The organism is Streptomyces sp. NPDC002499, from assembly GCF_053595415.1.
Window position 1 is genome coordinate 112608 of record NZ_JBSFXO010000012.1, and the last position, 229372, is coordinate 341979.

A 229372-nucleotide genomic window follows, 5' to 3' on the forward strand; every position below is an offset into this window, starting at 1 on the left:
CGCCGGGCCGCCGAGGAGCTGGGCGGGCTTGAGTCGGCGCGTCGGGGGGAGCGACGGCTGGGTGAACTCGTGCACGAGCGCGACCAGTTGGACCGCCAGGAACGCGCCGACGAAGGTGTGCTTCAGGAGGCCGAGGCCTGGCTGGCCGGCTGGGAGGAACTGCGGACCGGGCTCCAGGACCGGGTCGAGTCCGCGCAGCAGGCGGCCACCAGGGCCGAACAGCTGGGCGTGCAGCGGGAACCCGCTCGCCGGAAACTGGACGCCGCCCGTCAGCGCGACCAGTTCGCGCGGGACACGGAGGATGCCGGACGCCAGGTGCTCACCTCGACGGACCGCGCCCAGAAGGCCCGGGCCGAGTGGCTCGACGTCAAGGAACAGCGGCTGAACGGCATCGCCGCCGAGCTGGCCGCCCAGCTCACCGACGGCGACCCCTGCGCGGTGTGCGGGGCGACCGAACACCCGGCGCCCGCCCGCAAGGACGCCGGACACGTGGACCGGGAGACCGAGGAACGCGCGCAGGCGGCTTTCCAGGACGCCGACGAACAGCGGGCCGAGGCCGAACGGCGACTCGGTGTCGTACAACGGGCGTTGGCCGCCGCGCAGGGCGAGGCCGGTGACGCGTCGACCGATCAACTCATCGAGCAGAGCGAGGAGTTGGAGCGGCTCTACGCGGAGGCCCGGCAGGGCGCGAGCGCGCTGCACCCCGCTCAGGAGCGGCTGCGGCAGGCCGAGCAGGAGCGGGAGCTGCGCAGCTCCGCCCAGCAGGAGGCCGCGGTGCGTGTCGCCTCCCGGGTGGCCCGCCGGGATGCCCTCGACCGCGAACGGACCACGCTGGAAGCCGAGTTGGCCCAAGCGCGCGGTACCGCTGCCAGCGTGGCCGCGCGAGCCGGGCAGTTGGAGCGGCAGGCCGCGCTGCTCACCGAGGCCGCCGACGCCGCGCGCGCCGCCGAGGACACCGCCCAGCGGCTCAAAGACGCGGACGCCCGACTCGCCGACGCGGCCTTCCGGGCCGGCTTCGACACCCCGCAGGCCGCGGCCGCCGCACTCCTCGACGACGACGCCCACCGCGAGCTGCAACGCCGCCTGGACGCCTGGCAGTCGGAGGAGGCCGCCGTGCGTGCCGTCCTCGCCGAGACCGACACGGCGAACGCCGCCCAACAGCCGCCGGCGGAACTTGAGTTGGCCGAACGGGCCGCCGCCGACGCGTCGGCCCGGCTCCGCGACGCCGCCTCCGCGCGCGACGCGGCAGCCGGCCGCTGCGCCGACCTCGACCGGCTCTCCACCCGGTCCGCCGGCGCCGTACGCCGCCTCGCCCCGCTCCGCGACGAGTACGACCGCGTGGCCCGCCTGGCGACCCTGACCGCGGGCACCTCGGCGGAGAACGAGCGCAAGATGCGCCTGGAGTCGTATGTGCTCGCGGCGCGACTGGAACAGGTGGCCGCCGCCGCGACCGTACGCCTGCAACGCATGTCGTCCGGTCGCTACACCCTTGTCCACTCCGCCGACCGGTCGGGCCGGGGGCGCAGCGGTCTGGGGCTGCACGTCGTCGACGCGTGGACCGGGCGCGAGCGCGACACCGCGACGCTGTCCGGCGGCGAGACCTTCTTCGCCTCGCTCGCGCTCGCCCTCGGCCTCGCGGACGTCGTCACGGACGAGGCGGGCGGGGTCCGACTGGACACGCTCTTCATCGACGAGGGCTTCGGCAGCCTCGACGACCAGACGCTCGACGAGGTCCTCGACGTACTCGACTCGCTGCGCGAGCGCGACCGCAGCGTCGGGATCGTCAGCCATGTGCCCGATCTGCGGCGCAGGATCCATGCGCAGTTGGAGGTCGTGAAGGAGCGGACGGGGTCGACGGTGCGGCAGCGGGGTCAGTGACCCGGCAGCGGGGGCGCTGACCGAGCAGCACGGTCACTGGCCGAGCGGGCGCCGGGGGAGCGGTGAGGAGTAGACGACGCTGGTCGTGACCGAACCGAGGGTGCCGATCTTGCCCGAGACCTCTTCGAGGTGGCGCATCGAGCGGGCGGTCACCTTGATCACGAAGCAGTCGTCGCCGGTCACATGGTGTGCCTCCAGGATCTCCGGGGTCACCGCGACCAGGTCGTGGAAGGGCTTGTAGTTCCCGTTCGGGTAGCGCAGCCGCACGAAGGCCAGGATCGACAGCCCCAGTCGCTCGGGGTCCACGACCGCCGCGTACCCCTGGATCACCCCCGCCTCCTCCAGCCGCCGCACCCGCTCGGTGACCGCACTCGGCGACATGGAGACGGCCCGCGCCAGCTCGGCGAAACTGGCACGTCCTTCGCGCTGGAGGACGTCGAGGATGCGCCAGTCGGTGGCGTCCGGGGAAAACGTGGTCATGGAGGAGAGATAGCAGGGGAATCCCCGGCGGATCAAGAGATGAGCCGGGGATTACGCCTTCTGGCGGACGATCGACGGCCGTAGATTTTCTGCCATGACCAGAACCGACCTCACTGAAAACCCTGTCCTGCGCGTCGCCCCCGCGTCCCCCGCCGAGGCCGCCGCCCACTTCCGGGCGAGCCTCGCCTTCCACGCCGATGTCTCCGACGTCGCCAGTGCGCTCGCGGGCGACGGCGACCCCGGGTTCGTCGTCCTGGACTCCCGCTCCACCGAGTCCTGGGACCAGGGGCACGTGCCCGGCGCGATCCATCTGCCGACCGCGCTCATCCCCGAGCAGGCCGCTCAACTCCTCGACAGATCGGTGCCGGTGGTCACCTACTGCTGGGGTCCCGGCTGCAACGGCGCCACCCGCGCGGCGCTCGCCCTCGCCGAACTCGGCTACCAGGTCAAGGAGATGCTCGGCGGCTTCGAGTACTGGGTGCGGGAGGGCTTCGCGTACGAGACCTGGGAGGGGCGCGAGCAGCGGGCCGCGGATCCACTGACGGCGCCCAAGTCCGCGGAGGACTGCGGCTGTTGAGGAGGGCTTCGGTCGGTGGGGGACCGGGGAGATGTGCGACGGCTGTGCGTGTACGGTCGGCGCCATGGTGCGATACGCGGATCCCGGTGCGGTGGAGTGGGTCGAGTCGGGAGGCGGGCCCCTGATAGCGGTGCCCGAGACGGTCCTGGCGTTCTGGGCGGGTGCCGACGGCGAGGAGACCGCCTCCGACTACGACCGGGCCTGCGAGGTCGACGGCTACTGCGGGCTGCTGTCCGTCGGGGACTCCGCCGCGCTGGTCCTGGGCGACGAACCCGCCTCGACCGCCTTCCTGCCGGAGCACGGCATGTTCGTACGGTGGACGGCCGCGAACTCCGAGGAGGAACTGCTCGCCGAGGTCCCCGCCGCCCTCGCCACGGCGGACTGGGCCGACGCGGTCGACTGGGAGGTGCCAGGACCGGTCGTGCTCTTCGACTCCGCCTGGCCCGGTACCGAGACCGGCCGGACGGAGAGTCTGCGGGTGGCGCTGGAACCGGGGCGGTACGCGGTGCGGGCGGCCAACGTCCAGCCGGGGCCGGAGACTTGGGTGGGGCTGGTGCAGTTGCGGCGGGTCGCGGGCTGATCGGCGCCGGTTGATCTGCGCGGGGCGGTCGGTGCCGGACGGTCGGCGTGAACCGGTCGGTGCGGAGCGGTCGGTGCGGAGCGGCATTCGCGGGCGGGGCCGGTAGCGGGAAAACCACGTGCGCGGGCCGTCGCCGGTCACCATGATGATCGTCCATGTCACGACTTCCCGAGCCCACCGCCCCCGAAGACCTCCGCCGTGACCCCCTGCCCCTGCGCGGCCGTACCGCCCTGGTCACCGGTGCCAGCAGGCGCGTCGGCATCGGGCACGCCGTGGCCCGACGGCTGGCCGCGTACGGGGCGAGCGTCTATCTGCATCACCATGTGCCGCACGACCTTGCGATGCCGTGGGGTGCGGACCGGAGCGAGGACGTGACCGCCTCCGTACGGGCCGCCCTGGGCGACCCCGAGGCGCGGGTCGTCGACGGTCCCGGTGACCTCTCCGACCCCGCCGTCCCCGCCGAACTGATCGCAACTGCCGCCTCCGCACTGGGCGGTCGGCTCGACATCCTCGTCGCCAACCACGCCCTCAGCGGCAGTGACGGCGACCTCGACACGATCGACGCCGGGATGCTCGACGCGCACTGGGCCGTCGACACCCGTTCGGTGCTGCTGCTCGTGCAGGCCTACGTCCGGCACCGCGCCGCGCTGCCGTCGGGCACGCCGGGTGGACGCGTGGTCACGATGACGTCCGGGCAGGACCAAGGGAGCGGTATGCCGGGGGAGTTGGCGTACGCCCTCCAGAAGGGCGCCCTGGCCTCGGTGACGCGTTCACTGGCGACGACACTCGCCGAGCACGCGATCACTGTGAACACGGTCAACCCGGGCCCGGTGGACACCGGTTACGCCACCGGGGAGACGTACGACGCGGTCGCCGCACTCTTCCCCGGCGGGCGTTGGGGCGTGCCGGACGACCCGGCCCGCCTCATCGCGTGGCTCGCCACGGACGAGGCGGGCTGGATCACCGGCCAGGTGATCGACTCGGAAGGCGGCTTCCGGCACTGACCCCGTGATGACCGGCATCAGCCGCCGAACAGGCCCTACAGCTGGGACAGTTCGTCCACCAGGTCGTCCAGGCCCAACGAACCCTGCGAGAGCGCCGCCATGTGCCAAGTCTTGAGGTCGAACGCCTCACCCTGCCGCTCGCGCGCTTTCTCCCGGCCGAGCAACCAGGCCCGCTCGCCCAGCTTGTAGCCGATGGCCTGGCCCGGCATGGACAGGTAGCGGGTCAGCTCGCTCTCCACGAAGTCCGCGGGGCGGCTGCTGTGCGAACCGAAGAACTCCTGCGCCAGCGCGGGCGTCCAGCGCTCCCCGGGGTGGAAGGGGGAGTCGTCCGGGATCGTCAGCTCCAGGTGCATGCCGATGTCGACGATCACCCGGGCGGCGCGCATCATCTGCGCGTCCAGATAGCCGAGCCGGCGCTCCGGGTCCGTGAGGAAGCCCAGCTCGTCCATCAGCCGCTCCGCGTACAGGGCCCAGCCCTCGGCGTTGGCGCTGACCATGCCCACGCCCGCCTGGTAGCGGGAGAGGTTCTCCGCCACGTGCTTCCACTGCGCGAGCTGGAGGTGGTGGCCCGGCACGCCCTCGTGGTACCAGGTCGACACCAGGTCGTAGACGGGGAACCGGGTCTGGCCCATGGTCGGCAGCCAGGTGCAGCCCGGGCGCGAGAAGTCGTCCGACGGGGGCGTGTAGTACGGCGCCGCCGCGCTGCCGGGAGGCGCGATCCGGGACTCGACGCGCCGCACCCGCACGGCCAGGTCGAAGTGGGTGCCGTCCAGCTTCTCGATGGCCTCGTCCATCACGGACTGCAGCCAGCGCTGCACCTCGTCGACGCCTTCGATGTGCGTGCCCTGCTCGTCCAGGTGCGCCAGCGCCACCCACGGCGTGGCCGCGCCGGGCAGGACCTTCTCGGCCTCTGTCTTCATCTCGCCGAGCAGCCGGTGGTACTCCGACCAGCCGTACGCGTACGCCTCGTCCAGGTCGAGGTCGGTGCCGTTGAAGTAGCGGACCCAGCGGGCGTACCGCTCGCGGCCGACCACGTCCGGTGAGCCCGCGATCGCCGGCTCGTACACGTCCCGCAGCCAGTCGCGCAGCGCGACCACGGCCTCGGTGGCCGCGCGGGCCGCCGTGTCCAGCTCGGACCTGAGCGCCTCGGGGCCGGCCGACGCGTACTGCTCGAACCAGCCGTGTCCCTCGCCGTCCGCGTCGGCCCACTCACCGAGCTGTCCGACGAACGTGGCGGTGGCGCGCGGCCCGCCGTACAACTTCCGCTCCAGGCCGAGCGCCAGGGACTCCCGGTAGCCCTCCAGCGCCGCCGGCACCGCGCGCAGCCGCTCGGCGATCGCCGTCCAGTCCTCCTCCGACTGCGCCGGGGTCACGGTGAACACCTGGCGCACCGCATGGACGGGCGAACTCAGGTTGCTGACGGCGCGCAGCCCCTCCTCGGCCTCCTGCACGGCGAGCGAGGCGTTGAGCCGCTCGCGCAGCAGGCGCGCGCACCGGCGCTCGATGTCACTGTCCGCCCCCGGCTGCCGCTCGGCCTCGTCGAGCCGCGCCAGCGTCCGGCGCGTCAGTTCCGCGAGCGCCTCGTCGCCCGCGGGTGAGGTGTCGGGCAACCTGCTCGAACTCTCCTTGACGCCGAGGAACGTGCCGGTGATCGGATCGAGGGCGACGAGTTCGTCGACGTAGGCGTCGGCGACCTGACGGGGCAGCTGGCTCTTGGTCTCTGACATGCGGTCCATCCTCGTACGAGGGGCCGCCGCGCGTCACCCCGATTGAGCCGGGGGTGCCGCGGGCGGCGGCAGCGTCCCGCACGTCCTACGGTGTTTCGGCGTTCGTGGTGCTCACGGCCCCTTCGCCCACCGGAGCCTCCCCGACCAGTCGTGCCGTGACGACCAGGGTCCCTTCCTCGATCTGATAGTCGAGCGGAAGCTCAAGACCTCGCATCGCCGCGACCATGCCAGTGTTGGACGCCTGCGTGACCGCGTACACGCTCTCGCACCCCGCCTCGACCGCCATGGCCACCAGCCGCGCCAGCAGCTCGCCCCCGATACCGCGCCGCTGCCACTTGTCCTCGACGAGCAGCGCGACCTCCGTCTCGTCCCCGTCCCACAGCAGATGCCCGAGCCCGACGATCCGCCCGGACGCGGTCTGCACCGCGAGGGTGCGGCCGTAGCGCGGGCTGAGGAGGTGGTTGAGGTAGCGGTCCGCGTCGACGACCGGACCGTGGTACCGCATGGCGAGCGTCCGCGCCGAGCACCGCTCGTGCATCTCCTTCGCGGCCTCCACATCCCCCGCGTCGGCCCTTCGTACGGTGATCTCGTTGCCCTCGGGCAGCGTCAGTACGTCCTGGCTGCGCGGCACCCGCGGTCCGAGCCGGGCGTCCAGCTCCACCAGCGCCCGCGCCCGGGCGAACTCGGTCGGCGTGAACGGCAGATACGGCCGCTCCACGGTGATCACGCCGCCCTCGGGCGCCCGCAGCCGCAGCACGGTGTCCTCCAGCGCTCCCTCGACCGGCGCGCCCTCCGGGGCTCGGGCACCGGCGCCGACCGGCACGGCGGGCGACTGGCGGATGGTGCACCGGCCCAGCAACTGCCGCAGCGCAAGCGGCAGTTCCGCCGCGTCCAGGGCGGTACGGGTGGCCAGACCGAGGACCCGGGTCGGTGCGTCGACCAGGTCATGGGCGTCGGCCCGCTCGATCCAGGTGTCGGTGCCGCCGGCCGACGCGATCACCCGGGTCAGCTCCGCGGAGTCCAGCCCGGCCGGGGCCCGCAGCAGGAACTCGTCCACCGTGCCCGCGCCCAGCGGATGCGTCTGCAGGCTCAGAATGTCGACCCGGTGCCCGGCCAAGGCTGTGCACAGCACCGCCAGTGACCCCGGTTCGTCCTTCACCGTCGTCCGCAGCCGCCACAGCGTGCTCTCCGTGGGCACGGTCTCCTGCGGCGCCGACGACGGGTCGGACGGCCCGGCCTGCTGGACCTCGGTCAGCGGCCGGGCACCGGTATCGCCCGTCGGTGGCGCATGACCGTGGCGGCGTGTCCACCGCATGTGGAACACCGCCGTGAACAGGGTGGCGAGTTCGGCGACGACCCGCCGCCAGGGGCGCACAGGACGTCCGTCCTCCGCGCGCGTCACATCAGACATGTCTCGATTCATGCAACCACTGTGAAGGAAGGGTGTTGCGTGATCACGAACGCTCTGTGACTGATCGGTAAAGCGTGGTTATGCCCTTTTTGTAGATCTTTCAACTGTTGCGGGGGTGGACAGCGTGCGGGCTGGTGGGGTGGTGTGTGCGGAGTTTCGCCTACGTCACGCGGCTACCTCCACGGCCAGCGCACTGCGCAGCCGGCGCGCCTGTGTCACCAGACGCGAGGAGCCCCGCCGGTCCGCCGTCTGCGTCAGGTGCGGCAGCTCTCCCTGCGCCCCGGTGCGCTCGGCGCACTCCGCGGCTATGCCCAGCAGCTCCCCGACCCCGCGCGCGGACGACCCCGCCGAGTCGGTCGCGAGCGCGGCGAGCAACACCGGCAACGTGTGCCGCAGCACCTCCCAGATCGTCGCGTTCGCTCCCGTGGCAGCCGCCGTACGCACCGACTCCGCCAACCGCAGCGGCTTGACCGCCCCGCTCCCTGTCAACTGGCCGAGGTCGGCGCCCAGTCGGGCCGCGTCCAACTGACCGCGCGCCGCCACCGTCAGCAGCGCGTCCACCGCCGCCAGCCGGTCCTCGGGATGCCGCGCGCCGAGCCCGTACGCCAGACACAGATGCACGGCCTCGCCCGCCTCGCCACCGGACTCGGCGAGGTGCGGCAGGACGGCCGCGGCACCTCGGGCGTCGTCCACCGCCACGGTGGAGATGTCCGCCAGCAGCCGCGCCGCCACCAGTTCGCGCCGCTCGGGCAGCAGGGCGAGCCAGTGCGGGCGCAGGTCGTCGCTCCAGTGGTGGCAGTACCACCGGTGCCCGGCGCCGGCGGATGTCGGCCGACCGAGCGGGCGGCAGTCGGCGAGGAAGTCCGCCTGCAGCTCCGGGAGTTCACCCAGCTCGACCAGGACACGGGTGCCGGAGGTCCGGCGCTGTGACGTCGGCAGGTCCGGACCCTCGGCGGTGAGCCACACGGCGAGCCTCTTGCCCTCCCGTGTGCCCAGCGCCGCCGCCCGGGCCGCGGCCGTCGCAGCGGCGGCACGGTCCGCACGCCGCACCCGCAGCAGTGCCTGCGCGAAGTCGTCGGCCCCCACGCGTGCGCCCAGCCGCCCGTACTCGGCGAGACGGTCCACGAGTTCCGCGGGCTCCAGCAGGCCCGTGCTCCATGTCGGGGTCGACACGAGGAAGGGCGGCGGATCCGTTCGGAGCCGGTAGGCGATCTCCCACAGACGGCTCTGGAACGCGTCCGCCAGGTTGCTGTGCCGGCACTGCCGGCTGGTGGTCGGCTGAGTGACGAGCGAGTGGAGCAGCCGCGTGATCTTCCGGTCCGGCGTCGGCGTGTCCGTCCTGCCGCGCAGGGCCGCGAGGATCAGATCCAGGCCGGTGGACGCGGCCCCCACGTAGAAGTTGTCCCTGCTGAAGCGGGCCCATGCCGTTGCCTCGTCCTCGGGGCCGGCACCATGCCACCAGCGACGCGCGAGTACCGGCTCCAGCGCCTCCAGCAAGGCATCCCGATCCTGGTGGGCATGGCGCACCAGCCCGTCCAGCGCCCGCTCGAACGCGGCCACCCCGGGCTCACCCGCCAGGGCCGCGCCCACCTCCTCGGCGACCTCGACCGGGGAGGCCGGCGCGGGCGCGAGGCGCGTCGGCTCCGGTGCGGGCGGGAGGACCTCCTCGTACGGGACCGGCCGCGCCGGCCCGAGTGCGGTGCCCAGGGCCTTGGCCGCGCGCACCCGCAGACCCGGGATCAACTGCTCGGCGGCGACGACCAGTTCGGCGTGCGCCCCGGTGTTCTCGACATTCCCGGCATGGCGCTCCACCAGCTTCAGCGCCCGCTCCTGCACCTCGGAGTCCTCATGACCGAACGCCTGCGCCACGGCGGGCAGCAGCACCTCGGCCGTCGTCGCGTCACGGCTCAGCGCCTTGCCGAGCAGCACCAACTGCGCGCGTACGAGCTTCTTCTCGGTGCGGAACAGCACCGCGTCCGACATCTCCGCCAGCCGGCCCGGCGGCAGCTCACCGTCCAGCGCCAGCGAGCCCAGCACCGACTGCGCGTGCGACGCCACCGGGGAGACCGCGTCGGCGGCCAGCGCCAACCAGTCGGCGGTCCGCTCCAGTTGCTCCTCGCGGGTGAGCGCCAGAGACGTCAACAGACGCAGGAACACCCGGTGGTCGGCGGTCGAGCCGCCCCGCAGCAGCCGGGCCACACAGGCGTCGACCGTCGCCCGTCGGTCCAGGGCCCCGTCGACGGTGAGCCGGGCCAGAGCGCCGGTCCAGCTGTTCGGCCCCTCGCGCGGGGTCCACTCCAGACTGCTCCCGATATCGGCCGTCTCGAAGAGCGCGGCCACCAGGTCGGTGAGATACGCGTCCTTGCGCAGCCGGTCCAGCACGCTGTCCCCGTGCTGCCAGAGGCTGTTGATGTGCTGCACCCAGCCGGTGACGTAGGACTCGGTGGTCGGCACCGGGCAGCCGGACAGCCGCACCAGGCCCGCCATCAGTTCGTACGGCACATCGGACGCGACCGGGCGCTCGGCGAGCCGCCCCGTCAGGTCGGCGAGCCACTCCGGCGTGCGGTCGCCCAGGAGCCGCAGCAGCAGGGCGGGGGACGTCCGCGACCAGCGCATGTCGGCAGCGGCGATCCAGGTCGCGACGGCCGCGGCGCCCGTCTGGCACGCCACCCCGGCCGCGTACAGCGGCGGGTAGGCGCGGCGGGACCCCGCCGCCCAGGGGTCCGCTCTGAGTTCCTTGCGCAGTGCCTTCAACTCCGGGAACAGCGACCGTCGTTCGGCATCGGTCAGCTCGTCCAGCAGACCCACCACCTCGGCCGTCCGCCCGGCCCGTACCGCTTCCATCAGCTCACTCATCGCGCACCCCCGTCGCCCCGAACCCCGACCTGCTCCACCGAGACCTGCTCCACCGGAACCAGTTCCAGCCCGGCCCGCTCTGCCGCAGTGGCACCCCGCCGCACCATCCGCACCGCCAACGCGTGCTTGCACGGCCCCCGTCCACCCCGGTACTTCGCCCACCACAGGCAACTGCAGCTGAGCACCCCCGCCTCGTCCCGCACCCGATGCGTGTGGCCGTCCTCCGCCGTCACCGTCGCCAGCGCGCCGTCGAGCCGGACCGCGCCCGCGGCCACCAGCCCCCGCGCCGCGCGCAGCCTCGGGTTGTGCTTCTCCACCCGCTCGGCGTCGTAGGGCAGTTCACGGTGGAAGTAGGCCGCCTCGGCGGTGTCGTAGCCGACCCGGCCCGAGGTGCCGAGGCGGACCAGCGCCGCCCGGACCCGCTCGGCCGTGAGGCCCGAGGCGGTGGCGAGGTCGGCGATGTCGACGCGGGGCTCCCAGGCGAGGAGCACCGAGATCAACTCGGCGTCCTCGGCGGCCTCGTCGGTGGCCAGGGCGTCCAGCACACCGCCCTCGCCGGAGAAACCGCGCGAGGCGTCCGGCGACAGGGTCAGCGTGAGCCGCATGCCCGGCAGTACGACCTCCCAGGCGCTGGCCGTGGCATCGGCGCCGGTCACCGTGGGGCCGTAGACCCGCAGTGCCGTCGCGTGCCGCAGGATCCGCTGGAGTGCGATCAGCCGCTCCGGCCCCGGCAGGCACACCGCGCCGGGCACCGCGCGCGTGGTCGGCCGCAGTGCACGGCCGGCGGGCACCACCCAGCGCGGGCCGGCCGCCGAGCCGCGTCCACCGCCGCGCGGCAGTGCGCGCAGGAACCGTACGGCCTCGGCGGCGGGCAGTTCGGCCCGTAGATCGAAGCCGGCCGCGATCACCTGGGCCTCCGCGAACCCGCGCAGCCACCGGTCCGGCAGCGGCACCTTCTTCTCCACCACCGGGCCGTCCAGCGTCGTCACGGCCAACTCCTCGGGGCCGACCCGAAGATGCAGCGGATCGTCCGAGCCGATCCGGGAAAGAGCGTCGCGCAGCGGGTTGTTGACGTCGACGTTCGTCGTACCGTGCCCCACCTCGCCGCCGTCCAGACCCGGAGCCAGGACGTCCAGGCGGGCGTACACCCCGCCGCAGCCCGAGAAGGACTCGAAGCGCAGCCGGTCCCCGTTGCCCGTCACCACCGGGTCGAGCGAGGCGCGCAGCAGCCGCTGGTAGTACCGCGCGGCGGCCACGTCCGCCACCGCCAACAGCCCGGCGGCGGCCACCTGAGGGGACGTCAAGAAGCCGGTGAAGAAACGGGGGTGGTCCTCGACACCGGTGGGCGTCGCACCCCGCGAGGTCTCGAGTCCCAGGCGCTGCTCACCCGCCGCGGACTCCAGCGCGGAGGGTCGGCGGTAGGCCACGGCCTGCACAGATCGCGTCATGGAAAAACCGTAGAGGCGACCACTGACAATCGGTCCTGACCTGCGGAAACGGCCTGACGGAGGGGGAGTTCGCACACGCGGGCGCAGACCGCGCACCGGGGGATGACGCCGGTGCGCGGCACACGGACAAGAGTACGGGAGCCGAAGGCGCGGAAGTTACTGCCCGACCCGGCCCGGCTGAAGCGTCTGCGTGAACAACACCGTGCCGTCGTGCTCCCGCAGACGCACCGTCAGCTCCCCGCTGTCCCCGTCGATGTCGACCTCGCCGAAGAACTGGTAGCCCTCGGCGGGCGAGACGTTCGCGGTCGTCGGCGCCTTCACGAAGACCCGGTCGGGGCCGAACGTGCCGTCCAGCGCGCTGGCCGGGAAGGCACCGGCGTTGAGCGGACCCGAGACGAACTCCCAGAACGGCTCGAAGTCCTTGAACGCGGCCCGCGACGGGTCGTAGTGCTGGGCCGAGGTGTGGTGCACGTCGGCCGTCAGCCACACCGTGCCGGTGATCCGGCGGTGCTTGATGAATCGCAGCAGCTCGGCGAACTGCAGCTCGCGGCCCAGCGGCACGCCCGGGTCGCCCTGCGCGACGGCCTCGATGTTCGCCTTGCCCTCGGTCGCGTCGGGCACGACCAGGCCCAGCGGCATGTCGTTGGCGATCACCTTCCACACCGCACGCGACTTCGACAGCTCGCGCTTGAGCCACTCCAGCTGCTCACGGCCGAGGATGCCCACCGGGTCCGTGGTCTGGTCGTCGGCGGAGTTGGCGTTGCGGTAGGTGCGCATGTCGAGCACGAACACGTCAAGCAGCGGACCGTGGTTGACGACCCGGTAGATCCGGCCGTCCGGACGGCCGCTGATCGAGGAGATCGGGAAGTACTCGGAGAAGGCCCGCCGCGCGCGTACCGCGAGATCGTCCAGCTTCGTGCCGGCCGGGTAGGGCGTGCCGGTGCCGATGACCTCGCCCGGGTACCAGTTGTTGCGGACCTCGTGGTCGTCCCACTGGATGATGCTGGGCACCTGGGCGTTGAACCGGCGCAGCGCCTTGTCCAGCAGGTTGTAGCGGAAGTTGCCCCGGTAGTCGGCCAGCGTGGTGGCGACGTGCGCCTTCTCCTCGGTGGTGACGTTCCGGTAGACGCTGCCGTCGGGCAGCGTGGCACTGGCGGCGATCGGCCCGTCGGCGTAGATGTTGTCGCCGCTGCACAGGAAGAAGTCCGGGTCGGTCTTCGCCATGGCGTCGAAGATCCGGTAGCCGCCGATGGACTCGTTGATGCCCCAGCCCTGACCCGCCAGGTCTCCGGACCACACGAATTTGACGCCCTTGCGGCGTTTCTCGGACGCCGTACGGAAGGTGCCGGTCACCGGCTCGCCCATGCGGCGCGGGTCGTGCGGGTCGGCGAGCAGCACGCGGTAGTGGATCTGCTCGCCCGAGGGCAGTCCGCGCAGCCGGGTCGTGCCGGTGAAGTCCGAGCCCGGGCCCAGCAGCGGGCCGTGCCACCGGCGCGCGTTGCGGAACGACTCCGTCGCGGACGTCTCGACGACCATCCGGGCCGGGCGGTCGGAGCGCACCCACACCAGACCGGAGTCATGGGTCACGTCTCCCGTCTGCACACCCCAGTCCGCCCGGGGACGCCCGGACAGGGCGAAGGCCGGCGCGGCGGCGAGGGCGGTGGGCAGGGTGAGGGCCGCGGACGCGGCCAGCGAGCCGCGCAGCACGCTGCGGCGGCCGGGGAGCGGACGGTGTGACATGCGGACGCCTCCAGGGACGGGTTCCGGCCAGTGGTTCGATGCCGTGGTTCGATGCCGTGTTGCGATGCCACAACTACTGGGACCCCGCAGCGCACACGGAAACCGCAAGTGAACAACTGCCCGCGCGGACAGGGTGGGCGGTGTCACACGGCGACGGCCCGGGCCATCAGCCGCACGCCGTCACGGATCCGGGCGGGTGACAGATGGGCGTACCCCAGGACCAGCCGTACGTCCCCGCCACCGCCACCGCCACCGCCACCGCCACCGCCACCGCCCCCGTCGTCGTGTTCGGCACGCGCGTGCGTGTAGTCGGTCAGCAGGCGCACCTCCACACCGGCAGCCGTCACGCGCGCGTGGAAGTCCTCCCGGGGGCCGTACCGCTTCGGCAGCTCGACGATGACGTGCAGCCCGGCCGCGATACCGGCCACCCTCGCGCCCGGGAAGTGCTCCTCCAGGGCGGCGACGAGCGCGTCGCGTCGCTCGCGGTACGCGCGCTGACAGCGGCGCAGCTGACGGTCGTAGTCCCCGCGTTCCACGAACCGGGCGAACAGCGCCTGGTCGAGGGCGGGATGCCCGAGGTCCATGGTCCGCTTGCGCTCCACGACCTCGTCGGCCAGCGCCTCCGGGACGAGCAGCCAACCCAGCCGCAACCCTGGAGCGAGCGACTTGCTGACCGAGCCCGCATAGGCCACGCGTTCAGGGTCGAGTCCTTGAAGGGCGCCGACGGGGGCACGGTCGTAGCGGAAGTCGCCGTCGTAGTCGTCCTCCATCACGAAACCGTCCACCGACCGCGCCCAGTCGAGCAGTTCGGCACGGCGCCGCGCCGAGTACGCGATCCCCGTGGGGAACTGGTGCGACGGCGTCGTGACCATGGCCCGTACGCCCGTCCCGCGCAGCGCGTCCATGCGGAGACCTTCGTCGTCCAGGGATACGGGCACGGTGGCGACGCCGGCCGAGGCGTAGAGGGAGTCGTGCTGAGGGCTGCCGGGATCCTCGACGCCGACCGTGCGCAACCCGCGCGCGTGGAGGGCGAAACCGAGCAGCGTCGTCGCCTGGGCCACCCCGGAGACGACCAGGATCCGTTCCGGGTCCGCGACCACGCCCCGGCGCCGCGCGAGCAGTTCCGCGAGTGCCGTCCGCAGCCGGGGCAGCCCGCGCGGGTCCGGATAGCCGAGATCCTGGTGGGGCAGCTCGGCCAGCACACCGCGCTGGGCGGCGGCCCAGGCGGCGCGAGGGAACAGCGACAGGTCCGGCGTCCCGGGCACGAAGTCCGCCCGCGCGCCGGGGGAGCGCGGGGCCAGGTCACGCGCGCGTGGGGGAGCGGACCGCACGGCACCGCCCACCCACGTCCCGGCACCCCGGCCGCTGCGCAGATAGCCCTCCGCCGTCAACTGCTCGTACGCCTCGGTGATCAGTCCCCGCGAGACCCCTAGGTCGGCGGCGAGATCCCGGCTCGACGGCAGGCGGGTGCCCGTCGCGAGTCGCCCCGAGCGCACCGCCTCGCGCAGAGCAGCCTGCAACGAACGCCCACGCGCGCGTGCCGGCGCCGAGGCGGCGGGAAGCAGCAACTCCCAGGCGGGGGAGGCGGGGGAGGCGGGGGAGGCAGGCGGCGAGGTGAGCCGGTCCGTGGAAGGTGCCGGGGCTGAAGCCTCACCCGGACCTCCACCCGGACCCCGATCCGCGTCTCCACCCGGACCCTCGCCCACCCCCGAATTGGTCTCCGATGACGTCATGGAAGTGGACCTTAAACCGGACCGCCCCACTCCCTAGCGTCGCTGCCATGAACGCCACCACCGCGCGGGGATCGCTGCTCGCCGCACTCGCCTGTGTCCTCGTCGGAGGGTCCTTCACCGCCAACAGCGTCCTGGGTGAATACCCGTACGCGGGCGGCCAGTTCCTGCGCTACGGCCTGGCCTGCGTGCTGCTCGTCCCGCTGGCCGGCGCGGGTGCCACGGCCCGGCTACGGGCGCTCACCCTCCGCCAGTGGGGCCGCCTCGCGCTGCTGGCCGCCGTGGGCATGGTCGGCTTCAACCTCGCGGTCATCGCCGCCGAACGCACCGCGGAACCGGCGGTACCGGGCGTCTTCGTCGGCTGCGCGCCCGTGGTCGTGGCGGTCGTCGTCCCGCTCCTGGAGGGTCGCCGGCCCCGACGCGTCGTGCTCCACGGGGCGCTGCTCGTCGCGGTCGGTGCCTGCGCAGTCCAGGGGTGGGGGCGCACCGACGGGACGGGACTGGCCTTCTCCGCCTGCGCGTTGGCCGGCGAGGTGGGCTTCGCCGTCCTCGCCGTGCCCGTACTGCGGCCGCTGGGGCCCCGGCTGCTGTCCGCCACGGTGTGCGGCGTCGCCGCGGTCGAGTCCGCGGCGGCCGGCCTGCTGTTCGACGGGACGGGATGGCTGCGGCGCCTCGACGCCACCGAGGCCGCCGCGCTGCTGTGGCAGGCGGCGATCGTCACGGTGGTCGGCTTCGTGTGCTGGTACATGGGCATGCAACGGCTCGGCGCCGAGCGCGCCACGCTCTTCTCCGGCCTCATCCCGGTCGCCGCGGCCTGCACCGCCCCGCTCGTCGGAACGGGCTCCTACGGGCCCGCCCAGGCCGTTGGAAGCGCCCTGGTAGGCGCCGGAGTCGCCCTCGGATCAGGCGCGTTGGGGCTCGGCGTGCCCGTCGCGGGCCGGCGCCGGCCCGCGGCTGCCGTCGAGGATGACGCGGGAGACCAGCGCCGGGTCGTCGTTCATCGGGCAGTGCCCGCAGCCGGGCAGCCGCACCAGGCGGGCCTTCGGGATGATCCGCTTGGCCCGCACGCCCTGGCGGCGCACGAGCAGCATGTCCCTGGTGCCCCAGGCCACGGTGACCGGAATCCCGGGGATGTCGTCGGCGAACTGGACGGAGCCGCCCGCCCGGAGGGTCGCGTCGAACCCGGTGGCCTGCGCCAGGGCGAGCGTCTCGGCGACCACGGCCTCGGGTGAACGGCGGCCGGGACGGGCGTAGATGGTGCTGGTCAGCATCGTGCGGCCGGCCGCCGACCGGGACAGCCGCTCGACCAGGGGCAGCGGCAGCTGCCGGGAGATCCGGCGCATCGCGATCAGGACACCGAAGGCGTAACGCCGTTCGGCCTCCGACCAGAAACCGGCCGGGGACAGGGCGGTCACCGAGCGCGCGAGCTTCTCCCGGCCGAGTTCCAGGGCGAGCAGCCCGCCGAGCGAGTTGCCCGCCACATGCGGCCGGTCGAGCCCCAACGCCTCGCAGAACGCGCCGAAGACGGCCGTCGTCGTGGGCAGGTCGTAGGCGAGGCCGTCCGGCAGCGCCGGGGAGGCGCCGAACCCGGGCAGGTCCACCGCGATCACGTCGCGCTCGGTCGCCAGGATGTCCACGACCGGGTCCCAGACCTGGAGGTGATGGCCGATGCCGTGCAGCAGGAGCAGCGGTTCGCCGCGGCCCACGCGCGCGTAGGACACGGTCACGGGCAGAGGACCGTTCGGAGAGGGGACCTCGAAGGAGACGGTGGTGGACATGGGGGTGCTCCTCGACCGGGACGCGAAGACGGACGCTGGGTAGACAGCTTGTCAGCAATTGCTACCGACGGGTAGCCCCCGGCGCCGTCCTCCTCCTGCCCGTACGGATCGATGCCCTCTGCGAGCCCGATGCTCCGTCCCCTCCGCTCAGTGCCCCCTGCGCACCTCCAGGTTGAACTCCGCGTGCCCCAGGTTCCGGAAGAGGTCGAGCCAGAGCGGCAGCAGCATCTCCACGCTGCGTGCCGAGCGGATGCCACCCAGGTCGAGCACTCGATGCGGGGGCCAGCCGAACTCCCCGAGCATGCGCGTCACCTGCGCCTTGGCGTCCGCGTCGTCCCCGCTCACGAAGACCTGGTGCTCACCGGGGACCAGCGAGGGTTCCACCATCACCTGGGAGTTGACGGTGTTGAGCGTCTTCACCACGCGCGCGTGGGGGAACGCCCGCTGGATCTGCTCACCCAGGCTGTCCGACTCGACCGGCGACAGCCGCAGCTCGCCGTCCTCGAACGCCATGGGGTTCGCCACGTCGACCAGGACCTTCCCGTCGAGATGCGCCGCCCCGGCCGCCTCAAGCGCGGCGAGCGCCACCCGGCCGCCGACGGCGTTCACGACCACCTCGGCGGACGAGGCGGCCTCCGCGAACGTACCCGCGCGGGCGCCCGCACCGGCACTTCGAGCCCACTCCAGGGCGGTGGGGTTGTCCTTCGTACGGGAGCCCAGTGTCACCTCGTGGCCCAGCTCCGCCAGCTTGCCGCCGAGCGTGCGGCCCACATCGCCCGTGCCCAGGATCGCGTACCGCATGGCCACCTCCGCGCGTCGCTGCCGCCGACGGCCGGCGGCCCGCCCGCCATTCTGCTCCTGGAACCGCGGGTTCCTCCTGGACAGGGACGTACGGGTCGCGTGGGATGGAGGCGTGACGACCGACACCGAGACCGACGTCTTCGAAGAGCACCGCCCCGTCCTGCTGGGGGTCGCCTACCGCATGCTCGGGCGGGTGGCCGACGCCGAGGACGTCGTCCAGGAGGCCTGGCTGCGCTGGTCCGGCGCGGACCGCGCCCAGGTGCGCGAACCGCGCGCCTATCTCGTGCGCGTCACCACCCGCCTCGCCATCGACCGACTGCGCCAGGTCAAGGCCCGCAACGAGGCGTACGTAGGCCCCTGGCTGCCCGAGCCGTACGTCACCGAATTCGGCGACACCGTCCCGGACACCGCCGAGCGGGCGGTGCTCGCCGACTCCGTCTCGCTGGCCGTCCTCGTCGTCCTGGAGTCGCTCTCGCCCTTGGAGCGCGCGGTGTTCGTCCTGCGGGAGGCCTTCGGATACCCGTACGCGGACATCGCCGCCATGCTCGACCGGGGCGAGCCGGCGGTACGTCAGCTCGCCGGACGGGCCCGCAAGCACGTGGACGAGCGGCGACCGCGCTACGAGGTCGATCCGGACCGGCGCCGCGACCTCACCGAGCGGTTCCTCGCTGCCGCGGCCGAGGGCGACCTGGAGGGGCTCCTGGAGCTGCTCGCGCCGGACGTGCGCCTGGTGGCCGACAGCGGCGGCAAGTCCCGGGCGCCGCTGCGGGTCCTCGACAGCGCAGACAAGGTCGGCCGCTTCCTCCTCGGGGCGGCGCGCAAGGGCGTACCGGACCCGTCCTTCCGCTTCATGGAGCTCAACGGCGGCCCCGCGATCGTGGCCCTGTCGGCCGGCAAGCCCGACAGCGTCTTCCAGCTGGACATCTACGAGGGTCGTATCCAGTCCGTCTACATCATGCGCAACCCCGACAAGCTGGCGTCCCTGGCCGTCGAGTAGCCCGTGGCGTCCGATCGCCGCCCCGCTGCTCCCTTCGGGTGAAGCGAAGCCCCCGTTTCACTACGGGGGCTTTGCCGTGGTGTCACGAATGGGTTCCGGCGCGAACGCCCCATGAACGCTGCGCTGCACAGGCGCTGTGGGTTGCGTACGGGATCGAGGATTGGTCTTGACCAAGGGTTTGGGCCGCCCTATGGTCGCAGATAAGTGCAACAACCTTTAATAAACAAGGGCGCTAAAACGCCGCCGGACCACGGCGATCGCGGAGGACAGGGTGGGGACCACGCAGCTGGAATCGGTACCGGAACCGAAGTACTGGCATCTCAGGACGGTGTTGAGCGAGGCACTGGACTCCGAATTCACCGTGGGTGAGATCCTGCCCAACGAGCGCGACCTCGCCGCTCGCTTCGGCGTCGCCCGTGCGACGCTCCGTCAGGCGCTGGAGCAGCTCGAACTGGAAGGCAGGCTGCACCGCCGTCGCGGTGTCGGCACGACCGTCGCGCCCCCGCGTGTGGGCGTGGCCGTCGGCTCCGAGCAGCACACCTGGCCGGGCGCCGCGGGGGACGTCTGGCAGCCCGTCGACTGCACGGTCACGGCGCCGCCCGCGGCCGTCGTCGCCGCCCTGGAGGCCGGCCAGGACGAGCCGGTGCACATCGTGCGCCGCTCCCGCGTCTCGAAGGGCCAGCCCGTCGCCGCGGAGCTGCTCTACATCCCGGAGTCGTCGGTCCCCGACCTCTCCGCCATAGACGCCCCGTCAGGACCCGCACGCGCGCGTGCCGTCCTGCGCGAGCTGCAGCGGCTGGAGCTGGAGGGCCAGGACAGCTCCGTGGAGCTCGGCTCCGCGCGCGCGGACGACGCCAAGGAACTGGACCGGCTCCCGGGGGCACCCGTCCTCGTCGTCACCACCCGCTTCCTCGCCGCAGGGCGCACGGCCGCGCTGTCCGTCGCCACCTACCGGGCGGACACCTGCCGCCTGACTTTCGGTGACTCCGGGGGCGTGGAGATCCACGAGGGCCCGGAGCGCCAGGCGTCCTGATCCCCGCACAGCGTCAAACGCCCCGCGCCCCGGAACTCCTCCGGGGCGCGGGGCGTTTCACATGCAGGACATCGCCCGAGGTCAGCGCCGCCCCGTCACCGTGCCCTCCACCGCGAACAGTTCCTCTTCCACATGGTCAAGGGCCAGCCGCAGCGCCCCTGTTGCCACCGCGGCCTCACCGAGGAGGGACAGGGCCACTCTCGGCGGGCGCAGACAGAAGCGGGCCAACTCCTGGCGCAGGGGCGCCAGTACGCCGTCCAGGCCGGCCGCCCACCCGCCGATCACGACGAGTTCGGGGTCGAGGGCGAGGACGAGCGCGGCCACGTCGTGGACGAGGCGCTGGATGAAGCGGTCGACGGCGGCGATCGCGCGCTCGTCGCCCTCGCGGGCCTTGGCGAAGACCTTGGCGACGGCCTGTTCGTCGAGAGGGTGCAGCGGCTCGTCCGTCGTGGACAGGAGCGTCTCCGGGGTCACCTCGCTGCCCAGCAGATGGAGCGCGCCGATCTCCCCGGCCGCCCCGCCGTACCCGCGGTGCAGCTTGCCGCCGATCAGCGAACCGGCGCCCGGGCTCAGCCCCGCGAGGACGAACACGATGTCGTCGGACTCGGTGGCGGTGCCCTTCCAATGCTCGGCGACGGCCGCCGCGTTGGCGTCGTTCTCGACCAGGACAGGACACTTGAAGGAGCGGCTCAGCCGCTCGCCCAGGCGCAGCCCCGTCCACTCGGGCAGCGCGGTCCCCAGCCGTACGGTGCCGTCGGCCTCGACGATCCCGGGCGTGGCCACACCCACCGCGCGCAGGGAGTTGCGCGGGACACCGGCCCGGCGCAGCAGCTCGGCGACCACGGTGCGCAGCCGGTCCAGACGCTCGTCGGCCGATGCCGTCTCGTCGACGTCCTTGGCCTGCGCGCCGAGCACCCGCCCGTCCAGGTCGGACAGGAGCGCCGCGACGCGGTGGGGGCCGATCTCCAGGCCCAGCAGGTGCCCCGCCTCGGCCCGGAACCGGAACCGCCGCGCGGGCCGCCCCTGCCGCCGTGTGGCGCTCTCGTCGGCCGCCTTCTCGACCACGAGACCGGCCTCGATGAGCCCTTCGACCACACCTTCGACCGTCGGCCTGGACAGCCCCGTCACCCGCGTGATCTCGGTCAGCGTCGCGCAGTCCGTGGCACGCAGCGCGTGCAGCACCACCGCGGAATTGATCCTTCGCAGCAGCGAGGGATCCCCGCCGGTCAGCTGCCCCAACGTCCGTCCTTCCAGCTCGTGCGCGTGTTGGGGCGGATCGTACTCGGCGCGGAGCACCCCGGCGAGTGCCGGGGCGACCGACCCGTCGAACAATCCGTTCCCGTCCTGTTCGTCCCCTGTGGATCAGCCCGGCGCCACGAACCCCGATTCGTACGCCGTGATCACCGCCTGCGTACGGTCCCGCGCCCCCAGCTTCGCCAGTACGGCGCTCACATGCGACTTCACCGTCTCCGTGCCGACGACCAGTCGCGCGGCGATCTCGGCGTTCGTCAGTCCCCGCGCCATCAGCCGCAGCACCTCCGCCTCACGCTCCGTCAGCCGGGCCCGCTCCAGCACGTCCCGGGCCGCCCGGTTGCCGCCGCCGTCGTCCCCGTACTCGGCGGCCAACCGCCGTACCGACGCCGGGAACAGCAGCGACTCGCCCTCGGCGACCAGCCGCACGGCATGCACGATCTCGGCCGGCCGCGCCCGCTTGAGCAGAAACCCGTCGGCCCCGGCCCGCAGCGCCTCGTACACGTACTCGTCGTTCTCGAACGTCGTCACCACGAGGATCTTCGGGGGATCGGTGATCGTCCGCAGCACCGCGCGCGTGGCCTCGATCCCGTCGAGCAGCGGCATCCGTACGTCCATCGCGACCACGTCGGGCCGCAGCTGCCGCACCAGCGGGATCACCGCCGCCCCGTCGGCCGCCTCCCCGACCACCTCGATGTCGGGCTGGGCCTCCAGCACGGCCCGCAGCCCCGCGCGTACGAGCGGTTCGTCGTCTACGAGGAGCACGGTGACCGGCATCCGGCAAGCCTAGATCACCGCAACGGAAGCCTGACCTGCACCTGCCAGTCCCCCTGGTCGGGCCCGGTGCGCGCGTCGCCGCCCAGCAGGGCCGCGCGCTCGCGTATCCCGCGCAGCCCGCTGCCCCGGCCGGGCCCGGGTATGTCGGCCGTGAGCGGATTGCGCACCTCCAGGTCGAGGGCGTCGTACGCCACCTCGATCCGGATCAGCACCGGGACCGCGCCCGCGTGCCGCAGCACGTTGGTCAGCGATTCCTGGAGGATCCGGTAGCCCTCGCGGGAGACCGGGCCCGGCACGGTGTCCAGCGGCCCCGTCAACTCGGCGTCGACCTTCGCGCCGGAGGCACGGGCGGACTCCAGCAGCCGGTCCGCGTCCGTCAGCGTCGGACGGCTGGAGACCGGCCGCTCGGACTCGCGCAGGATGCCGAGGACGCGTTCCAGGTCCTCCAGGGCCGCCCGGCCGGTCTCCTCGATGGCGCCCAGGGCGCGGTCGGTGAAGGCCGGGTCGCCGGCCGCTCGTGCGGCACCCGCCTGCACCACGGCCACGGTCAGGGCGTGGCCGATGGAGTCGTGCAGTTCGCGGGCGATGCGGGTGCGCTCCAGGAGCTGCTCCGTGCGCTCCTCCATGGCGGCGAGCCGCTCCGCGGGGGAGGGACCGAGCAGACGGCGGGCGAGAAAGGCGGCGAGGCTGCCCGAACCGACCACCGTGCCCGCGAGCGCGGCCAGGGCCACGGGCGCGAGCAGGACGTGCCACCAGGGATGACCGTCGAGGACCAGCAGCACGCCGTCCTCGACGTCCCGACCGAACGCCGACGACACCAGATCCACGGCGGCGACCAGCAGTTGAACGGTGAGCAGTGCGGTCACGATGCCGAGCCACAACCGCGCCTGCAGCCATACGACCAGCCGCCCGCGGTCGCTCCAGGTGGCCGACGGCGCCACGACGATGCCGGTGCCCGCGCCGTCGTGCCCGTGACCGGTCAGCAACAGCCTTGCCTGGAGCCCCTCCACGGTGCGCATCGCGGGCACAAGACCGACGGGGACGAGCACCGCGGCCGCCACCGCCCAGGTCCACCAGGCCTCCTCGATGAACAGCCACATGGACGGCCACACGATGGCGATCAGCAGATGCAGCCACCGTGTGTACGTCACCGCCCGGCCGAACGGGCGCAGCAATCGGACCATTTGGTCATCGTGCCAGCCGCCACTGACAACGAGCTTCCCCCGCACGGGGGAGACGCTCTCCACGCGCGGGGGAGGTCCCGCCACCGCACCACCGGCCAGGCTGCTGCCATGACCAGCATCGACGTCCACGAACTCACCAAGGAGTACGGCACCCGACGCGCCGTCGACCACCTCACCTTCCGCGTCCACCCCGGCCGCGTCACCGGCTTCCTCGGCCCCAACGGCGCCGGCAAGTCCACCACCCTGCGGCTGCTGCTCGGCCTCGCGCGTCCCACCGCCGGCTCGGCCACCGTCGGCGGCCGCCCCTACGCCACCCTCCGCGAACCCCTGCGCCACGTCGGCGCCCTGCTCGACGCGGAGGCCGCGCACGGCTCACGGACCGGCCGGGACCATCTGCGCGTGCTGGCGGCGAGCAACCGCATCCCGTCGCGCCGGGTGGACGAGGTGCTCGCGGAGACAGGGATCGACTCGGTGGCGCGGCACCGTGTGAAGACGTACTCCCTGGGCATGCGCCAGCGGTTGGGCATCGCGGCCGCCCTGCTCGGCGACCCCCAGGTGGTCGTGCTGGACGAGCCCTCCAACGGCCTCGACCCCGAAGGCATCGTCTGGATCCGCGGCCTGCTGCGACGACTCGCGGCGGAGGGCCGCACGGTCCTGGTCTCCAGCCACCTCATGAACGAGACCGCGTCCTACGCCGACCACCTCGTGGTCCTCGGGCGTGGACGGCTCCTGGTGGACACCCCGATGCGGGAGTTCATCGACGCGCGCGTGCAGCCCCGCATCCGGATCCGCACGACGGACGCCCCGGCGCTCAGGAAGCTCCTCGCCCAGCACGGTCACGACGGGGTGGAGCACGAGGACGGGCACTGGACCGTGACGCACGCATGCGTGGACGACATCGGACGCCTGGTGTCCACCGCGAGGCTGCCGATCCTCGAACTGACCACACTCGAGGGCACGTTGGAGCAGGCCTACCTCGATCTCACCGGCACTGAAGCCGAGTTCACCGCACAGCCCCAGGAGGCCTGACATGCCGTTCGCCGCCGTACTCCACTCGGAGTGGATCAAGATCCGTACGCTGCGGTCGCTCCTGTGCGCCTTGGGTGCGGTCCTTCTCGCCACCGTCGCGTTCACCGCCCTCGGCGGCAGCGACAGCGACAGTTCCGACTTCGACCCGCTGTACTCGGTCTTCCTCGGCGTCGTCTTCGGGCAGATCGCCGCCATCGCGTTCGGGGCGACCGCCATGTCGGCGGAGTTCCGGGGCGCGGCCCTGCGCGGCTCGCTCGCCGCGGTGCCGCTGCGCGGGCGGTGGTTCGCGGCCAAGGCGGTGGCGATCGCCGCGCCGGTACTGGTCGTCGGGCTGGCCGCCGGAGCCGCCAGTCTGCTCGTCGGCAGGTCGGCCCTCGGTGCGCAGGCGGACGTACTCACGGCGGCCGAGCAGGGGCGCGGGGTCGTCGGCTGTGCCGTCTATCTGACGCTGATGGCGCTGCTCGCGGCCGGACTCACGGCGGTACTGCGCAGCGGCACTGCCACACTCGGCATCCTCATCCCGTTCCTGCTCATCGTCTCGTTCGTCGTCGGAGACGTGTCCGGCTCGGCTGCGGACGTCCTGCCGGACAAGGCGGGGCAGGTGGTGTTCCACGAGAACTGGGGCGGCGCCCTCGGCCCCTGGACGGGACTCGCGGTGACGGCACTGTGGACGGCCGCCGCCTTGTGCGCGGGGGCGTGGAGCATGCGACGCAGGGATGCCTGACACCCTGCCCCGGCCTGCTGGGGACGGCTAGGAGCCCTCCGCCGCCACCCGCAACCGCGCGAACTCCTCCGCCATGGACGCCGCAGTCCAATGCGCGTTCAGCCCGCTCGGATTCGGCAGCACCCACACCCGCGTCTCTCCGAACGTCCGCTCCTGCGGCCCCACTTGAGCCTTGCGGTCGTCGAAGGCGGCGCGGTACGCGGTGACGCCCAGGACGGCCAACCAGCGGGGGCGCAGCAGGGCGATCCGCTCGGCCAACAGGCGTCCGCCCTCGCGGTACTCCTCCGCGCTCAGCTCGTCCGCCCGGGCCGAGGCCCGCGCCACGACGTTGGTGATGCCGAGCCCGTACGAAAGCAACTCGTTTTGTTCCGCGGGCTTCATGAGCCTGGGCGTGAAGCCGGAGAGGTGGAGGACCGGCCAGAAGCGGTTGCCGGGACGGGCGAAGTGGTGGCCCGTCGCGGCCGTCATGAGGCCGGGGTTGATGCCGCAGAACAGGACGCGGAGACCGTCCGCCGCCACGTCGGGGACGAGGCGGTCGCGGGCGGCCTCCAACTCCTGCTGGGTGAAGCGGGTCAGAGGATCGCCCCCGGCGTGTAGCCCGCGGCCTCCGGGTGCTGCTTCACGAGCTCCTCGACCCGGCTCACGACGGTCGCGACCTGGGCGGCGGCGGCACCGGTGAAGGACAGCTTGTCGGCCATCAGGGCGTCCAACTGGGCGCGGTCGAGCGGGATCCGCTCGTCTGCGGCCAGCTTGTCGAGCAGCTCGTTGCGCTCCGCGCCCTGCTCGCGCATGGCCAGCGCGGAGGCCACGGCGTTCTCCTTGATGGCCTCGTGCGCGACCTCGCGGCCGACACCGGCCCGCACCGACGCCATCAGCACCTTGGTGGTGGCGAGGAACGGCAGGTAGCGGTCCAGCTCGCGGGCGACGACGGCCGGGAAGGCACCGAACTCGTCGAGGACCGTCAGGAACGTCTCCAGGAGGCCGTCCAGCGCGAAGAACGCGTCGGGCAGAGCCACCCGGCGCACCACCGAGCAGGACACGTCGCCCTCGTTCCACTGGTCGCCCGCCAGCTCGCCGGTCATCGAGGCGTAGCCGCGCAGGATCACCATGAGGCCGTTGACGCGCTCGCAGGACCGCGTGTTCATCTTGTGCGGCATCGCGGAGGAGCCGACCTGGCCGGGCTTGAAGCCCTCGGTCACCAGCTCGTGTCCGGCCATCAGCCGGATCGTCTTCGCGAGCGACGAGGGCGCCGCCGCGAGCTGCACCAGCGAGGTCACCACCTCGTAGTCCAGCGACCGCGGGTACACCTGGCCGACCGAGGTGAACGCCTGCGAGAAGCCCAGGTGCCCGGCGATCCGGTCCTCCAGCTCGGCCAGCTTCGCCGCGTCCCCGCCCAGCAGGTCCAGCATGTCCTGGGCGGTGCCGACCGGGCCCTTGATACCGCGCAGCGGGTAGCGCCCGAGCAGCTCCTCCACGCGCGCGTACGCCACGAGCAGTTCGTCGGCCGCCGTGGCGAACCGCTTGCCCAGCGTCGTCGCCTGCGCCGCCACGTTGTGCGAGCGGCCGGCCATGACCAGCTCGCCGTACTCGCCCGCCAGCTTGCCCAGCCGCGCCAGCACCGCCACCGTGCGGTTGCGCACCAGCTCCAGCGAGAGCCGGATCTGGAGCTGCTCCACGTTCTCGGTGAGGTCGCGCGAGGTCATGCCCTTGTGCACCTGCTCGTGCCCGGCGAGGTCGTTGAACTCCTCGATCCGCGCCTTCACATCGTGCCGCGTGACCTTCTCGCGCTCCGCGATGGAAGCCAGGTCGACGGTGTCCAGGACCCGCTCGTAGTCGGCGATCGCGTCGTCCGGCACCTCGATCCCGAGGTCCTTCTGCGCCCGCAGCACGGCGAGCCAGAGCTGCCGCTCCAGCTTCACCTTCTGCTCGGGCGACCAGAGCGTGGCGAGCTCGGCGGAGGCGTAGCGTCCGGCGAGGACGTTCGGGATGCGGGGCTTGGCGGCAGCGGAAGTCACGTGGACGGATTCTACTGGCGATTCGTGCAGGCCAGCGCCACGACCCTGCTCGTCGGAACCTACGAGACGCCCGTCACGTGCGAAGACGTCCGGCTACGGGACGCCCGTCACCTCGTCCGTCTCGGCCAGCTCCGCCAACACATCCCCATGGCACAGCTCAGGCGCGCACCAGCACGCCAGCGTCCTGCCGCGCAGTTCCGCCACCAGGTCCAGCAGCTCGGGGTGTTCCAGGAGATACGCCCGGTACATCGCCATGACCTCCGCCCGCGTGCCGTCCCGCTTCTTGGTCGGGGTGTCGTAGGCGAAGGGGTTGGAGAGGGGGTGGCGGGGGAGGTCCCAGCCGCCCATGGTCCAGCGGCGGCCGACGTAGACGACGTCCTCGGGGGCGAACTCCAGGCGGGGGCCGAAGTCGTGGATCCGGCCCCTGACGTTGATCACGCGGGTGACCACGGCGTCAGTCCGTCAGGTCCTTGTAGGGCAGCAGGTCGGGGCGCTTCGCCACGAGGCCGTCGCCGGAGGAGCGGCCGGTCAGGCGGCGGCCGATCCACGGCAGCAGGTGCTGCCGGGCGAACCGTGCGTCCGCGACGCGCCGCGCGAGCCACGCGGGCGGCACGGTGGCCGCCATCGGCGTACGCCACTCGGTGTCCTCGGGGTCGTAGCCGAGCGTCTGCCACACCGCCTCGGCGACCCGGCGGTGGCCCTCGGCCGTCAGGTGCAGCCGGTCCACGTCCCACAGGCGCGGGTCGGCGAGCGAGGGGGCGCCGTACAGGTCGACGATCAGGGCGCCGTGCCGTTCGGCGAGCCCCTCGACAATGGTGAACAGCTCCTCCATGCGCGGCCGGAACCGCTCCAGGACGGGGCCCTGGCGGCCCGGGCTGCGCATCAGCACCAGTTGCTCGCAGGACGGGGCCAGCCGCTCCACGGCCTCCGTCAGCAGGTCCCGCACCCGGCTCATGTCGACCTTGGGGCGCAGGGTGTCGTTGAGCCCGCCGACCAACGTGATCACGTCGGGCCGCATGGCCACCGCCACGTCGACCTGCTCGTGGACGATCTGCCCGATCAGCTTGCCGCGCACCGCGAGGTTGGCGTAGCGGAAGTCGGGCGTGCGGGCGGCCATCCGGCCGGCGAGGAGATCGGCCCACCCGCGGTACGAGCCGTCCGGCAGGAGGTCCGACATGCCCTCGGTGAACGAGTCGCCCAGCGCCACCAGGCTGGTGTACGCGGGGCTGGGCTGTGCGGGGGTGCTGGGAGTGGAGTTCGTCTGCATGGCGAAGCAGATCGTAACCCGACGGCATACCCGTCGGTCTGTCGGCCTCCGGGCGGCAGGGGACCGAGCCTCCGGGCGGCAGGGGGCCGGGCCTACGGCGGCAGGGACCGCAGCCGATCTGCCCGCCGGCCGCTCCCAGCACCGCCCGCCGAATGGCCCTGGACCTCCCGCCGCCGTCTCCGCTGCCCGCTGGCCCGCACGCCGGGCGGGTCCGCTGGCCCGCTATGGCCGCGGCCTCCGGCACCCCTGCCCCGCGCGCCCGCCGCCTCCGTTACCCCCTCGCCCTCACGCCCGCTGCCCGAACAGCTCCTGCAGTACGTCCTCCATGGTCACCAGCCCCTCCAGCCGCCCGTCGTCGCCGCGGACCGCCGCCAGGTGCGTGCGGCTGCCCCGCATCGCGGTCAGGACGTCGTCCAGGGGCGTGCTCGCCCGTACGCGCGCGATGGGACGCATGTCCTGGACGCGGAATGGCACCTCGCGCGGCGAGGCGTCCAGCGCGTCCTTGACGTGGAGGTAGCCGACGATCCGGCGGGACTCGTCGACGACCGGGAAGCGGGAGAACCCGGACTGCGCCGAGAGCTGCTCCAACTCCTCCGGTGTGACGCCCACGCGCGCGTAGACGACGCCTTCCAGCGGCAGGACGACGTCACGGACCGGGCGGCGGCCCAGTTCGAGCGCGTCACGCAGCCGCTCCTGTGCGCGGTCGTCGATCAGGCCCGCCGCGCCCGAGTCCCGCACGATCCGGGCCAGTTCGGCGTCCGAGAAGGTGGCCGAGACCTCGTCCTTGGTCTCCACGTGCATCAGTCGCAGCAGGGTGTTCGCGAAGGCGTTGATCGTGAAGATCACCGGGCGCAGCCCCCGGGCCACGGCGACCAGCGGCGGGCCGAGCAGCAACGCGCTGCGCACCGGCTCCGCGAGCGCGATGTTCTTCGGCACCATCTCGCCGAGCAGCATGTGCAGATACGTCGCCAGAGCCAGCGCGATCACGAAGGACACGGCGTGCCCCGCGCTCGTGGGCACGCCCAGCGCGTGGAACACCGGCTCCAGCAGATGCGCGATCGCCGGTTCCGCGACCACGCCCAGGACCAGCGTGCACAGCGTGATGCCGAGCTGGGCGGCGGCCAGCAGCGCCGACACGTGCTCAAGACCCCACAGCACGCTCTTGGCCCGCCGGTCGCCCTCCTCGGCGTGCGGCTCGATCTGCGAACGGCGTACGGAGATCAGCGCGAACTCGGCGCCGACGAAGAAGGCGTTGACGACGAGGGTCGCGAAGCCGATCAGCAGCTGTACGGCGATCATCGGGCGTCCCCCTGCTCGTCGTGTTTGACCGTTTCCGTGTGTATGTCCGTGTCTGTGTCTGTGTCCGTCGGCTTGATCCTGGTGGCGCCGGCCGTCTGGGATGCCCCTGCCGCGTCGTCGAACGGCGCATGCATCAGCACCCGCGCCGCCCTGCGACCCGACGCGTCCACGATGTCCAGCCGCCAGCCGGTGACCTCGACGGAGTCGCCCGTCTCCGGGATGCGGCCGAGTTCCGTCGCGACCAGGCCGGCGAGGGTCTCGTACGGCCCCTCGGGCGCCCTGAGACCAACGCGCGCGAGCTGGTCGACGCGGGCCGAGCCGTCGGCGGAGTAGAGGGCGCGGCCGTCGTCGTCGGTGCCGGCGTGGGCCAGGTCGGGCGTCTCGTGCGGGTCGTGCTCGTCGCGCACCTCGCCGACGACCTCCTCGACGATGTCCTCCAGCGTGGCCACGCCCGCGGTGCCGCCGTACTCGTCGATCACGACGGCCATGGTCCGCCTGCCGGACAACCGGTCCAGCAGGCGGTCGACGGTGAGGGACTCCGGGACGAGCAGCGGCTCGCGCATGATCTCGGCGACCGGCACGTACCGGCGGCGGTCCGCCGGGGTCGCCAGCACGTCCTTGATGTGCGCGGTGCCGACCACCGAGTCGAGGTTGCCGCGGTAGACGGGGAACCGGGACAGGCCCGTCGCCCGGGTCGCGTTCGCCACGTCCTCGCAGGTCGCCTGGACGTCGAGGGCGATCACCTGCACGCGCGGGGTCATCACGTTCTCCGCGGTGAGGTCGGCGAGGTTCAGGGTGCGCACGAAGAGCTCGGCGGTGTCCGGCTCCAGGGCGCCCTCCTTGGCGGAGTGCCGGGCCAGCGCGGCCAGTTCCTGCGGCCCGCGGGCAGCCGCCAGCTCCTCGGTGGGCTCGACGCCGAAGAGGCGCACCACGCGGTTCGCCATGGTGTTGAGATGGGAGATGAAGGGGCGGAAGGCCGCGCTGAACCAGCGCTGCGCGTTGCCCACCCCCTTGGCCACGGTCAGTGGCGAGGAGATCGCCCAGTTCTTGGGCACCAGCTCGCCGACGACCATCAGGAAGACCGTGGACAGTGCGGTACCGAGCACCAGCGCCACGGTGCTCGACGCGGAGTCCGGGATGCCGATCGACTCCAGCGGGCCCGCGATCAGCTTGGCGATCGACGGCTCGGAGAGCATGCCGACCACCAGGTTGGTGACCGTGATGCCGAGCTGCGCGCCGGAGAGCTGGAAGGTGAGATTCCGTACGGCCTTGAGGGCGCCGGCCGCGCCGCGCTCGCCGCGTTCCACCGCCCGTTCCAGGTCGCCCCGCTCGACCGTGGTCAGCGAGAACTCGGCGGCGACGAAGGCGCCACAGGCGAGCGACAGCAGGATCGCCACCAGCAGGAGGAGCACTTCGGTCATCGGGTCACCTCCGTCCCACGATCGGACAGGGTGGGGCGGACCGCGCGCCATCGTGCACGGTGGGTACTACTGGGAGGCTCGCCCATGGGCGGACGCTCACACCTTTCATGACAGTACGGATCGTCCTCGCATGCTCGCACGAGGACGGAACAGTGCCCCAATAGTAAAGGACCGGCAAAGTAGATCGAAAAGAGGATCAGGAAGAAGATCAGGAAGAAGAAACAGAAGCAGCTCAGCCGGCCAGTGGCTTCACCCAGCGCCGCCAGTGCTCCTCGGGGGCGTACCCCGCCGCGCGCCACGCATGCTGGCCGGTCTCGTTGCGAGTCAGCACCATGGCGTCCCCGCGCCGCCCGCCGAGCCGTACGAACCGCTCCTCGGCCGCCGTCAGCAGCGCCGAGCCGATACCCCGACGGCGCCGCTCCGGGTGCACCGCCAGCCGGTACAGATGACAGCGCCACCCGTCGAACCCGGCGATCACCGTGCCCACCAGCTCGCCGTCCAGCTCGGCCAGGATCAGCGCCTCGGGATCGCGGGCCACCAGCCGCTCGACGCCGTCCCGGTCGTCACTGATGCTCGTCCCCTCGGCGGCGCCCTTCCAGAAGGCGAGAACGGCGTCGAGGTCGTCGGGCCCGGCGGCCCGTATCCGCAGATCGGTCATACGGCGATCCCATCATCCGGGACGCCTCCGAGCGCGGAATTCCAGCATGCGGACCGGCGTCCGCTCACGGTCGGACCCTACGCTCGCTGCCCTGCCCGCCCTACGCTCACCGCCCTGCCCGCCGCGCGCTCACCGTCCCGCCAACGCCGCGACCACCGGCGCGAACGCCTCCATGTACGGCTCCAGAACTGTCAGATACGAGAACCCGTACCGCTCCCGCTGCGCCAGCACCTGCGCGGTGATCTCGTCGAGGGTGCCCACCAGGAGGATCGGCAGCTCCAGTGCCTGTTCCGTCGTCAGCCCCGGCACCCGTTCGAGGAGCGGTCGGACGGCCGCCTCGCGGTCCTCGGTGACGATCACCATCTGGACGAGGAGGTTCAACTCGGCCTTCTCCGCGCGCCCCTTGGCCAACTCCAGATAGCGCGCAACCCGTTCGGCGAGTTCGGTCGCCGCGACCGGCGCCAGCTTCCCCGTCGTGCTGCCCGGCACCAGTCGTGCCCCCGCGAAGGCCGCGATGTCGGCCTGTTCGGCGGCGAGTTGGAGCATCCGCTCACCATTGCCGCCGATCATCACCGGGACGCGGGCGCCCTCGTCGGCGTCGAACGCGCGGTTCAACTCCTCGACCGTGCGCCGCAGATGGGCCACCCGCTCGCCCGGCGAGCCGTACGGCAGCCCAGCCGACTCGTGCTCCGACTGTACGTAGCCGGTGCCGAGCCCGAGTTCGAGGCGCCCACCCGTCAGCGCGGCCGTCGTCGTCACCTCCCGGGCGAGCAACACCGGGTTCCAGAAACCCGCGTTGAGCACGAAGGTGCCCAGCCGTGGCCGCTCGGTCGCGCCGGCCGCGGCGACGAGCGCCGGGAACGGAGCGACCATGCCGAGGTGGTCGGGGACCAGGATGACGTCGTACCCGAGCTCCTCCGCGCGCCGGCATCTGGCCCGCCACTCGGCGGCCGGCCCGGGCAGCAGCAGACTGGCTCCGAACCGGAACGGACGTGCTGGACGCGGCATGAACTCTCCTCACCCGGAAGGGACTTGAGCACCCACCGCGATTCCATCACTTCCGTTCCGTCATTCGTGCGCGATCGCCGCCAGTACGTTCATGCGCGACGCGCGCAGCGCGGGCAGGAGTGCCGCCACCACGCCCACCACCGCGGAGCCCACGACCACTTCGACGATCGTGGCCCACGGGACGGCCAGCGCGTTCATGCCCTGCAGGGCCAGCACCTGCTGGGTGCACACGCCCCACACCAGGCCAAGAGCGAGGCCCAGGACCGCGCCGAAGACCGCGATCACCACCGACTCCAGCCGGATCATCCGGCGCAGTTGGCGCCGGGCGAGCCCGATGGCGCGCAGCAGGCCGATCTCCCGGGTGCGCTCCACGACCGACAGGGCAAGGGTGTTGACGACGCCGAGCACCGCGATGACGATCGCGAGCCCGAGCAGCGCGTACACGAGGTAGAGCAGGACCGCGATCTGGTCGTGCACCAGTTTCTTGTAGTCGGCCAGGTCGCGGACCTGGACCTGCGGATACGGTTCGAGCGTCGTGTCCAGCCGCTTGCGCAGCTGGTCGGCGTCGGTGCCGGAGGTCGCGTTGACGTAGAGCGCGGAGTCCTGCCCGCCGGGCACGTACTTCTCCACGGCCGCGATCCCGAGGAACAGGCCGCCCTGCATGCCGAATCCGTCGCTGCCGGCCTGGTCGGTGAGGGCGCCGACCTTCAGTTCGGTCCGCTGCCCGCCGGGGAACTCCACCGGGATCGTGTCGCCGAGCTTCACCTTGTGGTCCTTGGCGAAGTCGACGTCCATGGCGATGGCACCGGGCGCCAGTGCCGCCGCCGTGTCGCCCTGCGCGTACGTCACGTGGGCGACGTCGTCGACGCCATCGTCGTAGCCGGCGGCGGTCGTCTCGATCCGCTTGCCGTCCGGCAGCCGTACCGCGACCGGCGCGAACCGCAGCCGGACGACGAGCCCGACACCGTCCGTGGCCCGCACCTTGTCGGTGACCTCTTTGGAGAACGGCACGAAGTTGGCGTTCTGGATCACGAAGTCGGCGCCCAGGACCTTGTCGATCTGCTGGTCGAAGGACTTCGACATGGAGGCGCTCGCCACCGACATGCCGCCCACCAGGGCGAGTCCGACCATCAGGGCGGCCGCGGTGGCGCCGGTACGGCGGGGATTGCGCAGGGCGTTGCGCTGGCTCATGCGGCCGATCGAGCCGAAGATCGCGGGGAAGGCCGCGCCCAGGACCCGGATCACCGGGCGCACCAGCAGCGGGCCCGCGACCACGGTCGCGAGGAGCGTCAGGACGACGCCCAGACCCAGGAAGGAAGCGGACGAGGCGGTCTTCGTGGCGGTCGCGCAGCCCACCAGGGCGGCGGCGCCCAGGACGCCCAGGACGGACCCGACGATCGCCCGGGTGCGCAGCGGCCGCCCGATCTCGGCGATCTCCGCGTCCGCGAGCGCGGCCATCGGAGAGACGCCGGCGGCGCGCCGCGCGGGGAGGTAGGCCGCGACAAAGGTGACGCCGACCCCGACGACGTAGGCCGCGACGGGGGTGCCCCAACCCACCACCATCTCGGTGGTCTTGAGGTTCATGCCGAAGGCGCTCATGAGTTTGATCAGTCCGGCCGCGAGCCCGATGCCCGCCGCGAGGCCCAGCGTCGAGCCGACCAGGCCGAGCAGGATCGCCTCGGTGAGCACGGACCGGCGCACCTGCCGGCGGTCGGCGCCCAGGGCGCGCAACAGGCCGAGTTCGCGGGTGCGTTGGGCGATCAGCATGGAGAAGGTGTTGACGATCAGGAACACGCCCACCAGGACGGCGATGCCGGCGAAGCCGAGCATCACGTACTTGATGATGTCGAGGAAGCCGCCGAGGTCGGAGGCGGCCGACTTGGCCTGCTCGTCGGCCGTCCTGACCTCGTAGTCGGTGGTGCCCACCACGGCGGCGACCCGCTGCTTGAGCACGGTGTCGCTGACGCCCTTCGCCGCGTCGACGGAGATGCCGGTGGCCTTGTCGGCGGAGCCGAGCAGTTGGGCCGCCGCGGTCCGGGGGTCGAGGAAGACGAGGGCCGCGCCCGGGTTGGTGGTGGTGAACGTGGCGATGCCGACGATGCGGACCTTGAACGTGCCCGGCTGGGCGAGCACGGTCAGGGTGTCGCCGATCCTCACGTGCTTCTTGTCGGCGGTGTCGGCGTCCAGGAGCGCCTCGCCGCCACCCTGCGGGGCATGACCCGAGGTCAGCTTCACGGGGCTGCGGTCGGTGAGGAACCAGTCGGAGGCGATGGTCGGGGCGCCGGTGGTCGGGCCGACCGACTTGTTCTTGCTGTCGACGACGGTGATGTTCTCGACGCCGACGTCCGCGTGGGCCGACGCGACGCCGGCCACCTTCGCCACCTGGTCCGCGAGTGCGGCGGGCACGGTCTGGGCTTCCCCCGTCGGCACCTGCGACTTGAGGTCGTCCTTGGCCTCCACCGTCACATCGGCGGAGGTGGAGGCGAACAGCCGGTCGAAGGTGCGGGTGACCGTGTCCGAGAAGATCAGGCTGCCCGCGACGAACGCCACGGACAGCACGATCGCCAGCGCGGAGAGCAGCAGCCGGCCCTTGTGCGCGAGGAAGCTGCGAAGTGTCGCCTTGAGCACCGGTTCAGTCCTTGTCGAGGTTCACGTCGGCGGAGGCGGGCGGGCCGTCCCCGGACCCGGTGCCGAACACATCCCCGTCCCCGTCCGACGGGCCGCGCAGCGAGTCGAACCGCTTCATGCGCTCCAGCACCGCCTCCGCCGTCGGCCGCTCCATCTCGTCCACGATCCGCCCGTCCGCGAGGAAGAGCACCAGGTCGGAGTGGGCTGCGGCGCCCGGGTCGTGGGTGACCATGACCACGGTCTGGGACAGCTGGTCGACGGCCTCGCGCAGGAAGCCGAGGACCTCGAGGCCGGCGCGCGAGTCGAGGTTGCCGGTCGGTTCGTCGGCGAAGATCAGCTCGGGGCGGGAGGCCAGCGCCCGCGCGCAGGCCACGCGCTGCTGCTGGCCGCCGGAGAGCTGGGAGGGCCGGTGCTTGAGCCGGTCCCGCAGCCCCAGGGTGTCGATGACCTGGTCCAGCCACTTCTCGTCGGGCTTCTTGCCCGCGATGTCCATGGGCAGGGTGATGTTCTCGAGCGCGTTGAGGGTCGGGATCAGGTTGAACGACTGGAACATGAACCCGATCCGGTCGCGGCGCAGCCGGGTCAACTCCCGCTCCCGCAGCCCGGTGATCTCCGTGTCGCCGAGCCACACCTGACCGGCCGACACGTTGTCGAGCCCCGCCAGACAGTGCATCAGCGTGGACTTCCCGGAGCCCGAGGGCCCCATGACGGCGGTGAAACGGCCGCGCGCGATGTCCACGTCCACCGAGTCGAGGGCGAGCGCCGTCGTCTCGCCCGAGCCGTACGCCTTGGTCAGACCGCGGGCGCGGGCCGCGATCCCGTCCGCCGACGCATGGCCGGGAACGTACTGCGCAGCAGGTGTGGACAAAGCCGTCTCCTCGCTCCTGGGCATGGCGACTCGCTGGTCCCGGCCGAGCGTAGTGTGATGCGCAGCACACGTGGAATCCCTCGCAAGTCCTGGGTGGTCTCCACCGCAGGTCGGGCCCCCGATACGGATGTAAGGGGCACGCTCCACCCGGAGGTGGACCCTTTCGTCCGGGATTTGGTACCTGAGTACCCCTTGCCGGTGCTAGCTGTTCGGCGCTAGCGTCTAGGTATGGCGAAGACCCAGCTGAACGTGAGAGTGGACGAGGGCACCGCCCGCGCCGCCCGTGAGCGCGCTCTGGCCCGCGGCATGAGCGTCAACCGCTACATCGAAGAGCTGGTCAGACAGGACACCGGAGAGGTCGGCCACACCTTCGTGGACGCCGCCGCGGACTTCATGAAGCAGTACGAGTCCGTCTTCGCCGAGGAGTTCGGCACGGAGAAGGAACCGCCGCGCGAAGGTCGCCGCTGATCCGTTGAGCAGTCTCAGAATCGATCTTGCCTGGCTCCTCATGCTCGCCGAACAGAAGACACCGGGGGACCCCCAGGTCACCGACTGGGGTGCCCTGGTCGCCGCCGTGGCCCGCCACGAGGCCGAGATCTTCGACGTACCCGTCTACGACACCCCGCCCGCGCGTGCCGCCGCGCTGCTCCAACTCCTGATCCACGTACCGGCGTTGGAGCGCTCCAACGCCCTCTTCGCCTCGGCTGTGGCGTACGCCTACCTCGTCGCGAGCGGTCTCAAGGTCGCCACCTCGCCCGAACAGGTCCGTGATCTGGCCCGGCTGGTCAAGAACGGCGAGGCCACGGTGTACGAGATCGCGGAGGAACTGCGCCAGTGGACGCTGTGATCACGGCCCGGTGGCCGGCTCCTTGACCTCCGGCGTCTCGACCGGTCGCCAGGCCGTGCCCAGCACGCAGTACGAGGTGGGCAGCCGCGGTCCCTTCTCCGGCATCAACAGCCGCCGGTAGGGGCCGAGTTCGAAGCCCGCCTCCCGGAAGGCGGCGATCGGCTCACGGGCCAGATGACAGCCGCCGTTCAGGGGCGGCCAAAGCGTGCGGTCCAGGGCGTGCTGGGTGAAGGTCATCGCGCTGCCACCGCCCTGCCCGTGCTCGAAGAACCGCACGACACCGCCCGGCCGCAGCACCCGCCGCACCTCGCCGAGCGCGCGCCGCACGTCCCGGACGCTGCACAGCACCAGACACAGCACGGCCGCGTCGAAGGCCTCGGACTTGACCGGCAGCGCCTCCGCGGCGCCCGGCGCGACATCGACCGGTACCTCCGCGCGCAGGGCGGCCTCGACCGCCAACTGCCGCAGCAGGGACTCCGGTTCGATGGCGACGACCTCCGCGACCGTACGCGGGTAGTGCGCGAAGTTGAGCCCGTTGCCCGCGCCGATCTCGATGACCCGGCCGGACAGCCCGGCCAGCAGCCGGTCGCGTACCCGGCCCATGCCCATCCGGGTCTCGGCGCCGACGCTGACCTTGGCGTAGTAGCGGGCGAACAGCGGATGGTGCACGGGGCCCCGCGTGACCTTCGCGGAACCGGTGGATCCCTGCGGCATGAGGACCTCCCTCACCGGACGCCTTACCGCGATTGTCCCCCGGAACGGCCCCGCGCACCCTCTCACCGGGTCAGGCGATGAAGTCCCGGACCTTGGTGTACACGCCGTGGTCGTTGTTCGTGTCGGTGTGCGAGATGCACCCGACGTCCACGTTGGTCGCGCCGCTCAGCAGGGCCGAGCTGTTGGGGACGACCGCGGAGTCGCAGTCGGACCAGTAGCTCGCGTAGGAGACGCTGCCCGGTGTCTCGTCACCGGAGTTCAGCGCGGTCACGTACGCGCTGCCGGTCTGCATCTCCTTGCAGGACGTGTACAGCCAGGCGCACAGCGAGGCGACGGACGTCCCGTGGTTCGTACCGGCGACCGACACGAAGTCGTCGACGTACGCCGTCCCGCCCAGGTTCTTGAGGTAGTAGCGGGTGCTGAGCACACCCATCGAGTGGGCGACGAGATCCACCTTGGACGCGCCGGTGCGCGCCAGCACGTTCTTGATCTCGGTGGCCAGTTGCTGTGCGCTGGTGGCATTGGACTGCCCCCAGTCGTACGACCAGGCGTCCAACTCGGCGGCGGAGTAGCCGTCGGCCTTGAAGTCGGCTACCCAGTCGTCCCAGCCGCTCGCCGAGCCGCTGAGGCCGTGCACGAACACGACCGGGTTGTGGGTGGCCGCCTGAGCGGGTGCGGCGGCGAGGGAGAGGGACAGCAGGAGCGTGGCGACAACTCCCGGAAGGGCGGTGGCGATACGACGCTTGTGGCGCTGCATGATGCCTCCTGAAACGGATGGGGTTCGTCAGGAGTGTCAGCGCGGGTCTACGCGCGCCGCATCGGTGAAATCGCCGGTCTTTACGGGTCAATTAACTCGCCAGTAACGTCAGTTGTGTGGTGTATCCGGTGAACCCCCCGCCGCTCGACCGCACTTCGCCACCGTCTCCCCCCACGGACGCGTGGCGGCAACTGGCTCCGATGCTTCCCGAAGGCGTCCGGGTACGGATGCTGCATGCCGTATACGGCGATCCGCGCGCCGCGGCGGAAGCCGTACCGCGGCTCACCGAGCGGCAGACGTCGGGCCACGACCCGCTCCCCACGGACCCCGCGGAACTGGCCCCGGCCCTGCTGCACGCCCACCGCGCCGAGATCCGCGCCCTCCCGGACGACACCCGCCTCCTCCTGCTGCTGGCAGCGGCCGATCAATACCCCCTGGCCACCCACGCCTTCCTCCGCGCGACCGCCGCAGCCCGCCTGGACACGCGCCCCCTGGAACGGGCCGAGACCGCGGGCCTCGCACACGCCGGAGCGGGCGGTGTCGTCTTCCGCGACGCCTGGACGAGGATCGCCGCCTACGAGACCGGGTCCCCGGCGGACCGGCGTGACGCACACCGCCTCCTGGCCCGCGTCCTGCGCGCCGACGGCGAGACACCCCGCCGCTCCTGGCACCGCGGCGCGGGCGCTCTGGGACCGAGCGGCCGCCTCACCTCCGAGCTTCGCGCCGCCGCGGACCAGGCCCGCACGGCCGGCCAACTCACCCTGGCCCGCGCCCTGGTCGAACGCGCCGCCGCCCTCAGCCCCGACCGGACCGAGACCGCCCGCCTCCTCGCCCGCGCCGCCACGGACGCCTGGCACGCGGGCGACGGCGACCGGGCGCGCCGCCTCGCGGCCTCGGCAGCACAGGACGACGCCCTGGCCGGCCTGTTCGCGCTACGCGCGGGCAACGCGACGGAGGCGTTCGACGCGCTGGTGGCGGCTGCGGTCCAGCGGGGCGGCGGGGGAGAGGCGGCGTCAGTCGAAGGAGTCACCACCGCGCCGGGTTCCGGCCGGGGCGGCATCGGCGAGAGACCGTCGCCTTCGACGGAGGGAGATTTCGCCAGGGCGTCAGCTCCTCCTCCCGCTGAACGGCAACCGGGGGCCCGTGCACCGAGTCCGGCCGCCGGAGTCTCGCCGGGCCGGCGCACAGCCCCTGTGGCGCCGGGCGGACTCGGCGATGCCGATCGGGGAGCAGGTGGGCCGGGCGGCCTCGACTCCGTGGTGGAGCCTTTGGGCCGGGCGGCGGATGCTGCCGACTCCTCATGTGCACCGAGTCCGGCCGCCGGAGTCTCGCCGGGGCGCCGCACAGCCCCTGCGGCGCCGGGCGGGCTCGGCGATGCCGATCGGGGAGCAGGTGTGCCGGGCGGCCTCGACTCCGTGGTGGAGTCTTTCGGTCGGGCGGCGGATGCTGCCGACTCCTCACGTGTACCGCGTCCGGCCGCCGGAGTCTCGCCGGGCCGCCGCACAGCCCCTGCGGCGCCGGGCAGACCCAGCGGTGCCGAGCGGAGAGCCGCGACACCCCACCACCCCGACTCCGCCGTCCACCTCCTCGCCCGGGCCACCGAAGCCGCCGTCTATACCGGTGATCTGCGGCGCAGTCGGGAGGCGCTCCGGGTCGCGGGGCGGCTGGGTGTCGGGCCGCCGGGGGCGCTGGGTGGGCTCGCGGCCGCCGTGGACGGGCGGTACGAGGACGCGCGGGAGTTGTTGCGGGTGGCGGCGGGCCACAGTGAACCGGGCGAAGATCCCGCGCTGTTCGTGCACGGCGGCCCTGGCGTCGACCCCACGCTCCCCGCGCACGGCCCCGGCGCCGACCCTACGCTCCTCGTGCACGCCGGGATCGCCGCGCTGATGCTCGGGGACCACACCCTCGCCGCCACCGCGACCGTACGGGCCGTCTCCTCGGCGCGGGCCCGGGGCGCGACCGCCACCGTCGCCCAGGCGCTGGAGTTCCGCGCCTACGCCGACTTCTGGACCGGACGCCCGCACGCCGGCGCGGCCACCGCCCTTGACGCCCTGCGGCAGGCCCACGCCACGGGACAGGACAACGGCGCCTGTCATCTGCAGGCAGCCCTCGCCATGTTCGCCGCCCTCACCGGCGACGAGGACACCTGCCGCGAACGGGCCACCGCCGCACGCTCGTACGCCCTCACCCACGGGCTCGGTCTGGCCGCCGCGCTGGCCCAGTGGGCGCTCGCCTACCTCGATCTCGCGGCCGGCCGATTCGCCGGCGCCGCGGCCCGGCTGCGCGCGCTCGCCGGGTTCGGTCCTGGACACGGGCACCGCGCCATCCGGCACCTGGCCACCCCGCACTACGTCGAGGCCGCCGCCCGCACCGGCGACACGCGTGTGGCGCGGGCCGCCCACGCCGACTACGACCGCTGGGCCAGTGCCGTCCGCAGCCCTGACGACCTTGCCCTGAGCGCCCGTTGCCGCGCTCTGCTCGCCCCCGGCGCCGAGGCCGTCGAGCACTACCGCGCCGCCCTCGACCTCCACGCCCACGGCACCCGCGACTTCGAACGCGCCCGCACGGAGCTGCTGTTCGGCGGCGCGTTACGTCGACTGCGCCGCCGTACCGAGGCCCGCGACCGCCTGCACAGCGCCCTGGAGGCCTTCGACTCCTTCGGCGCCCCGCACTGCGCGGCCCAGGCCCGCGCCGAACTCCGCGCCCTCGGCGCCCCCGCAACCCCCGCACACACGGCCGCCATCGACCCCACGGCCCGCCTCACGGCCCAGCAGCTCCTCATCGCCCGCATGGCCGCCGACGGCGCCACCAACCGCGAGATCGCCGCCCGCCTCGCCCTCAGCCCGCGCACGATCGACCACCATCTGCGGGGTGTCTTCTCGCGGTTGGGGATCCGGTCGCGGATCGACCTGGTGCGGTTGCTGGGTGGGGGTGGTGACAGCAGAGGCACCGCATAGGGGCCGCGCGAGGGCTTCGGCGGGCAAGAGTCAGGTGAGGACACCAGGAAGCTTCTCGAAGCGCACCCCTACGGAGCCTCCCGCACCCCGAACGCCTCCGCGTCCCACGTCCCCGACAACCGCGGCGCCAGCCAACTCGGCGCGTAGGTACGGAAGTCGGCCGGAGGCAGTGCTGCCACCCCGGCGGGCACCGCGCCCAGTAGCGGCGCCCCGGACACCTCCGGCAGGTCCGCCACGTTGCAACGGGACGCCAGATCAGGTGAGTTCGGCCAGCTCCCGATCACCACTCCCGCCAACTCCAGCTCACGCGAACGGAGTTCACGGGCCGTCAGCTCCGTCGTGTTCAGCGTGCCCAGGCCCGCCGACGCCACGACCAGGACCGGCGCCCCGAGCAGTGTCGCCGCGTCCGCCAGAGTGCCGCCCTCCGCGTCGAAGTGGACGAGCAGTCCGCCCGCCCCCTCCACCAGCACGAGATCGTGGTCGGTGGCGAGCTTGGCGGCGGCCTCGGCGACGTCCTGCGGACGCACCGGCGCCATCCCGGCCCGCCGTGCGGCCGTCGCCGGTGCCAACGGGTCGGGATAGCGGGCGAGTTCGGCGGTGGTGACGGCGCCCGCGAGCCGCGCGACCTCCGCCGCGTCCCCGGGCTCGTCCGGACGTACACCCGTCTGTGCCGCCTTCAGCACGGCCACCGAGCGACCGGCGGCGAGCGCCGCGGCGGCGACCGCGGCGGTCGTGACCGTCTTGCCGACCTCCGTGCCGGTCCCCGTGATCACCAGTACCGACGACATGTCATCCCTCCCGCGCGGCCGCGCACACCGCGTCCGCGATCCGCGCCAGATCCGCGTCCCCGGTGACGTACGGCGGCATCGTGTAGATCAGGTCCCGGAACGGCCGCAGCCACACGCCCTCGCGCACCGCCGCCTCCGTGGCCGCCTTCATGTCGACGTCGTGATCGAGCTGCACGACCCCGATGGCACCGAGGACCCGGACGTCCCGCACGCCCGGCAGCTCACGTGCCGGTGCCAGTCCGTTCCGCAGGCCCGTCTCGATCCGTTTGATCTCCGCCTGCCAGTTCTGGCCGAGCAGCAGCTCGATCGAGGCGCAGGCGACGGACGCTGCGAGCGGGTTGCCCATGAAGGTCGGGCCGTGGGCCAGCACCGGGACCTCGCCGCGCGAGATGCCGTCGGCCACGCGCGCGGTGCACAGGGTCGCCGCCATCGTCAGGTAGCCGCCGGTCAGGGCCTTGCCGACGCACATCACGTCCGGTGTCACGGCCGCGTGGTCCGCCGCGAAGAGCGCACCAGTGCGCCCGAAGCCGGTCGCGATCTCGTCGAACACCAGCAGCACGTCGTGCGCGTCGCACGCCTCCCGCAGCACCCGCAGATACGCGGGGGAGTGGAACCGCATCCCGCCCGCGCCCTGCACCACCGGTTCGACGATCACCGCGGCCAGTTCGTCGGCGTGGCGCTCGATCGCCGACCGCAACTGGTCGGCGTACGACTCCTCGTACTCGGCCGGAGGCGCGTCCACGAACACCTGGCGGGGCAGGACCCCGGACCAGAGTTCGTGCATCCCGCCCTCGGGGTCGCACACCGACATCGGCTGCCAGGTGTCGCCGTGGTAGCCGCCGCGCCAGGTCAGCAGGCGCTGTTTCGCGGGGCGGCCCAGCGAACGCCAGTACTGGAGACACATCTTGACGGCCACCTCGACCGACACCGAGCCCGAGTCGGCCAGGAAGACGTGCTCCAGACCCTCGGGCGACATGTCGACAAGGTGCTTCACGAGCCGGACCGCGGGCTCGTGCGTCAGGCCGCCGAACATCACGTGGCTCATCCGGCCGAGCTGCTCCTGCGCGGCCTCGTTGAGCACCGGGTGGTTGTAGCCGTGGATCGCCGACCACCAGGACGACATGCCGTCCACGACCTCGTCCGTGCTCCCGTCCGCCCCGCGCAGCCTCAGCCGGACCCCGCTCGCCGACTCCACGACGAGCGGTTCCTGCCGGCCCGGCATGGGTCCGTAGGGATGCCAGACGTGCCGTCGGTCCAGTTCCAGCAGCTCGGTGACGGACAGGCCGGGCGGGGCGGGCAGGTCAGGCATTGGGCGCGAGATCCGTTCCGGCACCTCGGCGACGGACCGAGACCAGGTCGGTACGGGGTTCGTTCAGCGCGGCCGCGGACGCGGCAGCAGGCACGGGCTCCGCAGTCGCCGTGCCGCAGACGTCGCCACCCGCGTGCGACCCGCACCCGGCGCTCCCGCCGCCCTCGTGGGACCCGCAGCCGCCGCCCGCGTGCGAACCGCAGCCCGCGCCCGCCGTCGCCCGGTGCTCCGGCAGGGTCACCTGGTCGGTGCCCTCCACCTCGAAGCCGGCGTCCGCGATCATCTCCAGGTCGGCGTGGCCGGCCTGGCCCTCGCTGGTGAGGTAGTCGCCCAGGAAGATCGAGTTGGCCAGGTTCAGGGCCAACGGCTGCATCGTGCGCAGGTGGACCTCACGGCCGCCCGCGATGCGCACCTCGGCGTCCGGGCACACGAAACGGACCATCGCCAGGATGCGCAGGCAGCGCTGCGGGGTGAGGTTCCACTCCTTGGAGAGCGGGGTGCCCTCCATCGGGATCAGGAAATTGACCGGAACCGAGTCCGGGTCGAGGGCGCGCAGCGAGAACACCACGTCGACCAGGTCCTCGTCGGTCTCGCCCATGCCCGCGATCAGACCGGAGCAGGCGGACAGACCGGCCGCGTGCGCCTTCTGCACGGTGTCCACGCGGTCGGCGTAGGTGTGCGTGGTCGTGATGTCCCCGTACGTCGCCTCGGACGTGTTGAGGTTGTGGTTGTACGCGTCCGCGCCCGCCGCGCGCAGCCGCTCGGCCTGGCCGTCGGAGAGCAGGCCGAGGCAGGCGCACACCTCGACGTCCTCGTTCTGGTCCTTGATCGCCTTGATCGTGTCCGAGACCCGGTCCACGTCACGGTCGGTCGGTCCGCGTCCGGACGCCACCAGGCAGACCCGCTTGGCGCCTCCCGCCAGACCGGCCGCCGCCGCCTTCGACGCCTCGTCCGGCTTGATCCAGGTGTACTTCAGGATCTCGGCCTTGGAACCGAGTCGCTGGGAGCAGTAGGAGCAGTCCTCGGGACACAGTCCGGACTTCAAGTTGACGAGGTAGTTGAGCTTCACCCGGCGGCCGAACCAGTGCCTGCGCACCTTGCCGGCCGCGGCCACCACATCGAGCACGTCGTCGTCGGAAGTGGCGAGGACGGCGAGAGCCTCCTCGCGGGTCGGCAGCTCGCGCCGAAGCCCCTTGTCCACCAGCGTGTTCAGCAGGTCCATGAGAGCCGATCCTGTCCTACGGAGCAGCTTCCGGCCAAGGAGAGTTCGCACAACGAAGGGACTTCGTCGTGTGTGTATTGCCACATCATGGGCTGCGGGACCTGCGGTTAGTGTCTGTCCACTGCCTACAAAAGCCCGGAGGAGCCATGGCGTTCGGCTGGATCGACGAGCAGGCGCTGCTGCGCCGCCGGGCCGGGCTCGTACGGACCCTGCGCCCGCGCCCGGCCGACTCCCCGCTCCTCGACCTCGCGAGCAACGACTACCTGGGTCTCGCGCACCACCCCGAGGTCGCCGAGGGCGCGGCGCGGGCGGCGCACACCTGGGGCGGCGGCTCGACCGGCTCGCGGCTCGTCACCGGGACGACGGAGCTGCACACGGAGCTGGAGCGCGAGCTGGCCGACTTCTGCGGCTTCGAGGCGGCGCTGGTCTTCTCCTCGGGGTACGCGGCCAACCTCGCCGCGGTCACGACCCTGGCCCCGCACGGCTCGCTGATCGTCTCCGACGCGGGCAACCACGCCTCCCTCATCGACGGCTGCCGACTGGCCCGGGGCACCACGCAGGTGGTCCCGCACACCGACCCGGAGGCCGTGCGCAAGGCGCTGCGCACCCATGAGGGGCCGGAGGGCTCGGCGGTCGTCGTGTCCGACACGGTGTTCTCGGTCGACGGCGACGCGGCCCCGCTCGCGGCGCTCGCCGGGGTGTGCCGGGAGCACGGCGCGGGACTGCTGGTCGACGACGCGCACGGGCTGGGCGTCCTCGGGGACGGCGGACGCGGCGCGCCGCACGCGGCGGGGCTCGCGGGCGCCGACGACGTGGTCGTGACGGTCACGCTGTCCAAGTCGCTGGGCAGCCAGGGCGGAGCCGTCCTCGGTCCCGCGCGGGTGATCGACCATCTGATCAACGCGGCCCGGACGTTCATCTTCGACACGGGTCTGGCCCCCGCGGCGGCGGGCGCCGCCCTGGCGGCCCTGGGGCTGCTGCGCCGGGAACCGGGGCGGGCGGCACGCGCGCGTACGGTCGCGGCCGAACTGCACGCACGCCTGACCGCCGCGGGGCACGAGGCGGTACGCCCCGACGCCGCGGTGGTCTCCGTGCGCGCGCCGTCCCCGGAGGGGGCCTTGCGGTGGGCGGCCGACTGCCGTGCCGCGGGGCTCGTCGTGGGGTGTTTCCGGCCCCCCTCCGTGCCCGACGGCATCTCACGGCTCAGGCTGACAGCCCGTGCGGACCTCTCCGAGGCGCAGATCGAACGCGCTGTGGGTGTGATCGGCGAAACGCGACCATGAGTCGGCGTGACACGGCCGTGCGCCGCCGGATACGGAACTGATCAGGTCCGGGACACGGAACCGATCAGAGGTCGAACGCGGCCGTGAAGCCCGCCCAGCTCTCGGGGGAGAAGAGCAGGACGGGTCCTGACGCGTCCTTGGAGTCGCGCACGGCGAGCAGCCCCGCCCAGGGGCCGGAGCGCGACAGCGCCGTCTCGACGCAGTTGTTGGCTCCCGTGCTGTAGCTGCTGCGCAGCCACCGCACACCGTGCAGATCGGTACTGGAAGGAACGTTCCGAGGCAGTGCTGACATGGTGCCTCCTTACGCGCCGTCACCTATCGCGGCGATGTAATCCAACGAGTCCTCGGGTGAAAGGGCATAGATCTGAAGGGTGTTGAAGGCCTCGATGTAGGCCTGGAGGTCTTCTTTCCGTTCGAGGTAGAGGCTACTCGTCAAGTGGTCGAGAACAACCACGTCCAGATCAGAAGTGCTCGAAAATGAGAAGACAACGAAAGGTCCGGTGACGCCGACATGCGCCCCGGCGGTGAACGGCAGTACCTGAAGCCGCACTTGGGGCAGGCGAGCCGCCTCGATGAGGCGGGCCAGCTGGCGTGACATGACGTCAGGGCCGCCGATCTCCCGGCGCAGCACCGCCTCGTCCAGGATCGCGCTGAGTTTCAGCGGCGGATTCGAACGCAGGACGTCCTGTCGGGCGAGCCTCACCTCGACCAGCGCGTCGAGCCGTTCGTCGTCCAGACCTCCGACCGCAGCCCTGGTCACCGCCCGCGCGTACTCGGGCGTCTGCAACAGCCCGGGCACCACCGAGGTCTCCAGCGTCCGCATCGCGCTCGCCTGGGACTCCAGGCTGATGAAGTCGCGGTAGGTCGTCGGCAGCACCCCGCGGTAGGCGTGCCACCAGTGGTGCCGGCCGCCGCCCTCGTCGGAGCCCGCCAGCATCTGGAGCATCTCCCGCAACTGCGGATCCGAGACGCCGTAGGCATCCAGCAGTAACCGCACATCGGCCGGTTTCACACCGCTGGCGCCGGTCTCGATCCGGCTCACCTTCGACTGATGCCAGCCCACCATCCGGGCCGCCTCACCACTGGTGAGCCCCGACCCGGTGCGCAACGAACGCAGTTCGGCGCCCAGCTTCCGGCGGCGCACCGCGGGTCCGTGCTGCATGGGTCACTCCTTACTCCTTCCGGGCCGCCCAAATACGGTCTCCCGTCGTAGAGTTCACCGCTTTGAGCGACAGATATATGCATATCTTGGTGGATCGCCACCCGTGACCGGCGCGGTAATGGCAGTCTGGCGACGAAGCACCAGTCCGGGACCGTACTCGAACCATCCGCTCTGTGTCGGACCCCGGTCCCGCGGGAAAGGGACGACGTCGCCATGGCAGACCACCTGGAAGCATCCGTCACTCTGCCGAGCGAACCCGCCTCGGTCGCCACGGCCCGCGGTTATGTGGTCTCGACGTTGGCGGAGTGGGGTCTGCCGTCCGACACCGAGGTGGCCGACAGTGTCCGGCTCATCGTCTCCGAACTGGCCACCAACGCCGTACAGCACACCTTCGGCCAGTCACCCACCTTCACGGTGGACATCGTGCTGGACCGTGACGAACACCTGCGCATCGGGGTGACCGACAGCCACCCCCGGTTTCCCAAACGCCTGCCGGCCGCTGTCCAACAGGACAACGGCCGGGGCATGGTGATCATTCGGTGGCTGGCCGCGGAGTGCGGCGGCCGGCTGCGGGTGCGGGCCACTCCGGAGGGCGGCAAGACGGTCTCCATCGAACTTCCGTGGACCGTACCGGCGCGGCCGGTCACGACCGCGGGACAGCAGGAGCCGTAGAGCCTGTGTCGTGCCCCGCGAGGGCGACGGCGTGTCAGGGCGCCGTCGCCCCCGCGGGAGAGTCAGCTGACCCGGCCGTACCAGACGCTCTTCGTCCAGATCTTCTGCAGCCGTACCACGTCCCCGGTCTTCGGGGCGTGCCAGATCTTTCCCTTCCCGGCGTAGATGCCGACGTGGTAGACGCTGGAGCCCGAGTGGAAGAACACGAGGTCCCCGGCCTTGCGGCCCTTGGCCGAGATGTGGTGGGTCTTGTTGTACTGCTGGGCCGCCGTGCGGGGAAGCTTCTTGCCCGCCTTCTTGAACGAGTACAGCGTGAGCCCTGAGCAGTCGAAGCGGCGTGGTCCGGTGGCGCCGTACTTGTACGGGGAGCCCTTCTTGGAAGCCGCGATGTGAAGTGCCTTGGTCGCAGGTGTCGCGGCCGCGGCGTCGGATGCGACACCGGGGATCACGACGGAGCCGCCCACTGCGGCGAGGGTGAGAGCGGAGGCCGTACCGGCCCGGGCCATCAGCGACGGGACACGATTGAGCGCAGACATGCGCAACCCTTCGTCAGCCGCCTGTGAAGGATGACCTGTCGGATTCGGGCTGACAAAGTTGCCCGGCCGCTGACGCGGCTTCACCCCAAGGGCTGCTCGACCCGGTCATGGCGTGACCGTCCCGGCGACCCGTCGTGCTTGGGTCCTCCACTCCTACCGATGCAATCCTGTCGACCTGTCATCCGGGCGGCGGTAGGACTCGGCGTCCGCCCGGATCGCCCCGCCGCTGCGGCGGGGTCTTGTCGTCAGACAGGGATCTTGACCTATGAATGTCCGAAAAGCCCAACGGAATCGGGGATTTGTGGGGTTACTCACCACTCACCCGTTCGGGTGGACACCCCCGTGTTCGAGCCGGTGTCCAGGGGTGCGCAGCCCCCCGGACCAGCACAGGAACGCCTCATGCGGCCCTCGCATCACGCGCGTTGCGCAACCTTGACGGTCGCCAAGAAGTAGCCGCAACTCCGCCGAACGGGGGTACGTCATTTGGTCCGTTTCACCTCCGGTCCGGACGTCCCGACCGCACGGCGGACATCCGAACCGGCCACGCCTGCCTCAACTGGCGGAGCTCGGCGGCAGAGTGAGCCGCGCCGTGCGGCGCTCGCCGTCCAGCACCCGCAGCGCCCGCGCCAAGGTGGGAGCGTGCACCTCGGCCTCGCCCCGCTGGTGCATCAGCGCCAGCGCGTCCCGTAGTTCGGCCGCCTTGGACACCAACGCCTGCGCTGCCCGCAGCCCGCGGTAGGTGTCCCCGTCCCGCGCCGGGTTGATCCGGCCGAGCAGGTCGACCACGTCGAGATAACGGTCGATCAACTCGCCCTCGGCGCGCGTCAACGCGGGCAGCGGCGGCAGCTCGGGTGGGAGCACCGGCGGCTCACCTCCCCGCGGGCGGGGTGAGCGTGGTCTTGCGGGTGGAGACGATCCGGTCCACCAGGCCGTACTCCAACGCCCCCTGCGCGTCCAGGATGTTGTCCCGCTCGATGTCCTCGTGCACCTGCTCCGCCGAGCGGCCGGTGTGCCGTACCAGCAGCTCCTCCAGCAGGTCGCGGGTCCGCATCAACTCCTCGGCCTGGATGGCCAGATCACTGGCCTGTCCCTCGATCGGCCCGGAGAACGCGGGCTGATGGAGGACCACGCGCGCACCCGGCAGCGCGAGCCGCTTGCCCGGTGTGCCCGCGGCCAGCAACACCGCGGCGGAGGAGCCGGCCTGACCCAGGCAGATGGTCTCCACGTCACAGGTGACGAACCGCATCGTGTCGTAGATCGCCGACATCGCGGTGAACGAGCCGCCGGGGGAGTTGATGTACAGCGAGATGTCCCGGTCCGGGTCCTGGTACTCGAGGTGCATGAACTGCGCCATCACGTCGTTCGCCGAGACGTCGTCGACCGGCGTCCCGAGAAAGACGATCCGCTCCTCCAGCAGCTTCGAGTACGGATCCATCGTCCGGACCCCGGAACTGGTGCGCTCGGTGAACTCGGGCAGGACATGGCGGGCGGTGGGTCGGATCATGGGTGCCCCCTCCTTCTGCGTCTGCTGTGGCCGACTGCGTCTGTAAAAAATGTACAGGACGTACATGACGTTAGAATGGGGTATGGCCTACGAGATTCCGGTGACGCAAGCCAGGGCTGAACTCGCCGATCTGATCAACCGGGTGGTGTACGGCGGCGAGCGCGTCGTCGTGACACGGCACGGCAAGCCGCTGGTCGCCCTCGTCTCCGCCGCCGACCTGGCACGACTCGCCGAGCTCGACGCGGCGGCCGTCGAGGAGGAGCAGGTGATCACCGCGGTCTCCACGGTCCGCGAGGTCCCGTCCGCTCCCCGCGAACAGCAGCGGTTCGGCATCACGGCGCACCACCGGGGGACCGGCGCCTCCTAGCGCGAGGCACCGGCGCCTCCTGGCGTGGGGCACCCGCAGACAGAAAGACCGCACATCCCCTCCGCTACAGCGGGGATGCGCGGTCGGTCCTGTGGTGGCCCGGCGGGCGTCAGCCGACGGCGGTCAACTCCCGTTCCGTCACCGGCTCCTGGGTCTTCGTGCGCGCCTTGAGCGTGTTGCCCAGCAGGACGGCGCCCAGGCCCAGCGCGGCCCACCAGGTCAGCGTCAGCACGGGACCGGTCGCCGCCGCGCCGTCGAAGAACGACACCGAGCGCAGCAGGGTCGTACCCGCCCCCGGCGGCAGCCACTGGCCGATCGTGCCGACCGGCTCCGGCAGCATCCGCGGTGCCGAGGCCGCGCCGGAGAACGGGTTGCCGAGGAACATCATCAAGAACGCCACGACTCCGATGCCGGCGGGCCCGACCAGTGCGGCCAGTCCTGCCACGGCCGCGCCGACCGCCAGCGTCGACAGGCCGAGCGTGCCGGCCTCCGTCCACCAGTCGCCGGTGAGCACACCGAGCCAGCTGTGCGCGAGCGCGGCGGCGACGACGCCGACCACGGCCGCGGCACCGACGAGCGTGAGCGCGGCCCGCATCCCGCGCAGTCCGAGCATGGTCACCGTGGCGCCCGCGATGATGCCGGCCAGCGCCAGCGGCAGCACGCTCGCGCCGAGGGCGGCGCCCCTGGGGTCACCGGCGGGGGCGGCGACGACGTCGACCGTCCTCACCTCGGTGCCGGTTGCGGCGGCCTGCTGGGTCACCGCCTGCGTGAGCAGCTGGGCGACGACGGGGCTCGCCGCCGACGCGGTCAGCAGTTCGGGACCCTGAGGGGTGACGACGACCGCGCCGTATACGGTCCGGTCCTCGACGGCGTCCCGGGCGGCGGCCTCGTCGGCGTAGTGGTGGATCTCGAACGCGCCCTTGTGCTGGGCGAGTTGCTTCTCCAGCTGGGCCGTCGCGGCGGTCGGTCCCGCCACGCCGAGCGGCAGGTCGCGGGGCGCGGTGCGGGCGGCGGGCCAGGCGAAGGCCCACAGCGCCAGAGCGGCGAGCACGGGGATGAGCACGACGACCGCGACCATGCGGCGGTTGTGTCCCCTCGTGGGGGTGGCGGGGGCGGTGGACATGGGGATGGTTCCTCTCCGGTCGACTCTGGTGGCTCTGATGGCTCTGGTGAATCCGGTGCGGTTAAAAAGAAGGATCGTTCGTTTTTGCTCGGTCACCACCGTCCTGCGACTGTCGCGTCTTGTCAAGAAGGAATGTTCGTTTTACGTTGGACGCATGGCCCGCGTATCCCAGGAACACCTCGACGCCCGCCGCCGGCAGATCCTCGACGGCGCCGCCCGCTGCTTCGCCCGCAACGGGTTCCATGCCACGTCCATGCAGGACGTGCTCAAAGAGGTGGACCTGTCGGCCGGCGCGGTCTACCGCTACTTCAGCGGCAAGGAGGAGCTCATCACCGCGATCGCCGCCGAGGTGCTGGCGGAGGTCCGCGAGGCCTTCGCGGAGGTCTCCCGGCAGAGTCCGCCCCCGCCGCTGGACGAACTGGTCGGCCTGGTCCTGGGCCGGATGATGGGCGCCTGGGCGTCGCTGATCATCGACGGTGAGCCCGGCTTCCCGCGGCTGATCATGCAGGTCTGGGCCGAGGCGGCCCGTGACAAGGAGTTGGCTGCCGTCACGCGACAGGGCTACCAGGGGCTGCGGGAGAGCTGGGACGTGGTCATCCGGACGTACCAGGAGTCCGGATCGATGCGGTCGGACATCCCGGCCGAGCACGTCACCCGGACGGTGATCGCCATGGTCCAGGGGTTCATCGCACAGCAGTGCCTCTTCGGACCGGCCCCGGTCCTGGTGCTCCAGGACGGTCTACGGGCGTTGATGAGCACGTCCGACACGCGGACCACCGCCTGAGAGATCACAGCTCGGTTAACTTGCTTGAAACTCGGTCCAACTAGCCTGCCGATCCACGCCACCAGGGACTTTGCCCGGGTGGCCGAGGCAGCCGGACCCCGCACGGTCCGGAGCGAGGACTGTGAGGTGGGACGTGCAACTGACCCCGCACGAGCAAGAGAGGCTGCTGATCCACGTGGCGGCCGACGTGGCCGAGAAGCGCCGGGCCCGTGGTCTGAAGCTGAACCACCCCGAGGCGGTCGCCCTCATCACGTCGCACATCCTCGAAGGCGCGCGTGACGGCCGTACGGTCGCCGAACTCATGGCCTCCGGGCGCAAGTTGCTGACCCGCGACGACGTCATGGAGGGCATCCCCGAGATGATCCACGACGTCCAGGTGGAGGCGACCTTCCCGGACGGCACCAAGCTCGTCACCGTCCACGACCCGATCGTCTGACGAGGGGAGAGACCGCCATGATTCCCGGAGAGATCTTGTTCGCGGACGACCCGATCGTCTACAACCCGGGCCGCGAGGTCACCTCGCTGACCGTCCTCAACGCCGCCGACCGGCCTGTCCAGGTCGGCTCCCACTACCACTTCGCCGAGGCCAACCCCGGCCTGGAATTCGACCGCGCCGCCGCCCGCGGCAAGCGGCTGAACATCGCCGCCGGTACGGCCGTGCGCTTCGAACCGGGGATCCCCGTCGACGTCGAACTCGTCCCGCTCGCCGGCGCCCGTGTCGTGCCCGGGCTGCGCGGGGAGACCGGAGGTGCCCTCGATGCCTGAGATCTCCCGCGCCGTGTACGCGGACCTGTTCGGCCCGACCACCGGCGACCGGATCCGGCTCGCCGACACCGACCTGCTGATCGAGATCGAGGAGGACCGCAGCGGCGGCCCCGGACTCGCCGGTGACGAGGCGGTGTTCGGCGGCGGCAAGGTGATCCGCGAGTCCATGGGACAGTCGCGTGCTACGCGCGCAGACGGCACCCCGGACACGATCGTCACCGGCGCCGTCATCGTCGACCACTGGGGCGTCGTCAAGGCCGACGTCGGCATCCGCGACGGACGCATCACCGGCATCGGCAAGGCCGGCAACCCGGACACCATGGACGGCGTCCACCCCGACCTGGTGATCGGCCCCGAGACCGAGGTCATCGCGGGCAACGGGCGGATCCTGACGGCCGGCGCGGTCGACGCGCACGTCCACTTCATCTGCCCGCAGATCGCCGACGAGGCGCTGTCCGCCGGCGTCACCACCCTGGTCGGCGGCGGCACCGGCCCCGCCGAGGGCTCCAAGGCGACGACCGTGACGCCGGGCCCCTGGCACCTCGCCCGGATGATGGCCGCGATGGAGCAGTACCCGCTCAACATCGGCTTCCTGGGCAAGGGCAACACCGTCTCGCACGACGCGATGATGTCCCAGATCCGGGGTGGCGCGCTCGGCCTCAAGCTGCACGAGGACTGGGGCTCGACCCCGGCCGTCATCGACGCCTCCCTGACCGTCGCCGACCGCACGGGCATCCAGGTCGCCATCCACACCGACACGTTGAACGAGGCCGGGTTCGTCGGCGACACCCTCGCCGCGATCGCCGGACGCGGCATCCACGCCTACCACACCGAGGGTGCGGGCGGCGGGCACGCGCCGGACATCATGACCGTCGTCTCGGAGCCGCACGTCCTGCCCAGCTCGACCAACCCGACGCGGCCCTACACCGTCAACACCGCCGAGGAACACCTCGACATGCTGATGGTCTGCCACCACCTCAACCCGGCCGTCCCCGAGGACCTGGCCTTCGCCGAGTCCCGCATCCGTCCGTCCACCATCGGCGCGGAGGACATCCTCCACGACCTCGGCGCGATCTCGATCATCTCCTCCGACGCACAGGCCATGGGGCGGGTCGGCGAGGTCATCCTGCGGACCTGGCAGACCGCGCACGTCATGAAGCGGCGCCGGGGCGCGCTGCCCGGTGACGGACGGGCCGACAACCATCGAGTACGTCGCTATGTCGCCAAATACACGATCAACCCCGCGCTCGCGCAGGGCCTCGCCCGCGAGATCGGGTCCGTCGAGACCGGCAAGCTCGCCGACCTGGTGCTGTGGGAACCGGCGTTCTTCGGCGTCAAGCCGCACCTCGTCATCAAGGGCGGCCAGATCGCCTACGCGCAGATGGGCGACGCCAACGCGTCCATCCCGACCCCGCAGCCGATCCTGCCGCGGCCCATGTTCGGGGCGATCGGGCGCGCGCCCGCCGCGAACTCGTTCAACTTCGTCGCGCCGCTCGCGATCGAGGACGGATTGCCCGAACGGCTCGACCTCGGCAAGCGCTTCGTGGCGATCGAGTCGACGCGCGGTGTCACCAAGGCCGACATGCGCGAGAACGACGCCCGGCCGCAGGTGCGGGTCGACCCCGACAGCTTCGCCGTGCACATCGACGGGGAGCTCGTCGAGGCGACGCCCGCCGCCGAACTGCCCATGGCCCAGCGGTACTTCCTCTTCTGATGAGGGGGCTTCGATGAGCAGGGCGACACTTCTCGTGCTGGCCGACGGCCGCTTTCCCGCCGGGGGGCACGCGCACTCCGGCGGGGCCGAGGCGGCGGTGAAGGCCGGGCGGATCACCGGGGCGGCGAGTCTGGCCGACTTCTGCCGGGGCCGGTTGCACACGGCGGGGCTGGTGTCCGGGGCGGTGGCCGCCGCCGCGGTACTCGGTGTCGCTGCCGGGGAGTTGGACGCGGCGGTCGACGCCCGTACGCCGTCGCCGGCCCTGCGGGGTGCCTCGCGACGGCTGGGACGGCAGTTGACGCGGGCGGCGCGGACGACCTGGCCGTCGGTCGAACTCGACGTCCTGGCGCGGGAGTTCCCCAAGGGGGCCCATCAGCCGGTGGTGTTGGGGCTGACGGCACGGGCGGCCGGGCTCGGGCCCGAGGACGCGGCGTACTGCGCGGCTTACGAGAGTGTGAGCGGGGCGGCCTCGGCGACCGTGCGGTTGCTGAGCCTGGATCCGTTCGACGCCACGGGTGTGCTGGCGCGGCTGGCGCCGGAGCTGGACCGGGTCGCCGATCGGGCGGTGGAAGCGGCTCGGCGGGTGGTCGGCGAGGGCGTCGACGCGTTGCCCGCGGCGTCGGCGCCGTTGCTGGAGATCGGGGCGGAGGCGCATGCCGCTTGGGCTGTGCGGTTGTTCGCCTCGTAGGGGGATTCGCCCCCGCCGCCCCTGCCCGTCCCATCCCCAGGGGCTCTGCCCCTTCGACCCCGCTGGGGGCTGCGCCCCCAGACCCCGCTTCGGCCTGGACGGCCTCGTCCTCAAACGCCGGACGGGCTGGTTGATGCCGGCCCGGCCTAAAAAGGAGCCGCCTTATGCACCTTGACCACGACCACCACGGCCCCGCCGCCGTCAGTGCCGACTCCCGTCGTCCCGACGGAACCCGGCGCGCCCTGCGTATCGGACTTGGCGGGCCCGTTGGATCCGGCAAGACCGCCACCGTCGCCGCCCTCTGCCGGGCCCTGCGCGACGAACTGTCCCTCGCCGTCGTCACCAACGACATCTACACCCGCGAGGACGCCGAATTCCTGCTCCGTGAGGCCGTGTTGCCGCCCGAGCGGATCACCGCCGTGGAGACGGGGGCCTGTCCGCACACCGCGATCCGGGACGACATCTCCGCCAATCTCGAAGCGGTGGAGGACCTGGAGGACGAGGTCGGGCCGCTCGATCTCATCCTCGTCGAGTCCGGTGGCGACAATCTCACCGCGACCTTCTCCAAGGGGCTCGTCGACGCGCAGATCTTCGTGATCGACGTCGCCGGCGGTGACGACATCCCGCGCAAGGGCGGACCCGGCGTCACGACGGCGGACCTGCTGGTCGTCAACAAGACCGACCTCGCGCCGTACGTGGGCTCCGATCTGGGCCGTATGGCCGCCGACGCCAAGGCGCAGCGGGCCGAACTGCCCGTCGTCTTCCAGTCCTTGCGGACCGAGGCCGGGGTCGCCGACGTCGCCGCGTGGGCGCGGGAGCGGCTCGCCGCGTGGACGGCATGACCGTGACCGGGGTGCGGGCCACCGCGCGGATCGCGGCCCGGGACGACGGGCGGGGCGGTACCGCGCTGCCCGTGCTGGAGGGGGACGGGCCGCTCGCGCTGCGGCGGACGCGGGGGAGTGGCGCCGAGGCGCGGGTCATGCTCGTCGGGGCGATGAGCGGACCGCTCGGCGGTGATCACTTCGCCGTCGAGGCGGAGGTGGGAGCGGGGGCGCGGTTGAGCGTCGGTTCCGCTGCCGCCACCATCGCGCTGCCCGGGCAGGCGAAGGGCGAGGCCCGCTACGACGTCCGGCTCACCGTCGACGACGGAGGCGAACTGCTGTGGCTGCCCGAGCAGTTGATCTCCGTGCACGGCAGTGATCTGTACGTCACCACCCGCGTCGAGGTCGGCGCGGACGCCCGCCTCGTGCTGCGCGAGGAGCAGGTGCTCGGGCGGACCGGGGAGGAACCCGGGCGGCTCACCAGCCGTCTTGCGGTGCGGGTCGCGGGGCGGACGGTGCTGGATCAGGAGTTGGCCTGCGGGCCCGGGGCGCCGGGGGGCTGGGACGGTCCGGCCGTGCTGGGCGGGTGCCGGGCCGTGGGGCAACTGGTCGTCGTACGGCCGGAGTTCGTGGCGCGGCCGGTGGAGGCGCGGGTGCTGGGGGACGGGGTGGCCGTCATGCCGTTGGCCGGGCCCGCCGCGCTCGTCACCGCCGTGGCCTCGGACGCGCTGCGGTTGCGGCGGGCGCTCGACGAGGCGCTCGCGGGCCTTGGGTGAGCCCGCGCAGGTGAGGTGCCTTCTCCGCCGCCTTCTCCGCTGAGCGGGACGAGTCAATCCGTTTATCGGATTGGCAAAGAAGGTCAACAAACCCTGTTCTCAGACGGTACACAGCCGAAAGGATCCCCTTACCGAATCGTCACCATGTAGGGGGAGGTCCCTTTTGAGGGAGATCAGACCGACCAAGCGAGCAACGGCGCTCGGCTCGGCCGGAGTGCTCGTCACCGCGACACTGATAGCCGGCGCGTTCGCCGCACCCTCGGCGAGCGCCACCGCCGGCTCCCGGCACGGCCAGGACCGCGAGGCCCGCGGAGCCGCGATCGCGGCCGAGCGCGCCGGCAAGGCCGGTATCGACTGGGCGGACTGCCCGGCGGACTGGGGGTTCGCCAAGCCCATCCAGTGCGGCTGGGTCAGCGTGCCGCTCGACTACGCCAAGCCGTACGGCAAGCAGATCAAGCTCGCCGTCGACCGCGCGGTCAGCACCGGGACGGCCGCGGAGCGCCAGGGCGCCCTCGTCTACAACCCGGGCGGCCCCGGCGGCTCCGGCATGCGCTTCCCGACCCGGGTCACCACCAAGAACCCGCTGTGGGTCAACACGTCCAAGGCGTACGACTTCGTGGGCTTCGACCCGCGCGGCGTCGGCCACTCCGCGCCGATCTCCTGCATCGACCCGACCGAGTTCGTGAAGGCACCCAAGGCGGACCCGGTGCCGGACTCCGAGGCCGACAAGCAGGCGCAGCGCAAGCTGGCCCGTGAGTACGCCGAGGGCTGCGCCGCGCGCACCGGCAAGGCGATGCTGGCGCAGATGACCACGCCGAACACCGTCCGCGACCTGGACGTGATCCGGGCCGCGCTCGGCGAGAAGAAGCTCAACTACCTGGGCGTCTCCTACGGCACGTACATCGGCGCCGTCTACGGCACCATGTTCCCGGGTCACGTGCGCCGCATGATCGTGGACAGCGTGGTCAACCCGTCGAAGGAGAAGATCTGGTACGAGGCCAACCTCGACCAGGACGTCGCCTTCGAGGGCCGCTGGAAGGACTGGGAGGACTGGGTCGCCGCCAACGACGCCGTCTTCCACCTCGGCACCACGCGTGCCGCGGTCCAGGCGAAGTGGCTCGAACTGCGCGCCACCGCCAAGAAGAACCCCATCGGCGGGGTCGTCGGACCGGCCGAGCTGATCGGCTTCTTCCAGAGCGCGCCGTACTACGACTCGTCGTGGATCCCGGTCGCCACCGTCTTCAGCAAGTACTTCGCCGGAGACACCCAGGCGCTGGTCGACGCCGCCGCGCCGGACCTGTCGGACACCGCGGGCAACGCCAGTGCGGAGAACGGCAACGCCGTCTACACGGCCGTCGAGTGCACCGACGCCAAGTGGCCCACCAGCTGGAAGAAGTGGGACAAGGACAACACGGCGCTCAACAAGAAGTACCCGTTCATGACCTGGGCCAACGCCTGGCTGAACCTGCCGTGCGCCACCTGGCCGGTCAAGCAGCAGACCCCGGTGAACGTCAAGACGCACAAGGGTCTCCCGCAGGTCCTGATCGTGCAGTCCACGCGTGACGCCGCCACTCCGTACGACGGCGCCGTCGAACTGCACAAGCGCTTCAAGGGCTCCCGCCTGATCACCGAGAAGGACGCGGGCTCCCACGGCGTGACCGGACTGGTCAACCCGTGCATCAACCAGCGAGTCGACAGCTACCTGCTGACCGGCAAGCTGGACGCCAAGGACGTGACCTGCACCCCGCACGCCACGCCGAAGCCGTAACACCCGTATTTCCTACGGGAGTTCGAAGGGGCGGCCGGATCACTCCGGCCGCCCCTTCGTCAACTCGCCCCGGCCCGGCGGGGCCGAGCGACCCGCCCTAGCCCAACGGCATCCGGCGGAACCGGCGTTCCTTCTCCGCGACGCCCGCCGCCTCCGCCTGCTCCGCCTTGGCGACCGCCGCGTACTGGTCGACGTACTCCTGCTCGGACAGTGTCAGGATGGCGTACATGATCTCGTCGGTGATCGCGCGCAGGATCGCCTTCTCGTTCTCCATGCCGGCGTAGCGGGAGAAGTCGAGGGGCTTGCCGAAGCGGATGGTCACGGGGTGGATGTTCGGGATGACCTTGCCGGGCGGCTGGGCCTCGAAGGTGCCGATCATCGCGCAGGGGATGACCGGGACCTGGGCCTTCAGCGCCATGACCGCGACGCCCACCTTGCCCTTGTAGAGGCGGCCGTCGTGCGAGCGGGTGCCCTCCGGGTAGATGCCGAGGAGTTCGTCCTTGCTCAATACGCCCAGGCCCTCGCGGATCGCCGCCTGACCCGCCTCCTTGCCGGTGCGGTCGACCGGGATCTGGCCCGCGCTGCGGAAGAAGGTCGCGGTGAGCCGGCCCTTGATGCCGGGACCGGTGAAGTACTCCTTCTTCGCGAGGAAGGTGATGCGCCGCTTGAGGATCGCCGGCATCAGGAAGTGGTCCGCGAAGGACAGGTGGTTGCCGGCGATGATCGCGGCACCCGTCGCCGGAACGTTCTCCAGGCCCTCGGTCCGAGGCCGGAAGAACACTCTCAACAGAGGTCCCAACAACACGTATTTGAGTACGTAGTAGAACAAAGGGGTTGCTCCTCACTCCGGCGGCTCGGCGGGTCCCCGCGTTCCAGCAGGTCAACCGGCGTGTCGTGGGCTTGTCAGTGTAGGTGCAGGCGGGGGTTGCCGGAACACGGCCGACAGTTGTGTCCCGATCGCACCCAACTGCGGCCGGGCGCAGGGTACTTGATCACCGTCGTACGCCACCTGTTCACAGCCGCACGATGACGAGGGCCGTGTCGTCGGTGGCGCCCCCGGGCGGGAGGAGTTCGAGGAGGACCGCGTCGGCGAGGGTCTCGGGGTCGGCCGTGCGGTGGCGGGTCAGGGCGTCGGCGAGGCGGGTCAGGCCGGTGTCGATGTCCTCGTGTCTGCGCTCGATCAGGCCGTCGGTGTACAGGACCAGGGTCGCTCCCTCGGTGTACGTCGTGCGGAACTCGGGTCTGGGGACCGGGACGGGGCGGGCGTCCAACGGAGGGTCGGTGGCCCGGTCGAGGAACTCCGCGCGGCCGTCGGCGTGGACCAGGACCGGCGGGGGATGGCCGGCACTGCTGTAGGTGATGGTGCGGGCGTCGAAGTCGATGAACGTCGTGACGGCGGTGGCCGATTCCGCGCCGTCGACGACATGGGCGTAGCGGCCCAGGACGCTCAGCGCCTCGGCCGGCCCCGCGGCCACCCGGGAGGCCGCGCTCAGGGCGCTGCGCAGCTGGCCCATGACCCCGGCCGCCGCGAGCCCGTGCCCGACCACGTCGCCGACCGCCACGCCGATGCGGTGGCCGCCCACCAGGTCGACGAGGTCGTACCAGTCCCCGCACACGTTCAGCGCGCCGACCGCGGGGCGGTAGCGCACGGCGGCGCGGTGGTGGCCGACCTGGCGGCGGGCCGGGAGCATCGCCTCCTGGAGGGCGAGGGCCACCTCGCGCTCGCGGGCGTGCGCCTGCCTGAGGCGTTCGTTGAGCTCCTGGAGTTCCCGGGCGCGCGTGTACAGCTCGGCCTCCAGTACCCGGGTCCGGCCGCCGGTCGGGCCGCCGCGCGCCTTGATCAGTTCGGTGACCTCCTCGACCCGGTGCACCAGCAGCGTCACCTTGCCGTCCGGGCCGAGCACGGGCACGTTGACCGGACTCCAGTAGCGCTCCTCCCATACGCCGGGCCGCTCGGGATCCTCGACGTCGTAGCGTTGCAGGGCCATGGCGTCCCGCTCGCCGGTCTCCCGCACCCGCTCCAGCGAGGCGGCCAGGTTGCGCATGCCGGAGGCCGCCTGGTTGCCGGGATTGTCCGGGAAGACGTCGAAGAGATGGCGGCCGACGACCTGCTCGCGGGTGCGTCCGCTCACTCGCAGGTACTCCTCGTTGGCGTCCGCGTAGTCCAGGTCGGGCGTCAGCAGCGCCACCATCCCGGGCAGCGCCTGGAACACTCCCGCGTAGTCGATCGCCGTAATCGTCATGACCGCCGCCTCACCGCCAGGATCACACCATTTTCCCATGGCATGCGGCATATGTTCCGAGTTCGTGCGTCAGCCGGGAGGTTCCGTCAGGGACTGCTCGGCCCAGATGACCTTGCCCTCCGGTACGAAGCGGGTGCCCCAGCGCTGGGTGAACTGGGAGACCAGGAGCAGTCCGCGGCCCCCCTCGTCCGTGGTGCGCGGGTGGCGCAGATGGGGTGCGGTGGCGCCGCCGTCGGAGACCTCGCAGATCAGGGCGCGGTCCTTGATCAGGCGCAGCCGGATGGGTCCGGTGGCGTACCGGATCGCGTTGGTGACCAGTTCGCTGACCACCAGTTCCGTGGTGAAGGCCAGCTCCTCCAGGCCCCACGCGGTCAGCTGCCGGGCGGCCGCCTTGCGGGCGTCGGCGACGACGGCCGGGTCGCCGGGCAGGTCCCAGTCGGCGACCTGGTCCTCGCCGAGCAGCCGGGTGCGGGCCAGCAGCAGGGCCACGTCGTCGTGCGGCCGGTCCGGGACCAGCGCGTCGACCACCGCCCGGCAGCGCAGGTCGAGCGAGGACGCGACCCGCTCCAGGGCCCCGCGCAGCCGGTCGCGGTCCGCGTCGACGGCCCAGTCCTCCCCGCGGGCCAGCAGTCCGTCGGTGTGCAGCGCGAGCACGCTGCCCTCGGCGAGGGCCAGCTCGACCGACTCGAAGGGCGGCCCGCCGGCACCGAGGGGCGCCCCCTGCGGGAGGTCCACGAAGCTGACGGTCCCGTCGGGCATCACGACCGCCGGCGCCGGATGGCCCGCGGCGGCCATCGAGCACTGGCCGTCGACGGGGTCGTAGACGACGTAGACGCATCCCGACCCCACGATCCGCACCATGCCGTCGGCCCCGCGCGCGCCCGGTTCGCCGCCCTCCTCGCGGGCCGACCGCCCGACCAGGTCGTCGAGGTGGGCCAGCACCTCCTCGGGCGGCAGTTCGAGGGCGGCCAGGGTGCGTACGGCGGTGCGCAGCCGGCCCATGCCGGCGGCGGCGTCGATCCCGTGCCCGGGTACTTCGCCGACGACGAGCGCTACGCGCGCGCCGGACAGCGGGATCAGGTCGTACCAGTCGCCGCCGAGGCCGGTCAGCTCGTCGGCGGGCCGGTAGCAGGCGGCCACCTCGACCGCGTCCTGCTCGGGGAGACGGCGGGGGAGGAGGCTGCGCTGGAGCACCAGGGCGGCGTCGCGCTCGCGCGTGTAGCGGCGGGCGTTGTCGACGCAGACGGCGGCCCGGGAGACCAGGTCCTCGGCGAGGCTCAGGTCGTCCGCGTCGAAGGGCTCCTGGCGGCCGCGCCGGAAGAAGGTGGTGACGCCGAGGGTGACGCCACGGGCGCGGATCGGCACGATCAGCACACTGTGCAGGCCCAGCTCCAGGAAGGTGGCCTCCCGGCCGCCCGGGATGTGGGTGGCCCACTCCTTGGCGAGCGGGTCGAGCCGCTCCTCGCGCCAGGCCCGGCCCGAGGCCAGCGCGCGCACCAGCGGCGAGGTGGGGAGGTAGGCGGCCACGTCGCCGATCCCGACGACGGCCTCCGGCACACCGGCGTTCACCGACTGGTGGCCGGCCCGGCGCAGCGGCACCTGCTCCGTGACGGCGACCGGGCCCGGGGCGGGTTCCGCGCCCCGCAGCACCGACTCCAGCAGGTCGACGGTCACGTAGTCGGCGAAGTCCGGCACGGCGACGTCGGCCAGTTCCTGGGCGGTGCGCTCGATGTCCAGGGTGCGGCCGATGTGCTCGCCGGCCCGGTCGAGCAGCGCGAGGCGCTGGCGGGCGCGGTGCCGCTCGGTGATGTCGACGACGGTGTAGTAGACGCCCATCGGGTGTCCGCGGTCGTCCTCCAGCCGGGTGAACGACATCATGTGCGCGGTCTCGCGGTGCGGGGCCGCCCGCACCTGGCCCACGTGCTCGTAGCCGACCACCGGCTCGCCGGACACCAGTACGTGGCGCATCTGCGTCTCGATGCCCTCGGCGTTCAGCCCCGGCTGGATCTCCGCGAGGCGCCGGCCGAGGCGGTGTCCGGCCGGTCCGCCGCCGAACTGCTCCAGGGCCGCGTTCGACCACACGAAGCGCAGGTTGGCGTCCACGATCGCTATGCCGACCGGCGAGCGGGTGACCATCTGTTCGAGCACACTGCGGCTCATGTCCCAGCCGGGCGCCCCGGACAGGTCCGACACCAGCACCAGCCAGTGGTCCGTGCCGCCCGGTTCCACCGCAGGAGTGATGCGCACCATGACCCGGACCGGCCGGCCGTCCTTGCGCAGCGCGGTCAGCAGCCCCACCCAGCCGCCGTCCCGGCGGCACCTATCGGCCAGCTCGGGCACCCGCGCCGCGTCCCCGGCGGCCAGCAGTCCGGTGACCGCGGTGCCGACCACCTCGCCCGCCGTGTAGGCCAGCAGTCGCTGGGCCCCTCGCGTCCAGCTGGTCACCACGCCCCGGGCATCGAGCAGCAAGGGAGCGGCATCGGCCACGTCGAACCGGCGCCGGTCCACGTCATGCTCCTCATGAGTGCCCAAGGCCGACCTCTCTGTCGCTGAGAGTGGTCTACCACCACCTGTCCCCATCTTCACCCTTCACGGCATCGGACGGGTCTCGGGAAGGAACATGAGGGTGGGGACACGGGGCGGGGAGGTACGGGTGGGGCGACGGAGGAAGCCGTCGCCCCTTGGGGTCACGCCCCCTCGGCCAGCACCTTCGCCAGCGTCCCCAGCGCCGACTCCAGCTCCTCGCCGGTGATGGTCAGCGGCGGGGCGAGCCGGATCGTCGAGCCGTGGGTGTCCTTGACCAGGATCCCCTCCCGCATCAGCCGGGCGCTGACCTCGCGCCCGGTGCCGATCGCCGGGTCGATGTCGACGCCCGCCCACAGCCCGCGCGCGCGGAAGCCGACGACGCCCTTGCCGACGAGCCCGGCCAGACCGTCCCGCAGCAGCACGCCGAGATCCGAGGCCCGCCGCTGGAACTCGCCCGTCTCCAGCAGCTCGACCACCGCCGTGCCGACCGCGGCCGCCAGCGGGTTGCCGCCGAACGTCGAACCGTGCTCGCCCGGCCGCAGCACCCCGAGCACGTCCCGCCCGGCCACCACCGCGGACACCGGCACGATGCCGCCGCCCAGTGCCTTGCCGAGGAGCAGTACGTCGGGGACGACCGACTCGTGCTCGACAGCCAGGGTCCGCCCGGTGCGCCCGAGGCCCGACTGGATCTCGTCGGCGATGAACAGGCAGCCCTTGCGACGGGTCAGTTCGCGGACGCCGGTCAGGTAGCCCGCGTCCGGGATGATCACGCCGGCCTCGCCCTGGATCGGCTCCAGGAGCACGGCCGCCGTCGTCTCGTCGACCGCCGCCTCCAGGGCCGCCAGGTCGTTGTACGGCACGATCCGGAAGCCGGGCGTGAACGGGCCGAAGCCCGCCCGCGCGGTCTCGTCCGTGGAGAAGCTGACGATCGTCGTCGTACGGCCGTGGAAGTTCTCCGCGGCGACCACGATCGTGGCCCGGTCGGCGGGGACGCCCTTCACCTCGTACGCCCACTTGCGGGCCACCTTGATGCCGGACTCGACCGCCTCGGCGCCCGTGTTCATCGGCAGCACCATGTCGAGGCCGGTCAACTCGGCCAGCCGCTCGGCGAATTCGGCCAGCTTGTCGTTGTGGAAGGCGCGTGAGGTGAGGGTCAGCCGGTCCAGCTGGCGGTGGGCCGCCTCGATCAACGCGGGGTGGCGGTGGCCGAAGTTGAGGGCCGAGTAGCCGGCCAGCATGTCGAGGTAGCGCTTGCCCTCGACGTCCTCGACCCAGGTGCCCTCGGCGCGGGCGACGACCACGGGCAGCGGGTGGTAGTTGTGCGCGAGGACCGGCTCCTCGGCGCGGATCAGGTCGGCGGAGGTACGGGCGGGGGCGGGCACGTCTGCGGTGGTGGTCATGAACGGATCTCCTGAGTGCAGCACTTGATGCCGCCGCCGGCCTTGCGGAACTCGGACAGGTCGACGGGTACGGGGACATAGCCGCGGTCGGTGAGCGCGGCGGCGAGGGCCTCGGCCTGCGGGGCGATGAAGACATGGCGGCCGTCGGAGACGGAGTTCAGGCCGAACGCCATCGCGTCCTCGGCCGTGGCGAGCACGGCGTCCGGGTACAGCCGCGCCAGCACCTCGCGGCTGCCGGGCGAGAACGCCTCCGGGTAGTACGCGATGTTGTTCGCGGCCCCGTCGTCCAGCACGAACAGCGCCGTGTCCAGGTGGTAGAAGCGCGGGTCCACCAGGGTCAGGCTGATCACCGGGTGGCCGAAGAACTCCTGCACCTCGCGGTGGGCCTCGCGGGTGGTGCGGAAGCCGGTGCCGGCCAACAGGTACCGGCCCGTCCAGACGAGGTCGCCCTCGCCCTCGCAGACGGACTCGGGGCGGTGCACGTCGAAGCCCGCCGACTTGAACCAGGTGTCGTAGTGCGTGGACTCCCCGCGCCGCTCGGGCGCGTGGAAGAGGGAACCGAAGACCCGGCCGTCCACCACGACCGCCGAGTTCGCGGCGAAGACCATGTCGGGCAGGCCGAGCACCGGCTCCACGACGTCGACGTCGTGGCCGTGGGCCCGGTAGGCGCTCATCAGCGCCTGCCACTGTTCCCGGGCCAGGTCGACATCGACCTGGGCGTCGGGACGCATCCAGGGATTGATCGCGTACTGCACGGCGAAATGTCTGGGTTCACAGACGAGGAAGCGCCGCCGGCGCGGCACACGGGAGTCGGACACAGAGGGGTTCCTCCGCTTCCTTGATGACGACTGAGGGTTGACACCAAGGTAAGAACTGACAGAGCCGCGCGACAAGGAATGAAAGTTGCGTGTCTGCGCAGGAACAATGCGTCTTTGAGACCCTCGACGCAGCAACGCTGCGCACTCGGATGTTTATTCGGGAGCGGGGTGGGTCGCGCCCGCTTCGGGGCTTTCCGGGATGAGATGGGACAGCACCATCACGCTGATCGTCTTCCGCACGAACGGCTCCGCGCGGATCCGCTCCAGCACCCCCTCGAAGTGCTCGACGTCCCGCGCCCGCACGTGCAGCAGCGCGTCCGCGCCGCCCGTCACCGTCATCGCCGCGGTGATCTCCGGATGGTTGCGGACCACCTCCGCGAGCCGCCGGGGCGGGGCCGCGCCCTCGCAGTACACCTCGACGTACGCCTCCGTCAGCCAGCCCAGCGCCGACGGCTCCACCGTCGCCGTGAACGCGGTGATCACCCCGGTCTCGCGCAGCCGGTCCACCCGCCGCTTCACCGCCGTCGAGGACAACCCGACCTCGGAGCCGATCTCGGCGAAGCTGGTCCTGGAGTTCGCCATCAGGGCGTTGATGATCTTCCGGTCGAGCTCGTCGAACGGCGCGGGCCTGCTGTTCATGCCCGCACTGTATCCAGCGGGAACGTGCACGCCCGGCACATGTCCAGGCGTACGGATTCCACCTACACTCCGGGTTCATGCTGCGCGCCCTCGCCGTCGACGACGAACGCCCCTCCCTGGAGGAGCTGCTCTATCTCCTGCACGCGGATCCGCGCATTGGCAGCGCGGAGGGCGCGGGCGACGCGACCGAGGCGCTGCGCCGGCTCAACCGCGCCCTGGAGTCAGGGCCCGGCGGGGCCGCGGCGATCGACGTCGTCTTCCTCGACATCCACATGCCCGGTCTGGACGGCCTCGACCTGGCCCGGCTGCTCACCGGGTTCGCGAAGCCGCCGCTGGTCGTGTTCGTCACCGCCCACGAGGACTTCGCCGTCCAGGCCTTCGACCTCAAGGCCGTCGACTACGTGCTCAAGCCGGTCCGCAAGGAACGGCTCGCGGAGGCGATCCGCCGGGCCGCCGAACTCACCGGCAGCTCCCCGCGCATCCCCGTGCACGAGCCCGACCCCGACCACATACCCGTCGAACTCGGCGGGGTGACCCGCTTCGTGGCCGTCGACGACATCACCCACGTCGAGGCCCAGGGCGACTACGCCCGCCTGCACACCGACCGGGGCAGCCATCTCGTACGGATCCCGCTGTCCACCCTGGAGGAGCGCTGGCGGCTGCGCGGCTTCGTCCGCATCCACCGCCGCCACCTCGTCGCCCTGCGCCACGTCGGCGAACTCCGCCTGGACGCGGGCACGGTGAGCGTCCTGGTGGGCGCCGAGGAGCTCCAGGTCAGCCGCCGCCATGCGCGCGAACTGCGCGACCTGCTCATGAGGAGGCCGTGACAGTGCCGAACCAGGACCCCGCCGAACGCCGCGTCGCCGTCACCGGCCCGCCCCGCCGCGTCCGGCGCACCACCGGCTACTACCGCCCCCGCACCGAGATCGACGAGCAGACCACCCTCGGCCACACCTACGTCCGCTCCCTCATGCGCACCCAACTGCGCGCCGCCCTCGCCGTGTTCGCCGTCCTCGGACTCCTGATCGGTCCGCTGCCCCTGGTCTTCGCGGCCATGCCCGACGCCCACCGCCTCGAATGGGCCGTCCTCGGCTTCTGTCTCTACGCCCCGCTCGTCCTGCTCGCTCTGTGGTATGTCCGCCGCGCCGAGCGCAACGAACGGGACTTCGTGCGCCTGGTCGAGGACCGATGAGCACCCGACCGACCCGGACCGGGGACCGTACCGCCCGAGGACCGATCCACCGGTGAACTCCAGCTACGCCGTCACCGCCGTCGCCCTCGTCGTCGTCGCGACCGTCCTGGTCGGCGCCTTCGGCCTGCGCATCTCCCGCACCACCTCCGACTTCTACGTCGCCTCCCGCACCGTCGGCCCCCGCCTCAACGCGGCCGCCATCAGCGGCGAATACCTCTCCGCCGCCTCCTTCCTGGGCATCGCCGGCCTGGTCCTGGTCCAGGGCCCCGACATGCTCTGGTACCCCGTCGGCTACACCGCCGGATACCTGGTCCTGCTCCTCTTCGTCGCCGCCCCGCTGCGCCGTTCCGGCGCCTACACCCTGCCCGACTTCGCCGAGGCCCGGCTCGCCTCGCAGAACGTGCGCCGGCTTGCGGGCGCCTTCGTCGTCGGCGTCGGCTGGCTCTATCTGCTGCCCCAACTCCAGGGCGCCGGGCTGACGTTGGCGGTGCTGACGGGCGCTCCGGACCTGCTGGGCGGCGGGATCGTCGCCGTCGTCGTGGTCGCGACCGTCGCCGCCGGCGGCATGCGCAGCATCACCTTCGTGCAGGCCTTCCAGTACTGGCTCAAGCTCACCGCCCTGCTGGTGCCCGCCCTCTTCCTGACCCTCGCCTGGCAGGGCGACGGCTCGCCCCGGCACGCCTTCGAGGAACCCGCCACCTTCCGCGAACAACGTGTGGTGACCGTCGACGACAGCCTCGACCTCACCCTCGACCGACCGCTCACCGTCACGGTCGACGGCAGGGTGGACGGCCGCACCCACGACGACCAGAGGGTCCGACTGGCCGCCGGCACGCACCACATCGAGCACGGCACCCGCCTGACCTTCGCCAAGGGTTCCACCGTCCCCGCCGCCGACCGGGGCAGCAGCAACGGCATGTCCACCTCGCTGGAGGCCAGCCGCGAGGAACGCCCGCTGTACGCCACGTACGGACTGATCCTCGCCACCTTCCTCGGCACGATGGGTCTGCCGCACGTGGTCGTCCGCTTCTACACCAGCCCGCACGGAGTCGCCGCCCGCCGCACCACGGTGGCCGTCCTCGGCCTGATCGGCGCGTTCTACCTGCTGCCGCCGGTCTACGGCGCCCTGGGCCGCATCTACACCCCCGAACTCGGCCTCACCGGAGACGCGGACGCCGCCGTCCTGCTGCTGCCCGACCGGATGATCGGCGGCGCCGGCGGCGATCTGCTCGGCGCGCTGGTGGCGGGCGGGGCGTTCGCCGCGTTCCTGTCCACGGCCTCCGGGCTGACCATGGCCGTCGCGGGCGTGCTCACCCAGGACGTCCTGCCGGCCCGCGGCGTACGGCACTTCAGGCTGGGCACCGTGCTCGCCATGGCCGTGCCGCTGGCCGCGAGCGTCCTGGTCGGCGGGCTGCCGGTGGCCGACGCCGTCGGCCTTGCCTTCGCCGTCTCCGCGTCGTCCTTCTGCCCGCTGCTCGTCCTCGGCATCTGGTGGCGCCGGCTGACCCCGCCGGGCGCCGCCGCCGGCATGGTGATCGGCGGGGGCGGCGCGTTCGTCGCCGTGGCCGCCACCATGGCGGGCTTCCCCGGCACCGGCCCCCTGCACGCGCTGCTCGCCTGGCCCGCCCTCTGGTCGGTGCCGCTGGGCTTCCTCACCATGGTGCTGGTGTCGCTCGCCACCCCGGGGCGGGTGCCGACCGGGACGGCGGCGATCCTGGCCCGCTTCCATCTGCCGGAGGAACTGCGCGCGGAGGTGAAGGCATGAGTGGTTTCCTGGCCGGCCTGTGCGTGGCCGTACTGCCCCTGCTGGCCGCCGGGTTCTGGTTCGGGCGGCGCACGGCACGCCCGCAGAACCTCGGCGGACTCGGCACCCCGGTCGAGCACGCCACCTTCCAGACCCTGCACACCGCCTCCCTCGCCGCGCCCCCGCTGCGGGCGGGGCTGACCGAGGAGACGGCCCGCAAGTCGGCCCGCAGACTGCGCTCGCTGCTCGGCACGGACGCGCTGTGCCTCACCGACCAGAAGGAGGTCCTGGTCTGGGACGGGGTCGGCGCCCACCACCGCACCGAGATCATGGACCGGCTCGCCGACGCCCTGGAGACCGGCCGCGGCGAGGCCTTCCCCCTCGCCTGCGAGACCGCGGACTGCCCGGTCCGCTGGGCGGTCGTCGCCCCGCTGACCGTCGACGACCGGGTGCACGGCGCGCTCGTGGCCTGCGCCCCGCGCGAGTCGGCGGTCCTGGTCCGGGCGGCCGGCGAGGTCGCCCGCTGGGTCAGCGTCCAGCTTGAGTTGGCCGATCTGGACCAGTCCCGCACCCGGCTGATCGAGGCCGAGATCAAGGCACTTCGCGCCCAGATCTCCCCGCACTTCATCTTCAACTCGCTCGCGGTGATCGCCTCGTTCGTCCGCACCGACCCCGAGCGGGCCCGCGAACTCCTCCTCGAATTCGCCGACTTCACCCGCTACTCGTTCCGCAGGCACGGCGACTTCACCACCCTCGCCGAGGAACTCCACGCCATCGACCACTACTTGGCGCTGGTGCGGGCACGCTTCGGCGACCGCCTCTCCGTCACCCTCCAGATCGCCCCCGAGGTGCTGCCGGTCGCCCTGCCCTTCCTCTGCCTCCAGCCGCTGGTGGAGAACGCGGTCAAGCACGGCCTTGAGGGCAAGACGGTGACCGCGGGCGGCAAGAGCCACATCACCATCACCGCGCAGGACACCGGTGCCGAGGCGCTCGTCGTCATCGAGGACGACGGCGTCGGCATGGACCCCGTCCTGCTGCGCCGCATCCTCGCCGGCGAGGTCAGCCCCTCCGGCGGCATCGGTCTCTCCAACGTCGACGACCGGCTCCGCCAGGTCTACGGCGACGAGTACGGGCTCGTCATCGAGACGGCGGTCGGCGCCGGCATGAAGGTCACGGCACGGCTGCCCAAGTACCAGCCCGGAGTCCACTCGGCGGGGCGCCTGACCACCGAGTGAGGATCGGGCGCCGAGGACAGCCGCCGTCCCGAGTACCCCTCAGGCGCTGCGCGTGGCCACCATCCCCAGTGTGAGCAACCCCAGCACGACCCAGCCGAACCACAGCCAGCCGTTGCTGCCGAGCGCCACCGTGTAGGCCGTCACCGCGACGAGACCTCCGACGGTGAGCACCCCCATCGTCTTGGTAGAGCCGTCCGTAGAACCGGGCATCGCGACACCCTCCTCATGGTTCGTTCCCCTCCATGGTGCCCCCGTTCTGCCTCCGGACGGTGCACACGACCAAATGTGTGCCCGATTTCCATGGCCCCTCGCTGGTCCAGGACCCCGCCGTGTAGACGGACGGATCGAAGCCGTAGTCCCCGGGCGGCACGTCCTTCGCGCAGGCCGCGTCCGATTCCGTACGGGCCTCCGTCAGGGTGACGTCGGAGCCGAGCCGGGTGAAACCGAGCACCTGCTCGTCGTGCGCGCCGGTGCAGGCGACCAGCTGGGCGTCCCGATTGGTCCGGGTCCGCAGACAGTCCCGGCGCTGCATGTTCGCCGTGTCGGTGAAGGACGAGCCGAGCTTGCGGTGCGCGCCGAGCGGGCCGTAGACCGGCCCGTGCGCGCCGAGCACCAGACAGGCCGTACGGCGCCCGGCCGCCTGGAACCCGGCCGCGCTCGGCACCACCGCTACCGCACGGACGTCCGCGAGCTTCTCCCGGAACTCCCGCGTCCGCTCCTCGCAGCGGGCCGCACCGGTCTGCCGGGCCTCGTCGGCGGACCCCGCCGGCGCGAAGGCCGTCACCTGCCCGTCGGGCGCGCCCCCGACACAGCCCGCGTCCAGCCGCAGCCGGGGCGTGCCCTGGAAGCGGGCCCCGGGCCAGTCGGCGAGCACGCAGTCGCCGTCCTTCAGCGGCTTCGCCAGCCCCACGCCCGAGCCGTACGGCGGCGCCGACGCCGTCGTGTCCTCGGTGGACGACCGGTGCGCCATGGCGTACCAGACCCCGCCCAGGGCCAGCACCAGGCCGAGCGAGACGGCGATGCCGGCACGCAGGACGCGCGAGACCTCGCGGCGGTGCCGGGCGGGCGGTGACCCGGCCGCGGGCACCAAGGGGGACGCGAGGGCCGGCCCGAAGCCCTGCGCGCCGGGTGCGGGCGGGGGAGGGGGCGGGGCGACGCCCGCCCAGGGCGGCTGCGAGCCGAGATCCGTCTGGGTACGGGCGTACGGCTCGGCCTGTGGCGTGACGATCTCCGACAGCGCCGTCTCCGCCTCCGCCGCGGACAACCGCTCCGCCGGATCCTTCGCGAGCAGAGCGGCCAGTACGGGACCCAGCGCGCCGGCGCGCACGGCGGGCCGCGGCTCCTCCATGACCACCGCGGTCACCTGGGCCAGATGCGACTCCCGCTCGAAGGGCCCCTGGCCCTCGACGGCGTGATAGAGCGTGCAGCCCAGCGAGAACAGGTCCGCGGCCGCGGTCGGCGGCCCGCCCGTGGCCCGTTCGGGGGCCAGATAGCCCGAGGTCCCCACCAGCACGGACGCCATCGTGTACCGCGTCTCGCCGCCCTCGGGCCGTACCGAGATGCCGTAGTCGGTGAGCAGCACCCGGCCGTACGGCGCTCCGCCGCGGTCCGGCGCGAGCAGGATGTTCGCCGGTTTCACGTCCCGGTGCATGACGCCCCGCTCGTGCCCGGCGGTCAGCGCGTCCAGCACGGCGAGCCCGACGCGGGCGGCCTCCGCCGGTGCGAGCGGGCCCCGCCGGTCGACCAGGTCACGCAGGTCCACGGCGCCCGCCACGTACTCCATGACGATCCACGGCAGTCCCTCGTGCTCCAGCACGTCGTGCACCGTCAGCACGTTCGGATGGCCCCGCAGTCCGGCCGCGTGCCGGGCCTCCGCGCGGGCGCGGGCCACCCGGGACTCCCGTTCCTCGCCGGCCGGGTCCTGATCCCGGAACACGATCTCCTTCAGCGCCACCTCGCAGGCGAGTCTCTGGTCGTGCGCGAGCCACACATGGCCCATGCCCCCGCCGCCCACCTGGTTGAGCAGCAGATAGCGGCCGGCGATGACCCGGCCCACTCCCGACGTCGACGATCCTGAAGGCATCCGGTGACTCCCCCCGGGGTCTGCGGTGCGCTAGGCGCTCGTGCTCGAACCGGGCTCCGACGACGCGGGTTCGCTCGTGCCGGGCGCGCTGGTGGTGACCGGGTCGCTCGGCGGCGGATCGCTCGGCGGTGGCGGCGGTGCGCTGCTGGTCACCGGGTCGCTGGGCGGCGGCGGATTCGGCGGGTCCGGTGGTGGTGCCACGGTCGTCGTCGGCGGAGCGCTGTCCGGCGCCTTCGAACTCGGCGGCGGGCTCGACGTGGACGGACCGCTCGACGGCGGGCCGGTGCCACTGCCCGACGGCGACGGCAACGACGGTGGCGTCTTGGACGACGGGTCGGAGACCGACGGCGGCGGGGGAGGCGTCGAGCCTCCGCCTGACGTGCCGCTGCCGCTGCCGGACGTACCGCTGCCGGACGTGCCGCTGTCCGACGCGCTCCCGCCGACGGCCGTGAGCGTCACGTACTGCCCGAACCGCAACTCCGTCCCAGCGGGCGGATCCGACGCCGTCACGCGCGCGTCGGCGGTCGGCGCCTGCTTGCCGCCGTATCCCGTCGCGAGCCCCTGGTCGGCCAGTCGCCGGCTCGCCTCACCGAAGGTCGTCCCGGCGAGGACGGGCACCGCGCGCAGCTCGCGGGTGTCGAACGTCGAGTCGGCTTTGCCCGTCGTGCCGACCGGCCGGCTGAGGCCCGTGTCGGGGTCGTCGATGTCGACGAGGGCGAGCTTCGCCATCTTCCGGGGCGCGGGCCGTACCGCCACCACGGACGAACGCTCGTATCCCTGCCACTTCTTGTTGCCGTCGTCGAACGTGACCGAGATCCGGTCGGTGTCACCCTCGAAGGGCCGCAGCGGATTTCCGCACGAGCACTTCACGGCCGGCAGCCCCTGCTCGTCCACGAGAATGGCGATTCCCGCCTGGAGCAGCGAATTGAAGGGAACAGCCTTTCCCTTTTTGTAGTCGTGGTTCTTCACGAGCGTGTCGTGACGCAGGAGAACCGGTGTGAGCCGGTCCAGATAATCCGGAATCCCGGCGGTGGTGAGGTCGAGCGCGGTTGCCCATGCCTGAGCCTTCTGTTTGTTCCCGGGATCCGTGAGAAACGCCGTCAGCTTGGCGACGTCACAGAGCGTCGGCTCCCGCGTCCCGCCGTACAGCCCAGGCGTGTCCCCTTGTTGCAGGCTGCCGTGCACGGCCTGCGAGCGGACCGTGGCGTCCTTGCCGAGACCGCTGTCCTCGTCGAAGAAGGGCGCGAGAGAAGGCACTCCCGCGGCCACTGCTTTCACTGTGGTCAGAGGCGTACCGGTGTCACAACTGCCGATTACCAGTACGCAGACCAATAGGACGGCGATCCTCCGAATTAACATGAGTGCGCGCTTTGTCATTACCGCTCCCCCTGGCGGTTCCCCCCAATGCGCTTCATGCTACTGAATGCCTCAGGAAGACGAAGGCTTCAACGCCCGCGTGCGTTCAATGAGGCCAAATAGGCGTTGTATGCCTCGAGTTCCTTGTCGCCGTCACGGTCGGCGGCGCGGTCCGAGCGCCGGGCCTGACGCTGTTCGGAGCGGTACCACTGGAACAGCAGGGCGAGCAGCACCAGGACGGACGGCACCTCGCTGAACGCCCAGGCGATACCGCCGGCCGCGGTCTGGTCGGAGAGCGCGTCGATGCCGAGCGAGGCGGACGGGTTCTTGAACGTCGACACCATCGGCTCCGACGCCATCATCAGCGCGATGCCGAAGAACGCGTGGAACGGCATGCCCGCGAACAGCTCCAGCATCCGCATCAGATAGCCCGGCCGCTGCGGGCCCGGGTCCACGCCGATGATCGGCCAGAAGAAGACGATGCCCACCGCCAGGAAGTGCACCATCATCGCGATGTGCCCCGTCTTCGACCCCATCAGGAAGTCGAACAGCGGCGTGAAGTACAGCGCGTACAGGCTCGCGATGAACAGCGGGATGGTGAACGCCGGGTGCGTGATGATCCGCATGTACCGGCTGTGCAGCAGCATCAACAGCAGCTCGCGCGGCCCCTTGCGGCCCTTGCCGGTGGTCGGCAGCGCGCGCAGGGCGAGCGTGACGGGGGCGCCCAGCAGGATAAGGATCGGCGACAGCATGCTGATGATCATGTGCTGCACCATGTGGACGCTGAACATCACCATGCCGTAGTCGTTCAGCCCGGTGCACATCACCAGCATGATGGTGAGCACCCCGATGACGTACGAGATGGTCCGCCCCACGGGCCAGGCGTCCCCGCGCCTGTGCAGCCGCACGACACCCCACGCGTACAGCCCGAGCCCTGCCAGACAGGCGACCAGGAAGAACGGGTCGGCGGACCACGCGAGCCCCCGCCCCAGCGTGAACGGCGGCAGATCCATGGTCATGCCGTGTCCGCTGTGTCCCATCCAACGGCTCCTGATTCGAGGGGGTTGTGCAAGTCTGTCCGGACCAGGGTATGACTCACCCCGGCCACCTCTGTGACCGGGGTGAGGGTGGTCCGAACAGCAGGGTCAGAGCACGCACTCCGCCTCGTCGTACCGTTCCGCGGGAACCGTCTTCAGCGTCTCGACCGCCTCGGCCAGCGACACCATCACGATGTCCGTCCCCCGAAGCGCCGTCATCTTCCCGAACTCGCCCCGGTGCACGGCCTCCACCGCATGCCAGCCGAACCGGGTCGCCAGCACCCGGTCGTACGCGGTGGGCGTACCCCCGCGCTGCACATGCCCGAGGATCACCGGCCGGGCCTCCTTGCCGAGCCGTTCCTCCAGCTCGATGGAGAGCTGCCGGGCGATCCCCGCGAAGCGCTCGTGCCCGTAGACGTCCTTCTTGCCCTCGTCGAAGTCCATGGACCCGGCCTTGGGCTTGGCCCCCTCGGCGGCGACCACTATCGCGAAGCGCTTGCCCGCCTCGAACCGCTCGCCGACCCGCGCGGCCAACTCCTCGATGTCGAAGGGCCGTTCCGGTACGACGATGGCGTGCGCGCCGGCCGCCATGCCGGAGTGCAGCGCGATCCAGCCGGTGTGGCGGCCCATGACCTCCACGACCAGCACGCGCTGATGGGACTCGGCGGTGGTCTTCAGCCGGTCCAGCGCCTCCGTGGCGACACCGACGGCCGTGTCGAAGCCGAAGGTCACGTCGGTGACAGCGATGTCGTTGTCGATGGTCTTCGGGACGCCGACGATCGGCAGGCCGGCGTCGTACATCAGCTTGGCCGCCTTGAGCGTGCCCTCGCCGCCGATCGGGATGATCGCGTCGAGACCGAGCTCCTCGACATGCTCTCTGGCCCGCGCCACGCCGTCCCGCAGATGGGAGGGCTGGACCCGGGAGGAACCGAGGATCGTGCCGCCGCGAGCGAGGATGCCGCTCACCGCGTCGAGGTCGAGCTTGAGGTAGTCGCACTCCAGGAGGCCCTTCCAGCCGTCCCGGAAGCCGATGACCTCGTCACCGTGGTCGGCCACGGCGCGGTGCACGACGGACCGGATGACGGCGTTCAGGCCGGGGCAGTCGCCACCGGACGTGAGCACACCAATGCGCATAGCCCGAAAGAACCTTCTCAACGTGGAACGAGGCGGGACCGGACCACGTCGTCCGGCTCGAACCCCGCCACCCTAACGGCAGGAGGGGGCGGGGCAGCACCGTGCGTCCGCCTGCTGGACGACCCCGCTCACCTGTGCGGACGTGCTGTCAGACGGGCTGGTTAAGAGCAGCGGGCGCCCAGGTGTCAGGCAGGCTGCCGCGCGGCTGTGATCACGCAGGTTGCTGCGCGGACGCGATGCGTTCGTTGCGGAGCGCCTCGTACCAGCGGTCGTCCGTCGGCGGCAGCGCGTTCACGTCGAGCGCGAGCTTCAGCAGGTGGTCGGCGATGAGCGGGTTGCGCGCCAGCACCGGGCCGTGCATGTACGTACCGAAGACCGTGTCGTTGTACGCACCCTCCGTGCCGTCCCCCGTGCCGTTGCCGTTGCCGAGGCGGACCTGGGCGAACGGGCGGGCCGTGGGGCCGAGGTGGGTGACGCCCTGGTGGTTCTCGAAGCCGGTCAGCGGGGGCAGGCCCAGGCGCGGGTCGATGTCGCCGAGGACGTCCCCGACGCACCGGGCGCCCTCACCGCGCACCGAGACCACGTCGAGGAGCCCGAGGCCGGGCTCGCGCTGGCCGAGGTCGTTGATGAACTCGTGGCCGAGGATCTGGTAGCCGGCGCAGACGGAGAACACGATCGCGCCGTTCTCCACGGCCCGGTGCAGACCGCCGTCCCGGCGCAGCCGCTCGGCCGCCAGCCGCTGCGGCCGGTCCTCACCGCCGCCGATCAGGTAGATGTCGCCCGAGGTCGGGATGGGCTGGTCGCTGCGCACGTCGAGGCGGGCCACGTCGAGGCGGCGCTGCCGGGCCCGGCGCTCGACGACCAGGACGTTGCCCTGGTCGCCGTAGGTGCTCAGCAGGTCGGGGTAGATCCACACGACCCGCAGGCTGTTGTCGCTCACAAAAGTCCCCTGAGTGTCAGTTGCCGACGCGGCGGCGCAGATCCTGGAACGCGGTGTAGTTGGCGATGACCTCGATGCGGCCGGGCGGGCACTGCTGCACCGCCTGGTCGAGGTTGTCGCAGACCTGGAAGTGCTGGTTGGCGACCTCCAGGCGGACGGCGAGGTCGAGCTTGCGGTCGCCGACGACGCAGATCGGGTGACCGCTGAGGCGGGTGTAGTCGACGTCCCACAGCCAGGAGGTGTCGGTGCCGTCGGCGCCCCGCGCGTTCACGGAGAGGATCACCGGGGTGGGTGGCGGATCGATAAGGCTGAACGTTTCGAGCCAGCCCGCCGGGTTCTTCGCGAGCAGCAGCCGCAGGTCGCGCTGCTGGAACTGCACGACGTCGTAGCGGCCGGCCACGGCCTGCACCTGGTACATGCGCTCCAGGGCGACCTGCGGCGGTACGCCGAACACGGCGGCGACGGCCGCGGAGGAGGCCGCGTTGGCCTTGTTGGCGCGGCCGGGCAGCTGGAGGTGGATCGGCCAGGCGGAGCCGTGCGGGTCGAGCACGTGGTCGCCGGAGAGCGCCCAACTCGGCGTCGGGCGGCGGAAACCGCACTCGCCGCAGAACCAGTCGTCGCCGGGCCGCTGCATCACACCACCGCAGGACGGGCAGGACCAGGCGTCGTCCTTCCACATCTGACCGGCGGCGACCCAGATCACGTTCGGGGACGAGGAGGCGGCCCACACGACCAGCGGGTCGTCCGCGTTGGCCACGACGACGGCCTTGGAACCCGCAAGACCCTCACGCCAGTTCTCGGCGAGCATGCGGGTCTCGGCGGCGCGGTCGAGCTGGTCGCGGGAGAGGTTCAGGAGCGCGATGCACTTGGGGTCGGTGTCCCGGGCCACACCGGCCAGGTACTTCTCGTCGACCTCGATGACGCCGTAGCGCGCGTCCGAGCCGCCCGCGAGGGCCGAGGTGATACCGGCCGGCATGTTCGCGCCGAGCGCGTTGGACACGACCGGGCCCGCGGCGCCGAGGGCCTCGGCGATCAGCCGGGTGGTCGTGGTCTTGCCGTTGGTCGCCGAGACGAGGACGACGTCCAGGCTCTGGGCGAGCCTGGCCAGGAGGTCGGGGTCCAGTTTGAGCGCGACCCGGCCACCGATCACCGATCCGCTGCCGCGGCCTGCGGCACGCGACGCCGCAGCGACCGCCTTGCCGGCGGTCACGGCGATCTTGGCCCGCGGCGAAAGCGGGTCCGAGTTGCCTGACATCAGTTCCCGATCCTCCTTGCGTACGCGCCGCGCCTCTGCCTGACGGCAACGTGGTGGTGGCCAGCCTATCGAGATCCATTCGCACTCCCGAATCGCCGTACCCTTGCGGCCATGCGAAACGGCTCCATTCCGGGCACCCGCGGGCGCGTCCGGCCCCTCACGCTGTTCGGCGACGCCCCGTTGCACACGCCCTGCCGCGAGGTCACCGACTTCGGCCCCGAACTCGCGAGCCTCGTCGAGGACTTGTTCGCGACGATGTACGCGGCACAGGGCGTGGGTCTCGCCGCGAACCAGGTGGGGGAGTCCCTGCGGGTCTTCGTCTACGACTGCCCGGACGACGACGAGGTGCGTCATCTGGGCCATCTCGTCAACCCGTGCCTGGTGGCGGCCGACGGAGTGTCGCTCCGCGGCCCCGAGGGCTGCCTGTCCCTGCCGGGCCTGGAGGCGGGGACGGAGCGCTACGACCACGCGTTGGTCGAGGGTTTCACGGTCACGGGCGAGCCGGTGACCGTGCACGGGACGGGTTTCTTCGCACGCTGTCTCCAACACGAATGCGACCACTTGGAGGGACGGGTCTACGTCGACCACCTCACGGGATGGCGCAGACGCAAGGTGCTGAGGCAGGAGGCGAAGGCCTCCTGGAGCCGCGGGAACCGGCCGTAGCCCGCCGGGACGGACCCGGACCAGAACCCGGGACCGACCGGAACTAGAAGCCGGGGCCGCCCACCTTGTCCCCCGCCGCGGCCAGCCGGCCCCACAGCAGGTCCGCGAGGCTGTTGACCAACTCCGCGCGCGTGCACGGGCGTTCGCCCAGCCACCAGTCGCCGGCCGCGTGCATCATGCCGACGATGCCGTGGCCCCACACCCGCGCCAGTTGCTGACTGTTCGGCCCGAGGTCCACGCGCTCCTCGATGACCTGCGCCAACTCCTCGCCCATGCGCCGGAGTACGGGGATCGAGTGGCTGCCTGCCTCGAAGCCCTGGTCGGCGGTCTGCCCGCCCTCCGCCGGATGCATGAGGAAGCGGTACACCTGGGGGCGTGCCTCGATCGCCGCGAGATAGGTGTCCAGTGTGGCCTCGACCCGCTCCCGCCGTTCCGCGGGCGCGTCCAGGGCCGCCCGCAGGGAGGCGAGGAGGGCGTCGGTGTGCCGGGTGGCGAGGGCCGCGTAGAGTCCGCCCTTGTCGCCGAAGTGGCGGTACAGAATCGGCTTGGTGATGCCCGCTTCCGCGGCGATCGCGTTCATCGAGGCCTGTGGCCCGTCGCGCAGCACCACTCGGTCGGCGGCCTCCAGCAGCTCGCGCCGACGGCGGTCCGCCGAGCGCTGCTGATCGGTCCGCTGCGTGGTGTCCATGAGCTCTCCCCACCCGTGCTGATTCGGTGACGCCTGCGCAAACTAACACCTGACCTCAGCCTGACATCGAACGGGCTGCCGAGGAGTCATCACGAGTTGACTTTTCCTACCGATGAGTAACAAGATAATGTTACCGCTAGTAACATGCAGGTGTACCGCCGCTGGAGGAGACATGGCCGAGTTCACCATGGAGCTCAACGACGAACAGAAGGAGGTCCGGGACTGGCTGCACGGCTTCGCCGCCGACGTCATCCGCCCCGCGGCCGCCGAATGGGACGAGCGTGAGGAGACTCCCTGGCCGGTCATCCAAGAGGCCGCCAAGGTGGGCATCTACTCTCTCGACTTCTACGCCCAGCAGTACTTCGACCCCACGGGCCTCGGCATACCGATGGCCATGGAGGAGCTGTTCTGGGGCGACGCGGGCATAGCCCTGTCCATAGTCGGCACCGGCCTCGCCGCCGTGGGCGTTCTCGCCAACGGCACCGAGGAGCAGATCGGCACCTGGATCCCCCAGATGTACGGCGACGCCAACGACGTCAAGGTCGCCGCCTTCTGCTCCTCCGAGCCCGACGCCGGCTCCGACGTGGCCTCCATGCGCACGCGTGCCGTGTACGACGAGGCCAACGACGAGTGGATCCTCAACGGCACGAAGACCTGGGCGACCAACGGCGGCATCGCCAACGTCCACGTCGTCGTCGCGGTCGTCGACCCCGAGCTGGGCTCCAAGGGCCACGCGTCCTTCATCGTCCCGCCCGGCACGCCCGGCCTCTCCCAGGGCCAGAAGTTCAAGAAGCACGGCATCCGTGCCTCGCACACCGCCGAGGTCGTCCTGGAGGACGCCCGCGTGCCCGGATCCTGCCTCCTCGGCGGCAAGGAGAAGCTCGACGAGCGCCTGGCACGGGCCCGTGAGCGAGCCAAGAAGAGTGGCGAGCGCGTGAAGAACGCGGCGATGGCCACGTTCGAGGCGAGCCGCCCCGCGGTGGCAGCGATGGCGGTCGGTACTGCTCGGGCTGCTTACGAGGTGGCCCTCGAGTACGCGACAACGCGTGAGCAGTTCGGGCGGCCCATCATCGACAACCAGGGTGTGGCCTTCCAGTTGGCCGACATGCGGACGTCCATCGACGCGGCCCGGCTGTTGACGTGGCGGGCCTCCTGGATGGCGATCAGCGGGAAGAAGTTCACCGCGGCCGAGGGGTCGATGTCGAAGCTGTTCGCCAGCGAGACGGCGAAGAAAGTCACCGCCCAGGCGATCCAGATACTGGGCGGCAACGGTTACACCAGGGAGTACCCGGTGGAGCGGATGCATCGGGACGCGGCGATCTACACGATCTTCGAGGGAACGAGTGAGATTCAGCGGCTGGTGATTGCTCGGACGCTCTCGGGGATGCCCATTCGGTAGGTGTGCGGCTGCGGGTGGTTCGTGGCTGGTCGCGCAGTTCCCCGCGCCCCTGAGGTCGGCGCGCTCACCGGTGCTTCAGAGGTGTGAGTTGCTCGATGTCGTAGCGCTTGCGCAGGTTTTCGATCGCCTCGTGGTCCGGAGGACCCCCGCTGCCCAGGATCTCCAGCAGTTCCTCGAAGTAGCGCTCGTGGTCCGGGGGCGGGGACGCCTGGAAGAACATCCTCGCCGGGGTGTCCGTCGGGTTGGCGAACGCGTGCGGACATCCGGGGGGTACGGCGATGAGCGTGCCCGGGGTGGCGCGTACCACCCGGGTGCCCGAACTGGACTCCCAGCGCTGCCAGTTGTCCGGTGTTCGGATGCGCGGCTCGAAGGCGAGGACGTCCAGTTCGCCTTCGAGGACGTAGAACAACTCCTCGCTGCGCGTGTGGACATGGGCGCCGACGTCGAAGCCCGGGGGGACCTCCACCTCGAAGGTGGAGGCCGTCCGGGAGTGCGTGCCGGTGACCTTGAACGTCACGCGCTGGGCCGGGGTCTGGACGATCCGGCCGTGACCCGGGGGGACCAGCAGGCCCTCTGGCGCGGTCATCGGCGGCTCACCACGTCACCGGCAGGGACTCGGGGCCGCGGATCAACGCGCCCTTCCTGAAGGGCACTTGGTCCGGCGGCACGGCCAGCCGCAGGCCCGGCAACCGGTCCAGCAGCGCGTCGATCAGCAGCTCCGACTCCAGCCGGGCGAGCATGCCGCCCGGGCAGTAGTGCGGGCCGAAGCCGAAGGAGACGTGCGGGTTGGGGTTGCGGCCGAAGTCGATCTTCTCCGGGTCGGGGAAGACCTCCGGGTCGCGGTTGGCGGCCAGGTAGGAGACGTAGATCGGGTCGTCCTTGCGGATCCGTACGCCTCTGATCTCCACGTCCTCCATGGCGATGCGGGACAGTCCGACCGCGTTGCGGTGCGGGATGTAGCGCAGGAGTTCGTCGATGGCCTTGGGGCGGATCTCCGGCTCGGCGCGCAGGCGTTCGGCCAGGTCGGGGCGGGTGAGCAGCAGGTAGAACATCTGCCCGCTGTTGTTGGTGACCGCCTCGCCGCCGATCTGGAGCAGCACCGCGAGTCCGACGGCCTCGTCCAGCGTCACCTCGCCACGGCCCACGGCGGCGCCGAGCAGCGAGGTGACGTCCTCGCCGGAGCTGCCCTCCCGCAGGCCGATGAGATCGCCGAAGTAGGCGCCCATCTCCTGCTTGGCCTGCTCGCTGACCTCCTTGCCGTGCGAGGAGGACAGGATCAGCTGGGTCCAGGTGTGCATGCCGTGCCGGTCGGCGGCCGGCACACCCATCAGCTCGCAGATCACCGCGATGGGGAACGGGCTGAGGACGGCGGCCGTGAGATCGCCGGGCGGCCCCGCCTCCACGAGCTCGTCGATGAGCTCGTCGAGCAGCACGCGCGACTTCTCGCGCACCCGCTCCACACCCCTCGCCGTGAACGCGGCGGCGACCGAGCGGCGCAGCCGGGTGTGGTCGGGCGGGTCGAGGAAGCCGACCGCGCCGCGCTGCGGGATGAAGTGCGGCGCGAGCCGGGTGACCGGCTGGTCCATGACCGCCTCGCGGCTGAACCGGGGGTCGTTGGTCACCATGCGCACGTCGTCGTGGCGGGTGACCAGCCAGGCCCAGCCCTCGCCGTTGGGCAGCTGGATCCGGGTGAGGGGGCCCTCGCGCATCAGCTCGGCGAGCACCGGGTCGAAGTCGACCCCGGTGAGGTCGCGCGCGGGCCAGTGCCGGATCGGCGGCAGGAAGGTCTCGGTGATCGTGTCGTCGCTCATGTCACGTCGTTTCTTCGTCCCGGTGCCAGCGGCCCAGGGCCATCTCGGCGGTGATGCCGGGTCCGAACCCGGCGAGCAGCCCGCGCGCCCGGTCCTGGGCACCGCCCTCGTCGAAGAGCCGGCGCAGCGCGTCCAGGACGACGGCGCTGGCGATGTTGCCGTACTCGGTGAGCGTGGCCCGGCTGAACCGGAAGGCGTGCGGGTCGACCTGGAGGAACTTGCTGAGGTCGTCGAGTATTCGGGGCCCGCCCGCGTGGACTATGTAGAAGTCCAGGTCGGCCGCGTCCCAGCCGTGCAGTCCCGCGAGGTCCTGGAGCGCCGGTGCCAGCGGCTCCATGGTGGCCGGCACCCGCTTGTCCAGCAGGAAGTGGAAGCCGGTGGCTCGGACGTCGTACATGATCCACTCTTCGGTCTTGGGGATCAGGTACGAGCCGTTGCGTTCCAGCTCGATGCCCTCGCCGCCCCGTCCGCGCACCACGGCGGCGGCGATCCCGTCGCCGAACAGACCGTTGGAGAGCAGGGAGCCGATGCCGATGTCGGTGGGCTGGTAGCACAGCGAGCAGAACTCGCAGGCCACGATGAGCGCGTTGGCCTGGGGGTAGGCCGTGCAGAAGTCGTGCGCGCGGTTGATCGCGGCGCCGCCGGCCGCGCAGCCCAGCTGGGCGATGGGGATCTGGCGGGTGGTGGCGTCGAAGGCCATCTCGTTGATCAGCCAGGCCGTGAGCGAGGGCATCATGAAGCCCGTGCACGAGACGTAGATGATCACGTCGATGTCGCTGGTGAGGAGCTCCGCGTCGTCGAGCGCCCGCTGCACCACCGACGGGACCCGGGCCTTGGCCTCGGCCACGTAGATCCGGTTGCGGTCCTCGAACCCGGGGTGCTTCAGGGTCTCCTCGATCGGCTGCACGATGTGCCGGGTACGTACGCCGGTGTTCTCGATCAGCCGGAGGGCCAGCGGCAGTTGGGGGTGGTCGGCGTGGCGGGAGCGTGCCAGCTCCAGCGTCTCCTCCATCGTGATGACGTGCTCCGGGACGGACACCGAGGGTCTGCACAAAGTCGCCATGAACCGTGCCTGCTTTCGCCGTCCGGAAGGCTTTCGGCCCCCCGGTCAGAAGGTGGTTCACCTCTGGGGGTGGTGCACCCACGATCACCCGTGGGGGCGACGTTCTCTCGGTGGACTACTCCAATTCAGGGACCCTGTGTAAAGGTCGGATCAGTAGCCGGACCCACACGGACGGATCCCCGATGACCGAGAACCCCCTGGTAGCGCTGATCGCGACCGGCACGGCCCCCGTGGAGACCCTCGCAACTCTCGCCCTCGAACAACAGCGGGTGATCCCGGCCGACCGCCGCGCCTTCCTCCACCTGGCGCAACGCGCGACGGCGCAACCGGAGACCGCGGATTTCTTCAGGACGCTCGCGGAGGGGGAAGCGGAGGCGGGCCGCCGCCTGGCGCCCTTCGCGACGGCATGCGGCGTGGACGAACCCCGCTCCCGCACATACGAGCCCCTACCGGGCTGCCAGTCCTACCCCGCCTACGTCGCCTGGCTGTCCCTCAACGCGGACCCCACGGACGCCCTCCTCGCCCTGACGTCCAACTTCGCGGAATGGGGCGCCTATTGCGCAACAATCGCCACGGCCCTACGCCGCCACTACGCCTTTACGAACGAGGCGTGCAGCTTCTTTGACTTCTTCGCGGAACCAGCCCCGGCCGCTCCGCGAGTGGAGCCGACGGACAAGGAACTGGTCCGCCAGTACAGCCGCGCCCTCCAGCACTACGAGGGATCATTCTGGGCAACGTTGCTGCCACGTCCCTAGGGGCGCGGGGAACTGCGCGACCAGCCACACTCAACCCGCACCCGGCAACGCACAAGCACCCCTACGACGCGCCCCCACTGCTATGCGCAATGCAGGCCACATCAATCCGATCGGCCAGCTTCGCGAGCTCGATCGTGAGAGCAGCAACCGTGTCCTCGTCGAGGGCCTCCTCCCCGGCCTCGACAAGGTGCAGCCACCTCCCACCCACGGTCCGCAACAACTTGCTGACATCGGCGGCAGCCACCTGCAAGGTCCCGCGGTCGTCGACGATCAGAGGCAGAGTCACTTCGCGGTTCACAGACGGGATGGTAGCCGCGCAGCGTTCACGCTCCGTGCCAAACCGTCGTGATGTTGCAGAACTCCCGGATTCCGTGCCCGGACAGCTCACGCCCGTACCCGGACCGCTTCACCCCGCCGAACGGGAACGCCGGATGGGACGCGGTCATGCCGTTGAAGAAGATCCCGCCCGCCTCCAGATCCCGTACGAAGAGATCCACCTCGGCGTCGTCCCGGGTCCAGACGTTGGAACTCAGCCCGAACGGCGTGTCGTTGGCGATCAGTACGGCCTCCTCCAGGCTGCCCGCCCGGTACAGCGTGGCGACCGGTCCGAACGCCTCCTCCCGGTGGACGCGCATCTCGCGGTCGATGCCGGCCAGCACCGTCGGCGGGTACCACCAGCCCTCCCGGTCCGGCCGCTCGCCCCCGCACAGCACGGCCGCACCGCTGCGCCTGGCATCGTCGACCAGCTCCTCCAGATCGGCCCGCCCCTGCTCGGTGGCGAGCGGTCCGATGTCCGTGCCCTCGTCCGTGGGGTCACCGACGGTGAGCGCCTTCATCCCGGCGACGAACCGCTCGGCGAACGCGTTGTACACGTCCGTGTGCACGATGAACCGCTTGGCGGCGATGCACGACTGCCCGTTGTTCTGCACGCGCGCGGTGACCGCGATCTTCGCGGCCCGGTCGATGTCCGCGGACGGCATGACGATGTACGGGTCGCTGCCGCCGAGTTCGAGCACCGTCTTCTTGATCATCTCGCCGGCGGTGGAGGCGACGGCCCGCCCGGCCGGTTCACTGCCGGTGAGCGTGGCCGCCCGCACCCGCTCGTCGCGCAGGATCTCGTCGACCGCGCCGGAGCCGATGAGCAGGGTCTGGAAGCAGCCCTCCGGGAAGCCCGCCCGGTGGAAGAGGTCCTCCAGGTACAGCGCGGTCTGCGGCACGTTGGAGGCGTGCTTGAGGAGGCCGACGTTGCCCGCCATCAGCGCGGGTGCGGCGAAGCGGATCACCTGCCAGAGCGGGAAGTTCCACGGCATGACGGCGAGGACCGGGCCCAGCGGCCGGTAGCGGACCAGGGCGCGGGAGCCTCCGGAGTCCTTCACGTCGTGCTCCGCGGGCTCCTCGTCGGCCAGCAGTCCCTCCGCGTGCTCGGCGTACCAGCGCATCGACTTGGCGCACTTCGCCGCCTCCGCGCGGGCCTGCTTGATCGGCTTGCCCATCTCGGTGGTCATGACCGCGCCGATGTCCGCCTGGTCCTCGTCGAGGAGCTCGGCGGCCCGGGTGAGCAGGCGGGCGCGCTCGGCGAACGTCGTCGTGCGATACGTGCGGAACGTCGCCTCGGCGAGCCGGATCCGGCGCTCCACCTCCTCCTCGCCCATGGCTTCGTACGTCTTGAGCGTCTCGCCGTTCGCCGGATTCACCGTCGCGATGGGCATGGCTGACCTCCTGGGGGCGGGCTTGCTCCGACCTTCCCGCGCGGCGCCGGGCACCGCAACGTGTGGGCCGCTGTTCAGTCCGAGTGCTCCGCCAGCCGGTCGAGAAACGCGGCCTGCGCCTTGACGATCACATCCCGGGCCCGGTCCGGCGCGAACCACTCGACCCGGTCCAGCTCGGGGAACTCCCGCACCTGCCCCGACTTCGGCGGCCACTCCATCCGGAACGTGCCCGGCTCGATCGTCGCCGGGTCCAGATCGGCCTCGATCGCCCACACCGTGACGATCTTGCCGTTCGTCTGCCGCACCTCGCCGAGCGGCACCGCCTCCCCGTCGGGCGGCGCCAGCCCCAGCTCCTCCTGGAACTCGCGCCGGGCCGCGTCCCACGCGGTCTCCTCCTCGGGCTCGTACTCACCCTTCGGGACGGACCAGGCGCCCGCGTCCCGCTTGGCGAAGAAGGGCCCGCCCATGTGACCGAGGAGCACCTCCAGGCCCTGGCCGGTGCGCCGGTACAGCAGCAGGCCCGCGCTGCGCTTCGGGCCGGTCACGGCTTCACCTCCGGGTGCGCGGCCAGCAGGGTCTCCACGGTGTCCGCCTCGTCCGGCCGCTTGTCCTCGCGGTAGCGGACCACGCGGGCGAAGCGGAGGGTGACGCCGGCCGGGTAGCGGGTGGACTTCTGCAGGCCGTCGTAGGCGATCTCGACGACGAGTTCGGGGCGTACGGTCACCACCCAGCCGTTGTCCTCGACGGCCAGCTCCTGGAGGCGTTCCGTCTGCCAGGTGAGCATCGCGTCGGTCATGCCCTTGAAGGTCTTGCCGAGCATGGCGAAGGTGCCGTCCGGGTTGCGGGCGGCGAGGTGGAGGTTGGACAGCTTGCCGGTGCGGCGGCCGTGGCCCCATTCGGCGGCCAGGACCACGAGGTCGAGGGTGTGTACGGGCTTGACCTTCAGCCAGGAGGCGCCGCGCCGGCCGGCGCTGTAGGGGGCGTCGAGGGCCTTGGCCACGACCCCCTCGTGCCCGCGCGCCAGGGTCTCGGCGAGGAAGGCCTCGGCTTCCGCCGTGTCCTCGGGTGCGGACACCAGCGCGCGCCTTACCCGCATCGGCTCCGGCACCAGCCGGGCCAGCTCCGCGTGCCGCTCGACGAACGGCAGGTCGAGCAGGTCCCGGTCGTCGACCGACAGGGCGTCGAAGAAGACGGGCGAGACCGGGACCTCGCGAGCGGCCGTCGCCACGTCCACGCGCGAGCCGACCCGCCCCGCGGTCTCCTGGAAGGACCGCGGCCGGCCGTCCGCGTCGAACGCGATGACCTCGCCGTCCAGGATGAACCGCTCGCCCCTCAACTCCAGCGCGGCCGCCGTCACTTCGGGCAGGCGGTCGGTGATGTCGTCGAGGGTGCGGGTGTAGATCCGTACGGTGTCGCCGTCGCGGTGCACCTGTACGCGGATGCCGTCCAGCTTCTCCTCCACCGCGCACGTGCCCAGCTTCTCGACCGCCTCGGCGACCGAGGCGGCGGTGTGCGCGAGCATCGGCTGGACCGGGCGGCCGACGGTGAGGCGGAAGCGGTTCAGGGAGGCGGGGCCCTCCGCGAGCAGGGCCTGTGCCACCGGTTGTACCGAACCGGCGAGCATCACCGCCCGCCGTACGTCCGCCGGCGGTGCCTCGGTCGCCTGCGCGAGGCCCTCGACCGCCACCGCGTCGAGTGCGCCTTGCCGCACCTCACCGGTGAGCAGCCCGAACAGGAAGCGCTGCTCCTCTTCCGTCGCCGCGCCCATCAACTCGCCGACCAGCCGGGCCCGTTCGGCCTGCGAACCGGCGCCCGCGACCTTGCCGAGGTCGGTGAGACGGGCGTCCACCTCGCGGACGGTGAGGGTCGGTTCGGCGGCCGGGGCGACCCGGTTGCTCAGCACCTTCCAGCCGACGCCGAGCCGTCCCTGCGGGAGCCGTCCGGCGAGGTACGGGATCACGATCGGTACGTCGTCCGCCTCGGCGTCCCGGAACAGCTCCGCGAGCAGGGCGATCTTCCGGGACCGCGCCGAGGTGGCGGCGACCTCCTGGGACACGTGGGCCAGCCGAGCAAGCAGCATGCAGCCATGTTGCAACGGAGGCGGCGCCTCCACACCTGGGCGTCCACATCCGGGCGGCTAAAGCTTGACCGCCGCGTCGAGATCGGCGAAGAGCAGCTCTCCGTTGATCGCCGCTCCTGCCCGGTAGCCCCGGCTCGCCGCGTTGATCACCTGCTCTGCGAATCCGCTCGCGTTGCCCGCCGCCCACAGCCCTGGCACGGTCGTCAGGCCCCGCTCGTCGATCACCGGGTAGGAGCCGAAGGGCGTCTCGGTCATCTCGGCACCCAGCCGAGCCAGCAGATCGGTCTGCGGGATCGCGCGCGGGGCGGTGAAGAGGACCGACCGATCGTGGACCGTGCCGTTCGCCAGCCGCACTCCGGTCAGTCGGTCGTCGGTCACGACCAGTCCCGCCACCTCGCCCGGCACCACCTTGACTCCCGCCACGGCCAGCCTGCGCAGGTCGTCGTCCGAGAGTGTGTCCTCCGCGATCTCGTGCAGGAACAGGGTCACGTCCTTCGACCACTGGGACACGATCAGCGCCTGGTGCACGCTCATCGGCGTGGTGGCGAGCACGCCGAAGGGCTGGTCGCGGACCTCCCAGCCGTGGCAGTACGGGCAGTGGAGCACGTCACGGCCGTAGCGCTCGGCGAGGCCCGGGATGGTCGGCAGCTCGTCCTTGAGGCCGGTGGCGATGACGAGGGCGCGGGCCCGTACGGTCCGGCCGCCGGCCAGGGAGACGGTGAAGTCCCCGTCGCGTGTGGCGTCCACCGCCCGGTCGCGGACCAGCTCGACGCCGTAGCGCGCGATCTCCTCGCGGCCGATCGCCAGGAACTCCGCGGGGGACATGCCGTCCCGGGTCAGATAGCCCTGCATGTGGGCGGCGGGCGCGTTGCGCGGTTCGCCCGCGTCGACGACGAGGGTGCGGCGCCGGGCGCGGCCCAGCACCAGCCCGGCCGAGAGCCCGGCCGCTCCGCCGCCGACGACAATCACTTCGTACCTGTCGGTCATGGTTGACCACCTCCACGACGACAGTCGCGCGATACTACGGGATTGACAAACTCGTTTGCCGAAACTGCAATACCTGTATGAGTGACGACAACGACGACGGCACGCACGACGGCACGAGCGAGGTTCTCGCCGAGGTCGGGCCCCGGCTGCGGCGGGTCCGCAAGGAGCGGGGTGCCACCCTCGCCGGGCTCTCCGAGGCGACCGGCATCTCGGTGAGCACGCTCTCGCGGCTGGAGTCGGGGCTGCGCAAGCCCAGCCTGGAGCTGCTGCTGCCGATCGCGCGGGCCCACCAGGTGCCCCTGGACGAGCTGGTCGGGGCGCCGCCGCCCGGCGATCCGCGAGTGCGGGCCAAGCCGATCGTGATGGGTGGACGCACCCACTGGCCGTTGACCCGCCAGCCCGGCGGCCTCCAGGCGTACAAGGTGCTCGAACCACGGCGGCAGCTGGAGCCGGACCCGCGCACGCACGAGGGCTACGAGTGGCTGTACGTGCTGTCCGGGCGGTTGCGGCTGGTGCTCGGCGAGCACGACGTGGTGCTGGGCGCGGGTGAGGCGGCCGAGTTCGACACCCGGGTGCCGCACTGGTTCGGGTCGACGGGGGAGGGGCCGGTCGAGTTCCTGAGCCTGTTCGGGCCGCAGGGGGAGCGGATGCATGTGCGGGCACGGCCCAAGCGGGCGTGACGTGGATGACGGGCCGGCGTGACGTGGGCGACGGTTCCGTGCGGGCGGTTCCCTGAGGGCAAGCGACCGCTTAGTATGCGTTGCGAACCCCGTCGGGCGAGGCAGTCGCATGGAGGCACCGCATGCAGGCATGGCAAGTGCACGAGAACGGTGAGCCGAGCGAGGTGATGCGGCTCCAGGACGTGGAGACGCCCACGCCCGGTGACGGCCAGGTGCTGCTGAAGGTGCGTGCCGCGAACATCAACTTCCCCGATGTGCTGATGGCCCGGGGGCAGTACCAGGTGCGCCCGCCGCTGCCGTTCACGCCGGGCGTGGAGATCTGCGGCGAGACCGAGGACGGTCGCCGTGTGATCGCCAACCCCGCGCTGCCGTACGGCGGTTTCGCCGAGTACGCCGTCGCCGATGCCGTCGGACTGCTGCCCGCGCCGGACTCGCTGGACGACGCCGAGGCCGCCGCGCTGCACATCGGCTACCAGACCGGCTGGTTCGGCCTGCACCGCCGGGCCCACCTGGAGGCGGGCGAGACGCTGCTCGTGCACGCCGCCGCCGGCGGGGTCGGCAGCGCGGCCGTCCAACTCGGCAAGGCCGCCGGCGCCACCGTCATCGGGGTCGTCGGCGGGGCCGAAAAGGTGGGCGTGGCGCGGGAGTTGGGCTGTGACGTCGTCATCGACCGACGCAGCGAGGACGTCGTCGCCCGGGTCAAGGAGGCCACCGGCGGGCGGGGCGCCGACGTGGTCTACGACCCGGTCGGCGGCGAGGCCTACGCCCAGTCGGCCAAGGTCGTCGCCTTCGAGGGGCGGATCGTGGTCGTCGGTTTCGCCAGCGGGAACATCCCCAGCCCGGGGCTCAACCACGCCCTCGTGAAGAACTACTCGATCCTCGGCCTGCACTGGGGCCTGTACGCCACCAAGAACCCGAAGCTGATCCTGCGCTGCCACGAGCAGCTCACCGAACTGGCCGCGCGCGGAGCCATCAAGCCGCTGGTGAGCGAGCGGGTGCCGCTGGCGGGCGCCGCGGACGCCGTGCAGCGGGTGGGTGACGGTGTCACCACGGGCCGGGTCGTGATCCTGCCGAACGGAGCCGGCGCATGACCGACGCAGCCGAACTGACGCGCCGCACCGCGGAGTTGCTGGCCGCGCATCCGCCGTCCACCACGGACCGGCTCGACTTCCTCAAGGCCCGCTTCGACGCCGGGCTCGCCTGGGTGCACTACCCCGAGGGCCTCGGCGGACTCGGTGTGCCGCGCTCCCTCCAGGCCGTCGTGGACGCCGAGTTGGCGGCCGCCGGCGCCCCCGACAACGACCCGCGGCGCATCGGCATCGGCCTCGGCATGGCCGCGCCGACGATCCTCCACTACGGCACCGAGGAGCAGAAGCAGCGCTATCTGCGGCCCCTTTGGGTGGGCGAGGAGGTCTGGTGCCAGCTCTTCAGCGAGCCGGGTGCCGGGTCCGACCTGGCGGCGCTGGGCACACGGGCCGTCCGTGAGGGCGAGGACTGGGTCGTCAACGGGCAGAAGGTATGGACGTCCAGCGCGCATCTCGCCCGCTGGGCCATCCTCATCGCCCGCACCGACCCGGACGTGCCCAAGCACGCCGGCATCACGTACTTCCTCTGCGACATGACCGACCCCGGCGTCGAGGTCCGCCCGCTGCGCCAGATCACCGGCGAGGCGGAGTTCAACGAGGTCTTCCTCACCAACGTCCGCATCCCCGACTCCCGCCGCCTCGGCGAGGTCGGCAACGGCTGGCGGGTCGCGCAGACCACCCTGAACAACGAACGCGTGGCCATCGGCGGCATGCGGCTGCCCCGCGAGGGCGGCATGATCGCCCCGGTCGCCAGGACCTGGCGCGAGCGCCCCGAGCTGCGCACCCCCGACCTGCACCAGCGGCTGCTGGGACTCTGGGTCGAGTCCGAGGTCGCCCGCCTCACCGCCGAACGCCTGCGCCAGCAGCTCGTCGCGGGCCAGCCCGGCTACGAGGGCTCCGGCATGAAGCTCTCCTTCGCCCGCCTCAACCAGGAGATCAGCGGCCTGGAGGTCGAACTCCGGGGCGAGGAGGGCCTGTTGTACGACGACTGGACCATGCGCCGCCCCGAACTGGTGGACTTCACCGGCCGTGACGCCGGCTACCGCTACCTGCGTTCCAAGGGCAACAGCATCGAGGGCGGGACCAGCGAGGTCCTGCTGAACATCGTCGCCGAACGCGTCCTGGGCCTGCCCGCCGAGCCGCGCACCGACAAGGACGTCGCATGGAAGGACCTGGCCCGATGACCGCGCAGCCCGACCTGCTGTACTCGGAGGAGGAAGAGGCCCTCCGCGCCGCCGTCCGCGACCTGCTCACCGACCACTGCGACGCGGCGAGCGTGATCAAGCGCACCGAGTCCGACGCCCCGCACGACCTGTCGCTGTGGAAGTCCCTCGCCGACGGCATGGGCCTCGCCGGTCTCCTGGTGCCCGAGGACAAGGGCGGCCAGGGCGCCACGCACCGCGAAGTCGCCGTCGTCCTGGAGGAGTTGGGGCGCGCGGTGGCTCCCGTGCCCTATCTGACGAGCGCCATCGTCGCCACCGAGGCCCTGCTCGCCTGCGACGCCGACGACCTCCTCGCCGACCTCGCCTCCGGCCGCCGTATCGGCGCTCTCGCCGTCGCCCTGAACGTCGCTCCGGGCGGCGCCTTCAAGACCGTACGGCTCGAAGACGGGCTGCTGTACGGGGAGTTGACCGGGATCGCGGACGCGGCCGTCGCCGATGTGCTGTTGGTGCCCGCGGAGGACGGTGGGCTGTACGCGGTGGAGGCGGCCGAGGCCGGTGTCGTTCCGCAGGTCTCGTTCGACCTGACCCGGCCGGTCGCGACCGTGTCCTTCGACGGGGCGCGTGGCCGGCTCGTCGGTGACGGTGGACCCGCCGTGCGGCGCGCGTTGCGAGCCGGGGCGGGCCTGCTGGCCTCCGAGCAACTCGGGCTCGCCGACTGGGCGTTGACCGAGACCGTGCGCTACCTGAAGGAGCGCAAGCAGTTCAACCGGCCCGTCGGTGGTTTCCAGGCGCTCAAGCACCGGCTCGCCCAGTTGTGGTTGGAGGTCGTCAACCTCCGGGCCGCCGCCCGCAATGCCGCCGACGCCCTCGCCACCGGTGCGGACACCGACCTCGCGGTCGCCGTCGCGCAGGCCTACGCGGCACGCGTCGCGGTCCACGCGGCCGAGGAGGCGGTGCAGTTGCACGGCGGGCTCGGCATGACGTGGGAGCACCCGGCCCACCTCTACCTCAAGCGGGCCAAGGCCGACTCGATCGCCTACGGCACGGCCGGCGCCCACCGCGCCGAGTTGGCCGAACTCGTAGATCTGCGAGCCCCCTGAGATTCACCCGGTGAAGCCCGCCCCACCTGGGGCGGGCTTTTTCGTGCGGCTGGGCGGAAGGAGTGAACGAGCGACGGCAGTCCGGCCAACTCCTGGCATGTACAGGTTCATTGAGCCTGGTCCCGCCGCATACTCCCTGTGGTTCCGACCCGCCCCACAGGGAGGCAGAACATGGCCCACCTCACCCGTCGCAGAGTTCTCACCACCCTCGGCGCCGCCACCGCGGCCGTGCTCGCCCCGCCCGCGGGCAGCGCGTTCGCGAGCGACACCAAGCACCGGAAGCGCCCGTTGTGGAAGGCCCACGCCCACAACGACTACGACCATCCGCGCCCCCTCTTCGACGCCCTCGACCACCGCTTCGGCAGCGTCGAGGCCGACATCTTCCTCGTCGGCGACCAGCTCCTGATCGCGCACGACGCGACCCAACTGGACCCGACGCGCACCCTGGAATCCCTCTACCTCGACCCGCTGGCCGCGCTGGTGAAGCGCAACCACGGTTCCGTGTACCGGGGTTACCGCCAGCCGCTCCAGCTGCTGATCGACATCAAGACCGAGGGCTCCTCGACCTACCTCGAACTCGACCGTCATCTCCAGCGCTACAAGCACCTGTTCACCACGTACGCGCATGGCCGAGTGCACCCCGGCGCGGTCACCAACGTCATCTCCGGCGACCGGGCCGCCCGCATCCCCATGGAGGCGCAGACCGTGCGCCGCGCCTTCTACGACGGTCGCCTCACCGACCTCGGCACCTCGGCGCCCGCCTCCTTCGTCCCGCTGATCAGCGACAACTGGCAGCTCAACTTCACCTGGCTGGGCGCGGGCGCCTTCCCCGAGGCGGAGAAGCAGAAGCTGCGCGACATCGTCCGCCAGGCACACCGCCGCGGGCAGAAGGTGCGTTTCTGGAACACCCCCGAGGCGGCCGGGCCCGCCCGGGACGCGCTGTGGACCGAACTGCTGGACGCCGGCATCGACTACTTCAACACCGACGACCTGGCGGGCCTCGAGGCCTTCCTGGACGCCCACCGGTAGACGGTCGGCGGTCACCTCCACGCCCCTTCGCCGGGCGTCAATCAAGCAGTGCGGACATCACACGTCCGGGAGGCGGGTCAGCCGCCCGGACGAACCCTCCGCTACGCCACACTTGCGGCCGAACGCCGCGAAACGGGCGTGGCGGAGGAGGTTGACGATGGCCATTTCCATCTCTGTGCTGGTGCTGCTCCTGATCCTGGCGGTGATCTTCCTGCGCAGCGGCGGGCTGAAGGTCTCGCACGCCCTGGTGTGCGCCCTGCTCGGCTTCTTCCTGGCCGGCACGAGCATGGCGCCCACCATCCACAGCGGCCTAACGGCGACCGCCGACATCGTCAGCAGTCTGCGGCCGTGAGGCCCGCCGCGCTCACTTGGTGAAGACCCCGATGCCGGTCGGTACCGGACGCTCCGAGCCGTCGGACGGGTGGTTGCGTACGGACACCGCGGTCGCGCCCGGCGCGCGGGCGACCAGTTCCGACGAGCCGCCGCCGTCCAGGCTGAAGGCGTCCACCGAGCCCAACGACCGCATGGTGGTGGCCACTTCGGCGATCGTCAGACCGCTGCGGTAGGCGGGGGCGCCGTCCAGCGCGAACAGCAGCAGCTTCCGTCCGTCGTCCGCGATGCCGACGGCGGTGCGCACGGCCGCGACCGCGTTGTCCAGGCCGGCCAGCGGCTGACCGTCCATCAGCACCGGGTAACCGCCGAGCGCGAAGCGGTACGGGACCTGGGAGGCCGACGCCACCAGCCGCTGCTTCACCTTCACCGGCTCGCCCTTGAAGAACTTCCGCAGCTGTTGCGCGCCCGCCTCACGGCCGACCAGCACGGTGGTCCCGGCCGCGATGGTGCCCTTGCCCGGGGTGTCGGCGGTCGCCACGACCCGGTTGTTGCGGATCGTCACCTCGTAGGTGTCCGTGCTGCACGCGGCCGCGCGGTTGGTGTCCGTGCCGCAGGTGGCGCGCACCCGGGAGGCGCTGCCCCAGTCGGAGGTGAACGCGCCGACGGAGCCCACCGGCAGCGCGTACTGGTTGAGTCCGCCCAGCGGCAACTGCCCCACCGGAGTGCGGACCGAGCCGCTGAGGCTCAGGCTGTCCAGCCGGGCGGTGCGGTCGACGCCCACGCCGATGACGTCCTGGGTGGAGCGGCCCGGCGGCATCGACGGGCCGAAGCGCTGCCCGTTCGGCACCGCGGCCTTCAGTGTGCGGCCGCTTGCGATGGCAGGGCCGACGGTGGCGAACGTGGCGTCGACGCCCGGGTGCTGGGCCTCGGTGATGTTGAAGAAGTCGCCGTTGACGGCCGCGACGGCGCCCCTGGCGTCGGCCAGCGAGGACAGGGCGGCCCGGGAGGCGACCGCTCCCGGATACAGCAGGTCGAGCTTCACGCGTGCGTCGCGCAGGTTCACGGTGACCAGGTGGGCGTGCGTCGGCCCCTTGATCCCCTGGATGTCGAACTCCTGATAGGTGACCCCCGAACCGACAGGAACGGCCCTCGGCGCGCCGCTGGCCGGTGCCGCCCCCGCCAGGGCCGCACCGGCCAGCGCGCCGAACGCCGTGAGAAACGCCAGTACCGATCTGTGTGCCGAGCCACGTCTTTGACGACGCGTCACAGTGCCCCCTGAAGTCTCGTCAACTGTCCCAGGACTCAGGAGAAGTGCATCAGAAGGTGGTGTCCGGCGGGGTCCCTAAGCGCCGACTACGCGAGAACGAGTGAGAAAACGCAGCCCCTCGGGCGCCTCCAGCGAGAAACCGCTGCCGCGACCCGCTACGACGTCGATGATCAGCCGCGTGTGGCTCCACACCTCGTACTGGCTGCGCGACATCCAGAAGGTCACCGGCTCCGGCACCCCCTCGACCGCCAGTTCCGCGAGGAGCACGTCCGAGCCCCCGGTGCGGAACTCGCCCTCCGGGTAGCACATGGGCGCGCTGCCGTCGCAGCAGCCGCCCGACTGGTGGAACATCAGCGGACCGTGCGTCCCGTGCAGCTTGCGCAGCAGGTCGGCGGCGGCGGGGGTGAGCTCGACGCGCGGAGTGTCCTCGTCCATGCCACCAGGGCAGCACGGGCAAGGTTGCGAGGGGGTTGCACGGCCACATCGCACGGCTTGATCGCATGGCCGCCTCTACTCCGCGCGCAGTGCGGTCGCCGTGCGGATCCGGGCCGCCCAGCCGGCCGGCAGCAGCGAGCCGAGGACGGCGACGGCCGTGCCGGCGAGGGCCAGCAGGACCAGTTCGGGACCGCCGTAGACGGAGGTGACCGAGTCGGGCAGGCGCAGTCCGGCGCTGTGGCCCATGGCCGGCAGCACCGCGTCGTGCACCGCCACCCCGAGCGGTACGCCGAGGACGCCTCCGACGACTCCCGGCAGGACGACCGAGGTGACGACCATGGTGACGGTCTGGCGGGGTGTCATGCCCAGGGCCTTGTGGACGCCGAGGTCCCGGACCCGTTCGTGGGTGTCCAGGACGACCCCGCCCAGGACACCCAGCGCGGCGACGCTGATCAGGAGCGCGGTCAGGAACGCGGTGAGGGTGTTGAGGACGGTGACGGTGTCGCTGCCGTTCAGGGACTTGGCGCTCGTCGCGCTGACGCCCAGGGGCTCGAGGTCGGCGTTGAGCGCGTCGACGTAGGCGTCCGTGTCGGTGCCCGGCTTCAGGCCGATGGAGTAGGTGGTGGGCGTCAGGTCCGGTGCGGCCGACTTGAGAGTGCTCAGTTCGGTGAAGACGCGCATGCCGTCGTCGCCGGTGTCGAAGACCTCGCCGACGATCCGCACCGGCACCGGACTGCCGTCCAGGTTCAGCGTGATCGTGTCCCCGACCTCGGCACCGGCCGCGGTCAGCACCGTACTCGCGACCACGGCCTCGCCCTTCGCGGCGAGCCAGCGTCCCGAGATCATCCGGAAGCCGCCCCAGGAGGCGTCACCGTCGAAGGCGAACAGGGTGACGTTCCCGGACACGCCCGACAGGGTCCCCTCCGTGCTCGCGGAGCGGTAGTAGCGGCGGGTGCCCGACTGCTCGCGGATCGCCGAGACGACCTTCGCGGGATCGGCGGCCGTCCGCCGCTGCCGTACCTGTCCCTGAGGTTGGGGGCCGCCGCCCGGTCCCTGTGCGCCGATGGTGACCTCCGCCGCGTTGTGGTTCTTCGCCGCGATCACCTCGCCGAGCGAGGACGACAGGCCGGTGGCGAAGGTGACCGCCGCCGCGCCGAACGCGACCGCCGCCACCATCGAGAGGGTGCGCGCGGGACGGGCGAACGGCCGGGCCAGGCCCAGGCCGACCGGCCGCGGCAGCGGGAGCCGCGCGGTGAGCCGGGCCGCCCGCCGGCCCCGGCCCGGAGCGGGCGTACGGCCCACGGACAGCGCGTCGACCGTACGCAGCCGGCCGGCCCGCCAGGCACTCGCGCAGGCCGTCGCCGCGACCACCGCCAGCACCCCGCCGACCACCAGCACGTCCACCCACACCTCCACGCCGAGCCCGGTCGTGCCGTAGGCGTCCTCCGTCTCGGACAGCAGCGGTACGGCGAGCAGGTGGCCGGCGACCGTGCCGAGGACCGCGCCGACCGCGGCCGGCAGCACGGCCTGGCCCGCGCAGGCCCGGACGACCTGGCCGGGTGTGCAGCCGACGGCCTTGAGGACGCCGATGCGCCGGATGCCGGTGGCCACCGCGCCCGCGACCACGTTGCCGACGATCAGCACCGACATGACCAGGCCGAGGACGCCGAACGCGACCAGGAAGGGCACGAACAGCGAGGTCTCGCGGGTGGCCGCCTTCTTGACGTACAGCCAGGACTGCGTGCCCGTGAGGGACTTCGCCGGTACCGTCGCGGCGACCGCGGCCCGGTCGTGGGTGATCTGCGCCGACGTGGCCGCGTGGGTGAAGCGGTAGAGCATCTGGTAGCCGTCGGGTTCGCCGGATGCGGTGAGGTCGGCGATCTCGGCGGGCAGCACCCAGCCGTCGGCGGTGCGGCTGACCGAGCGGGCCAACCCGACCACCGTCAGCGTGGGGCTGCCGGGCTGGTCGGGGAAGGTCACCCGCTGGCCCAGTCGCATGGAGGGGCCCGCGTCCGCCGACAGGACGATCTCGCCGGGCTTCGCCACCCAGCGCCCCTCCGTCACGTCCACCTTGTCGACGGCGCCGCCGGCGGTCGAGCGGCCGACGAGGGTCAGGGGCACGGTGGCCTGCGCGTTGACGCCCAGGCCCACCGAGGCGGTGGGGAAGGGCCCGGCGGAGGCCTCGACTCCGTCGGCCTGTGCCGACGCCTTCACCTGCGCCTCGGTGACCTTGTCCGCGTCGAACCCCACGGCCAGATGCGCCCCGTGCTGACGGTCGAAGGCCTTCTGGAACGGCGCCTCCGACGCCACCAGCAGTGACCCGGCCAGCACGGACGCCGTCACCGCCAGCAGGGTCGCCAGACCGATCACCAGGGTCTGCACCCGGCGCCGGGCCATGCCCACCCGGACGACCCGCACCAGCGCGCTCATCGGACCGGCTCCGCGGTCGCGTCGGCGTCCGTCCCGGTCGCGGCGTCGGAGGTGATCCGGCCGTCGACGAGATGGACGGTGCGGCGGGTGCACGACCGGGCCAGCGCCAGGTCGTGGGTGACCACGACCACCGTCTGCCCCTCGTCGTTGAGTTCCCGCAGCAGCCGGCACACGTCCTCCCCGGACGCCGAGTCCAGCGCGCCGGTCGGCTCGTCGGCCAGCAGCAGGGGCGGACGGTTCATCAGGGCCCGCGCCACCGCGACCCGTTGCCGCTCACCGCCGGAGAGCCTCCCCGGGTAGGTCTGCGCGTGCCGGGCGATGCCGAGCGACTCCAGCAGATCGTCGGCCCGGCGCTGCGCCTCGCGCCGGCCGAGGCCCGCCAGACGCGCGGGCAGCAGTACGTTGTCGGCGACCGTCAGATCGTCGAGCAGGTTGAAGAACTGGAACACCATGCCGACCTTCGTACGTCGATAGCGCGCCGCGGCCGCCTCGCCGAGCCGGTCCACGCGGACGCCGTCCACGGTGACCGTCCCCTCGTCCGGCCGGTCCAGGCCCGCGACCAGGTTGAGCAGCGTCGACTTGCCGCTGCCCGACGGCCCCAGGATCGCGACCGCCTCCCCGGCCCGTACGGTCAGCGATGCCTCCCGCAGCGCCGGTGGTCCTGCGTCGTAGCGGCGGCCGACCTCGTGCAGGTCGATCACGGGTGTGCTCATGGCCCACTCCCTCGGCCCTCGCCGCGACGGCGAGGGCGTTCTCGTATCGGATGCGACGACGCTAGGAACGGAGGCGGTGCGGGCACGACGGCCGCCGGGGGTAATCGCCGTACCGCGTGCGGACCATGGCGTGCGGTGTCATCCCTGAGATGTACGCGCCGGATGTACTCGGCCAGGTCTGCGGAGGGATTCCCGCCGTGCCGCACGCTCGGGAGAATGGGCCGGTGACGGTGTGGGAGCGGGTGGGACACGGCATGCCGGGCCGACTGCGCGTCGGCGCCGGGGCGTTGCTGCGGCCGACCGGTCCGCTGCCCGTGCCGAGCCGGCGCGACCGGCTCGCCGACGGGGCGCTGGCGCTGGTCCTGGCCGTGCTGTCGGTGCAGTTCACGATGGGCGACGGGTACGAACAGTCGCACGGGCACAGCATGGTGGGCCTGCTCGACCTGGTCTTCGTGGCCTCGGGAGCGCTCGCGCTGCGCCGCCGCTACCCGCTGACCGTGCTGTGGATCGTCATGACGGCGACCGCGCTCACCCCGGACAGCGTCGCCCGGATCACCTTCTACCAGTGCGTCGTCGCCGCCTACTCCGCGGCGGCCTACAGCCCTTACCGGGCGGGCACGCTGGTGAGTCTGGTGGGCGCGGTCGCGCTGATCGGCCTGCCCTCGGGCGGCGGCGACCGGCCCTATCCCTACGCGTATCCGCTCCCGTACCCCGTCCCGCCCGACCTCGCGACCACACAGCCCACCGTGCCCACCCAGTACGTGCCGTTGCTGCTGTCCGTGCCGCTCGTCATCGCCGCCGTCGGACTGCGGACCTGGCGGCGCCGGGCCGCCGAGACCCGGAGCCGGCTGACGGCCGTGGAGCACGAGCAGGCGGAGGCGCTGCGCCGGGCCGTCGAGCTCGAACGCGCCCGGATCGCGCGGGAGTTGCACGATGTCGTCACGCACAACGTCAGCGTGATGGTCATCCAGGCCGGCGCCGCCCGCACGATCATGGAGAGTTCGCCCGAGGAAGCGCGCGAGGCGCTGCTCGCGGTCGAGACGGGCGGCCGGGCGGCGATGGGGGAGCTGCGGCAGGTCATGGGCCTGCTCACGCCGGACATCGACGACACCGACGACCCCGATCAGCTGTGCCTGGGGCCGCAGCCCGGCCTCGGTCAACTGGACGCCCTCGTCGGGCGGATGCGCGCCGCCGGACTGCCGGTCGAGCTGACCGTGACCGGAACGGCACCCGCCGAACTGTCACCGGGCGTCGAACTCGCCGCCTACCGCGTGGTGCAGGAGGCCCTGACCAACACCGTCAAGCACGCGACCGGCGCGAAGGCCAGCGTGCGGGTCGCGTACGGCGCCGAGGAACTGGACGTGGAGATCAGCGACACCGGCGGCCCGCCCGCCCCCGCCGCGGCCACCGGCAACGGACGCGGACTGATCGGCCTGCGCGAACGCCTCGCCGTCCACGGCGGCACCCTGCGCACCGGCCCGCGCCCCCTGGGCGGTTACCGCGTGCACGCCCTCATCCCCCTGCGGCACCAGTGAAGTCGGAGCTACCGGGAGATGGCGGCACCCATGAGACTGGAGCATCCATGAACCCGCCCCTGCGGGTCGTCGTCGCCGACGACCAGGCCCTGGTGCGCACCGGCTTCCGGCTGATCCTCGGCGCCCACGGCATCGAGGTGGTCGCCGAGGCGGCCGACGGGGGCGAGGCCGTGGCGGCGGTCCGGCGCACCCTGCCCGACGTGGTCCTGATGGACATCCGGATGCCCGACATGGACGGCCTGGAGGCCACCCGACGCATCCTGGAGGGGGCCACGGACGCGCCCCGCGTGGTCATGCTCACCACCTTCGACCTCGACCACTACGTGTACGCGGCGCTGTCCGCCGGAGCCAGCGGCTTCCTCCTCAAGGACGTCACACCCGAGCAACTCGTCGCCGCCGTCCGCACGGTACGGGCCGGGGACGCGCTGCTCGCCCCCGCCATCACCCGCCGCCTCGTCGAACGCTTCGCCCGCCCCAGCGCCGCCTCGGCCTCCCTGCACCGCGACCTGGCGGCCCTGACCCCGCGCGAACTCGACGTGCTGCGACTGCTCGCCGAGGGCCTCAGCAACGCCGAACTCGCCACCCGCCTCCACCTGTCCGAGGCCACCGTCAAGACCCACGTCTCCCGCATCCTCACCAAACTCACCCTGCGCGACCGCGCCCAGGCGGTGGTGGTGGCCTACGAGACGGGACTGGTCAGTCCGCGGTCGAGTCTCTGACGGCGCTCTTCGCCGAGTGCCGTGCGGCAGCACGAAGTCGAGGGCCGGGCGGGACTGCCGGGCCCTCGACTCCTACGTTCCGACCGCCCTGACCACGGCCGGATCCTGTCCTACGGCCGGGCCGTGGCCGTAGGCACGTTGTATCCCTCCACCCGCAGCTTCGGGCGGGAGCCGCCCGGAGCTTCGGCCGGCCAGGACGCGGTGACGGTGCGGGACTCACCCGGCAGCAGCCACAGGTAGTTGTCGCTGTAGAGGGTGGGCAGGACCCGGTCGCCCGACTTCGCGTCGAGGAGCGAGACGCGCACCAACGACGCGACCGACGAACCGCGGTTGGTCAGCCGTGCGGTGAGGCCGTGGCGGGAGCCCGAGTGGTCCGTGTCGGTGACGTCGACCGAAACACGGGTTCGCGCCGCGGAGTTCAGCGCCCGCATGTCCTGCGGGTTCTTGTAGCGCCAGTACGTGTTCTCGGACAGCAACGCGCCGCGCGCGTCCGTGAGGCGTACCCGCAGCAGGTGGAAGTCCGGCAGGCCGTCCCGGCTCACCGTGAACGCGCTCGTGGTCGCGGAGGACTCGATGTCGACCTTCTTGCGCTGCTCGGCGGCGAGTTGACGTCCCGTCAGGTCGTAGCAGCGGGCGGAGACCGTGGCACCCTTGATCGCCTTGGGCGTGTGGTTGACCGCGATGACCTTGCCGCTCGCCGAGTCCGCCTGGACGTGGACGGGCTCGCTCGCCTTGCGGGAGCCGTAGTAGGCGCCGTTGACGTCGAAGTCGTAGTCGTAGGTCTGCCACACCGTGCTGTACCAGGCGGGGTGGGACATCCAGAGCATCAGCCCGCTGGCGTCCTCCCACAGGTTGGCGTTCCAGGCCTCGAACATGGCGCGGTGGTTCTCGTAGTTGACGAACTGCGCCTTGCGGGCGAGGTCCTCGATGCCGGTGGTCGTGTCGAGCCGGGACTCGATCGCGGCACGGTAGTTCTGCGGTGCCTGATTCCCTCGGGTGCTCCAGTCGTGGTAGTACCAGGCGCCGCCGATCGGCCACTCGGGCTCGTCGCCGACGAGGTTGCGCAGCGTCTCGGCCGTCGACACCACCGGCATGCCGATCTCGGTGTGGAAGCCGAACACACCACCGCCGTACGTGGCGGCGGAGGCGTAGCGCTCCGGCTCGACCCAGCCGTAGGGGCCGCCGCCGGACACGATCCCGCCCGCGGAGTTGTTCTGGTAGAGCAGGTCGGGCGCCTCGGCGCGCACCGCCGCCCGCATGCCGTCGTCGACCGCCGCGGGCGGGTTGCCCTCGTTGGCGCCGCACCACACCACGACGCTCGGATGGATCCGGTACCGGCGCACGGTGTCCTGCGCGGTGTCCAGGAACGCCTTGTGGTCCGGCGGGTCCATCCCCCACGCGTTGGGGAAGTCGTTCCACACCAGAATGCCGTGCTCGTCGCAACTGGCGTAGAACTCCTCGCGGTTGCTGCACGCGACCCAGTTGCGGATCATCGTGAAGTTCATGTCCCGGTGCATCCGCACGGCCGCGTCCATGCGGGCCTTCGGCATCCGGCGCAGCAGCTCGTCCCAGCCCCAGTTGCCGCCCCGGCAGAAGACCCGGGTGCCGTTCACGCTGATCTTCAAAGGCTTGGTGCTGTTGTCGACGGACTTCACGTCGGTCCAGTCGTCGCCGTTGTCGGAGACCTGGATCGTGTACTTCTTGGCGTAGGCCGCCTCCCAGGTGATGACCACCCGGTCGAAGGACACGGTCGAGCCGAGGTCGACGCGGATCCACTGGTTGTCCTCGTAGGAGGAGGACCAGCGGGTGCCCGGGTCGCCGTCGGTGGCGTTGCCGGGCCCGTTGCCCGAGTTCTCGTCGGCGGACGAGGTCGCCGTCCGGTGCAGGGCCAGGTCGCTGTCCGGTGACGCGCTGTTCACGACCGACAGGGCCCACATCGAGGAGCCGTAACCCGTCGCTCGCTCACGGCAGAAGATCCTCAGATACCGGGCGCTCTGCGCGTCGATGTCCACGCTCTGGATGCTTGCCTCGCCACCGGCGCGGAACGGGAGCGGCACCGCGGTGTTGTCCACCGAGGCCGCGTCCGTCCAGGTGTCGCCGTCGTCGGAGACCTGGACGGCGTACGTCTTCGCGTACGCCTGCTCCCAGGTGATGACGACCCGGTCGAAGGAGACCGAGGAGCCGAGGTCGACGCGGATCCACTGGTCGTCCTCGAAGGACGAGGACCAGCGGGTGCCCGCGTCCCCGTCGGTCGCGTTGCCCGGCTTGTTGCCGGGGTCGTCCACGGAGGAGGAGGTCGCCGTCTTGCCGAGCGCGAGGTCGTTGTCCTGGGCCAGGCTGTCCACGACGGACAGCGCCCACATCGACGAACCCCAGTTCGTCGCCCGGGTACGGCACAGGATCCGCACGTAACGCGCCGTGCGGCGGGTGAAGTTCACCGTCTGGGCGTAGGAGTCGCCGCCCTTCTGGAAGGTGAGCGGCACCTCGTACTCGTAGCCGAACTGACGGATCCCGAAGCGGGTGGTGCGCCGGTCGCTCTCCGCGCCGCCGACGGAGGCGGTGAGGGTGAGGTCGTGCAGGGTGGCCTCGCCGTAGCCGTTGGGCCACCACAACGCCGGGTTGCGCAGGCGGAGTTGCGGGTTGTCGGCGGGGGCGAAGACCACGTCGATGGTCGCGCCGCCGGCGATCGTGACCGTCTTGGTGAGGCGTACGCCCTTGAAGGCGGCGGAGACGGTGACCTTCCGGTCGGCGGTGTCCGCGTTCTTCACCGGCACGGTGATGGTCAGTTCGGCGGTGCCCGTGTCCGGGAGGTCGGGCAGGCGGGTGTCCACGCGCGGGTCGCCGATGACCGCGGCGCCGGTGGAGCGCAGCCGGACGTGGTTCCAGATGCCGGCCGCCCGGTCGCGGACCGCGGGCATCCAGTCCCAGCCCGAAGAGGCCAGATACGTCGGGGAGTTGCGGTTCATCATGTTCGCGCCGGCGTCGACGAACGCGAGACCGGCGGGGCCCTTGTCGCCCGGGCTGCCCGGGAACGGCATCGGCGTGATCCGCACGGCGAGGGCCTGCGCGTCGCCGCCGGCCGCCAGGAGCTTGGTGACGTCGAAGGCGGCGCGGGCGAAGGTGAAGGCGACCTCGCCGACTGAGCTGCCGTTGAGCCAGACGTCCGCCTTGTGGTTGACCCCGTCGAACTCCAGCCAGATGTGGCGTCCGGCGCCGGTGCGCAGCCCCTTGGGGAGGTGGAACTCGCGCCGGTACCACCAGGAGTGGCGCGAAAGGGCCTCCGGGACATGGAGGTTGTTGAATCCGGCCACCGGGTCGGGCAGATGACCCTGGTCGACGAGCGAGGTCGTGACCGTGCCGGGGACCGTTGCCGGCAGCCAACGGCTGGTGTCCGCCGAGGACTTGGACAGGGCGGCACCGTCACCGGCGGCCCAGTCGTCCATCGTCAGGTCCCAGCCGGACTCCAGCGGGACGGTGCCGTCCTCGGCGACCTTGAGAGCCGGGGGAGTGCGGTGGTTGGTGCCCCAGTCGGTCCAGCCCGTGGCCTCGGGGCGGGCGGTGCGGCAGGTGCCGTACACCTGGAAGCCGTTGAGGCCGAGCGGGTTGGTGTTGGAGCGCTTGCGCACCGTCATCCGGACCCAGCGGGCGCTGACCGGCTTGGCCAGGGCGATCTCCACGACCCCGCCCTTGCCGGAGGTGGTGCTGTACACCGTCGTCCAGGCCTTGTTGTCCCGCGAGGTCTCGACGACGTAGTCGACCGCGCAGCTGGAGAGGATCTCCTGGCCGGTCGTGTCGTTGCGCGGACTGCCGCTGGTCGACTCGGTGAACGCCGGGTCGTCCGCGGTCGCTTCGAAGGTGAGGTGGACCGAGTCGACCTCGCACAGGGCCTGGAGGTCGACCGAGATCCACTGGGGGTCTCCGGCCGCCGCGCGCCAGCCCGTGCCGCGCACGCCGGTGGACGTCACCCTGTCGACCACGAACTCCGCCGGGGTGGGCGCGTAGTCGGTCGAGGAGACGGTGACGGGCCGATATCCGGCCAGCTCGCCCGGCGTCACCGGCCGGCTCGCCTGTCCGGATCCGGTCGCGAAGGCGTCGGTGGTCGAGGTCATGCCGAGGCCGAAGCCGGCCAGCAGGGCGGAGCCGGTGGAGAGGAGGGTGCGGCGCGAGGGTCTGGACAACTGATCCGACATGAAATGCGGCTCCGATCAGGGAAGTTCAGGGCGCGGGCGAGCACGGGGGCAGCCTGCTGACAACGTTGCCAGTGCGGCTCTGACAACGTTGCCAAACACTGCACCTGCGGGGGTGGGCTGTCAAGGTTTCCGGTGGTCACTCAAGGCCTCTCAGAATAAATTAGTAATTAATATTGACAAGGTTTCGGCCGCACGCCACAGTCGTCGCCGTGACGTCGAGGCCGCCGTCATGGGGGCGGCCACGTATCACGCCGTCCGCTTCCCAACTACCGGAGAGGCACGTGACCTCACACCCGCAAGGCCGCAAGGCCGCAGGCCACAGACTCGGGCGCCGAGCCGGCACGGCCGCCGCGATCGCGACGGTGCTCGCCGTGACCGCGGCTCCCACGGCGATGGCGCAGACCCCCGCGGCTTCGGCGCAGACCCCCGAGGCCTCGGCGCGGGGCGCCGTGGACCAGGGCGCCCCCGCGTACTACGACAGCGGTCTCGCCCCGACGCCCTACATGGGCTGGAACACCTACTACGGGCTCGGCGCGCCCACCGAGAAGGAGGTGCGTTCGGTCGCCGACAGGCTGGTCGGCAGCGGTCTGCGCGACAGCGGCTACGACATCGTGTGGCTGGACGGCGGTTGGCAGGCCGACAACCCCCGTGACGCACAGGGCCGGTTGGTGGCCAACCCGGACCGCTTCCCCTCCGGGATCCCGGCACTCGTCTCCTACCTGCACAAGCGCGGACTGCGCGCGGGCATCTACACCGACGCCGGCACCTACGACGGCGGCAAGAGCTGCGGGCTCGGCAGCCGCGGCCACTACGACCAGGACGCGCGGCAGTTCGCGGGCTGGAAGGTCGACGCGATCAAGGTCGACTTCTTGTGCGGGATCGGCGCCGAGCTCGATCCGGGCCCGGCCTTCAAGGAGTTCAGCGACGCGGTCGCCAAGTCCGGCCGCAAGATGCTGCTGAACCTGTGCAACCCGCTCACCGACGACTGGGGCCTGCCGCACACCCCCGAGCAGGACGCGCACAACACGTACGTCTACGCCCCGACCGCCGCCGACTCCTGGCGCACCGGCACCGACATCGCCTGGGGCACCGCGAGCCCCGGCCAGTGGCCCAACGTGCTGCGCAACATGGACGCCAACGCCTGGCACCCCGAGGCGCAGGGACCCGGTCACTACAACGACCCGGACTACCTGATCCCCATGCGCAGGATGACCGACGGGACGTACGAGCTGACGCAGGAGGAATCCACCAGCCAGTTCGTCATGTGGGCCGAGATGGGCTCGCCGCTCGTCCTCGGCTCCGACCCGCGCACCCTGTCCGACTCGATGCTGAAGACCCTCCGCAACCCGGAGATCATCGCCGTCGACCAGGACCCCCTCGCCATCCAGGGCGTGCGGGTGGCCTCGGACTCGGTCGGGGACGTCTACAGCAAGGTGCTGGACGGACGTGGCCGGCGCGCGGTCGTGCTGCTCAACCGGTCCGACCAACCCGCCCAGCGGACCGTGCAGTTCGCGGACGCCGGGCTCGGCGGGCCGGTCCAGGTGCGCGACCTGCGGGCGCGGGCGGACAAGGGCACGCACACCGGGTCGTACACCGTCGAGGTCCCCGCCCACGGCACCGCGTTCCTCAAGCTGACCGGCACCGACGCTCTGCCCGGTACCAACCTTGGCGAGAAGACCACGGCCAGCCCGGCCGCCGTGCGTGACGGCTCCGGACTGACCACCTTCTCCCGTGGGCCGCACGGCTCCCTCGTGCAGCGCACCGACGACGGCCGTACCCGTGACCTCGGCGGCCCGGCGCAGGGCAGGATCCTGGGCCAGCCCGCCGCGTACGCCTCCGCGGGCGACCGCATCGACGTCTTCGTGCGGGGTGCCGACTCCCGGGCCTACCGGCGCGTCTACGAGCACGGGCACTGGAGCGCCTGGCAGGACCTCGGCGGCCGACTGACCGACGCGCCCACCGTCGCCTTCACCGACCCCGCGCACTGGACGCTCGTCGCACGCGGCGCCGACGGCCTGATCACACAGCGCGGACCGGCGTCCGGGTGGTCGTCGCTCGGGGCGCCCGACGACCGCCCCACGTACGGGCGTCCGTCCGCCGTCGTCGACGCGCAGGGGCGCGTCCACGTCGCCGTACGCACCGCCGCGGACAACATCTGGACGCGGTCGCGCGACACCACGGGCCAGTGGTCGGCGTGGACCTCGCTCGGCGGGACGGTCAGCGGCAGTCCGACGCTGGTCGCCGTCGGCGACACGGTCCTGCTGTACGCGCGGGCCGCGGACTACACGCTCTGGCAGCAGCGGTACGCCGACGGTGCCTGGCAGGGCTGGAGCAAGCGACAGGAGTTCCCGAGCGCCGCCTTCGACGGGGCGCTGGGTGTGGTCGCGGGGCCCGACGGCTCCGTCGACGCGGTGTTCCGCGGAGTGGACGGCTATCTGCACCGGACCGAATTCAAATAAATTAGGAATCAATCATGGTCAACCAACTGCCCAGCCGACGCCTCTTCCTCGGCGGACTCGGTGCCGCCGGCACCGCGGCACTGCTCAGCGGCTGCGTCACCTCCACCTCCACCGGCAAGAGCTCCTCGAAGGGCGCGGTCACCCTCCAGTCCAACGTGTCCGCCCCGCAGGCCAAGGCCGCGATGGAGGACGTCGTCGCCGCCTACGCCAAGCAGGGCTCCGGCAAGGCGAGCCTCAACACGGTCGCCGCGGAGACCTTCCGCACCCAGCTGCCGACCTACCTCACCTCGGCCAACCCGCCGGACGTGTACACCTGGTACCCCGGCTCGGTGGCGGACGCCTACGCCAAGAAGAACCTGCTCCTCGACCTCGACGAGGTGTGGAGCTCCTCGCCCGACCTCAAGAAGTACAGCAAGGCGCTCAACACGCTCTGCACCGCGAGCTCCGGCAAGAAGGTCTTCGTGCCCAACACCTACTACTGGTGGGGCATGTTCTACCGCAAGTCCAACTTCGCCAAGTGGGGCGTGAGCGAGCCCAAGAGCTGGGACGACTTCCTCGACCTGTGCGACAAGCTCAAGAAGAAGGGCGTCACCCCGATCGGGCTCGGCGCGGGCGGCAACACCCCCTGGGTCGCGTCCGCCTGGTTCGACTACCTGGACATCCGGATCAACGGCGCCCAGTACCACCGTGAACTCCTCGCCGGAAAGCACCGGTTCGACGACCCCGAGGTACGCAAGGTCTTCGACCGCTGGCAGGAGGTGCTGCCGTACTTCGACCCCAACGGCACCGCCGTCGCCTTCCAGGACGCGACGACCTCGCTGCTCAACGGCCGCAGCGGCATGATGCTCATCGGCACCTTCTTCGCCGACGCGGCGCCCAAGGACGCCCTGGACGACATCGACTTCTTCCGCTTCCCCGTCATCGACCCCAAGATCCCGCTGGCCGAGGAAGCGCCCGTCGACGGTTACTTCGCCAGCGCCCGCACCGGCCGGGAGAAGCAGGTCGGCGACCTGATGAAGTACCTCGCCACCGCCGAGGCCCAGGAGATCTACATCAAGGGCTCCTCCGGCACGGTCCTGCCCTGCAACCCCGACGCGAAGGACGCCGGCACCCCGCTGGTCATCAAGGGCCGCAAGCACATCGACGAGGCGGCCGAGATCACCCAGTTCTTCAACCGGGACTCCAGCGACGCCCTCCAGCCCACCGCCGACAACGCGCTGACCAAGTTCCTGGCCAAGCCCAAGGACATCGGGAGCATCCTCACCCAGTGGCAGCGCGACGCCGAGAAGATCTGGAACGCCTGACATGGCTGTCCTGACCGCACCCGAACGGAAGTCCCCGGCCCGCACGCCCGTCAAGGGCAAGCGGGCCCGGGGGCCCCGGCGCACACCCCCGATGGTGCTCGCCTTCGTCCTGGTCCCGCTCCTCGCCGAAGCGGTGTGGGTGTTCTGGCCCGCGCTCCAGGGGTTCTACCTCGCTCTCACCAGCTGGGACGGTGTCTCCGCGCCGCGCTTCGTCGGCCTGGACAACTTCCGGGAGATGGCGAACGACGACGTCTTCCGCAGCGCCACCGGCCACACCGTCCTGTGGCTCGTCCTCTTCGGCGGCCTGTCCGCCCTGCTCGGCCTCGCGACCGCGCTGCTGCTCCAACAGGAGCGGCGCGGCGTCGGGTTCTACCGCGCGGCCCTCTTCCTGCCGGTCGTCTTCTCCCTGGTCGCCACCGCCCTGGTCTGGCAGGCGATCTACCAGCCCGACGGCGTCCTGAACCAACTCCTGGAATCCGTCGGCCTCGGCAGCCTGCGCCACGCCTGGCTCGCCGACCAGGACACCGCCCTGTACGCGGTGATCGTGCCCGCGCTGTGGCGCCAGATCGGCTATGTCATGGTCCTCTACCTGGCCGGCCTCAAGGGCATCGACCCCGCCCTGTACGAGGCCGCGAAGGTCGACGGCGCGACCGCCTGGCAGCGCTTCCGGCACGTCACCCTGCCCCAACTGCGCAGTGTCAACGCGGTCGTTCTGTCGGTCATCGTCATCGACTCGCTGCGCTCCTTCGACGTCGTGTGGTCCCTGACCCGCGGCGGCCCCTACCACTCGTCCGAGCTGCTGAGCACCTATATGTACTCGACCGCCTTCCAGTCCCTGCGCCTCGGCTACGGCTCCGCGCTCGCCGTCGTCATCTTCGTGCTGGCCTTCGGCGTCATCTGCTCCTACCTCGTCCGCGCGTTCAGGGAGGCCGACTGATGTCCGCCAACTCCACCGCCCTGCGCCGCAGGCGGGCCGCGACCGCCGGATTCCACCTCGGCGCCGGCGCGCTGGCGATCCTGTGGCTGCTGCCCATCGCCCTGGTCGTGGTGACCAGTCTCCGCTCCTTCGACGACATCGCCGCGAACGGCCTGGGCAGTTGGCCGCACTCCTTCACCTTCGGCAACTTCAGCCAGGCCTGGGTCGACGGCGGCCAGCAGCGCGCCCTCATCAACAGCCTGGTCGTCACGATCCCCTGCGTCCTGGTCACGCTGGCCCTCGCCGCGATGGCCGCGTTCGCCCTCAGCCGCTACGAAGTCCCCTTCCGCCGCTCGCTGTTGCTGCTCATGCTCGGCGGCAACCTGCTGCCACCGCAGATCCTGCTCATCCCGGTGTCCAAGCTCAGCGAAGTGATGGGCATCTACGACACCCTGCCCGCGCTCATCGGCGTGCAGATCGGCTTCGGCGTCGGCTTCTACGTCTTCGTGCTGCACGGGTTCATGCGGTCGATCCCGGTGGAGATCCAGCAGGCGGCGGTCGTCGACGGCGCGGGACCCTGGCAGATCTTCTGGCGGATCATCCTTCCGCTGACCAGGCCCGCCCTGGCCGCGCTCAGTGCCCTGTCCTTCACCTGGATCTTCAACGACCTGCTCTGGGCGATCACCGTCCTGCGCAGCGACACCAAGATGCCGATCACCGCGGCGCTCATCGGACTGCAAGGACAGTACGTGTCGATGTGGAATGTCATCGCGGCCGGTTCCGTCATCGCCGCCGCGCCGACGGTCGCCGTGTTCCTGCGCTTCCAGCGGCACTTCGTGGCCGGACTCAACCTCGGAGCGGTCAAGTGACCTACCAGCGCTGGACCTTGCGCACGGAGAACACCAGCTACACCGTGCGCCTGTCCCCGGACGGCCCCTGGGCCGAACTCGACGCGTGGGGGCCGCTCGGCGTCGAGGACGGCCCGTCCGCCCTGGACTGGTCCAGGCGCACGCACTTCATCACCCCCGCCGACGCGGCGCCGGCCGAGTATCTGCCGTACGGGCTGCGGCCGTTCACCGGATCGGAGCTGGTGGCGTCCGCTCCGGACGGGGACGACCGGGGCGTGTGGTGGGAGTTCGCGGGGGCGGAGGCGAGCGAGGGCTCGCTGCGACTCGCCTTCCAGGACGAGCAGTTGGGTCTGCGGACCGTCCTGCGCTACGAGACCGTGCCGGACACGGACGTGATCCTGCGCTGGACCGAGTTCACCGCCACGCGGGAACTGCGCCTGGATCGCCTCGACTCGGCCGCCGTGACCGTCCCCGTCTCCGATGCCGCCCGGCTGACCTACCTCACGGGTCAGTGGTCGCAGGAGTTCCAGCGCACCCAACTCGACCTGCCCAGAGGCACGTTCAGTATCGGTAGCCTCCAGAGCGTGCCGGGACACGCGTACGCGCCCTGGCTCGCGGTGCAGGACGGCGACTCGCCGGCCGCGTACGGGATCGCCCTCGCCTGGCCCGGGAACTGGCACATCACAGCGGAGGCCGCGCCCGGCGGCTTCGTACGAGTGCGGGCAGGCCGGGTGCCGCACGAGGGGGTGGCCCTGCTCGCACCTGGGGAGACCCTGACCACTCCCCAACTCGCCTGCGCCTTCAGTCCGGAGGGTCTCGACGGGCTCTCGCGCGTCTGGCACCGCTACGAACGCCGGCTCACCGGCGAGCGGCTGCACCGCCCGCGCAAGGTCCTCTACAACTCCTGGGAGGCCACCGGCTTCGACGTCGAGGCGGCCGGCCAACTGGAGCTGGCGAAGACGGCCGCCGACATCGGCGCCGAGCTGTTCGTCGTGGACGACGGCTGGTTCACCGGACGGGACGACGACACCGGGGGACTGGGCGACTGGTGGCCGGACCCGGCCGCGTTCCCGCAGGGCTTCGACCAATTCGTGGCGGACGTAAGGGCGTTGGGCCTGGACTTCGGCCTCTGGGTCGAGCCCGAGGCCGTGAGTCCCAAGAGCCGGCTGTACGCCGAACACCCCGAGTGGGTCTACCGGATCGAGGGCCGCCCCCGCCGGCTCGTCCGCAACCAGCTCCTGCTCGACCTCGGCCGGACCGACGTCCAGGACTTCGTGATCGGGACGCTCGACCGGCTGCTCGGCACGTACGACATCAGCTACCTCAAGTGGGACATGAACCGCCCGCCCACCGAGCGCGGGCGCCCCGGCGCCGGCCCTGTCGACCTCGACGCCGAGCACGTCGCCGGATACCTGCGCGTCCTGGACCACCTCCGGTCCGCCCACCCCGACGTCACCGTCGAGGGCTGCGCGGGCGGCGGCGGGCGGATCGAGCACGCGACCGTCGCGCGCACCGACGTGGTGTGGCCCAGCGACAACACCGCCCCGCTGGACCGGCTCGCCATCCAGTACGGCTTCCTGCACGCGCACGCCCCGCACGTGATGAGCTCCTGGGTCACCGACGCGCCCGGCGTCTTCGATCCGCGCCCGCGCAGCCTCGCCTTCCGCTTCGTCAACGCCATGTGCGGAGTGCTGGGCATCGGCGCCGACCTGCGCGAGTGGACACCGGAGCAGCGGGCCGAGGCCGCCCGGTGGATCGCCCGGTACAAGGACGTGCGGGACGTGATCCACCACGGCGAGGCACGGCTCCTCGGCACGCCGGAGGAGCCTAGCTGCGGGGTGCAGTACGACCTCGGCGAGCGTACGGTCGTCGCCGCGCTGAGCACCGGGCGTCTCGACGGCGCCCCGCTCGTGCCGGGGCGGGCGAGCCGGCTCCGGCTGCGGGGACTGGACGCCGCGGCACGCTACCGGGACACGGCGACGGGGACGACGTACAGCGGAGCGCATCTGCTGCACCACGGGCTGCCGTTCGCCTGGAGCGGCGATCACGACGCCGACCTGGTCGTGCTGATGCGCGAGTGAGCCCCTTATGTTTCCAGCAAGCCCTTACTCGTGAAAACCGAGAAGGACCAGAAGGCCGCGAAGGAGTCGAACCTCGATGGACCAGTCCGCACACCGGCCCGGCGCCCGCTTCACCGGGCGCACGGCCGTGGTCACCGGCGCGGCCTCCGGCATCGGAGCCGCCACGGCCGTACGCCTCGCCGAGGAGGGAGCGGCCGTGGTGCTCACCGATGTCGCCGAGGAGCGCGGCGAGGCGGTGGCGGAGCGGATCGGCAAGGACGGCGGGCGGGCCCGGTTCGTGACCGCCGATGTCGCGGTCGAGGAGGACTGGGCGCGGGTCGTCGCCGCCGCGCACGCCTTCGGGCCGGTCGACGTCCTCGTCAGCAACGCCTTCACCGTCGACGTCACGCCCGCCCACGAGATGACCCTGCCGTCCTGGCAACGGCAGCTCGACGTCAACCTGACCGGCAGCTTCCTCGGCTTCCGGGCCGTCCTGCCCGACCTGCGCGAACGCGCCGGAGCCGTGGTGCTCACCTCGTCCGTCCACGCCCACCGCGGAATCCCCGGACACCCCGCGTACGCCGCCGCCAAGGGCGCCCTGCTCTCCCTGTGCGGGCAGTTGGCCGTCGAGTACGGACCCGAGGTGCGCGTCAACGCCGTCGTGCCCGGGCCGATCCTTACCGGCGCCTGGGACCGGGTACCCGAGGACGAACGCGAACAGAGCGTCGCCGAGACGGCCGCCCGGCGGTTCGGCACCCCGGAGGAGGTGGCCGCGGCCATCGCGTTCCTCGCCGCCGACGAGGCCTCGTACATCACCGGGACGAGCCTGGTCGTGGACGGCGGCTGGAGCGTAGTGAAGGCATCCGCATGACCGCGCACCAGCCGGACCGCTCGCACCGGACGAACCAGAAAGGCAGTACGACATGAGCTCCTACGCCCGCCGCGGCGTGCACGGTCAGACCGTGGAGGCCCTCGCGCGCCGCATCCTGGGCGGTGAGATCCCCGAGGGGGCCACACTCGACCTGGTGGCACTCCAGAGCGAGCTGGACGTGAGCCTCACCGCCCTGCGCGAGTCGCTCAAGGTGCTCGCCGCCAAGGGGATGGTCGACGCCCGCCAGAAGCGCGGCACCTTCGTGCGCGCCCGCGCCGACTGGAACCTCCTCGACGCCGACGTGCTGCGCTGGCAGTTCGAGGGCGACCACACCACGGACGCCGACCGGGCGCTGCTGCGCAACCTCGCCGAGGTGCGCGCCATCATCGAACCGGCCGCCGTCCGCCTCGCCGCCGCCCGGCGCACCGACGAGGACCTCGCCGCGCTGGAGGGCGCCCTGGACGCGATGGCGGAGCAGGACGCGGGCGCCTCGCACGCCGTCGACGCCGACCTCGCCTTCCACCGCGCCCTGCTCAACGCCACCCACAACGAACTCCTCGAACGCATGGAGATGGTCATCGAGTCCGGCCTCGCCCACCGCGACCACATCGTGCACAGCGCCCCCCACAGCGAGGACCCCGTGCCCGCCCACCGCGCGGTCCTGGACGCCGTGCGCGACCGGGACCCGCTCCGCGCCGAGGCCGCCATGCGGGCCCTGCTCGACCAGGCCGGCCGCGACCTCGACCGGGTCGGCACCGCAGACGACGACACGGAAGGCTCCCGAGCCAAGTGAAGATCACCCGTATCGAAACCTTCCTCGTCCCCCCGCGCTGGCTGTTCTGCCGCGTGGAGACCGACGACGGCGTGGTCGGCTGGGGCGAACCCGTCGTCGAGGGCCGCGCCGAGGTCGTCCGGGCCGCCGTCGAGGTCCTGTCCGAGTACCTCGTCGGCCAGGACCCCCTGCGCATCCAGGACCACTGGCAGGTGCTCACCAAGGGCGGCTTCTACCGCGGCGGCCCGGTCCTCTCCAGCGCCGTCGCCGGCATCGACCAGGCCCTGTGGGACATCGCCGGGAAGACGTACGGCGCCCCCGTGCACGCCCTGCTCGGCGGCCCCGTGCGCGACCGGGTCCGGGTCTACGCCTGGGTCGGCGGCGACGAACCCGCCGAACTCACCGACCAGATCGCCGAACAGGTCGAGGCCGGCTTCACCGCCGTCAAGATGAACGGCGCCGGCGCCACCTCGCCGCTCGCCACCGCCGCCGAGACCGCGGCCGTCGTCGCCCGCGTCGCCGCCGCCCGCGAGGCCCTCGGCCCCGACCGGGACGTCGCCGTCGACTTCCACGGCCGCTTCAGCGCGGCGAGTTCGCGCCGGGTCCTGGCCGAACTGGCGCCGCTGCACCCGCTGTTCGTCGAGGAGCCGGTGGTCCCCGAGCAGAGCCATCTGCTGGCGGGCCTCGTCGCCTCCTCGCCGGTGCCGCTCGCCACCGGCGAACGCCTCTACGGACGCGCCGAGTTCCTCCCCGTCCTCGCCGCCGGGGTCGCCGTCGCCCAGCCCGACCTCTCGCACGCCGGCGGCATCTCCGAGGTGCACCGCATCGCCTCGCTCGCCGAGACCTACGGCGCCCAGCTCGCCCCGCACTGCCCACTCGGCCCGATCGCCCTCGCCGCCAGCCTCCAGATCGCCTTCGCCACGCCCAACTTCCTGATCCAGGAACAGAGTCGGGGCATCCACTACAACAAGGACGCCGACCTCCTCTCCTACCTGGTCGACCCCGAGCCGTTCCGCTTCATCGACGGTCACGCGCCCCGCAACGACGCGCCCGGCCTCGGCATAAGCGTCGACGAGGACGCGGTGCGGGCGGCCGACCGCACGGGACACGCGTGGCGCAATCCGGTGTGGCGGCACGCCGACGGGTCGTTCGCGGAGTGGTGACCATGGACTCCTCGATCCTGCGGATCGTCACCGACCCCGCCCACGGCGGGCGTTGGACCTCGCTGCGCGCGGGGGAGCGGGAGTGGCTGTGGCGGCGGGACGGCGTCGGGCGCGAGGACGTGTCCCCGGGGGACGCATTCGTGGACGCGGGCGGCCTCGAGGAGTGCGTGCCGACGGTGCGGGGCGTGCCGGATCACGGGGACGCGTGGGCCCGGGCCTGGACCCGGGACGGGACCGGCACCGAGCGCGTCGAGTGCGAGCGGTTCTCGCTGACCCGGACGATCGGCGCGGGACCGGTGGTCGACTACGTCCTGTCGGCCGACCCGGGCTTCCGCTTCGTATGGGCCGCGCACGCGCTGCTCGACCTGTCCCCGCGGGCCACCCTGCACATGCCGGAGGGAGTGAGCACCCGGCTCTACCCCTCGGCCGACGGCCCCTGGGTGGAAGGCGGTTGGCCCGCGTACGGGAACGTCCGCCTCGACCGGTTCGGGCCGGACGACGGCACCGCGGTCGGCGCCGTCGTCGACGCCTCCCGCGCCTGCGTCCACGACGACCAGGACCGGCTGGCGTTCGCCCTGGAAGCAGAAGGGCAGCCGGTGTCGATCGCCCTGTGGCGCAACCTCGGCGGCTTCCCGCTCGACGGTCCCTATCGCAGCACGGGCGTCGAGCCGATGCTCGGCCGCGTCTTCGACCTCGCCGAAGCCGGTCCCGACGACGCCGCGCGCGTCCCGGCGTCCGGCGAGGCGCACTGGCGCCTGACCCTCGCCGCCGACTGCAACCGCACCTGAAACAACCGGAATTGGAGCCCAGCAGATGGATCTGCGAGCGTCCCTCGCCGCCCACCGCCTCGTCGCGATCGTGCGCGGAGACGACCCCGAGGCCGCGTTGAGCACCGTACTGACCCTGGCCGCCGAGGGCGTCGAGCTGATCGAGGTCTCCCTCACCGGCAAGGACGCGCTCACCGTCATCGAGCGGGCCCGGCAGGCCCTCGGCCCCGACCACCCCCTCGGCGCCGGTACGGTCCTGACCGCCGACGACGCCGTGGCCGCCCAGCGGGCCGGCGCCGACTTCGCCGTGACTCCCGCACTCGGCGAAGGGGTGAGCGCGGCAAGGGAGTTGGGCATGCCGGTGATAGCCGGAGTGATGACCCCGACCGAGATCGTGGCCGCCCGCGCGTTCGGCGCCGCCGCGCTGAAGATCTTCCCGGCGGCGGAGGCCGGCGGGCCCGCCTACCTCAAGGCGTTGCGCGGGCCGTTCCCCCAGGTGCCGTTCGTGCCCGTGGGCGGTGTCGACGAGGCGGCGGCCCGCGCGTATCTGGCCGCCGGGGCGATCGCGGTCGGCGTCGGTTCACCGCTCGTCGGCGACGCCGCCGACGGCGGGAGTCTCGACGAGTTGCGTACGCGGGCCCGGGTCTTCCGGGGTGTCGCGGGGGAGTTCGCGCCGTGACCGAGACCTTCCGCCCCGAAGCCCGCCACCCCGACCGGCTGGAACTCGGCGAAGGCATCCGCTGGACCGACGTCGGCATCTTCCTCGTCGACATCCTCGCCGGCCGGCTGCTGCACGCCCCCGAGGAGCCCGGCGCGCCCCTGCGTGAACTGGCCCGGCTGCCCTTCCCGTTGGGCGCGGTCGCACCCGTCGCCGGCCGGCCCGGCACCTGGATCGCCGCCGCCGGCACCGGCATCTGCCTGCTGGCGCCCGACGGCTCCACCGAATGGCTGGCCCGGCCGGAGGACGACGCCCCGCTGCCCATGCGCATGAACGACGCGACCGCCGACCCGTCCGGCCGGTTCTGGGCAGGCAGCATGGCGTACGGCGCCGACGAGGGCGCCGGTTCGCTGTACCGGGTCGACCACGACGGCACGGTGAGTCGTGTCCTCGACGGCATCAGCGTGCCCAACGGGCCGGCGTTCACGGCCGACGGGACCGGCATGTACCTGGCCGACAGCGCGCGCGGGATCGTGCGCCGGTATCCGGTGGACCCGGCCACGGGCGGACTCGGCGACCCCGAGACGTTCGTGACCGTGGCCGAGGGCAGCCCCGACGGCATGACCGTCGACCGTGAGGGCGCCGTGTGGATGGCGGTCTGGGGCACCGGAACCGTGCGCCGGTATCTGCCGGACGGAAGCCTGGACCGGACGGTGCGGTTGCCCGCGCGGCAGCCCGCGGGGGTGTGCCTGCGGGAGGACGTCCTCCACGTCACCAGCGCTCGCGTGGGGCTGACCGACCCCGGCCCTGACGACGGCGCCCTCTTCGCCGTACAGGTGGATGTGCCGGGGCGCCCGGCGGACGTCTACCGTCCCGCGGTGGACGTCTACCGTCCCGCGGTGGACGCCTACCGTCCGGCGACGGATGCCTACCGATCCGAGACGGACGTACACCGATCCGAGGCGGACGTACACCGATCCGAGGCGGACGTACACCGATCCGAGGCGGACGTACACCGATCCGAGGCGGACGTACACCGATCCGAGGCGGACGTAAACCGATCCGAGGCGGACGTCCGCCGATCCGAGGTGGACGCCTCCCGTCCCGGGGCGGCGTCGAAGCCGGAGGTGGCATGAGCACCGGCTGGCGTCCCGCCGACGGACCGGCCGTGTGCGTCGGCGAGACCATGGCCGCCCTCGCCCCCACCCCGCCCGAACCGCTGGACGGCGCCGACGAGTTGCGCCTGTCCGTAGCCGGCGCCGAGTCCAACGTCGCCATGTACCTCGCCGACCTCGGACGCCCCGTCTCCTGGCTCTCCGCCCTCGGCGACGACGCGTTCGGCAGACGGGTCAGGGCGGCCGTCGCCGCGGCGGGCGTGGACGTGACCGGCGTACGGACCGACCCCGGCCGGCCCACCGGCCTGCTGGTGAAGGACCCGGGCCGTGAACGCACCCGCGTCCACTACTACCGCGCGGGTTCGGCGGCCTCCGCCCTGGGCCCCGACGTCCTGGACGACCCGAAACTGAGGTCGGCGGCCCTCCTGCACCTCAGCGGCATCACCCCGGCCCTCTCCCCGTCCTGCCGGGACCTGGTGCGCGGGGCGCTCGACACCCCGGCGGACTCACGCCCGCACGCCATCAGCTTCGACGTCAACCACCGTCCCGCCCTGTGGCCGGACGACGGCACGGCCGCCGGCGTGCTGCGCGAGCTGGCGGACCGGGCCGACATCGTGTTCGTAGGACTCGACGAGGCACAGGAGTTGTGGGGTGCGGACCTCGAACCGGACGGTGTGCGGCGGCTGTTGGCCGGTCCGCGCGTCCTCGTCGTGAAGGACGGCGGGCGGGCCGCGCACGCGTTCACCGCGGAGGGCGAGTTCACGGTTCCGGCGCTCCCTACGGACGTCGTCGAACCCGTCGGCGCGGGCGACGCCTTCGCCGCCGGGTTCCTGGCCGGTCTGCTGAACGGCGACGATCTGCGGCGCGCCCTGCGCCTCGGGCACATCACGGCCGCGTCCGCGCTCAAGGTGACCGGGGACCACGGGCCGTTGCCGGACGACGCCGCCCTCAAGGGGTTGCTCGGCGCCACCGACGCGGAGTGGCTCAGGCGGGCTGTGGCGTGAGCCGCTTGTGTCCCTTGCGGTCGTAGTACCGCGTCATTCCGAAGCCGAAGAGGAGGGCGAGGGCCGCGCCGACGGCGATCATGATCCAGGAACGGGTGAGACCGGCGTCGCCGCGGGCGTCGAAGTAGAGCACCGCCCGTACGCCGTCGCTGAGTTGGCGCATGGGCTCGAAGTGGGAGAGGAAGCGGTAGAAGGCGGGGACCGCCTGGAGGGGGACGGTCGCGCCCGAGGACGGCAGGCCCAGGACGATGAACACGAACATGGACACCAACTGGCCGATCCCGCCGAACGCCGCGTTGATGGCCTGCACGCCCAGGCCGACGGCGAGGGAGGCGCAGTAGGAGTAGATCCACAGCAGCGGGATGTGACTGGCGTCCATGCCGAGGATCGAGATGGTGGCGAGCATGACCAGCGTCACGGTCACGACCGTGATGCCCGCGGTCATCCCCATCTTCAGGAGCAGGGTCTGGGTGCGGGTGATAGGGACGGTCGGCCGGCGGGTGTGCCAGGGGCCGATCTCGTTGTCGGCGTAACCGAGGGACGTGTCGACGGCGTTGCTGATGACATTGCCGCCGAGGAAGCCGGCCAGCACGAGCAGCAGCGTGTAGTAGAAGGCGCTGAGGCCGAGGCCGCTGTGGTCGCCGAGGGGATGGCCCACCTGGGTCACGACGTTCACCGGGTCCGCGAGCAGCAGCTTGGTCGTGGAGTCGGCCTGAGTACCGGCCGCCGACGTGAGCTGCTTGCCGATGGTCTGTGAGGCCTGGTGCGCGGCCTGCGTGGTGATCTGACTCGCGAGCGAGGAACCCAGGCTGCCCTTGCCCGGGTTGGTGAGCACCGTGATCGTCGGCCGCGCGGTGGCACCGGTCGTGGTCAGTGCCGTGACCGAGTCGGTGAAGTCGGCGGGGATGACCAGGGCGCCGTAGATCCGCCCGGAGTCGAGCTGGTCCTGTGCCTGCGCCCGGGTCAGAGTGCGCCAACCGGCTTTACCTTCAACGGAGTTGGCGGTGACGGCGGCGGCGACCTGCGTGCCCAGGTTCTGTTGCTGTCCGGCCGGCGGCTTGCCGGTGTCCGAGTTGACGACGCCGATGGGGAGGTCGTGCAGGTCGCCCTGCGGGTTGACGACACCGCCCATGTACAGCAGAGACAGCAGCAGGGCGAGCACCGCCGTCAGGACGGACGGCATGAGCCACAGCTTGGGGCGGACCAGCAGTGTGGTGGCTCGGGCCTGGGGGTCGGCATCGGTCATGGCGGTCCTCGGGGTGGGGAGGGGCGGCTGTTGCGTAACCGGAGCTTATGAAGGCCGGAGGGCGTACGCGCGGAGGCCGCGCGCGACCGGCTGACACCGAATCGGCCACAGCCGTCACACAGGCAACCTCCGGGTCCGCCGACCCCTCATACCCGGTGAACGGACCCGCGTACCGAGGTCGTCCACGGGTGGCCACGCACCGAGAGGAGTGCTCGTTGGAGGGCTTCGAAACCCCGGCAGCCGGCAGCAGACCGTCCCAGGAGGCGGAGGCCGACACGACGGAGGCCGACACGGGGGTGGCCGTACGGGGGAGGGCGCTGTCCCGCCGCCGGTTCATGGTCTATTCGCTGGTCGCCTCCACCCTCACCGTCGCCGCGCCCCTCGGCTGCGACACCTCCACGGCCCAGGGCGCCACCCCCTCGGCCGCCCGCGCCGCGTCCGACGTCCTGGTGACCGGCACCGACGAGGAGATGCTCGTCCTGGAGGTCACTGCCGCCAACAAGGTGGTCGTCCGACTGCCGCGCCTCGAGGTCGGGCAGGGCATCACCACCGCCGTCGCCATGATGATCGCCGAGGAACTGGACGCCCGGCTCGCCGACGTCGACATCCCGCTCGCCGACGCCCGCACCCGCGGCAACCAGTACACCGGCGGCTCCAACTCGGTGAGTTCGCTCTACGGCCCCGCCCGCGCCCTCGCCGCGACCGCCCGCGCCCGGCTGGTGACCGCCGCCGCCCGGAAGTGGCACGTCCCCGCGTGGAGCCTGCGCACCCGGGACACGATGGTCGTCGCGCCGGACGGCCGCACCGCCACCTTCGGCTCCCTCACCGCGAGCGCCGCCACGATCCGCCGCACCTCCGTCTCCAGCAAGCCGAAGCCGGCCGCCAAGCACCGCGTGATCGGCCGGCCGACGAACCGGATCGACGCCCGGGCCATCGTCACCGGCGCGGCGACGTACGCCGGTGACGTGACCGTCGCCGGGGTGAAGCCGACCGTGGTGGCCCGGCCGCCGACGATCAGGGGGAAGATCGTCACGGTCGACGACCGGGCGGCCCGTGCCCTGCCGGGTGTGCGTGCGGTGGTGCGAATACCGGGCGGTGTCGCGGTCGTCGCCGACACCTTCCACCACGCCTTCAAAGGCCGCGACGCCCTGAAGATCAAGTGGGCACCCGGCCCGCTAGCCGGACTGTCCGACGCAGGCGTGCGCTCCCGACTCAAGGCCGCCGTCCCCCGGTTGAGCGCCCCGCCGAGCGGATCCACCCAGATCCAGGGCGAGTTCGAGTTCGCGTTCGTCAGCCACGCCCCGATGGAGGTGCTGACCGCGGTCGCCGATGTGCGCGCCCACAAGGCCGAGTTCTGGTTCGCCAGCCAGACGCCGATGGAGGCGAGGGACGCCGTCGCCGCCGCGGTCGGGCTGCCCGCGAGCGCGGTCAAGGTCCATGTCCTCCGCGGCGGCGGCTCGTTCGGGCGGCGGCTCAACTACGACGCCGCCATCGAGGCCGCCCTGATCTCCAAGGCCGCAGGCCGGCCGGTCAAGTTGATGTGGAGCCGCACCGACGACATCCGGCACGGCCGGATGCGCCCCGCCAGCCACCACCGCATACGCGCCAGCCACAAGGACGGCCGGGTGGTGGCCTTCACGCACTCGATGGCCTCGGTGAGCGAGTCGTACGAGGGCAAGGGCGCCGTCGACCAGGCCGCGTTCACCGGACGGACACGGGCCGCCGTCACCGGGCGGGCGTCGGCGGGGCCCGCGCCCAGCGACTCCGGGCTCTACAACTTCGGCCGGATCTCCGGGGACTGGGGCGGCATCGACCTCGCGATACCGCTGGGCGCCTGGCGCTCGGTGGACTCCGGGACGACGCGGACCGCGGAGGAGATCGTCGTGGACGAGGTCGCCGCGAGCCTCGGGCAGGACGCGGTCGCCTTCCGTCGTACGACGCTGCGGAACAAGGCGGTGAAGGCCGTACTGGACAAGGTGGCCGCCGCCGGGCAGTGGGGTCGGTCGCTGCCCGCCGGGCACGCGCAGGGTGTCGCCGTGCACGAGGAGTACGGGTCCTGCGTGGCCTGTCTCGCCGAGATCGACGCCACCGATCCGAAGAACCCGCGGGTGACCAAGGTGGTGATGGCGGCCGACGTCGGCCGGGTCGTCAACCCGCGCGGCCTCGAGGCCCAGCTCATGGGTACCGCGATCGACGGGATCTCGACCGTGCTGCGGGCCTGCCTCCACCTCGACCGGGGCGCGATCCGCGAGGGCAGCTTCGCCGACTTCCAGTGGGCCCGCCAGCGGCACGCCCCGCTGCACTTCGAGGCGCACATCATGCCCGCCCACGGGGATCCGGGCGGGGCCGGCGAACTCGGCGTACCGGCCGCCTCCGGGGCCGTCGCCAACGCGTACGCCCGGGCCACCGGCACCAAGCCGCGCCGCTTTCCCCTCAACTTCTGACCAGCCTCAGCCCCTGATCGGCTCGGCTTCCGACCCGCCTGAGCTGCTGACCAGCCTCCGAGAAGGTACTCATGCCCTCCCACTCCTTCACCCTCAACGGCAAACCGGTCACCGTCGAGGCCCCCGCCGACATGCCCCTCCTGTGGGTGCTGCGCGACCTGCTGCACGTCACCGGGCCCAAGTACGGCTGCGGGGTCGGCGTCTGCCGCGCCTGCACGAGCCATCTCGACGGGGAGGAGATCCAGCCCTGTGTCGTCGAGGTCAAGGAGTGCGCGGGCCGCGAGGTCACCACCATCGAGGGACTGGCCGACGGCGACACCCTGCACCCCGTGCAGCGGGCCTGGATGGACTGTGACGTCTCCCAGTGCGGCTTCTGCCAGCCCGGGCAGATCATGGCCGCCGCGGCCCTGCTGAAGCGGACGGCCCAGCCGACCGACGCCGACATCGACCGCATCGAGAACGTCTGCCGCTGCGGCACGTACGCCCGGATCCGCGAGGCGATCAACAAGGCGGCCTCGGAAATCACCCCTTGAGTGGCCCGGCTCACATGGCCAGACGGCTACGGCACCGACACCATGGTGCACGTCACCGGCAGGCTGAAGGGAGCGGCGATGTTCCGCAAGGTACTGGTCGCCAACCGTGGTGAGATCGCGATCCGGGCGTTTCGGGCCGGCTACGAGCTGGGCGCCCGGACGGTCGCGGTCTTCCCGCACGAGGACCGCAACTCGCTGCACCGACTGAAGGCCGACGAGGCCTACGAGATCGGCCGGCCCGGACATCCGGTGCGGGCCTATCTCTCCGTCGAGGAGATCGTCCGCGCGGCCCGGAAGGCCGGCGCGGACGCCGTCTACCCGGGGTACGGGTTCCTGTCCGAGAACCCCGAGCTGGCGAAGGCCTGCGAGGAGGCGGGCATCACCTTCGTCGGGCCGGACGCGCACACCCTGGAGCTGACCGGCAACAAGGCCCGCGCGGTGGCCGCGGCCCGCGCGGCCGGTGTCCCGGTGCTCGGCTCCTCCGCGCCCTCCAACGACGTGGACGAGCTGGTCCGCGCCGCCGACGAGGTCGGCTTCCCGGTGTTCGTGAAGGCGGTCGCCGGTGGCGGCGGACGCGGGATGCGGCGGGTCGAGGACCCGGCCACGCTGCGCGAGTCCATCGAGGCGGCGTCCCGCGAGGCGGCGAGCGCCTTCGGCGATCCGACCGTCTTCCTGGAGAAGGCCGTCGTCGACCCCCGCCACATCGAGGTGCAGATCCTCGCCGACGGCGAGGGCAACGTCATCCACCTCTTCGAGCGCGACTGCTCGGTCCAGCGCCGCCACCAGAAGGTCATCGAGCTGGCCCCCGCGCCCAACCTCGACCCGGCCCTGCGCGACCGCATGTGCGCCGACGCGGTCCGCTTCGCCCGCGAGATCGGCTACCGCAACGCCGGCACCGTCGAGTTCCTGGTCGACCCCGCGGGCAACCACGTCTTCATCGAGATGAACCCGCGCATCCAGGTCGAGCACACGGTCACCGAGGAGGTCACCGACGTCGACCTCGTCCAGGCCCAGCTGCGCATCGCCGCCGGCGAGACCCTCGCCGACCTCGGCCTGTCCCAGGAGACGGTGCAGCTGCACGGCGCGGCCCTCCAGTGCCGTATCACCACCGAGGACCCCGCCAACGGCTTCCGCCCGGACACCGGCCGCATCAGCGCCTACCGCTCGCCCGGCGGCTCCGGCATCCGCCTCGACGGCGGAACCACCCACGCGGGTACGGAGATCAGCGCGCACTTCGACTCCATGCTGGTCAAACTCACCTGCCGGGGCCGGGACTTCAAGACCGCGATCGGCCGGGCCCGGCGTGCCGTGGCCGAGTTCCGCATCCGCGGTGTCGCCACCAACATCCCGTTCCTGCAAGCCGTGTTGGACGACGCGGACTTCCAGGCCGGACGGGTGACGACCTCGTTCATCGAGCAGCGCCCGCAGCTGCTGACCGCCCGCTCCTCCGCCGACCGCGGCACCAAGCTGCTCACCTACCTGGCCGACGTGACGGTGAACAAGCCGCACGGCGAGCGGCCCGACCTGATCGACCCGACCACCAAGCTGCCCCCGCTGCCCGCCGGTGAGCCGGCCGCGGGGTCCCGGCAGCGGCTGGTCGAGCTGGGCCCCGAGGGCTTCGCGCGGTGGCTGCGCGAGTCGCCGACCGTCGGCGTCACCGACACCACCTTCCGCGACGCCCACCAGTCCCTGCTCGCCACCCGGGTGCGCACCAAGGACCTCCTCGCGGTCGCCCCCGCGGTCGCCCGCACCCTGCCCGAGCTGCTCTCCCTGGAGTGCTGGGGCGGGGCCACCTACGACGTGGCGCTGCGCTTCCTCGCCGAGGACCCGTGGGAGCGGCTCGCCGCGCTGCGCGAGGCCGTCCCCAACATCTGTCTCCAGATGCTGCTGCGCGGACGCAACACCGTCGGCTACACCCCGTACCCGACCGAGGTGACCGACGCCTTCGTCCAGGAGGCCGCCGCCACCGGCATCGACATCTTCCGCATCTTCGACGCCCTCAACGACGTCGGCCAGATGCGCCCCGCCATCGACGCCGTACGCGAGACGGGCACCGCGATCGCCGAGGTCGCCCTCTGCTACACGTCCGACCTGTCCGACCCCAACGAGCGCCTGTACACGCTGGACTACTACCTCCGGCTGGCCGAGCAGATCGTCGAGGCGGGCGCGCACGTCCTGGCCGTCAAGGACATGGCGGGACTGCTGCGCGCCCCGGCCGCCGCGAAGCTCGTGTCCGCGCTGCGGCGGGAGTTCGGGCTGCCGGTGCACCTGCACACCCACGACACGGCGGGCGGTCAGCTCGCCACCTACCTGGCCGCGATCCAGGCGGGCGCGGACGCGGTGGACGGCGCGGTCGCGTCCATGGCGGGCACCACCTCGCAGCCCTCCCTCTCGGCGCTGGTCGCCGCGACCGACCACTCCGAGCGTCCGACCGGCCTCGACCTCCAGGCCGTCGGCGACCTGGAGCCGTACTGGGAGAGCGTCCGGAAGATCTACGCCCCCTTCGAGGCGGGCCTCGCCTCCCCGACCGGCCGCGTCTACCACCACGAGATCCCCGGCGGCCAGCTCTCCAACCTCCGTACGCAGGCGGTCGCGTTGGGCCTCGGCGACCGGTTCGAGGACATCGAGGCGATGTATGCCGCCGCCGACCGCATCCTCGGCCACCTGGTGAAGGTGACCCCGTCGTCCAAGGTGGTCGGCGACCTCGCCCTGCACCTGGTCGGCGCCGGCGTCAGCCCCGACGACTTCGAGGCGAGCCCGAACCGCTACGACATCCCCGACTCCGTCATCGGCTTCCTGCGCGGCGAGTTGGGCACCCCGCCCGGCGGCTGGCCGGAACCCTTCCGCAGCAAGGCACTTGAGGGCCGCGCCGCCGCCAAGCCCGTGCAGGAGCTGTCCACCGAGGACCGTGACGGCCTGGAGAAGACCCCGCGCTCGACCCTCAACCGCCTGCTCTTCCCCGGCCCGACCCGCGACTACGAGACCCACCGCCAGGCCTACGGCGACACCAGCGTCCTCGACAGCAAGGACTTCTTCTACGGCCTGCGCCCGGGCACGGAGTACGCCGTCGACCTCGAACCCGGCGTCCGGCTCCTCATCGAACTGGAGGCCGTCGGCGAGGCCGACGAACGCGGCCTGCGCACGGTGATGTCGGCGCTGAACGGGCAGTTGCGGCCGATCCAGGTCCGCGACACCTCCGCCGCCTCCGACATCCCGGTCACCGAGAAGGCCGACCGGGCCAACACCGGCCATGTCGCCGCGCCCTTCGCCGGCGTCGTCACCCTCGCGGTCGCCGAGGGCGACGAGGTGGCGGAAGGCGCGACGGTCGCCACGATCGAGGCGATGAAGATGGAGGCCTCGATCACGACGACGAAGGCCGGCCGGGTGTCGCGGCTCGCCATCAACCGCATCCAACAGGTGGAGGGCGGCGACCTGTTGGTCGAGATCGGCTGACGGTCAGTCCTTGCGAGCCGCTGCTGCCAGGGCCTTGAACTCCTCCCACCGCACCCGGGGGCGTTCGAGGCCGCGGCGCTCCAGATAGCGGTTGGTGGCCCGCTTGGTGTGGCGCAGCAGCCGTACCGTGTCGCTCGGGCGCCCCGAGCCCATCGGCTCGATCACCTTCTCGGGCACCAGCACCCAGCCGTCACCGGTCTCCCGCAACTCGCCCCGGACGAGGGCGTTCTGCATGTTGTTGATCTTCTCGTCGTGCCGGTGGACCAGCAGGGAGGCGGGACCCGGCTTCGCGGCGCAGTCGGCGGGGACCGCCACCGCGAAGCCGTCCGCGGTCGGCACCGGCCGGGTCCTGGCGAGCACGGGCGCGCCGGAACCGTCGAGGGCGGCCAGTACCGCCGTCGGGAAACGGGCCAGTTGGGCGGCGCCCACCAAGGGGCTGTCCACGGCCGGCCCGAGGCCGTGGACCGGTGCCAACGGGGCGCGTACGGCGACCTGTTCGGGCGTGACGGTGATCAGCAGCCGCAGGTAGTACCACTCCGTGAGGCGCCTCATCGGGGCCGAGAGGTACGAGCGGCTGTGCGGCTGCCGCTCGAACAGCATCCGCCAGTAGTCCTCGGCGCCCTCGGGACCCGCCATGACGGTGTCGGGGCAGTCGGCCCGGCCGCCGACGAAGACCTGCGGGGCGTGGTCGAGACCGCTGCCGGTGGGGTCGGAGAAGAGCAGGGCGACGCGCGGGTCGCGGCGCACGTTCAGCGCCTTCTGCGCGAACGCCAGGGACGTGGTCACCAACAGCGTCCCGTCCTCCTGACGCCACACCGCCGTCGGCCACACCAGCGGTGTGCCGTCCCGGCCGAGGGTGACGAACTCGCAGGTCCGGTAGGCGCGCAGCACACCGGGAGGTGCGGAGTCGAGTACGTTCACGTCTGCTTGCTCCAACGATCGTTCACGGCACGGGCGATCGCAGCCTCCCGGCTTCCGCTTGGCACCGGCTTGGCGTCCGCTTGGCGCCCCTCCGACCGACGCTGAGCAGCCCGTTTATCGTCCGTTGAACGGTCTGAACGACGGCTCGGGTAGATTCCCGCGGCGTGCTGCGTATTCGAGTCCTGGGGTCACCGGGCGCCGACCTCGCGGGGAACCCGGTCCCGTTGGGTGCTCCGCAGCAGCGCGCTGTCCTCGCCCTCCTGATCGTGGCCCGGGGCAGCACCGTGCCGGTCGAACGGATGGCGGACGCGCTGTGGCGGGGCACACCGCCCGCCAAGGCCGTCGTGTCCCTGCACACCTACGTGTCGAACCTGCGCCGGTCCCTCGAACCGCACCGCCTCCCGCGCACCCCGGCGACCGTCCTGGTCACCGCCCCGCCCGGCTACGCCCTGCGGCTCCCCGCCGACGCGGTGGAGGCCTGGCGGTTCGAGTCCCAGGTCGCCCGGGCCCGCCACGCACCCGCCGAGGAGGCCCGCGCACTCCTCACCGAGGCGCTCGACTGGTGGCAGGGCCCGGCCTTCGCGGAACACGCCGACGAGGACTGGGCCGCGGCCGAGGTGGCCCGCCTGACCGAACTGCGCGCCGAGGCCCGCGAGTTGGCCGTCGCCGCCGCCCTGCGTACCGGCCACGCCGCCGAGGCGGCACCGGCGGCCGAAGTCCTCGTACGCGAAAGCCCGTTGCGCGAGGAGGGCTGGCGCCTGCTGGCCCTCGCCCAGTGGACCTGCGGCCGCCAGGCGGACGCCCTCGCGGCGGTGCGCCGTGCGGCGGGCGTGCTGCGGGAGGAGTTGGGCTGCGACCCGGGGCCCGCCTTGGCGGAGGTCGAGCGGGCGGTGCTGCTGGGGCGGGCGGATGTGCTTCGGGGGTTGGTGGAGGCGGGGGCCGGGGCGGGGGCTGGGGCGGGGGCTGGGCGTCTGTCGCCGGTGAGCGTGCGTGGGGACGGGTCTCGAAGTGGGGCTCCTACACCCGCGTTCACACGTGGACCTCTGCCTGGGAGTGGGCTCGGCACGCCCGCGTTCACACCTGGACATCTGCCTGGCGGTGGGTTCGGCACATCCGCGTTCACACCTGGACAGGCGTCCAGGAGCGAGCTCGGTCCACTCTCGCTCACGTCCGCACACGGTTCCGCGAGTGGGCTCGCCACGCCCACGCCCACGTCTGCGCACGCGTCCGGGAGTGTGATCGGCTCGCCCGAGAGCGCCTCCGCGTTCGCCGAGGCCGCGTACCTGCCCGGAGGCGCGCTCGTTCCGTCCGAGGGACGTGCCGGGGGCTCGCTCGTTCCGTCCCGGCCGACTCCCACGCTTGCCGTCGACGCGGCCCGCGATGCGCATGACCTCTTCGTCGGTCGGGAACGGGAGTTGAGGGCGATGGACGCCGCCGCGCAAGCGGCCCGGCCGCGTGGCGGGGTCGTGTTGGTGAGCGGGGAGGCCGGCGCGGGGAAGTCCGCGCTGCTCGGCCAGTTCGCCGGCCGGTTGCGGGCCGGTGGGTGGCGGGTGGTGGTCGGGCGCTGTCCGGAGGACGAGGGCGCGCCGCCCGCCTGGGCTTGGGTGGAGGCGCTCGGGGCGCTCGCCCGGGACCTGCCGCCCGCCCGGCCCGAGGAGCTGGCGGTCCTGCTGCGCGAACCGGAGGACACCGCAACGGCAAGTCGCGACGAGGCCACCGCGGGACGCTTCCGCACGCACCGCGCGTTCGCCGCGTGGCTGCGGGCCGCGGCCGGTGCCGGGCCGCTCGCCGTCGTACTGGAGGACCTGCACCGCGCGGACGGCGAGACGCTCGCCCTCCTCGAAGCGGCGGCCGACGTCACCGGCGTACCCCTGCTCACCGTCACCAGCCACCGCCCGGCCGAGGTCGGCGAACACCTCCTCAAGACGCTCGCCGGCCTCGCCCCGCGCGCCCCGCACCGGATCACGCTCGCCGGACTGTCACCGACGGACGTCGCCACCGTGGTCGACTCCGTCTGCGGCGAGACCGTGGACACGTCCACGGTGACCGCGCTCGCCGAACGCACCGGCGGCAACCCCTTCTACGTCCTGGAGAGCGCCCGCCTGCTGGCCAGCGAGGGCGCCCTGGTCGCCGTATCGGAGGTCCCGCAGGGCGTGCGCGACGTACTGCGCAGACGGCTTGCCCTGCTGCCCGCCGGCGCCCTGTCCACCCTCCAACTCGCCGCCGCCGTAGGCCTGGAGGCCGATGTCGCCCTGCTGATCGACGCACGCGACACGGGTGCGGGCGGTGGCACGGGCGGTACGCGTGGCCTGGACGAGGAGGCGGTCCTCGACGGCCTCGACGCCGCCCTCGCCGCGGACCTGCTCGCCGAGCCCGGACCGGGGCGGGTGCGGTTCGTGCACGCGCTGGTCCGCGACACCGTGTACACCGACCTGTCCGGCGTACGGCGGGCCCGACTGCACGCCCGGATCGCGCAGGCGCTGTCCCGCCACCGCCCCGACGATCTCGCCGCGCTGGCCCACCACTTCGCCCGCTCGGGCACCGCGGCGCACGCACCGCTGGCCGTCGACTACGCCCTGCGGGCCGCTGAGTCGGCGGAGCGGCGCTACGCCCACGACGTCGCCGTCGACCTGATCCAGCAGGCGATCGACGTGCACACCGCCACGGGCGCCACGGGCGCCGGCATCATGCAACTCGACCGCACGGTAGGGCTGTTGGTGCGACTGCTCGGCGCGCAGGTCCGGGCAGGCGCCACCGACGCAGCCCTGCACACCCGGCGGCGCGCGGTCGATCTCGCCGAGCGCGCCGACCGGGGCGACCTGGTCGCGGCGGTCTACGGCGCCTGGACCGAACCCTCCCCGTGGCGCAGCAGGTTGGAGGGCTTCTACGACAGCACGGCCCTGGCCCGCCTGGAACGGCTGACCACCGACCCCGCCCTGGACGATCCCACCCGCGCCCGGGTGCTCCAGGTCCTCGTCGAGGTGGCCGCCGCCGTGGACGCGCCGCGCGCCCTGGACGCCGCCCACACCCAGCTGTCGCTCGCCCGCGCCCACGGCGAACCGCGCCTGCTGGCCGCCGCGTTGATGACCTCGGCCAAGCTGCTGCCGCACGAGGCCCACGGCACCACCCGCACCCCGCTGGTCGCCGAACTGCGCCGGCTCGCCGAGGACCACGACCTGCCCGCCTACCGCTGGACCTGCGAACACCTCGACGCCATGACCGCCGGCACCCGCAACGACCCGGCCGCCGCGCGCCGCCACACCGAGCAGGGCCTGGCCCTCGCCCACCGCTACGGGATGCTGTGGGCGCAGGGCCTCAATGCCGCGACCACCGCCATGCTCGCGACGGTCGCGGGCCACTTCGACGCGGCGGAGGCCGCGTACGCAGACGCGGACGACCTGGGGCGCCGCGTCGGCGCGCGCCACGCCACGCGCCTGCGCACCCTGGGCCTGATCACCATCCGGCTCGCCCAGGGCCGTACGGCCGAGATCGAGCCCCTGATGCGGGAGGTCTACGACGCCGTGGGCGCCCCCGTCGGAGTGGCGCTCGCCCTCGGCCTGGCCCACCTCGGCAGACTCGACGAGGCGCGGGAAGTGCGGTGCCCCGACGCGATCGTGACCGACCACCTCTACGGCATCGATCTCGACTTCCGGGCCCAACTCGCCGTCATGCACGGTGACATGGAGGTCGCAGCTGTCCTGATCGAGCACCTGCTGCCGCTCCGGAACCAGCTCGCCGGCGCGGCCGGTGCCGCCTACGCGACCCGACCGCTCGCACACGCCCTCGCCGACCTGTACCGGCTCCTCGGCGAGGATCGCGCCGCCGCCGACCACTACGCCCTCGCCGAACGCACCGCCCGCGCCTGGTCGTCGACCCACCTCACCGCCAACGCCCGCCGTGCGGCGGGGGAGTTGGCCGCGGCGCAGGGCCGCCGACGGACCTTCGCGACGTAGGACCGAAAAGGGCAGGCGCGGGGGGAGAGCAGGTCACGGAAGGGCGCCCGCGGGGGAGCGCACCGCGTGGCGCAGGCGGGCCGCGTCCTGGCTCGGGGGTGCGCCGAACTGGCGTCGGTATTCGCGGCTGAACTGCGACGGGTTGTCATAGCCGACACGGTGGCCGACACCGGTGACATCGCCCGGGTGGGTGGCAAGGAGCAGCCGGGCCTCCTGAAGCCTGATCTGCTTCTGGAACTGGATGGGGCTCATCGCGGTCACCGCCTGGAAGTTGCGGTAGAAGGCGGAGACGCTCATGCCGGACAGGCGGGCCACGTCCTCGACCCGGAAGGGCTGCGCGTAGTGCTCGCGGATCCAGCGCACGGCCCGGGAGACATGGCTGAGACTGCTGTCGGCGAGGCCGAGCTGGCGTACCGTCGCGCCCTGCTCGCCGGTGATCAGCCGCCACAGGATCTCGCGCTTGACCAGCGGGGCCAGCACGGCCCGGTCGCGGGGCTCGTCCAGCAGGCGCAGCAACCGGACCACCGCGTCCAGCAGCGCGTCCGGTGCGTCACTGACGTAGATCCCCGACGAGGCGGCCACGGTGGTGCGGGGCGCGTCGCCCGCCCCGGCCAGGAGCAGCAGCTCGGCGACGGCGGACGGCTCCAGCGTGAGGCCGAACCCCAGCGCGGGATGCTCGGGGTCGGCCTGCGTGAACTGCCCGGTGACGGGCAGGTCGACCGACGCGACCAGGTACTGCCCGGCGTGGTACTCGAACACCCGGTCGCCCAGCGCGAGGCGTTTGGCGCCTTGTGCGATGACCGCCAGCACCGTCCCGGACGTCGAGGGCGCCGGCGGATCCGACCGGTCGACCTTCGAGATGAGCACCCCGTCGATGGCGGTGGTCCAGTCGGCCCGTGCATGCCGGTCCAGCAGGGTGCGGAGCTCTTCGAGGTGCAGGTGCATGGGGACAGTGCAGCACGATTCCCGGCCCTGAGTCCCGTGCGCGGGAGGATCGTGCAAGGACGAGCGAGCATCGTCGAGGGGCGGGGCGCGCACTTCGGAGGGCAAGCGGCCCGCTGTCCCGAGGGTGGGTGTCGTACTCCCAGGAACGCGGCTCCTGCGAGAACCGTGGCCTGGTTGCCCGGGCGCCGGACCGCGACCGTGGAGCCATGAACACGAACACGAACACGAACACGGACACGGACACGAACGCGGCACCTCACCCCTTCGTCGGCATGTGGGTGACGGCCGACGGGCACATCCGGCAGGAACTCCTCCCGAACGGGCGTTACGACGAGGCCCGGGGCAATCGGCCCAGCGCCTACACCGGCAGCTACACCGTCACCGGCAGCCACATCGACTACGTCGACGACACCGGCTTCACCGCGACCGGCGACGTCCGGGACGGCGTGCTGTTCCACGAGCACCTCGTCCTGTACCGGGAGGGCACCGGCCCGCAGGGGTGACCGACATGGAGAGCCTGGAACTGATCGTCGTCGTGTCCGTCGGTGTACTGGCGATGGGCTGGCTGGCGCGCCGCACGGGAGTGAGCGAACCGCTGCTGCTGCTCGGCGCGGGCTGCCTGGTGGGGCTGACGCCGGCCTTCGACTCGTTCGCGCTGTCGCCCGACGTCGTCCTGTTCCTCTTCCTGCCCGCCCTGCTGTACTGGGAGGCGCTGACGTCCTCGGTGCGCGAGATCCGCAACAACCTCCGCAGCATCGCCCTCCAGTCCACCGGACTGGTCCTCGCCACCGCGGTCGCCGTCGCCGCCGTGGCCCACGCGCTGGGCTACGGCTGGCCGATCGCCTTCGTCCTCGGCGCCGTCCTGGCCCCCACCGACGCCGCGGCGGTGGCGGCCGTGGCCAGGGCCATGCCCCGCCGCATCCTGACCGTCCTGCGCAGCGAGAGCCTCCTGAACGACGGGACCGCCCTGGTCCTGCTGGCCGTGACCGTCGAGGCCGTCACCGACGAGCACCCCTTCACCTGGTCCGGCGCGGCCGTCGCCTTCGTCGAGTCGTACGCCGGCGGGATCCTGATCGGCGTCGCGGTCGCGCTGCTCCTGGTCCCGGTCCGGCGCCGGCTGCCCGAGCCTCTTCTGCACAGCGTCCTGAGCGTCGCCACGCCCTTCCTCGCCTATCTCCCCGCCGAACTCCTGCATGTGTCGGGCGTTCTCGCGGTCGTCGTCTGCGGTCTGGTGACCGCCTGGTTCGGCCCGCGCGTGATCGGTTCCGAGGCCCGCGTCCAGGCCATCGCCTTCTGGGAGGTGGCCAGTTACCTGCTCAACAGCGCGCTGTTCATCCTCGTGGGCATCCAACTTCCCGCCGCCGTCCGGGCGTTGACCTCCGTCTCGCTGCTGCAAGCAACGGTCGCCGCCCTCGCCGTGGCCGTCGCCGTCTTCGGGACCCGGCTGCTGTGGTTCTACTCGGTGCCCTATCTGGTACGGCTCCTGGACCGACGTCCTCAGCAACGGGACCGTCGTATCACCGCTCCCCAACGCCTGCCGCTGGCGTGGGCCGGGATGCGCGGAGCGATCTCGCTGGCCGCGGCGCTGACCGTGCCCACCGTGACCGCCGAAGGGCAGGCCGTCGGGCAGCGCGATGCCGTCGTCTTCATCACGACGGTCGTCATCGTCCTCACCCTCGCCCTCCTCGGTCCCACCCTGCCGACCGTCGTCCGCCGGGCGCGCTTCCCCGAGGACGAGGACAAGACGGCCGAACTCGCCCTGGCCCGCGCTCGGTTGAGCCGCGCAGCCCTGCACGCCCTGCCGGAGTTGGCGCGGCGGTTCGAGGTCCCCGAGGCGGACACCGTCCGCATGACCCGGGACATCGAGGACCGCACGGCCCCCGCTCCCGGCACCGCACGACACCAGGAGAACCTGCGACGCCTCCAACTCGCTCTCCTCCAAGTCAAACGGGACACTCTCACCGACCTGCGCGACACCGGACGCATCGACGACATCGTCCTGCGCGCCGTCCAGGAAGTGCTCGACGTGGAGGAGGTGCGCCTGGGGAGAGGGGGTCGTCCCTCGGCGTCGGCAGCCTCTTCTGAGGACACCCCTTAGGCTCGGACCTTCGTCCGTCGATCTCCCGTAGTCCGAGAGGTACTTGTCACCGGTATGCGAACAATGAGCCGCCCCACGAGGCGTGTACTGCTGCTCAGGCGGACGGCCGCCCTCGCGACGACGGCCGTCCTGCTCGGCGCTTGTGGCGAGTCCGAGGCGGGGGCGCCGCCCAGTCCCTCGGGCAAGCCCTCGGTTCCCTCGTGCGTGACGTCGGCGGGGAATCTGCTGGCCGACATCGACGGGGACGGCCGTACCGACCGGGTCTCCGACCCCTCCCGCACCGGTGCGCGACTGACCGTCGAGTTCGGTGAGAAGGCGGGCTACGGCAAGCCCGTCGGGGTGCGGAAGCTGGTCGGTGGCTCCGGCGGCGGGGAGAAGGACGTGGTGGGGGCGGTCGCCGACTTCGACGGTGACGGGTGGAGCGACCTCGCCGTCGTGGCCACCGGGCAGAAGCAGGGGGACGACGCGATCAAGCCGAAGGTGGCCAAGCTGGTGTCGGGCCCCTTCTCCGCCTCCGGTCAGGGGCAGCGCACCCGGAAGCTCGACCTGACTGAGACCCGTGGCGTCTCCGTGGCCGACTACAACCACGACTCCCACCCCGACCTCGCGGTCTTCTCCTACAGCGGCGACGGCGTCTACCAGACGGAGGCCCGCCTCGGCAGCGCGGACACGGGCCTCGGCGACGCGTCCGAGGGCTCGGCGGGATACACCAAATACGTGTACGCGAGCAGACCGATCACCCTGCCTCCCTCCGGCCTGAGCAAGTTCTACCCGAAGTGCGGGAAGACGGACGGCCAGGGATGACGTGGTGATGCGCGGTACCGGGGTGCAGGGAACCCGCCGAGGACTCGCAACCCCGTCCTGGGTGCGCCGCACCTAGGGAAACGGCGGCCTGGTTGGCGTGCGGGCGCGGATCGAGGCTGGGACCACAAGCCACTCGGCCCAGCCTCAGCGCCTCCCGGAAGGGGCCCGTCATGAACGCCAACGACACCACCAGCGCCGGCCTTCTCGAACAACTCCGACGCCGGTCCGCCGACCCGCGACGGCGCATCCTGTTCACCGGCGCGACCATCGTCACGATGGATCCGGAGCTGGGCATCCTCCACGACAGCGACCTGCTCGTGGAGGGCGACACCATCGCCGCGATCGGGCCGGACCTGGCCACGGAGGCCGCGGCGGGAGCGGTGGTCGTCGACGCCTCCGGCACGATCCTGGCCCCCGGCTTTGTCGACACCCACCGGCACGCGTGGGAAGCCCAGTTGCGCCGGATCATGCCCGACGTCGACGACCTCGGCGGCTATGTGATGACCACGCTCGCCGGCTACGCCACCGTCTACCGCCCGGAAGACATGTACATCGGTACGAAGCTGGCGGCCCTGACCGCGCTGGACAGCGGCATCACCACCATGCTCGACTTCTCCCACAACTCCCGTACCCGCGAGCACTCCGACGCGGCGATCGAGGCCCTCCGTGACACCGGCATCCGAGGCGTGCACGCCTCCATGGGCCCGCACTTCGGGAACTGGGACCGACAGTGGCCGGCCGACCTGACCCGCCTCAAAGACCAGTACTTCAGCGGCGACGACCAGCTGCTCACCCTCCGCCTCGCGACGCTGGCCACCGACGAGATCGCCGGACCGGCCCTCGCCTACGGTCCCGAACTCGCCCGTACCGCAGCCGATCTGGGCATCGGCGTCAGCGTCGACGCGGTCTTCGGCAAGGTCGCCTCGGAAGCCGTACTGTCCTGGGCCGAGCACGGCATCCTCGGTCCCGACGTCACCCTCATCCACGCCACCGGCCTGACCCCCGAGGCCTGGAAGGCGATGGGGGAGTCCGGCACCACGGTCGCCCTCGCCCCCACTTCCGACGCGCAGATCGGCCTGGAGACGGCGATCCCCGCCGTGGACGAGGCACTCGCCGTCGGCATCCGGCCCGGCCTGAGCATCGACGTCGAAGTCGCCCTCGCCAGCGACCTGTTCACGCAGATGCGGGCGCTGCTCGCGATCCAGCGGATGCGCGCGGTCAACGCCGCGTACGGCACGGGCGGCGACCTCTCCCGCATCACCACGCACGACGTCCTGGACTTCGCCACCCTCCAGGGCGCGCGGACCAACGGCCTCGGCGAGGTCACCGGCTCCCTCACTCCCGGCAAGAAGGCCGATCTACTGGTCGTCCAGGCCGAGGACTTGAACAACATGCCCCTCAACGACCCCATCGGCACCCTGGTGTTGGGCTCCGACGCCCGCAACATCACCGCCGTCCTGGTCGACGGCCGGCCGCGCAAATGGAACGGCGAGGTGCTCGACGTGAACCTCCCCGCCCTGCGCGCCGAGGTCAACGCCTCCCGCACGTACGTGCTCGACACACCGGCCGGCTGACGGGCTTCGGGCCTGCGCGATCGGCGCCCGGCCGCCGGCCGGGCGCCGACACCCGTCAGGTCCCGTCGACTACCAGGTCACGTCGGGCTGTTGCGGCTCCGGCTGGTCCAGATGCCGTACGAAGAAGCGGACCGCGCTGTCGGACTCGCTCCTGGGCAGCTCCTTGTGGGAGCCCGAGTTGGCGTGCAGCGTCTTCTCCTTCGAGGCGAAGGCGTCGAACAGCGCCAGACCCGACTCGCGCGGGATGTGCTCGTCGTCCCACTGGAGCGTGTACTCGATCGGCACGGTGATCCGCCGCGCGTACTCGGCCAGCGCGTCGGGCCAGTGCAGACCGAAGACCGCGGCCTTGATCCTGGGCTCGACCGCCGTCAGCGGCACCCCGATCGCGGTGCCCATGTTCAGGCCGAAGTAGCCCACCGGTTCGTCGGCGCCGACCCACGGCGTTCCCAGGAGGAAGTCGAGGGCCGCCCGCCACTCCGGTACGGCACGCTCCGCCAGATGGGCGTTGTACCGGACGACGATCGGGCCGACCGGCTCGCCCGTCTCCATCGCCTGCCGCATCGCGGCGATCTCCCGCTCGTCGTGCGCCGTGCGCGGCCGGCCGCCGTGACCGGGCGCGTCCAGGCAGGCGACGTGGAAGCCGCCGTGGAGCGCGAGGAGCCGGGCCCGGCCCAGCATCGCGGGCGACTTCTTGTGGTTGCCGCCGCCATGGCCCATCAGCACCAGTGGCGCGCGATCGGCACGTTGGGGCGACCAGAACGCGCCGGTGACCCCACCCACGGTGAAGTCGTGCTCGATGACACCGTTCGTCGTCGTCTCGGCGGTGAAACACGCAGATTGCATAGGTTGATGCCCTTCGGGTTCGCCTTGTCGAGGCGCTCCCGGCGACACCTACGTCAACGGACCGACCGCGGAAGGGAGGGGAGCACCCATACAGCTGTTGCGTTCATGGGACTCACCTCCTCGCGCGGCATCGCGGTCAATTCGCACGCTACCAACCGGCGTTCACCCCGCCCAACCGGTTTTCCCAGAGCCCGAGGCGGCGGTGAGCGCCCCGAGCGCACTGGCCTGCGTACGCCAGTCGGTCTGGTTGGGACTTGTGCCGGCCCACCGCTGACCGAGGACGTTGAGCGCACTGCGGTCCCGCGCCCACAACGTGTCCGCCTGCTTCTGGACGTAACTCTGGTAGGTACTGGCGCCGGTGGCCTTCGCGAGGTCGGCGAAGTTCCGCATGAAGATGCCCTTGAACTGCTTCTGGTTGTCGTCGCAGGACGCCGAGCCGACGTCACAGGACTCGGTGAGCACCCCGCCGACGGTCAGCCGCGAGCTGCTGATCGCGGCATCGGCCAGGGTCCGCGCGGTGGTGAGATAGGAACCGTCCCCGGTCGTCCGCCACAGTTCGGTGAAGCCGCCGATGGCCAGTCCCTGGTTGTAACTCCACACCGTGGAGCCGTTGTTGGCGCAGGACGAGGTCAGCCCGTCGTTCACCAGACCCGCCGAGTTGATCATCCCGCTGGACCGGTACCAGGCGGCGGACGTCTTCGCCCGCTGGAGCCATACGGTGTCGCCCGGGATGCGCTGATGCAGGGCCGTGGTCAGCCACAGATACTGCCCGTTCGTCACCGCGTTCTTGTACGTGCGCTCACGGTCCCACCACACGCCACCGCCACAACTGCCGGTGTCCCAGTACTGCTGGACGTAATTGGCAATGGTGACCGCCTCGTCGAGATACCGGGAGTCGCCGGTGTAGTCGTACGCGTCGAGCCACGCGATGGCCCACCAGGCCGAGTCGTCGATGGCACGGCTGATGAAGTGCCCCTCGATCGCGTCCGAACTGCGCGTACCGGCCGCGAAGACGCCCTTGTTCCGGTCGAAGGTGCGCGCGATGACCCAGTCGTAGTCGTGGGTGCCGGTGGTCTTCGCGAAGTCGATGAGGGAGGTGAGCGTGGCGGCGGAGTTCCACCAACTGCTGGGCCACCAGCCGTTGTAGGGGTCGTACGAGGCCATCAGCGCGTCCGCCGCGGCACGCGCCCGGGTCGGCGCGGGCCTGACCCACGCGGTGCAACTGCCCTCGTTGTGGCTCGCCTCCCGGCCGCACGCCCGCACCGCGCCGCCGTAGAGCAGCCCGCGCGGGTCGCGGGTCGCGTACAGGGCGGTACGGGTGCCGGTGGCGCCGGACGGGGTGCTGGTACGGCCGCGGGAGGAGCCGTCCGGCCAGGTCGAGCCACCGTCCCAGGAGCGGTCCAGCCAGATCTCGTCACCGGCGCCACCGGACTCGATGCTCGCCCAGGCCATGGAATTCCGCTGGTCGACGTGCAGGCGAATCGTGCGGCCGTACAAGGTGGTTGACGGCACGGGCTGGTCGTCGCCGGCCGCCTGGCCCGCGCCCGTGCCGTCGCAGAGCGTGTCGCAGACGGTGGGGTAGGCCCAGTTCGTGCAGCCGACACAGGCCGCGTCGCCGCAGGCCCGGATCAGTCCGCGCCGGTGGGTGCGCGGGTCGGTGATGTTGTACATCAGCGTCCTGGTGCCGGTCCAGGAACTCGGCACGCTCGCCTTGCCGAGCAGCCCCTCCCAGGTGGCGCCGCCGTCCCAGGACCGGTCGAGCCACACCGAGTCGCCGGTCACGGCGTTGTCGATGCTGGCCCAGGCCATGTCGTCCGCGTCGGACACGTGCAGTTCCAGGCGCCGGCCGTTGAGGTCCTTGTTCGGCACTGGAAACGTTTCCTGTCCGGCCTGCGAAGGGTCCAGCGTGTCGCAGGACAGCACGCACACCTGGGTCGCGGCGGACGCGGGTGACGCGGCCGGGACGAGGGCCGCGAACGCGAGGGCGGCCCGCAGCAGGAAGGTGAGGAGGAGCCGCATTCTGACAACGATGTCGCATCTGTGTGAGGGCACCGGAACTCGCCTCGATTTCAGAGTGGGGGGACGCCGATCGGGTCTCACTGAGCCACGCGGAGCGGGTACTGGTCCATACCTGTAGGGAGGCAGTGAACCGGCTCGGTGGGGTGCTGTCAATGTCTCCAACGGGGGCGATTCCAGGGGTGGTTCACACCGGCTGTGACGGGTTGACACCCCGTTGTGGGGCGCACATCATCGGTGGAACTTCGGCGAGGCGCCTCGCACATCCACTGCTTCATGACCCCTCGACTCTGTCGGCACAAATTTGAATCGATTCAAGCGTCTCGTTCCCCACCCGAACCAGGGAGGTACCCATGCGGCGCCGCCGCCCGCTGCTGCCCCGAACATCCCGTCCACACCGCGTGCTCGGCCTCGCCGCAGTGGTGGCCGCCGCACTGCTCATGGCTCCTGCCCCTGCCACCTCCGCGGCGACGTCCACGCCCGCAACGGGCGTGCGGACGGCGGCCGTTGCCGCCCCGAACTACTCGCCGACCTCGCGCACCCTCAAGCCGACCGCGATCTACCGCACGTCCGGAAGTGTCGCCAACCCGCAGAACGTCCTCAACGGGCAGCCGACGCGGATCTCCGGCTCGCAGTCGGCCGTCACCCTCGACTTCGGTAAAGAAGTCGGTGGCGTGACAACGTTGTCTTTCGGTAGTGCGAGCGACGGCGGACAGCGGGTCGGCCTGGCCTTCAGCGAGTCGTCCCTGTACGTGGGCAACAACAGCGACCGCAGCAGTGGACGTGACGGTGAGGACGGGGCGCTCTACGCGACGGCCGCCACGAACGGCACCTACACGGTCCCGACCGCTCAACAGCGCGGCGGGTTCCGCTACTTGACGGTCTTCCTGAACACCTCGGGCTGGGTGGACCTCAAGGGCGTCGGCCTCAACTTCACCGCCGCCCCGGGCAAAGCCAACCCGGCGGACTACGCCAACTATTTCTCCTCCAGCGACGAACTGCTCAACCGCATCTGGTACGCCGGCGCCTACACCGTGCAGCTCAACACCATCGCCTCGAACCAGGGCCGCGCCTGGCCGCCGCCGTCCTCGGCCTGGGACAACGGTGCGACCGTAGGCGTGGGCGACTCGGTGCTGGTCGACGGCGCCAAGCGCGACCGCACGGTGTGGCCGGGCGACATGGGCATCGCCGTACCCACGCAGTACGCGTACTCCAACGACCTCGTCTCGACCCGCAACGCGCTCACCACGATGTTCAACGCCCAGTCGGCGGCGGGCGAAATCCCTTGGTCGGGACCGCCGTTCAACCTCACCGGCTCGGACACCTACCACACCTGGACCCTGCTGGGGACGTCCACGTACTACACCTACACCGTCGACCGGGCGTGGCTGGACTCCGAATGGGCCAACTACAAGCGCGGGATGGCCTTCATCACCAACAAGATCGACGGCAACAACCTGCTCAACGTCACCCGCACCCAGGACTGGGCCCGGGTCGGCCAGGGCGGCGAGAACATCTCCGCCAACGCGCTGCTGTACGCGGCACTCAAGGGCGGTGCCACCCTCGCCACCGCGGAGGGCGACAGCGCGCTCGCCGCGAGCTGGAACAGCAAGGCGGCCGCCATCAAGTCCGCGGCCAACTCCCTGCTGTGGGACGCCGCGAAGGGCATGTACAAGGACAACCCCACCAGCGGCCTGTACCCGCAGGACGGCAACTCCCTCGCTGTCTGGTACGGGTTGACCGACTCCACCGCCAAGTCGAAGAGCGTCATCGCCGGGCTCGGCAAGAACTGGGGCATCTACGGCCCAGCCACTCCTGAATGGGGTGGCAATGTTTCCCCCTTCGCCGGCGGCATGGAGCTCAACGCCCGCTTCACGGCCAACGACGACTACACCGCCCTGGACCAGATCCGCCGCACCTGGGGTCACATGCTGACCACCGACATCGGCACCAAGAGCACCTTCTGGGAGGGTGTGAAGGCCGACGGCGGCCTGGCGTACGGCGGTTCGTTCATGAGCCTGGCGCACGGCTGGTCCACCGCGCCCACCTCGACGCTCACCTTCGACGTGCTGGGCACCGCACCCGAGTCGTCGACCGGCGCCTACCGCTTCGTCCCGCACCCCGGCGACCTCACCAGCGCAGAGGGCCGCATCACCATGCCCCAGGGCGCGGTCGACGCCTCCTGGTCCCGCGACCCCGCAGCCGGCGCCTACTCGGCCCGTCTGACCAGCCCGTCCGGCTCCACCGGTCGCATCGGCGTGCCGAAGTTCGGCGGTGGCAACCTCACGGTGACCGTGAACGGCACCACCGTGTGGCGCGACGGAACCTTCACGCCCACCTCCGGCATCACCGGCGCGAGCCAGGACGACACCTACGTCTACTTCACCGGCGTCGCCCCCGGCAGCTACACCGTGGCCGCCACCGGACTGGGCAACCCGGCCCCGCCCGCCGATCCCGGCACCGGGCCGCTGCGGCCCGGCTTCACCCGGTGCGCCGGCGAGGGCGGCACCTGCTCCTTCAGCGGCACCCGCTCGGTGGCCTACGGGGCGGGCACGTACGTCTACAAGACGGTGACCGGCAGCACCACCTGCGGCAACGACTCCTTCGGCGGCGACCCGGCGGAGAACCTCGTCAAGTCCTGCTACGTCGCCGACGCGGGCGGCCCGCCCGGATACACCTCGTGCGCGGCCGAGGGCGGCACCTGCGCCGTACCGGGCTACAACCGTGACGTCGCCTACGGCGCCAACGGCGCCTTCGTCCACCAGGTCACCAAGGGCTCCGTGGACTGCACCAACGCCCACTTCGGCGATCCCATCGACGGTGTCGCCAAGTCCTGTTACCTGCCGCCCGACGGAGCGCCGGCCGGAGGCTGGACCAAGTGCGGCTCCCAGAACGGCACTTGTGCGGCAGCGGCGGGACAGCCGGTGATGTACGGCGCCTTCGGGGCGTTCGCCAGGATCACCGCCGCCGGCGACACCCCGTGCACCGACGCCACGTTCGGCGACCCGATCCCCGGTGAGTCGAAAGCCTGTTACACCGCGACCGGCGGACCGGTCGGCTACGGCACGGCCTGCGCGGACGAGGCCGGGACCTGCTCCTTCAGTGGGCAGCGGACCGTCGCCTACGGTGCGCGAGGCACCTTCGTGTACAAGGCCTTCACCGGCAGCGCGAGTTGCGGAACGGCGGCCTTCGGCGGCACGGATCCGCTGCCCGGGGTACGGAAGGGCTGCTACCTGACCTCCTGACCTCCCCGAGGGGGATGAGGAAGGGACCGGCCATCGACAACGGCGTCGATGGCCGGTCCCTTCCTGGGGCAGGTGGTCAGCTGCCCGGTACGGTGTCCTCGAACGTGGTGCCCGCGCCGCGGTACGCCGTCACCTTGGCGGCGACCTGGGCCGGTGTGAGGACCTGGTCCTTGACGTGCAGGACGTAGTCGACCTGTTGGTCGTACGCCCGCGCGGTCGAGCTGCTCAGGCCGCCGAAGTCGATCAGCCACTGGTTGAAGTTGATCGACATCGGCCGCTCCGGCAGATACGCGGCGTCGTGCGTGCCGAACAGCTGCCCGTCGATGTAGTACTTGATGGAGCTGTTGTCGATGGTCAGCACCAGGTCGTGCCAGCCGTTGTAGCTCTGCCGGCCTTCGGTGTGCTGGTTGACCGCCACCCACGGGTCGGCCTGGTAGGTCTCCCAGGACGTCGTGTAGAGGATGTTGGACGGCTCGCCCCAGCCGCCGTTGGGCAGGTACTCGAAGTCGTACTCGGCGTAGTCGTCGGCCATCGGTGCCGTGAGGTCGTTGATGGTGAAGAACGTCTGGACGAGGTGGTCGCCGTCCGGACCGTACTTGGGCGCGTCGTTGAACTTGACCCGGGCCGCGTAGGTGCCGTTCTTGAACTTCCGTGCGTTGGTGAGGACTTCGGTCTGCTTGGTGCTCTCGCCGGTGCCGGAGGTCGAGGTCTCCAGGTTCATGATGGAGTTGCCGCTCGTGGTGGCGAAGGTGACCTTGTCGGGAGCCCAGGTGGCGCCGGAGACGCCAGGGCCGCCGGAGTTGGAGCGCACGCTCCAGCCGTGCGACGAGATCCTCGGGTCGTTGTAGCTGGTGTAGTTGAAGTCGTCGAACAGTGTGGCGCCGCCCGTCGGCGGGTCCGTGGGCGGGTTCGTCGGGTCGTTGCCCGCGGGCGCCTGGCCCCACAGGGTGGCGCCGGCCAGCTGCGCCGTGACCTTGGACCAGTCGCCGTACGAGGTCTGCGTGGCGCCGAAGGAGTAGTCGTCGCTCTGCTTCAGCGAGGCCCAGTTCGACTGGTAGAAGCGCAGCTGCATGTCGCCGGTGTCGGCGCCGGGGGCGAGCGAACCGGCGCCGGAGGTGAAGCCGATCTCCAGGTAACGGTCGGCCGTGGCGGTCGGGTTGGCGAGGGTGCCGAAGGTGCCCGTGACGTTGGCGCAGCCCTTGACGGCCCAGGAACAGGCGAAGCGGTAGGTCGCGCTCGCCGAGTCCGCCTTGAAGTAGTACCGGAGCTTGACGTTCGCCAACTGCACCGTGGTGGCACCGGTGTTCCTCACCTTGAACCAGGGTTCCGCCTGGTCGGCGGTGGCTCCGGTGGCGCTCGTGCGGTACTGGACGTTGAGTCCCTCGCCGGCCGCGCTGGCGGTGGCCGGGAGTGCGGTGAGCGCGGCGGCACCCAGGGCCACCGTGACGGCGGCGGACGCGGTGGCGCGTAGCCGGTTCTTGGTGAGTTTCATCGTTGTTCCTTCCAGAAAGGTGGGGTGATTCCCGGAACGGACAGGTCAGGAGCGGTGTCGTGAGCGGTGCCAGGGGTGCGGCTCAGAGGCGGGGGCTCAAGGGCTGGGGCCTCGAGGGGTGGCGCTGGACGCCGAGCGCGTCGAGCCGGGCGGTGTGCGCGTCGAGGCGGGAGCTGAAGTCGGGCCACTCGGTCGGGCCGCTCCAGGCGCGGTCGGCGAGGGCGCACAGGCGCGGGTAGGTGAGGTACTCGATGTGGGCGGGCGTGGTGACGAACTCCGTCCACAGCTGGGCCTGGGTGCCGAGCACCCGCCCGGCCACATCGGGGTCCGCGTCCTCGGGCACGGGGTCGTGGGCATGGACCGCGCGCAAGTCGATGACCGTGCCGGGCTGGGCCGGCGGCTCGTGGGGGTCGGCGGACTGGGCGTGGTCGAGGTAGGTGGCCCGGTGGTACGCGTTGATGACCGGGTGGCCGCGACGGGCCGCGGAGCGGGTGTGGGACGCGTCGCGCCAGGTCATCACCGTGAAGTCCAGGGGCAGTTCGGCGCCGATCTCGGCCCAGGCGACCGGACGGCGACCGCGCCGGACCAGGAACTCGCCGATCCGCGCGAGGAACCAGCCGTGCAGGGACTCGGGGTTCGGCAGGCCTTCCGCGGCCGCTCGGCGGCGTGCGGCGGCACTGCGCGTCCACTCCGTGGTGGGGCACTCCTCGCCGCCGATGTGGATGTACGGCGAGGGGAAGACGTCCATGACCTCGTCGAGGACCGTACGGCAGAAGTCGAGGACCTCGTCGTGGACCCCGAGGACCGTGTCGCACACGCCCCAGCGCGTCCAGACGTCGAGCATGCGGTCCGGGTCGTTGCCCAGCTCGGGATAGGCGGCGAGGGATGCCCGTACATGTCCGGGCATCTCTATCTCCGGCATGACGGTGACACCGCGCGCCGCCGCGTACCGCACCAGGCCGGTGAGTTCGGCCCGGGTGTACGACCCGGCGTGCGGGAGTCCGTCGTACCGGCCGGTGCCGGCCGGGCCCTGCTGGGTCTCGGCGCGCCGGCCGCCGATCTCGGTGAGCTTGGGCCGGGCCGCGACCGGCATGCGCCAGCCCTGGTCGTCGGTGAGGTGCAGATGGAACACGCTGATCTTGTGCAGGGCCAACAGGTCGACGTACCGGCGCAGATAGGAGACGGGCTGGAAGTGGCGGGCCACGTCCAGCATCGCGCCGCGCCAGGGGTGGCGCGGCTGGTCGGTGATCTCGGAGCACGGCAGCAGCCATGGCGTATCGCTCTGCGGAGTCTCCGACAGGGCCTGCGGGGGCAGGAGTTGGCGGATCGTCTGGATACCGCGCAGCAGACCGGTGAGGTGCGCGGCGCGCAGCAGCACGGCGTACGGGGCGACCGTGAGGACGTATCCCTCCTCGCCCAGCCCGCCGAGGCCGGCGTCGATCGCCAGCTTCAACTGCCCGCTCGGGGAGGGCCGCAGGGCCAGCCCGGTGGCGGGGGCGAGCAGGGTGCGCAGCAGCACCGCGGCCGGTTCGGTACCGGCGCCGATGTTGAGTTCGGTGTCGGCGTCGAGGGTGAAGTATCCCGGCCGCAGCACGGTCTTGGTGGGGCGAGGGACGAGGGTGAGGACGGACCGGTGTGCGGGCATGGATCGTCTCCGGAAGCGGGGGCGCGGGGCCTGACCACCTGACCAGTGAAGTCCACTGGACAGCTCACCTCTTGATGTGGGGACGAAGGTGGCATAGACCAATACCCGCGTCAACCCCCTCTGCTGCGGAGGGAATTGGTGTGCAGGTCGCTCGAGATCCGGATGATTGCCGGTCGGTGGTGGTTACACTTCCCCGGTCAGCAGGGCGAATACGGGTGACCACTGGTCAACTGGTCAAGTGGTTAACTGGGGATTCCGCGCACGAGGGAGTAGCGACATGAAGGCCGACGAACCAGGTGCGGTACTCAAGCGCGAGCGCGTGCGCGACTTCGTCCTCGATCTCGTCGAGTCCCACCGACCGGGGGACGCGATCCCCTCCGAGCGCTCCCTCTGCGCCCAACTCGGCGTCTCCCGCCCGACCCTGCGCGCGGCGGTCGACGAACTCGTCGCGGCCGGACTGCTGATACGGGAACACGGGCGCGGCATGTTCGTGGCACCCGAGAAGATCACCCAGGAACTGGTCGCCGGACAGCAGACCATGACGGTCCCTCAGGCCTCCGGGGCCTGGTCGAGCCGCCTGCTGGAGTTCACCACCATCCCGGCGGGCGCCCGCGTCGGCCGCAAGCTGCGCATCTCGCCGGCCGCCGACATCGTGTACGTGGCCCGGCTGCGGCTGGTCGACGGCGCCCCGATGGCCATCGAGCACCTGCACATCAAGGCCGACCTGGTCCCCACGCTGTCCGCGCGGGAGCTGGAGAGCGGCGACCTGTACGAGCACCTGCGCGAACAGCACGGCGTGCACGCCCACGAGGCCGTCCAGGCGATCGAGCCGACGGTCGTCACCCGGGCCGAGGCCGAACTGCTCGACGTGCCCGAGCTGTCCCCGGCCCTGCTCTTCGAGCGGCTCACCACGGACACCACGGGCCGACCTGTCGAGTACGTCCACTCGATCTACCGCGGCGACCGCTACCGCATCGTCTCCCGGCTCACCCTCGGCCCCTCGGTCGCGGTGCCGTCGGACCGGCTCGGACACCACCCCGGCATCCCCCCGGGCGACTTCGCGCACCGCGACACGATCGCGTCCTCCACACGGGGAGACATCCAGTCGGCGCAGTGAACTGCCGCTGGGCGAAAGATGGTTACGGCTCCGCCGGAGATGTCTAGAGCTCCCCGGGGCGGCCGTAGCGGTAGAAGTACGGTCCGCCGATGTCGCCGGCGATCGCGCGGGCCAGTCCGGAACTGTCCTCCAGCAGCCGCGCACCCGGGTCGAGGTCACCGACGTACACCGGGTCGAAGCCGGTGTCGCTGATGAGCCGCGCGGTGATTTCCTTCGCGTCCGGCTCGGCGGCGTACAGGTTGCTCGGGGTCACGCGCTGGGTGCCGATCTGGTCGTACGAGGCGGCGAAGACCGTGTTGAACGACTTCGCGGTCGGACCGCCGATGATCGACTTGACCTGGTGCGCGAGCGAGGGGAAGGCCTCGTCGCGGGCCGCGTAGAGGTTGGTCGCGTCGATGGTCACCTGGCCGTCGAGCCCGGTGACGCCCCGGAGCGCCTCGGCGATGAGGGTGCCCGGGACGGCCACGACCACCACGTCGGCGTCCGAGGCGTCGCCGCCGTCCCGCCCCAGCGTCCTGACCTGGTGTCCGGCCTTCTCCCACAGGCGGGCCAGGCCGCCACCGACGTGTCCTCGTCCGATCACCGTGATGTTCATGTCGGGCCCTCCGGCCTGCCGGGAGTTTCATTGACGTATCAACAAAACACCAGGGATGTTGTCGTGTCAACCAATGTCGTCAGGGCGGGGGAGGAGCAGCACCCGGCTGTTCCTCCCCCGCCCTGACGGGACCGGGACGGGACGGATCTCAGACGACCTGCGCGGTGGGCAGGATGGTGATCTCGGTGAGGTTGACGTGGCGCGGTACGGCGGCCATGAAGGCGACGGTCTCGGCGACGTCGGCGCTCTGAAGCACGTCGATGTCGTGGATGAGGTCGGCCATCAGCTTCGAGGCGTCGGGGTCTGTGACGTGGTCGGGGAGCTCGGTGTCGACCATGCCGGGCTCGATGGTGGCCACGCGGACCATCTTCGGGCCGAGCTCGGTGCGCAGCAGCCGGGTGAGGTGGCTGATGTAGGCCTTGGTGCCGGAGTAGACGGAGAACTTCGTCAGGATGCGGGTGGCCGCGATCGACGAGGTGTTGATCAGGTCGGCCGGCCTGCCCGCGGCAGCGGAGTCCGTCAGATGGGGGAGGAACGCGGCGATCACGTTCATCAGGCCGCTGATGTTGAGGTCGATCTGGCGCTGCCAGTCGTCGACCTTCAACTCCTCGATGCCGGAGATGAGTTGGACGCCGGCGTTGTTGAACACCAGGTCGGCCTTGCCGAAGCGCTCGGCGACCTCGTCGGCGGCGGCCTGGACGGCGGCACGGTCGGTGACGTCGACGGCCAGGGCGAGCGCGGTGCCGCCGGCGGCCTCGATGTTCTTGACCACACCGTCAAGACGCTCCTTGCGCCGGGCCAGCACGACCACGGTGGCGCCGAGTTCGGCGAGGCGTTCGGCGGTGACGGCACCCATGCCGCTGGAGGCGCCGGAGACGACGGCGACGCGGCCGGACAGGGGGGTTCCGGTGAGCAGGGTGGAAGCGGACATCACGAGACCTCGATCTCTGTGCGGGAAAGTGTGCTGGGGATGGTGTTTGACGGTGCGTCAGGCAAGGCGCGCCGGGTGATGGGGTCGGACGATGTGGGTCGGACGGTGGGTGTCAGGCGTCGTCGTCGTGCGCGGTGGCCGCCGACTTCTCGCGCCACGGGGCCAGGTCGTCCTGCACCTGCCGGTACTTGACGTCCAGCCGCTCCAGGGTGTCGCGGCCCAGGTAGAGGTGCGTGGGCAGCTTCTCGGTGCCGGCGACCTCGACGATGAGCGCCGCGCCCCGAACCGGGTCGCCGAGCTGGGCGTGGTTGGCGCGGTCGATCCAGTCCAGCGTCACGTGCGCCGGGGTGTCGTCGTAGTCGGCGATGCGGTGCGCGGCCACCGAGAGCGAGCTGGGGTCGAGGAAGTCGGTGCGGAAGACGCCCGGTTCGACCACCATCGACTGGATCCCGAACGGCGCCATCTCGGCGGAGAGCGCCTCGCTGATGCCGGCGACCGCGAACTTCGAGGCGGAGTACAGGCTGACGCCGGGCTCGCCCTCGAAGCCCGAGCGGGAACCGATGTGCACGAGCCTGCCGGAGCCCTGCTTGCGCATGACGGGCAGCACGGCGCGCGTCACGTTGATCAGACCGAAGACGTTGAGGTCGAACAGCGAGCGGGCCTCCGCGTCGCTGATCTCCTCCAGCGCGCCGAGCAGACCGCGGCCGGCGTTGTTCACCAGGACGTCGATACCGCCGAAGCGCTCCACGGCGGCCTCGACCGCCCGCGGGATGCTGTCGTTGTCCGTGACGTCCAGGGCGACCGCGAAGACCTGGTCGGACTTCTTCAGATCGTCGGGCACCCGCTCCGGATTCCGTACGGCGACCACGACATTGTTACCGCCTGCCAGCGCGGCCCGGGCGATTTCCGCGCCGATTCCACGGGAGGCGCCGGTGACAAACCAGGTAGCCATGGGAAAAACCTCTTTCGTCGCTCCCCTTGTGAGGGGATTTCCTGTTGACGTAAATGAGTCTGTCCCTTGCTCACGCACCTATGAAGGCAGCGGTTTTCCTGGGAGTCCCACACCCAGGCACGGGTGCCGATCGCGAAGTCGGTGACATGTCAACAACCTGGTACGGTGAGGGCATGTCCGAACCCCGATGGCTCACCCCTGACCAGGCCGAAGTCTGGGCGAAGTACCGCAGGGTGCGGCGCGAGCTGCAACGGGCCCAGGACCAGCAGTTGCAGCGGGATTCGGGCCTCTCGGCGGCGGACTACGCGCTGCTGGCGCCCCTGTCGGAGTCGGCCGACGGGCTGGTGCGGGCGCGGGAGCTGGGCGCTGAGGTCGGCTGGGAACGGAGTCGGCTGTCCCATCAGATCAGCCGCATGGAGAAGCGCGGACTCGTCAAGCGCGAGGCCTGCGCCGACGACGCTCGCGGCTCCATGGTGCGCCTCACGGAAAAGGGTCGAGAAGCGATCGAGGCCGCCGCACCCGCACATGCGGAAAATGTGCGACGGCTGGTTTTCGATCCCTTGACGGCCGATGAGGCGCGGGTTTTCGGGGATGTCCTGGAGCGAATACTGGGCGCAGTCGAAGAGAATTCCTGACACTCGGGGGAGTGCCCGACCAAAGCTCGCGAATTTACTGGGCGTCGCGTGCCGGATCCGGCCGGTGCGGCATCTCGGGCGCACTGAGAGAACCCAGCAGTGCCAGGCCGTCAGCAGAAGACGATCCCGGCTCCGCCTGGAGAATGATCAGCTGCTGCCCCGGCGCGCTGCGGATGCTCAAGGCCTCGTGCCGCAGCTCCAGGTCGCCCACCACGGAATGGTGCATCCGCTTGACCTCGTAGGGCGGGACCCGCGTGTACTCACGCGCCCACAGCGAGCGGAACTCGCCGCTGCGCACGGACAGTTCGCCGACCAGCTCCAGGATGCGGGGATCCTCGGGAGTGCTCGCGGCGGTCTGCTGAAGATCGGCGACCGCGCGATGCTTGGCCCGCTCCGGGCTCCGGTAGAAGGTCTTGGCCGCGGGGTCCAGGAAGAGCATGCGCAGGACGTTGTCGCGCTGGGCGAAGTCCCGGTAGAGGGCGTCGGCCAGGGCGTTGGTGGCCAGCAGGTCCTGGGCGTGGCCGATGACGAAGGCCGGCGTCATCGTCCAGCTCTCGATCAGTTGCCGCAGATGCGGGCGGACCCGCTCGACCCGGGAGGGCGACCTCGTACGACGGCCTGCCGGCCGCGCCAGCCGGAACAGCTCCCGGCGCTCCTCGTCCGCCAGCCGCAGCACCCGTGCCATGGCGTCCAACACCCGGACCGAGGGGCTCAGTTCGCGGCCCTGCTCAAGTCGGCTGTAGTAGCTCGGGCTGACCCCCGCCAGCGCCGCCACCTCGTCGCGCCGCAGTCCGGGCACCCTGCGGCGGCCCGTGCTGGGCAGCCCCGCGTCGGCGGGGCTGATGCGTTCCCTGCGGGAGCGGAGAAACTGACCCAGCCCTTCAACGGAGTCAGGGCGCGTGTCCTTGTGCATACCGTCGAGGCTAGGCGGAAAACGCCTGGAGAAGGGCGGCCGACGGTGGGTGCATTACACCCAGGATGGACATCCGGGATGGTGCGGGTTTCGCCTCGGAGCTGCTCCGACTGTCGCCTCGGGACCGCCCCGATCGCACGATCAGGGCAGATCGACGTCGTGCCGGGGTGCCGACCATCCCGTGGCCGTCCGCACCGCGCGTTCGACGTCCTCCGCGAGCAGCAGCCGTCGCCTCGCGAGATCCTCGGCCGCGGCCCTGATCCGGGCGACGTAGTCGGCCGCGTCACCGTAGCGTTTCTCCACGCTCGGCCGTGGATCGCCGGTGCACAGGCGCTCGTCCTCGGTGGCGGCGAACGGGAACGTGGACCCGCTGAACTCGTGCAGCGCGCCATGGCCCTGGCCGGGCGCGCGCGTGTTCCAGCCGGTGTAGGTGCCGAGCGGTACGGACACCATCGGGGCCCGTACGCCCGCGGTCTCGTTGCCGTCGGCGTCGACGGCCGGGACCAGCACCGTGTACCGGCGCGAGCGGTCGGCGACCGGCGGGACGGTCGAACGGTCCACGACGTACAGCTCGTTGGGCCCGTACGGCCGCAGCGCCGACGGCACCGCGGGGAACTGCCGGGACCACTCCTCCATCGTCACCAGCGTGCCGTCCGCGACGGTGGGCACCGCGCTCGCGGGCGGCTCGACACCTTCGCTCACCCATGCGTCGAGCGCCTCCAGGACGGCCCGGAACAGCGCGGACGTGGCGACCACGTTCCCGAGGTGGTTGCAGATCCCCTTGGTGGGCGCCCCCGCCGTCGGATCGGCCACGTGCTGGCTCGACGACCACAGATAGCCGCGCACGTTCGGCGGGAACCCCAGGTCCCGGCCGTCCGTCGTGGTGTGCGTCAGGGAGCCCCGGCGCTGCCAGTACTCCGTCGAGGTCTGCGTGTGCAGCACCTTGGGATCGCTCGCGCGCTTCATGATCGCGTCACGCCTGCCGGTGAGATGGTCCACGGACTCGGCGTAGGCGAACGGGAAGGCGTCGGCCGCGGCGAGGTGGTCCTCGTACTGCTGGCCGCCCGGAACCGTCAGGTTGGTGAACCGTTCCGCGACCAGCCGGCCGGCGCCGGATACGTGCGGCAGCAGCCCGTCGAACACCGGTCGTCCCTCGGTGTCCTCGTTGAAGCCGAGGTGGATGAAGTCGCGGATGGCCCGGCCGGTCTGCGAACGCCCCCAGCCGTAGGCGTGGTCGACCGGTCCGACCGGCCGCGCGGGGTCGTACCGGAGGTGGCTGACGAGGTCGCGGACCGCGGCGAGGCCCAGCCCGAGGACGACCGGTTCCTCGGCCTCGTAGGTGAGTTCGTAGATCCAGCCGGGCCGGAACCCGTCGTCGAGGAGGACATCGTGCCGGCTCGGCACCACGGCGACGGCGCTTCCCCGCAGATCGCTTCCACCGCCCTGGAGCCGGGCGAACTGCCAGGTCTCCCGGGTCAGTTGCGTCGGCTCGCTGTGCGGGTACCGCCGCCGGGTGAGGCGTGCGGTGCGTACTCCGCGCTCGCTGACGGGGGAGGACCTGGTGCTCGTCCAGCGGGCGAGCGGGAGCGAGTGGACGGGCGTATCCACGATGAACTCGGCGGTCGTCAGGGCGCGTACGGGTTCCGTGCCCCGCGTCGCCGCGGGCAGGTCCAGCAGCAACCGTCCGTCGCCGGGCAGAAGATCACCCTGCCAGGCGCCGAAGACGACCGTGTACCCGCGGCGCAGCAGATAGCCGTTGCCGGCGTCGGCGAGCGTCCGGGGCCGGTTGGTGTGCGGGGCGTCGCAGAAGTACTGCACGGCCCGCTTGTTGCCCCGGTTGCCCCAGTCGAAGAACAGCCGTCGGCGCCCGCCGTCGACCGGCCGCAGAATCTCCACGTCCCCGCTGAACCGCACCGCGCCGTCGCCGTCGCGCGGCGCGAGCTCCAGGTCGGCGATCGAGCGGTGGGCGGCCGCCTCGGGGTCCACGGCGTAGTGCGCCGTGGCGGTGAGCACCTCGTACGCCCCGCCCTCGGCGAAGCGACGACCGTCGGCGAACGGCTCCCGGGTACGGACGTCCAGTCGTACGGAACTCATCGCGCGGCCTCCAACTGTGCGGGACTCCAGCCCAGTTCGGGCGCGACCAGGTGGCGCACGTCGTGCAGTATCTGCTCGTACTCCTCCCGCCGGAACTCGTACGGCAGCTCAAGGCGCAGCTCCGAGACCACCGACACCACCGGGTCCGCGGCCAGTTGCTCCAGGATCTGCTCCGCCGTGCCGACCACGTCGGGTGCGAACAGGATCCGTTTCGGGCCCTGGGGAGCCAGGGTGCGGGCGTGGCGGCTCGCCGCGTACTCCCGGTAGCGGGCGCGGGTGGCCCGGTCCGCGCCGTCGAACGGCACGATCACGCGGCCCACCGCGACACGGGAGGCGGACCGCAGGCGCCGGTACTCGGCGAGGAGGTTCGACTGGGCGGTGGTGAAGTCGTCGGTGCCCTCGCCGGTGACGATGTTGCCGGACAGCAGGTTGAGGCCGTTCTCACCGGCCCAGCGGGCCGAGCGCAGGCTGCCGCCGCCGTACCAGATGCGGTCCACCAGACCCGGGTTGTGCGGTTGCAGGCGCGGTCGCTGGGTGTTGCCCGGCGACTGGATCACCGTGTCCGGGCCGCCGAGATAGTCGCCGCGCAGGTTGTCGACGACGCGGGCGACCCTGCCGTAGGACAGGTCGAAGGAGCGCCAGTCGCCGTCGTACACGAGGTCGCCGAGGATTTCGGCGTGCGGCATGCCGGTGCTGAAGCCGATCTGGAGCCGGCCCCGCGACAGCACGTCCGCCAGCGCCAGGTCCTCGGCCAGCCGGAACGGGCTCTCGTAGCCGATCGGGATGACCGCGGTCCCCAACTCGACGCGCTCGGTGCGCTGTCCGGCGGCGGCGAGGAACACCGCGGCCGAACCGACGCCGTGTTCGAGATGGCGCTGCCGGATCCAGGCGCCGTCGTAGCCCAACCGCTCGCCGTACTCGAAGAGTTGGAGCGTCTCCTCCAGGCCGGTGTAGGGGTCGTCGTCGGCGAAGTTGCCCGGGGTGAGGAAGGCGAGGGAGGTGATGGTCATGCGGTCTGCGTCCTCAGGTCGTGGTCGTCCCGGCGGCCGGGGATCGCCGCGAGCAGTTCACGGGTGTAGTCGTGCGCGGGCCGCGTGAAGAGGTCCTCGGGCGCGCCCACCTCCACGATGCGGCCGGCCTTCATGACCGCCACCTGGTGCGCGATCTGGCGTACGACGGCCAGGTCGTGCGAGATGAACAGGTACGCCACTCCCGTGTCGGCCTGCAACTCCGCCAGTAGGTCCAGGACTTGGGCCTGGACGGAGACGTCGAGCGCGGACACCGGCTCGTCGCACACCACCAGGTCGGGGGAGAGGGCGAGGGCACGGGCGATCGCCACGCGCTGGCGCTGCCCGCCCGACAGCTCCGCCGGGCGGCGCTCCAGCGTCGAGGCGGGCAGGGCGACCCGGTCGAGCAGGTCGCGGGCGCGGGCGAGCCGGGAGGTGCGGTCGCCGACCTTGAACGCGCGCAACGGCTCGGTGATCACCTCGCCGATGGAGAAGCGGGGGTCGAGCGAGGCGTACGGGTTCTGGTAGACGTGCTGGGCCCGGCGGCGCAGTCGGCGGGCCTGCGCGCCCCGGGCGGTAGTGATGTCGGCGCCGTCGAACAGGATGTGTCCGGCGGTCGCGTCGGTCAGGCGGAGCACCAGCCGGGCCGTGGTGGACTTCCCCGAACCGGACTCGCCGACCAGGGCGAGGGTCCGGCCGCGGTGCAGGGTGAAGCTGACGTCGTCCACCGCGCGCAGGGTCCGGGCCTCGCCGTCCGCGCGGGGGAGCCTGAACTCCTTGACCGCGTTGCGGACTTCGACCAGTGGTGCCCCCTCGGTGGCCGCGGGCGCTGCGGCCGGGAAACTCGCGCGGGCGGTGGCCAGGCTCGGCGCGCTCGCCAACAACCGCTGGGTGTATTCGTGTTGAGGATCGGCGAGGACGTCACGGGTCGGCCCGGCCTCCACGACCCGCCCCTGCGACATGACGACCAGTCGCTGTGCCCGGTCGGCGGCGACTCCCAGATCATGCGTCACCAGCAGGATCGCCGTGCCCGACTCCTGGGTGAGGCTCTGGAGATGGTCGAGGATGACGCGCTGCACGGTGACGTCGAGCGCGCTGGTCGGCTCGTCGGCGATGATCAGTCTCGGGTTCGCGGCGATGGCGACGGCGATCAGGGCGCGCTGGCGCATACCGCCGGAGAGTTCGTGCGGGTACTGCCGAGCGCGGGTGGCCGCGTCGGGCAGGCCCGCCCGGTCCAGGATGCCGATCGCCTCCGCCGGCGCCGAGCGGCGGGTCGCCAACCCGTGGATGCGCAGGACCTCGGCGACCTGTTCGCCGACGCGTTTGACCGGGTTGAGCGACACCGACGGGTCCTGGGGCACCAGGCCGATCCGCGCGCCGCGCACGGTGCGCAGTTCCGCCTCGGACAGCGCGGTGAGGTCGTGCCGGCCGAAGCGGATCGTGCCGCTGTCGACGGTGGCGTTCGGTGCCAGGAGCCGGGTGATCGCATGCGCGGTGGTGCTCTTGCCGGACCCCGACTCGCCCACCACCGCGGTCACTTCACCCGGCCGCACATCGAGATCGACGTCCCGCACCGCCTCCACGATGCCGCCGCGGGTGCGGTACGACACCGACAGGCCGCGTATCTGCAGCGCGGTGTCCCGTCCGGGGTCCGGGTCGCTGTTCGGTGTCGTACTCACGTCCCGTGTCGTACTCAAGTCCTCATCCGTTCCAGGTGTGTTCGTCCGGTCGCGGTTCATCGCTGCCGCGACCATTCGCCGTCCAGTGCGCGGGCGATGCGGTTGGTGGCCAGCACGGTCGCGGCGATCGCCAGTCCGGGCAGCGCGGTCAACCACCAGGCGTTGGCGAGGTAGTTGCGGCCGTCGGAGATCAACGTGCCCCACTCGGGCGCCGGGGGCGGGGCGCCGTACCCGAGGAAGCTGAGCGCCGACACGGCGAGGATCGAGGCGCCGAAGTCGAGGGTGGCCAGGACGATCACCGGGCCCGCCGCGTTGGGCAGGACGTGTCGGCCGAGCACCGAGTACCAGCGGGCACCGCACGAGCGCGAGGCCTCGACGAAGACCGCCTGCCGTACCCGGAGCACCTCCGACCGCGCCACCCGCGCGAAGCTCGCGACGCTGGCGATGCCGACCGCGACCGCCACCTTCACCGTGCCGTAGCCCAGCGCGGTGACCAGGGCCAGGGACAGGAACAGCGCCGGGATCGACAGCAGTACGTCGACGAACCGCATCAGCACGTCGTCGACCCAGCGGCCGACGAACCCGGCGACCAGACCGATCAGACTGCCGACCACGAAGGCCACCGCGACCGCTATGAGGGTTGCCTTGAGCGACAGTTGCGCGCCGTGGACCACCCGCGAGAAGACATCGCGTCCCAACTCGTCGGTGCCGAACCAGTGGGCGCCGGTGGGGCCGCGGAAGTTCTCCGCCGGCACCCCCTTCAGCGGATCCTGCGAGGTGAACAGCTCCGGCCAGAACGAGGCCAGCACCACCAGGACGACGATCAGGACCGACAGCAGCAGCCCCGGTCGACGCACCAGGAACCGGCGGACCCGCCGCAGGTCGACGCCACGCCTCGGTTCCGGCCCGGTCCCCGGTTCGAGCGGCCGGGTCGGGAGGCCGAGCGCGGCGCCGGTGGCGTCGTCGATCAGATCCTGGCTCATGCGAGTCCCGCCTTCCTGCCCGAGGCCACCACGATCCGCGGGTCCAGCAGCGGATAGACGAGGTCGACGACCAGGTTCGTCGCCACGAAGATCAGCGCCCCGAACACCACCACCCCTTGGACCAGCGGGATGTCCTGGGCCGTGACCGCGGCGGCCGTCACCCGGCCCAGGCCGTCCCGCGAGAACACGGTCTCGACGACCACCGAACCGGCGATCAACTGCCCGACCAGCAGTCCTACGACGGTCAGCGCCGGCAGCGACGCGTTGCGCAGGGCGTGCCGCAGATGGACCCGCCATCGGCCGGCGCCCTTGGCGCGCGCGGTCTCCACATAGGCCTGGTCCAGCGAGGTGAGCAGGCTCTTGGCCAGCACCTGAGCGACCTGCGCACCGGTCGGGATCGCCAGTGTGACGGCCGGCAGGACCAGCCCCCGCAGCCCGTCGTTGCCGAAGGCCGGGAACCAGTGCAGCCGGAAGGAGAAGGCTTCGACGAGCAGCAGACCCGTCCAGAACGTCGGGACGGACACCCCCAACGGCGGCAAGGACAGCAGCAGTTGGCGCAGCCAGCGCTGCGAGGTGTACGTCGCCAGCACCGCCAGTCCGCCCCCGAGGAGCACCGCGAGCAGCAGCGCGGCACCGGTCAACTGAAGTGTCTGGGGCAGCGCGTCGGCCAGCGTCGAGGTCACCGGCCGACCGGTGGTGACCGCGTCGCCGAAGTCCCCACGCACCGCCCGGCCCAGATAGTCGGCGTACTGCACCAGGACCGGCTTGTCGAAGCCGTACTCGTGCCGCAGGGCGGCGAGTTGGGCCGGATCGACCTGCCCGGTGTCGGCCCCGGCCCCGGCCATCGCCGAGACCGGGTCCCCGGGCAGGAAGTCCAGCACCAGGAACGACACCGTGTACGCCGCCCACAGCACGCCGATCGCCTGCGCGACGCGTTTGATCACATAGCGGCGCATGCGCTAGCCGATCCAGGTGTCATGCAGCTGGATCCGGCTGGAGGCGTCGAAGTCCAGGTGGTGCACCTTCTTCGACACACCGAGCTGCGTCTGCAGTTCCACCACCGGTACGACGTACGCGTCCCGCACGAGCAACTGCTGTGCCTGACCCACCAGTTCCTTCCGCTTGGCCGCGTCGGTCGTCGCCGCCTGCTGGGTCAGCGCCGTGTCCAGCGTGCTCGTCGGCAGCCGGTAGGCGTTGGCCAGCTTGGTGGAGTACAGGGTGCGCAGGATGTCCGGGTCGGCCCGGGTCAGGTTGCCCCAGAGCCCGTCGAAGTCACCGCTCTGCTGCGTGGTCGCCACCTGGGAGATCTGCAGTTCCTTCAGCACCAGGTCGATACCGACCGCCTTGAGCTGCTGTTGGATCAGCTCCAGAGCGGGCTGGTTCGTGGCGGAGTTCGCGAACCACTTGACGGTCAGGCTCAGCTTCTTGCCGTCCTTGGTCCGGATGCCGTCACCGCTCGCCTTCCAACCGGCCGCGTCCAGCAGGGACTTCGCCTTGTCCGCGGCGAAGCCCAGATCGGAGCCGACGTCGAGGTAGTCCGGCGTGGTGTGCGCGAGGATGCTGGTCGCGGCCCGGGTACCGGTGGGGAACACGGTCTCGGCTATCTGCTGCCGGTCGATGGCGTACTCGATCGCCTGGCGTACCTTGACGTCCTTGAGGACCGGCCGGGAGTTGTTCAGCCCCAGGTTGAACACCGCACCGGGATTGGCCCGCCGCGCCAGGGTGACCTGTCCGCCCTTGAGCGCGGCCTCGTTGGCCTTGCCGACGCTGCTGATCGCGTCGACCTGCCCGGACTGGAGGCTGCCGGCCCGCACACCCGCCTCGGGCACCACCTTGAACACCAGCTTGTCCAGGTACGCCTCGCCCTTCTTGCTCCACAGGGACGAACCCCAGTCGTAGCCGGTGCGCTTGGCCAGCGTGATCGACTGGTTCTGCACATAGCCCTTCAGCGTGAAGGGCCCGGAGCCGACCACGCCCTGGCTGCACTTCTGCTGCGGGGTCTTCTTCACGCTCGCCGACGACTCGATGCCCAGCGAGTGCGTCGAAGTGGCTTGCAGGAACTGGGCGTTGGGCTGCCGGAAGGTCACCTTGACGGTGAGCGGGTCGACCACGGTGGTGCTCTTGACGCCGCTCAGATAGCCCTCGGCGAGGGTTCCCAGCGCACCGAGGTTCGGCACCGCGTCGAAGTTGTCCTTGACCACCTGCGCGGTCAGCGCGGACCCGTCGCTGAAGGTGACGCCCGAGCGCAGGTGGAAGGTGAACGTCGTCGCGTCGGAGCTGATGTCCCAGCTCTTCGCCAGCCACGGCACGATCTTGCCGGTCTCGGGGTCCTGGTCGGTGAGGGAGTCCACGATCTGCCGCACCGAGTAGATGGTGTCGTTGCTGCCGACCTGCTGCGGGTCGACGCAGCCGGTGTCGGAACCCACCGCGAAGGTCAGGGTGCCACCGGACTTCGCCGGGCCGCTGCCGCTGCCGCTGTCCGAGTCGCCCCCACCGGAGCCGCAGGCGGTCAGCAGGACGCTGGTGGTCAGGAGGGCGGCCAGGGCCGTCCATCGGGTGGGCCGGATTTCCGGATGTGGTCTCACGGAGGGTGCTCCTACTCGTGTCACTACGCGCGTGATGCCCTGCGGCTCGCGACCGCGCGCGGGCGTGCGACCCCGCTCGGCGCGACGCCGACGACGGGGCAGTGCGGATCAGGGGGTCAGGCAGGAAGGGTGGCGCGGGGCGGCCGCGGAACAGGTCCGTGCGCACGGACAACACCGCGAGAGGCTCCGGGAGATCGCCTACAGGCCGCGACAGACGTCAGACGGACGTGGTCAAGGCGGTCAGGCGCGACACAGACAACTGGTGAAGCGCTGGAGGTCGATGTGACGGCGGCGCGAGAACCGGGAGAACACCGTCGCGGCCGTCGGACAGGAGGTCGAGGCACGCTGGTCACTGCTGTGTCGCACGACCGTCCTCCACATCTCCGGCCCCGGCAACGGGGCTCCGCCTGTACAGAGATCGTCGGTGATCGGTCGTGATCGTACGGAGCGTCGTCGTCGTACGTCAATGGCGTCTCCGGGAGGCACACCGGCGCCCTGCGGGGGTCGCCGAGGCCACGGCCGACCGCCGCTCTCATGCCTACACACAGGCGCAACAGAGCCTTCGCAGGGCGCAACAGAGTCTTCGCAATCGGAGCCGATCATTGATCGGACGGGACCATGTCGACCTGGCGTGTCCGGAGACGAGAGGGACGAGTCATGAGCGCGAAGCAGCCCAGGACGCTGAAAACCGTCACCGGAGCCGGCGGCACGTCGGAGACGTACGACCTCGCTGTCGATCCGACCCGGTCCACGCTGGACACCGCGGTGCGGGTGGCGAAGCTCGCGGAGGCGGCGAGCATCGACGCGCTGTTCACCGCCGATCTGCTCAGCTTCGACGCCCAGGGCGCGATCGGGTCGCAGGAACCACTGGTCTTCGTGTCGGCCCTGAGCCAGGTGACGTCGAGGATCGGTCTGATCGCGACGGTCTCGACGACGTTCCACCACCCGTTCAACCTGGCCCGGCTGTTCGGCACGCTCGACCACGTGAGCAACGGACGAGCGGCCTGGAACCTGGTGACCTCCTCGATCGGCGAGGAGAACTTCGGCCCCGGCGAACTGCCCAGCCCCGAGGAGCGCTACGCGCGCGCCGCGGAGTCGCTGGAGGTGGTCAACGCGCTGTGGGACAGCTGGGAACCCGGGGCGCTGACCGTCGGCGCGGACGGCAGGGCGGTGCTGCACCGCGACCGGGTGCACCCGATCCACCACTCCGGCCGCTTCTTCGACGTGGCCGGTCCCTTGAACATCCCGCCGCTGCCGCAGCGGCGCCCGGTGCAGATCCAGGCCGGACAGTCCGAAGCGGGCACGGCCCTGGGTGCCCGCTACGCCGAGATCGTCTTCACCTCGCTGCCCACCCTCGATCACGCGGTGGGCTTCACCCGGAAGATCCGCGGTCAGGCCGAGCGGTTGGGCAGGGCCGACGGACTGCCGCTGATCTTCAGCTCGTTCCACGCCACCTACGGCGCCACGGAGGAGGAGGCCCAACGGCTCGTACGGGAGAGGCGTGAGTCGATCGACTTCGAACGCGGCCGCGCCCAGGTGGCCGACATGCTCGGCGGCGGCGTCGACCTGTCGGAGGTCTCTCTCGACTCGAAGCTCCCCGAGAGCCTGCTGCCCGACGTCGGCTCGGTGAACCGCCGGCGCGGCCGGGTCGACATCTTCACCGGCTACGCCCGACAGGGCTACACACTGCGGGAGTTGATCGTCGCGGCCCAGGACACCGGACACTGGGCCGCAGCGGGCACCCCAGAGCAACTCGCCGACGCGGTCGAGGAACGGTTCCGGGCAGGCGTGCTGGACGTGATCTCCCTGAGCGGTCTCGCCGACCCGCGGCAGCACGACTTCGTCGTCAACGGCCTGCTGCACGAACTGCGCAAGCGGAAGATCGTCGCCGCCGACTACACCGGACTCACCCTGCGCGAGAACCTCGGCCTCGAACTGCCCGCCCGATCCGGGGCGACGCGCACGCTTCGTTGACACCTTCCGCTCCGCGTGTTTGCATCCGGCCATGCCGTTGCCGCAGCCCCTGACCCGCCGCCGCGCCGTGGACCTCGTCCGCGTGGCCGCCGCGCTGTGTCGACCGACCGGCTGATCGAGCGCCTTCTCACCTCAACGCCAACAGCCGTGCCGCACAAGCCGGTTGGGCACGCGCCGGCACTTCTCGCGACCTTCCGCGCCGCCCCGCACTCTTCGCTCAGACATGACGAGGACACGCCATGCCGATCCCCGCCACCCCTCCCGGCCACCGCCTCGAAACCGCATACGACCACCGCAGACTGCGCCAGTGGCTGGCCGGTGAGGCCAGAGCCGACGGCGTCACCCGCCGACGGCTGCTCACCCTGCTCGCCGCCACCGCCGCCGGGACCGCGCTCGGCGGCACCCGGCCCGCCCGCGCCGCCGTCCCCGGAATCGTCAAACCCCTGCCGCCCGAGTGGTTCGTCGAGCGCGGCACCAACGCCGAGACCCGCTGGGAGGCGCTGCGCGGAATCGGCCACCACACCCCCAACGACCTGTTCTTCGTACGCAATCACACCGCCACGCCCGTCCTGGACGCCGACGACTGGCGGCTGCGGCTGTGGGGGAGCGGACTGCGGGGCGCCCCCGGCGAGGACCGCCCGGTGGAGTTCGGATACGACGATCTGCGCGCCCTGCCCGCCGTCACCCGCACCGCGTTCGTCGAGTGCGCCGGAAACGGCCGCTCCTACTACACGACCCAGCAGGGCGAGACGGTCACCGGCACCGCGTGGACCCTGGGGGCGATCGGCGTCGCGCGCTGGCGCGGGGTGCGCCTGGCCGACGTACTGCGCAGGGCCGGACTGTCCCGGAACGCCGTGGACGTGCAACCGCGCGGCCTGGACGCCGAGTACGTCAGCGGCGGCGAGAGCCTGGGCCGGGTGCGCCGTCCGCTCCCGCTGGCCAAGGCGCTGGACGACGTGCTGCTCGCCTACGAGATGAACGGCGAGCCGCTGCCGTACGACCACGGGTATCCGGTGCGGGTGCTGGTGCCCTCGTGGGTAGGGATCGCGTCGATCAAGTGGGTCGGTGACATCGAGGTGTCCGCGCAGCCGCTCCTCTCGCCCTGGAACACCACGTTCTACCGCCTGTTCGGCCCCTCCTACCCGGAGGGCGGCAGCGCGCCGCTCACCCGGCAGGCCACCAAGAGCGCCTTCGAGCTGGCGAGCGGGGCCACGTTCGCGGCGGGCCGCCGGCATGTGCTGCACGGGCGGTCGTGGTCGGGCGCGGGCGCCGTCGACCGCGTCGCCATCAGCACCGACGGCGGCGCGCACTGGCGGCCCGCCCACCTGCACGACCGGCCCCGCACCGGCACATGGACCCGCTGGTCCGTCGACTGGCGCCCCGAGGCGGCCGGTGCCACCCAACTGCTGGCCCGCGCCACGGACACGGCCGGCCGTACGCAACCGGACCTCGCCGTGCCCAACACGCAGGGGTACCTGTTCGACGCGGTAGTACGGCATCCGGTGAACGTGGTGTGACGGACCGGCGTACCCGTCCCACACCGGTTGACGCGCTGCAGGTAACGACCTCGATCTCGCCCTCTCCCCGCCCGCCCGCTCTCGGCGCATCCCACCGCTCTGTCGTCGACCGACCGTCCCCGTACGGCCGTTGGCGCGCGGTTCGCCGTGTCCGGGTCCGCTGCCTTCACGAAGGGAATCCCATGGCACAACCCACTGTTCTGCCCGCCATCGACATCCTCAGGGCGGGCCCACACTTCGGCGCCGAAGTCGGCGGTGTGGAACCGGACGAGGGCAGCACGCAGCGGCCCGCCTGAATGCTCCCGGGAGAAGACCGCGCCACCCGGCGCGTACTGCTGGTGTGCATGGCCGCAGGGGCAACCACCCTGCTGGACCAGGCAGTTCTGAACATCGCCGTCCCGAGCATGCGGCACTCGCTCGGGGCCGGGGCGTCGGACGTCCAGTGGATCGTGGCCGGTTACTCACTCACCTTCGGACTGGCCCTCGTGCCCGGCGGCAGTCTCGGCGATCTGCACGGCCGCAAGCGGCTCTTCCTCGTCGGCATGGCCGCCTTCCTCCTGGCGGGGGTGACGGCCGCGACCGGTGGCGGTCCGGGCATCGTGATCGGTGCGCGGCTGGTGCAGGGCGCGGCGGCGGGACTCGTCAACTCCCAGGTGATCGGCACCATTCAGGACGTGTTCCACGGGCTCGACCGCGGCCGGGCGCTCGGGCTGTACGCGGTGACGGGCGGTGTCGCCGCGGCACTCGGGCCGCCGCTCGGCGGCGTGCTGGTCGCCGGCCTCGGACCCGGGGCCGGCTGGCGGTACTGCTTCCTGCTCAGCGCACCGTGCGCGGTGGTCACCCTGGCCCTCGCGGCCCGCTGGCTGCCACCGCCCCGGCGCACCGCCCGCGACTCCCGGCTGGACCTCCTCGGCCTCGTCCTGGCCTGCGGCTGCACGCTGACGCTGATGGTGCCGTTCATCAGCACACCGGACAGCGGGGGACAGGCACTCCTGTGGGCCGCCGGGGTATCCGCCCTGGCCTGCGCGTTCGCCGTGCACCAGCGGCTACGGGTACGCAGGGACCGGGTGCCGCTGGTCCATCCGGCGCTCGCGTCGTCGAAGCCGTACATGCTGGGCACGGCCGTCGCCATGGCCCAGTTCGGCTCCTCCCTCGCCGCGTCCCTCGTGCTCACCGTCTTCCTCCAGGACGGACTCGGCCTGTCAGCCCTGCTCACGGCGGCCGTCTCGCTGCCCTCGGCCATCGCGATGGGTGTCTCCTCGGCACTCGCGTGGCGGCTGGTGCGACGGATCGGACCCCGCACGGTCGACGTCGGCCTGGCGCTGGGCATCGGCGCCGCTCTGGCCGGCGGGGTGGCCGCGCTCCTCGCACCGTCCGCCGCGCTGCCGATCCTCCTCGCCGTGACGCAGCTGGTGTCCGGCGCGGCCGGCGGGCTGGCCGTCTCGCCCAACCAGACCCAGGTCCTCCAGCACGCGCCGGCCGAGGCCGCCGGAGTGGGCGGCGGCATCCTGCAGATGGCCCAGCGCATCGCGGCGGCGGTCTGCCTCAGCGCCGTGTCGGCGGTCTACCTGCACTCCGCCAACGGCTCGTCCGCGGGCAGCGGCCCGCGAGCCGCGTACGCGCTGGCCTCCTGCGTCTGCGCCGGGCTGCTCGCCACGGCGCTGGTGCTGTCGCGACTGCGCGGGGCCGCCGCACCCCCTTCACCGAGATCCCGGTTCCTGACCATGAGGCGTCCCCGAGGTGACCGGCACCACGACGATCGCAGCCCGCAGGAACGGTAGGAGACGGATACGGATACGGAGACGGACACGGCCGTCGTTCGAGCCGTCACGGCCGGCCGAGAGTCCGCTGGGCCAGGCGCGTGCGCAGACCCGTCAGACGGTCGATCTCGGCGTCGAGGGCCGCGATCCTGCGGTCCACGATCCCGGAGCCGGGGACTTCGGAGTCGGGCTGCCCGCATCGCCGTCGGGGGTTCTCGACCAGTACGTCGATCCGGTCGGCGACGCTGCGCAGGTCCTCGACGGTGAGTCCGAGCGCCAGCAGCTCACGGATGACGCGGACTCTGGCCACCTCGCCCGGTCCGTACTCGCGCTGCCCGGTGGCGGTGCGCGGCGGTGGTGCCAGCAGGCCGCGCTCCTCGTAGAAGCGCAGTGCCCGTGGGGTGGTCCCGGCCGCTGCCGCCGCGTCCCCGATCCTCATCCTCGACCTCGCGCTTCAGCCCAGGTCGCCGCGACAGCGCGCGACGACGTCTCATCGTGGCGGCAACTCCACGACGACGGTTCCGAAGTGCCGCCCCTCGAACAGTTCCTGCAACGCCCGCGGAGCGTGATCCATGCCCGCGATCCGGACGTGCGGGAAGGCGATCTCGCCGGAGCGCAGCCAGCCACCGAAGCGCTCGGTCCACTCCTTCGCCACCTCGGGATGGTCCGGGCCGCTGTAACCGTGCAGCGAGACGCCCAGGTTGACGAGCCGGAACGTGTCGATCTCGGCGAGGGCGCTGCCTCCGTCCCGGTCCGGCGACAGCTGTCCCGAGAGCGCGCCGACCAGAGCGAAGCGGGCGCCGCGGCGCGCGAGGCGGACCGCCGCCGCCAACTGCTCGCCGCCGACGGTGTCCACCAGCACGTCGATGCCGTCCGGCGCGGCCGCGGCCAGTTGCTCGTCGAGCGGTCCGGTGCCCGGCACCACGACCGCGTCGTAGCCCAGTTCGGCCCGCAGCCGCTCGGCCTTGGCCGGCGAGCGGGTGCTCCCGACGACCCTCGTGGCGCCCAACAGCCGTGCGACGGGGCCCGTCAGCGTCCCCACGGCACCCGCGGCGCCGGTGACGAACACGGTGTCCCCGGGCCGGACTTGAGCGAGTCGGGTCAGTGCTCCGTAGGCGGCCGAACCCGATGAAAGATGGGCGACGGGATCGGGCAGTACGTTGCCGACGGGAGCGCAGTCGGCCTCCGCCGGCAGCGCGTGCTCGCGCCACCCGAGCAGATGCGTGACCGTGTCCCCGACGCGCAACGCACTGCCCGGGCCGGTCGCGACGACCTCCCCGACGGCAGGACCGAACAGGGTGTCGCCCGCGTGGATGCGGGGCAGCGGCACGCCGTCGGCCTGGCCGCCGATCAGCGTGCGCAGCCCGGGAAACACGAGGAAGTACCGGTTGCGGACGAGGACTTGTCCCACACCGGGGGCGGTGATCGGCTCCCGTGCGACCGTGAAGTGCTCGGGCCCGGGCAGCCCTTGAGGGGTTTGGGCCAGTCGGATCTCGCGGGTCGTGGACGGCAGGACAGTGGCCATGTCAGGACTCCTGAACGGGTCGGAGACGGGTCGGAAGATGCGCGCGTGGACGCTAATCCCTGACGTACGCGTCAAAGGCAAGCCGCGATGTTCCGGCGAGGCCAGGACGCCGGCCGGTGAGTCACTCTGTGTGAACCGTGTAGAACCTGGTGCAATCGCGCACGACCGCCACTTCTCATCCGTGGAAAAGCATCTAGGCTTGCCGCATGAGCAATGGGACCCCTTTGGGTGATTTCCTCCGGGCCCGTCGCGAGGCCCTCAAGCCTCAGGACGTCGGTCTGCCGGAATACGGTCGCCGGCGGGTGCCCGGACTGCGCAGGGAGGAAGTCGCGCTGCTCGCGGGAGTCAGTTCCGACTACTACATCAGGCTGGAGCAGGGACGCGAGAGCAGCCCGTCCCCGCAGGTCCTGGAAGCCGTGGCGCAGGCGCTGAAGCTGGACGCGGAGTCCGCCGACCACCTCAACCGCCTCTGCCTGGCGCCCTCGCAGCGTCCGCACGACCGAGGCGGAGCCGACGTCAGCCCGCAGTTGTTGCAGCTGATGGACGGCTGGGAACACACCCCGGCGTTCGTCCTGAGCCCGGCCCTGGACATCCTGGCGGGCAATTCCCTCGCCACGGCGCTGCACAGCGGATTCGACGCCTTCGACAATCTCGCCCGCAATGTGTTCGTCGATCCGGCGGGTCGCGAGTTCTACCAGGAATGGGACCGGGCCGCGCATTCCTGTGTCGCCGAACTCAGGGCTGCCTACGGCCACGATCCCGAATCCGTCCGTATCGCCGAAGTGGTCGCCGAACTCTCCGAGGAGAGCGAGGAGTTCGCCGGTATCTGGCAACTCCACGACGTCAAAAGCAAGTCCCAGGAAAGCAAGCACCTCAAGCACCCCGAAGTCGGCGACCTGCACATCGCGTTCGCCGCCTTCACGGTCAACGGCGCCCCGCATCAACAACTGGTCGTCTACCAGGCCGAACCGGCGAGCCCGACAGCGACCGCGTTCGAGACGTTGAAGTCGATGGCCACCGAGCCGAAGCGGGCCCAGGCGAACGCGAGCACGTGACCCGGGACGGGGCGAACACGTAACCCGCGATGCCCGCTGGACGACCGTGACCTGCTCGATGTCGCGGAGCGCAACGCCGTCACCCCCTTCCAGGTGGCCCTCACCCGGCGATTGCCCTTCGCCGCGCGAGTGTGCGGTCGGTCTACGCCTGAACCGTGCGACGGCGTCCGGTGACCTTGGAGGTCGGCAGTCGTCCGGCCTTGGAAGTACCGGTGAGTGTGTCGCCGTCGACGGTCAGGGCGAAGACGAGGTTCAGGCGCATCGGCTTGGTGATGGCCTGCTTCCAGGTCAACCGGTCGCCGTCGAGGGCGACTTCGTCGAGCGGGACGCGCTCTCCCGCCCCGTGGGCGGCCCCGGTCAGGACATCGTCCCGTCGGCTGAGTTCGACCACGGACTTGATCCTGCCGATGGGGGTGGAGATGGACAGGTCCCAAGTGCCTTCGACGGGCGTGGTGTTGTTCATGCTCACGGCCTCTTCCTCACAACTTCTTCCTCACGACTTCTCCCTCATGACGTCCTCTTTCTGGCGTCTACCTCGCGGTGCTTCCGATCAGAGCGCGGCGGGCACCAGGCCCTCGTGACGCCAGACCGTGCCGCGGCGCTCATGGGCGAACAACTCCTCGACCGCGTGGGCGATTTGGGGCCCCACCTCGCGCTCCAGCAGATACAGCCCCAGGTCGAGTCCGGACGTGACACCGGCACCGGTGACGAGGTCGCCGTCGTCGACGACACGGGCGTGGACCGCGTGGACGCCGGTGGCGTCGAGCATGTCCAGGCCCAGGTGATGGGTCGTGGCGTGACGGCCCTCCAGCAGACCGGCCATGGCCAGGACGAGCGAACCACCGCACACCGCCGCGACCGTCACCTCCGGGTTGTCCAGCGCCGCCTTCATGAGCGCGGGCAGCTCGGTGGTCAGGGTGCGGCCCAGCAGTACGGGGATGTACTCGTCCTGTCGCCACTCGCCGGCCCCGACCTCCTGATCGGGGACCTCGCCGGGCTGCCCGACCCGCCCCGAGGCGCCGGGGACGAGGACGATCCCCGCGCGCCCGGGGTCGAGTGCGGCGGTGGCACGCAGGGCCAGTCCGCCCGTGCCGCTGACCACCTCACGTACCCCTTCCGCGGAGACCAGTTCCACGGTCACCGCGCCCCCGGAGGCGGTGCCGCCGGCGTACAGCACCTCGTAGGGGGCGATGACATCCAACGGGTCGAAGCCGTCGAACAAGACGATCTGGGCGTGCATGGCAGGTCCTTCGGACGGGGGGCGGAGCCGGTCTCAGCGCCGGACGCTCCCGACGCTAACCGGCCTCCTAGCCGCCTCCCAGTGGCATTAGTGACACCTTCCGGCGGAATATTGCCAAGCGTGTACGAGTGGCCTCTGACCTGGCATGACTGTGTGGACAGACCTCACCTCGACCGAAATCGACAGTCGGCGGAGAGGTATCTTGCTGCCATGCACACCGTCGCCGTCCTCGCGCTCGACCGGGTGATCCCGTTCGACCTGTCCACCCCGATCGAGGTCTTCACCCGCACCCGCCTCCCGGACGGGCGCCCCGGCTACCAGATCCGGGTGTGCGCGGAGAAGCCGGAGATCGACGCGGGTGCCTTCACCCTGCGCGCGCCCTGGGGGCTGGAGGGGCTCAAGGGCGCGGACACGATCATCGTGCCCGGTACGGCCGACATCGCGGCTCCCCTCGACCCGGCCGTCCGTGACGCGCTGCGGTCGGCCGCCGCCGACGGCACACGCATCGCCTCCATCTGCTCGGGCACCTTCCCGCTGGCCGCCACCGGTCTGCTCGACGGCCTGCGCGCGACCACGCACTGGATCGCGGCCGCCGAACTCGCCGCCGCCTACCCGGAGATCGACGTCGACCCGGACGTCCTGTACGTCGACAACGGTCAGTTCCTCACCTCCGCCGGTGCCGCCGCCGGCCTGGACCTGTGCCTGCACATGATCCGGCGCGACTACGGTTCGGCCGTCGCCGCCGATGCCGCCCGGCTGTCCGTCATGCCGCTGGAACGCGAGGGCGGACAGGCGCAGTTCATCGTCCACGACCGCACACCCACCCCGCAGGGCTCCGTCCTCGAACCCCTCCTCACCTGGTTGCAGGACAACCTCGCCCGCGACCTCACGCTCGCCGACATCGCCGCCTACGACGGCACCAGCACCCGCACCCTGATCCGCCGCTTCCGCGAACAGACCGGCACCACCCCGCTCCAGTGGCTGCACCGCGCCCGCATCCGCCAGGCCCAGCACCTCCTGGAGACGACGAGCCATCCCGTCGAACGCATCGGCACCCAGGTCGGCTTCGGCTCACCCACCGCCTTCCGCGACCGCTTCAAGCGCACCACCGGCGTCAGCCCGCATGCCTACCGCCGCGCCTTCAGCTGAGCCGCCCGCATGGTCTCGGCGAAGAAGTCCCAGATGGCCGCCGGGGAGTTGAAGGTGGCGTCGGTCCTTCCCATGAGCCGGGGGAAGCGGTAATCGGGGTTGGGGATCGTGTGGCCGCCGCCGGAGACCGTGATCGCCACGACAGGCTCCTTGCCGGGCCCGCTGTAGCGGGTCTCGATCACCGACGGGGTGTGCCGCGTGTCGATCGGGGGTCCGGTGATGCCGTTGACCTCGGCGAAGACGCGGGCGGTGGCCTCGGCGGACAGCACGGTGCCGCGCTTCTGGAAGCCGAAGATGCTCGCCTCGCCGCCTTCGTACGGCATGATCGGGTCGCTCGTGCCGGCGATCAGCAGGACCGGCAGCGGGTGCTTGTGCTCCGTGACGGCCCACTGGTCCGGGGTGGGCAGGCCCGCCCCGATCACCGCGATGCCGGCGATCCGTTCCGGCGTCCGCGCGGCGAGACGGAACGCCAGCTGGCCGCCGTTGGAGAAACCGGTGACGAACACCCGGGCGGGATCGATGCCGTGGCGTCGGCCGAACCGCTCGACGAGCGCGGCGATCAGACCCTCGTCGTCGATCTCCTCCTTGCGGGCGGGGGTGACCGCGGAGGTACGGCCGTCGTTCCAGCCGCGCTTGTAGCCGTCCGGGTAGACCACCGCGAACCCGTGCCGCTCGGCCAGCTGGTCGAAGCCGTACCCGGTGGCCTTGCGGACGGCCCTCCCGTCCTGCTGCGAGCCGTGCAGGACGAACAGAAGTGGCGCGCCGGGCGGGAGATCCGCGGGTACGAAGGCCCGGTACGAGCGTGTCCGGCCGTCCACCGTGATCGTGTCCTCCGTCACCGGGGCGCCGAGCCGCGGCTCGGCAGGCTTGGGGCTGCGCAGGAAATACCCGTACGCGACGGCGCACGCCAACGCCACCCCTCCGATCGTGACCAGTGCCGTCATCGACCCCGTCAGTGCTGCTTGCATGGCCTTGCCCTCGCTTCGTTCCACATGCTTCTACGTGATTCCACGTCGTCCTGCCTGCGCCTTCACCCTGCGGTCGTGGCCCCGGCGGTATCCAGGGACCGACAGTCCGTGGCTGACCGGTGGGCCCCGCCGTACCGTGGTGACCATGGACAAGCACGCCCTCGCGGAGTTCCTGCGCGGCAAGCGGGAACGCGTACGCCCTGAGGACGTCGGCCTGCCGCACGGGCCCAGGCGGCGCACTCCCGGGCTGCGCCGCGAGGAGGTCGCGCAGCTCGCGCACATCTCCGTGGACCACTACAGCCGGCTGGAACAGGCCCGCGGGCGCCATCCCTCGCACGCCGTCCTGACCGGCATCGCCCGTGCGCTGCGCCTGTCCGACCAGGAGCGCACCCACCTCTTCCGGCTCGCCGGCGAGGCCGCGCCCGAGGCCGCCCAGGGACCCTCCCGCGAGGTGGACCCCGGCACGCTGAACCTGCTGGAGCGGCTGACCGACGCCGGCGCCCTCGTGCTCGACAACACCTGCCGGGTACTGGCCTGGAATCCCCTGGCGGCCGCCCTGTTCGAGGACTTCTCCGCACTCACCGGCCCGGACCGCAACGTCATCCGGCGCTACTTCCTGCACCCCGAGCGGCACGCCTACGGCATGACCCGACCCCACCGGTTCGTGACCGCCGCCGTCAGCTATCTGCGCGTCGCCTCCGCCCGGTACCCGGACAACGACGAACTCCGCGCCCTCATCGAGGAGTTGCTGGCCGGCAGCGAGGACTTCGCGGCTCTGTGGAACTCCCACGAGCTGCGCATCGAACACCACAACCACCAGCGGGTCCAGCACCCCCAAGTCGGCCCGATCGACCTGGACTTCGACGTCCTGACCGTGCCAGGTCAGGACCAGCAGCTCGTCATCTTCACCGCCGAACCCGACTCCCGCGCCTACCGGACCCTGCAACTGCTCAAGGTCATCGGCACACAGCGCATGGACATCCCCACCTGACCCCCACGGTCCGGCTTCACCCGCACTCCGGCACGAAGTCCTGTCAGAAGTCTTGACCGACGGCGGAGGAGCGCCCACAGTACTCATTCATACGCATAACTAATACGCATTAATGATACGCATGAACGGCCCGCACACCGGTCGTGTCCGGTCAGGTGAGGAGCATGGTGGAGCAGCCCAAGAAGCGGTCCCGGCGCGGTCGTACCCCCGCGGCAGCGGGCCGCACGCCCCGGCCGCGGCAGGCCGAGGTGGCCCGGCTGGCCGGGGTCTCCCAGGCCACGGTGTCGCTCGTGCTGTCGGACAAGACCACGGGCGCGACGATCTCGGACGAGACCCGGCAGCGGGTGCTCGACGCGGCCCGCAGCCTCGGCTACGTACCGGACCCCGCCGCGCAGCGGCTGGCCGCGGCCCGCAACAACCTGCTCGGCGTCTTCAGCTTCACGGCCACCTTCCCCACCGACGTGCAGCACTCGTACTACCCCTTCCTCATCGGCGTGGAGCAGGAGGCCGCCGCGCGCGGCTACGACCTGGTGCTCTTCACGGGGTCGAGTTCCGGCGGCGCCGGGGCGTCCCGGCCCGACGCGCTGAGCAGGGTGCGGCTCGCCGACGGCTGTCTCTTCCTCGGTAGGCACGCTCCGGTCGCGGAGTTGAAGCGGATGGTCGCCGACGGCTTCCCGGTCGTGCACCTCGGGCGGCGCGACGAACTCGAAGGGCTGCCGTGGGTGGGCGCCGACTACGTCAGCGCGAGCGCCGAGGTCGTCGGCCATCTGGCGGCCCTGGGGCACCGGCGGATCGTGCTGGTCCGCGAGGACGACGACGCCCCGGCCTCGACGGACCGGCAACAGGGCTTCCTGGAAGGGCTGTTGGCGGCCGGGCTCGACGGCGGGCCCGAGGCCGTCTTCCGCTCGGCCGACCCCGTGCGTGACCTCAGCCCCGAGCGACTGCGCCAGTGGCTGACCGAGGGCGTCACCGCGTTCGTCGCCGAGGAGACCGACACCGGGGCCGCCTGGCGTGCCCTGTGCGGGGCCGTCGAGGAGGCCGGCCTCAGCTGCCCCGACGACCTGTCGCTCGCCCTGCTCGGCAGTCCGCCCGGCGATCTCCTCGCCGGCCCGCGGGCCACCGGATTCGACATCCCTCGGCCCGAGTTGGGCGCCGCGGCGGTCCGGCTGCTCGCCGCCCGGGTCGCCGGGGAGGAGGCCGAAGAGCCCCTGGTCGCCTGTGTGTTCCGGCCCGGTGACACCTCGGGCAGGCCGCCGGAGCAGCACTGATCACGGCGACCGATCACCGTACGACCGCATCCTCCGGGGACGACAACTACCAGCAAGGAGAAGCGTGATACCGGAAGCCGACATCCTCATCGTGGGCGGTGGCCTTGGCGGTGTGGCCGCCGCACTCGCCGCCTGCCGGGCCGGACGCAGCGTCGTGCTCACCGAGGAGACCGACTGGGTCGGCGGACAGCTCACCTCGCAGGCCGTGCCGCCCGACGAGCACCCGTGGGTCGAGCAGTTCGGGACGACGGCCTCGTACCGTCAACTGCGCGAGGGCATCAGGCAGTTCTACCGGCAGTGGTACCCGCTGCGGGCGGAGGCGCTCGCGCTCACCGACCTCAACCCGGGTGCCGGACGGGTGAGCAAGCTCTGCCACGAGCCGCGCGTGGCGCTGGCCGTCCTCGAGGCCATGCTCGCGCCCCACCGGGCGGCCGGACGCCTGACCGTCCTCACCGAGCACCGGCCCGTCGCGGCCGAGGCCGACAACGATGTCGTACGGTCCGTCACGCTGGAACACCGCCCCGACGGCCGCCGCGTCACCGTCCCGGCCCGCTATGTCATCGACGCCACCGAGACGGGCGAATTCCTGGAACTGGCGGGTGTCGAGCATGTCTGCGGCGCCGAGGCGCGGTCCGAGTTCGACGAGCCGCACGCCCCGGACCGGGCCGAGCCGCTCAACCAGCAGGGCATCACCGTGTGCTTCGCGCTCTCCCACCACGAGGGCGAGGACCACACCGTTGCCCGCCCGGAAGACTACGACTTCTGGCGGGCGTACCGGCCCGACTTCTGGCCCGGCCCGCTGCTCGGCTTCCAGGCGCCCGACCCGCGTTCGCTGGAACCCGTCCCGCGCACCTTCGTCCCCAATCCCGACCTCGACCCGCTCGCCGTGAGCGCCGACCAGAGCGCCGACGCCGGCGACAAGGAACTGTGGGGCTTCCGCCGCATCCTGGCCCGCAAGCTGCACAGTCCCGGCGCCTTCGACTCCGACATCACGCTTGTCAACTGGCCCCTCAACGACTACTGGTTGAAGCCGCTGATCGGAGCTGGCGCGGAGACGGGAGCCCAAGCCGTCGCCGAGGCACGGCAGTTGTCGCTGTCGGTCCTGTACTGGCTCCAGACCGAGGCACCCCGCCCCGACGGCGGCACCGGCTTCCCCGGTCTCCGGCCGCGTCCCGACGTGACCGGTACCGCGGACGGCCTGGCGAAGGCGCCGTACGTCCGCGAGTCCCGCCGTATCAAGGCCGTCACCACCGTCACCGAACGCGATGTGGCGATCGACCTGGTGGGCCCGTACGGGGGCACCAAGTACCGCGACTCCGTGGGCATCGGCAGTTATCGCATCGACCTGCACCCCTCGACCGGGGGCGACTCCTACATCGACATCGGGTCGGTGCCCTTCGAGATCCCGCTCGGGGCGCTGGTGCCCCGGCGGGTCCGCAATCTGCTGCCCGCCGGCAAGAACATCGGAACGACCCACATCACCAACGGCTGTTACCGGCTCCACCCGGTGGAGTGGAACATCGGCGAGGTCGCCGGCGCGCTCGCCGCCCACTGCCTGGCCGAGGACCTCGAACCGCACCAAGTGCAGGCCGAGGACAAGCGGTTCGAGGAGTTCGCGCGGCTCCTCGACCGCGCCGGAGTGCAGCGCCACTGGCCCGACGTACGCGGCTACTGACCGCGTCGGGGCGACCGCCCGCGCACGAGCGACACAGCACAAGGAGGTGCTCCAGACATGACCACCGACCGGATCCGCGTCGGCATCGACGTGGGCGGAACCTTTACCGACGCCGTGGCCGTGGACGCCACGACCCTGCGGCTGCTGGGACAGGTCAAGGTCCCCACCAGCCACCACCACGAGGACGGAGTCGCCCACGGCATCGTCGAAGCCCTGGACCGGCTGCTGCGCGAGGTCGAACGGGCCCCCGGCGACATCGCGTTCCTCGCGCACGGCACGACCCAGGCCACCAACGCCCTGCTGGAGGGCGATGTCGCCACCGTCGGCCTGATCGGCATCGGCACCGGACCCGGCGCCGTCCTCACCCGCCGGCTCGCCGCGCTCGGCAGACTCGAACTCGCCCCCGGCAAACGGCTGCCGCTCGCCTACGCCCATGTCGCCGACCCGGACGACCCGGCGGCCGTACACGCCGCGGTCGCGGAGTTGACGGCCGCGGGCGCCCAAGTCCTCGTCGCCACCGAGCCGTTCGCCGTCGACCGGCCCGAGGGCGAGCAGGCCGTGCTCGAAGCCGCCCGGTCCGCAGGCCTGCCGATGACGGCCGCACACGAGATCACCTCGCTGTACGGACTGCACAAGCGGACCCGCACCGCGGTCGTCAACGCGGCCATCCTGCCGCGCATGCTCGCCACCGCCGACCTCGTCGACGCGTCCATCACCAAGGCCGGCGTCGCCGCACCGCTGATGGTCATGCGCTGCGACGGCGGGGTCATGGCCCTGGACGAGATGCGCCGGCGCCCGCTGCTCACCGTCCTGTCCGGACCGGCCGCCGGAGTCGCCGGCGCCCTCATGCAGGAACGGATCAGCGAGGGCGTCTTCCTCGAGACCGGCGGCACCTCCACCGACATCAGCGTCGTCCGGCGCGGCAAGGTCGCCGTCCGCCACGCCACGATGCTCGGCAGGACGTCGTACCTCAACGCGCTCGACGTGCGCACGGTCGGCGTCGGCGGCGGCTCGATGGTCCGTGTCACCCAGGGCCGCGTCACCGCCGTGGGTCCGCGCAGCGCCCACATCGCGGGACTGCCCTACGCCTGCTTCGCCGACCTCGACGACCTGCGGGACGCGACCCTCGCCACCGTGCGGCCGATGCCGGACGACCCCGACGACTACGTGGTGTTGGACGCGGCGGGCGGACGGTTCGCGCTCACCATGACGTGCGCCGCCAACGCGCTCGGCCGGGTCCCCGACGGGGACTTCGCTCGCTGCGACCCGGAAGTGGCGAGGGCCGCGCTCGCGCCGCTCGCCGCCGAGTCGGGCGTGGATGTGCCGACCGCGGCCGCCCGTGTCCTCGACGCCGGCGTCGCCCGCGTGCGGGAGATCGTGGACTCGCTCGTCCGCGACTACCGCCTCGACCCGGACACGGCGGTCCTCGTCGGCGGTGGCGGCGGGGCGGCCTCCGTCACCCCGCACCTGGCCGCGCTCACCGGCATGAGCGGCACGATCGCCCGGCACAGCGAGGTCATCAGCCCCATCGGCGTGGCCCTCGCGCTGGTGCGGGAACAGATCGAACGGATCATCCCGGGCGCAGGGCAGGAACAGATCCTCGCCGTCCGGGCCGAGGCCGAGCGGGCGGTCGTCGCCCAGGGCGCCGCGCCCGACGGCGTCGAGGTCGAGGTGACCGTCGACCCGCAGACGAGCACCGTGCGCGCCACGGCCACCGGCGCCACGGAACTGCGTACCCAGGACCGCTCGCACAGCGCCGACGACACCGAACGCCTCACCGCGGCCGCCACCAGCCTCAAGACCGACCCCGCCGAGGTCCGCGTCCTCGCCGAGACACCCGCCCACACGGTCTACGGCACCGAGGTACGCCGTCGGCTGCGCTCCGTCCGGCGTCCCGTACGGGTCGTCGACGCCGACGGTGTCGTACGCCTGCACGCCTCGGACGCGAGCGTGACCGCCACCACCGTGGGCGCCGCGCCCGAACTCCTCGCCCACCTCGTGCGCGAGGGCACGTCCTACGGCGACGGCGGCGTCCGAGCCCCCGCGCTGCGGCTCCTGCTCGGCTCCCGCATCGCCGACCTCTCCGGTGTCCTCGACCCGCAGCCCCTGCTCGCGCTGGCCCGCAGCGAGATGCGGGACCGCGCCCTGGACGAACCGGTGGTCGCCGTGGTGGAAGTGCGGTCATGAGCGGCCCTGCCGGTTCGGCCGCCGTGGCTGCCATCGTGGCCGCCGCCGCTTCCGCCGTCGATCCGGCGACGGACGATCTGGCCCTCGCCGTACGGCTGTTGGCGACCACGCCCACCCACGAGAACCGCACCACCGCCGAACTGCGCCGATGGGCCCTGGCCGCCGACGCGTTCGGCGCCGCACTCGCCCCCGGGCCGCCGTGCCGCGCCCGGATCGTGGAACGTGCCGACGGGCTCGGCCAGTTGCTGCTCGCGCGCTACACCTCGCGGCCCGCCACCGTCGAGCTCTACACCGACACCATCGACCGGGCCGAGACGCTGATCGACGAACTCGGCTGGCGCTCCTGGTATCCCGCCGGATCCGTGCGCGCCGCGGCCCTCGCCCACGAGAGCGCACACGCCCTGCTGCACCGCAGGGAGACGCGGGCCGCGCTCAAGGAGGCGCTCGGACACACCGCCCTGCGACTGGGCCGCCACCGGGTCCTCGGCCATGTGGCCGGTGCCGACGAACTCGCCGCGCACGCCTACGCCCGTACCGTCTGCGGCCTGGGTCGCAGCCCCCTCCTGCTCACCGCCGCGCTCGCCGCCGCGGTGGACACACCCGGAAGACAGAGGTGACCCATGGGTGTCGTCATCCTGCTCGTCATGGCGGCCGGAGTCGCCGCCATGCTCACCCGCAAACTGCCCACGGCCTTCGCGCTCGTCATCCTCGCCGTCGCCATCGCCTTCCTCGCCGGCGCACCCCTGACCGGCAAGAACAGCGTGCTGGACACCGTCCTCCAGGAGGGCGCGCCCACCCTGGCCGCCACGATGATCGCGATCGTGCTGGGTTCCTGGCTCGGCAAGCTCCTCGAGGAGACGGGCATCGCGGGCACCATCGTCCGCAAGATCGTCGAGTTCGGCGGTGACCGCCCGGTCGTCGTGGCCCTCGGCGTGCTGGCCGTGTCCGCGCTGGTCGGTACCGTCACCGGATCGGCACCGGCCGCGATGCTCGCCGGGCTCATCGGCATCCCGGCCATGATTGCGGTCGGCATCCCGAAGGTGACCGCCGCCGGGACCGTCCTCATGGGCATCGCCGTGGGCATCCCCTTCGAACTGCCCCTGTGGCAGTTCTTCTCCACGGCCCTGGACCTGCCCGTACCGACCGTGCGCGGCTTCATGGTGAAGCTGTTCCCCTTCGCCCTGGTCGCCGCCGTCCTCTACGTCCTCGTCGAGTCCCGCCGACGCGGCGTGGAACACACCTGGTCCCTCAAGTCCGTGCAGGACAAGCCGAGTTCGACGAGTCGCCGCAAGCGGCTCGGTGACGCTCCCTGGTACGCGCTGCTCACCCCCGCCGTGCCCCTGATCCTCGCCCTGGGCTTCGAACTCGCCATCATTCCCTCCCTGTTGGCGGGTGTGCTGTACGCCCTGGTCACCACCACGGGACCGCGCGAGATGAACAAGCGGCTGCTGCGCACCCTGTACGGCGCGTTCGAGGTGGCCGCCCCGCCGATCGCCCTGTTCATCGCCATCGGCATCCTGCTGGCGGCGGTCAAACTGCCCGGCGCCGTCGACGCGTTGGAGCCGCTGATGAAGGCGGTCAGCCCGCACAACGCCGTGGTGTTCGTCCTCGTCTTCACCCTGCTCGTGCCGCTCTGCCTCTACCGCGGACCGCTGAACGTCTTCGGGCTCGGCGCCGGGATCGCCGGCGTCCTGATCGCCACGGGCATCTACCCGGCCGCCGTCGTCCTCGGCATGGCCACCTCGTACAACCAGGTCTTCGGCGTCGCCGACCCCACCAGCACGCAGACGGTCTGGGCCGCCCAGTACGCCGGAGTCTCCCCGCAGCAGGTCATGGTGCGCACCCTCCCGTACGTGTGGGCCGTCGCCCTGGGCGGGCTGTGCGTCACCGCGGCCACCTATCTCTGACCTTCACCGTCTTTCTGTCACCCCTCTTGGACCGACCTCCACCCCCTTGGAGCCGACCATGCCTCAACCGCGTTTCGACCGACGCCTGTTCCTGCGCGCCACGGCCGCCACCGGCGCCGCCGTCACCGTCGGCGGCCTCTCCGCCCCGGCCGCGTCCGCCGCCCCCGGCGGATTCCCCGACTACACCTACGTCCGCACCCTGCTCACCCCGTCGCAGCTGAAGTACAACCCGACCGGCGAGATCATCTTCCCGTGTGTCAGGGGTGTTTACGACAAGCTGAGCGCCCCTCTCGGCCGCTACTACCTGTACTACGGGCCGCACGACGCGCCCGGCGGGATCTGCCTGGCCTACGGCAACTCCCTGGAAGGGCCGTTCACCGAGTACCCGAACAACCCGATCGTCGCCAACAGTTGGCAGCCCCACTACTCCGTCAGCCACGTCGCCTCCCCGCACGTCATGTGGCACGCGAGCACGAAGGAGCTGTGGCTGTACTTCCACGGCGAGAACACGACCACGCGCCTGGCCCGCTCCAAGGACGGCATCAACTTCACCTACGACAAGGTCGTCCTGTCCACGTCGATGCTGCCGAGCGGCACCACCGAGACGTCGTACGCCCGGGTCTTCCCGCACGAGCTGCCCTCGCGCGGTGCCCACTACGTCATGGTCTTCATGCTGAACAACACCACCAACCACCGTGACATCCACTGGGGTTGGTCGGCCGACGGACGCACCTGGACCTACGACCAGCAGCCCCTGATCCGCCACACCGACGTCGGCGCCGTCAACGTCGGCGGGCCGCACCTGCTGTACCGCAACAACAGCACGTACGTCGTCTACAACAAGGACAAGGAGAGCGGCGGCGACCTGATGATCACGGAGGTGGGCAACGACTTCAGCAAGCGCGGCCACCTCGGGGTCTTCTACAACTCCCGCAGCGGCGCCCCCGAGAACGGCCGGTCCGCCGCCCCGTCGTTCGGCACCGACGGGGGAGTGCCGTACATGATTTACGAAGCGGGGGAGCGGCTCGCGGGCTCCATCGCGATGGCCCGCGGCTGACCGGGCCGTTCGCCCGTCATGACCCGGCGGGCCGCCCGGGGCGTCGGGTGAACCGGCGCAGTCCTCGTCGCGCGGGCTTGAGGGGCTTGTCCTCGGGGGCGACGGGACCGCCGCCCGCAGTCAGGGCCGGTGCCGAGGACGAGGTCGGTACGGACCGGTCGCCCCGTGCGAGTCGGCTCCGGACGGCCTGGGCCAGGGCCTGGTGGGACGGTTCCACCAGCAGGTCCGCCGCCGACAGCCGCTCCCACATGTGCAGCAACTCCGAGCCCCGGGTGGCCACTTGGCCCTCGTCCAGCAGCCGCTGCCAGGCGGCGGTGGCGCGGGCCACCTCGGGTGCCGCCCGGGTCAGGTCGGTACGGCAGCGGATGCGGGCGACGGTCAGCGCGAGGACGGTGGAGAGCATGTAGTCGCCGCGCAGATAGGCGAGGTACGCCTCGATCGCCCGTGCCTCCAGGGAGAGTTCGTCCTCCGCTCCCCGGCGCAGGGTGAGGTGTTCCCGAAGGGCGCTGGCGAGGACGAACGCGGCGTGCAGCTCCTCGCGCTGGGCGTGCTGAAGGATGCGCTCGACGCGGGCGAGCGGCGGGAACGCCTCCTCCTCCGCGGCGGTCCGCTCACGCCCGGGCGGCAGGTCCTCCTCGTCGGCGATGGTCCGGCTCGAACCGTCGGGGTACACCCGCAGGCGCGCCACCTGCTGCACGGTGCGGTCGATGACGGTGGCCGCCACCGGGGCCCGCAGGGTGCGGGCGAACATGGCGATCGCGTCGAGGATCGCCTCGTTGGGCTGCCGCATGCCGGCCATCTCCAGCAGATGGCCGTTGACCACCGTCGACCCGTCCTCGGCCACGTAGGCGTCGAGACGGATCAGCGGGTGTGCGGCGAGCGCGGGCAGGTTGTGCCCCTCGTCGCGAGGTGTCAGCGCGTGGTTCATCGGCTCAGGCTCCGGGTCGGACGACACCGACGATGGGCATGGAGGCGGCCGGCGCGATCGTGACCGTGCGCCCGGGCCGCGGGGCGTGGACGATCTGCCCGTTCCCGATGTACATGCCCACGTGCGTGGCGTCGTAGTAGATGATCAGGTCCCCTGGCCGGGCGGAGGCCAGGGGGACGCGGGTCAGTCCCTGCCACTGGGCCTGCGAGGTACGGGGGATGGGGTGCCCGGCCGCCGCCCATGCCGTGGAGGTGAGCCCCGAGCAGTCGTACGACGAGGGGCCCACCGCGCCCCACACGTACGGCTTGCCCAACTGCGCCTTCGCGAAGGCGACGGCCCGCCCGGCCGCTCCGCTCACCTGCGTGTTGCCGCCCGAGCCGGTCCCGGTCGAGGTGCCGCCGCCCGAACCGGAGCCGGTCCAGCGGGACTTGGCCTCCTGCGCCTGCTCCTTCTCCAACTGGGCCAGCTTGCGGGTCTGTTCCTTCCGGAGCCCCGCCTCGATCTGCTCGGCCTGCGCGATCTTCCCCTCGATCTTCTGCTTCGACTCGGCCTTGTCCGCACGGGTGTTGTTCAGCTCCCGCAGCTCCTTGGCGGCGGCGTCGGTCTGCCGGCTCAGCTCCGTGCGGGCGGTCTTCTGCGACTCGGAGACCGTGATCAGGTTCCGCATGGCCTGGCGGGCCTGGGACGCCTCGTCCAGGGCCTCGTCGGGATGGTCGCCGAGCAGCAACTGGATGCCCGTGGCGGCGAGATCACCCCCGTGGTATTGCGTCCGGGCCGCCGCTCCCGCGAGGTCGTGCAGATCGTCCACCCGGTCCTCGGTACGGGCCAGGTCCTTGCGGAGCGACTTCAGCCGCTTCTCCTGCTCGGTGGCCTTCACGTCCGCGGTGTTGTACGCCTCGGTGGCCACCTCCGCCGCGCGGTAGAGGCCGTTCAGCTCGTCGTGGATGCCCTCGATCGTCTTGTCGTCCCGCGGGCCGGGCTCGCCGGGCACCGCGTAACTCGGCCCGGACACAAGGGCGATCGCGCACGCGAGGGTTGCCAAGGAGGCCCGACTCTGCAAGCGTCTGGCGCCGGTCGACAGGTTCATCAGCTCCACGACAGGTTCATCAGCTCCGCTTTCAGAGGTCGGTTCCACACAACCGCGGCACGGCATCCCGACCAAGGGCCGCAGGGGCACCTGTGAGGGAACCCAAGTGACCCTCGGGTATGCCCTTTTGTGCGGGGGGCCGGTCCCGGTCATGAGCCGCGACGCGCCGACAAGCCCCTGGGGGCGTTCGGGTGCCCACGGCATGATGACGGGCATGCGTTTTCGACTGCTCGGCCGCCTGGAGTTGGTGAACGGCGAGGGCGCGGTCACCCTTCCCGGCGCCATGTCCCGGGCGATCGTGGGACGGCTGCTGCTCGCCCACGGGACGGTCGTGCGGCGCGACACCCTCATCGGTGAACTGTGGGAGGAGCGCGAGGCGAAGGACCCGGTCAACGCGCTGCAGGTCCAGATGGCCAAGGTGCGCGCCGCCTTCGCGGCGCGGGGCGAGGACGCCCGCCTGCTGTTCGGCCACGGCGGGTACCGGATCGTGCTGGGACCGGAGGACGAGGTCGATGTGCCCGCCTTCGAGACCGCGGTCCGGGAAGGCCGGGAGCACCTCGCGGCGGCGGAGTACGAAAAGGCCGAGAGCCGGCTGCGGTTGGGGCTGTCGCTGTGGCGCGGCCGCGCCCTGGACGGCCTGGAGCGGCGGGTCTTCGAGACCGAGCGGGCGCGTCTTGAGGATCTGCGGCTGGGCGCTCTGGAGGACGCGGCCACCGCGGGCCTCGAACTCGGGCGTGCGGGGGAGCTGGTCCCCGAGCTGAAGGCCCTGGTGTCCCTCGCGCCCTTGCGCGAGCGGTCCCGGGCCCGTCTGATGCTCGCGCTGTACCAGTGCGGGCGGTTCGCGGAGGCCCTGGAGGTCTACGAGACGGGCCGACGGCTGCTGAAGTCCGAACTGGGGGTCGTCCCGTCGCCGGAGCTGCGCTCCCTGCACGCGGCGATGATCCGCCACGAGCCGTCCCTACGGGGGCCGGCTTCAGCCTCGTACCGCCTGTCCTCGACGCGCACCGATGTCCGGCCGACACCCGGCGAGGGCGATCCGATCCGACCGCTCGGCCCGTTCGTCGGCAGGCGCAAGGAGCTCGACGCGCTGCGCGAAGTCGTCGACCGCGAGCGGCTGGTGACCGTACTGGGACCGGGTGGCGTCGGCAAGACGCGTCTGGCGCTGGAGGTCTGCGCGCTGGTCCCGCCCTCCCGCGGCAAAGTCTGGTGGGTAGACCTGGCTACGGCCGACGACGCGAACGTCCTCGCGGTGGTCGCCTCCGCGCTCGGCCTGTCCGACACCTCCGTCCGCCCCGACCAGCCCCCGCACGACTACGTGCACCGCCTCACCTCGTTCCTGGCCGGACGGCCGGCCGTGCTCGCGCTCGACAACTGCGAGCACCTGCTCGACGCCGTCGCCCCGCTCGTGGCGACCCTGCTGGGCCGGTGCCCCGCACTGACCGTCCTGACCACCAGCAGATCACCACTGGAGGTCCCCGCCGAGGTGCTCTACCCCTTGGCGCCGATGCCGGACGACGAGGCCGCGGACCTGTTCGGCGCCCGTGCCGCGATGATCGACCCGTCCTTCGCCCCGGACGAGGCGGCGCTGCGCGACATCCGCTCCCTGTGCCGCAGGCTCGACGGGCTGCCGCTGGCGGTCGAACTCGCCGCCGCGCACGTCCGGTTGCTGTCCGTCCGGCAGATCGAGGCCCGCCTCGACAACCGCTTCACCCTGCTGACCAAGGGAGAGCGCACTGCACCGGCCAGACACCGCACCCTGCGCGCCGTCCTCGACTGGAGCTACGCCCTCCTCGACACCACCGAGCAGCGACTGCTGACGGAACTGGCCCTCTACGTAGGCGGCGTCACCCTCGACCTCGTCGAAGCGGTGGCCCCGCTGCCCGGGGCGGACAGTGCCGAACTGCTGCACGTACTGGGGCAGTTGGTCGACAAGTCCCTCCTCGTCCTCGTCTCCACGCCCAACGGGCCCCGGCTGCGGATGCTGGAGACGGTCCGCGCGTACGCGCTCGCCCGGCTCCGCGAGGAGGGCTGGGCGCCGGCGGCCGAAGAGCGCCTCATGACGTGGGCCGCGCGCTTCGTCCAGGACGGCAGTGCGGGCATCTCGTCCCGCGACCAGAAGGAGTGGGCCAGGCGGCTCACCGAGGAGTCCGCCAACATCAGGGCGGCGGCGGACGTGATGCCGACCAGGTCCAGGGAGGCCGAGGCCCTGCTGCTCGAGGCTCGGCTGGGCTACTTCTGGTTCATCAGCGGCCGCGAGGAAGAGGGCATCGACCGCCTCCGCCGCAGCCTGCGGGCGTACGAGGCGACGGCAGGACAGCGGACCGCGGAGCCCACCGAGGAGGACGAGTGGGCGCTGTTCCACACGATCGCCTGGCTCACCTGGCTCCATCACGTCGCCGGACATCACGCCGAAGCCGGTTCCTTCGCGGCCCGGCACAAGGCGGCCTGGCAGCACGCGAAGAACCCCGACCTCGCGGTCCTGGGCCTCTGCTACGACGCACTGCACGCGATGCTCAACGGGCGCGACGACGTGGAGGACCTCTTCGCCGCGGCGGAGGAGGCCGTGGTCGGTACCGAACTCCACTGGGACCGGGCGGTCCTGCAGACGAACTGGTCCACCTACTGCCTGCAACGCGGCGACACCGAAGGGGCCCGCCGGCACGGCCTGATCGCCGTGGCGGCCTCACGCGCGGCCGACGACGACTTCGCCCGGGTCTTCTCCCTCACCCTCTGCGGCGACGCGGACGAGAGTGACGGGCTCCGCGCCCGGGCCCGCGCGCAGTGGACCGAGGCGGCCGGGATCCTCCATGCCGTCGGGGCGCGCACCCGTTGGGCGTACGCCGTGCTCAGGCTGGCCTGCCTGGACCTCGCCGAGGGCGAATCCACCCTGGCCGAGCGGCGGTTGGCGGACGTGAGCCGGCTCGCGGACGAAGTGAGCGCGGACGACCTCCAGTCCGCCGTGGCCAATCTGCGCGGAATGCTGGCGTTCCACGACGGCCGCTTCGCGGACGCGGAGCGGATCTTCAGCGGGGTCTGGAGCTGCCCGGGGGCGCCGTCCGACCGCAGAGCGGTCTCCGCGGTCGGCCTGGCGGTCCTGGCGACGTTCGACCCGTCGACCCCCACCGCCTCGGCCGACGCGCAGGCGTGGATCATCCGGGCCCGTCAGACGCACACCGGACTGCTGGAGCCGCTCGCCCGGCACGCGGTGGGCGTGCTGCTGGACCGGCTGGACGCCCACCACCGGTCAGGGGCGGACGGGGCAGGGGCGTACGGGCGGGGCGGGACGGACCAGGTGCGTGACTGGCTCGCGGGCAGCCCTTCGGTACTGGCCGCCTTCTGCTGAACCGCCCCGGCCGGCGGATCGTGAACCTCTTCGGGGTGTGCGCCGTAGCAGCCATCGGACGGCACCCGGTCGTGCCGAGGAGCCGTTTCCTTCACTTCTCACGTGGCCGTCCGCTTCCCACGTGGCCCTCGCCGACGAAAGGCACAGCACCATGACCCAGTACCAGGGGTGGACCGATCTCGGAGAGGACGCCGTCACCGAACTGGCCGACCGGATCGACGGATCCGTGTTCACCCCGGACGCCACGGGCTGCGCGGGAGCGATCGCTCCGGAACAGCACCACGCCGAGCCGTCGGGACACCGACCTGATTCCAGGAGGCCGCACGGTGACATGCGAGCAGGAGACAACCGCACTGGCCGCCTACGCCATGGCGGCCCTCGACCCCGCTGAGACCGTGCGCGTCGACAGACACGTACGGGAGTGCCCGGTCTGCGCGGGTGACGTGGACGGGATCCGCACCACGCTCGCCGCGGTCCGCGGACTGCCGGACGAGGACTTGCTGGGCGACTGGTCCGGCAGGCTCGCCGACCTGCGGGAGACAGCGGTCCGAGCGGCCCGGGCCCAGGTCCCCGACCAAGGGTGAACACGGCTGTCCGACCACGGTTGAACAGCGCCCTTTCCGCTGCCTTTCCTGCGCCTGTCCTCGCGGACGCGGGAAGGGCAAGCGGACATCAAGCGGTCCGCAAGAGGTCCCCCCGAAGGTTTCCCCGTTCAGCTTTCAACGAGTGAGTGCGCCGTGCCTCGATCCACGGCTCACCGGGGGAACGTGGCGATGAGGCACAGCACAGGAGTCCGGGACACCGAGGCGGACCTGGCCGGCGGGACGTGTGGCAGGGGGCGCGACGACGCGTTCATCCGTGCCGTCTACGACAAGCACGGGGTGTTCCTGCTGAGAGTGACCACCGGACTGCTCCTGGGCGACAGCCATCAGGCCCAGGACCTGGTCCAGGAGGCCGTCCTGCGTGCCTGGCAGAACGCCGACATCCTCGATCCCGACGCCGAGGGCATCCGGCCGTGGCTCATCACGGTCGTCCGCAACCTCGTCATCGACGGCTACCGCGCCCGCAAGGCCCGTCCGCCGGAGACGGTCGACACCGCGCTGAACGACATGCCCGGTCCGGAGTCCATGGACCCGGCCCTCACCAGGAAGCTGGTGCGCGAGGCTTTGGGGGACCTGACGTTGCAGCACCGCGAGATCCTCGTCCACGTCGAGTTCCTGGACCGGTCCGTGGCCCGGACGGCGAAAGCACTGGGCATACCGCCGGGCACGGTCAAGTCCCGGACCCATCTGGCCCTCAAGGCCCTGCGCGCCGCCCTGGTCGAACGGGGCTACACCCCGTGAGGGGGCTACACCCCGTGAGGGGTACACGCCGTGCGCGCGCCCCGTGGAGCGACGATCCGATTCCGAGGGACGGCGAATGCGGAAAACGGCGGACGCGTATACGTCGCTAGCGCGCTCCACGATTCGCAGCGGGCTCGCGCCGATTCGCCCGCCGGCGCGCCGCGTCCACCATGTTCCTTTCCTCCTGGGTCAGCAGATTCATGAGTCTCTCGTTGTTGACCCAGTCATTCAGCAGGGCGTGCGAGCCTCCCAGACTCAGGGAGTACGCCCACATGCTCCGCCCTCGCCTCGTTCCGTCCCATTCGGCTGCCCAGCGGAGCAGATGACCCATTCGCTGCTCCGGCGTGAACCTCGTCAATCGCATGCTCGTCACGTTTCCATGGTTACGAGAAGGCCTGTTCTTCTTCCGGTCTGTAGACGGCGCGCAGAACAAGGAGGTTCACGAAAGGCTCAGAATCCGGTGAGCGTCACCTTGCCGATGGTGCTGCCGGACTCCAGGATCCGGTGCGCCTCGCGCAGATGGGCCGCGTTGATCGTGCCGAGGTCCTGGGTGGCCGTGGTCCGCAGGGCACCCTCGTCCACGAGCTGGGCGATCCGGTCGAGGATGTGGTGCTGCGTCACCTCGTCCGGGGTGTGGAACAGCGAGCGCGTGAACATGAGTTCCCAGTGAAAGGAGATGCTCTTCGCCTTCAGCAGGCCGATCTCCACGGGACCGAAGTCGTCGATGGCGAGCAACTGCCCGAACGGCTTGAGCATGTCGGCGTACGCGCCGAGGTTCCGGTCCGTGCCCGCGGTGCCGAAGATGTGGTCCACCCCGCCGGGCGCCACCTCGGCCACCTGCGCCGGCAGCGGGCGATGGTGGTCGACCACGTGCGTCACGCCCATCCGACGCGCGAACTCGACGGTCTCCGGGCGGGAGGCGGTGCCGATCACGGTCAGACCGGTGAGGGCGCGGGCCAGTTGAGCCACCATGGCCCCGACGCCGCCCGCCGCCGCGGTCACCAGCAGGGTGCCGGTCTCGGCCGAAGCGCCCTCGCGCAGACCGAGCCGCTCGAACAGGCCCTCCCAGGCGGTGAGGGAGGTCAGCGGCAGCGCCGCCGCCTCGGCGAAGGAGAGCGTGCGGGGCTTGTGGCCGACGATGCGCTCATCGACCGCGTGGAAGCGGGAGTTGGTGCCCGGCCGGTCGAGCGCGCCGGCGTAGAAGACCTCGTCGCCGACCTCGAACAGCTCCACTTCCGCACCGACCGCGACGACCCGCCCTGCGGCGTCCCAGCCGAGCACCTTGGGCTCGCCGCCCGGGTCGTTGTTCTGCCGGATCTTGTAGTCGACGGGGTTGACCGCGATGGCCTCCACCTGGACCAGCAGATCGTGCGGACCCGGCTGGGGCACGGGCAGTTCGACGTCGACCAGGCTCTCGGTGTCGTCGATCGGCAGGCTCTTGCGGTAGGCGACGGCGGGCATGGTCGTCGTCTTCCAGGTCTCACTCATGGGGGTCTCCTCGACAGATGCGGTGGGCCGACGAGGACCGGCGGCCACGACTCGCACGGTACCTATCAGGAGGTAGTAACCATCAAGGGAGCCTACTTCCCAATGGGAACTATTGAGGTGAGGTCACCGAAAGGAGTCCAGGATGTCGAGGGGTCAGGCGGATTCCGGGAACCGGTCGATGTTCTGCTCCACCCAGGTGCGCAGATGGGAGAGCGGCGCGCAGGCGTCCTTGCCGAGCGGGGTCAGGCTGTACTCCACGCGCGGCGGCACTTCCGCGTAGATCTGCCGGTCGACCAGGCCGTAGTCCTCCAGGCGGCGCAGCGTCTGGGTGAGCACCTTGGGGCTCACGCCCTGCAACCGGCCGCGCAGTGCTCCGAAGCGCTGGGGCCCTTCCTCCAGCGCGCCCAGTGCGAGAGCGCTCCACTTGTTGGCGAGCAGGTCCAGCATGTCGCGGCAGGGGCAGGCGGCCGAGTAGACGCTCTTGGGGTCGTCGCAGAGGCCCGATGTCTTCGTCATACGGCAAAAGTACCCAACGGGTACCAATGTGCCTTGCCGGTAACCACACCCCTCCTCGTACGGTCACGGGCAGGTTCGGAGACCCGGGATTCGAACATCGGAACCGCTGATGAAGGCTGACGCATGAACGATGACGCCCTGCACCTCCGACTGCTCGGCCGCCTGGAGCTGGCCGACGGGAGCGGTGCCATCGCGCTGCCGGGCGCCGTCTCCCGGGCGATCGTCGGCCGGCTGCTGCTGGCCGGCGGAGCGGTCGTGCGCCGCGACACCCTCATCGACGAGCTCTGGGAGGACCGCGACGCCAAGGACCCGGTCAACGCGCTCCAGGTCCAGGTGGCCAAGCTGCGCGCGGCACTCGCGACCCGCGGCCAGGAGGGGCGGCTCCAGTCGCGGCACGGCGGATACCGCTTCGCCCTGGGACCGGACGACGAACTCGACACGGTCCGTTTCGAGGCGGCGGTCCACGACGGTCGCGAACACCTGGCGGCCGGGTCGCACCGGCGGGCGGAGGACGTTCTCCGCCGGGGACTCGAGCTGTGGCAGGGCCGCGCGCTGGACGGCCTGAAGGGCCGGGTCTTCGACGCCGAGCGGCTGCGCCTCGAGGAACTGCGCCGCAGCGCACAGGAGGACGCCGGCGCCGCGGGCCTCGAACTCGGCCGCGCGGAGGAACTGATCCCCGAACTGACCGCGCTCGTCTCCGCCGCACCCCTGCGCGAGCGCTCCCGGGCCCGCCTGATGCTCGCGCTCCACCGCTGCGGACGCCACGCCGAGGCGCTGGACGTCTACGAAGCGGGCTGCAGACTGCTGAGATCCGAGCTGGGCGTCGACCCGTCACCCGAACTGCGGTCCCTGCACGCGGAGTTGCTGACAGCCGACCCGCGCCCCGGTACGGCGACCTCGGACTCCGTACGGTTGTCCCCGGCGCCCCCCGATTCCCACGCGACGCCCGCCGACTCCCGCCCGACGCCCGCCGAAGGCGGCCCGGACCACCCGCTCGGCCCGTTCGTCGGACGCGGCGCGGAACTCGACCGACTGCGTGCGGTCCTCGACCGCGAGCGGCTGGTCACCGTCGTAGGACCGGGCGGTGTCGGCAAGACCCGCCTCGTCCTCGAGGCCTGCGTGCTGACGGAGCCTTCGTACGACGGTGTGTGGTGGGTCGATCTGGCCGCAGCCGAAGGCGTGGGCGTCCTCCCGGCGATCGCCGCGGCCCTGGGCCTCTCGGACGCGTCGGTCCGCCCCGACCAGCCCCCGCACGACTACGTGCACCGGCTCACCTCGTTCCTCGCCGGACGCCGGGCGCTCCTTGTGCTCGACAACTGCGAGCACCTGCTCGACGCGCTCGCCCCGCTCGTGGCCGTCCTGCTCGGCCGGTGCCCCGCGCTGACCGTCCTGGCGACCAGCAGAGCACCGCTGGCCGTCGCCGGCGAGACGCTGTACCCGCTGGCGCCGCTGCCCGACGGCGAAGCCGCGGAACTCTTCCTCACCCGAGCCGTCATGATCGACCCGTCCTTCACCGCGGACGAGACGGCGATGGACGACATCCGCTCACTGTGCCGCAGACTGGACGGCCTGCCGCTCGCGGTCGAACTCGCCGCCGCGCACGTGCGGTTGCTGCCGGTACGCGAGATCGAACTCCGCCTCGACAACCGCTTCGCCCTGCTGGCCAAGGGGAAGCGGACCGCTCCCGCCCGGCACCGCACCCTGCGTGCCGTCCTCGACTGGAGCTACACCCTCCTGGACACCACCGAGCAGCGGGTACTGACCGAACTCGCCCTGTACGTCGGCGGCTGCTCCCTCGACATCGCCGAGACGGCGATCCCGCTGCCCGGCCCGTACCACCACGAGATCCTGCACGTGCTGGCCCAACTCGTCGACAAATCCCTGCTGTTCACCGTCTCGACGCCCGACGGGAGCCGGCTGCGGATGCTGGAGACGGTCCGCGAGTACGCGCTGGACCGGCTCCGGGAGGAAGGACGGGCGGCCGAGGCGGAGGAACGCTTCATGGCCTGGGCCCTGAGTTCCGTACCCGAGAGCACGGACGGGATCGCGCCCGGCGACCAGGGCGAGTGGAACAGACGGCACACCGCGGAATCCGCCAACATCCGGGCGGCCTCCGATCTCATGATGGCCCGGTCGAGAACGGCTCAGGCGCTGCGGCTGGAAGCACGCCGGGGCAGCTACTGGATCATCAGCGGCCGCGAGGAAGAAGGGATCGACCGGCTCCGGCGCAGCCTGCGGGCGTACGACACCGCGGCCGAACAACGGATCGCGGCACCCACCGAAGAGGACGAACGAGCGCTCTTCTACGCCCTCGCGTGGCTCGTCTGGCTCAACCACGTGATCGGCCGGCACGCGGAGGGCAGCTACTTCATCGGCCGGTACAGGACGGCCTGGCGCCAGGCGAAGAACCCCGACCTCGCCGTCCTGGGGCCTTGCTACGAGCCGCTCCACGCCATGCTGAAGGGGCAGGCCGACGTGGCGGAACTCTTCGTACGGGCCGAACAGGGCCTAGCGGGCACCGAGTTCCACTGGGAGCGAGCGATCCTCCTGACCAACTGGACGACGTACTGCCTCCAGGTCGGCGACATCGACGGCGCCCGAGGCCATGGCCGGGCCGCCGTCTCGTCGGCGCGCGCCTCCGGCGACGACTTCGCCACGGCATGCTCCCTCACGCTCCTCGGCGACGCCGACGAGAGCGCCGGCCTCCGCGATCACGCCCGCGCGCACTGGACCGAGGCGGCCCGCATCCTCCGTTCCATCGGCGCGCGCGGCCAGTACGCGTACGCCGCCCTCAGGAACGTGTGCCTGGACATCGCGGAGGGAGCGGTCGAGAGGGCGGAGATCCGGCTCTCCGAGGTGATCCGGCTCGCCGACGACCTGAGTGCCGACGACCTTCGGGCGGCGGCAGCCATCCTGCGCGGAGCGCTGGCCTTCCACGCGGGCCGCTTCCCGGACGCGCAGGCGATCTTCACCGGCGTCTGGGACAGCCCTACGGCACCCCTAGACCGCCGAGCGATGTCCGCCGTCGGCCTGGTGGCGGTGGCGACGTTCGGCCCACCCACCCCCTCGGCCGCCACCGACGCCCGGCGGTGGATGGACCGCGCCCGCGAGGCACTCGACCGAGTCCGTGAGCCGCTGGCCCGCCGCGCGGTGGGCGCCCTGCTGGACCAGCTGGACGCCTACTTCGAGTCCGGCCCCAGCGGCGAGATCGGAGCGGACCGGGTCCAGGCCTGGCTGGCCGGCAACCCGTCCGTACTGGCCGGCTTCACCGGCGTACTGAACGGCCCGGGCCGGCACCGCTGACCTGTCCTTCTCGCTCGGATCTCAGGTGGTGTGTGCCGGGGCGGGCGAGATCTGCTGCATGAGGCTGATCATGTCCGGGGCGACCCACTCCTCGGCGATCCTGTCGCCTTCGATGCGGTAGATCTCGACGCTGCGGAAACTGACCTCACGGTCCGTCGCCGCGACCCCCTGGAAGGTGCCTCGGTGCGTGCCACGAAAGTGGACCCGTACTGCCACCTTGTCCTCGGCGCCGAACATGTCCTCGACGTTGATCCGCAGGTCGGGGAAGCCTTCCCACATGGCCTGAGCCCCCAGCCGCCAGACCTCCGGACCGTGCAGCGGGTCGGGCACTCCGGGGACGTTGGCGATGAAGTTCTCCGTCAGCATCGCCACGCACGCGTCCAACTCACCGAGCTCCAGCGACTTGTAGGCCGACCGCAGCAGGGCCAGGTTCTTCTCAGGGGTGGTGTTCATCCCGGTGTCCTTTCCGGAGGGATCGCTCTGATCCGCCTTGCCCCGAGTAGAAACGCTGCCGCCGCGTCAAGGTCAAGAGTGAACCGGGGCACGCGGCGGCTCGTAGACCGCGTGCGGCGAGAACCGCGAACGGCTTGTCAGACGCAGTCACAACCAATACGCGAACCTCCTTGATGCGTAAGCCGTTTGACGTGTCGCCAGGACAATGCCCCCACCCTTCGGGGGCCCGACGAATGGACGGTCTTGAACAAGCAGACCAAGAGATCCCCCGGCCGGCGCGGCCTGCTGCGCGGCGCCCTCGTGGCGAGTTGTGCGATGGCCCTGTCCGCCGCGGGCGCGACAGCGGCGAGCGCCTCGATACCCGCCCCACGCACCGTCGACTACGTCGCGCTGGGCGACTCGTACGCCTCCGGCCCCGGCATCCCGACCCAGGTCGACACCGCGTGCGCGCGGTCCGACCAGAACTATCCGTCGCTCCTCGCGGCGGCACGGAACTGGCGGCTGACCGACGTCAGTTGCTCGGGCGCCACGACCACCGCCCTTGCCGGGCCCCAGGGTGCGCAGCCGCCGCAGCTCGACGCACTCGGCGCGGACACCGACCTGGTCACCCTGACCATCGGAGGCAACGACCTCGGCTTCTCCAACAACCTGGCCACCTGCGCCGGCCTGACGTCCAAGGACCCGACGGGCCACCCCTGCCAGACCTTCTTCACGAGCGACGGCACCGACCGGCTGGCGCAGCGGGTCAACGACATCGCCCCCAGGATCACCGCCGCGCTGGACGCCGTACGGGAGCGGGCTCCCTACGCCAAGGTCGTGGTGGTCGGCTATCCGGACCTGTTCCCGGACGACGGGGTTGGCTGCACCAGTTCCGCCGTACCGCTCGCGGCCGGTGACTTCGCCTACCTGCGGGACACCGAGAAGAAGCTCAACGCGATGCTCGCGAGCCAGGCGTCGGCGAACGGCGCGGGCTACGTCGACACCTACACGCCCACGGTGGGACACGACATGTGCCGACCGGCCGGAGAGCGCTGGATCGAACCTCTGGTCGCGACGGCTCCGGCCGCACCCGCGCACCCCAACGCCCAGGGCCAGCAGGCCATGGCCGCCGCGGTCGAGCACGCCCTCCACTGCCGCGCATACCGCCGCTGATCCGCAGGGGAGAGGGAAGGGGGTGTCGGCTGTCCCGAAAGAGCCGACACCCCCAACTCCCGTAATGTCGCGGTCTCGTGAACCTCTTCGTGGCCACGCCCGTAGCCAGTGCAGTGCCCGCGGCGATCCCGTGGGCCACCGATCGTCGACGCACAGGAACGGATGAACTCAACAATGAGATCCAGGACCGCGATGCGCTTCCCGCTCGACCGTCCCGCCCTCTCTCTCGGCAGCCGCGCGCGCACGCTGGGCGTCTCGCTCGCTCTCGGCGCGTTGCTGGCGTCGGGCACGGCAATCTCCCTCGCCGCTCCGGCCGTTGCCGCGACTGGAGACGTCAAGTGCCCGTCCACGGCGTGTGTGCAGGTGGCGCCGGGAGCCGGTTCCCCGGTGGGCATCGCTCCCGACAACGCCGGGTCGTTGTACCTGGCGTACTCCGGAGGCGATCTGCTCAAGCTCGAGCTGGCCACCGGAGCCCTCAGCACGATCACCACCGGCCTGGGCAACCTCCGCGGGGTGGCCGTCGCCGACGGCAACGCGTACATCACCAACTTCGAGGGCACGCTTCAGCAGGTCTCCCTCGCCACCGGCAGTCGCCGTACCCTGGCCGCCGGCCTGCCCTCGCTCTTCGGCGTGACGCGCGTCGGCACCACCACCTATGTCACCGACGGCAACGGGGAGATCGTCGCGGTCCCGGACGGCGGGGCGGCGCACGTGGTGGCCACGGGTCTCGGGTTCTCGTACGGCATCGCGTTCGACAAGGCGGGGCTCGCCTACACCGCGGACATGATGACCGGCCGCATCCTGCAGACGGACGTGACCACCGGTACGACCCGCACGCTGGTCACCCAGGCCTACGAACCCACGTCGATCTCGGTGGGCCCCGACGGCCTGGTCTACTTCCAGGTGGTCCACGAGGTGAAGCGCGTGAACCCCGTCACCGGGGTCCAGTCCCACGTCACCAACCTCGTCGGGGTCAACAGCTTCAGCTTCTCGCTGGCGGCGTCCGGGGACGCGTACACCGCCGGCAGCAGCAACGACGGGCTGTGGCGAATCATCGGCCTGACGGCGCGCTGAGCCGCCAGGACCCGTTCGGAGTCACCCCTGGTCCTGGCGCTCTCCGGTCACGTCACGCGTTCGTACCGGTGAGCCGCGCCGTCAGGAACCGTCCGGCGCTGTCCAGCGCGGCGATCGCTTCGTCGAGGAGCGGACCGTAGGCCTGGAAGACGTGCGGTACCCCAGGGGTGACCTCCAACGTGACCTGTACGAGGCTCAGCCGCGGCCGTTCGACAGCAGTCGCAGCTCCCGGCCGCGCTGCACCGCCGAGGACCGGTCGCCGGCGCCGAGCTTGGCGTAGATCCGGCGGATGTGGGTGTTGACGGTGTTGGGCGAGACCGACAGCTCGGCGGCGATCTCGGGCCGGGTGAGATTGGTCGGCAGGTAGCGCAGGACGCGCAGCTCGCTCGGGCTGAGTTCCTCGGCCGGTTCCGCGGCCGGTCGGTCCCGTCCCGTCGGCGCGTCGCCGTGGACGGCGTCGAGGATGTCGGAGACCAGCGCGGCATGCGAAGTCCTGTGCTGTACGGCGTCGAGCAGTTCCCACGCGCCGGTCGTCGCGAAGGGCAGGATCGTCCGGTCCGGCTCGGCGAGGTGCAGGGCCTGTTCGACGGCCGCCCTCGCCGCGTGATCGTCGCCCAGGTCGCGGCAGGCGAGCGCGTCCAGGAGTTGGGCCTCGATCGGGGTGAGGAAGGAGTTGACGGGGGCGGTGCCGTCGAGGACGGACCGCAGTTCGTGGCGGGCGGCGACGGGGTCCTTCTCGGCGAGGCGGATCACCGCGGCCGCGGTGCGGATCTCGCCGGCCGCGGCCTGCCGGTCGTCGAGACCGGCGAGGAGCCTCCGCGCCTGGTCGACCATCCCGAGGCGGGCCTGCGTGGCGATCGTCCAGGCGGTCACCCGGGACGACAGCCCGTGCCGGCCCACCATGTGCGCCTGCACCTGCTCGGCGGCGGTCAACTCGGCCAGCGCCTCCCGGTGTTGGCCGCGCGCCGCCGGAAGCATCGCGGAGATCAGCCGCACCAGCAGCCGGACTCCGGGTTCGCCCTCGGACCGGGTGACGCGCCGTGCGCGCTCCAGCCACCGTTCCCCTTCGTCGAACTCGCCCGTGCAGATCAACGCCCCGGCGAGGGACGCCTGCGCGGGGGCGATCACCGGCTCGGCGTCCCAGCCGTACCGCGCGGCCAGCGCGATGGCCTCCTCGCAGCGCTGCCGGACCAGCGCGAAGGAACGGTTGCCGGAGACGAATCCCAAGTGGGCACGGCAGGCCACCTCCAGATAGGGGCGGCCGATGTCGCGGGCGAGCGCGGCGCCCTCCAGAAGGTGCCGCTCGCTGTCGTCGAGCCGCAGCGACCAGGCCTCGGTGACCCCCAGATTCAGCAGCGCGAGGGCCCGCAGGTCACCGGCGAGCGCGACCTCGGTGTGTGACTGGCCGGCCGCGGGGGAGGGCAGCGCGTCGGCCTGCTCGAACACGGCGTCGAAGTGCCCGCGCAGCCGGGCCAGCAGCAGCTCCAGGGACGCGATCGCCGTCCGCAGCCGGGGCCGGCGGTCGGGCGGTGTCGTAGCGGCGTACGACCTGGCGATCTCCAAGTGCGCCTGGGCTTCGGCGAGTCGGTGCCGGTGGAGGTCGGCGTTGGCGTGCACCAGCGCCAGCTCCGGGGAGTCCTCGTAGGCGCCGGACCGGAAGGCGCGCAGCAGCGCGACCACGGTTCCGGCCTGTCCGTCGAGCGTGAGGCTGACGGTGTGATCGGTGAGCAGGTGGGCCGCCTCGGCCCAGTCGCCGGCGGCCTGCAGATGTCGTACGGCATCGGCGGCCTGGGCGTGTTCGGCGAACCAGCGCGCGGCCAGCCGGTGCAGTTCCGGGATGGCCTCCGGGAGGGTGCGGCGCAGTTCCAGCCGGAGCAGGTCCGCGAACAGGCGGTGGTAGCGGAACCACGTGCGGCCAGGATCCAGGGACACGACGAACGCGTTGGCGTCCTCCAGATCCAACAGGATGCGTTCCGAACCGGCCGCCCCCGTGAGCAGATCGGCCAGCTCGCCGTTGATCCGGTCGGTCAGGGAGGTGCGGAGCAACAGCCTTTGCACATGGGCGGGTTGCCGCTCCAGCATCTCGGCCAGCAGATACTCGGCGACCGTACGGTGACTGCCGGAGAACTCGGCGACGAAGCGTTCGGGATCCGGGTGCCCGGTCAGGGAGAGCACCGCGAGCCGCAGTCCGGCCGCCCAGCCCTCGGCACGCAGATGCAGCACGCCGGCCACGTCGTCGGACAGCGCGACTCCGGAAGCGGCGAGGAGTTCACGGGTCTCGGCCGCGGTGAAGCGCAGCTCGGCGGCGCGGATCTCGGCCAGTTCCCCGTTCAGCCGCAGCTTGTGCAGCCGCAACGGCAGGTCGTGCCGGGTGGCCACGATCACGTGCGCGCCCTCGGGGAGATGCGTCAGCAGGTCCGAGAACTGCTCGGTGGCCTCTACGGAGTCGAGTTCGTGCAGGTCGTCGACGGCGAGGAAGAAGGTGCCGCCGGACGCCGTGAGCTCGGACAGCACCTTGTCCAGCAGGGTGGCGCCGTTGAATCCGGGGGCCACGGGCGGCGGTTCAGCGGTTCCCTCGGCGCCGGCCGCGACGCGGACCGCGTCCAGCAGGGCGAGCCAGAACAGTTGAGCGTCCTGCTGGCTCGGCCGTACCGACACGAACGCGATACGGCGGTCCTGTCCCGGCCGGTCGGCGGCCCAGGCGCGCAAGAGTGAGGTCTTTCCGCTGCCGGCCGGCGCGGAGATCATCGTCACCGGCTTCTCGGCCGCGCGGTCCAGGGCGGCGACCAGCTCGCGGCGGTCGATGAGACCGGGTCTGCCCCGGCCCGGACCCGGGCCTGGTGCGCGGCCCGAACCCGCTGCGGCCGGCAGGTGGGGCTTCGAGCCATGTCCATGAGCCACGCGGTCAGCGTAGCCGAGCCGAATCACCGCATCCCGGCGGCGACCGAGGCCGTCGGAGGAGCAGGCACGGACTACGTGCCTTCGACGCGGGCGTTCCGCATAGTCTCGCGGACATGACAGATACGTTCGCGGGTGTCCGCCTCCTCGGCCCGCCGGAGACCGACGGCGAGTACATCGTGCTGAGCGAGCACGAGACGGTGCACCTGCACGAGTACACGCGGATCTACGCCGTGCCGGGCCTGTACGAGCATGTCGTCCAGGAACGCCTGCGGTGCACGTCGCCGCAGGTCGCGGCCGAGGGCTTCCTGCGCGCGGCCGAGCGCCTCGGGCTGGATCCGGGCTCGACGACGGTCCTCGACGTCGGCTCCGGCACGGGCCTGGTCGGCGAACTCGTGCGCCGCGGTGGCGTGGCCCGGGTCGTCGGAGTGGACGCACTGCCCGCGGCACGCGAGGCGTGTCTGCGCGACCGGCCGGGCGTCTACGCCGACTACCTGGTCGGCGACTTCCTGCACCCCGACGCACTCCGCGCGGCGCTACGCCCGTACGCGCTCGGCGGGTTGGTGTCGGCGGGGGCGTTCGGCGGCACGCACGCCACACCTCAGGCACTCGACAACGCACTCGAACTCCTGCCGCCCGGCGCTCCCGTGGCCTTCACGATCGACGAGCGGTGGATGGACGAGTCCGATCCGGACGGGTTCGGTGCCGCCGTCGAGCGCCTGGTGGCCGACGGCGGTCTCACGGTGCTGGAACGAACCCGCTTCCAGCACCGGGTGACGACGACCGGCGAGCCGATCTTCTACCAACTCGTGGTGGGGCGGACGGGTTGAGGTGAACGACCGCACTGGACCCGCGAGTTGATGTCAGGATGCGCGTCGCGAACTCCTTCGATCAGGCATGGACCGATCAGGCATGGACCGATCAGGCATGGACCGATCAGGCATGGACCTGCGAGTCGAGACCGAGGTCGAGGCGGAGGGATTCGAGGATGATGAACGTCGTACTGGCCGTGTACACATCTGCCGCGGCGAGGACGCCGGTGTACTTCTTGATGACCGGCCCGGCCGCGTAGGCGACCTGGGCGGCCTGGTACTCCTTGACCGCGCCCCACACGTTGTTGCCGTACTTCACGAAGTACGGCGTGGGGTCGACCGTCACGAGCGCCTTCTTGACGTTCTCGACGATGTCGTCCACGTACTGCTGGTACACGACCATGTCCTGGCGGGAGCCCAGCCTGCCGATGTGGCCGCCGATGAAGTGCTTCCACGGGTAGCTCAGGGCCTTGGCGGGGGCGGCGATGGAGCCGGGGACGTCCTCGTTGAGGTTGAAGCTGTCGAAGGGGACCCAGCCGGGCAGCAGGACGTCGACGAGCATCAGGGTGTTGTGGTTCGGCAGGTGGATGTAGACGTTGTCGGGGGTGTGGTTGGTGCCGTGCCAGGCGAGTTCGACGCGCTCGCCGCCGACGCGCAGCGTGAACCGCTTGTCGAAGGTGATGTCGGGCACCGGCCGGGTCGGGTCGTTGTCGCGGGCCAGGAGCTTCTTGGCCTCGGAGTGGCCGATCCGCACCACGTGCCGGCCGAACAGCGACGAGGCGCCGAGGTGGTCGGCGTGGTGGTGGGAGTAGACCAGGTGGGTCACTCTGTTGGAGACGCCGTTGGCTGAGGCGATCTCGTCGATGGCGCGCTGGAGGTTGTGCCCGATGGACGGCGGCGCGTCGAACAGCACGACACCCTCACGGGTCGTCAGGAACGCCGCCTGGTAGGTGCCGTCGGTGACCCAGTACAGGTTCTTCTCGATCCGACCGACGTAGTAGCCCTGCGCGTTGACGGCGGGCCCGAGCGCGGACGGCGGTATCGGCGCGTAGTCGGGCAACGTGGCTGTCTGCCCGGCGGCGGACGCCTGACCGGCGAGCGCGCCGTCGGCCAGCACGGCGACCGTGGGCACGGTCGCCAGCGCCGCGCTGCGGGCGAGGAAGGAACGGCGGTTCGTCGAAGACATGGTGATCCCCTTCGGGCAGTCGTGCCCTACGTGATCTGGATGTGGGTGTGGACGTGAATGGGGGTGGGGGCTGGGATGGGGTGCGGGGCGGGTGTGGCGTCGGACCGGTCCGCACTACGCGCCGTACGCCGGCACGATCGCGGTGTCCGCGAGTACCACCGCCGTGGCCGGGCCCAGGCCTCCGCCCGCGCCGACCACCACCGCCACACGTTCGCTCATGAGCCCGCCTCCTTGCCGGCGTCGCGCTCCGGCCGCTTGCCAGGGTCGCCGCGGGAGAGGTGAGCGGTCCTCACCGGATTCCGGTGATCTCACGGCCCCAAGTGCCGGGTGCCTCCTGCTCGTTCAGCGGTCCTGACGCGGGCGGCCCAGCACCCGGAGCAGGCCCGCCTCGATGTCCGGCGCGCCGATCGCGCCGTAGCCGAGGACGAGGCCCGGTCGCGCGGAGCGGTGCGCGGCGACCTCCGCCAGCGTGTGGACCGCCACACCGGACGCGCGGGCGTGGCGAACCTGGGCCAACAGGGCGTCGGGGTCGGCGAGTCGGCCCCGGGTGAAGGCGGTCACGTGCAGGCCCGCGGCGGACGGCACCAGCTCGACCAGGTCCCCGTGGTCCCCCGTGAGCGCGCGAGTGACGACCTGGTGCCGGGTCGCGTAGACGTGCTGCATCCGGCGCACGTGCCGGGCCAGCCGCCCGTCGTCGATGAAGCGGGCGAGCGCCGCCTGCGTGGGAACCGTCGTGTGCCAGTCGGCGGTGTACTTGGCGGTGCGCAGTGCCGTGCGCAGCGGGGCGGGCGCGACCAGGAAGCCGACGCGCAGGGACGGCAGCATCACCTTGGAGAACGACCCCACGTAGATGACATGACCGTCCCGGTCCAGACTGTGCAGCGTCTCGACCGGCCGGCCGCCGAACCGGAACTCGCTGTCGTAGTCGTCCTCGATCACCGCCGCGCCGTGCCGTCGAGCCCACCCCAGCAACGCGGTTCGGCGCCGCAGGGACATCGGCATGCCGAGCGGGAACTGGTGGGCGGGGGTGACGTACACGGCACGGGTGTCCGCCGGCAGGGCGTCCACCACGAGACCTTCGTCGTCCACCGGTACGTCCGTGACCTGGGCACCCTGCGCCAGGAACGGCAGCCGGGCCGGTGGATAGCCGGGTTCTTCCACGGCCACCCGGTCGCCCGGTTCGAGCAGCACCCGCCCGATGAGATCCAGGGCCTGCTGAGTGCCGGTGGTCACCAACACACCGTCGGGGTCGGCCCGTACGCCACGGGAGAGTCCGATGTGCCGGGCGAGTGCGGCCCGCAATCCGGCGTGGCCCGCCGGATCGCCGTACCCGGCCGACCCGGACGCCGAGAGGCGCAGTTCCCGCGCGATCAGGGGCCGCCAGGCGTCGTACGGGAAGAGCCGGGCGTCGGGCAGGCCGACCCGGAAGTCGTGGCTCGCCGGGGTCGGTCCGGTGGTCGGCGGGATCGACCACGGGGACAGGCCCGACCACAGGGCGCGCGGACGCAGTCCCGGGCCGATGGGTTCAACGGCCGTCTCAGGCGCGCCCGTTGGCAGCCCGGCCGACCGCACATAGGTCCCGGAGCCGACCCTGCTGTCCGCGTAGCCCTCGGCGACGAGTCGTTCGTAGGCGACGCCGACGGTGTTGCGGGCCACCGCAAGGCGACGGCTCAACTCCCGGGTCGGAGGCAGCGGTTCACCGGGCCGCAGCAGTCCGTCGTGGATCGCGGCGCGCAGTTGGCGGTAGATCTGACCGGACAGATCGCGCTGCCCGTCGAGCCTGACGTGCACGTCCATCTCGGGTGTCCGCTCCCGGGGTTGGGCCGTTGTCGACCACCGGCCGTCGATTGGCCCAATCAGTTGGTGCCTTATTGGCTCTGGGGCTGGGCCTCTGGCGATTTTACGCTCCGGCCATGGACATACGACGACTGGACCGCCAAGCACTGTCACTGACCGGGGAGTTGGTCTCCCAGGTGAAGACCGATCAACTGAGGCTGGCGACGCCGTGCCCGGACTGGACCCTGTACGGACTGCTGCGCCATCTGGTCTGCCAGAACGAGGGCTTCGCCGCCTCCGCGCGCGGCGCGGGGGAGCCGTGGGCCGTCTGGCGCGACGGCGACCTCGGCGACGACCCGGCGGGAGCGTACGAGGCCTCGGTGCAGGAGGTCACGGCGGCGTTCGCCGAACTCGACGTGCTGGAGCGGCGGTTTGCGCTCCCGGAGGTGGGCGAGGGCTTCGCCGTCCCCGGGCGACTGGCGCTCGGCTTCCACCTGCTCGACTACGTGGTGCATGCCTGGGACATCGCGGTGACGATCGGCGTCCCGTGGGAGCCCGCCGCCGAACTCAATGCCGCCGCGCTGGACATCGCCGCCCTGGTCCCGGACGAGGGCCGCGGCGCCGGAGCCGCGTTCCGCCGCCGGCTTCCCGTCCCGGACGACACCGAGGAGAGCGACCGCCTGCTCGCCCTGCTCGGCCGTGACCCGTCCTGGATCTCCCGGGTCTAGAGGAAGCCGAGCTTCTTCGGCGAGGACGACACCAGGAGGTTCTCCGTCTGCTGGTGGTACACAGCCTCATCCACCCCTGACCTGCGGCAGATGACGGAATCCTCTGCTGTGAAACCGGGTTGGTCCGCGTCTGGTCCGGATCTCGGCACGCGGACCGCCGTGTTGGCGTGTGAGTCCTCCAGTGCGACATGGCCCATGTAGTTCTCCCCGCTGGCTCGCGCCAGCCTGCGGTGCGCGAGGTCGAGCCGGGTCGCGTCCGGGCGGTGGCCTGCAGATCCGAGAATCCGTCCGCACCGTAGGTGCAGGAATCGCCCCGTACCTTTGCGGCCATGAGCGCCACGCCATCCCTCCCGTGATCTCGCTCCAAGGGCTGACGCGCAGCTCGGCGTCGGTTGGAGTGCAGCGCGGCGAGGATTGCAGCACCGCAGGGTGCGACTTCACACGGAGGGCAGCTCGGGCTCGGACGCCGAGCTCTGTGTTCCCTCCAAGACCTGGTGCCTGCCGAGCTGTTGAAGGACGACGCACAGTTGGTCTGCCGCGGCGCTATTCCCCGCGTCAGCTGCCAGCCTCAACCAGGGCTCCGCATCCTCTGGGCGTCCCACCGCGCGCAGATAGTCTCCGTAAAGGAAGGTAGCGGGATCGGTGCCGGATTCTGCGGCCCGGCGCAGCAACTCCGCACCCTCAGAGGCATGTTCAGGGCCCAGTCCGATCAGCACTACGCCGAGCCATGTCCTTGCTTGCGGGACATGAGCTGAGGCCACACGTAGCCACCGTTCCGCTTCGTCGAGGCGATCATCAGCCAGGAAACAGTGAAACCCCAGTTCGCATGCGGCTTCCATGTCGCCGGCCTCCGCAGCTCGCCGTAGCCAGTGCTCTGCCCCGTCCTGCCCTTGCTGAAGGAGCATGGAGCCCAAGTGGAGGGCCGCCTTCATATAACCTCGGTCCACGGCGGCCCGCAGCCAGGAGGCAGCTTCATCGACCCGGCCGAGGCATTGCAGGACTTCTCCGAGAATGCCTGCAAGGGTTCCGTCGTCTGAGGGAACGTCTGCCTCAGCGGCTCGGCGGAGCCATGGCTCCGCCTCTTCGAACTGGTGCTGGGAGACGAGGAACAGCCCTAGTTCCCCTGCCCACTCGTCGCTTTGCTCAGCCAGGAGCCGCAGCGTCGGCTCAGCCTCGTCCCGCAAAAAGCTCAGGAACATAGTCCCCTTGGTGTTGTTGGCATCCGCTGCGTGACGCAACAGGGGTTCGGCCTCCCGTAGGCGTAGTTGACCGGTCAAGACGGCTCCCAGGGTGGCGACCGCTTCTACGTCACCACTGGCAGCAGCTTTGCGTGCCCAAGGTTCGGCCTCCTGGAAACGGCCTTGGCCCACAAGGAGCATGGCCAAGGCAACGGCAGCGTCAACACCAGCGTACGCAGCAACGCGCAGCCACTTCTCTGCCAACTCAGGGTGCCCCTGCTCGTCGAGCGACTGGCCGACATCGACGAAGTTTGCGGTGACGCCGGCGTCGAGAGCTACCTGAAGCCACTCTTCGGCTTCGTTCGAACGGCCCAGGCGAATGAGGGCGAGCGCGAGCCTCGACGCCCCGCCTCCGTCGCCTGCCTTCGCAGCCTTTCGTAGCCACGGTTCGGCCTCATCGCACCTGTCCAGCGCGAGAAGGCAACTGCCCAAAGCACGCGGCGCGTAAGGAGAACCCTCTGCAGCAGCTATCCGAAAGTGCTCCTCTGCCTCCGAAGCACGCCCTTGTTGGCCCAGAATGTCGCCGAGTAGCAGCGATACATTTCCTTTGTCGGCCAGTCCATTCTCTATTTCCCAGCGCAGTAGAGGTTCCGCCTCGTCAATACGGCCGAGCTGGGTCAGCAGGAGACCGTAAGCGCCTGGGGCGATGATGTCACCTTCCTCCACGGCTGTGCGCAGGAGCGGTTCTGCCTCCGCGTACCTGTTCTGCTGGGCGAGAATCACCCCCAGGGTGCGACCGCTTTCCTCGCCGTTTTTCCACATCGACCGAAAAAGCCTCTCGGCAGTCCGTTTTCGGCCGGCATAGTGAGCGGAGAATGCCACTCCTCGACGTTGGGATCCTGTGGCTTCGCGCTCTGCGATCTCCCACACCAGCTCGGGTACTGCAGGGAAATCTTGCTTCCTCTCTGCTTCATCGACGAGGTAGTCGAAGACCTTCCAGGTTCCCGCTGCTGCGTTGGGAACGAGGAGACTTGTGGACCCGAGTCGGACGACCGTTGCCCATTGCGCGGCCTGGTCCAGTGTCTCCTCTTCCGGCCGGAGATGAGCGGCGATCTGAAGGTAGCTGTAATGAGCCTCGATAACGACCCAATGCGGTAAGGGTCCAATCATCCCGGCTCGGGCCAGGTCGATGGCCGCAGCAACAAGCGCATGGCCGCGGGGCCGTCCGCCGACGCGCAATGCCCCACGCCATTCCTGCCAGAGGAGTGGGCCGGCCGCAAGGTATTCGGCGACGCCGAAAGGGCCGTGATTCACTAGTGCATCCTGAAGCCGCGCGTCCGACGCGTGGGCCGTGCGACGGAGTTCATCAGCACTCCAAGTGCGCTCGATCGCCACCTGCATGGCCATATTCAATACGCGGGAGCCGACTTGTGTGACCAGCTGTGCCTGAAAGTCCCTCTCCCTGATGGCCGCACGTTCACTGCCCGGTCGATACAGGTCGTAGAGGCTCTCGCGAAGTGTCGCCAGCACGACGACGCGGGCTGCCGACAACCGAGCCAGAAGGTTGGGTTCCAGCCCGTGGGAGTGCATGTACCCCTCTAGGTCATCCAGCCACAGCAGGAGTCCGTTTCCCTGCCGGCCCCCGACAATCGCAGGAAGTTCCCGCAGATCGGCCCCACGAGGTGGCGCCCACAGGAGATGACTGGGCAGAACACGCCGCATCGCCTCGTAGGCAGTTCGCGTCTTGCCGGCCGTTGAATCACCTGTCAGCAAAACCATGCCACCGTTCTCGCCGGCCTCCGCCAGGACGCGGCTCAGCACGTCATCGATATCGCGTGCAACATAGGGGGGCAGGCTGTCCATGCCCCAGGCCGACCTCGGTCGGTGCACACCGAGTGCTATCGGGTCGGCCTCAGCAACAGGAAGCCAGGCTTGGGGAGAGAGCGTCAGTTGATGCGTCGGGGTTTCCTCGCCATGCTGCCTACCGTCCGCAGCGCCCTTCGCGGCCTGGGCTACGCGCCCGCGAGCCTGGATCCAAGGCTTTGGATCTTGCGTACATGCTTGCACGAACGCCCGCAGGGTTTCGGTACGAGGCAGGCCTGTGGAACCACTCAGGATTCCCTGCACAGTGGCTGGACTTAGATCTGCCGCCCCAGCCAGACGGTGCACGCTCCATCCCCCTGCGTGGAAAACGGCCACCAGTTGTGCGCGGAGGTCGTCTCGTGTGCGGATCCGGGAAGGATCTATCCGCCCCAACGGAGTTCTCCCGACGTATCGGTTTCGTTCGCTTGCGTACAGGTTCTCAGTACGCGACGGAGCCGTCCATCAGGGCAGTTGAGCAATTTCGCCGCACAGGCCCATATCTGCTCGAAAGTGAACACCAATCTCCCACAGGATTTCCGGGCGAACGCTGCACTTCTGCAACCTGGAAGGAAGGGAGTCTGATCGTGCAACTGTCGTCCCACCAAGCCACTCAGACAACAGATCACCCTGAAAGTCAAGCGCGGGTTCGCGAGGGAGATCGCTTCTATCTCATCCACTGCGGGCGGTTCGCGCGCCGACTTGCATATGGGGCAATGCTTGCCGGAGTCAATGGAATGGCGCACGTCATTGGTACCACCGCAGGCAAGGCGATCGTCGGGCTGGCCTGGGAGTGGATCAATCACCGCTGATATCTGTCACCTCAAGCCCCGGAGACAGAAATGTTTCCGGGGCCAACAGTGTGTGCAGGGCTCCGTGAGAGTCAGCGGTGTGGCCGCGGTCCTCGCACAGAACGTCGCCCAAATCCTCTTCCCCTGCGCCGTTTTGGTCAGCCGGCTGCACACCACATCATCATCGAGCAGCTCAGTGGCCGTCAGTATGTCTCTGACCAGCGGCGATGCGGGACACGGGAGGTGGGCGGCAGACGTCGGCCCGGGATGGTCCGGATCTTGATCGTCTCTTCGGCGCCCGCGTGATGGCCCTTGCCCCCGAGCCATGCGACGACGGCGAACGCACGGACACGCATGGGAACCCCCGCGGGTCGGAGGTGGGTCGCGTGGACGGTTGTCCTGGCCGCAGGTCCCCCTCATCCGTCAATGCGGACGGTAGGGGGTCGACGCAAGCCACTGATCTCAGGTCAGGAAGACATGGACGTTTGCGATTGATGCGCCGATTCGCATGCCCCGGGTCCAGCGCGGACGGTGCTGTGCTGCGCTGTTGCCTCGGTTCGGTCGACCGGATCAAAAGGGATGGTCGGCCTGGCTCGAACCTGGGATCGGTAGGAGTCCCGGCGGCGAGAGCCTCGCCGTATGGACCTGCAGACGATGCTCGGGCTGTGGTGGACGGTGCCCGCAGGGCTGGCGTTGGCCGGTTACGCGTGTTCGCTGGCCGGGCTGACCCGGCCGCAGCGGGCGGTGTGGGTGACGGCTCGGGTCGTGGAGGTGCACGCGCCGGGACACGGTGAGCCGGGGCACGACGGGATACCGGTGACGATCGAGTACCAGGACCCGGGCACCGGGCGGGAGTTCAGGCTGCGGCACGAGAACAAACGGGGCGACCGGGTGCTGGTGGCCTGGGTTGGGCAGGAGTTCCCGGTCCGGTTTCCGCGGCGGCGGCCGGAGCGGTTCTACCTCATGCTGGACAGCGAGGGGCGGACCTCCGGGACCGGCGGGCCGAACTGCATGGTGATCCTGCTGGTGTTGGGGCTGGTCGTCCAGTCGTTCTTCGCGTGGGGCTGGCAGTGGGGGCTGATCTGCGTCGGTGGACTGCTGTTGCTCGTCGCCGCGTTGAGCCGGGACGGCGAGTACGCCCGCGCCCGTGCCGCCCAACTGGCCGCCGGCGTCACCGTCCAGGGCCGCGTGGTCGCCGTCACCAGGGATCTTTACTCCGACGGCGAAGGCGGCGAGAGCGTCAGCCACGCCTCCGTCGTCGCCTTCACCACCCACGAGGGCGTCGAGGTCACCGCACTGTGCACGCAGGGCATCCGGAACATCGCCAGGTCCCTCGGCCGTGACATCCCCCTCCGTTACGCGCCCGCCGACCCGTCCCTCCTCACCGCCGACCCCGACCACGAACGCCATGAGCGCGCGTCGAACATCAAGTTCATCGCCGCCCTGCTGGTCACCGGGACCGCCGCGATCGGGTTGGGCGCGTACTGCCTCCACCACCCCTGGCCCCTCACCTGACGATGCAGGTCAGGGCCGCCCAGAGGAGGGGCGAGTGCTCGATCCGGCCGTCGGCGCGCCACTGGTCGAGCAACTGTCGTTGCCAGGCGCCGAGATGGCGGACCGGGTCGTGGTCCTCGTGGGCCGCGTCCACGGCGACCACGGCCTCCGTGAGCGGCCGTACGGACTCCGGCAGACCGGCCAGGCGGTGGAAGGCGAAGCTGGTGGGGAGCACCCAGCGGGTGGCGGTGACCAGGTGGGCGCCGTTGTGGATCATCGCTGTCGCCAGGCCGAAGGACTCCGCGAAGCGCAGATCGCCGCCGCTCTCGCAGGCGATCAGCGCGACGCGCGGCGGTGCGGGCCAGAGGTGAGCGCCCGGCACACCGTCCGCGCGCAGCGGGAGCGTGCCCAGGAGAAGGTCCTTGGCGGACAACGGGCGGTGGGTGCGCACCGGTTCGGCCATCCCCGTGGTCTCAGGGCCGCAGCACAGGTGAAGGGTGACGTCCTCGCTCTGCCCGCCCTCGACCGGGGCGCCGCTGACGTGACCGACGTACATCAGGCGACGGGCACCCTTGCGCAGTGCCTCGCCCAGCCAGTCACGGTCGAGGTCGGTGCGACGGAAGGCCTCGGCGGGGGTGGCGACGGACGGTACGACGGTGCTCGCGTCGAGCCTCCGCCGCACCAGGGACAGCAGCGCCGGGTCCGAGCCGGGCTGCCCCAGGACCGAGCCGAGCGGGGAGTCGGCGCGGAAGCCGGGGACACGGGGGTCCAGGACGAGAACCACGGCGTCCGAGTCCGAGGCAGGGTCCTGATCGGTCGGGGTGGTGCCCGTCCGTCGTAGCGATGCCGGTGCCGTGGTGGCGATGTCCACGAGGTCGATCAGCCGTACCTCGCTGTCGTCACCGTCCACGGCCAGCAGCTCCCACGGGACCTGGGCGACCCGGGGCGACGGCTGGAGCCGCATCAGCGGACGGCCCAGCTGGGCCGACACCTGGCGGATCTGGTCGGTCAGGCCCGGCGGCCACAGCACCTCGGCCAGCATGCGGGCGAGGCGGAGCTCCCCTTCGTACGTGGCCAGCGCGCCGGACGCGAACACGCGCCGCATGCCCTCCGTGCCGCCGCCCGGCAGTTCGGCGGCCAGCGCGCGGATCGCCTCGTCCACGTCCGCCCCCGGGGCGTACCCGGTGCCGAAGCCCTGCGCCCCGCGGGTCCACGTCCAGGTCATGTGCAGATCACCGGCATCGGCGAGGCGGACCTGGACCACCGGACGGTTCGGGTCGGTCAGATCGTCGGCGGACAGAACGGCACCTCTTCCTCGCTCACGATCCGCCGGTGATAGCGGAACTCGGCTGCCTGGACGTACTCCTGGAGCGCGGTACGGCCGCCCGCCTCCGCCGACATCACGATCTTCGGCGGCGGTGCGACCCGCAGACCGACGGAGGCGGCGGCGTCGGCGGCGATGCCGCCCAGCGTCAGCGGAGCGCCGTCATCGGGGGCGTACGTCTTCATGGCGGCGTCCGTTTTCATGGCTGCGTCCGGGAAGACCGCCGTCGCCTTGCCGGTGGTGGACGTACGGCTCAGTGCCAGGGAGGCGCCCGCGCACCGATGTTCCACCAGCTCGAAGATCAGCCCTTGGTCGTTGCTGCGGAGGGCCAGTCGGAAGACCAACTGCATGGCTTCGTCGGCCAGTTGGAGCCACTGGCTGCGGGCGTGGGCGGTGGCGAAGTCGTAGCGGGCCGCTTCCAGCGTCAGGGCGGCGGGCAGGGCGAGGGAGAGCGCGTTGGCGAGCGAGGTGCGTTCGTGGACGCCGTGGTCGGTCCGGTTCAGGTTGTCCTCAAGGGTGCGCGCGAGCATCAGGTCCACCTGGGCGCACCGCTCGTACACCCCGCGCTCCTGATACACGTCCCGCGCGCCCTGCGCCAGCCGCTTCATCTCGTCGATGTCGCCCCGCTCGTACGCGTGCCGGGCGCCCAGCAGCATGGTGTCGGCGGCGGCGATCGAGGCACCGACCTGCTGGAAGCGGGCCAGGCTGGACGCCGTCAGAGCGGCGGCGTCGGCCGCGTCCCCGCGGTGTGCGGCGATGGCGGCACGGGCCTGTTCGCAGACCGCCAAGTCCTCGGCCTGGCCCTGCCGTTCGAAGATCTCGGCGGCCGCCGCGTACAACTCCTCCGCGCGGTCGAGGTCCCCGGCCCGCAGCGCCGCGTACGCCCGGTGGGAGAGCACCTGTTGGCGCCCCGCGTGGTGACCCAGCGCCAGATAGGCCTCCTCCGCGCGGGCGAAGTAGTCCTCCGCTTGCTCGAACCGAACCGTCGAGGCGCAGACGACCCCCAGACAGTCCAGCAGATACGGCTCGGCCGACGGCGCGTCGGCCAGCAGCGCGGAGGCCAGTTCCTCGGCCGCGCCCCACGCACTGCGGTCGATCAGCAGATGCACCCGGCCCAGGCCGATCTCGGCGGTACGCAGCCCCTCGGGGTCGTCGAACTCCGACAACAGGGCCGTCGCCTCGTCCATCGCTTCCTGCGCCTCGTCGAACTGCCCGGTCCTGCGCAGCAGTTCGACTCTGGCCAGGAGTGTCTTCAGCAGGACTTCCAGCCACAGCCGGCGGCCGTTCGGTCCCATCGGCACGGACGCGATGCCCCGCACCAGATCGAGGGACTGCCCGATGGACAGGCCCGCCCCGGGCAGATCCGTGGCCGCGAGCTGAACCGTCCCGATGTCGGACAACAGATGCCCGCGCAGGAGCTGTACGTCGGGCGAGTCCTCGAACGACTCGGCCACGGCGAGGAGGTCCCCGTAGACGGCCAGCGCGGCCGGGAGATCCGGGGCGAGTTGATGGCGCTCGGCGAGCGCGAAGCCGCTGTCGAAGGGCTCGCCGTAGCTGAGCGTCGCTGCCTGCTCTTCGTGTTCCGCCGCGTCTTGCGGGCCTTGAGGGGCTTGCGGGCCTTGAGGGTCTTGATGGTCTTCTGGCTCTTCCGGCATGGGCTAGAAGTCCTCCTCCATGGCAGTGGCGGCCACGATCTCCGCGAGGAAGGGGTGGTCCGGGTGTGCGGCCTCGCCGTCGTGCGGTGCCGCCGCGAGGCCGAGCCGGTGCCGGGCCAGGGCTCGTACCGCCTCACGTGCCGCACGATCATCGGCGGCGCCCGGTCCCGGGTCGAACCCCGGCAGCAGGATGCCGACTTCGATGCCCGGTGTCGTCGAGGCCGGGATGTCCAGGTCAGCCCGGCCAGCCCACGTGTCCTCCTGTCTGGCCAGCAGCACGCGGTTCGGGGGGCTGTCGTCCACGCGGACCTCCGCCGCGAGGTGCACCCCGCCCATGGGAGCCGCGCTGTCGGCGACGACCTCGACCTCGATCCGCCGCTCGGCGCCGAGCGCGTACGCCGTCCAGGACACGGCGTTCTCGGCGGCGTCGACGAAGCCGGGCGGATAGCGGCACCAATCGTTTGTCCCCGAGCCCCGGGCGACCACGCGGCCGGTCGCGGTGTGGAGACTGCCTGCCGCGAGGGCGAACTCCTGCTGCGGTACGAAGAGTTCGGCGAGGTCGAGCGTCGTGGCGGTTGTGGCGGCCGGCCTGTGGTCCTGTTCCAGGGCCGACCGGAGGTGCCGTAGCGCCTCCCCGTCCAGCCCGGCGTTGTCGGCTGCGTCGTCGATCAGCCCTAGGACACGGTCCAGTTGGCGAGGCGGGGTCGCCGACCGTCGCCAACGGATCAATGGGTCGAGCGCGGCCAGGTGCTCCTCCAGCAGTTCGGCACCCTCCAACTCGCCTGGTGCATCGAAGAGTTGCTGGCACTCGTGGGTCAGTGCGGCCAACTCGAGGCCCAGTACGTCCGGTTCGAGCGCGGGAATCCCCTCCAGGTGCGACGTCGGCCACCAGCGGGCCGCCCAGTGCCCGAGGGCGAGGCGGGCGGCAGCCTCGGCGAGGGCGGTGGGCTGCTCGGGCAGCGTCGGCTCGGCGGCCGGGGCCCCCGACGCGAAGGCGTCGACAGCGGCGGCCGTACCCTCGCCGTAGACCGCCCACAGCCACTGCTGGGCCTGCCCCACGTCGTGGATCTCCGCTGTCGGCAGGCCTGTCGGGTCGAGGACGGGCCAGGTCAGGACGGCGCCCGCGACATCGAGAACGGCCCGGGTGAAGGCGGGCCCGGCGGCCGGGCCGTCGATCCGTATGACGCCGTCCTCGGCCCGCGTGATGGCACTGCGCCGTTCAGGCATCATGCGCTCCTCGGCTCGGCGGAGTGTGCGGCGTTCGCGGAGGTCGCCGACAGGGTGCGCAGTGCCGTACGGACTCGTGCGCGGTGGTCCATCATCACCGAGCGGGCGACCCCGTCGAGCACACCCCAGGCTGATGCCGCGTCGGGCAGTGCCGCGTCGCGGACGTCGCGCCCGTGCAGCCGTACCCAGAGGCGCCGCATGTACGCGGTCCACGGGGTGCGCAGGTCCTGGGCGAGGGCGTTCAGCACACCGCCGTCCGGGTCGGGGCGAGGAGAGACGGTCATCCTGCGGGCCCGGAGGACCGAAGCCTCCCGTTGCCAACGGCTGTTGACGATGCGGTGTGCCGCCGTCGACCCCGCCACGGAGGTCCCGGTGCCCAGCGGATCGAGGCCCACCGCGAGTCGGCCGCCGAGTACGACGGTGACGCGCAGGCTCTCGTCGTACAGGCCGAGCGGGGCGCAGCTGCGGCCGGCTTCTCGCCGAACGAGTTCGGGCACGGTCGGCAGTTGCTCGCGGTGGGCCGATGCCTGGAGCACGGTGAAGAGCCGTTCGAAGAGCGTGCGGTCGAACGGCGCGGGGAGTGTGGCGGTCGAGGCGCTCCGGCCGACCTCGGGGCGCGGGGGCACGCGGTGCGCGGTCAGTCCGAGGTGCGGGGGTACGTCGGCGCGGTCCCAGACGTCGGCCGGGTGCGCCGCCCACAGGGCCCGCCCGACCAGGCTTCCGTGCCCGGCCCGGACCATGGCGGCGAAGGCGGGCGCATCAGCTCCCGCCGTCCCCGCCGCACCGCAGGCTTCGAGAACCTCGGCCGCCAGGCCCGTATCGAAGGAGTCCGATACTGCTTCGCGTCCGTCCCACGCCGTCGCCAGCTCGGCGTCGAGCCGGGTGCGCCGGGCGGCGTCCGCCAGATGCTCCCTCAGCGCCTCCACGGTCCGTCCGCCGGAAGCGTCCACGACGTCTTCGAGTACCGCCCTCGCCACCGCGTCCGCGCCGGGCCCCGGCGCCCCGTGCTCGGTCGCCAGCTCGAAGCACCGCTGGAAGTACAGGTCCTGGGGGTTGCCCGCCACGATCCCCAGGGCCCGGCGGGTCTTCTTCAGCAGCGTGAACCACCGTGCCGTCGCCTCCAGAACCGCACCGGACTCCCGTATCAGCGCGTCGAGTCGCTCCGCCTCCCGCGCGTCGAGGAAGTCGGCGGCGAGCTCCGGCCGCAGCGCGGGCCGGACGATCAGCGGCAGCACGATCAGCTTGACCGTCCGGGTCAGCGGCGCGCCACCGGGCCCGCTCAGCGCCTCGGGACCCGGCCCGAGGCCGCGCCAGGCCCTGTCGATGACCATGGCGCGCGGACGGCGCTCGCCGGTCGACGGCCGGCTCGGGGACGACATGATCAGAGCGTACGTCCTGGGGGAACTGGTGGTCGAACCTGGGATCGGTAGGCGCTGCCCGCCTCCTAGTGTCCACATCACCAGGCAGAACGGACCGGAAGGGCAGGCACAGCATGGGAATCTTCGGCAAGGGCAAGAGCCGCGAGGAGAAGGCCGCCAAGATCGCGGAGCAGATGGCGAGCGGCAAGGGTTTCTACGGCCGTATGACGCGCGCGACGCTCGCCAGTGAGGACTACGCCAAGCTCCAGCAGTCGCTCGGCGCGTACCACTCCGGTGCCACCGCGCAGCAGTTGCTCGCCATGGGCGCGCCGACGGTACCCGCCGTAGTCGTGTCGATCAGCGACACCGGCAAGATGGTCAACTTCGACCCGGTCGTCGACCTGGTCCTCCAGCTGACCGGGGTCACCGCCGACCCGATCAGGCTCCAGACCCTCGTCTCGAAACTGCGCATCCCCCGCGCCGGTGACCAGATCCTTCTGATCGCGGACCCCGCCAACCCCGGCGCTTACCTCTACGCGGGAGACGGAACAACGCCGTGACGCCAGCGCCGTCGGCCGAGAGACGGCGGCTCTGACGTGACCGACGGGGAGAACGGTCCCGCGCCGACACAGGTGTCGAAGGTCGGTCCCTGGGCGGCTGCCTGGATGTACCTCTTTCTCGTGGCGCTCGGGCTGCTGGGGCCGGTCCTGATGGACCTCGGTGTCTTCGCCGGCCAGGGCCTGGTGATCACCGGCATGGTGTGCACGGTGGTCCTCGTCCCCCTGGGCTTCGTGCTTGGGCTCACCGTCGCTGCCGAACGGAGGCACAACCGGCGGCTCGACGCCTTCGGGGTTCCGGCGACGGCGGAGATCACCGAGCTGACCGAATGGGACATCGGGGACGACGGCGGTGCCGTGGTCGTCCTGCGGGTCAGTGGGCCGGGCTTCCAGACGTTCGAGGCCACCTGGAAGCGCTCGCAGCATCCCGTCCTGCGTGTGGGCCTCCGCCTCGACGCCGTGGTCGACCCGTCCGCGAACCTGTTCCGTGTCGTGCTGTGATCAAATATGAGAAACGGACCTCTCGGGTGGCAGGGCCCGAATTCCGGCAACCGGGTTTCCTTAAGGAAAGTAGTTTCCCTTGCGGGTAACTAGCGCCTGCCGGATACGTTCTTGCCATGTCGATCTCCAGGTGCACATTCGGTGCGTTGGCCGCCGCCGCACTCTCCGCCGGTTCCGTCGCACTGACTGCCCCGGCCGAAGCCAGAAGCGGGCCGCTGCAGCCGGTCGCGCGGAGCGAGGGCATGGTCTGGAACGCTGTAGCGGTCGACCGGGGCCGGATCTTTGTGGCGGGTCCGCGCTGGGCAGGGTCCGCCGGGCCGGCACTGGGTCTGGTCACCGCCGACGGCGGAGTCGTGCCGTACCCGGACCCCGTCTAGAGCACTTGCTGTCTGGGGGACGCGGTGGACACCGCTTTCGTCAACGTCAACGCGATCCATCTGGACGGTCGAGGCGGCCTGTGGGTGGTTGGCACCGGCGCGCCCGCCTTCGGCGGGGACCCGCTGCCCGGCAGTGCCAAGCGACCGCGTCAGCAGGGTGTACCCCTTGGACGACGCGGTCCTGCCGAGCAGCTATGTCGACGATGTCCGGTTCAACGGCCGCACCGCCTATCTGACCGACGCGGGGCGCCCCGGATTGATCGTGCTGGACCTGCGCACGGGCACGGCCCGGCGGGTGCTGGAGGACCACCCGTCGACCACGGCCCCTGCGAAGCGGCCGATCGTGGTCGACGGCACCGTGGTGAGCAGCGACGGCAAGCACCTGAAAGTCAACACCGACCCGCTCGAACTGTCGCCGGACCGGCGGTGGCTCTACTACGGCCCGCTGCCGGGGCCGTGGTCACAAGTGCCCACTCGGGCCCTGGACGACCCCGGGCTGAGTCCGGCCCGCCTGGCGCCCAGGTGCGACCCTGGGCGGATCTGCCGCCGACCGGCGACACGGCCATGGACCGCAAGGGCAACCTCTACTTCTCCGATCTGGCGCGCAACTCGATTCAGCCCTTGTGCGTTGATGAGCTCGTCCATCTACTCGACACCTTCATTGCCGAGGTGTATGGCGTCCAGCTGCCCGACGGCGTCCGGATCGATGCGGGACAGCGCGGCGCGCCGGATCACCGTGTTCGCCACATCCACCCCGCCCGAAAGCGCCTTCGGGTCCGCCAGCGCACGCAGTCCGTGGCGACGGTTGAGGTACTGGGGTCGCCACTGGGGAATGACGAACCACTCCCGCGCCGCGAGGCTCCGCTCCACATGCCGGATGAAGCTCTACTCGGTACCTGGGGCGAAGGCGTACCCGAGGCGGTCGAGTCCGTAGGTCCCGACCATGCGGGCCGAGAAGCGGCTGATGCCGGCTCCCGGGTTGATGCCTTGAATGGTTCGCGCTATCCGTTCGGCCACCTCGGGACGTGTCAGGTCGGCGACTTCGCTGACCGGATCGGCGGGCACGTAGGGCGGCACGGCCCAGATGCAGTACGGCTCGTAGTCCGGGCTGAGGACCCGCACGTGTTCACGGTAGGCGTCCAGATGGGTAGCGTGGCTGGCCGGCAGCCACGCGGAGACGAGAAGGTCGGTCCGTCCCGCCGCCTGCCGACCGAACATCTCCTCGTGCGGAGCCTCGACGCCGGTCACCTGGTGGCCGTGGGCCTCCAGGACGTGCCCGGTGACTGGGCGACCGCGCAATGGAACGACAGCGCGATGTTGCCGACGGTCAGTGGAACGGTGACGGTGTGGGCCATAGCAACTCCTGGCAGCGGAAATAGGGCTGTTGATCACGCACTGGAAACTAGCCGAGGGGTGGTAGCAACCTCTAAGAGAAGTAACTTTCTATCGGAAAGTTAAGCGGTGAGGTTGGATCGGCCATGGTCATGAGCTGTGCGACGAACGGGCACCATCACCACGACGTGTACGCGGCCCAGTGCCGTGCCGTGACGTGCTCGACCTGTTGGCGAACAAGTGGTCTGCTCTCGCCATCGGCGCGATGGAGGAAGGCCCGAAGCGTTTCGGGGCGCTGCAGCGATGACTGGAGGGGATCAGCCCCAAGGTGCTGACCAACACCTTGCGTCGTCTGGAGGAGATGAGGTTCGTCGACCGCACCGTCTACCCGGCGGTGCCGCTGCATGTCGAGTACGCGCTGACCGAACTCCGCTGCAGCGTCGCGGAGCCGCTGGCCGGGCTGCGCTATTGGGTCGAGGACAACCTCGACAACATCCGCACCGCGGAGCCGGCCTAGGACCTGTCGACTTCCCTGCTCCCTGCCCTCTGTCGGCCAACTTGTGAGCTTTCTCTGCAGGTTGAGCTCCTTGGAGATTCTGACGAGCTTCCGCAGCCTTGATTGGGCGAGGCGATGGTGTAGAGCGCGTCTGGGAAAGCCTCAGAATCATATGGATATGTGCCGCGACGACCGGTTGCCGTCGCGGCACATGTCGTGTGTGCCTCACGCGGTGAAGATGAACGGCTCGCTCTTCGCGTTGGACACGTCCGTCAGCACCCCGGCGGTGACCTTGAGCGTGGCGACCGCTTGGAGGAGGTCGCCGTCGCCGACGCCGACGCCGGTGAGAGCGTTGAACGGGATGCGAACCTGTTCGCTGCGCGGCCCGTTTACCGGCGTCGCGGGCTGGTCGTACGTCTGGAGGTCGACCCGCGTGAGCTGACTCAGGTCGCCGACCGACACCCAGATCTGGATGCGGGTGATCACCGCGTTCAGTGACGCCCCCACCTCGATGTCCGCGAGGACGTCGAAGTCACCGGCGGTGGCAAGGGTGTCCACCGTGAAGGACGTCCCCTTCTCGACCACCGACAGATCCTTGATCCTCGCGTCGTACTCTCCGGGCATAACCGAATCTCCTTCCCCGTTAGTGTTGAATCCCTTCACCGTAAAATCGCCGTCCGGCTGGCCGCCTCGGGGGAATCCCCAGGGTTGTCAGGACGGATGGGCGGGCCGGAGCGAGTTCATAACCCCAGAACACCGCCCCGACCAAGGCCGTGCTGGCGTTCACCGGGGGAGTCCGTGTGTGACCCGGCTGGGCCTGCGGTACGCGGTCAGGACACAGGATCGGTACGACGCGCTGTACGCCGTGCGGGTTCGGTTCAGGGAGGGCGGCGAACCTCCTCAGCCCTAGGCGCCAGACCTGGCCCGTCGCTCAACAGACGCCCCGCGCCCGGGACTTGGCCGTCCTACCCTGAGCCATGCTTTTCGGACGGCACGCACAGGCCGAGCGGATCGGTCTGCTGGTACAGGACGCCCGCCAGGGCAGAAGCCGGGTGCTCGTGCTGCGGGGCGAGGCCGGTATCGGGAAGACCGCGTTGCTGCGACTCGGCGCCGATGCGGCACGGGAACAGGGCATGCGGGTGCTGTGGCTACGCGGCTGGGAGCCGGAGAAGCAGCTCGCGTTCGCCGGGCTCTCGCAGCTCGTGCGGCCCGCCGCCCATCTCATCGACCGGCTTCCGCCACCCCAGGCCGAGGCACTGAGAGGAGCCGTCGCGCTCGGGCCGACCCGGCCCGCCGACCGGTTCGAGGTCTGTGCCGCCACGCTGAGCCTGCTGGCCGAACTCGCCGAGGAACGGCCGCTGTTGGTCGCCGTCGATGACGTACACGCTTTGGATCCGTCCTCCGCCGAGGCGCTCGCGTTCGCGGCCCGGCGGCTGATGGCCGAGGACATCGGCATGCTGGTCACGACCCGGCCGGATCCGGCGGCCGACTCGCTCACGGTCGCACTGCCTGTACTCGAAGTGGCCGGGCTGGAGGAGAGCGCGGTCGGCGAACTCGTCGCCGACCGCACCGGGATGAGCCCTCATGAGGACGTACGCCGTCAGCTCGCACTCCGCAGTGCAGGAAACCCGATGGCGCTGATCGAGCTGGTGCACGGGCTCACCGGATCCCAACTGAGCGGGCACGGCCCGATGCCGCGCACCCTGCCGACTGGGGCCGCGGGTGCGCTGTTCGCCGACCGGGTCGCGACGGTGGGGCTCGCCGCCCGGATCCTGCTGCTCCTCATGGCCGCGAGCACCTCGACCGAGACGGGGGACCTGACCCGCGCCGCTCGGCAACTCGGCGTACCGCGGACGGCGTTCACCGATGTCGAGGGCAGCGGACTGGCGTCCTTCGCCTCGAACGCGTACCACTTCGCTCATCCGCTGGTCCCTTCCGCAGTGCTGGCCGCCGCGTCCTCCGAGGAGGTCAGGGCCGCCCATCTGGCGCTCGCTGCAGCCTGCTCGCGGCCCGGGCGCGCCGGGGAGCGGGCCTGGCATCTGGCCGAGGCGGCCCTCGGCCCCGACGAACAGGTGGCGGCGGCGCTGGAGGAGCTGGCCCGCACCACCGAGTCCCGCAGCGGGTACGTGGCGGCCGCCGCCGCGTGGGAGCGGTCGGCGGCACTCAGCGTCAGCGAACCCGACCGTGCCCGACGCCTTACCGCGGCGGCCAAGGACGCACTCCTCGGCGGGCGCAACACCCATGCTCGGGAACTCCTCGCCCGAGCCGACGAGTTGGTCGAGGATGCCGGACTGCGCGCCGAGATAGCGGCCGGCCGGGGTCGCGTCGAACTGTTTACCGGGCATCCCGCCCTCGCCCACCGGTTCGTGTTCCGCGCGGCCGAGGAACTCCGCGACACCGACCCGCGGCGCGGCTCCCAACTGTTCGCCGACGCCGCGATGGCCTCGCTGCTGTCCGGCGACCCCGCCGGCGCCTTCGATGCGGCGATGCGGACGGAGAAGCTGCTCGACGGGGCGCAGGCCCCCGCGACCCTGGTCGCCGGCCTGATCCGGGGCATCACGATGCTGCACCTGGGAGAGGGCTCAGCGGGGAGGGAACAACTGCGACGCTGCCTGGAGGCGGTGCGCACCCGGGGTGACGAACTGCCGACCGAGTACGTCGTGCTGGCCGCCGCGACCATGAACTGGACCGGGGAGCACGAACTGGGCCGACGCGCCGTCAACTCGCTGCTGGAACGGCTGCGGGTCTCCGGAGCCCTGGGCATGCTGCCCTTCGCGCTGTACGTGTCCTCCTACGCCAACGTGTTCACGGGTCGTACGGAAGCGGCACGGGCGGCTGCGACCGAGGCCGTCGAACTGTCCGGCTTCACGGACAACGAGTTCTGGCAGTACCTGTCCCTGTCCGCCCTGGCCCACGTCGAGGCGGTACGAGGTGACGCCGAGGCGTGCAGGCGGCACGGGCAGCGGGCGCTGGCGCTGCGGCGCGCGGACACCGACTACCCGCGGGACGCGAGCGAGGCCCTCGGACTGCTCGAACTGAGCTTCGGCGACTACCCGGAGGCGCTGCGCCGATTACGCGAGGGCGCGATGTCCACCTCCGTGGACGATCCCGACAGCCTCCTCGACAGCTGTTTCGACGCGATGGAGGCACGCATCCGCTGCGGACTGCCCCTGTCGCCGGGGGCGTTGGCGTCCTTGGCGCAGCACGCGGGGCAGGTGCACATTCCCCTGCACGCCGCGATCGCCCTCAGGGTGCGCGCACTGGCCGCCGAGGAGGGCGCGGAGGACTGCTTCGAGCAGGCCCTGGCCCTGCACGCACAAGTCTCCTGCCCGCTGGAGACTGCCCGGACACGGCTCGGCTACGGGGAACGGCTGCGCCGCGCGGGGTGGCGAGTGCGGGCGCGGGAGCAACTGCGGGGCGCGCTGGAGGCGTTCGAGCGACTGGGCGCCGTGGTCTGGGCGGAGCGCTGCCGCAGGGAACTGACGGCGACTGGGGAGACCGTCCGAGCCCGGTCAGAGCCGTCCGGTTCCGAGGACCTGACGCCGCAGGAGTTCCAGGTCGCCCAGGCGGTCGCACGGGGAGCCACGAACAAGCAGGCGGCCTCCGCGCTGTTCCTCAGCCCGAAGACGGTGGAGTTCCACCTCGGCAACGTCTACCGGAAGCTGGGCGTCCGCAACCGTACGGAACTCGCTCACCGCCATCCGGGGCTGCGCGAGTGACGTTGCCCTCGGAGGCAGGGGATTTCCTGGAAGCGGGCCGCCGCCGGCTCTTCCTAGCGTCAAAAGCCCCGCGTACGAGGAGGAACCGGCCGTGACCAGCGACGAGACGTGGGATGTCACCGCGCGGCTGACCGCACTGCGGGAACAGGCGCTGCGGCTGCTGGAGGAGCTGGAGCAGCGAGCGGAACCCCAGCCGCCCGCCGCACAGGACATCCGGCCCGCACAGGACACCACGCCAGCGGCCACCGGTTCGCCCATGGTCGCCGGAGCGAGCAACTCGGCCACCGACACGACGTACCTGGACGCGAGCGGCGCCAGCGGCGCCCTGTACGTGGTCGGCGACCCGGGCGGCGTCACGGGGGTCGGCTTCAGCCAGCCCGGCCTGCGCGGCTACGGCTACGGCAGCAACGCCGTGCACGGGTACGCCGCACCGCCGAACGCCCAGGCCGGCGTACGCGGAGAGAGCCCGTCCGGGGACGGCGTGTATGGGTACAGCACCCAGGGGCGGGGCACCCTCGGGGTCAGTCTGCGCGGGATCGGCGTCCTGGCCTTCAGCCGGGACCGGGAGGCCCTCGACGCGTACAGCGTCGACGGCGACGGCATCCGCGCGGCGACCCGCTCGGGCGCGGCGGCGGCGGTCCTGGCGGAGAACGGTTCGGAGTCCCCGGGCGGCGTCGCGGTGGTCTGCCTCGGCGGATACGGCACCGGGATGTACGCGTCGGGGGCTCATGCGGCGATCCGGCTCGGCCGCTCGCAAGCGGTCGGCGCGCCCACCGCTGGCTTCCACAACGCGGGGGAGTTGGTGCTGGACGCGAATGCCGATCTTTACCTCTGCAAGACCACCGGGGTGCCCGGTGTCTGGAAGTTCGTGGCCTGACGGCAAGTTCGTGGCCTGACAGCGAGTTCGTGGTTTGACAGCAAGGGGGAGTCGGAGAATGACAGTCGCCATATGTCTCAGCGGTGGAGGAGCCCGAGGGGATTTCGAGGTCGGGGCGCTGCGCCTGCTCTACGACCGGGGCATCCGCCCCGACATCCTGGTGAGCACATCAGTCGGGTCGGTGAACGCAGTCAAACTCGCGGAGGGTGAGGATCCGGCACACCCCGAGCGGGGACTGAGCGGCCTGGAACGACTGTGGGCGTCGCTGCGGACCAACGCGGATATGTATCTGGAGGAGCCCTGGCTGTCCCACCCGGACATGGACGACCGGGTCCGTGATCTGCTGACAGGGCGGTCCGCCGACCTCGGCATCCCGGGATCCGCGTCGGACGCCGACGCGTGGGGCGACCTCGCGGCCATCGGAAAGTTCATCGGCAGTGTCGTGTTCTTCCTCGGGGACGGAATAGCGCTGCTCAAATCGCTCCGCCTGGTGGCGGAGGCGAAAAGCCTCTATAACCTCACGCCCATCCGCGACCGCCTCTACTCTCAGCTGGACCTCGACGCCATCGCGGCGTGGGCGGCGGCGGGGGGGAAACTGCGGATGGCCACGGTCGCCCTGGAAAGCGGCAGTCTGCGATACGTGACAGAGAGCGGCGCGGTGCTGGAGCGCGACGGCTCACCGGCCGAGTGGGCGGGAAGGCTGACGGGCGCTTGTCGCGCGTTGGAGAAGGAGGTCGAGGCCCGGGAGCGAGATCTCCGCGAACAACAGGCTTTGCTGCGGACGGCCGCGCCGCGCGAGAAGCAGGACGTCATCGAGAACGGTGTCGAGCCGGCCCAGGAAGCACTCGCCAGCGCCCGGCAGGCCCTCGCGGACTGCGTGGCCGCTCGGCCTCGGGTACCGCTCGTGATCGACATCCGCGAGGGCGTCCTCGCCTCGGCGAGTATCCCGGCCATGTTCCCTGCCGTGCCCCTGGCCGACGAGAACTACGTCGACGGCGGGGTGCGCGAGATCGTCCCGGTGCAGGCGGCCGCGGACGCGGGGGCCGAGGAGATCTATGCGGTGAGCGCGTCACGGCTGACCGTCGAGCCCGAGAAGCCGCGCACCTTCGCGAGTGCGGGATTCGCCGACGTGCTCAGCAGGGCCATGGTCACCATCGCCCTCAACGAGATCACCGTGGATGATCTGTCCGTGCGCCCGAAGGCCGGCGGGGGCGCACCCCGTACCGTGGTGATAGCCCCGGACGTCGATATCCACGACCTGACCACGATCGACCCCGGGCTGATCCGGATCAATCGGGACTACGGCTGGATGCGCGCGGCGGACACCCTCGACGGGGACGCTCACGACAGCGCACGCTGGCGGAGCGCGACCGACATCGCGAAGACGCGGCTCGGCACATGGCGCGACGAGAACGTCCGGTACGGACAGCCCGACCCCACCCGCCCTGCCGCCGGCACTCCCACTCCGCGCGCCGACGCCCAGGCCTGGATCGATGTCGGGAAGCAACGGCTCAAGGAACTGCTGGCCGCCCGCCGCGCCGCCGGGGGTCCCGTACCCGACGGCATCGACCGTTGGAGCGTGACTCTGGAACTGCACCCCTGGGCGGGCGAGTTGAACGACGCCGTGTTCGTCACGCACACGGTGCCGGCGAGTGTCGGCGCCCATGACGGGTTCTCCGCGACGTTCACGATGCGCAACACGGGTACCACGACGTGGCGGCCCGAGGAGCAGTACCGACTCGGCACCCAGTCGCCGCAGGACAACACCACCTGGGGAACCGGCCGGGTCGAACTGCCTACGCCTGTCGCACCTGGTGAGGAAGTGACCTTCGCCGTCGACCTCAAGGCACCCGCGGCCTCCACGACCGTCCTGCAGTGGCGCATGGTGCGGGACGGCGTGGAATGGTTCGGTGCGGCCACCCCGCCCGTCGCGGTCACCGTGACCGAACCCGCCGCATGCGGGAAGCTGCGAGCCGACATCGCCGCGGCCGACCGGGAGATCGACGGCCTACGACGGCTCCGGGACAGCCTGGACCCGAAGGACCCCGAGGACCGGGCCGAGCTGAAGGAACTCGTCGAGCAGATCGCCGAGATACGGAAGAGGCTGACGGAACTCCGCACGTCGCAGGCTCAGATGGGATGCCGGTAGGACCCGAGAGCAGGGATAGGGAATCCACCTCATCGTCGTCCACCAGGGCCTGTCCCTGTCTGTCGGCATCTGCGCCGCCGACCTCCGGGTGCCGACGCCTTCAAGAAACCCACGTGCCGCAGCCTGCGGCATTGATCCTCGCCGAACTCCACCCAGCGGTCGAAGCTTGCGCCCGCCTGTACGAGGGGACAATGCGTCAACGGATCCAGGAGGCCGGAGGCCGGACTAATGGTGTCAGAGGCGGTGACCGATGCCCTGGACTGAGCAGTCGTTGAAGTCGAGCCTGATGCTGTGGGTCAAGTCTTAGAGTGTAGGGGATAATTGGATGCATGCGGAGAAGACTGCTGTGTTGGATTTCAGGTCACGTCACAGTTCTCACATGCGGAATGAGTGTGCTTCTCATCGCTGTATTCATCGGTCTGTACTCTCAGGGGCCCTGGTGGCTCGACGGCGATCGTCTGCGCGTGCTCGGTGAGCTGCAACCGTCGGCACAACATGCCGCGTTGGATCGAGATCGGTCGCAGATCCTAAAGATTGCGGCGGGGGTGGGTGCTTTCGTGGCCCTTATCTATACGGCTCGGAAGCATGCGCTCGACCGTCTGTCTCACGCTCTCAAGGAGCAGGAGCAGATAACTGACCGATACATAAAAGCAGTTGAACAGCTGGCCTCAGAGGCTGCCGATGTGCGATTGGGTGGCATATACGCGCTGGGCAGGATAATTGCCGATTCACCGGCAGATCGCCTGATGGTTCGGGAGGTGCTTGCCGCCTACCTCCGACACCACTCACCAACGTCGATCCTTGGCGAGGACGTGCCCCGCACTCCTGATCCACATCATGCGCGCTCCGTTGACATCGGTGCATCCCTAACCGTGCTCACTCGTGACGCAGGCGATAGTGAAGACTTCCGGCTGGATTTACGGCGCACCGACCTAGCTGGAATCGAGATCATTGAGGGCGACGGTCTAAGTCGCGCCAACGTCGCCCTCTCGCGCCTTTATGATGTCAATTGGGTCAAGCTGTCGCTCAAGAACACCAACTTCTACCGCTGTAACCTAGTCCGGGCGGGCATCTTGGGCTGTGACCTCAGCGAGGCACACCTGGTGGAAGTGAACTTGGAGCGAGCAATACTGCACGGAAGTACGTACGACGGGACCCGATTTCGGAATGTCAACCTAACGGGAACGAATCTGTTAGAGGTCGACCTCTCCGGCGCCCTCCATCTAACGGCGGAACAGATATCTGCCGCAGGCATTGGTCCTTCCACAAAGCTGCCTGCCTCTCTTCAGGAGGATCCGTGGGTGTGCGCACGTCTCGCCGAATGTGCAACCTGGGCCTCCCAGTGGAACTGGGATGGTCTACGCCCCCCCGCCCCCCACGCCGCGCCCCAGTTGACTGCAGCGCCGCCACTCCGGCATGTCCTACTTCGCAGGGAGGTGTCATGCCCGTCCGTCAGAAGGTCGCTGCGCTGTCCATCACCACGGACAAGTTGAACCTTCTGTCTGTGACGGCGGACAAGATCGCGGTCAACTCCGCAGCGGCAACGAAGATATCGGCGGGCGCGATCGAAGCGACCCACGTCAAGGCCGGAGCGATCACAGCGGACAAACCCGAGTCGGATGCCATCAACGGCAAGACGGGCAACGGAGCCGTCTTAGCTGGCGGTTCTCTCCAAACTGCGCCGACGACCACAACCGGCCAGGCCATCACGTGACCGCCCCGAGAGTGGTAGGCGTGTCGCCGAACAGTTCAGGATGCTCGGGAAGGTGACTCCCCGCCGCTGACCACGTCAAGCCGGTTGATCATTGCGGGACAGCCTTTGGACGTCATTTTAGTTGATGAGTCGGCGGTGGTACATGAGGGTCGCGGCGATGGCAGTGAAGGCGAGGAAGTGTTCCGGCTTGCGCTCATGGCGGCGGTGGAGGCGCCGGCAGCCGAACAGCCAGGACACCGTCCGTTCCACGACCCAGCGGTGCCAGCCCAGGCGCCGGGACGACTCGATACCCTTGCGCGCTAGACGGTGGCGAATGCTGCGGGAGGGCTGCCAGCAGCGCAGGTGGCGGTAGTCGTATCCCTTGTCCCCGTGCAGCTTGTCGGGCCTGCGGCGTCGTGGGCTGCTGTGTGAGCGGACGGGGGATGCCACAGGCAAGCGGGATCAGCGCCTGGCCGTCATGGAGGTTCGCCGAGGAAGTCCGATCGACAGCGGCAGCCTGCGACGGTCCACGATGAGGTGAATTTCGAACCGTTCTTGCCGCGGCTGGTCGGATTCGGTCCCGTCGGCTTCCCCCTCTGAGGGCCCGGACGCTGACCGAGTCGAGCACACAACGCGACCAATCCAGCTCGCCAAGAGAGCCGAGTTCGTCAGGGACCAGACGGCAGTTGGTTCTAGGCGGAGCCCGAAGTAGCCACGAAGACGGTCGCGGCCAGCACCACACGGTCCCCTCGCCGACGATGTCCACCACCCCGCGGGCGTTTCGGGGCCGGCGGCACCACCCGCTGGAAGAGCTCCCGCAGGTCTTCCGGCGCCAACTGTTCGACAAGCGCAGCAGCCATCAGCCCAGGCTGCCGCAAGATCCCCATTCCACCGGTGCTCGTGCGCATGCTCCGGGACCCCATCGCCCGTTTCGGCGTCGCCACCGACGGAAATGTCTTCGAGAATGCGGCTGGTTACATCGACACCTCGGCGTACAACATCAATTGGGGTGCTCCAGAGAACTCGCGCTCACCTTGGATGAGCGTGTACTGGATCTCGCCAAGCGGTCTGACGACCTGCGGCAGGTTGGCATCTCCTTCTGGCTCGCCTCGGGTGTAGACCCCGCCGAGTGCGAACCGAGGGGAGGGTAGACGCTAGTTATTGAGGTGGGTGCCTGACGGGAGTCTCTCCAGATCAGGCACCCTTTCGTGTGCCTCTAGAAGAAGCCGAGCTTCTTCGGCGAGTACGACACCAAGAGATTCTTCGTCTGCTGGTAGTGCTCCAGCATCATCTTGTGGTTCTCGCGTCCGATGCCCGACTGCTTGTAGCCGCCGAACGCCGCGTGCGCCGGGTACGCGTGGTAGCAGTTGGTCCAGACGCGGCCCGCCTGGATCGAACGACCCGCGCGGTACGCCGTGTTGATGTCCCGCGTCCAGACACCGGCACCGAGGCCGTACAGCGTGTCGTTGGCGAGCTTGATGGCGTCGTCGAAGTCGTCGAAGGACGTCACGGAGACGACCGGACCGAAGATCTCCTCCTGGAAGATCCGCATGCGGTTGTCGCCCTCGAAGATGGTCGGCTGGACGTAGTAGCCGCCCTTCAACTCACCGTCGTGGTCGATGCGTTCGCCGCCGGTGAGGACGCGCGCACCCTCCTGCTTGCCGATGTCCAGGTAGGAGAGGATCTTCTCCAGCTGGTCGTTGGAGGCCTGGGCGCCGATCATCGTGTCGGTGTCCAGCGGGTGGCCCGACTTGATCAGCTCGGTGCGGGCGACGGCCGCCTCCATGAACTCGGCGTAGTGGCCGCGCTGGACGAGCGCCCGGGAGGGGCACGTGCACACCTCGCCCTGGTTGAGCGCGAACATCGTGAAGCCTTCGAGCGCCTTGTCGCGGAAGTCGTCGTTCTGCGCCCACACGTCGTCGAAGAAGATGTTCGGCGACTTGCCGCCGAGCTCCAGCGTGACCGGCTTGATGTTCTCGGAGGCGTACTGCATGATCAGCCGCCCCGTCGTGGTCTCACCCGTGAACGCCACCTTCGCCACCCGCGCGCTCGACGCGAGCGGCTTGCCCGCCTCGACACCGAATCCGTTGACGATGTTCACCACACCCGGCGGCAGCAGGTCGGCGATCAGGCTCATCCAGTAGTGGATGGACGCCGGGGTCTGCTCGGCCGGTTTGAGGACGACCGCGTTGCCCGCGGCGAGGGCGGGCGCCAGCTTCCATGTGGCCATCAGGATGGGGAAGTTCCACGGGATGATCTGCGCGACCACACCCAGCGGCTCGTGGAAGTGGTACGCCACCGTGTCGTCGTCGAGCTCGCCGACCGAGCCCTCCTGCGCGCGGATCGCGCCCGCGAAGTACCGGAAGTGGTCGATGGCCAGCGGGATGTCGGCCGCCAGCGTCTCGCGCACCGGCTTGCCGTTCTCCCAGCTCTCGGCGACCGCCAGCGATTCGAGGTTCGCCTCCATCCGGTCGGCGATCTTCAGCAGGATGTCCGCGCGTGCCGTCACCGACGTACGGCCCCAGCCCGGCGCGGCCGCGTGCGCCGCGTCCAGGGCTCGCTCCACGTCCTCGGCCGTGCCGCGCGCGATCTCGGTGAAGGACTGCCCGTTCACCGGTGACGGGTTCTCGAAGTACTGCCCCCGCGCCGGCGGCACGTACTCGCCGCCGATGAAATGGTCGTAGCGCGCCTGGTAGGAGACGATCGCGCCCTCGGTACCGGGCGCCGCGTAACGGGTCATGCTGGTCGGCCTCCTTCAGCACCGCCGCCCGCCGTTGGGCAGCGTTCCTCGGGACGCTAGGAGCGAGGACGTTGCAACTACGTTGCCGTGCCGCAGGGCAGCATGCCCCTACGGAACCCCCGTTCCAGGACGCCGCACATGTCCTACGGGGCCCAACCGCCCCGGCGCGACGAGGTTCCCGTCCAGTCGGCCGGCGCCGCCAACTCGGACTCCAGCGCCGCGAGTCGGGATCGGACCGCCGCCGTCGGCCGGACCACGGACAGCGCCCGCCACACGTCGAGGTCGTCCTCGCCCCACGGCGCGTGCGCCCAGTCGGACAGCAGGTCGGGATCGCGGCGGGCGATCAACGCCGTACGCAGTCCGTCGGCGAGGCGGTGCCTGAGCCGCACCACCGCCGGGGCCCGGGACCCGGGCAACAGCGGCCCGGTGTACGCCGTCGCGGCTGCGGTGACCGCCCCCGTCTCCAGCCTCCGCTCGACGACGGCGACGTCACTCTCCACGGGCACGGTGAGCCGGTACGGCCGCGAATCGAGCAGCCCCGGGCCCAGCACCCTGCGCAACCGGGCCAGTTCGGCACGCAGCGTCACCGGCGTCACCGACTCGTCCTCGTACAGCGCGCACAGCAACTCGTCGCCGGTCAGCCCCTCGGGATGACGGGCGAGCAGCACGAGGATCTCGCTGTGCCGCCGGCTGAGCCTGATCGCGTGCCCGCCCGTGACCAGGTGCGCCTCGTCCCGGCCCAGCACCGTCAGCTCCAGCGTGTCCGCGGCCGGCCACTCCGGCGCGAGCAGCGCCAACTGGCTCTCCGCCGCCCGCGCGACCGCCTGCACGAAGCCCAGGCTGTGCGGATGCGCCAGCCCGTCCCCGCCGGTGATGTCCACG

Annotated in this window: 187 protein-coding genes, 5 pseudogenes and 1 riboswitch (2 of these 193 only partly in view); of the genes and pseudogenes, 91 read left to right on the forward strand and 101 right to left on the reverse strand. The window is 71.3% G+C overall.

Annotated features, from left to right (window positions below; genetic code table 11):
- A protein-coding gene (locus tag ACWD5F_RS32055; RefSeq protein ID WP_451259711.1) for an AAA family ATPase crosses the window boundary here: on the forward strand, positions 1 to 1878 show its 3' portion. Its footprint begins 1131 nt before the window's first position; only the last 1878 of its 3009 coding nucleotides appear in the window; its start codon lies beyond the left edge, outside the window; its stop codon occupies positions 1876 to 1878.
- Positions 1879 to 1911: 33 nt separating this feature from the next.
- Here ACWD5F_RS32055 and ACWD5F_RS32060 read toward each other — a convergent pair whose 3' ends face one another.
- Positions 1912 to 2358: an Lrp/AsnC family transcriptional regulator gene (locus ACWD5F_RS32060; protein ID WP_451259716.1), complete on the reverse strand. Its 447-nt coding sequence runs from the start codon at positions 2356 to 2358 to the stop codon at positions 1912 to 1914.
- A 94-nt stretch (positions 2359 to 2452) separates the two neighbouring features.
- Between ACWD5F_RS32060 and ACWD5F_RS32065 the strand changes: the two genes are divergently transcribed.
- The 3 genes from ACWD5F_RS32065 (at position 2453) to ACWD5F_RS32075 (ending at position 4519) form a co-directional block, all read left to right on the forward strand.
- Positions 2453 to 2935, forward strand: coding sequence for a rhodanese-like domain-containing protein (locus ACWD5F_RS32065; RefSeq protein WP_451259718.1), 483 nt, complete (start codon positions 2453 to 2455; stop codon positions 2933 to 2935).
- Positions 2936 to 2999: 64 nt separating this feature from the next.
- A complete protein-coding gene (locus tag ACWD5F_RS32070) occupies positions 3000 to 3515 on the forward strand; it encodes an immunity 21 family protein (RefSeq protein WP_451259720.1) in 516 nt (171 codons plus the stop codon).
- 155 nt (positions 3516 to 3670) lie between these two features.
- Positions 3671 to 4519 (forward strand): SDR family oxidoreductase, encoded by an 849-nt coding sequence (locus tag ACWD5F_RS32075; RefSeq protein ID WP_451259722.1) that lies wholly within the window; start codon positions 3671 to 3673, stop codon positions 4517 to 4519.
- Positions 4520 to 4554: 35 nt separating this feature from the next.
- Here ACWD5F_RS32075 and ACWD5F_RS32080 read toward each other — a convergent pair whose 3' ends face one another.
- The 6 genes from ACWD5F_RS32080 to pdxR (ACWD5F_RS32105) form a co-directional block, all read right to left on the reverse strand.
- A complete protein-coding gene (locus ACWD5F_RS32080; protein ID WP_451259724.1) occupies positions 4555 to 6246 on the reverse strand; it encodes a DUF885 domain-containing protein in 1692 nt (563 codons plus the stop codon).
- 85 nt (positions 6247 to 6331) lie between these two features.
- Positions 6332 to 7657, reverse strand: a complete 1326-nt coding sequence (locus tag ACWD5F_RS32085; RefSeq protein WP_451259726.1) for a GNAT family N-acetyltransferase — start codon at positions 7655 to 7657, stop codon at positions 6332 to 6334.
- Positions 7658 to 7822: 165 nt separating this feature from the next.
- The gene (locus tag ACWD5F_RS32090; protein WP_451259728.1) at positions 7823 to 10513 is read right to left on the reverse strand and encodes a DUF7824 domain-containing protein; all 2691 of its coding nucleotides are present in this window, start codon (positions 10511 to 10513) and stop codon (positions 7823 to 7825) included.
- Complete coding sequence (locus tag ACWD5F_RS32095; protein ID WP_451259730.1) at positions 10510 to 11961, reverse strand: SWIM zinc finger family protein; 1452 nt, start codon at positions 11959 to 11961, stop codon at positions 10510 to 10512. Before ACWD5F_RS32095 ends, ACWD5F_RS32090 begins: the two co-directional genes overlap by 4 nt.
- Before the next feature lie 156 nt (positions 11962 to 12117).
- The gene (locus ACWD5F_RS32100) at positions 12118 to 13701 is read right to left on the reverse strand and encodes an alkaline phosphatase D family protein (RefSeq protein WP_451259732.1); all 1584 of its coding nucleotides are present in this window, start codon (positions 13699 to 13701) and stop codon (positions 12118 to 12120) included.
- A gap of 143 nt (positions 13702 to 13844) precedes the next feature.
- A complete protein-coding gene (gene pdxR / locus ACWD5F_RS32105; RefSeq protein ID WP_451259734.1) occupies positions 13845 to 15434 on the reverse strand; it encodes a MocR-like pyridoxine biosynthesis transcription factor PdxR in 1590 nt (529 codons plus the stop codon).
- Between the two features lie 47 nt (positions 15435 to 15481).
- Between pdxR (ACWD5F_RS32105) and ACWD5F_RS32110 the strand changes: the two are divergent.
- Positions 15482 to 16318: pseudogene (locus ACWD5F_RS32110) on the forward strand (DMT family transporter); the annotation flags it as partial.
- A 15-nt stretch (positions 16319 to 16333) separates the two neighbouring features.
- Here ACWD5F_RS32110 and ACWD5F_RS32115 read toward each other — a convergent pair.
- Both ACWD5F_RS32115 and ACWD5F_RS32120 read right to left on the reverse strand, forming a co-directional pair.
- Complete coding sequence (locus ACWD5F_RS32115) at positions 16334 to 17209, reverse strand: alpha/beta fold hydrolase (protein WP_451259736.1); 876 nt, start codon at positions 17207 to 17209, stop codon at positions 16334 to 16336.
- A 147-nt stretch (positions 17210 to 17356) separates the two neighbouring features.
- The gene (locus ACWD5F_RS32120) at positions 17357 to 18010 is read right to left on the reverse strand and encodes an NADPH-dependent F420 reductase (protein WP_451259738.1); all 654 of its coding nucleotides are present in this window, start codon (positions 18008 to 18010) and stop codon (positions 17357 to 17359) included.
- A 112-nt stretch (positions 18011 to 18122) separates the two neighbouring features.
- On the opposite strand from ACWD5F_RS32120, the gene ACWD5F_RS32125 reads away from it, so the two are divergent.
- Positions 18123 to 19007 (forward strand): RNA polymerase sigma-70 factor, encoded by an 885-nt coding sequence (locus ACWD5F_RS32125; RefSeq protein WP_451259740.1) that lies wholly within the window; start codon positions 18123 to 18125, stop codon positions 19005 to 19007.
- Positions 19008 to 19278: 271 nt separating this feature from the next.
- Positions 19279 to 20040: a GntR family transcriptional regulator gene (locus tag ACWD5F_RS32130; protein WP_401725871.1), complete on the forward strand. Its 762-nt coding sequence runs from the start codon at positions 19279 to 19281 to the stop codon at positions 20038 to 20040.
- An 81-nt stretch (positions 20041 to 20121) separates the two neighbouring features.
- On the opposite strand, the gene ACWD5F_RS32135 is transcribed toward ACWD5F_RS32130, so the two are convergent.
- The 3 genes from ACWD5F_RS32135 to ACWD5F_RS32145 form a co-directional block, all read right to left on the reverse strand.
- Entirely contained in the window at positions 20122 to 21279 is a 1158-nt protein-coding gene (locus ACWD5F_RS32135) for an ROK family transcriptional regulator (RefSeq protein WP_451260117.1), read from the reverse strand.
- Positions 21280 to 21402: 123 nt separating this feature from the next.
- On the reverse strand, positions 21403 to 22068 hold the full coding sequence (locus ACWD5F_RS32140) for a response regulator transcription factor (protein ID WP_451259743.1): 666 nt from the start codon (positions 22066 to 22068) through the stop codon (positions 21403 to 21405).
- Between the two features lie 14 nt (positions 22069 to 22082).
- Positions 22083 to 23252 carry a sensor histidine kinase gene (locus ACWD5F_RS32145; RefSeq protein WP_451259745.1) on the reverse strand — a complete coding sequence of 390 codons (1170 nt, stop codon included), beginning with the start codon at positions 23250 to 23252 and terminating at the stop codon, positions 22083 to 22085.
- 108 nt (positions 23253 to 23360) lie between these two features.
- Here ACWD5F_RS32145 and ACWD5F_RS32150 point away from each other — a divergent pair, with 108 nt between their 5' ends.
- Both ACWD5F_RS32150 and ACWD5F_RS32155 read left to right on the forward strand, forming a co-directional pair.
- Positions 23361 to 24281, forward strand: coding sequence for an ABC transporter ATP-binding protein (locus ACWD5F_RS32150; protein ID WP_451259747.1), 921 nt, complete (start codon positions 23361 to 23363; stop codon positions 24279 to 24281).
- Between the two features lies 1 nt (position 24282).
- Entirely contained in the window at positions 24283 to 25005 is a 723-nt protein-coding gene (locus ACWD5F_RS32155) for an ABC transporter permease (RefSeq protein ID WP_451259749.1), read from the forward strand.
- A gap of 27 nt (positions 25006 to 25032) precedes the next feature.
- Here ACWD5F_RS32155 and mug read toward each other — a convergent pair whose 3' ends face one another.
- The 10 genes from mug to ACWD5F_RS32205 form a co-directional block, all read right to left on the reverse strand.
- Positions 25033 to 25581, reverse strand: coding sequence for a G/U mismatch-specific DNA glycosylase (mug, locus tag ACWD5F_RS32160; protein WP_451260118.1), 549 nt, complete (start codon positions 25579 to 25581; stop codon positions 25033 to 25035).
- On the reverse strand, positions 25578 to 27020 hold the full coding sequence (gene purB, locus ACWD5F_RS32165; RefSeq protein ID WP_451259751.1) for an adenylosuccinate lyase: 1443 nt from the start codon (positions 27018 to 27020) through the stop codon (positions 25578 to 25580). Before purB ends, mug begins: the two co-directional genes overlap by 4 nt.
- 93 nt (positions 27021 to 27113) lie before the next feature.
- Positions 27114 to 27470, reverse strand: a complete 357-nt coding sequence (locus tag ACWD5F_RS32170) for a DUF4326 domain-containing protein (RefSeq protein WP_451259753.1) — start codon at positions 27468 to 27470, stop codon at positions 27114 to 27116.
- 4 nt (positions 27471 to 27474) lie between these two features.
- Positions 27475 to 28287: an SGNH/GDSL hydrolase family protein gene (locus ACWD5F_RS32175; RefSeq protein WP_451259755.1), complete on the reverse strand. Its 813-nt coding sequence runs from the start codon at positions 28285 to 28287 to the stop codon at positions 27475 to 27477.
- Between the two features lie 285 nt (positions 28288 to 28572).
- Positions 28573 to 29586 carry a hemolysin family protein gene (locus ACWD5F_RS32180; protein ID WP_401725894.1) on the reverse strand — a complete coding sequence of 338 codons (1014 nt, stop codon included), beginning with the start codon at positions 29584 to 29586 and terminating at the stop codon, positions 28573 to 28575.
- A complete protein-coding gene (locus tag ACWD5F_RS32185; protein ID WP_451259757.1) occupies positions 29583 to 31007 on the reverse strand; it encodes a hemolysin family protein in 1425 nt (474 codons plus the stop codon). The genes ACWD5F_RS32180 and ACWD5F_RS32185 overlap by 4 nt, the downstream gene beginning before the upstream one ends.
- A 232-nt stretch (positions 31008 to 31239) precedes the next feature.
- The gene (locus tag ACWD5F_RS32190; RefSeq protein WP_401725898.1) at positions 31240 to 31665 is read right to left on the reverse strand and encodes a GNAT family N-acetyltransferase; all 426 of its coding nucleotides are present in this window, start codon (positions 31663 to 31665) and stop codon (positions 31240 to 31242) included.
- Between the two features lie 129 nt (positions 31666 to 31794).
- Positions 31795 to 32673 carry an LLM class F420-dependent oxidoreductase gene (locus tag ACWD5F_RS32195; RefSeq protein WP_451259759.1) on the reverse strand — a complete coding sequence of 293 codons (879 nt, stop codon included), beginning with the start codon at positions 32671 to 32673 and terminating at the stop codon, positions 31795 to 31797.
- Between the two features lie 60 nt (positions 32674 to 32733).
- On the reverse strand, positions 32734 to 35301 hold the full coding sequence (locus ACWD5F_RS32200) for an ABC transporter permease (protein ID WP_451259761.1): 2568 nt from the start codon (positions 35299 to 35301) through the stop codon (positions 32734 to 32736).
- A gap of 4 nt (positions 35302 to 35305) precedes the next feature.
- Positions 35306 to 36169 (reverse strand): ABC transporter ATP-binding protein, encoded by an 864-nt coding sequence (locus ACWD5F_RS32205; RefSeq protein WP_451259763.1) that lies wholly within the window; start codon positions 36167 to 36169, stop codon positions 35306 to 35308.
- Positions 36170 to 36397: 228 nt separating this feature from the next.
- On the opposite strand from ACWD5F_RS32205, the gene ACWD5F_RS32210 reads away from it, so the two are divergent.
- Both ACWD5F_RS32210 and ACWD5F_RS32215 read left to right on the forward strand, forming a co-directional pair.
- Positions 36398 to 36637, forward strand: coding sequence for a toxin-antitoxin system HicB family antitoxin (locus ACWD5F_RS32210; protein ID WP_280879063.1), 240 nt, complete (start codon positions 36398 to 36400; stop codon positions 36635 to 36637).
- A gap of 4 nt (positions 36638 to 36641) precedes the next feature.
- Entirely contained in the window at positions 36642 to 37016 is a 375-nt protein-coding gene (locus ACWD5F_RS32215; RefSeq protein ID WP_451259765.1) for a fic family toxin-antitoxin system, toxin component, read from the forward strand.
- Here the strand turns inward: ACWD5F_RS32215 and ACWD5F_RS32220 are convergent, their stop codons facing one another.
- Together ACWD5F_RS32220 and ACWD5F_RS32225 are read right to left on the reverse strand one after the other, a co-directional pair.
- Positions 37017 to 37730 carry a class I SAM-dependent methyltransferase gene (locus tag ACWD5F_RS32220; RefSeq protein ID WP_451259767.1) on the reverse strand — a complete coding sequence of 238 codons (714 nt, stop codon included), beginning with the start codon at positions 37728 to 37730 and terminating at the stop codon, positions 37017 to 37019.
- A 70-nt stretch (positions 37731 to 37800) separates the two neighbouring features.
- Positions 37801 to 38487 (reverse strand): esterase/lipase family protein, encoded by a 687-nt coding sequence (locus tag ACWD5F_RS32225; RefSeq protein WP_451259769.1) that lies wholly within the window; start codon positions 38485 to 38487, stop codon positions 37801 to 37803.
- A 227-nt stretch (positions 38488 to 38714) separates the two neighbouring features.
- Here ACWD5F_RS32225 and ACWD5F_RS32230 point away from each other — a divergent pair, with 227 nt between their 5' ends.
- Positions 38715 to 41444, forward strand: a complete 2730-nt coding sequence (locus tag ACWD5F_RS32230) for a LuxR C-terminal-related transcriptional regulator (protein ID WP_451259771.1) — start codon at positions 38715 to 38717, stop codon at positions 41442 to 41444.
- 68 nt (positions 41445 to 41512) lie between these two features.
- Here ACWD5F_RS32230 and bioD read toward each other — a convergent pair whose 3' ends face one another.
- From bioD to bioB, 3 genes are read right to left on the reverse strand one after another with little or no spacing between them, the layout of a single operon-like run.
- Complete coding sequence (bioD, locus tag ACWD5F_RS32235) at positions 41513 to 42232, reverse strand: dethiobiotin synthase (protein WP_451259773.1); 720 nt, start codon at positions 42230 to 42232, stop codon at positions 41513 to 41515.
- Between the two features lies 1 nt (position 42233).
- On the reverse strand, positions 42234 to 43541 hold the full coding sequence (locus ACWD5F_RS32240; RefSeq protein WP_451259775.1) for an adenosylmethionine--8-amino-7-oxononanoate transaminase: 1308 nt from the start codon (positions 43539 to 43541) through the stop codon (positions 42234 to 42236).
- Positions 43534 to 44763: a biotin synthase BioB gene (gene bioB / locus ACWD5F_RS32245; protein WP_451259777.1), complete on the reverse strand. Its 1230-nt coding sequence runs from the start codon at positions 44761 to 44763 to the stop codon at positions 43534 to 43536. Before bioB ends, ACWD5F_RS32240 begins: the two co-directional genes overlap by 8 nt.
- Before the next feature lie 146 nt (positions 44764 to 44909).
- On the opposite strand from bioB, the gene ACWD5F_RS32250 reads away from it, so the two are divergent.
- Entirely contained in the window at positions 44910 to 46046 is a 1137-nt protein-coding gene (locus ACWD5F_RS32250; RefSeq protein ID WP_451259779.1) for an 8-amino-7-oxononanoate synthase, read from the forward strand.
- 64 nt (positions 46047 to 46110) lie between these two features.
- On the opposite strand, the gene ACWD5F_RS32255 is transcribed toward ACWD5F_RS32250, so the two are convergent.
- Positions 46111 to 46338, reverse strand: coding sequence for a DUF397 domain-containing protein (locus tag ACWD5F_RS32255; RefSeq protein WP_451259781.1), 228 nt, complete (start codon positions 46336 to 46338; stop codon positions 46111 to 46113).
- Between the two features lie 9 nt (positions 46339 to 46347).
- A complete protein-coding gene (locus tag ACWD5F_RS32260; protein WP_401725920.1) occupies positions 46348 to 47208 on the reverse strand; it encodes a helix-turn-helix domain-containing protein in 861 nt (286 codons plus the stop codon).
- A gap of 213 nt (positions 47209 to 47421) precedes the next feature.
- Here ACWD5F_RS32260 and ACWD5F_RS32265 point away from each other — a divergent pair, with 213 nt between their 5' ends.
- Positions 47422 to 47880, forward strand: coding sequence for an ATP-binding protein (locus ACWD5F_RS32265; protein ID WP_451259784.1), 459 nt, complete (start codon positions 47422 to 47424; stop codon positions 47878 to 47880).
- A gap of 62 nt (positions 47881 to 47942) precedes the next feature.
- On the opposite strand, the gene ACWD5F_RS32270 is transcribed toward ACWD5F_RS32265, so the two are convergent.
- The 3 genes from ACWD5F_RS32270 to ACWD5F_RS32280 form a co-directional block, all read right to left on the reverse strand.
- Complete coding sequence (locus ACWD5F_RS32270) at positions 47943 to 48416, reverse strand: C40 family peptidase (RefSeq protein ID WP_451259786.1); 474 nt, start codon at positions 48414 to 48416, stop codon at positions 47943 to 47945.
- A gap of 3 nt (positions 48417 to 48419) precedes the next feature.
- Positions 48420 to 48599, reverse strand: a riboswitch (cyclic di-AMP (ydaO/yuaA leader).
- 369 nt (positions 48600 to 48968) lie between these two features.
- Positions 48969 to 49277, reverse strand: coding sequence for a hypothetical protein (locus ACWD5F_RS32275; protein WP_451259788.1), 309 nt, complete (start codon positions 49275 to 49277; stop codon positions 48969 to 48971).
- 7 nt (positions 49278 to 49284) lie between these two features.
- On the reverse strand, positions 49285 to 49920 hold the full coding sequence (locus ACWD5F_RS32280) for an ATP-dependent Clp protease proteolytic subunit (RefSeq protein WP_451259790.1): 636 nt from the start codon (positions 49918 to 49920) through the stop codon (positions 49285 to 49287).
- Positions 49921 to 50002: 82 nt separating this feature from the next.
- On the opposite strand from ACWD5F_RS32280, the gene ACWD5F_RS32285 reads away from it, so the two are divergent.
- The gene (locus ACWD5F_RS32285) at positions 50003 to 50287 is read left to right on the forward strand and encodes a type II toxin-antitoxin system Phd/YefM family antitoxin (RefSeq protein WP_401726186.1); all 285 of its coding nucleotides are present in this window, start codon (positions 50003 to 50005) and stop codon (positions 50285 to 50287) included.
- Between the two features lie 109 nt (positions 50288 to 50396).
- Here ACWD5F_RS32285 and ACWD5F_RS32290 read toward each other — a convergent pair whose 3' ends face one another.
- Positions 50397 to 51410, reverse strand: coding sequence for an ABC transporter permease (locus ACWD5F_RS32290; protein ID WP_451259792.1), 1014 nt, complete (start codon positions 51408 to 51410; stop codon positions 50397 to 50399).
- 154 nt (positions 51411 to 51564) lie between these two features.
- Here ACWD5F_RS32290 and ACWD5F_RS32295 point away from each other — a divergent pair, with 154 nt between their 5' ends.
- From ACWD5F_RS32295 to ACWD5F_RS32330, 8 genes are all read left to right on the forward strand, one after another.
- Positions 51565 to 52194: a TetR/AcrR family transcriptional regulator gene (locus ACWD5F_RS32295; protein ID WP_451259794.1), complete on the forward strand. Its 630-nt coding sequence runs from the start codon at positions 51565 to 51567 to the stop codon at positions 52192 to 52194.
- A gap of 133 nt (positions 52195 to 52327) precedes the next feature.
- Entirely contained in the window at positions 52328 to 52630 is a 303-nt protein-coding gene (locus ACWD5F_RS32300; RefSeq protein WP_010355509.1) for an urease subunit gamma, read from the forward strand.
- 17 nt (positions 52631 to 52647) lie between these two features.
- Positions 52648 to 52959 carry an urease subunit beta gene (locus tag ACWD5F_RS32305; RefSeq protein WP_401725934.1) on the forward strand — a complete coding sequence of 104 codons (312 nt, stop codon included), beginning with the start codon at positions 52648 to 52650 and terminating at the stop codon, positions 52957 to 52959.
- Positions 52952 to 54673, forward strand: a complete 1722-nt coding sequence (locus ACWD5F_RS32310; RefSeq protein WP_401725936.1) for an urease subunit alpha — start codon at positions 52952 to 52954, stop codon at positions 54671 to 54673. Before ACWD5F_RS32305 ends, ACWD5F_RS32310 begins: the two co-directional genes overlap by 8 nt.
- Before the next feature lie 13 nt (positions 54674 to 54686).
- Positions 54687 to 55361, forward strand: a complete 675-nt coding sequence (locus tag ACWD5F_RS32315) for an urease accessory protein UreF (protein WP_451259797.1) — start codon at positions 54687 to 54689, stop codon at positions 55359 to 55361.
- 164 nt (positions 55362 to 55525) lie between these two features.
- Entirely contained in the window at positions 55526 to 56203 is a 678-nt protein-coding gene (ureG, locus tag ACWD5F_RS32320) for an urease accessory protein UreG (RefSeq protein WP_451259799.1), read from the forward strand.
- Positions 56200 to 56958, forward strand: a complete 759-nt coding sequence (locus ACWD5F_RS32325) for an urease accessory protein UreD (RefSeq protein WP_451260119.1) — start codon at positions 56200 to 56202, stop codon at positions 56956 to 56958. The genes ureG and ACWD5F_RS32325 overlap by 4 nt, the downstream gene beginning before the upstream one ends.
- Before the next feature lie 163 nt (positions 56959 to 57121).
- Positions 57122 to 58726 carry an alpha/beta hydrolase gene (locus ACWD5F_RS32330; RefSeq protein WP_451259801.1) on the forward strand — a complete coding sequence of 535 codons (1605 nt, stop codon included), beginning with the start codon at positions 57122 to 57124 and terminating at the stop codon, positions 58724 to 58726.
- 97 nt (positions 58727 to 58823) lie between these two features.
- On the opposite strand, the gene ACWD5F_RS32335 is transcribed toward ACWD5F_RS32330, so the two are convergent.
- The 6 genes from ACWD5F_RS32335 to ACWD5F_RS32360 all read right to left on the reverse strand — a co-directional run bounded on the left by ACWD5F_RS32335 (position 58824) and on the right by ACWD5F_RS32360 (position 66352).
- Entirely contained in the window at positions 58824 to 59555 is a 732-nt protein-coding gene (locus ACWD5F_RS32335; RefSeq protein WP_451259803.1) for a lysophospholipid acyltransferase family protein, read from the reverse strand.
- 184 nt (positions 59556 to 59739) lie between these two features.
- On the reverse strand, positions 59740 to 60969 hold the full coding sequence (locus tag ACWD5F_RS32340; RefSeq protein WP_451259805.1) for a PP2C family protein-serine/threonine phosphatase: 1230 nt from the start codon (positions 60967 to 60969) through the stop codon (positions 59740 to 59742).
- A 69-nt stretch (positions 60970 to 61038) separates the two neighbouring features.
- Positions 61039 to 63501 carry a SpoIIE family protein phosphatase gene (locus ACWD5F_RS32345; RefSeq protein WP_451259807.1) on the reverse strand — a complete coding sequence of 821 codons (2463 nt, stop codon included), beginning with the start codon at positions 63499 to 63501 and terminating at the stop codon, positions 61039 to 61041.
- A 155-nt stretch (positions 63502 to 63656) separates the two neighbouring features.
- The gene (gene rocD / locus ACWD5F_RS32350) at positions 63657 to 64895 is read right to left on the reverse strand and encodes an ornithine--oxo-acid transaminase (RefSeq protein ID WP_451259809.1); all 1239 of its coding nucleotides are present in this window, start codon (positions 64893 to 64895) and stop codon (positions 63657 to 63659) included.
- Positions 64892 to 65713, reverse strand: a complete 822-nt coding sequence (ddaH, locus tag ACWD5F_RS32355) for a dimethylargininase (protein ID WP_401725953.1) — start codon at positions 65711 to 65713, stop codon at positions 64892 to 64894. Before ddaH ends, rocD begins: the two co-directional genes overlap by 4 nt.
- A 153-nt stretch (positions 65714 to 65866) precedes the next feature.
- Positions 65867 to 66352: an Lrp/AsnC family transcriptional regulator gene (locus ACWD5F_RS32360; RefSeq protein ID WP_450355635.1), complete on the reverse strand. Its 486-nt coding sequence runs from the start codon at positions 66350 to 66352 to the stop codon at positions 65867 to 65869.
- Positions 66353 to 66429: 77 nt separating this feature from the next.
- Between ACWD5F_RS32360 and ACWD5F_RS32365 the strand changes: the two genes are divergently transcribed.
- The 4 genes from ACWD5F_RS32365 to ACWD5F_RS32380 are packed head-to-tail and all read left to right on the forward strand — an operon-like array spanning position 66430 to position 70523.
- The gene (locus ACWD5F_RS32365; protein WP_401725957.1) at positions 66430 to 67179 is read left to right on the forward strand and encodes a LytR/AlgR family response regulator transcription factor; all 750 of its coding nucleotides are present in this window, start codon (positions 66430 to 66432) and stop codon (positions 67177 to 67179) included.
- 2 nt (positions 67180 to 67181) lie between these two features.
- On the forward strand, positions 67182 to 67544 hold the full coding sequence (locus tag ACWD5F_RS32370; RefSeq protein WP_401726188.1) for a hypothetical protein: 363 nt from the start codon (positions 67182 to 67184) through the stop codon (positions 67542 to 67544).
- A gap of 52 nt (positions 67545 to 67596) precedes the next feature.
- A complete protein-coding gene (locus ACWD5F_RS32375; RefSeq protein ID WP_451259812.1) occupies positions 67597 to 69309 on the forward strand; it encodes a sodium/solute symporter in 1713 nt (570 codons plus the stop codon).
- Positions 69306 to 70523, forward strand: a complete 1218-nt coding sequence (locus ACWD5F_RS32380) for a sensor histidine kinase (RefSeq protein WP_451259814.1) — start codon at positions 69306 to 69308, stop codon at positions 70521 to 70523. The genes ACWD5F_RS32375 and ACWD5F_RS32380 overlap by 4 nt, the downstream gene beginning before the upstream one ends.
- Before the next feature lie 39 nt (positions 70524 to 70562).
- On the opposite strand, the gene ACWD5F_RS32385 is transcribed toward ACWD5F_RS32380, so the two are convergent.
- The 7 genes from ACWD5F_RS32385 to ACWD5F_RS32415 all read right to left on the reverse strand — a co-directional run bounded on the left by ACWD5F_RS32385 (position 70563) and on the right by ACWD5F_RS32415 (position 78328).
- Positions 70563 to 70733, reverse strand: coding sequence for a hypothetical protein (locus ACWD5F_RS32385; RefSeq protein WP_124000629.1), 171 nt, complete (start codon positions 70731 to 70733; stop codon positions 70563 to 70565).
- Positions 70734 to 70746: 13 nt separating this feature from the next.
- Positions 70747 to 72606: a protein kinase domain-containing protein gene (locus ACWD5F_RS32390; RefSeq protein ID WP_451259817.1), complete on the reverse strand. Its 1860-nt coding sequence runs from the start codon at positions 72604 to 72606 to the stop codon at positions 70747 to 70749.
- Between the two features lie 30 nt (positions 72607 to 72636).
- Positions 72637 to 73875, reverse strand: coding sequence for a DUF6777 domain-containing protein (locus tag ACWD5F_RS32395; protein ID WP_451259819.1), 1239 nt, complete (start codon positions 73873 to 73875; stop codon positions 72637 to 72639).
- 176 nt (positions 73876 to 74051) lie between these two features.
- Positions 74052 to 75002, reverse strand: a complete 951-nt coding sequence (locus ACWD5F_RS32400) for a cytochrome c oxidase assembly protein (RefSeq protein WP_401725967.1) — start codon at positions 75000 to 75002, stop codon at positions 74052 to 74054.
- Positions 75003 to 75107: 105 nt separating this feature from the next.
- Positions 75108 to 76133: a 6-phosphofructokinase gene (locus ACWD5F_RS32405; protein ID WP_124000633.1), complete on the reverse strand. Its 1026-nt coding sequence runs from the start codon at positions 76131 to 76133 to the stop codon at positions 75108 to 75110.
- 211 nt (positions 76134 to 76344) lie between these two features.
- On the reverse strand, positions 76345 to 77073 hold the full coding sequence (locus ACWD5F_RS32410) for a type 1 glutamine amidotransferase (protein ID WP_124000634.1): 729 nt from the start codon (positions 77071 to 77073) through the stop codon (positions 76345 to 76347).
- A gap of 16 nt (positions 77074 to 77089) precedes the next feature.
- Positions 77090 to 78328 (reverse strand): MurT ligase domain-containing protein, encoded by a 1239-nt coding sequence (locus ACWD5F_RS32415; RefSeq protein ID WP_401725969.1) that lies wholly within the window; start codon positions 78326 to 78328, stop codon positions 77090 to 77092.
- A gap of 111 nt (positions 78329 to 78439) precedes the next feature.
- Here ACWD5F_RS32415 and def point away from each other — a divergent pair, with 111 nt between their 5' ends.
- Complete coding sequence (gene def / locus ACWD5F_RS32420) at positions 78440 to 78991, forward strand: peptide deformylase (RefSeq protein ID WP_451259822.1); 552 nt, start codon at positions 78440 to 78442, stop codon at positions 78989 to 78991.
- A 43-nt stretch (positions 78992 to 79034) separates the two neighbouring features.
- On the opposite strand, the gene ACWD5F_RS32425 is transcribed toward def, so the two are convergent.
- The gene (locus ACWD5F_RS32425) at positions 79035 to 79679 is read right to left on the reverse strand and encodes a TetR family transcriptional regulator (RefSeq protein WP_401725973.1); all 645 of its coding nucleotides are present in this window, start codon (positions 79677 to 79679) and stop codon (positions 79035 to 79037) included.
- Positions 79680 to 79851: 172 nt separating this feature from the next.
- On the opposite strand from ACWD5F_RS32425, the gene ACWD5F_RS32430 reads away from it, so the two are divergent.
- Positions 79852 to 81078, forward strand: a complete 1227-nt coding sequence (locus ACWD5F_RS32430) for an acyl-CoA dehydrogenase family protein (protein ID WP_124000638.1) — start codon at positions 79852 to 79854, stop codon at positions 81076 to 81078.
- A 64-nt stretch (positions 81079 to 81142) separates the two neighbouring features.
- Here ACWD5F_RS32430 and ACWD5F_RS32435 read toward each other — a convergent pair whose 3' ends face one another.
- The 3 genes and pseudogenes from ACWD5F_RS32435 to ACWD5F_RS32445 form a co-directional block, all read right to left on the reverse strand.
- A complete protein-coding gene (locus tag ACWD5F_RS32435; protein ID WP_124000639.1) occupies positions 81143 to 81664 on the reverse strand; it encodes a cupin domain-containing protein in 522 nt (173 codons plus the stop codon).
- A 7-nt stretch (positions 81665 to 81671) separates the two neighbouring features.
- A complete protein-coding gene (locus tag ACWD5F_RS32440; protein WP_451259825.1) occupies positions 81672 to 82889 on the reverse strand; it encodes a cytochrome P450 in 1218 nt (405 codons plus the stop codon).
- Between the two features lies 1 nt (position 82890).
- A pseudogene (locus tag ACWD5F_RS32445) lies at positions 82891 to 83961 on the reverse strand (type III polyketide synthase); the annotation flags it as partial.
- 173 nt (positions 83962 to 84134) lie between these two features.
- Here ACWD5F_RS32445 and ACWD5F_RS32450 point away from each other — a divergent pair.
- Positions 84135 to 84707, forward strand: a complete 573-nt coding sequence (locus ACWD5F_RS32450; protein ID WP_451259827.1) for a thiaminase II/PqqC family protein — start codon at positions 84135 to 84137, stop codon at positions 84705 to 84707.
- A 61-nt stretch (positions 84708 to 84768) separates the two neighbouring features.
- Here ACWD5F_RS32450 and ACWD5F_RS32455 read toward each other — a convergent pair whose 3' ends face one another.
- The 5 genes from ACWD5F_RS32455 to ACWD5F_RS32475 form a co-directional block, all read right to left on the reverse strand.
- Positions 84769 to 85005: a DUF6213 family protein gene (locus tag ACWD5F_RS32455; RefSeq protein WP_280879016.1), complete on the reverse strand. Its 237-nt coding sequence runs from the start codon at positions 85003 to 85005 to the stop codon at positions 84769 to 84771.
- Between the two features lie 25 nt (positions 85006 to 85030).
- Positions 85031 to 86416, reverse strand: coding sequence for an NADP-dependent succinic semialdehyde dehydrogenase (locus tag ACWD5F_RS32460; protein ID WP_451259830.1), 1386 nt, complete (start codon positions 86414 to 86416; stop codon positions 85031 to 85033).
- A gap of 74 nt (positions 86417 to 86490) precedes the next feature.
- Positions 86491 to 86961 (reverse strand): NUDIX domain-containing protein, encoded by a 471-nt coding sequence (locus tag ACWD5F_RS32465; RefSeq protein WP_451259832.1) that lies wholly within the window; start codon positions 86959 to 86961, stop codon positions 86491 to 86493.
- Entirely contained in the window at positions 86958 to 88496 is a 1539-nt protein-coding gene (locus ACWD5F_RS32470; protein ID WP_451259834.1) for an ATP-dependent DNA ligase, read from the reverse strand. Before ACWD5F_RS32470 ends, ACWD5F_RS32465 begins: the two co-directional genes overlap by 4 nt.
- Before the next feature lie 57 nt (positions 88497 to 88553).
- Positions 88554 to 89483 carry an NAD(P)/FAD-dependent oxidoreductase gene (locus ACWD5F_RS32475; RefSeq protein WP_451259836.1) on the reverse strand — a complete coding sequence of 310 codons (930 nt, stop codon included), beginning with the start codon at positions 89481 to 89483 and terminating at the stop codon, positions 88554 to 88556.
- Between the two features lie 77 nt (positions 89484 to 89560).
- On the opposite strand from ACWD5F_RS32475, the gene ACWD5F_RS32480 reads away from it, so the two are divergent.
- The 6 genes from ACWD5F_RS32480 to ACWD5F_RS32505 all read left to right on the forward strand — a co-directional run bounded on the left by ACWD5F_RS32480 (position 89561) and on the right by ACWD5F_RS32505 (position 94892).
- The gene (locus ACWD5F_RS32480; protein ID WP_451259838.1) at positions 89561 to 90163 is read left to right on the forward strand and encodes a helix-turn-helix domain-containing protein; all 603 of its coding nucleotides are present in this window, start codon (positions 89561 to 89563) and stop codon (positions 90161 to 90163) included.
- Positions 90164 to 90285: 122 nt separating this feature from the next.
- The gene (locus ACWD5F_RS32485) at positions 90286 to 91254 is read left to right on the forward strand and encodes an NADPH:quinone oxidoreductase family protein (protein WP_451259840.1); all 969 of its coding nucleotides are present in this window, start codon (positions 90286 to 90288) and stop codon (positions 91252 to 91254) included.
- Complete coding sequence (locus tag ACWD5F_RS32490) at positions 91251 to 92432, forward strand: acyl-CoA dehydrogenase family protein (protein WP_451259842.1); 1182 nt, start codon at positions 91251 to 91253, stop codon at positions 92430 to 92432. The genes ACWD5F_RS32485 and ACWD5F_RS32490 overlap by 4 nt, the downstream gene beginning before the upstream one ends.
- Complete coding sequence (locus tag ACWD5F_RS32495; protein WP_451259844.1) at positions 92429 to 93511, forward strand: acyl-CoA dehydrogenase family protein; 1083 nt, start codon at positions 92429 to 92431, stop codon at positions 93509 to 93511. Before ACWD5F_RS32490 ends, ACWD5F_RS32495 begins: the two co-directional genes overlap by 4 nt.
- Before the next feature lie 171 nt (positions 93512 to 93682).
- Complete coding sequence (locus tag ACWD5F_RS32500; protein WP_451259846.1) at positions 93683 to 94540, forward strand: phosphatidylinositol-specific phospholipase C/glycerophosphodiester phosphodiesterase family protein; 858 nt, start codon at positions 93683 to 93685, stop codon at positions 94538 to 94540.
- Between the two features lie 157 nt (positions 94541 to 94697).
- On the forward strand, positions 94698 to 94892 hold the full coding sequence (locus ACWD5F_RS32505) for a hypothetical protein (RefSeq protein ID WP_401725995.1): 195 nt from the start codon (positions 94698 to 94700) through the stop codon (positions 94890 to 94892).
- Positions 94893 to 94904: 12 nt separating this feature from the next.
- On the opposite strand, the gene ACWD5F_RS32510 is transcribed toward ACWD5F_RS32505, so the two are convergent.
- From ACWD5F_RS32510 to ACWD5F_RS32525, 4 genes are all read right to left on the reverse strand, one after another.
- On the reverse strand, positions 94905 to 96140 hold the full coding sequence (locus tag ACWD5F_RS32510) for a phosphodiester glycosidase family protein (protein WP_451259849.1): 1236 nt from the start codon (positions 96138 to 96140) through the stop codon (positions 94905 to 94907).
- Between the two features lie 75 nt (positions 96141 to 96215).
- Complete coding sequence (locus ACWD5F_RS32515; RefSeq protein WP_401725999.1) at positions 96216 to 96575, reverse strand: DUF779 domain-containing protein; 360 nt, start codon at positions 96573 to 96575, stop codon at positions 96216 to 96218.
- Positions 96576 to 96650: 75 nt separating this feature from the next.
- A complete protein-coding gene (locus tag ACWD5F_RS32520; protein ID WP_451259851.1) occupies positions 96651 to 99005 on the reverse strand; it encodes an FtsX-like permease family protein in 2355 nt (784 codons plus the stop codon).
- Entirely contained in the window at positions 99002 to 99718 is a 717-nt protein-coding gene (locus ACWD5F_RS32525; protein WP_451259853.1) for an ABC transporter ATP-binding protein, read from the reverse strand. Before ACWD5F_RS32525 ends, ACWD5F_RS32520 begins: the two co-directional genes overlap by 4 nt.
- A gap of 254 nt (positions 99719 to 99972) precedes the next feature.
- Here ACWD5F_RS32525 and ACWD5F_RS32530 point away from each other — a divergent pair, with 254 nt between their 5' ends.
- Together ACWD5F_RS32530 and ACWD5F_RS32535 are read left to right on the forward strand one after the other, a co-directional pair.
- The gene (locus ACWD5F_RS32530; RefSeq protein ID WP_451260120.1) at positions 99973 to 101253 is read left to right on the forward strand and encodes a sensor histidine kinase; all 1281 of its coding nucleotides are present in this window, start codon (positions 99973 to 99975) and stop codon (positions 101251 to 101253) included.
- A 47-nt stretch (positions 101254 to 101300) separates the two neighbouring features.
- Positions 101301 to 101972 carry a response regulator gene (locus tag ACWD5F_RS32535; protein ID WP_401726004.1) on the forward strand — a complete coding sequence of 224 codons (672 nt, stop codon included), beginning with the start codon at positions 101301 to 101303 and terminating at the stop codon, positions 101970 to 101972.
- 110 nt (positions 101973 to 102082) lie between these two features.
- Here ACWD5F_RS32535 and ACWD5F_RS32540 read toward each other — a convergent pair whose 3' ends face one another.
- Positions 102083 to 106162: a discoidin domain-containing protein gene (locus ACWD5F_RS32540; protein ID WP_451259855.1), complete on the reverse strand. Its 4080-nt coding sequence runs from the start codon at positions 106160 to 106162 to the stop codon at positions 102083 to 102085.
- A 392-nt stretch (positions 106163 to 106554) separates the two neighbouring features.
- Between ACWD5F_RS32540 and ACWD5F_RS32545 the strand changes: the two genes are divergently transcribed.
- From ACWD5F_RS32545 to ACWD5F_RS32600, 12 genes and pseudogenes are all read left to right on the forward strand, one after another.
- Positions 106555 to 108621: a glycoside hydrolase family 27 protein gene (locus tag ACWD5F_RS32545; RefSeq protein ID WP_451260121.1), complete on the forward strand. Its 2067-nt coding sequence runs from the start codon at positions 106555 to 106557 to the stop codon at positions 108619 to 108621.
- Between the two features lie 14 nt (positions 108622 to 108635).
- Positions 108636 to 109925, forward strand: coding sequence for an ABC transporter substrate-binding protein (locus tag ACWD5F_RS32550; RefSeq protein WP_451259857.1), 1290 nt, complete (start codon positions 108636 to 108638; stop codon positions 109923 to 109925).
- A gap of 1 nt (position 109926) precedes the next feature.
- Positions 109927 to 110862, forward strand: a complete 936-nt coding sequence (locus ACWD5F_RS32555) for a carbohydrate ABC transporter permease (RefSeq protein ID WP_451259859.1) — start codon at positions 109927 to 109929, stop codon at positions 110860 to 110862.
- Entirely contained in the window at positions 110862 to 111710 is an 849-nt protein-coding gene (locus ACWD5F_RS32560) for a carbohydrate ABC transporter permease (RefSeq protein WP_402360777.1), read from the forward strand. Before ACWD5F_RS32555 ends, ACWD5F_RS32560 begins: the two co-directional genes overlap by 1 nt.
- A complete protein-coding gene (locus ACWD5F_RS32565) occupies positions 111707 to 113770 on the forward strand; it encodes an alpha-galactosidase (protein ID WP_451259861.1) in 2064 nt (687 codons plus the stop codon). The genes ACWD5F_RS32560 and ACWD5F_RS32565 overlap by 4 nt, the downstream gene beginning before the upstream one ends.
- A 76-nt stretch (positions 113771 to 113846) precedes the next feature.
- Positions 113847 to 114620: an SDR family NAD(P)-dependent oxidoreductase gene (locus ACWD5F_RS32570; RefSeq protein ID WP_451259863.1), complete on the forward strand. Its 774-nt coding sequence runs from the start codon at positions 113847 to 113849 to the stop codon at positions 114618 to 114620.
- A 52-nt stretch (positions 114621 to 114672) separates the two neighbouring features.
- Complete coding sequence (locus tag ACWD5F_RS32575; protein ID WP_401726016.1) at positions 114673 to 115413, forward strand: FadR/GntR family transcriptional regulator; 741 nt, start codon at positions 114673 to 114675, stop codon at positions 115411 to 115413.
- Positions 115410 to 116555: a galactonate dehydratase gene (gene dgoD, locus ACWD5F_RS32580; protein ID WP_401726018.1), complete on the forward strand. Its 1146-nt coding sequence runs from the start codon at positions 115410 to 115412 to the stop codon at positions 116553 to 116555. The genes ACWD5F_RS32575 and dgoD overlap by 4 nt, the downstream gene beginning before the upstream one ends.
- Before the next feature lie 2 nt (positions 116556 to 116557).
- Positions 116558 to 117343: a hypothetical protein gene (locus ACWD5F_RS32585; RefSeq protein WP_451259866.1), complete on the forward strand. Its 786-nt coding sequence runs from the start codon at positions 116558 to 116560 to the stop codon at positions 117341 to 117343.
- Positions 117344 to 117368: 25 nt separating this feature from the next.
- On the forward strand, positions 117369 to 118001 hold the full coding sequence (locus ACWD5F_RS32590; RefSeq protein WP_451259868.1) for a bifunctional 4-hydroxy-2-oxoglutarate aldolase/2-dehydro-3-deoxy-phosphogluconate aldolase: 633 nt from the start codon (positions 117369 to 117371) through the stop codon (positions 117999 to 118001).
- Positions 117998 to 118855: pseudogene (locus ACWD5F_RS32595) on the forward strand (SMP-30/gluconolactonase/LRE family protein); the annotation flags it as partial. The gene ACWD5F_RS32590 and the pseudogene ACWD5F_RS32595, both read left to right, overlap by 4 nt.
- 257 nt (positions 118856 to 119112) lie before the next feature.
- On the forward strand, positions 119113 to 120099 hold the full coding sequence (locus ACWD5F_RS32600; protein WP_451259870.1) for a sugar kinase: 987 nt from the start codon (positions 119113 to 119115) through the stop codon (positions 120097 to 120099).
- Here ACWD5F_RS32600 and ACWD5F_RS32605 read toward each other — a convergent pair.
- Positions 120080 to 121345 (reverse strand): YhgE/Pip domain-containing protein, encoded by a 1266-nt coding sequence (locus ACWD5F_RS32605; RefSeq protein ID WP_451259872.1) that lies wholly within the window; start codon positions 121343 to 121345, stop codon positions 120080 to 120082. The two genes, ACWD5F_RS32600 and ACWD5F_RS32605, sit on opposite strands and share 20 nt — an antisense overlap.
- Positions 121346 to 121680: 335 nt before the next feature.
- On the opposite strand from ACWD5F_RS32605, the gene ACWD5F_RS32610 reads away from it, so the two are divergent.
- From ACWD5F_RS32610 to ACWD5F_RS32620, 3 genes are all read left to right on the forward strand, one after another.
- Positions 121681 to 123789, forward strand: coding sequence for a molybdopterin cofactor-binding domain-containing protein (locus tag ACWD5F_RS32610; protein WP_451260122.1), 2109 nt, complete (start codon positions 121681 to 121683; stop codon positions 123787 to 123789).
- Between the two features lie 71 nt (positions 123790 to 123860).
- Positions 123861 to 124322 carry a (2Fe-2S)-binding protein gene (locus ACWD5F_RS32615; protein ID WP_124000672.1) on the forward strand — a complete coding sequence of 154 codons (462 nt, stop codon included), beginning with the start codon at positions 123861 to 123863 and terminating at the stop codon, positions 124320 to 124322.
- Positions 124323 to 124400: 78 nt separating this feature from the next.
- A complete protein-coding gene (locus ACWD5F_RS32620; protein WP_451259875.1) occupies positions 124401 to 127775 on the forward strand; it encodes a pyruvate carboxylase in 3375 nt (1124 codons plus the stop codon).
- Positions 127776 to 127778: 3 nt separating this feature from the next.
- Here ACWD5F_RS32620 and ACWD5F_RS32625 read toward each other — a convergent pair whose 3' ends face one another.
- Positions 127779 to 128696, reverse strand: coding sequence for a pyridoxamine 5'-phosphate oxidase family protein (locus ACWD5F_RS32625; RefSeq protein ID WP_451259877.1), 918 nt, complete (start codon positions 128694 to 128696; stop codon positions 127779 to 127781).
- A 164-nt stretch (positions 128697 to 128860) separates the two neighbouring features.
- Here ACWD5F_RS32625 and ACWD5F_RS32630 point away from each other — a divergent pair, with 164 nt between their 5' ends.
- The gene (locus tag ACWD5F_RS32630; RefSeq protein ID WP_451259879.1) at positions 128861 to 132649 is read left to right on the forward strand and encodes a BTAD domain-containing putative transcriptional regulator; all 3789 of its coding nucleotides are present in this window, start codon (positions 128861 to 128863) and stop codon (positions 132647 to 132649) included.
- A gap of 33 nt (positions 132650 to 132682) precedes the next feature.
- On the opposite strand, the gene ACWD5F_RS32635 is transcribed toward ACWD5F_RS32630, so the two are convergent.
- Positions 132683 to 133588 (reverse strand): AraC family transcriptional regulator, encoded by a 906-nt coding sequence (locus tag ACWD5F_RS32635; RefSeq protein ID WP_451260123.1) that lies wholly within the window; start codon positions 133586 to 133588, stop codon positions 132683 to 132685.
- A gap of 212 nt (positions 133589 to 133800) precedes the next feature.
- On the opposite strand from ACWD5F_RS32635, the gene ACWD5F_RS32640 reads away from it, so the two are divergent.
- The 4 genes from ACWD5F_RS32640 to ACWD5F_RS32655 all read left to right on the forward strand — a co-directional run bounded on the left by ACWD5F_RS32640 (position 133801) and on the right by ACWD5F_RS32655 (position 138070).
- Positions 133801 to 134097, forward strand: coding sequence for an Atu4866 domain-containing protein (locus ACWD5F_RS32640; protein ID WP_451259881.1), 297 nt, complete (start codon positions 133801 to 133803; stop codon positions 134095 to 134097).
- 5 nt (positions 134098 to 134102) lie between these two features.
- On the forward strand, positions 134103 to 135692 hold the full coding sequence (locus tag ACWD5F_RS32645) for a Na+/H+ antiporter (protein WP_451259883.1): 1590 nt from the start codon (positions 134103 to 134105) through the stop codon (positions 135690 to 135692).
- Positions 135693 to 135755: 63 nt separating this feature from the next.
- Positions 135756 to 136496: an FG-GAP repeat domain-containing protein gene (locus tag ACWD5F_RS32650; protein WP_451259885.1), complete on the forward strand. Its 741-nt coding sequence runs from the start codon at positions 135756 to 135758 to the stop codon at positions 136494 to 136496.
- Between the two features lie 170 nt (positions 136497 to 136666).
- On the forward strand, positions 136667 to 138070 hold the full coding sequence (locus ACWD5F_RS32655) for an amidohydrolase family protein (protein WP_451259887.1): 1404 nt from the start codon (positions 136667 to 136669) through the stop codon (positions 138068 to 138070).
- Positions 138071 to 138139: 69 nt separating this feature from the next.
- Here the strand turns inward: ACWD5F_RS32655 and ACWD5F_RS32660 are convergent, their stop codons facing one another.
- Together ACWD5F_RS32660 and ACWD5F_RS32665 are read right to left on the reverse strand one after the other, a co-directional pair.
- The gene (locus ACWD5F_RS32660) at positions 138140 to 138913 is read right to left on the reverse strand and encodes a dienelactone hydrolase family protein (protein ID WP_451259889.1); all 774 of its coding nucleotides are present in this window, start codon (positions 138911 to 138913) and stop codon (positions 138140 to 138142) included.
- 162 nt (positions 138914 to 139075) lie between these two features.
- Positions 139076 to 140932, reverse strand: coding sequence for a glycoside hydrolase family 76 protein (locus tag ACWD5F_RS32665; protein WP_451259891.1), 1857 nt, complete (start codon positions 140930 to 140932; stop codon positions 139076 to 139078).
- A 350-nt stretch (positions 140933 to 141282) separates the two neighbouring features.
- Between ACWD5F_RS32665 and ACWD5F_RS32670 the strand changes: the two genes are divergently transcribed.
- Positions 141283 to 144174 carry an alpha-L-rhamnosidase-related protein gene (locus ACWD5F_RS32670; protein ID WP_451259893.1) on the forward strand — a complete coding sequence of 964 codons (2892 nt, stop codon included), beginning with the start codon at positions 141283 to 141285 and terminating at the stop codon, positions 144172 to 144174.
- Between the two features lie 76 nt (positions 144175 to 144250).
- Here the strand turns inward: ACWD5F_RS32670 and ACWD5F_RS32675 are convergent, their stop codons facing one another.
- Positions 144251 to 145666: a cellulose binding domain-containing protein gene (locus tag ACWD5F_RS32675; RefSeq protein WP_451259895.1), complete on the reverse strand. Its 1416-nt coding sequence runs from the start codon at positions 145664 to 145666 to the stop codon at positions 144251 to 144253.
- A gap of 82 nt (positions 145667 to 145748) precedes the next feature.
- Positions 145749 to 147311 carry a beta-N-acetylhexosaminidase gene (locus ACWD5F_RS32680; protein WP_451259897.1) on the reverse strand — a complete coding sequence of 521 codons (1563 nt, stop codon included), beginning with the start codon at positions 147309 to 147311 and terminating at the stop codon, positions 145749 to 145751.
- A gap of 277 nt (positions 147312 to 147588) precedes the next feature.
- Here ACWD5F_RS32680 and ACWD5F_RS32685 point away from each other — a divergent pair, with 277 nt between their 5' ends.
- On the forward strand, positions 147589 to 148428 hold the full coding sequence (locus ACWD5F_RS32685; RefSeq protein WP_451259899.1) for a GntR family transcriptional regulator: 840 nt from the start codon (positions 147589 to 147591) through the stop codon (positions 148426 to 148428).
- Between the two features lie 43 nt (positions 148429 to 148471).
- On the opposite strand, the gene ACWD5F_RS32690 is transcribed toward ACWD5F_RS32685, so the two are convergent.
- From ACWD5F_RS32690 to ACWD5F_RS32700, 3 genes are all read right to left on the reverse strand, one after another.
- A complete protein-coding gene (locus tag ACWD5F_RS32690) occupies positions 148472 to 149023 on the reverse strand; it encodes a dinucleotide-binding protein (protein WP_451259901.1) in 552 nt (183 codons plus the stop codon).
- A 148-nt stretch (positions 149024 to 149171) separates the two neighbouring features.
- Positions 149172 to 149954, reverse strand: a complete 783-nt coding sequence (locus tag ACWD5F_RS32695; protein ID WP_451259903.1) for an SDR family oxidoreductase — start codon at positions 149952 to 149954, stop codon at positions 149172 to 149174.
- 112 nt (positions 149955 to 150066) lie between these two features.
- Positions 150067 to 150906, reverse strand: coding sequence for an SDR family NAD(P)-dependent oxidoreductase (locus tag ACWD5F_RS32700; RefSeq protein ID WP_451259905.1), 840 nt, complete (start codon positions 150904 to 150906; stop codon positions 150067 to 150069).
- Positions 150907 to 151079: 173 nt separating this feature from the next.
- Between ACWD5F_RS32700 and ACWD5F_RS32705 the strand changes: the two genes are divergently transcribed.
- Positions 151080 to 151541, forward strand: a complete 462-nt coding sequence (locus tag ACWD5F_RS32705; protein ID WP_451259907.1) for a MarR family winged helix-turn-helix transcriptional regulator — start codon at positions 151080 to 151082, stop codon at positions 151539 to 151541.
- A 34-nt stretch (positions 151542 to 151575) separates the two neighbouring features.
- Here ACWD5F_RS32705 and ACWD5F_RS32710 read toward each other — a convergent pair whose 3' ends face one another.
- From ACWD5F_RS32710 to ACWD5F_RS32740, 7 genes are all read right to left on the reverse strand, one after another.
- Positions 151576 to 152454 (reverse strand): helix-turn-helix transcriptional regulator, encoded by an 879-nt coding sequence (locus ACWD5F_RS32710; protein WP_451259909.1) that lies wholly within the window; start codon positions 152452 to 152454, stop codon positions 151576 to 151578.
- 141 nt (positions 152455 to 152595) lie between these two features.
- The gene (locus tag ACWD5F_RS32715; RefSeq protein WP_451259911.1) at positions 152596 to 154548 is read right to left on the reverse strand and encodes an alpha/beta hydrolase domain-containing protein; all 1953 of its coding nucleotides are present in this window, start codon (positions 154546 to 154548) and stop codon (positions 152596 to 152598) included.
- Positions 154545 to 155558 (reverse strand): LLM class flavin-dependent oxidoreductase, encoded by a 1014-nt coding sequence (locus ACWD5F_RS32720; protein ID WP_451259913.1) that lies wholly within the window; start codon positions 155556 to 155558, stop codon positions 154545 to 154547. The genes ACWD5F_RS32715 and ACWD5F_RS32720 overlap by 4 nt, the downstream gene beginning before the upstream one ends.
- On the reverse strand, positions 155555 to 157309 hold the full coding sequence (locus tag ACWD5F_RS32725) for a dipeptide ABC transporter ATP-binding protein (protein WP_451259915.1): 1755 nt from the start codon (positions 157307 to 157309) through the stop codon (positions 155555 to 155557). Before ACWD5F_RS32725 ends, ACWD5F_RS32720 begins: the two co-directional genes overlap by 4 nt.
- Entirely contained in the window at positions 157291 to 158217 is a 927-nt protein-coding gene (locus ACWD5F_RS32730; RefSeq protein WP_451259917.1) for an ABC transporter permease, read from the reverse strand. Before ACWD5F_RS32730 ends, ACWD5F_RS32725 begins: the two co-directional genes overlap by 19 nt.
- A complete protein-coding gene (locus ACWD5F_RS32735; protein ID WP_451259919.1) occupies positions 158214 to 159173 on the reverse strand; it encodes an ABC transporter permease in 960 nt (319 codons plus the stop codon). Before ACWD5F_RS32735 ends, ACWD5F_RS32730 begins: the two co-directional genes overlap by 4 nt.
- 3 nt (positions 159174 to 159176) lie before the next feature.
- Positions 159177 to 160802 (reverse strand): ABC transporter substrate-binding protein, encoded by a 1626-nt coding sequence (locus ACWD5F_RS32740; protein WP_451259921.1) that lies wholly within the window; start codon positions 160800 to 160802, stop codon positions 159177 to 159179.
- 657 nt (positions 160803 to 161459) lie between these two features.
- Between ACWD5F_RS32740 and ACWD5F_RS32745 the strand changes: the two genes are divergently transcribed.
- The 3 genes from ACWD5F_RS32745 (at position 161460) to ACWD5F_RS32755 (ending at position 166074) form a co-directional block, all read left to right on the forward strand.
- Positions 161460 to 162776: an NtaA/DmoA family FMN-dependent monooxygenase gene (locus ACWD5F_RS32745; RefSeq protein WP_451259923.1), complete on the forward strand. Its 1317-nt coding sequence runs from the start codon at positions 161460 to 161462 to the stop codon at positions 162774 to 162776.
- Between the two features lie 239 nt (positions 162777 to 163015).
- The gene (locus tag ACWD5F_RS32750; RefSeq protein WP_451259925.1) at positions 163016 to 164293 is read left to right on the forward strand and encodes a sulfite oxidase; all 1278 of its coding nucleotides are present in this window, start codon (positions 163016 to 163018) and stop codon (positions 164291 to 164293) included.
- Between the two features lie 344 nt (positions 164294 to 164637).
- Positions 164638 to 166074: an MFS transporter gene (locus ACWD5F_RS32755; protein ID WP_451259927.1), complete on the forward strand. Its 1437-nt coding sequence runs from the start codon at positions 164638 to 164640 to the stop codon at positions 166072 to 166074.
- A gap of 46 nt (positions 166075 to 166120) precedes the next feature.
- Here the strand turns inward: ACWD5F_RS32755 and ACWD5F_RS32760 are convergent, their stop codons facing one another.
- Positions 166121 to 166492 carry a MerR family transcriptional regulator gene (locus tag ACWD5F_RS32760; protein WP_451259929.1) on the reverse strand — a complete coding sequence of 124 codons (372 nt, stop codon included), beginning with the start codon at positions 166490 to 166492 and terminating at the stop codon, positions 166121 to 166123.
- Between the two features lie 51 nt (positions 166493 to 166543).
- A complete protein-coding gene (locus ACWD5F_RS32765) occupies positions 166544 to 167578 on the reverse strand; it encodes an MDR family NADP-dependent oxidoreductase (protein ID WP_451259931.1) in 1035 nt (344 codons plus the stop codon).
- Positions 167579 to 167784: 206 nt separating this feature from the next.
- Here ACWD5F_RS32765 and ACWD5F_RS32770 point away from each other — a divergent pair, with 206 nt between their 5' ends.
- A complete protein-coding gene (locus ACWD5F_RS32770) occupies positions 167785 to 168633 on the forward strand; it encodes a helix-turn-helix transcriptional regulator (RefSeq protein ID WP_451259933.1) in 849 nt (282 codons plus the stop codon).
- A 142-nt stretch (positions 168634 to 168775) separates the two neighbouring features.
- Here the strand turns inward: ACWD5F_RS32770 and ACWD5F_RS32775 are convergent, their stop codons facing one another.
- Together ACWD5F_RS32775 and ACWD5F_RS32780 are read right to left on the reverse strand one after the other, a co-directional pair.
- Complete coding sequence (locus ACWD5F_RS32775) at positions 168776 to 169096, reverse strand: hypothetical protein (protein WP_401726198.1); 321 nt, start codon at positions 169094 to 169096, stop codon at positions 168776 to 168778.
- 87 nt (positions 169097 to 169183) lie between these two features.
- Positions 169184 to 169873: a DJ-1/PfpI family protein gene (locus ACWD5F_RS32780; RefSeq protein ID WP_451259935.1), complete on the reverse strand. Its 690-nt coding sequence runs from the start codon at positions 169871 to 169873 to the stop codon at positions 169184 to 169186.
- A 210-nt stretch (positions 169874 to 170083) separates the two neighbouring features.
- Between ACWD5F_RS32780 and ACWD5F_RS32785 the strand changes: the two genes are divergently transcribed.
- Positions 170084 to 171022 (forward strand): GlxA family transcriptional regulator, encoded by a 939-nt coding sequence (locus tag ACWD5F_RS32785; RefSeq protein ID WP_401726055.1) that lies wholly within the window; start codon positions 170084 to 170086, stop codon positions 171020 to 171022.
- Here ACWD5F_RS32785 and ACWD5F_RS32790 read toward each other — a convergent pair.
- On the reverse strand, positions 171001 to 171990 hold the full coding sequence (locus ACWD5F_RS32790) for an alpha/beta hydrolase family esterase (RefSeq protein WP_451259938.1): 990 nt from the start codon (positions 171988 to 171990) through the stop codon (positions 171001 to 171003). The two genes, ACWD5F_RS32785 and ACWD5F_RS32790, sit on opposite strands and share 22 nt — an antisense overlap.
- A 145-nt stretch (positions 171991 to 172135) precedes the next feature.
- Between ACWD5F_RS32790 and ACWD5F_RS32795 the strand changes: the two genes are divergently transcribed.
- The 7 genes from ACWD5F_RS32795 (at position 172136) to ACWD5F_RS32825 (ending at position 181075) form a co-directional block, all read left to right on the forward strand.
- Complete coding sequence (locus ACWD5F_RS32795; RefSeq protein WP_451259940.1) at positions 172136 to 172981, forward strand: helix-turn-helix transcriptional regulator; 846 nt, start codon at positions 172136 to 172138, stop codon at positions 172979 to 172981.
- 164 nt (positions 172982 to 173145) lie between these two features.
- Positions 173146 to 174249, forward strand: coding sequence for a LacI family DNA-binding transcriptional regulator (locus tag ACWD5F_RS32800; RefSeq protein ID WP_451259941.1), 1104 nt, complete (start codon positions 173146 to 173148; stop codon positions 174247 to 174249).
- Positions 174250 to 174313: 64 nt separating this feature from the next.
- Complete coding sequence (locus ACWD5F_RS32805) at positions 174314 to 175924, forward strand: FAD-dependent oxidoreductase (RefSeq protein ID WP_451259943.1); 1611 nt, start codon at positions 174314 to 174316, stop codon at positions 175922 to 175924.
- 57 nt (positions 175925 to 175981) lie between these two features.
- Positions 175982 to 178111, forward strand: a complete 2130-nt coding sequence (locus ACWD5F_RS32810; protein WP_451259945.1) for a hydantoinase/oxoprolinase family protein — start codon at positions 175982 to 175984, stop codon at positions 178109 to 178111.
- Complete coding sequence (locus tag ACWD5F_RS32815) at positions 178108 to 178728, forward strand: hypothetical protein (RefSeq protein WP_451259947.1); 621 nt, start codon at positions 178108 to 178110, stop codon at positions 178726 to 178728. Before ACWD5F_RS32810 ends, ACWD5F_RS32815 begins: the two co-directional genes overlap by 4 nt.
- A gap of 3 nt (positions 178729 to 178731) precedes the next feature.
- A complete protein-coding gene (locus ACWD5F_RS32820; RefSeq protein WP_451259949.1) occupies positions 178732 to 180018 on the forward strand; it encodes a TRAP transporter large permease subunit in 1287 nt (428 codons plus the stop codon).
- A gap of 58 nt (positions 180019 to 180076) precedes the next feature.
- Positions 180077 to 181075: a glycoside hydrolase family protein gene (locus ACWD5F_RS32825; RefSeq protein WP_401726066.1), complete on the forward strand. Its 999-nt coding sequence runs from the start codon at positions 180077 to 180079 to the stop codon at positions 181073 to 181075.
- 16 nt (positions 181076 to 181091) lie between these two features.
- Here ACWD5F_RS32825 and ACWD5F_RS32830 read toward each other — a convergent pair whose 3' ends face one another.
- Positions 181092 to 182003: a hypothetical protein gene (locus ACWD5F_RS32830; protein ID WP_451259951.1), complete on the reverse strand. Its 912-nt coding sequence runs from the start codon at positions 182001 to 182003 to the stop codon at positions 181092 to 181094.
- Between the two features lie 4 nt (positions 182004 to 182007).
- The gene (locus tag ACWD5F_RS32835; RefSeq protein ID WP_451259953.1) at positions 182008 to 183090 is read right to left on the reverse strand and encodes an NlpC/P60 family protein; all 1083 of its coding nucleotides are present in this window, start codon (positions 183088 to 183090) and stop codon (positions 182008 to 182010) included.
- A gap of 214 nt (positions 183091 to 183304) precedes the next feature.
- On the opposite strand from ACWD5F_RS32835, the gene ACWD5F_RS32840 reads away from it, so the two are divergent.
- The 3 genes from ACWD5F_RS32840 (at position 183305) to ACWD5F_RS32850 (ending at position 187776) form a co-directional block, all read left to right on the forward strand.
- Entirely contained in the window at positions 183305 to 186433 is a 3129-nt protein-coding gene (locus ACWD5F_RS32840) for an AfsR/SARP family transcriptional regulator (RefSeq protein ID WP_451259955.1), read from the forward strand.
- A gap of 326 nt (positions 186434 to 186759) precedes the next feature.
- Positions 186760 to 187017 (forward strand): zf-HC2 domain-containing protein, encoded by a 258-nt coding sequence (locus tag ACWD5F_RS32845; RefSeq protein WP_451259957.1) that lies wholly within the window; start codon positions 186760 to 186762, stop codon positions 187015 to 187017.
- Positions 187018 to 187206: 189 nt separating this feature from the next.
- Entirely contained in the window at positions 187207 to 187776 is a 570-nt protein-coding gene (locus ACWD5F_RS32850; RefSeq protein WP_451259959.1) for a sigma-70 family RNA polymerase sigma factor, read from the forward strand.
- Positions 187777 to 188226: 450 nt separating this feature from the next.
- Here the strand turns inward: ACWD5F_RS32850 and ACWD5F_RS32855 are convergent, their stop codons facing one another.
- Together ACWD5F_RS32855 and ACWD5F_RS32860 are read right to left on the reverse strand one after the other, a co-directional pair.
- Complete coding sequence (locus tag ACWD5F_RS32855; protein WP_451259961.1) at positions 188227 to 189264, reverse strand: zinc-binding alcohol dehydrogenase family protein; 1038 nt, start codon at positions 189262 to 189264, stop codon at positions 188227 to 188229.
- 153 nt (positions 189265 to 189417) lie between these two features.
- Positions 189418 to 189711, reverse strand: coding sequence for a winged helix-turn-helix transcriptional regulator (locus tag ACWD5F_RS32860; protein ID WP_221297790.1), 294 nt, complete (start codon positions 189709 to 189711; stop codon positions 189418 to 189420).
- Between the two features lie 192 nt (positions 189712 to 189903).
- On the opposite strand from ACWD5F_RS32860, the gene ACWD5F_RS32865 reads away from it, so the two are divergent.
- Complete coding sequence (locus ACWD5F_RS32865; protein ID WP_451259963.1) at positions 189904 to 193083, forward strand: AfsR/SARP family transcriptional regulator; 3180 nt, start codon at positions 189904 to 189906, stop codon at positions 193081 to 193083.
- A gap of 21 nt (positions 193084 to 193104) precedes the next feature.
- Here the strand turns inward: ACWD5F_RS32865 and ACWD5F_RS32870 are convergent, their stop codons facing one another.
- A complete protein-coding gene (locus ACWD5F_RS32870; protein ID WP_451259965.1) occupies positions 193105 to 193536 on the reverse strand; it encodes an ester cyclase in 432 nt (143 codons plus the stop codon).
- Positions 193537 to 193851: 315 nt separating this feature from the next.
- Here ACWD5F_RS32870 and ACWD5F_RS32875 point away from each other — a divergent pair, with 315 nt between their 5' ends.
- Positions 193852 to 194688: an SGNH/GDSL hydrolase family protein gene (locus ACWD5F_RS32875; protein ID WP_451260124.1), complete on the forward strand. Its 837-nt coding sequence runs from the start codon at positions 193852 to 193854 to the stop codon at positions 194686 to 194688.
- A 174-nt stretch (positions 194689 to 194862) separates the two neighbouring features.
- Complete coding sequence (locus ACWD5F_RS32880) at positions 194863 to 195762, forward strand: hypothetical protein (protein ID WP_451259967.1); 900 nt, start codon at positions 194863 to 194865, stop codon at positions 195760 to 195762.
- Between the two features lie 52 nt (positions 195763 to 195814).
- Here ACWD5F_RS32880 and ACWD5F_RS32885 read toward each other — a convergent pair whose 3' ends face one another.
- Positions 195815 to 195940: a hypothetical protein gene (locus tag ACWD5F_RS32885; RefSeq protein WP_451259969.1), complete on the reverse strand. Its 126-nt coding sequence runs from the start codon at positions 195938 to 195940 to the stop codon at positions 195815 to 195817.
- Between the two features lie 17 nt (positions 195941 to 195957).
- A complete protein-coding gene (locus ACWD5F_RS32890) occupies positions 195958 to 198663 on the reverse strand; it encodes a LuxR C-terminal-related transcriptional regulator (RefSeq protein WP_451259971.1) in 2706 nt (901 codons plus the stop codon).
- 113 nt (positions 198664 to 198776) lie between these two features.
- Here ACWD5F_RS32890 and ACWD5F_RS32895 point away from each other — a divergent pair, with 113 nt between their 5' ends.
- The gene (locus ACWD5F_RS32895) at positions 198777 to 199490 is read left to right on the forward strand and encodes a class I SAM-dependent DNA methyltransferase (protein ID WP_451259973.1); all 714 of its coding nucleotides are present in this window, start codon (positions 198777 to 198779) and stop codon (positions 199488 to 199490) included.
- A gap of 106 nt (positions 199491 to 199596) precedes the next feature.
- Here ACWD5F_RS32895 and ACWD5F_RS32900 read toward each other — a convergent pair whose 3' ends face one another.
- Both ACWD5F_RS32900 and pdxR (ACWD5F_RS32905) read right to left on the reverse strand, forming a co-directional pair.
- Positions 199597 to 200658, reverse strand: a complete 1062-nt coding sequence (locus ACWD5F_RS32900) for an MBL fold metallo-hydrolase (protein ID WP_451259975.1) — start codon at positions 200656 to 200658, stop codon at positions 199597 to 199599.
- A gap of 342 nt (positions 200659 to 201000) precedes the next feature.
- The gene (gene pdxR / locus ACWD5F_RS32905; RefSeq protein WP_451259977.1) at positions 201001 to 202455 is read right to left on the reverse strand and encodes a MocR-like pyridoxine biosynthesis transcription factor PdxR; all 1455 of its coding nucleotides are present in this window, start codon (positions 202453 to 202455) and stop codon (positions 201001 to 201003) included.
- 116 nt (positions 202456 to 202571) lie between these two features.
- Between pdxR (ACWD5F_RS32905) and ACWD5F_RS32910 the strand changes: the two genes are divergently transcribed.
- The gene (locus tag ACWD5F_RS32910) at positions 202572 to 203162 is read left to right on the forward strand and encodes a TIGR03086 family metal-binding protein (RefSeq protein ID WP_451259979.1); all 591 of its coding nucleotides are present in this window, start codon (positions 202572 to 202574) and stop codon (positions 203160 to 203162) included.
- Between the two features lie 437 nt (positions 203163 to 203599).
- Here ACWD5F_RS32910 and ACWD5F_RS32915 read toward each other — a convergent pair whose 3' ends face one another.
- Complete coding sequence (locus ACWD5F_RS32915; protein WP_451259981.1) at positions 203600 to 206203, reverse strand: tetratricopeptide repeat protein; 2604 nt, start codon at positions 206201 to 206203, stop codon at positions 203600 to 203602.
- 1427 nt (positions 206204 to 207630) lie between these two features.
- Here ACWD5F_RS32915 and ACWD5F_RS32920 point away from each other — a divergent pair.
- Positions 207631 to 208506: a DUF3592 domain-containing protein gene (locus ACWD5F_RS32920; RefSeq protein ID WP_451259983.1), complete on the forward strand. Its 876-nt coding sequence runs from the start codon at positions 207631 to 207633 to the stop codon at positions 208504 to 208506.
- Here ACWD5F_RS32920 and ACWD5F_RS32925 read toward each other — a convergent pair.
- From ACWD5F_RS32925 to ACWD5F_RS32940, 4 genes are read right to left on the reverse strand one after another with little or no spacing between them, the layout of a single operon-like run.
- Complete coding sequence (locus ACWD5F_RS32925; RefSeq protein ID WP_451259985.1) at positions 208499 to 209710, reverse strand: CHAT domain-containing protein; 1212 nt, start codon at positions 209708 to 209710, stop codon at positions 208499 to 208501. The two genes, ACWD5F_RS32920 and ACWD5F_RS32925, sit on opposite strands and share 8 nt — an antisense overlap.
- 56 nt (positions 209711 to 209766) lie before the next feature.
- Entirely contained in the window at positions 209767 to 211464 is a 1698-nt protein-coding gene (locus ACWD5F_RS32930; RefSeq protein WP_451259987.1) for a hypothetical protein, read from the reverse strand.
- Positions 211465 to 211467: 3 nt separating this feature from the next.
- Positions 211468 to 212691: a hypothetical protein gene (locus ACWD5F_RS32935; protein WP_451259989.1), complete on the reverse strand. Its 1224-nt coding sequence runs from the start codon at positions 212689 to 212691 to the stop codon at positions 211468 to 211470.
- Positions 212691 to 214070, reverse strand: a complete 1380-nt coding sequence (locus ACWD5F_RS32940) for a hypothetical protein (RefSeq protein WP_451259991.1) — start codon at positions 214068 to 214070, stop codon at positions 212691 to 212693. The genes ACWD5F_RS32935 and ACWD5F_RS32940 overlap by 1 nt, the downstream gene beginning before the upstream one ends.
- Positions 214071 to 214183: 113 nt before the next feature.
- Between ACWD5F_RS32940 and ACWD5F_RS32945 the strand changes: the two genes are divergently transcribed.
- The 3 genes from ACWD5F_RS32945 (at position 214184) to ACWD5F_RS32955 (ending at position 215484) form a co-directional block, all read left to right on the forward strand.
- Positions 214184 to 214609, forward strand: coding sequence for a hypothetical protein (locus ACWD5F_RS32945; RefSeq protein WP_451259992.1), 426 nt, complete (start codon positions 214184 to 214186; stop codon positions 214607 to 214609).
- Positions 214610 to 214645: 36 nt separating this feature from the next.
- Complete coding sequence (locus tag ACWD5F_RS32950) at positions 214646 to 215107, forward strand: hypothetical protein (protein ID WP_451259994.1); 462 nt, start codon at positions 214646 to 214648, stop codon at positions 215105 to 215107.
- 116 nt (positions 215108 to 215223) lie between these two features.
- Complete coding sequence (locus tag ACWD5F_RS32955; protein WP_451259996.1) at positions 215224 to 215484, forward strand: hypothetical protein; 261 nt, start codon at positions 215224 to 215226, stop codon at positions 215482 to 215484.
- A gap of 645 nt (positions 215485 to 216129) precedes the next feature.
- Here the strand turns inward: ACWD5F_RS32955 and ACWD5F_RS32960 are convergent.
- Positions 216130 to 216876 (reverse strand): annotated as a pseudogene (locus ACWD5F_RS32960) (glycine betaine ABC transporter substrate-binding protein).
- Between the two features lie 268 nt (positions 216877 to 217144).
- Here ACWD5F_RS32960 and ACWD5F_RS32965 point away from each other — a divergent pair.
- A complete protein-coding gene (locus ACWD5F_RS32965; protein WP_451259998.1) occupies positions 217145 to 217333 on the forward strand; it encodes a winged helix-turn-helix transcriptional regulator in 189 nt (62 codons plus the stop codon).
- A 204-nt stretch (positions 217334 to 217537) separates the two neighbouring features.
- Here ACWD5F_RS32965 and ACWD5F_RS32970 read toward each other — a convergent pair whose 3' ends face one another.
- Entirely contained in the window at positions 217538 to 217936 is a 399-nt protein-coding gene (locus ACWD5F_RS32970) for a hypothetical protein (RefSeq protein WP_451260000.1), read from the reverse strand.
- 353 nt (positions 217937 to 218289) lie between these two features.
- Between ACWD5F_RS32970 and ACWD5F_RS32975 the strand changes: the two genes are divergently transcribed.
- The 5 genes from ACWD5F_RS32975 to ACWD5F_RS32995 all read left to right on the forward strand — a co-directional run bounded on the left by ACWD5F_RS32975 (position 218290) and on the right by ACWD5F_RS32995 (position 225771).
- Positions 218290 to 221031 (forward strand): LuxR C-terminal-related transcriptional regulator, encoded by a 2742-nt coding sequence (locus ACWD5F_RS32975; protein WP_451260002.1) that lies wholly within the window; start codon positions 218290 to 218292, stop codon positions 221029 to 221031.
- Between the two features lie 91 nt (positions 221032 to 221122).
- Entirely contained in the window at positions 221123 to 221908 is a 786-nt protein-coding gene (locus ACWD5F_RS32980) for a hypothetical protein (protein ID WP_451260004.1), read from the forward strand.
- A gap of 58 nt (positions 221909 to 221966) precedes the next feature.
- Complete coding sequence (locus ACWD5F_RS32985) at positions 221967 to 224057, forward strand: patatin-like phospholipase family protein (RefSeq protein ID WP_451260006.1); 2091 nt, start codon at positions 221967 to 221969, stop codon at positions 224055 to 224057.
- 746 nt (positions 224058 to 224803) lie between these two features.
- Complete coding sequence (locus ACWD5F_RS32990; RefSeq protein WP_451260125.1) at positions 224804 to 225550, forward strand: pentapeptide repeat-containing protein; 747 nt, start codon at positions 224804 to 224806, stop codon at positions 225548 to 225550.
- On the forward strand, positions 225499 to 225771 hold the full coding sequence (locus tag ACWD5F_RS32995; RefSeq protein WP_451260009.1) for a hypothetical protein: 273 nt from the start codon (positions 225499 to 225501) through the stop codon (positions 225769 to 225771). The genes ACWD5F_RS32990 and ACWD5F_RS32995 overlap by 52 nt, the downstream gene beginning before the upstream one ends.
- Before the next feature lie 117 nt (positions 225772 to 225888).
- Here the strand turns inward: ACWD5F_RS32995 and ACWD5F_RS33000 are convergent.
- From ACWD5F_RS33000 to ACWD5F_RS33010, 3 genes and pseudogenes are all read right to left on the reverse strand, one after another.
- Positions 225889 to 226610: pseudogene (locus ACWD5F_RS33000) on the reverse strand (IS5 family transposase).
- Between the two features lie 356 nt (positions 226611 to 226966).
- On the reverse strand, positions 226967 to 228490 hold the full coding sequence (gene adh, locus ACWD5F_RS33005; RefSeq protein WP_401726101.1) for an aldehyde dehydrogenase: 1524 nt from the start codon (positions 228488 to 228490) through the stop codon (positions 226967 to 226969).
- A 143-nt stretch (positions 228491 to 228633) separates the two neighbouring features.
- Positions 228634 to 229372: the 3' portion of a GAF domain-containing protein gene (locus ACWD5F_RS33010; protein ID WP_451260011.1), read on the reverse strand. Its footprint extends 593 nt past the window's final position; 739 of the gene's 1332 nt are visible here — the last part of the coding sequence; its start codon lies off the right edge, out of view; its stop codon occupies positions 228634 to 228636.

Excerpts from the sequence above, each read along its gene's own strand:
- ACWD5F_RS32060 (WP_451259716.1), bottom strand. The coding sequence starts at position 2,358 with ATGACCACGTTTTCCCCGGACGCCACCGACTGGCGCATCCTCGACGTC.
- ACWD5F_RS32065 (WP_451259718.1), top strand. The coding sequence starts at position 2,453 with ATGACCAGAACCGACCTCACTGAAAACCCTGTCCTGCGCGTCGCCCCC.
- ACWD5F_RS32070 (WP_451259720.1), top strand. The coding sequence starts at position 3,000 with ATGGTGCGATACGCGGATCCCGGTGCGGTGGAGTGGGTCGAGTCGGGA.
- ACWD5F_RS32075 (WP_451259722.1), top strand. The coding sequence starts at position 3,671 with ATGTCACGACTTCCCGAGCCCACCGCCCCCGAAGACCTCCGCCGTGAC.
- ACWD5F_RS32080 (WP_451259724.1), bottom strand. The coding sequence starts at position 6,246 with ATGTCAGAGACCAAGAGCCAGCTGCCCCGTCAGGTCGCCGACGCCTAC.
- ACWD5F_RS32085 (WP_451259726.1), bottom strand. The coding sequence starts at position 7,657 with ATGTCTGATGTGACGCGCGCGGAGGACGGACGTCCTGTGCGCCCCTGG.
- ACWD5F_RS32090 (WP_451259728.1), bottom strand. The coding sequence starts at position 10,513 with ATGAGTGAGCTGATGGAAGCGGTACGGGCCGGGCGGACGGCCGAGGTG.
- ACWD5F_RS32095 (WP_451259730.1), bottom strand. The coding sequence starts at position 11,961 with ATGACGCGATCTGTGCAGGCCGTGGCCTACCGCCGACCCTCCGCGCTG.
- ACWD5F_RS32100 (WP_451259732.1), bottom strand. The coding sequence starts at position 13,701 with ATGTCACACCGTCCGCTCCCCGGCCGCCGCAGCGTGCTGCGCGGCTCG.
- pdxR (WP_451259734.1), bottom strand. The coding sequence starts at position 15,434 with ATGACGTCATCGGAGACCAATTCGGGGGTGGGCGAGGGTCCGGGTGGA.
- ACWD5F_RS32115 (WP_451259736.1), bottom strand. The coding sequence starts at position 17,209 with ATGTCCACCACCGTCTCCTTCGAGGTCCCCTCTCCGAACGGTCCTCTG.
- ACWD5F_RS32120 (WP_451259738.1), bottom strand. The coding sequence starts at position 18,010 with ATGCGGTACGCGATCCTGGGCACGGGCGATGTGGGCCGCACGCTCGGC.
- ACWD5F_RS32140 (WP_451259743.1), bottom strand. The coding sequence starts at position 22,068 with ATGCCGGTCACCGTGCTCCTCGTAGACGACGAACCGCTCGTACGCGCG.
- ACWD5F_RS32145 (WP_451259745.1), bottom strand. The coding sequence starts at position 23,252 with ATGGTCCGATTGCTGCGCCCGTTCGGCCGGGCGGTGACGTACACACGG.
- ACWD5F_RS32150 (WP_451259747.1), top strand. The coding sequence starts at position 23,361 with ATGACCAGCATCGACGTCCACGAACTCACCAAGGAGTACGGCACCCGA.
- ACWD5F_RS32155 (WP_451259749.1), top strand. The coding sequence starts at position 24,283 with ATGCCGTTCGCCGCCGTACTCCACTCGGAGTGGATCAAGATCCGTACG.
- ACWD5F_RS32175 (WP_451259755.1), bottom strand. The coding sequence starts at position 28,287 with ATGCAGACGAACTCCACTCCCAGCACCCCCGCACAGCCCAGCCCCGCG.
- ACWD5F_RS32180 (WP_401725894.1), bottom strand. The coding sequence starts at position 29,586 with ATGATCGCCGTACAGCTGCTGATCGGCTTCGCGACCCTCGTCGTCAAC.
- ACWD5F_RS32185 (WP_451259757.1), bottom strand. The coding sequence starts at position 31,007 with ATGACCGAAGTGCTCCTCCTGCTGGTGGCGATCCTGCTGTCGCTCGCC.
- ACWD5F_RS32190 (WP_401725898.1), bottom strand. The coding sequence starts at position 31,665 with ATGACCGATCTGCGGATACGGGCCGCCGGGCCCGACGACCTCGACGCC.
- ACWD5F_RS32195 (WP_451259759.1), bottom strand. The coding sequence starts at position 32,673 with ATGCCGCGTCCAGCACGTCCGTTCCGGTTCGGAGCCAGTCTGCTGCTG.
- ACWD5F_RS32210 (WP_280879063.1), top strand. The coding sequence starts at position 36,398 with ATGGCGAAGACCCAGCTGAACGTGAGAGTGGACGAGGGCACCGCCCGC.
- ACWD5F_RS32220 (WP_451259767.1), bottom strand. The coding sequence starts at position 37,730 with ATGCCGCAGGGATCCACCGGTTCCGCGAAGGTCACGCGGGGCCCCGTG.
- ACWD5F_RS32225 (WP_451259769.1), bottom strand. The coding sequence starts at position 38,487 with ATGCAGCGCCACAAGCGTCGTATCGCCACCGCCCTTCCGGGAGTTGTC.
- ACWD5F_RS32230 (WP_451259771.1), top strand. The coding sequence starts at position 38,715 with ATGCTGCATGCCGTATACGGCGATCCGCGCGCCGCGGCGGAAGCCGTA.
- bioD (WP_451259773.1), bottom strand. The coding sequence starts at position 42,232 with ATGTCGTCGGTACTGGTGATCACGGGGACCGGCACGGAGGTCGGCAAG.
- ACWD5F_RS32240 (WP_451259775.1), bottom strand. The coding sequence starts at position 43,541 with ATGCCTGACCTGCCCGCCCCGCCCGGCCTGTCCGTCACCGAGCTGCTG.
- bioB (WP_451259777.1), bottom strand. The coding sequence starts at position 44,763 with ATGGACCTGCTGAACACGCTGGTGGACAAGGGGCTTCGGCGCGAGCTG.
- ACWD5F_RS32250 (WP_451259779.1), top strand. The coding sequence starts at position 44,910 with ATGGCGTTCGGCTGGATCGACGAGCAGGCGCTGCTGCGCCGCCGGGCC.
- ACWD5F_RS32255 (WP_451259781.1), bottom strand. The coding sequence starts at position 46,338 with ATGTCAGCACTGCCTCGGAACGTTCCTTCCAGTACCGATCTGCACGGT.
- ACWD5F_RS32260 (WP_401725920.1), bottom strand. The coding sequence starts at position 47,208 with ATGCAGCACGGACCCGCGGTGCGCCGCCGGAAGCTGGGCGCCGAACTG.
- ACWD5F_RS32265 (WP_451259784.1), top strand. The coding sequence starts at position 47,422 with ATGGCAGACCACCTGGAAGCATCCGTCACTCTGCCGAGCGAACCCGCC.
- ACWD5F_RS32270 (WP_451259786.1), bottom strand. The coding sequence starts at position 48,416 with ATGTCTGCGCTCAATCGTGTCCCGTCGCTGATGGCCCGGGCCGGTACG.
- ACWD5F_RS32280 (WP_451259790.1), bottom strand. The coding sequence starts at position 49,920 with ATGATCCGACCCACCGCCCGCCATGTCCTGCCCGAGTTCACCGAGCGC.
- ACWD5F_RS32285 (WP_401726186.1), top strand. The coding sequence starts at position 50,003 with ATGGCCTACGAGATTCCGGTGACGCAAGCCAGGGCTGAACTCGCCGAT.
- ACWD5F_RS32290 (WP_451259792.1), bottom strand. The coding sequence starts at position 51,410 with ATGTCCACCGCCCCCGCCACCCCCACGAGGGGACACAACCGCCGCATG.
- ACWD5F_RS32295 (WP_451259794.1), top strand. The coding sequence starts at position 51,565 with ATGGCCCGCGTATCCCAGGAACACCTCGACGCCCGCCGCCGGCAGATC.
- ACWD5F_RS32305 (WP_401725934.1), top strand. The coding sequence starts at position 52,648 with ATGATTCCCGGAGAGATCTTGTTCGCGGACGACCCGATCGTCTACAAC.
- ACWD5F_RS32310 (WP_401725936.1), top strand. The coding sequence starts at position 52,952 with ATGCCTGAGATCTCCCGCGCCGTGTACGCGGACCTGTTCGGCCCGACC.
- ACWD5F_RS32315 (WP_451259797.1), top strand. The coding sequence starts at position 54,687 with ATGAGCAGGGCGACACTTCTCGTGCTGGCCGACGGCCGCTTTCCCGCC.
- ureG (WP_451259799.1), top strand. The coding sequence starts at position 55,526 with ATGCACCTTGACCACGACCACCACGGCCCCGCCGCCGTCAGTGCCGAC.
- ACWD5F_RS32325 (WP_451260119.1), top strand. The coding sequence starts at position 56,200 with ATGACCGTGACCGGGGTGCGGGCCACCGCGCGGATCGCGGCCCGGGAC.
- ACWD5F_RS32340 (WP_451259805.1), bottom strand. The coding sequence starts at position 60,969 with ATGACGATTACGGCGATCGACTACGCGGGAGTGTTCCAGGCGCTGCCC.
- rocD (WP_451259809.1), bottom strand. The coding sequence starts at position 64,895 with ATGACCACCACCGCAGACGTGCCCGCCCCCGCCCGTACCTCCGCCGAC.
- ACWD5F_RS32360 (WP_450355635.1), bottom strand. The coding sequence starts at position 66,352 with ATGAACAGCAGGCCCGCGCCGTTCGACGAGCTCGACCGGAAGATCATC.
- ACWD5F_RS32365 (WP_401725957.1), top strand. The coding sequence starts at position 66,430 with ATGCTGCGCGCCCTCGCCGTCGACGACGAACGCCCCTCCCTGGAGGAG.
- ACWD5F_RS32380 (WP_451259814.1), top strand. The coding sequence starts at position 69,306 with ATGAGTGGTTTCCTGGCCGGCCTGTGCGTGGCCGTACTGCCCCTGCTG.
- ACWD5F_RS32385 (WP_124000629.1), bottom strand. The coding sequence starts at position 70,733 with ATGCCCGGTTCTACGGACGGCTCTACCAAGACGATGGGGGTGCTCACC.
- ACWD5F_RS32390 (WP_451259817.1), bottom strand. The coding sequence starts at position 72,606 with ATGCCTTCAGGATCGTCGACGTCGGGAGTGGGCCGGGTCATCGCCGGC.
- ACWD5F_RS32400 (WP_401725967.1), bottom strand. The coding sequence starts at position 75,002 with ATGGGACACAGCGGACACGGCATGACCATGGATCTGCCGCCGTTCACG.
- ACWD5F_RS32405 (WP_124000633.1), bottom strand. The coding sequence starts at position 76,133 with ATGCGCATTGGTGTGCTCACGTCCGGTGGCGACTGCCCCGGCCTGAAC.
- ACWD5F_RS32415 (WP_401725969.1), bottom strand. The coding sequence starts at position 78,328 with ATGTCAGGCAACTCGGACCCGCTTTCGCCGCGGGCCAAGATCGCCGTG.
- def (WP_451259822.1), top strand. The coding sequence starts at position 78,440 with ATGCGAAACGGCTCCATTCCGGGCACCCGCGGGCGCGTCCGGCCCCTC.
- ACWD5F_RS32425 (WP_401725973.1), bottom strand. The coding sequence starts at position 79,679 with ATGGACACCACGCAGCGGACCGATCAGCAGCGCTCGGCGGACCGCCGT.
- ACWD5F_RS32430 (WP_124000638.1), top strand. The coding sequence starts at position 79,852 with ATGGCCGAGTTCACCATGGAGCTCAACGACGAACAGAAGGAGGTCCGG.
- ACWD5F_RS32435 (WP_124000639.1), bottom strand. The coding sequence starts at position 81,664 with ATGACCGCGCCAGAGGGCCTGCTGGTCCCCCCGGGTCACGGCCGGATC.
- ACWD5F_RS32440 (WP_451259825.1), bottom strand. The coding sequence starts at position 82,889 with ATGAGCGACGACACGATCACCGAGACCTTCCTGCCGCCGATCCGGCAC.
- ACWD5F_RS32450 (WP_451259827.1), top strand. The coding sequence starts at position 84,135 with ATGACCGAGAACCCCCTGGTAGCGCTGATCGCGACCGGCACGGCCCCC.
- ACWD5F_RS32460 (WP_451259830.1), bottom strand. The coding sequence starts at position 86,416 with ATGCCCATCGCGACGGTGAATCCGGCGAACGGCGAGACGCTCAAGACG.
- ACWD5F_RS32470 (WP_451259834.1), bottom strand. The coding sequence starts at position 88,496 with ATGCTGCTTGCTCGGCTGGCCCACGTGTCCCAGGAGGTCGCCGCCACC.
- ACWD5F_RS32475 (WP_451259836.1), bottom strand. The coding sequence starts at position 89,483 with ATGACCGACAGGTACGAAGTGATTGTCGTCGGCGGCGGAGCGGCCGGG.
- ACWD5F_RS32480 (WP_451259838.1), top strand. The coding sequence starts at position 89,561 with ATGAGTGACGACAACGACGACGGCACGCACGACGGCACGAGCGAGGTT.
- ACWD5F_RS32485 (WP_451259840.1), top strand. The coding sequence starts at position 90,286 with ATGCAGGCATGGCAAGTGCACGAGAACGGTGAGCCGAGCGAGGTGATG.
- ACWD5F_RS32490 (WP_451259842.1), top strand. The coding sequence starts at position 91,251 with ATGACCGACGCAGCCGAACTGACGCGCCGCACCGCGGAGTTGCTGGCC.
- ACWD5F_RS32495 (WP_451259844.1), top strand. The coding sequence starts at position 92,429 with ATGACCGCGCAGCCCGACCTGCTGTACTCGGAGGAGGAAGAGGCCCTC.
- ACWD5F_RS32500 (WP_451259846.1), top strand. The coding sequence starts at position 93,683 with ATGGCCCACCTCACCCGTCGCAGAGTTCTCACCACCCTCGGCGCCGCC.
- ACWD5F_RS32505 (WP_401725995.1), top strand. The coding sequence starts at position 94,698 with ATGGCCATTTCCATCTCTGTGCTGGTGCTGCTCCTGATCCTGGCGGTG.
- ACWD5F_RS32515 (WP_401725999.1), bottom strand. The coding sequence starts at position 96,575 with ATGGACGAGGACACTCCGCGCGTCGAGCTCACCCCCGCCGCCGCCGAC.
- ACWD5F_RS32520 (WP_451259851.1), bottom strand. The coding sequence starts at position 99,005 with ATGAGCGCGCTGGTGCGGGTCGTCCGGGTGGGCATGGCCCGGCGCCGG.
- ACWD5F_RS32525 (WP_451259853.1), bottom strand. The coding sequence starts at position 99,718 with ATGAGCACACCCGTGATCGACCTGCACGAGGTCGGCCGCCGCTACGAC.
- ACWD5F_RS32530 (WP_451260120.1), top strand. The coding sequence starts at position 99,973 with ATGCCGGGCCGACTGCGCGTCGGCGCCGGGGCGTTGCTGCGGCCGACC.
- ACWD5F_RS32535 (WP_401726004.1), top strand. The coding sequence starts at position 101,301 with ATGAACCCGCCCCTGCGGGTCGTCGTCGCCGACGACCAGGCCCTGGTG.
- ACWD5F_RS32540 (WP_451259855.1), bottom strand. The coding sequence starts at position 106,162 with ATGTCGGATCAGTTGTCCAGACCCTCGCGCCGCACCCTCCTCTCCACC.
- ACWD5F_RS32545 (WP_451260121.1), top strand. The coding sequence starts at position 106,555 with ATGGCGCAGACCCCCGCGGCTTCGGCGCAGACCCCCGAGGCCTCGGCG.
- ACWD5F_RS32550 (WP_451259857.1), top strand. The coding sequence starts at position 108,636 with ATGGTCAACCAACTGCCCAGCCGACGCCTCTTCCTCGGCGGACTCGGT.
- ACWD5F_RS32555 (WP_451259859.1), top strand. The coding sequence starts at position 109,927 with ATGGCTGTCCTGACCGCACCCGAACGGAAGTCCCCGGCCCGCACGCCC.
- ACWD5F_RS32560 (WP_402360777.1), top strand. The coding sequence starts at position 110,862 with ATGTCCGCCAACTCCACCGCCCTGCGCCGCAGGCGGGCCGCGACCGCC.
- ACWD5F_RS32570 (WP_451259863.1), top strand. The coding sequence starts at position 113,847 with ATGGACCAGTCCGCACACCGGCCCGGCGCCCGCTTCACCGGGCGCACG.
- ACWD5F_RS32575 (WP_401726016.1), top strand. The coding sequence starts at position 114,673 with ATGAGCTCCTACGCCCGCCGCGGCGTGCACGGTCAGACCGTGGAGGCC.
- ACWD5F_RS32585 (WP_451259866.1), top strand. The coding sequence starts at position 116,558 with ATGGACTCCTCGATCCTGCGGATCGTCACCGACCCCGCCCACGGCGGG.
- ACWD5F_RS32590 (WP_451259868.1), top strand. The coding sequence starts at position 117,369 with ATGGATCTGCGAGCGTCCCTCGCCGCCCACCGCCTCGTCGCGATCGTG.
- ACWD5F_RS32600 (WP_451259870.1), top strand. The coding sequence starts at position 119,113 with ATGAGCACCGGCTGGCGTCCCGCCGACGGACCGGCCGTGTGCGTCGGC.
- ACWD5F_RS32605 (WP_451259872.1), bottom strand. The coding sequence starts at position 121,345 with ATGACCGATGCCGACCCCCAGGCCCGAGCCACCACACTGCTGGTCCGC.
- ACWD5F_RS32610 (WP_451260122.1), top strand. The coding sequence starts at position 121,681 with ATGGTCTATTCGCTGGTCGCCTCCACCCTCACCGTCGCCGCGCCCCTC.
- ACWD5F_RS32615 (WP_124000672.1), top strand. The coding sequence starts at position 123,861 with ATGCCCTCCCACTCCTTCACCCTCAACGGCAAACCGGTCACCGTCGAG.
- ACWD5F_RS32620 (WP_451259875.1), top strand. The coding sequence starts at position 124,401 with ATGTTCCGCAAGGTACTGGTCGCCAACCGTGGTGAGATCGCGATCCGG.
- ACWD5F_RS32640 (WP_451259881.1), top strand. The coding sequence starts at position 133,801 with ATGAACACGAACACGAACACGAACACGGACACGGACACGAACGCGGCA.
- ACWD5F_RS32645 (WP_451259883.1), top strand. The coding sequence starts at position 134,103 with ATGGAGAGCCTGGAACTGATCGTCGTCGTGTCCGTCGGTGTACTGGCG.
- ACWD5F_RS32650 (WP_451259885.1), top strand. The coding sequence starts at position 135,756 with ATGAGCCGCCCCACGAGGCGTGTACTGCTGCTCAGGCGGACGGCCGCC.
- ACWD5F_RS32655 (WP_451259887.1), top strand. The coding sequence starts at position 136,667 with ATGAACGCCAACGACACCACCAGCGCCGGCCTTCTCGAACAACTCCGA.
- ACWD5F_RS32660 (WP_451259889.1), bottom strand. The coding sequence starts at position 138,913 with ATGCAATCTGCGTGTTTCACCGCCGAGACGACGACGAACGGTGTCATC.
- ACWD5F_RS32665 (WP_451259891.1), bottom strand. The coding sequence starts at position 140,932 with ATGCGGCTCCTCCTCACCTTCCTGCTGCGGGCCGCCCTCGCGTTCGCG.
- ACWD5F_RS32670 (WP_451259893.1), top strand. The coding sequence starts at position 141,283 with ATGCGGCGCCGCCGCCCGCTGCTGCCCCGAACATCCCGTCCACACCGC.
- ACWD5F_RS32675 (WP_451259895.1), bottom strand. The coding sequence starts at position 145,666 with ATGAAACTCACCAAGAACCGGCTACGCGCCACCGCGTCCGCCGCCGTC.
- ACWD5F_RS32680 (WP_451259897.1), bottom strand. The coding sequence starts at position 147,311 with ATGCCCGCACACCGGTCCGTCCTCACCCTCGTCCCTCGCCCCACCAAG.
- ACWD5F_RS32685 (WP_451259899.1), top strand. The coding sequence starts at position 147,589 with ATGAAGGCCGACGAACCAGGTGCGGTACTCAAGCGCGAGCGCGTGCGC.
- ACWD5F_RS32690 (WP_451259901.1), bottom strand. The coding sequence starts at position 149,023 with ATGAACATCACGGTGATCGGACGAGGACACGTCGGTGGCGGCCTGGCC.
- ACWD5F_RS32695 (WP_451259903.1), bottom strand. The coding sequence starts at position 149,954 with ATGTCCGCTTCCACCCTGCTCACCGGAACCCCCCTGTCCGGCCGCGTC.
- ACWD5F_RS32700 (WP_451259905.1), bottom strand. The coding sequence starts at position 150,906 with ATGGCTACCTGGTTTGTCACCGGCGCCTCCCGTGGAATCGGCGCGGAA.
- ACWD5F_RS32705 (WP_451259907.1), top strand. The coding sequence starts at position 151,080 with ATGTCCGAACCCCGATGGCTCACCCCTGACCAGGCCGAAGTCTGGGCG.
- ACWD5F_RS32710 (WP_451259909.1), bottom strand. The coding sequence starts at position 152,454 with ATGCACAAGGACACGCGCCCTGACTCCGTTGAAGGGCTGGGTCAGTTT.
- ACWD5F_RS32715 (WP_451259911.1), bottom strand. The coding sequence starts at position 154,548 with ATGAGTTCCGTACGACTGGACGTCCGTACCCGGGAGCCGTTCGCCGAC.
- ACWD5F_RS32720 (WP_451259913.1), bottom strand. The coding sequence starts at position 155,558 with ATGACCATCACCTCCCTCGCCTTCCTCACCCCGGGCAACTTCGCCGAC.
- ACWD5F_RS32725 (WP_451259915.1), bottom strand. The coding sequence starts at position 157,309 with ATGGTCGCGGCAGCGATGAACCGCGACCGGACGAACACACCTGGAACG.
- ACWD5F_RS32730 (WP_451259917.1), bottom strand. The coding sequence starts at position 158,217 with ATGAGCCAGGATCTGATCGACGACGCCACCGGCGCCGCGCTCGGCCTC.
- ACWD5F_RS32735 (WP_451259919.1), bottom strand. The coding sequence starts at position 159,173 with ATGCGCCGCTATGTGATCAAACGCGTCGCGCAGGCGATCGGCGTGCTG.
- ACWD5F_RS32745 (WP_451259923.1), top strand. The coding sequence starts at position 161,460 with ATGAGCGCGAAGCAGCCCAGGACGCTGAAAACCGTCACCGGAGCCGGC.
- ACWD5F_RS32750 (WP_451259925.1), top strand. The coding sequence starts at position 163,016 with ATGCCGATCCCCGCCACCCCTCCCGGCCACCGCCTCGAAACCGCATAC.
- ACWD5F_RS32755 (WP_451259927.1), top strand. The coding sequence starts at position 164,638 with ATGGCCGCAGGGGCAACCACCCTGCTGGACCAGGCAGTTCTGAACATC.
- ACWD5F_RS32760 (WP_451259929.1), bottom strand. The coding sequence starts at position 166,492 with ATGAGGATCGGGGACGCGGCGGCAGCGGCCGGGACCACCCCACGGGCA.
- ACWD5F_RS32765 (WP_451259931.1), bottom strand. The coding sequence starts at position 167,578 with ATGGCCACTGTCCTGCCGTCCACGACCCGCGAGATCCGACTGGCCCAA.
- ACWD5F_RS32770 (WP_451259933.1), top strand. The coding sequence starts at position 167,785 with ATGAGCAATGGGACCCCTTTGGGTGATTTCCTCCGGGCCCGTCGCGAG.
- ACWD5F_RS32775 (WP_401726198.1), bottom strand. The coding sequence starts at position 169,096 with ATGAACAACACCACGCCCGTCGAAGGCACTTGGGACCTGTCCATCTCC.
- ACWD5F_RS32780 (WP_451259935.1), bottom strand. The coding sequence starts at position 169,873 with ATGCACGCCCAGATCGTCTTGTTCGACGGCTTCGACCCGTTGGATGTC.
- ACWD5F_RS32785 (WP_401726055.1), top strand. The coding sequence starts at position 170,084 with ATGCACACCGTCGCCGTCCTCGCGCTCGACCGGGTGATCCCGTTCGAC.
- ACWD5F_RS32790 (WP_451259938.1), bottom strand. The coding sequence starts at position 171,990 with ATGCAAGCAGCACTGACGGGGTCGATGACGGCACTGGTCACGATCGGA.
- ACWD5F_RS32795 (WP_451259940.1), top strand. The coding sequence starts at position 172,136 with ATGGACAAGCACGCCCTCGCGGAGTTCCTGCGCGGCAAGCGGGAACGC.
- ACWD5F_RS32800 (WP_451259941.1), top strand. The coding sequence starts at position 173,146 with ATGGTGGAGCAGCCCAAGAAGCGGTCCCGGCGCGGTCGTACCCCCGCG.
- ACWD5F_RS32810 (WP_451259945.1), top strand. The coding sequence starts at position 175,982 with ATGACCACCGACCGGATCCGCGTCGGCATCGACGTGGGCGGAACCTTT.
- ACWD5F_RS32815 (WP_451259947.1), top strand. The coding sequence starts at position 178,108 with ATGAGCGGCCCTGCCGGTTCGGCCGCCGTGGCTGCCATCGTGGCCGCC.
- ACWD5F_RS32820 (WP_451259949.1), top strand. The coding sequence starts at position 178,732 with ATGGGTGTCGTCATCCTGCTCGTCATGGCGGCCGGAGTCGCCGCCATG.
- ACWD5F_RS32825 (WP_401726066.1), top strand. The coding sequence starts at position 180,077 with ATGCCTCAACCGCGTTTCGACCGACGCCTGTTCCTGCGCGCCACGGCC.
- ACWD5F_RS32830 (WP_451259951.1), bottom strand. The coding sequence starts at position 182,003 with ATGAACCACGCGCTGACACCTCGCGACGAGGGGCACAACCTGCCCGCG.
- ACWD5F_RS32835 (WP_451259953.1), bottom strand. The coding sequence starts at position 183,090 with ATGAACCTGTCGACCGGCGCCAGACGCTTGCAGAGTCGGGCCTCCTTG.
- ACWD5F_RS32840 (WP_451259955.1), top strand. The coding sequence starts at position 183,305 with ATGCGTTTTCGACTGCTCGGCCGCCTGGAGTTGGTGAACGGCGAGGGC.
- ACWD5F_RS32850 (WP_451259959.1), top strand. The coding sequence starts at position 187,207 with ATGAGGCACAGCACAGGAGTCCGGGACACCGAGGCGGACCTGGCCGGC.
- ACWD5F_RS32855 (WP_451259961.1), bottom strand. The coding sequence starts at position 189,264 with ATGAGTGAGACCTGGAAGACGACGACCATGCCCGCCGTCGCCTACCGC.
- ACWD5F_RS32860 (WP_221297790.1), bottom strand. The coding sequence starts at position 189,711 with ATGCTGGACCTGCTCGCCAACAAGTGGAGCGCTCTCGCACTGGGCGCG.
- ACWD5F_RS32865 (WP_451259963.1), top strand. The coding sequence starts at position 189,904 with ATGAACGATGACGCCCTGCACCTCCGACTGCTCGGCCGCCTGGAGCTG.
- ACWD5F_RS32870 (WP_451259965.1), bottom strand. The coding sequence starts at position 193,536 with ATGAACACCACCCCTGAGAAGAACCTGGCCCTGCTGCGGTCGGCCTAC.
- ACWD5F_RS32875 (WP_451260124.1), top strand. The coding sequence starts at position 193,852 with ATGGCCCTGTCCGCCGCGGGCGCGACAGCGGCGAGCGCCTCGATACCC.
- ACWD5F_RS32880 (WP_451259967.1), top strand. The coding sequence starts at position 194,863 with ATGAGATCCAGGACCGCGATGCGCTTCCCGCTCGACCGTCCCGCCCTC.
- ACWD5F_RS32895 (WP_451259973.1), top strand. The coding sequence starts at position 198,777 with ATGACAGATACGTTCGCGGGTGTCCGCCTCCTCGGCCCGCCGGAGACC.
- ACWD5F_RS32900 (WP_451259975.1), bottom strand. The coding sequence starts at position 200,658 with ATGTCTTCGACGAACCGCCGTTCCTTCCTCGCCCGCAGCGCGGCGCTG.
- pdxR (WP_451259977.1), bottom strand. The coding sequence starts at position 202,455 with ATGGACGTGCACGTCAGGCTCGACGGGCAGCGCGATCTGTCCGGTCAG.
- ACWD5F_RS32910 (WP_451259979.1), top strand. The coding sequence starts at position 202,572 with ATGGACATACGACGACTGGACCGCCAAGCACTGTCACTGACCGGGGAG.
- ACWD5F_RS32915 (WP_451259981.1), bottom strand. The coding sequence starts at position 206,203 with ATGGACAGCCTGCCCCCCTATGTTGCACGCGATATCGATGACGTGCTG.
- ACWD5F_RS32920 (WP_451259983.1), top strand. The coding sequence starts at position 207,631 with ATGGACCTGCAGACGATGCTCGGGCTGTGGTGGACGGTGCCCGCAGGG.
- ACWD5F_RS32925 (WP_451259985.1), bottom strand. The coding sequence starts at position 209,710 with ATGACCTGGACGTGGACCCGCGGGGCGCAGGGCTTCGGCACCGGGTAC.
- ACWD5F_RS32930 (WP_451259987.1), bottom strand. The coding sequence starts at position 211,464 with ATGCCGGAAGAGCCAGAAGACCATCAAGACCCTCAAGGCCCGCAAGCC.
- ACWD5F_RS32935 (WP_451259989.1), bottom strand. The coding sequence starts at position 212,691 with ATGCCTGAACGGCGCAGTGCCATCACGCGGGCCGAGGACGGCGTCATA.
- ACWD5F_RS32940 (WP_451259991.1), bottom strand. The coding sequence starts at position 214,070 with ATGTCGTCCCCGAGCCGGCCGTCGACCGGCGAGCGCCGTCCGCGCGCC.
- ACWD5F_RS32945 (WP_451259992.1), top strand. The coding sequence starts at position 214,184 with ATGGGAATCTTCGGCAAGGGCAAGAGCCGCGAGGAGAAGGCCGCCAAG.
- ACWD5F_RS32955 (WP_451259996.1), top strand. The coding sequence starts at position 215,224 with ATGTCGATCTCCAGGTGCACATTCGGTGCGTTGGCCGCCGCCGCACTC.
- ACWD5F_RS32970 (WP_451260000.1), bottom strand. The coding sequence starts at position 217,936 with ATGCCCGGAGAGTACGACGCGAGGATCAAGGATCTGTCGGTGGTCGAG.
- ACWD5F_RS32975 (WP_451260002.1), top strand. The coding sequence starts at position 218,290 with ATGCTTTTCGGACGGCACGCACAGGCCGAGCGGATCGGTCTGCTGGTA.
- ACWD5F_RS32985 (WP_451260006.1), top strand. The coding sequence starts at position 221,967 with ATGACAGTCGCCATATGTCTCAGCGGTGGAGGAGCCCGAGGGGATTTC.
- ACWD5F_RS32990 (WP_451260125.1), top strand. The coding sequence starts at position 224,804 with ATGGTTCGGGAGGTGCTTGCCGCCTACCTCCGACACCACTCACCAACG.
- ACWD5F_RS32995 (WP_451260009.1), top strand. The coding sequence starts at position 225,499 with ATGCCCGTCCGTCAGAAGGTCGCTGCGCTGTCCATCACCACGGACAAG.
- adh (WP_401726101.1), bottom strand. The coding sequence starts at position 228,490 with ATGACCCGTTACGCGGCGCCCGGTACCGAGGGCGCGATCGTCTCCTAC.